Here is a 222,488-nt window from a genome sequence, read left to right on the forward strand (position 1 = left end):
CCGTTCCTGCGAGCACAAGCGGAAGCGTGTCGGTGAGAGCCGGAACAGCGTACCGTCGTCGAGGACGAAGCCTTCATCGTCGCACCATGCCGTGTAGTGGACACGCCCCGGTTTCAGCCTGGTCACATCGCGCAAGGTGACACGGTCGAGGAAGGCTTCGGCGTCCGGGCCTTCGATCCGGTATTTGGTCATCGGCGAGATGTCGAACACAGCCGCCTGGCTGCGGATGGCGAAATATTCGAGCTCTTCGTCCCAGAGCGAATGCGGTGCCCGGTAGCCTGCCCAATTGTACCAGTCCTGGGTCTTGGCCAGCGCGTCGAGGCGCGGCTGGAAGGGCGTGCCGAGACGCAGCGTGCGGAAATGGCCTTGCGCCGCGATGCGGGAGGCCGCGATAGGGTCTGGTGTCTTCGCGAGTGGCGTTTTCCTGGTTGCCTGGGCCATGGTCTACCCCTTCATCGCGATAATGCGCCGAGCCGCGTTGAGGCCGGGCGCGCCTGAGACACCACCGCCAGGATGCGAACCAGCGCCAGCGAGGAACAGGCCTTCAAGCGGCGTGCCGTAGCCGGACCAGCCCGAGACGGGGCGCGAAATCAGCATCTGGTCTGCCTGCAACTCGCCGTGATGCCAGTGGCCGCCCGGCATCCGATAGCGTTTCTCGATGTCGTCGGGTGTCAGAAGCTCGGCATGGACAACGCTCTTGCCGATGCCAGGCGCGTAGGCTTCAAGCTGCGCCATGATGGCCTCGAGGAATTTCGGCTTGCCCGCATCCCAGCCCGTCTTCAACTGATAGGGCGCGTATTGCACCACGGCCGACAGCACGCAGGCTCCATCAGGCGCCAGCGTAGGATCGGCAAGGCTGGGCAGCATGATCTCCACTACCGGTTCGGGTGAGAATTCGCCATATTTGGATGGATTGAAGGCGCGCTCGACATGGTCGGGCGAGGGCGCGATGACCAGCCGGCCCTTGTGGTCGACCGCATCGGCGCCGGTGAATTGCGGCGGCCGATCGAGCGCCAGATGAAGCTTGGCCGCATCGCCCTTCATACGGATGTTTTTCACCTTGCGCAGGAAGCCGGTATCGATCTCGCGCGGTCCGACGAGGTCGAGGAAGGTCGTCGCCGGATTGATGGCGGAGACGATCGTCCTGGCGCGCAATTCCTCGCCATTGTCGAGTGTGACACCGACGGCGCGGCTTTTCTCGACAAGGATCCTTGCCACCGGCGCCGATGGGCGAATGGTGATGCCGGCCTTGTCGGCGGCAGCGCGGATGGCGGCGACCACTGCGCCCATACCGCCTTGGGGCTGCATCTGCGCGCCCGCCGCACCGCCGATCTCTCCGGCCAAACGATAATAGAGGCCGAGCAGCGATGTCGGCGAGCGCGGGCCGAGATGACTGCCAAGCGTGGCGTCGAAGGCGAGGAGGCCCTTCAGCCTGTTATCGGCAAGCTGTTCGTCGAGCAGGTCGGCTACGTTCATCAAGAGGACGCGCAGGAAGTCGCGCATGTCTTCCTTGCCGAGTTTCTTCAGCGCCAGTGCGGTCTGGCCGAGCGAAGCGGTCTCAAGCAGCGACATGCCGCCGAGATCGGGCGGGCGTCGCGAGAGGAACGGTTTCAATATGCCGGCATAGCGCAGCAGTTGCGCGCGCAATTCCTTCCAGGCCGATTGCTCGGCGGGGCTGGCGCCGGTCAGCACCTCGCCATAGGCGCCATGCAGGACGAGTGCCGGGCCGTCCTTCGACAGCGCCACCGAGGGCAGGAAATCGGCGCGGGCAAATCGCAGCCCGTGCTTTTCCAGCTCCAGCGTCTTCACCACATCGGGGTGCAGACGGTTCAGCACATGGGCGATCGAGGAGACGCGAAAGCCGGGCGCGAATTCCTCGGTGCGCGCCGCGCCGCCGACCTCGCCGCCGGCTTCCAGCACAAGCACCTTGCGGCCGGCCTTGGCGAGCGTCGCCGCCGCGACAAGCCCGTTGTGGCCGCCGCCGATGACGATTGCATCAAATGACGTCATGGGCCGGGCTCATATGCTGATGGGATTTGGCAAGATCGCGCAGGATTTCAGCCGCGGCGTTGCGGCCGGGCGCGCCCATGACGCCGCCACCGGGATGGGTCGAGGAGCCGCACATATAGAGGCCGCCGACCGGCGAGCGGTACTGCGCGTAGCCCGGCACCGGGCGGTTAAACAGAAGCTGGTCGAAGGTGAGTTCACCCTGGAAGATATTGCCTTCGGTCAAACCGACCTCGGCCTCGATCTCGCGCGGCGTGCGTACTTCCATATGGACGATGCGATCGCGAAAGCCCGGCGAATACTCAGCGATCTGTGAGATCACGCTCTCGGCAAAACCGTCGCGATCGGCGTCGGTCCAGTCGCGGCCGTTCACCTTGGGTGGCGCGTATTGAACGAAACAACTCATGAAGTGTTTTCCCGGCGGCGCCATGGTCGGATCGAGCGTTGTCGGGATGACCATGTCGAGGAAAGGATCGGCGGACCAGCGGCCGGCCTTCCAGTCGTCATAGGCGCGTTCCATGCGCTCCATGGAATCGGTGAAATGCATGTCGCCGCGATAGACGGGCGAGTCCTTCGGCAGCGCCGGGAATTCCGGCAGCGAATCGAGCGCGATGTTGACCTTGCCGGAGGAACCGCGAATCTTGAAGTTCTTCACCCGGCGCAGGAAGATGTCGGGCAGTTCCTTCTCCTCGACCAGCTTCAGGAAGGTGCGTTTCACGTCGGCATTGGAAACGACCAGCTTGCCGTAGATCTCCTCGCCGCCGGTCAGCACCACGCCCTTGGCCTTGCCTCGGCTCACCAGAACATGGTCGACCTCCGCGCCCGTGCGGATGGTGCCGCCCGAAGCCTTGAAGGATGTGGCCAGCGCCCTGGTCACCGCCCCCATGCCGCCGCGCGCATAGCCCCAGGCGCCGACCGAGCCGTCGACCTCGCCCATATAGTGGTGCAGCAGCACATAGGCCGTGCCGGGCGACATCGGCCCGAGCGCGGTGCCTATGATGCCGGACAGCGCGAAGTTCGCCTTGATGACATCGGTCTCGAAATATTCGTCGAGGAATTCCGAGATCGACATCGTCCAGAAGCGCAATGTGAGCGCCATTTCCTCCGCCGACAGTCCGGCGAATTTCTTGCCGAGATAAAGCAACTCGCCGAGATCGCGGGGCTTGAAGCTTGTCGGGTCCGGCGCGGTGCGCATCAGCAGCGGCTGGATGAAGCGGCACTGGCGGGTCACGTCGCGGGCGTAGCGGTCATAGGCCTCGGCATCGCGCTTCGAAAAACGGGCGAACTCGCGCCGGTGTGCATCGTGGTCGCGGTAGTTGGCGAGGTAGTCGCCATCGCTGGTGAACACCGCGCCGCCTTCGTAGGAGATGACCTGCAGACCGAAGCGCGGCAGTTCGAGGTCGCGCATGATCTCGGGCCTGAACAGCGAGCAGACATAGGAGCAGTTGGAGTAGAGGAAGCCCGGCGTCAGCTCCCTAGATGTGGCAGCGCCGCCGACCCAGTCGTTCTTCTCGACCACAAGCACGTCGAGCCCGGCGCGCTGGAGGTAGCAGGCGTTGACCAATCCATTGTGGCCGCCACCGATGATGATCGCATCCCAAGCCTTCATTGTGGCCCCGTTCTCCCTCTTCTGCGCGATTCCAGGCGGAAAACCGCCCACACTTTTCCTGGAATTGCTCAGGCGATCCGCTGTTCATTTTTGCGTGATCTGTTCCCGAATGAGCGGAATTTGGCACGGGACCGGCCAATTTGTCCAGCCATTCTGAATGAATGTTCAACAAATGGTGTTGCGTTTTCCTGCATGTGCGCTACGCTTTGCCGGCGTTCGAAATGAGCATTCGTCGATTGGGGACCGAGGGCTGATGATCGAAATGGCAGATGCCGAACCGGAGTATGACGATATCGCCATCCGCTTCCTTGAGGCGTTGTGGGGCGAAGGCTATCTGTCGCCGGGCGGGCCCGATGAAGTCGACCGGGTGGTCGAGGGACTTTCGCTGAAGGGCAAGGCGATCCTCGACATCGGTTGCGGCTGCGGCGGCATCACTTTGCATCTGGTCGGGCGCCACGGCGCGGCGCATGCGACAGGCTTCGATGTCGAGCGGCCGGTGATCGCGGCGGCCAGGCAGCGCGCCTCGGCGCTCGGCCTTGGCGATCGCGCCAGCTTCGTCCAGGCCGCGCCGGGCATGCTGCCTTTCGCCGATCGCTCCTTCGATGTCGTCTTCTCCAAGGACGCGCTGCTGCATGTGCCCGACAAGGACGCCCTGTTCGCCGAGATTTTCCGTGTGCTCAAACCGGGCGGCGTTTTCGCCGCTTCCAACTGGATGATCTCTCACGATGGCGAACCGTCGCCCGAGATGAAGGCCTATGTCGCTGCCGAGGGTCTGTCTTTCGCCATGGCTTCACCGGCGCGCTATATCAAGGCGATGCAGCGTGCCGGCTTTGTCGAGGTCACGGCACGCGACCGCAATCCCTGGTATCGCGAAGTGGCGCGCGGCGAACTGCAAAGGCTGAGAGGGCCTCTCTATCCGGCGGTCGCCGCTGTCGTAGGCGCGGCCTATGTCGACAAGAACATCAAGACCTGGGAAGCCATGCAGAAGGTGCTTGACAGTGGCGAGCACCGTCCCACTCATCTTCGCGGATGGAAGCCGGATGCAGAGGGATAGCCGGCGATGCTGGAGACCGTGACACGCATGAAGACGGCGGACGCCAGGGATGCCCTGCTTGAACCGGCGCGGAAGGCCGAATCCGAGAAGCGCGGACGCAAGGCCTCGAAAGAGGTCAGGCAGCTTCAGCTCATCGAGGCGACGATCGATTCTCTGGCCAAGCGCGGTTATTCTGAGACGACGATGGCCGATGTCGCCGACGGCGCCGGCCTGTCGCGCGGCATCGTCAACTTCCACTTCGAGAGCAAGGAGAAGCTGCTCGTCGCCACCTTGCAGTTTATGTATGACGAATACTCGGCGCATTGGCGCAATGCGCTGCAGAAGGCCGGGGATGATCCCGCCCGCCAGCTGCAGGCGCTGGTCGCCGCCGATTTCGATCGCTCGATCTGCAACAAACGCAAGCTCGCCGCCTGGTGCGCCTTCTGGGGCGAGGCCAAGTCGCGGCCGACCTATCAGGCGCTGAGCAGCGCGCGCGACGTCGTCTATCAGGACATCTTCATCGATCTCTGCGCCGCGCTGAAGCAGAGCGGCTCCTATGCCTATGAGCCGCCGGTCATGGCGCTGGCTCTCAGCGCCATGCTGGAAGGCTTGTGGCTGCGATTGATGATGGGAACCGAGGATACGACGCGCGAGACCGCCTTGCAGGCGGCCAATGAATTCCTGTCGGCGGCTTTCCCCAAACACTACCCGCACAAGGCCGCCGCCAAGACAAGATCATAAAAACCAGAAGACCACAGAGGATGGAACAGCAATGAAGACATTCACACGACGCCTGACACTGACCCTGGCGCTGGCCGGGACCCTGGCGGCTTCGGCCGCCGCCCTGGCGATCGCCGCCGACAAGGACCTGATCGTATTCGACTGGTCGGGCTATGAGGATCCGAGCTTCCACCCGAAATATGTTGAGAAGAATGGCGATTCACCGACCTTCGCCTTCTTCGGCGATGAGGACGAAGCCTTCGAAAAGGTGCGTTCCGGCTTCAAGGCCGATCTTGGCCATCCCTGCTCGCAAAGCGTGGTGAAATGGCGCGAGGCGGGCCTGCTGCAGCCGCTCGACACGTCGAAGATAACAGGCTGGAAGGACCTCAATCCCGGCATCATGGCGATGAAGAATCTCGCCACCACGCCGGACGGCAAGGCGTGGTTCATGCCTTGGGACTGGGGCAACACGCAGCTCACCTACAACTCCTCCAAGATCGACGCCAAGGACGTGCAGTCGCTGAAGGCGTTCGCCGATCCGAAGTTCAAGGGCCGGGTGTCGATCGGCGACAATGTCGACGACGCCTATGCGCTGGCGGCGCTCGCCATCGGCATGAAGGACTGGACCACGATGACGGACGACCAGTTCAAGCAGGCGTCCGACTTCCTGCGCCAGGTGCACAAGAATGTGCGGTCCTACTGGACCGACACCACCGACATCGTCCAGCTGCTGTCCGGCGGCGAGGTCGACCTCGCCTGGGCCTGGAACGATGCGACGGTGCAGTCGGTCAAGGCAGGCGTGCCGATCAAGTCCGTGAAGGATACCAATGAAGGCATCTCGACCTGGGTCTGCGGCTATGTGCTGTTCAAGGACGCGCCCGGCAATGTCGACAAGGCCTACGACTATCTGAACGCCGTCAACGACCCGGAGACCGCCAAGGTGCTGGTCAAGGACTGGGGTTATGGACAGGCCAACGCCAAGGGCATGGCCGGCGTCGACCAGGCGATCCTGAAGGAGAAGGGCTATGACGACGTGCAGAAATTCGTCGATAAGACGCTGTTCCAGTCGCCGTTGCCATCCGATCTCAAGCTCAAGATGATCGCCGAGTTCGAGAAGATCAAAGCGGGCTATTGAGTCTTCGGCGCGAAGGCCCATCCGTCTGCCGGCAGCGGCGGCGGATGGGCTCGCCAAAGCGCCTGAATTTGCCTAACCTTGCTCCCGACATCTTTCGCGATGGGGGAGTTTTCGCGCCATGAATTCCATGCTTCGCCGCCTGGTTGCCGCTGCCGCCTGCGTGATCGGCGCCGGCGCGGTCTATGCCTTTGCCGAAGGCGGCGGCGAACTCGTGGTGTTCGACTGGTCCGGCTATGAGGACCCTCTGCTGCACCCCGCCTACACCGCCAAATACGGCGCCGAGCCGACCTTCGCCTTCTTCGGCGACGAGGACGAGGCGTTCGAGAAGATGCGGGCCGGCTTCAAGGCCGACATCGCGCATCCCTGTTCGCAAAGTGTTGCCAAATGGCGCGACGCGGGCATGCTGCAGCCGATCGACACCAGCCGCATCGCCGGTTGGAAGGATCTCAATCCCGGCATCATGGCGATGAAGAACCTGACCACGACCGAGGACGGCAAGGCCTGGTTCATGCCGTTCGACTGGGGCAACACCGCGTTGCTCTACCGCACCGACAATGTGACGGCCGACGAGGTGAAGTCACTCAGGATCTTGGCCGATCCGAAATTCAAGGGGCGCGTCACCATCGGCGACAATGTCGATGACGCGTATGCGCTGGCGAGCCTGGTCATCGGGCTCAAGGATTGGACCAAGATGACGGACGCGCAATTCAAGGAGGCGTCGGACTTCTTGCGCCAGGTGCACAAGAACGTCCGTCTTTACTGGACCGATTCGAGCGACATCGACCAGGCCTTTTCCGGCAATGAGGTCGACCTCGCCTGGGGATGGGGCCAGACGTTGATCGCGATGAGCGGGCAGGGCGTTCCCGTCGCCATGAACCGGGACACCAAGGAGGGGATGTCGACCTGGGTCTGCGGTTATGTGCTGATGAAGGATGCGCCCGGCAAGCTCGACCAGGCCTATGATTTCCTGAGCGCGGTCAATGCGCCCGAGATATCGAAATACATGGTCACGACCTTTGGCTACGGCCATGGCAACAGCGCCGGCATGGCCGCGATCGACCACAAGGTGCTGGCCGAGCGCGGCTTCGACGACATCGACAAGTTCCTCGACAAGACCCTGTTCCAGCAGCCGGTGGCGCCGGAACTGAAGAAGCGGATGGTTGACGAGTTCGAGAAGATCAAGGCCGGCTATTGAACGACAGGACCGAAAGAACCGACGTCGTCATCGTCGGCGCCGGCTTTACCGGCTTGTCGGCCGCGCTCGAACTGCGGCGTGCCGGCATCGATTGCGTGCTGTTGGAAGCCCGCGATCGCGTCGGCGGCCGTGTCGAGGCGATGCGCAACGGACTTGGCGAGCTGATCGACGGCGGCGGCCAATTCCTTTGCGAGGACATGCCTGAACTGATGGCGCTGGCGAAGGCACGCGGCAAGACCTTCGTCGAGACCTATGTCGACGGCGATTTCATAACCCATCCGGCAATGTCGGCCCAAAGAGCCGAGCGGACCTATCACGCGTCGATGGCGATCCGCGAGCGCATGAACGGGATAGAGCCGGACGATCCTGCCATTGCCGGACTGACCGTTGCCGACTGGCTGGAGCGGCAGGATGACGCGGGCGAGGCCAAGGCGGCCTTCCGGTCGATGATCGAGGGCCTGTGGTGCCTGGCGCTGGAGAAGGTCCCGCTGTGGTACCTGATCAGCAACGACCGGCGCATCACCAACGACGTGCCGGAGCTGCAGTATTTCCTGGCCGAGACCATGCATTCGCTGGCCGAGGATTTGGCCGCCGACCTCGGCGGCCGCGTGCGGCTTCGCACTGCGGTAACGCGCATCGCGCATGGGTCGGAGGGCGTAAGCGCCGTCACCGAAACAGCAACGATCGAAGCGCGTGCCGTTCTGGTCGCGGCTTCGCCTGCCATGACGTCGCGGGTCGCGTTCTCGCCACCTTTGCCGGATGCGCTGGTGGCGGCGCTCGGCGCCTGGCAAGGCGGCACCGTCATCAAGATCGTCGTGCGCTATTCCCGCGCCTTCTGGCGCGACAAGGGCCTGAGCGGCATGGTGATGTGGCGCGACGTGCCGGGGCTGTTCGTCTGCGATACCAGCAAGGATGACCAGCATCCGGCGCTGGTGGTTTTCATCGGTGGTCCGTCGGCGGTGGAATGGCGCGGCTACGGCCAGGAGGGCCTGCGCGGCAAGCTTGCGGCGAGACTGGTCGAAGCGCTCGGCCCGGGCGCCGCTGACTGGACCGGCTTCGCCATCCGCTACTGGTTCAACGACACGGGAAGCGTTGGCGGCTACAGCGACCTCATTGTCGACATGGGGGCGACGAGCGCCGAACGGACGATCCTGGCCGGCGCCCCGCCGGTCCATTTCGCGTCGTCGGAACTGTCGCCGTCATTCCCGGGCTATGTCGAAGGCGCGATCGTGGCCGGGCGCATCGCCGCGCGCAAGATCATCGCGGACGTTCAGTCGGCCATCGCGACCAGCGCTTCAGGATCGTAAGCGAGGCGGATAGGGGTGCCGACCGGGATATCATCGGCGCCGAAATCGTTGGTCTCGGTCACCGAGAGCGGCTTTTCCAGTCCTGGGATCTCGACGATCAGATGGGTGATCTCGCCGAAATAGTGGCGCTCGACCACCTTGCCGGCGACCTCGAATTTGGCCGTCGCATTGTCCCATAGCACACGCAGCCGCTCCGGCCTGATGCCCAGTGTCGCGCCGCCGCCATTGCGCACGAAGGCCTTGGGCTTGTCGGTCTTGACGCGGCCGAAGCCCAGCGTGTCGACGACCAGCGAAGCGCCGTTCTCCTCGACGATCTCGGCCTTGACGAAATTCATGCCGCCGAGGAAGTCGGCGACCTGGCGGTTGACCGGGCGCTGGTAGATTTCCTTTGGCGAAGCGACCTGTGCTATTTTGCCGCCGAACATCACGGCAATGCGGTCGGACATTGCGAGCGCCTCATACTGGTCATGGGTGACGAGCACGAAGGTGATGCCGACGGCCTGCTGCAGGCGACGCAACTCGACCTGCATCTGTTCGCGCAGTTTCTTGTCGAGCGCCGACAGCGGTTCGTCGAGCAAAAGCACCTTGGGCCGCATCACCAGCGCGCGTGCGAGTGCGACGCGCTGGCGCTGGCCGCCGGAGAGTTCGGTGGCCAGCCGCTTGCCGAGGCCGGTGAGCGAGACCTGCGCCAGTGCCTCCTCGACCCGGCGCTTCTCCTCGCCGCCCTGCAGCTTCAGTCGCTTCAGCCCGTAGGCGACGTTCTGCTCGACATTGAGATGCGGGAAAATGGCGTAGCTCTGGAACACCATGTTGGTCGGCCGGCGATTGGGCGGAATGCCTTCCATTGGCTGGCCGCCGACGGCGATCGAGCCGCTGGTCGGATTGTCGAAGCCGGCGATCATGCGCAAAAGCGTGGTCTTGCCGCAGCCGGACGGACCAAGCAGCGAGAAGAATTCGCCTTCCCTGATGGTCAGGGACGCATCGTCCAGCGCCTTGAAGGCGCCGTAGCTGCGGGTGACGTTCTTGATCTCGATCATGGATCGATCGGATTGAGGACGTGCGATCTGCGGCTGCTCAGGCATAGAGGCCTCCCTCATTCTGGGTGCGTCTGGCCGCGCGGCGACGCAGGATTTCGGCAATCGTCATCAGCAGGAAAGAGGCAACCAGAAGCAACGTGCCGAGCGCCAGCACGCCGGGCAGTTTCGAGGCGAAACGCAACTGGCCCCAGATGTAGATCGGCAGTGTCGCCTCGGTGCCGGTGAGGAAGAAGGCGATGATGAACTCGTCCAGCGAGATGGTGAAGCAGACCAGCAGGCTGGAAATGATCGCCGGCGCCACCATCGGCAGCGTCACGCGCCGGAACGTGCCGAACGCGCTCTCGCCGAGGTCGGCCGAGGCTTCTTCCAGGCTGCGGTCGAACCCTTCAAAGCCTGAGGTCAGCACCGTCATCGAATAAGGGATGCAGACCAGAACATGGCCGAGCACGACGGTGAACAGCGACAGACTGAGACCAAGCTGCAGCATCACCAGCAGCATGGAGATGGCGACGATCACCTCCGGCAGCACAAGCGGCGCCATGATCAGTCCGTTGATGGCGCGGCGGCCGGGATAACGATAGCGGGTGATCGAGCGGGCGGCGAGGATGCCGAGCACGGTGGCGAGTACGGAAGCCGACACGCCGACGATCAGGCTGTTCCAGGCGGCGTCGAGCAGTGCCGGCGTGTGCGGCAGGTCCTCGTACCATTGCAAGGTGTAGCCGGTGAGCGGGAATTTCGGTGTCGGCGCGGTGTTGATCGAGAAGATCGGCAGGAAGATGACAGGCAGATAGAGGAAGACGATGTAGAGGAACGCGTAGACGGACAGCCAGCCGCCAGGCAGGAAACGAGACCGCGCCGTCATCGCGCCATCCTCTGCAGCGTGCGGATGATCAGCACCGTGGCGCCAGCCATCAGCGAGACGATCAGCATGGTGGTGACGGAAAGGGCGGCGCCCAGCGGCCAATTGGCCGCCTTGCCGAACTGCGCCTGGATGGCGTTGGCGATCATGACGCCGTCCTTGCCGCCGACGAGTTTCGGCGTCACATAATCGCCGACCGTTGGGATCATGACGATCAACGCCGCGGAAATGATGCCGGGCGCCGACAACGGCAAAGTCACGCGCAGGAACGAGCGCAACGGGCCGTCGCCAAGGTCGGTGGCTGCCTCGACCAGCGTGCGGTCGACCTTCTCCAGCGAAACGAAAATCGGCAGGATGGCGAAGGCCGCCCAGGCGTGGGTGAGCGTGATGATGACGGCGCTGGAATTGTAGAGCAGGGCCGTCGACGGCTCGTCGATGATGCCGAGGCCCATCAGGCCGGAATTCAAGACGCCGTTGTAGCCCAGGATGACCTTCCACGACATCACGCGCAGGAGGTAGCTGGTCCAGAACGGGATGGTGATGAGGAACAGCCAAAGGCTTTTGTGACGGCCGCCATGGAAGGAAATGAAATAGGCGATCGGATAGGCGAGCAGGACGGTGAACAAGCTGACCGTCAGTGAGATGTAGAGCGAGCGCCATAGCAGATCGCGGTAGATCGGTTCGGTCAGCGCGATGCGGTAGTTTTCCAGCGTGAAGGTGCGATCGATGGTCAGGTAGTGCTGCGTCCAGAAAGAGTGGGCGATGACCACCAGGATCGGCAGGACCAGAAGGATGAGCGCGTAGAGGAAAGTCGGGCTGATCAGGACGAAGCCCTGCACGGGCTCGGATTGCAGAAGGGCATTTCGTCTGGCCCGAGTCATACGCAACGGGGGCGACCCTTCCGCGGCCGCCGTCATTGCTCGACTCCGGGCGGCAGCGCTCCGGGCGTGATTTCGGTTGCTGGCCTGGACTGCTCCGCCATGCGGCATCCCATTTTGCTGTCGCCGGCTGTTTGTTCCCCTTGCCGGCTTTCTTTCATCATGCACGCATCCGTGGATTGAAATCAAGCGTCATTTCTGCAATATTGATTGAACGGACATTCAAAATTAGGTGAAGAAAGCCCCTGTTTCCGGCATTTGGCGCCGAATTTGATGCCCGCGAGAAAATCGACAAGAGATGTGGAGGCGACGATGGCGGCTGTACGAGACCTGAAGGCGGCGGAAACGCTGGCGGCGGAGGGCGACGATGCGGTCGATCTGGCCAAGCGCCATCTCATCCAGCCCTGGCCCTATGCCGGTTCCGTCGGCTCCGAGGCGCGCGCGCTGATCGGCGAAGGCGACGGCATCTACATCACCGACAACACCGGCAAGCGGCTCATCGATGGCCCCGCCGGCATGTGGTGCGTCAATGTCGGCCACCGCCGCGAGGAGCTCGCCAAAGTGATGTACGACCAGGCGATGGCGCTGTCCTACAACACGCCCTGGTACACGATGAACGCACCGTCGGCGGAGCTTGCCAAGCGCATCGCCGGCCATGCGCCGGGCGACCTCAGCCATGTCTTCTACACCACGGGCGGCTCCTCGGCCGTCGAGACGGCGCTGCGCTTCATGCAGTTCTATAACAATGTGCGCGGCCGGCCGGAAAAGAAGCTGATCCTGTCGCGTGGCGGCGCCTATCACGGCTCGACCTATCTGTCGGCCTCGCTCAACGGCCGCCCGCGCGACCGCGACTGGATGGACGGCGCCGACGAACTGGTGGTCAAGCTCGCTTCGCCCGATCCGTTCCGCCGGCCAAAGGGCATGAGCCTTGCCGCATTCACCGATTTCCTCGTCGACCAGTTCCGCGACACCGTCGCGCGCGTCGGTGCCGACAAGATCGGCGCTTTCGTCGGCGAGCCCATCCAGGCATCCGGCGGCGTCGTCATCCCGCCGGACGGCTATCTCAAGCGGATCCGCGAGATCTGCCGCGACAACGACATTCTCTATGTCTCCGACGAGGTGGTGACGGGTTTCGGCCGGCTCGGCCATGTCTTCGCCTCGGGCGATGTCTTCGGCATCGATCCCGACATGATCACCTTCGCCAAGGGCGTCACCTCGGGCTACTTCCCGCTAGGCGGCGTGATCATCTCGGAGCGGTTGCTGCAAGAGCTGCGCCGTTCGAACCACCCCGACGCGATGTTCGGCCACGGGCTGACCTACACCAGCCACCCAGTCGGCTGTGCCGTGGCGCTGAAAAACCTCGACTTGCTGGAAGAAAGCGTGCTTGCCCATACGCAGGCGGTGGCGCCTTACTTCCAGGCGCAGTTGAAGACGCTTGAAGAGCTGCCGCTGGTCGGCGAGGTGCGCGGCGTCGGGCTGATGGGTTGCGTGGAATGCGTCGCCGACCGCGAAAGCAAGGACCCGCTGCAGCTCGACAAGGATGTGGGCAAGCGGATCGACGCCCACTGCCACGAGCTCGGCCTGCTGGTGCGGCCGCTGATCAACATGTGCGTGATGTCGCCGCCGCTCATCATCACGCGCGAGCAGATCGACGACATGGTCGGCATCCTGCGCGAAGGCATTTCGCGCACGATGGACGATCTGAGGAAAGAAGGCGTCTGGCGGGGATAAGTTTTTCCTTCTCCCCGTTCTACGGGGAGAAGATGCCGGCAGGCGGATGAGGGGCGGTGCCAGCGTTGGCGATTGGCCGCGTTTCGAGAACGTCATCCGTCTGAGGCGATAACCTCACTGCCTGGCGCGGCGCGGGCTTCCGGGAATTCAGTCGCACGATCATCTACCGAGGTTGCGGGCAAGCTAATCGCGAAGCGTTGGCGCCGCCCCCCATCCGCCCTTCGGGCACCTTCTCCCCGTAAACGGGGAGAAGGACGAGATCTACCCCCGCGACCTGAGCGCGTCGTTCAAATTCCACATGTCCTTCTCCTCGGGCGCGGTCTCCAGGCCGAGCACCGGGATTTGCTGGCGCAGATGGTCGTGGTGGGTGCGCACGCCATATTCGAGGTCGGACAGGTAAAAACCCTCGAAGGCCTCGGACAGCATGGATTCGTTCGACCACACCGAAAGCTGCACGTCCTCCGACATGGTGTCGCGGTCGATGCGGAAAGAGAGATAGCGGGCGGCGGCCTGTTCGCGGCTTTCGTCGCGGTAGCGGTAGATGGCGCCGCGCAGCAGGGTTTCGCCCGTCGACAGCGGGAACTCCTGATAGAACTGCACCGATTCCGGCATGACGGACAGGACCGCATTGGGGAAGATGCCGTAATAGACCCAGGCCTTTCTGAGATGATCCGGCAGATGCGTCGGCTCCGGCGCGATCTTGACGTAATTCTTGACGCTCCAGCGGCGGCCGGCATGCGGGTTGTAGGTGGCGAAGGAACGTGAGACGCCGTTGACGAAAGGCTCATCGAAATAGGTGGCGCCATAGAGATCCTGCAGCGCCGGATGCGCCATGGCAACGTGATAGCCTTCATTGTCGACGTCGCGCACCGACTTCCAGTTGACCGGTGTCTTCTGGGTCCAGATTCCCCAGGACGGCACCATGTCGGCGGCCTTGTAATGCGCGAATTCGGGCTCGATCGGCTTCAACAGTTCGGCGACGGAGGGCTGCGGCCCGCCATTGCGGAAGCGGATGAAGATGAAGCCCATCCAGACTTCGAGATCGAGCGGCATCAGGCCGAACTCGGTTTTGTCGAGATCGGGGAAGGAGCGCGGGCGGGCGGCCCCCCGCAGCGTGCCGTCGAGATTGTAGACCCAGCCATGGAACGGGCAGACCAGCGCATTCTTGCAATTGCCCTGGCTGTCGGCGACGACGCGGCTGCCGCGGTGGCGGCACATATTGTTGAAGCCGCGCACCACGCCGTCCTTGCCGCGCACGATCAGAGCGCGCTCGCCGATCACGTCCATGGTCAGGTAGTCGCCGGCATTGGGTATGTCGCAGACATGCCCGGCGATCTGCCAATGATTGCGGAAGACATGCTCCTTCTCCAGTTCGAGAAGGGCGGCCGAATGATAACTCCAGCCCGGTAGTCCCCGCCGGTCCCAATCGTTCGGGATTGCCACGTCACGGAGGTGCGGGTTCATAAAACGTCTCTTCTTTTTATTGAATACTCATTCAATATAATCATATTTTGCATTGAAATGCAATGGCTTGTGGAAATAGGCGAATTTCACCAGGAGAATCCAGGCGCTGATTTCAATGCCGTCCTGCGTCGCCGCGGGCTGTGAAAACCCCGGAAAATCCGGGCCTTAGCCGGGGTTCCGGACCCTCCGGCCGCAGCCGGGTTTCATGCCTGGGATCGGGCCTCCGAATATTCCATTTTTCGGCAAGAAAGGGCGCCTTGCCGGTGTCGGACGCCATAGAGGTGGAAAAAGACGCACCCGCAATATCGAATCGGAACAGTCGATGACCGGTTTTGCCCGATTCTGCCCGTATCGATGTTTCAATCCGGTTACATTGCCAGCCTCTCGTCACCTTTGCATTGTTACAAAGCGCGATTAAATTCGTTTTATCGCAAAAAGAAAATCAACGAAGGGGATGATGATGTATGCGAAAGTCCAGATCACCAGCGGCGACCGCTTTCAGGCTCCAGAGCGCGCTGACCGCCGCCCGAAGCTGGCCCTTCGCCAGCGTGCCAGCGACCACCCAATGGCAATGTTCATGGCGCTGGCTGCTTGCGCCTTCGCCGGCATGGCGTTCACGCCGACGGTCGGCCCGGCCTTCGCTTCGCTGAATCCGCCCGCCAACATCGTCGAAGGCGCGCCGACCACGACCACCACCGCCCGTCTGCCGATGCCGGCGATCGATTTCGCCTGCAAGGGGCAGGCCTGGGGCGCCGAGAGCGTGGATTGCCTGCGCGCCATTGCCGAGCAGTCGGGAACCCACAAGGCCCGCGCGATCCGCATGATCGCCAATGCCGCACCGCTGACCAGCACGCCGAACATTTTCTGATTTCCGGATCTGGATTTCTGCCTGGGCACGATCCCGAACCAGGTTCCCGTTTTGGGATCCTGCCCTTGACCTCCCCGAGCGCGTCCTCCAGCGCTCTCCTGGCTCCCGCCGGTCTTGCCGGCCGGGAGCCTTTTTCTATTCCTTCAGTGCCGCCTGATCGGCAACTGTCGAAAGCACGCTGCGCACGTCGAGCGTGCTGAACGGCTTTTCCAGGATCTGCGGCCGCTGTTGTGATGGAAAGGCCTCGATCTCGGCCTTGGCGCCGATCAGGTCGCCGGTGACCAGCACGAAGCGCCGTGCCAGGTCAGGGCGTTGGGCGAGCAATTCGCGGTAGATCGATATGCCCGACGTGCCGGGCATGCGCAGGTCGGAAAAGACGATGTCCGGCGGCATGTGGCCGCCTAGTATCGAGGCTGCCGAATCCCAGATGGACACCATTCGCGACTTGATGCCCATCAATTCGAGGATGTCGGAGAGCGACCCGGCCACGTCAGGCTCGTCGTCTATGATCAATGCGTGGCGCAGGCCGCTCGAGCGCGGTTGGTTCTCGCCGGCCGCCTTGATACCGGCCGAAATGGCCGGCAACTGGACGACGAAGCGGGCGCCTTTCGGCTGCACCTCCTCGAACCAGATATTGCCGTTGTGGCGCTCGATGATCGATTTCGAAATCGACAGGCCGATGCCGGTGCCGACACCGACCGGTTTGGTGGTGAAATAGGATTCGAAGATGCGCGAGCGGATCCCCTCGGGAATGCCGGGGCCGTTGTCCTCGACCGAGAAGCCCGGATTGCCCCGGTCGCTGCGGAAGGTCCGCACCTTGATCAGCCTGTCGCCGGCGACACCGGCCAGCGCATGCTGGCTGTTGATGAGGAAATTGGCCGCCACTTGCGTTACATGGTCGGCGTCCGCCATGGCCAATACCGGGCCGGGGGTGAAATCGGTGTCGATGATGATGCCGCTCGAGCGCGCGCCATAGGCGGTCACCTCGAGTGCGGCGCGGACTACCTGGTTGAGATCGGTCTCGGCCTGTTCGGTCGGATGCAGCCGGACCATCGACAGGAAGCTCTTGACGATGCGGCCACAGCGCTCAGCAGCGGCACGCACCTTCTCGGCTCGCACCTTGGTCTGCGGATCGGAAGCGAATTCGTGCAGCAGCGTCGACTGGGCGACCACCACTGCAAGCGGGTTGTTGAGCTCATGCGAGACGCCGGCCAGCAGCGAGCCCATGGCGGCCATCTTCTCGTTCTGGTGCAGCTTCTCGCGCTGCCGGTTGATCTCTTCCTCGGCGCGCAACTTGTCGCGCAGGTCGCGGATCGAGCCGAAGATGAGGCGTCGGTCGGCTACCCGCATCTCGGTCGCCGTCAACTCGATCGGGAACACCTCGCCGGCGGCATTCTGGGTGACGGTCTCCAGCCGCTGGCCGACCATCGGAGCGCCACGGCCCGACATGTAATCGGCGCCCGACGTATAGCCCTTGCGGTAGTAGATCGGCACGATGGTGTCGAGCAGGTCCTTGCCGAGGATGGCGCTGCGCGGAAAGCCGAACATCTTCTCGGCGGCCGGGTTGAATTCGATGATCGAGCCCGCCTCGTCGATGACGATGATGGCGTCGAGCGAAGCCTGCAGCATGGTGCGGCGGATGACCTCGCTGGCATGGGCATCGGAGGGCGAGTGTTCGATGGCGTCGCCTATGGCGAGCGCGATGATGTGCAGCGTTGCCTCTTCCTCGTCGGTCCATTCGCGTTCATCGACGCAGTCATTGACCGCCAGCGTGCCCCAGAGATGGCCGTGCGCGAAGACCGACACCGACAGGAAGGATTTTATGTTCTGCTTTTCGAAGTCGGTTCTGAGGAAACCATCGAGGTTGCGCGTGTGGCCGGCGAAGATCTTGCCCTGCCGCTCGTCCTCGGCCACCCGCTCCAGCAACGGGTCCGAATTGACGATCGACTGCATGATGACGGTCGGCGAAGCCAGTTCGCCGCCGAAATCGGGGTCGATCCAGTAGGCGGCGACCGACTGGGCGAAACCCTGTCCGGGCAGTTCGCGCAGACGAAACAGGATGCCGCGCTGGCACTCCATGGCCCGGCACAGCGTCTCCAGTATGCCGTCCATTTCGCGCTGCCAGTCGCCGGCCTCGCGCAGCCGGCGCACGACGCGCACGGCCGCCATCGCCGCGCCTTGCCTCAAACCCTGCATATCGGTGCTTGTCGTCTCGCCCGTCATCGTCCGCCGTCATTCCAGAGTTGCGTCAATCGGCCGGCTGGCAATGGCTGCGAGGCGCAACCCCCTTGGGTCTGCGCTCAGTTGCCTTCGCTGGTCGGCAGCGAGAAAATATAGCCTTCGCCGCGCACCGTGCGCAGGAATTTCGGGTTGGCCGGGTCGGTCTCGATCTTCTTGCGCAGGCGCATGATGCGGATGTCGACGGCGCGCGACGATTCGGGATCCTCGGTGAAGCCGATCGCCTCGGATATGGCGGCCCGGGTCAGGAGCCGGTTGGCACGGGTCAGGAAAACCTCCAGCACGTCGAACTCGCTCTTGGCCATGTCGATCACCGCGCCGTTGGCGCCGGTGACCAGCCTGCCGTCGAGATCGGCCTGGAAGGGGCCGAAAGCGACGGAGCGGCGGTCCGCCCTGGCTTTCCTCTCCTGCGGTTCCGTCGGCTGCGGGACACGGCGCAGCACGCTGCGGACCCTGGCGAGCACTTCGCGCAGCTCATAGGGCTTGACGATATAGTCGTCGGCGCCCAGTTCCAGCCCGACGATGCGGTCGAGCGCGGTGCCGGCCGCGGTCGCGTAGATGATCCCGATCGGCATTTTCGAGCGCAGCCAGCGGCCGAGCGACAGGCCGTCTTCGCCTGGCATGGCGATGTCGAGGATGGCGAGATGGAAGGGCTGGGTATCGATCAGGCCGCGCGCCGCAGCCGCGTTCTCGGCGGTCACCACATCGTAGCCGGCGGCCTCGAGATATTCGGCGACCGCGTCTCTCAGGTCGGGCTCATCCTCGACAATGACAATTCTTGCCCGCACGATGCCCTCGCTCCCACTTTCAGTGGAAAGTAGATTGGGTATAAACATGATGTCCAGCACTCATATCCAGTTGCCAGGGAACGGTTGGAAAACATGGCCGCACGAGCCGTCATCGCGCTTGTTTCCGTCGCTGAAATCGTCGCGACCGAGCTTGCCGACCATCTTGATCGACGCGGCCATGATGTTCGCCAGGCGCGGCAGCCCTGGGAGGCGGAATCGCTGCTGGCGGGCGGCGGCATAGACGTCGTCGTCGTCGGCGACAGCCTCAGCCAGGCGGAAGGGCGCGACCTGCTCAGGCGTCATGGCGGGCAGGGTGGGGGAAGCGGGACCGGACCGGATTTCATCCTGATATGCCGGCCAGCCGATCTCCTCGACAAGGTGCTGGCACTCGAACTGGGTGCGGCCGACGTCGTCGAAAGTCCGCTCAATGTCAGGGAACTCGCCGCGCGTGTCGGCGGCCTGCTGTCGCGACGCGGCAGGGGCACCCAGGAACTGATCGTGCTGGAGAATGCGACCGTCGATCTGAGGTCGGCGATCGTCATGCACCGCTCCGGCACGGAGGAACAGCTCTCGCCAGGCCAGGTGGCGCTGCTCAGGCTGTTCCTGGCAAGCCCGCGCAAAGTGCTGACACGTGACGACATCATCGCCGCCGCGCCGGCCGAGAATGCCGACGCCTTCGATCGCTCGATCGATTCGCGCATCGTTCGGCTGCGCCGCAAGCTCGACACCGAGACCATCACCACCATACGCGGCGCCGGCTACAGGTTCGATCCGCCGCAGCAGTTCGCCGACTGACGGTCGCCTGTTGCCGGTGGCTCGCAGGTGGAGCATCGGATCTTCCACTTCCGCGCCGGTGCCGACGAGTTCAGCGCACAACCAGCAATGACGCACCCGGGGCCATGTCGCCGGCGGCGACGAATTCGCTCGCGTGAGCGCGCTCCTTGAGCAGCACGGTGGCGAGGGCGGCAAAGCCGAGCAGGCCCTGTGCGTAGAGCAGTGCGGAAAGCACCGAAGCTGCGAATTTTGTTTTCATCGTCACAATCCCCAAAATGCAAAAATGGATGTCGCGGGTTGCTTCAGGAACTCCCGAAGTGCCCGCGCCGCCCACGGAGCCCCCCGTCGCGGCGCGGGCCTTCGGTCCTCTCGGCAGCAAGTTGCCGGAGGGGCCGCGCAATGCCAGCTGCCGAAGGCCAACCCGCCAGAGGGCCTTCAACCGGGCTATGCGCAGGCTGGAAACGATCCAGACCGTGGCGCAAAACAGGGCGACGTGGAGGGTCGAAATCTCACTCGAACTCATCGCCGCCAGCTTCGCCACGGGACCGCCGGCAACTGTGCCGACGCCGCCGATGGCTGCCGCCGCGATGCTGATCCTGAAGATCCAGGACCGTGTGTTCGGTTTCGTTCCCATGGCCGTTGCCGTCTGCTTTCGTTGCGTCAACTTTGCTTCCGGTCGGTATCCGGATCATGCCGCCGAAGCCGCGCTTTGTTGCAATTTGGTTTCGAAATTGAGCCTCACTCTTTCATATAAGGTCAATTCGAACTTTCGTTTCGAGGCGGATACCTATGTACCTCGTCATTGCTCCTGTTTCAGCATTGATGGTCACAAGCGGTTCAAGGCTTGCCCTCTTAACCAGGGGAAACAAATTCGAAACACAAACGAGCATTTCACGAAATCTCTCCGAAACATGCCGCGGGGATAAGCCGCTCATCGAATTCGGAGCCGGCCGGGCCGGCAGAGAGAGGGGATACATCATGCACACCACCATTTCCGCGAAGCTCATCAACCTCGCCGCCGCCGCGCTCACGGGCAGCGCGCTTCTGTTCGGCGCCAGCGTGGCTCATGCCGCCAACACCGTGGTGGCGCGGGTCTCGCTGTCGCAGCAGATCATGGAAGTCTCGGTCGACGGCCGGCCGACTTTCGCCTGGAAGGTCTCCACCGGCGACAGGGCGCATGTCACGCCGACCGGTTCGTTCAAGCCGACGCGCATGCATGAGATGTGGTATTCGAAGAAGTACGACAACGCGCCGATGCCGCATTCGGTCTTCTTCAGCGGCGGCTATGCGGTGCACGCCACCTATGCCATCAAGCGCCTGGGCCAGCCGGCCTCGCATGGCTGCGTGCGGCTGCATCCCGACAATGCCGCCGACTTCTACCAGCTTGTCGAGACCTTCGGGCCGGCCAACACCAGCATCGTCATCGTCAAGTAGCAGGCGGGTTTGCTGCCTTCGGCCGATCGCGCCGGAGCCGTGGAGCGACCGTCAAAAAAAGAGGCCGGAAAATTCCGGCCTCTTTTTTTCCAATCATGCCTTGCGCAATTCAGCTCGGCAGCGCCGGCATCAGTTTCGGATCCGGCTTTTCCGCCAGATGCGGCAGGTCCTTGCTGGCGATGAAGGTGTAGAACATGGGCACGACGAAGAGCGTGAACATGGTACCGACCAGGATGCCGGTGAAGATGACAAGGCCCATCGAATAGCGGGCCGCGGCACCGGCGCCGCTGGAGACGATCAGCGGCACCACGCCGAGCGCCATCGCCGCCGTCGTCATCAGGATCGGCCGCAGGCGCACCTTGGCCGAGGCAATGATGGCGTCTCGCCGTCGCATGCCATGGGTCTCACGCTGCTGGTTGGCGAACTCGACCAGCAGGATGCCGTGCTTGGTGATCAGGCCGATCAGCGTGATCAGGCCGACCTGGGTATAGATGTTGAGCGTGCCGAGGCCCAGATTGAGCGGCACGATCGCGCCGAAGATCGACAATGGCACGGCCATCATGATGATCAGCGGGTCGCGGAAGCTTTCAAACTGTGCCGCCAGCACCAGGTAGATGACGATGACGGCCGCGCCGAAGGCGATCAGGATGGTGTTGCCCTGTTCCTTTTCCTGTCGGGACTGGCCGGAATAGTCGATGAAGAAGGTGTCGGGCAGGCTCTCCCTGGCAATGTCCTCAAGCACTTTCAGACCGTCGCCTGTGGTGACGCCAGGCAGCGGCAGCGCCGAGATCGTCGATGAGTTCAACTGGTTGAACTGCTCGATCGCCGCCGGCGAGGCATTGTTCGAGATCTTCACCACGGCCGACAGCGGCACCATCTCGCCCGTCACGCTGCGCACGAAATATTCGCCGAGCCTTTCGGGGTTGTCACGGAATTCCTGCGGCACCTGCGGGATGATGTCATAGCTGTTGGAGTCGCGGTCGAACTGCGCCACCTCGGCACCGCCGACGAGCAGCGTCAGGGTCCGGCCGATGTCGGCGATCGGCAGGTTGAGTGCGGCGGCGCGGTCGCGATCGATGGTCACCGTCACCTGCGGCGAATCATAAGACATCGAGTTCTGGACCACGATGAAGCGGCCGGAGGCCTGCGCCTTGTTCTTGATCTTCTCGGCTTCCTCATAGACCTGGGCGGAATCGCCGGTCGAGCGCACCACCATGGCAATCGGCAGACCGCCGCCGGAGCCCGGCAGCGTCGGCGGGGCGAAGACGAAGGCCTGGACACCCGCCACCTTGGCGATGCGAGCCGTTATGTCGGCCTGCAGCTCCTTGGAATTGCGCTTCCGTTCCGCCCAGTCCTTGAAGGCGAAGCCGACGAAGGCGCTGTTTGTCGTGCCGCCGAAGGCGACCGCCGAGAACTGTGCCCGTGTCTCGGGAATATCCTTCACCAGGCCGAGGATCTGGTTCACGTAGGTCTCGGTGTAGTCCGATGTCGCGTAAGTCGGTGCGGTCACGAGAGAGAGCAGGAAGCCCTGATCCTCTTCCGGGGCCAGTTCCGTCGAGGTCTTGGTGAACATGAAGCCAGTCACGCCGACAAGCGCCAGCACGATGAGCAGCGTCAGCGGGCGGTAGTTGAGCGAACCGGTGACGGCACGCTCGTAGACATGCTCGACCCGCGCGAAAGTGCCGTCGACGATGCGCTGGAAACGGCCCGCATTGCCGGGCTTCAGGAGGCGCGCCGACATCATCGGCGTGATGGTGATGGCGATGACGCCCGACAGCACGACCGAGCCGGCCAGCGTCACCGCGAATTCGCGGAACAATGCGCCGGTCAGGCCGCCGGTGAAAGCCAAAGGCGCGAACACGGCGGCCAGCGTCATGGTCATGGCGACAATGGCCGAAGCGATTTCGCGCATGCCGCTGAAAGCCGCCTGCATCGGCGACATGTGGTCTTCTTCCATGTGTCGGTGAATGTTCTCCACCACCACGATGGCGTCGTCGACGACAAGGCCGATCGCCAGCACCATGGCCAGCAGCGACAGAAGGTTGATCGAATAGCCCACCGCAAACAGCAGGAAGCAGACGCCGATCAGCGACAGCGGGATGGTGATGATCGGCATCATCACCGAGCGGAACGAGCCGAGGAACAGCAGGATGACGACGACGACGATGGCAACCGCCTCGGCGATGGTCTTGAACACCTCGTCGATCGAGGCGCTGATCTGTCCGGTCGCATCGTAGACGACCTCGATCGTCATGCCTTTCGGCAGCGTCTCCTGGATTTGCGGGACAAGTTTGGTGAGCGCCGCCGCGGTGGTCAGCGGATTGGCGGCCGGGGTCGGGAAGATGGCGAGGAAGGTGCCGGGCTTGCCGTTGAAAGAAACCCTGGTGTCGGTGTTCTCGGCGCCGAGTTCGACACGGGCCACGTCGCGCAAGCGCACGACATTGCCATCGGTCGAGCGCAGCGGCAGTTCGGCGAAGGCTTCCGGCGTCTGCAGCGTCGAACGCACGGTGATCGACGAGACGACATATTCGTTCTGTGTGTTGCCCGGCGCCGACAGGAAGTTGGAGTTGTTGATCGCCGCCAGCACCTCGGCCGCCGTCACGCCGCGGGCAGCGAGCCGGACCGGGTCGATCCAGACGCGCATCGAATATTCCTGGGCGCCGAAGATCTGCACGTCGGCGACGCCTTCGACTGTCGACATGCGGGGGCGGATGACGCGCTCGATATATTCGGTCAACTGCTCCTTGGTCATGTTCGGGTTCTGCATCGAGATGTACATCATCGCGAATTGCTGACCCGTACCCTTGACGATGACCGGGTCCTTGGAGGCGTCCGGCAAGGTGCCGCGCACGCCCTGGACCTTCGACAGCACTTCGGTCAGCGCCACGTCGGGGTTGGAACCGAGCTTCATCTGCACCGTCACGGTGCTCGAGGACGGACGGCTGGAGGAAGTCACGTAGTCGATGTTCTCGGTCGAGGCGACGGCGCGCGCGATCGGGGCGGAAATGAAGCCCTGGATCAGGTCGGCGCTGGCGCCCGGATAGGCCGTCGTGATCGTGATGGCGGTTTCGTCGACCTTCGGATACTGCCGGATGGACAGATTGAAGATGCCCTGGAAACCGAGCAGCAGGATCATGCAGGCAAGAACCGTCGAAAGGACGGGCCGGCGGATGAAGAGATCGGAAAAGCTCATTGCTGGTCGGCCTGCTTGTTCGCCGATTTGGTCGGATCGATCGTGTTGTCGACGTTGACGGACATGCCGTTGAAGAGGCGGTTCTGACCGGCGGTGACGACCTCGTCACCGGCCTTCAGCCCTTCGACGATCTCGACCATGCCCTGATTGCGGCGGCCGGGTTTGACGAAGACCTGCGACAGGACCAGCGCGGGCTTGTCGCCTTCCGCCGCCGGCTTGGCCGGATCGGCCGCCGCCGGTTTGGCTGCATCGGCAGCGGTCTTGTCGGCTGGCTTGGCTGCGTCCGCCGGCTTGGTCGCGTCGGCAGCCGGCTTCATGGCATCGGCGGCCGGTTTCATCGCATCCGCAGGCTTGGCGTCCGCGGGCTTGTCGGTGGCGGCCGCGGCCGGCTTCTCTTCCGGCTTGGCCGGCTGAGCCGGCGCCGCCTCCGCGGGCTTGGCGTGCTGCACCACGAAAATGTAGTCGCCATAGAGGCTGGTGGTCAGAGCCGTCTGCGGCAGCACCAGAACGTTTTGTTCCTCGGGCAGTTCGACACGCACCTGCACGAACTGGCCGGGGGTCAGCTTGCCGTCGGGATTGGCGACTTCCGCCCGGATGTTCACCAGCCGGCTGGAGGGGTCGATCTTGGGATCGATGCCGCGAATGGCGCCGGCAAAAGGCTTGTCCTCGCCACCCAGGCCAAGCCGGACCGTCTGGCCGATCTTGAGCAGCGGCAGTTCCTGTTCGGGGACCGTGAAGTCCGCCCGCATCGTGTCGAGATCCTGCAGCGTCACCACCGAGGTGCCGGGTGCGATGTACTGGCCCAGGTCGATCTTCGGGATACCGACCGTGCCGGCGAAGGGCGCCGTCAGCTGCTTCTGGTCGAGCACGGCCTGGAGCCTGGTGACCTGGGACGCCGAAGCGGACGCCGCCGCGCGTGCGCTGTCCAACGTCGAGTCGGAGCCGACACCGCGCCTGGTCAGTTCGATGGCGCGGTTCAGCGACACCTGATCGAGCGCGGCCTGCGCCTTCTGGGCGTCGAGATCGGCGCGCTCGACGGCGTCGTCGAGTTGCAGCAGCACCGCATTGGCCGCCACTTTCTCATTGGCATGGAAAGGGATTTCCTTGACGATGCCGGCGGTCTCGACCGTCAGATCGACACCGCGCACGGCGCGCACCGTACCGATCGCCTCGACGCCCGGTGTCCAGTTGGACGGCTTCACAATGGTCGTCGACACGGTCGCCGCCGGGGGCTTCATCGTGGCGAAATACTGCTTGATGCCGTTGTCGCGCAGGAAGTTGAAGCCGACGATACCGCCGACCACGATGACCAGCACGGCAAGGACCACAAGGATGATAAAGATACGGAGTATGCGCTTGAACAAGGAAGTCCCCTCAGTCGAAAATCCGGCGCAAAGCGCGGACATCGGGACACATATCGACTGCGGGTCCCGATTACAAATGGTGGCGATCTTACTGTACCGTCTGGACGGTCTTGTCAATTGGGCCTAAGCTTGCGATGGGAGGCGCCATGAGAGCCCAACGACCGAACTCGCGCGAGAAGATTCTCGCCGCGGCGGCTGATGTTGCCCGGGAATCCGGGCCCGGCAGCCTGTCGCTCGACGCCGTCGCCAGCCGTGCCGGCGTGTCGAAGGGCGGGCTGCTCTACAATTTCCCAACCAAGGCCAAACTGATGCAGGGCCTGGTCGAAGGCTACCTGCGAGATTTCGAGCAAGCGCTGGAGGCGGCCGGCAGCAACGACAACGATAAAAATCCGCTTGCCGTCTACATCAGGCTGTCAGCCGAGGATTGCGAGGAAAAGCAGCCCTCGGCATCCTGGATTTTCTCGGCGATCGCCGAGGATCCCGATTTCATGACGCCGATCAAGACATTCAAGCGCCAGCTGTTCGAGCGGCTGAAGGGCGAGGCGCCGGACTTGAAGTCGCTGCTGGTCTGCTATCTCGCCATAGAGGGGCTGCGCAGCATGAACCTGTTCGATTCCGACGTGCTGTCGAAGGACGAACGGGATCTGCTGGTATCGTCGCTTCTCGAGATCGCCCGATAGGCTTGCTGCGCGATAGCGCGGTCATTCAATCGACGGCGCGTTCGATATCCCGGCGCAGGACGATCGCGGTTGTCAGGTCCTCGACCCCGCCGAGCGTGGCAACGAGGTCGCGCAGTGTGTTGAGCCGGTCGATCGACGGCACTTCGACCTCGACGATGAGATCGAGCTGACCGCTGACCGATGACACGCGACGGACCTCCGGATAGCGCGCCAGCTGGTCGAGAATGCCGATCGACGGCGTGCGGATGAGCGTGACGAGCAGAAAGGCGCGGATCAGTCCCGCGTCCAGTTGTCCGATATCGGCCCGATAACCTCTGATGACGCCGCTCTTTTCCAGCGCCGCGACACGCTCGCTGGTCGCGCTGCGCGACAGGCCGATGCGCCCGGCAAGCGTCTTCAGCGGGATGCGGGCCTCCTTCGACAGTATGCCCAGAATGTCACGGTCCTTGGCGTCCAGTTCCCTCATTGCCGACACTCCCTGCGGTTCCGTCAATGTGCCGGCCAATGCGGTCATTGTGCCGGTATAACCGACGCTTTGCCGGATGCCCGATTTTTTGGCCCGTGCCAAGCTTCGACAAAAGCAATACCGGATTTCAAATGACCGACGTTTCCCATCCAGCGCCTCGTTTCTCGCCAGGTCAGGCCATCGACCTCGCCGCCAGGCACTTCGGCGTGACCGGAACGGTGACGCCGCTCGACAGCGAGCGCGACCAGAATTTCAAACTCGCCGCCACCGACGGCTCGCTGTGGATACTGAAGATCGTCAACGCCAGCGAGCCGATCGTCGAGAGCGAATTCCAGGCAGCGCTGTTCGATCATCTCGCGCGCGGCAGTCCCGACTTGACGGTGCCGCGCCTGAAAAAGACAACCGAGGGGGCGTGGCTCGCGCGTGTCGCCGGCCCCGGTGGCGAGGCTCATGCCTTGCGGCTGGTGTCCTGGCTTCCCGGACGGCCGCTGGCCGAGAGCCAGACCACGCCGGCACTGCTGGAAAGCCTCGGCGGGGCGCTCGGCCGACTCGACCGCGCCCTTCAAGGTTTCATCCATCCCGGCGCGCTGCGCTCGTTCGACTGGGACATTCGGCAGGCCGGTGGCGCAAGGCAGAGGCTGCATCATATCGACGATGCCCAGGACCGTGCCTTGCTGGAACGGTTTCTCGATCATTTCGACGCCGAGGTTGCGCCCCGGCTGCCGGCATTGCGGGCGCAAGTCATCCACAACGACGCCAATGACTGGAACGTGCTCGTCGATCCCGACAGGCCCGAGCGCGTCGCCGGGCTGATCGATTTCGGCGATGCTCTGCACTGTGTGCTGATCGCCGAGGTCGCCGTCGCCTGCGCCTATGCCATCCTCGATGCCGAGGATCCGATCGGCGCCGCCGCCCGTCTGACCGCCGGCTTTCATGCCGAGTATCGGCTGCGCGAAGAAGAGCTCGACCTGCTCTTCGACCTGATCGCGATGCGTCTGGTCACTTCCGTGACGCTGTCGGCGGCACGCAGGGACCGCACCGCCGACAACCCCTATCTGTCGATCTCGGAAGCACCGGCCTGGCGGCTGCTCAATCGCCTGGGCAAGATGAACCGGCGCTTCGCCACGGCGATCCTGCGCCATGCCTGCGGCTTCGAAGCCGTGGCCGGAGCGCACGCCGTCACCGGCTGGATCGCGGCAAACCGGGCGCAACTGGCGCCAATCCTCGAGCGCCATCCGGCGACGCTTGCCAAGGCGCTCGTGCCCTATGGCGACCCTGGCAATCCGATGACGGTGACGTCGGCGGCACAGCAGCCCGACAAGGCGACCGCATGGTGGGATGCCTATTGCGCCGAGCATGGCGTCGCGCTCGGCATCGGTCCCTGGGGCGAGGCTCGCACCGTCTACACCAGCGACATATTCGAGTCGCGTTTCGTCGAAGGCACGCGCCGCGCCAATCATCTCGGCCTCGACCTTTTCATGCCGGCGGGGACGCGGCTCTACACGCCGCTCGCCGCCACCGTCAGGAGCGTCGAGATCGAGGAGGATCCGCTCGGCTATGGCTGCCTCGTGGCGCTGGAACATGCGCCTCAAGGCTGTCCACCTTTCGTCACGCTGTGGGGACACATGGCGCATGAGGCCGGGCGGCGGCTGAAGGCGGGCGACCGTCTGGAAGCGGGCGCGCTTGTCGGCGAGATGGGCACACCGGTCGAAAACGGCGGCTGGGCGCCGCATCTGCATTTTCAGATATCGACGGACACGAGCCTGCCGGCACGCGACATTCTCGGTGTCGGCGAGGAGCGCTATCTCGACGTGTGGAAGGACCTGTTTCCCGACGCCGCCGACCTTGCCGGCATTCCGCCCGAGGTCTTCCGCCAAAGCGGCCGGTCGCGTCGGGAGATCGTGGCGGCGCGCAAGGCGTTGCTGCTGCCCAATCTCTCCATCTCCTATGCCGAGCCGATCAAATTCGTGCGTGGCGAAGGCGCCTGGCTGATCGACGACCGCGGCCGCGCCTATCTCGATTGCTTCAACAATGTTTGCCATCTCGGCCATGCCCATCCCGACGTGGTCGAGGCGATCGCAAGACAGGCAGCGAAACTCAACACCAACACGCGCTATCTGCACGACGCGATAGTGACTTATGCGGAGCGGCTGACGGCGACGCTGCCGGCCGGCCTGTCGGTGGCGTCCTTCGCCTGTTCCGGCAGCGAGGCCAACAGCCTGATGCTGCGCATGGCACGCACCCATACCGGGCGCAGCGAGGCGATCGTGCTCGATTGGGCCTATCATGGCACCACGCAGGAACTGATCGATCTCAGCCCCTACAAGTACAAGCGCAAGGGCGGCAAGGGTCGCCCGGCGCATGTTTTCGAGGCAACCATTCCAGACAGCTATCATGCGCCGGCAGAATGGCCGGCTGAAGAACACGCGAAGCGCTTCGCCGAGAGCGTCGCCGAGCAGATAGCCGATATGGCCAGGGAAGGCAGGGCACCGGGCCTGTTCCTGGCGGAATCCATCCCCAGCGTCGCCGGCCAGGTGTTCCTGCCGGATGGCTATCTCCGGGAGGTCTATGCGATGGTGCGCGCCGCCGGCGGCATCTGCGCCGCCGACGAGGTGCAGGTCGGCTTCGGCCGCGTCGGCAGCCACTGGTGGGCGTTCGAGCCACAGGGCGTGACACCCGACATCGTCACCATGGGCAAGCCGATCGGCAACGGCCATCCGATGGCGGCCGTGGTGACGACGTCCGAGATCGCAGCCTCGTTCAACAACGGCATGGAGTACTTCAACACGTTCGGCGGCAATCCGGTGTCCTGCGCCGCCGGGCTGGCGGTGCTCGACGTCATCGAGCGCGATGGGCTGAGGCGCAACGCACTGGAGGTCGGCACCTATCTCGTGGACCGGTTCAAGGCGTTGCAGGCCCGTTTCGACATCATCGGCGACGTACGCGGCCAGGGGCTGTTCCTCGGCATCGAGCTGGTCGAGGACCGCAAGAGCAAGGCGCCGGCGACGGCTCTTGCCCGTCGCATCAATGATGGGGTCAGGGCACGCGGCGTGCTGATCGGCACCGAAGGCCCGCACGACAACGTCTTGAAGATACGCCCGCCGATGATCTTCAGCAAGGCCAATGCCGATCATCTGGTCGGCGTTCTGGATGAGACCATGGCGGCGGTTCTGGCGAACCGGGCTTAGGACGAACACCGCGCAGGGAGGCGGCGCGGACAGAAATTCAGGAGCAGGATTTTCAGCAACGTCCGGCACGTGGTGCCGGCGACAGGAGAGGCTTTGCCTCATCAAGGGAGGAAACCATGAAACATGCAATCATGACCGCGCTATTGCTGGCATCGGCCACGCTGGCCGTGCCGGCCAAGGCGGATACTTTCGACATCGTCAAGCAAAGGGGATCGATCATCTGCGGCGTCAGCCAGGGCGTGGCGGGCTTTTCGGCGCCCGACGACGAGGGCAAATGGAGCGGCTTCGATATCGATTTCTGCCGCGCCGTTTCGGCCGCCGTCTTCGGCGAGCCCGACAAGGTGAGCTATGTGCCGCTGTCGGCCAAGGAGCGCTTCACCGCATTGCAGGCCGGCACCGTCGATATCCTGTCGCGGCAGTCGACCTGGACGCTGTCGCGCGATGCCGGCATGGGCATCCATTTCGTCGGCGCCGCCTACTATGACGGCCAGGGCTTCATGGTCCGCAAGAATCTTGGCGTCGACAGCGCCCTGAAGCTCGCGGGCGCCACCGTCTGCCTGGAACAGGGCACGACCACCGAACAGAACATCGCCGACTATTTCGCCGCCAACAAGATGAAGTACGAGCCGGTCGTCATCGATTCCGCCGACAGCATCATCAAGGCGTTCGACAGTGGCCGCTGCGATGTCTACAGCACCGACAGCTCCGGTCTTTATGCGCAGCGACTGAAGCTGACCGATCCCTCGGCCTTCATCGTCCTGCCCGAAATCATCTCGAAGGAGCCGCTCGGCCCGGCCGTGCGCAAGGGCGACGACAAATGGTTCGACGTCGTGCGCTGGACGCTGTTCTCGCTTGTCGAAGCCGAGGAGGACGGCATCACCCAGGCCAATGCCGAAGCGTCGCTGAAGTCGCAGAACCCGACGATCCGGCGGTTCCTTGGCGTCGAAGGCGACAATGGGCAGCAGCTCGGGCTCGATCCCGCCTTCGCCTACAACATCGTCGCCAAGGTCGGCAATTACGGCGAGATGTTCGAACGCAATCTCGGCCAGTCCAGCCCGCTGAAAATCGCGCGCGGCATCAACGCGCTGTGGAACGCGGGCGGCCTGATGTACGCGCCGCCGGCGCGCTGACTTCGCGTGCAGGCCGCGCATGTCCGGCTGGCGCGCGGCCTGTTTTCAGATCGTCGGCAGGGCCTTGCCGGTTGAAGGGTCGAACAAGCGAAGGGCGGCCTCGTCGAAAGCGAGGCTGCGCCTGTCGCCCTTGGCGACCTGGGCCCGCGGCGGCAGGGAGGCCGTCAGCCGCTGCGTGCCGATCCGGGCCGTGGTGACCAGTTCGGGGCCGGTCAGTTCGACGACCTCGATCTCCACCGGCAATGACGGGTCCGCGGGGCCTCCGGCCGCCGCCCGCAGCGCCTCCGGCCGGATGCCGACGACCACCTCTGCGCCTTCACGCGCGGCGTTCTCATAGCGCGCCGGCAAGGCAATCCGCACGTCGGACCCGGCAATGGCCAGCTTGCCGCCGCTGATGACCGCTTTCAGCATGTTCATCGAGGGTGCGCCGACAAAGCCGGCGACATAGAGTGTCGCCGGGTCGTTGTAGATCTCCTCGGGCGTGCCGAGCTGTTCGATCCTGCCGTCGCGCATGACGGCGATGCGGCTCGCCAGCGTCATCGCCTCGATCTGGTCGTGGGTGACGTAGACGACGGTGGTCTGCAGCATCTGGTGCAGGCGCTTCAACTCGGTGCGCATCTCCAGCCGCAACTTGGCGTCGAGGTTGGACAGCGGCTCGTCGAAGAGGAAGACCTGCGGTTTGCGCACCAGCGCCCTGCCGATGGCGACGCGCTGGCGCTGGCCGCCGGAAAGCTGGCTCGGCTTGCGGTCGAGCAGGGTTTCGATCTGCAGCAGCCTCGCCGCTTCGTTCACCGCCCTGTCGCGCTCGTCGGTCGCGACGCCGCGCATCTCCAGGCCGAAACCGATGTTGCGGCGGACCGTCAGGTTCGGATAGAGCGCATAGGACTGGAAGACCATGGCGATGTCGCGGTTCTTGGGATGGACGCCGAGGATCGAACGGCCGCCGATCAGCACGTCGCCGCTGGTCGCCTCGGCAAGGCCGGCGATGATGTTGAGAAGCGTCGATTTTCCGCAACCGGACGAGCCGAGCAGCACCAGGAATTCACCGCTCTGCAGCGCGATGTCGATGCCTTTCAGCGTCTCGACGCTGCCGTAGCTCTTGCGGACGCCGCGGATTTCAAGCGCGCTCATGTGTGGATTCCCTGGATTGCATCGGCCCACCATAGTTGCGGGGCAAGGTGGAGATGGCGCGCGAGGCGATTTGCGTCGCCGCCCGCAGGCAAGCGGACAAAGGCTCTTCCCGGGCGAGAGCGGCCAGGAAGGCGGCATTGAAGACGTCGCCGGCGCCGATCGTGTCGACCACCCTGACGCCGGGCGCGGCGGCTTCGACGAGGGTTCCGTCGGGGCCGATGGCGATCGCCCCTTGCGGTCCGCGCTTGACCACGAAGGTCGCGCCCTTTCTCATGCTGGATCGGATTTCGCGCGCGGCCTCCACCGGGCTTTGCGCTCCCGCCAGGGTCACCGTCTCGACCTCGTTGAACAGCGCCAGCGCGCAGCGCGACAACCATGCCCTTGTCGCGGCGCAATTGGCCTCGGTCCAGCCATCGATCGGCCAGCCCGTGTCGAGCGCCACCGCTATGCCGTGGCCGTCGGCCCAGTCGAAAAACGCGTCATACTCGCGCGTCAGATCGTCGGTCAGGAAGGAGCCTGAGAGCAGCGCGTAGCCGCCGGAGAGCGCGCTGCCGTCGAGGACGGACAGGACATCGCCGAGACTGAAGCGGGGCAGGTGGCCGCGCGTGGTCAAGAAAGTCCGTTCGCCGTCGGGATGGGTCATGCCGACCGACAATGTCGTGCCTTCGGGACGGACCGGCCATTTTTCGGCGCGCCATCCGAAGGCTTCGCGAAGCCAGCGGCCGAACTGGTCGTCACCGACATTGGCGGCAATCGCAAAGTCGACGCCCAGCGCCTGCCAGGCAAGCCCCGTGTTGCCGGCCTGGCCGCCGACGCGCAATTCGTCATGGTCGACGACGGTCTCGGTCCCCGCCTTCGGCCATGGCGCGACGGGGCCGACAATCAGGTCGACATTGACGTTGCCGATCACCGCGAGCGGACGCATCACTCGCTCCTGGTGATCTTGGTGGTGCGCACGGGTGTGCCGGCATTGTCGACGCGGCTGTCGGCGAAGGCGATCATCAGGCGCTGCGCCACCGGCAGCATGGCGAAGATCGCGGCCATTCCCGAGGCCGGTTCGAAGGGGAGCGTGACGGCGCCGTCCACCGGCGCTTGTCCCGAGGCGTCGAAGATGACCAGCGGCGCGCCGGTCTCGACCACGGAAAGCGCCATCGCGGTCACCAGTTCGGAAGTCGGGTCGTTGCCGCGAAACAGGACGACGCCGATTTTGGGGCCGAGCATCTCCATCGGCCCATGCCGCAACTGGCCGCCCTCGAGTGAGAAGCAAGGCAGCCGCGACAGTTCAGTCAGGCCAAGCGCCAGTGCTTCGGCGACACCTTGCAGGCGACGACCGGAGGTGACGATCGTATCCACCGTGGCGAGTGCCGCGAGTGCCAAGGCGATGTCGCACTCCTGCGGCGCTTCGAGCGCGGCGAGGGCGGAGGCAGGATCCTCGCTGAGAGCCGCCAGGATAGCCAGGTGCAGGGCCAGGGTAACGGTCAGGCTGCGTGTGGCGGCGAAAGCCAGCTCGGTGCCGCCGGCGCCGACCAGGCAAGGCGCGGTGCGCGCCAGGAACGATCCGCCTTCGAGAGTCAGGCCGAAAATGTCCGGGCCGCCGCCGGTCTCGGAAAACCATCTGACGACCTCGGCGCTCTCACCCGATTGCGAGGTTACGATCACGCTGCGGCCATCGAGCGGCAGCGGCTGGCCAAGCTGTTCGGAGAGTGGCGTAGCCAGCGCCTCGATGCCAAGCGCCCGGTAAAGCGGCTCGACGGCACGGCCAACGGCATGCGAGCCGCCCATGCCGAGCAGGAGCAGGCGGCCGGTCCGCTGGATGGAGCTGGCGGCCTTCCGCGCCTCGGCGGTGTTCTGGCGGAACGAAGCGATGGCATCCGCATGCTGGCGCGCCATTTCACGGTCGATGGCGGCCAGTCCGGCCGGCCGGGATTTTACTGCAGTCATCATCATCCTTTCACGCCGCCACTGGTCAGGCCCGAGATCAGCGCCCGCTGCATGACCAGGCCGATCAGCACCGGCGGCAGAGCGGCCAGTACGCCGGCGGTGGCGATCAATCCGTAGTCGGAGACACGGCCGCCGGCCAGATCGGCAATGGCGACCGTCAGGGTCTTGGCGCGCTGGTCGGAGGTGAACAGCAGCGCGTAGAAGAATTCGTCCCAGGCCAGCAGCAAGGCAAACAGCGCCGACGTCGCCATCACCGGTGCCGCCAGCGGCAGTGTGATGATGCGCAATGTATGGAACAGGCCGGCGCCGTCGATCATCGCGGCGGCCTCGATCTCGCGCGGGATGGAATCGAAGCCGGATTTCATCAGCCAGGTGGTGAAGGGCGCCAGTATGGTCAGGTAAACCAGCGCCAGGCCGAAGACGTTGTTGAGCAGGCCAAGATGCGACAGCCCCATATAGAGCGGCACGGCGAGCGCCACCGGCGGCAGCATGTAGGTGGCGATGACCATCGACAGCGACCAGCCGATCGCGGGCGTGCGCGACACCGCCCAGCCGGCGGGAATCGCCAGGGCGAGTGCCGCCAGCGTCGCCATGCCTGCGATCTCGAGACTGTTGCGCAGCGATGCGGTGAAGGCCGCGCCGGCGCTGTTTTCGGCCGTCGACAGCAATTGCTGGTAGCGCGAGAAATCGGCGGCTTGCGGCCACCAGCGCAGCGGCTTGGCGGCGAGATCGGCGGCCGGAGAAATGCTCATGATGAACAGCCAGGCGATCGGCGCCAGGATGATCGCCGCAAGCAGCAGCGCGCAGGCATGGATGAAGATTGTGAAAGCCAGGCTCTTGCGTTCCATCAGGCGGCACTCCCGGCGGTCTTCCTCACCAGTGCCGCATAGGCGACGGCGAGCAGCGTGACGAGCAAGGTGACGATCAGCGCCAGCGACGCCCCGGAGCCGGCGCGCTGGAAGGAGAAGGCTTCCTGGTAGACGAGGATCGACAGCGTACGCGTGGTGTTGGCCGGGCCGCCACGGGTCATCACCCAGATGATGTCGAAGACCTTGAAGGCCTCGATGGTACGCAGCACCAGCGCCACCATAAGCGGGCCGGCGAGATAGGGCAGGATGACGAAGCGGAAGCGGTTGAACGGGCCGGCGCCGTCGACCAGCGAGGCGGCGGTGATGTCGCGCGGCACCGCCTGCAGGGCGGCGAGCGCGATCAGCGCCACCAGCGGAAAATTCTTCCAGCAATCGGTGACGATCAGGGCCGCCAGCGCCGTTCCCGGCTCGCCGAGCCAGGAGCGATAGGCGTCGATGAGATGCAATTGCGTCAAGGCGGCATTGAGCGCGCCATATTCGGGATTGTAGATCAGCCGCCACAGCGTGGCATTGACCACCGTCGGCAGTGCCCAAGGCAAGATCATCAAGGCGCGCAGGACGGCGCGGCCGCGAAACTCCTGATTGAGCAGCAAGGCGGCGAGAACGCCGATCACCATTTCGGCGGCGACCGAAATGACGGCGAACAATGTTGTGGTGACGAGTGTGCGCGAGAAGTTCGAACTCGACAGCATGTTGGTATAATTGTCCAAGCCGACGAAATTGCCGCCGGTGCCGACCAGCTTGGCGTCGGTGAAGGCGAGGCCGACCGTGTCGACCAGCGGCCAGCCGATGACGGCGACCATGACCACGAGCAAGGGCAGCATCAGCAGCCAGGCACGGGTTGTCATCCAGGTGCTCGACATCAGAGCAGCCTCTCCCTAACTCATCTTGGTTTCAGACATAGCACGGGCGGCACAAGGCCGCCCGTGACCGGATAGCAAAGCTTACAGGCCGCTGTTCTTGGCAGCGGTGTTCAAGGCGTCTTCCGGCGAAGACGTACCAAGTAGCGATTCCTGGATGGCTTGCTGCAGCGCCGTCGACAGTTCCTGGTACTTCGGCGTGGTCGGGCGCGGATACATGGCCGCCAGGCCGAGCTTGGCGGCGGCGATCAGCTCTTCCTGGCCCTTGGTGACGGCCGCGTCGTCATAGGACGACGCCCAGATCGGCAGCGAGAGCTTGGCGTACTGGTTCTGTGTTGCCTGCGAGGTCATGAACTCGATGTATTTCCAGGCCTCGTCCGGATGCTTGGAGACCGCGGTGACGCCGAGGCCCATCGAGCCGTTGACTGCCGACACTTCGCTGGTGCCGGCAACGCCCGGCGCCGGCACGACGCCGACCTTGCCGGCTACTTTCGAGTCCTTCGGGTCGTTTGCCATGTTGTACATGTAGGTCCAGTTCAGCGCGAAGGCGGCGTCGCCGTTCTCGAAGACCTTGCGAACGTCCTCTTCCAGGAATTCCTTGGAGTTGGGATTGGTGAGGCCCGACTTGTAGCTATCGACCATGTATTTCAGCGCCAGCAGGCCGCCGCCATTCTGGAAGTCCGGTTTGCCGTCCTTGAGGAATTCGCCGCCATAGGCGCTGACCAGCGTGGTGTAGTCGCAGATCGCGGCCTCGGCCTGCGACCAGCTCCAGGCGATCGGCGTCTTCAGCAGTCCCTTGTCCTGGATGATCTTGGCCTGGGCGCCGAGTTCTTCCCAGGTCTTGGGCGGGGTCTTGATGCCGGCCTTCTCCAGGATCTCCTTGTTGTAGAACAGGTATTTGGTGTCGAGGATCCACGGCATGCCATAATATTTGCCGTCATACTGGACGGTGGTCCAGGCGCCGGGCAGCACGCCCTTCTTCATCTCGTCGGTGATCTTCGATGAGACATCGACCAGCACCTTGTTGGTGGCGTATTCGGCCGGCCAGATGACGTCGAACAGGACGACGTCGTAGCCGCCGCCCGACCCCTGAGCGAGCACGGTCTTGTCGTGCAGGCCCTCATAGGGGACGAATTCGAGATTGACCTTGACGTCCGGATTGGCCTTGGTGAAGGCGTCCGTCATGGCACGCACGTCGGCCTCGCTGTAGGCGGCCTGGGCCATGAAAAGCGCGTTGAGCGTGGTCTCGGCGAAGGCGTGAGGAACAGCAAGTCCCCCGATGAAGACTGCGCCCAGAAGCGTCCTACCAATCGATTTCAGCATGTTCTTCTCCCATTTCCGAAGGTGACGGGCCGGCGTTCCCTGCCTTCCCGGGTTGCTGTCGCGTGACTTGTTTTCTATTAAGTCAACTCGCTTGACTTAATTAGTCGATCAATATTCTAATGGAGTCAAGAGGGGAAAAGCCCGGTGGACGACATCAGCCCGATCCGTGCCAAGAGCGGCACCAACCAGGAAGGCACGAGCGCGCACAACCGCCGCGTCATGATCGAGGCGCTGCGCCTCAACGGCGCCCTGTCGCGGGCCGACCTGGCGCGGGCGACGCAGCTCACCAAACAGGCGGTCTCCAATATCATCGAGGACCTGGAAAGCGACGGCCTGGTCGTTGCGCTCGATGCGGTGCGCAAGGGCAGGGGCCAGCCGTCCACCCCTTACAGGCTTGTGCCCGAAGGCGCCTTCGCCATCGGCCTGCACATAGACCGGCATCTGACACGGGCGGTCGCGGTAGACCTTATGGGCAGCGTGCTGGCGCGGGCCGAGGCAAACCTGCCTTTCGATGAACCATCACGGGGTGTCGAGATCATTCTCGAGCTGATCGCCGGCGTCCGCCGCGACCTGGCCGGCATTTCCTCGCAGTCGGAAAAACGCCTCGTCGGGCTCGGCGTGGCCATGCCCGGCCCGTTCGGCCTCAAGAACTCGGACGACAAATGGATGATGCCGGCCTGGCAGAAGTTTCCCCTGCTGGACACGCTGGCCAAGGGCACCGGCCTCAATGTCGGCCTGCAGAACGACGCCGCCGCCTGCGCGACGGCCGAGCGCATCGTGGGCGCCGCCCACGGGGTCGACCATGCAGTGTGCCTTTATGTCGGCTATGGTATCGGCGCCGGACTGATCCTCAACGGCGAGCTGTACAGCGGCGGCCATGGCAATGCCGGCGAAATCGGCATGGCGCTGCTGTCGCCGGCCGGCCCCGGCTCGACGCCGCTCGAACATCGCGCGTCGCTGGCCTCGCTCTACCAGCATCTCGGTCTCGATCCCGCCGACGAGGGCCTATACGAGAAGATCGGCGCGCTGGCCGCGGCGGCTGACGGGAAGATCATGCGCTGGATCGAGGGAGCGGCGCATGATCTGCGCTGGAGCGTGCATCTCATCGAAACCGTCTTCGATCCGCAAACCGTCATCCTGACCAGCGGCGCGCCGGAAGCGCTGGCGCGCCGGCTGATCGACGCGATGCATCCCCTGCTGCCGTCCATCGCCGACCGGCCCGGCGGGACCTTGCCGCGCCTGCAGCTCGGCACCACCGATCCCTGGTCGATCGCGTTGGGCGCCGCGGCGGCGCCGATCAGCCGCGCCTTCGATCCACTGTTCTCGGCCATTCTGAAGACGCGCTCGGCTCCGGTGTGAGATCCAGTGGGCCAGGCCTGCTCCGGCCAAACCCGTTCGTTGATCGTCACACAGGGTTCATCGTGCGGACATAGCGTCGCTCCCGGTTCTTTGCTGCAATGCAAAAGGAGTGGGACATGGTGGATATAGTTTCAAACGAGGCGGGGATACCGAGACCGGATCACCCGCTTGAACAATCAAGTGGCGCCAAATGGTTTCTGCCCGCGTTCGGCTTGCTGGTGCTGGTCGGCGTCGTTTATGTCGGCTATGCGCTGAGCCAGGATCTGGCGGAAGCCAAGACGGTGCCGTGGATCCTGCTCGGCATCGCCCTGCTGATCGCGCTGGGCTTCGAATTCGTCAACGGCTTCCACGATACCGCCAACGCGGTGGCGACGGTCATCTACACGCGCTCCCTGCCGGCCGAATTCGCCGTCATGTGGTCGGGCGTCTTCAATTTCCTCGGGGTTCTCACCTCCAGCGGCGCGGTTGCCTTCGGCATCCTGTCGCTGCTGCCGGTCGAACTGATCCTGCAGGTCGGCTCCTCGTCCGGTTTCGCGATGGTGTTCGCGCTGCTGGTGGCTGCGATCCTGTGGAACCTCGGCACCTGGTTCCTCGGCCTGCCGGCGTCCAGCTCGCACACGATGGTCGGTTCGATCATCGGCGTCGGCCTCGCCAACCAGTTCATGGCACCGGCCGGCAGCGCCACCAGCGGCGTCGACTGGTCGCAGGCGACCAATGTCGGCACGACCCTGCTGGTGTCGCCGATCGTCGGCTTCTTTGCCGCTGCCGCCTTGCTCTATGCGATGAAGCTGCTGGTGCGCAACAAGGCCCTCTACGAGGCGCCGAAGGGCAACACCCCACCGCCCTTGTGGATCCGGGCGCTGCTGATCTTCACCTGCACGGGCGTCAGCTTCGCGCACGGCTCCAATGACGGCCAGAAGGGCATGGGACTGATCATGCTGATCCTGATCGGCGTCGTGCCGACGGCCTTCGCGCTCAACCGCACCCCAGACATCAACTATCTCGAAGCCTATAAGTCAGCCTCGGTTGGGGTCGAGCAAGCGCTGGGCAAGTATGTCAAGCCGGGCGTCACCGTCACGGATGCCAAGGCGGCCGTTCAGGATGCCGTGCGCACCCGCACCTGGAGCGACCAGACGACGGTCGCGCTGCAGACCTACATCCACAACACCACCGCCGGGCTGCAGCCCTATGCGTCCGTCGAGAAGGTGCCGACCGACCTGGTCAGCAACGCCCGCAACGACATCTACCTGATCGGCGAGGCGCTGAAGCTGATCGACAAGAAGCAGCTGCTGCCGATGGAGGCCGCCGACCTGAAAGCGGTGACCGACTATCACAAGGCCGTCGACAATGCGACGAAGTTCATCCCGCTCTGGGTGAAGATCGCGGTTGCCCTGGCTCTCGGGCTCGGCACCATGGTCGGCTGGAAGCGCATCGTCGTCACCGTCGGCGAGAAGATCGGCAAGAGCCATCTGACCTATGGCCAGGGCGCCGCCGCCGAACTCGTCGCCATGGTGACCATCGGCATGGCCGACCGTCTCGGCCTGCCGGTGTCGACGACCCACGTGCTGTCGTCCGGTGTCGCCGGAACGATGGCGGCCAACGGCTCTGGCCTGCAATGGTCGACGGTGCGCAACCTGCTGTTGGCTTGGGTGCTGACCTTGCCCTGCTCGATCGCGCTGGCCTTCGTGCTGTTCATCGTCTTCCGCCAGGTGTTCTGAGCGGTAGAAGCCAGCCACGCATTACCGGCGGCGCCATTTTGGCGCCGCCTCGCTTTCCGGGACAGTCTTCCCAAAGAATCCGGCGGCAGTCATGAACCACGCTTCGCATCTGGCCCTGCTTGCCGTCGACGACCAGCATCCGGCACCCGGGCTGGTCTGGGCCTTTCGCGGCGCTCCGGGCGAGCAAGCCGTGGCGCTTGCCCCACGTGACATCAATGCCGCACTTGCCATGCCGAAGGGCTGGGTCTGGCTGCATGTCGATCTCGTCGATCAGCGCGCGCATTCCTGGGTCAGCCGCGCCTGCGCCTTGCCGGCCTCGGCTCATGCGATCCTCGAAGGCCATGAGGACAGTCCCGCGCTGGCGCATGAGGATGGCGTCGTGCACGGCATTTCCGCCGATCTGCACAGCGAGATCGCGCGTCAGTCCACCACCATTGGCAGATTGCGCTTCGCGGTCTCGGAGCGGCTCCTCGTGACAGGCCGCCGCCATTCGCTGGCAGCGGTAGAGGAAGTGCACGAGGCGCTCGCCGCGGAACTCCGGCCGGCCACTGCCTTCGAGCTTTTCGAAGCGATCGTGATGGCCTTCTGCAGCGGCACCAGCCTGCGGCTCGGCGCCGCCACCAAGCGGCTCGACCAGGTGGAGGATCATCTGGTGACCGAGCGGCTTGCCGACGAAAGGCAGCGGCTGAAGGACGTACGCCGCCTCACGGTCTCGCTGCACCGGCCGATCTCGGCGCTGGCGGCGCTTTTCCAGGATGAGGACCGGTCGGGTTGGAAACTGTCGGAAGGGGCGCATGAGACCTTGCGGCGGCTCACCACGCGTCTTGAGCGGCTCGACCGCGAGGTCGTCATGGTCAACGACCGGGCGCGGCTGCTGCAGGAGGAGGTCGCGGCCGAACTGGCGGACGAATCCAACCGCAGCCTGAAGGCGCTGGCGGTGATGAGCGCGCTGCTTCTGCCGGGCTCGCTGATCGTCGGTATGTTCGGCATGAACACAGCCGGCCTGCCGCTGACGCAGACGCCGGGCGGCTTCGAACTGGCGTTGTTGATCGCGGCGGCCGCGACCGGCCTGTTCTACTGGCTGTTGCTGAGGGCCGGCGCCAATCTGAGATTCTGAGCCAGGCTAAGATCCTTCGCCTGGGCCGACGCCCGAGCCAGGCGTTTTCAGACCTGAAAGCTCAGGTCGGATCCTCACGATGCAGGTCGTGAATGGTGACGCCGTCGGCATTGGTCGGCAGCATCAGCCACTTCTTGTGACGCAGCGTGCGCTCGGTGTCCTCGAGGCCCATCTCCCAATGCTCGCGCATCGACGTGCCGGAAAACTCGTAGTCCTTGGCGTGGCCTTCATAGCCTTTGTGCTGGTAGATCAGGTGGACGATGTTGACGACGCCGGCGTTGGAATAGTCGGCGATAAGCTCTCTCTCGCCTTCCTTGAGCTGCTCCGGCGGCACGCGCTTCAGCGCATCGAGCAGCTTCATCTTCAGCGCGTGGATGCGCTCGAAATTGTCTGTGTTCTGCCGCGTGCGGCTGGAATACATGATGTCCTTGTGGCGCGACAGAACGTCGGCCATGCCGCGCGGCAGCACGCCGCGGGCACTGAACAGGTCGACCTGGAAGACCAGCGAGGAACGGTCCTCTTCCTGGTCGAGCAGATATTGCAGCGGCGTGTTGGAAACGATGCCGCCATCCCAGTAATATTCGCCTTCGATGCGGATCGACGGGAAGGCCGGCGGCAGGGCGCCGCTCGCCATGATGTGCTCCGGTCCGATGCGCACCTTCTCGGTGTCGAAATAGACGAAGTTGCCGGTCCGGACATTGACCGCGCCGACGCTCAGCCGCTTTTTGCCGTCGTTCAGCACGTCGAAATCGATCAGGCTCTCCAGCGTGTCCTTCAACTCGGCGGTGTCATAGAAGCTGGTGGCGCCATCGGCGCCGGAGAGCTGGAACCAGGGGTTGGGATTGCGCGGCTTGAAGAAGCCAGGCTGGCCCATCGTCATCGTCATCAACGACGAGGTCTGGTTGCGTATATCGCGGTAGATGTCGCCCTCGGGCGTATAGGACCAGATCTTGCGCCCGGAGATCGTCTGCCAGAACTGTTCCAGCCGCTGCAGCCGTCGGCTCGGCTCGTTGCCGGCAATGATCGAGGCGTTGATGGCGCCAATCGAGACGCCGGAAAGCCAGGTCGGCTCGCAGCCGGCATCGGCCAGCGCCTGATAGACCCCTGCCTGATAGGCTCCGAGCGCGCCACCGCCCTGGAAGACTAGCGCGATACGGTCGTACTGCGCCGTGATTTCCTCGATGGTGGCGGCGGCTGCCTTGTTGCGGGTACGCTCAAGCACTGACTTTCTCCTGGTGGGAGGCGGCGAAGTGGCTGTTGTCGGCAAGGTAGTCGTGGACCACCTCGCCCATGCCCAGCGTCAGATCTGCCTTGAAGTGAACGGCCGATACGATGTCGAGCACGGGCAGCTTCGCCACGTCGGCCATGACATGGGGCCGCAGGTCGAGCGCTGCCGGCGCCGTCCAGGCTTCCTTGAGCGTGATGTCGGTGAGGTAATAGCGGACCAGTTCGCAAATGCGCGGGGTGCCGTCGACATGCGGAATGATCTTGATCAGGAAATTGGGAGCGGCGAGCGAAGCGAGCACGGAATCGTGATCGGCTTCGCGGTGCTTGTAGCCCATCGTGCCGGTTGCGCAAAGCACGCTGCCATAGTGCAGGGTGCCGACGACCACTTCGCCCTCATGGACGATCTTGGGGCTGGCGAGCTTTTTGGGAAAGCCCCACAGCTCGCGGCCGCCGGCGATCGGTGCGTCGTCGTCGAGATACATGGAATGGACATAGCCGCCGTGCTGGCCCTTGTAGCGCACGGGGATGACCTGACCGGTCTCGGTGTAGTCGCCGAAGCCGGTGGAGTCCGGCATGCGGATGAACTCGTACTTGACCAGCGGCTCATCGATCTCCAGCGGCGCCGGCACTACCGCTTCGAGCGCCTCGCGCGTCGTCCGGTAGGTGATGATGACGTATTCGCGGTCGAAGAAACGATAAGGGCCCGGCGGGAAGGAGGGATTGGTGAGCGGCATCGCATAGGCGCGCTTCACGACATCGGCGATTTCCATCCAGGTGCCCCCAACGGTTCGAAAATGACCCCGCGCGAATGCGCTGGCAAATATGTTGCATGGCAGCATGACAATGCCGTGTCACCTCGAAGACGCCTGTTCACGGACGCGGCAAAGGCCGTCGCAGGGCTGTAATCGAGCCGACATATGGCCGTGGCATTGTCTTGTTGCGCCGCACAAACTATCTGCCTCAACTGTCCCTCCCACCTCTCGCGAGATCTCCCCATGGGTTCCCTGTCTTCGAAGAATGCGCTTGTCACCGGCTCGACCAGCGGCATCGGGCTTGCAATCGCCCGCGCCTTTGCCGCTGAGGGCGCCAACGTCACCATCAACGGCCTGGGCGACGCCGCCGCCATCGAGCAGGAGCGCGCCGGCATCGAGAAGGATTTCGGCGTCAAGTGCCGCTACTCCGACGCCAATATGATGGACGGCGCGGCGGTCACCGCGATGATCCATGACGCCGAGGCCGCGTTCGGCAGCCTCGACATACTGGTCAACAATGCCGGCATCCAGCATGTCGCGCCGATCGAGGAGTTTCCCGACGACAAGTGGGAAGCCATCATCCGCATCAACCTGCTTGCCGCCTTCTACGCCATCAAGGCCGTGGTGCCCGGCATGAAGAGCCGCAAATGGGGCCGCATCATCAACACGGCCTCGGCGCATGCGCTGGTCGCCTCGCCGTTCAAGTCGGCCTATGTCTCGGCCAAGCATGGCATAGCAGGCCTGACCAAGACGGTGGCGCTGGAAGTGGCGCAGAACGGCATCACCGTGAATGCGATCGCGCCCGGCTATGTCTGGACGCCGCTGGCCGAGAAGCAGATTCCCGACACCATGAAGGCGCGCGGCATGACCGAGGAGCAGGTCAAGCACGACGTGCTGCTGGCCGCGCAACCGACCAAGGAATTCGTCACCGTCGAAGAACTCGCGGCCCTGGCATTGTTCCTGTGCTCGGACGCGGCCAAGCAGATCACCGGCACGACCTTGCCGATGGACGGCGGCTGGACCGCGCAGTAGAGCTGTCGAGCATAAAGCGTTCCGGGCCGGCGCCAGGAGCGCCGGCAGGAGGGCAACGCGCGCAATCCATGAAAATCATCCAGCTCTCCGATCCGCATCTGATGACGCCGGGCGGTCTTCTCTACGGGTCCGATCCGCGCGCCCGGCTGGAGGCCTGCCTGGCGGATATCGGCAGGAACCATGCCGATGCCGATCTGGTGGTGATCTCAGGCGACCTGACCAATGATGGCGAGCGTGCCGCCTATGCCGCGTTGCGGGAAGCGCTGGCAGGGTTCGCGCCGCCTTGCCGGCTGATGCTCGGCAACCACGACGACAGGACGCTTTTTCTGGAAATGTTCCCGCAGGCGCCGGCCGAACAAGGGTTCGTCCAGGGGGTCTTTGATGGCAGCGACGGCCGTGTGATCCTGCTCGACACGCTGGACAGCGGCCATGTCGAGGGCAGGCTGTGCGCTGACCGGCTCGCCTGGCTGGATGATAAGCTGCGGGAAGCGCGCGGCCGGCCGGTCTTCCTCTTCATGCATCATCCGCCGTTCCGCATCCACATGCCGGTACTCGACGAGGTCAGGCTCGCCGACGCCGACGCCTTCCACGACATCCTGCGGCGCCACGGCAATGTCGGCCACATCTTCGCCGGCCACGTCCACAGGCTGATCGCCGGCAGCTGGCGCGGCATACCGGTCAGCACGCTGCGCAGCACCAACCATCAGAGTGCGCTCGATTTTTCGGACAGCTGGAGACTGGGCCATGAGCCGCCCGCCTATGCCGTGATCTTCATCGATGCCGATGGCGTGGTGGTGCATTTCCACGATTTCCTCGTCGCCGGATAATGCACGGGACGCTGGCAGGATCAGGACGCCAACGCTGTTCCCGATCACGGGGCGGCTGTCGCAAGTGTGATCCGATACCCGTATCATCGCCGCGAAAAATTCTTACCGATTTGTAAGGTCATGGGTTAGAACCGCTTTGGGCTTCAGGCGGGGTTGCTATGTTGGCTATGATTTTTCGCGTATCGCGCGGTCCTTTGCTGCTGGTCGCCGGCCTTGTCCTGGCGATGTGCGCGCAGGCGCAAGCAGTCGAATTCCAGACAATCACGATCAAGGTCGGTTACGGCCCAGGCGGGGGCTATGACCAGACATCGCGGCTGATCGCCCGCCATCTCGGCCGGTTCCTACCGGGCCATCCGGATATTGTCGTCCAGAACGTGCCCGGAGGCGGCAGCCTCAAGCTCACCAAGATGGTGCTGGGCAGCGAGCCGGCGGACGGAAGCGTCATCGCCTCGGTCAGCGAAGCCATGTCCTATGCCCCGGTGCTCGATCCCCAGAACGCGAATTTCGATCCGCTTGCCCTGCAATGGATCGGTTCGCTCGTCAACGAGCCGGCCTACTGCATGACGAGCAAGGGCTCCGGCATCGACACGATGGACAAGTTCCTGCAGTCCGATTTCCTGGTCGGGGCGACCGGCAAGAGCAGCGTGACCTATATTTTCGCGGCGCTGGTCAAGAACGGGCTGAAGGCGAAGTTCAAGATCGTCACCGGCTTTGACGGCACAGCCGATATCGAACTGGCGATGCAGCGCGGCGAAATTGCCGGCATGTGCGGCGTTTCCAGCTACAACACCTCCGGAAGCCGCGACGCGCTCAATCTCATCGGAACATTCGGGTCAGGACCGGCCGTCGGCGGGGAGAAGCTTGAACGGTTCAGCGACAAGATCGAGGATATCAAGGTCCGGGAGGCGGCCACGCTCATCGAGACGACCTTGCAGTTCCATCACCCGCTGGTTGTGCCGCCGGGCACACCCAAGGAGACGGTCGAGGCGCTTCGCAAGGGATATATGGAAATGGTGAAGGATCCGGCGTTCCTCGCCGATATCGGCAAGCTCAGTGAAATGGCCGTCAACGCCACCAGTGGCGAGGATATAAGCCGGCTTGTGTCGCAGCAGTTGAAGGTTGGTCCGGATGTGTTCGAGACCGCCAGAAATCTGGTGAAGTAGATTTCCGGCGAGGCTCAAGGGTGGATCTGATCCTCACCGCCTTCGTCGAGATGGCCCAGCCGTTTCGCATGCTGATGCTGGTGACCGGTGTTTTCGTCGGCCTCGTCGTCGGCGTCGTCCCGGGCATCGGCGGGCTGTTCGCCATGGCCCTGCTGATCCCGATGACCTACAATATGGACGCCTATGCCGCCTTCGCGCTGCTGCTGGGCATGGGGTCGGTCAACACCACTTCCGACACGATCCCCGCGATCCTGTTCGGGGTTCCGGGCTCGGTCGGCGCCGCGGCAACGGTGCTGGACGGCCACGCCATGGCCAAGAAGGGCGAAGCCGCGCGCGCCTTCGGAGCGTCCTATTCCGCTTCGATGATCGGCGGCGTGTTCGGTGCGCTGGTGCTTGCGGCGGCTATTCCCGTGATGCGGCCGCTTGTCCTCTATCTGAAGACGCCGGACTTCTTCGCCATCTGCGCCTTCGGCCTCTCCATCGTGGCAATGCTGGCCGGGAGCCAGCCCTTGAAGGGGCTGGCGGCGGCCATGTTCGGCATGCTCGCCTCCTTTGTCGGCATCGACAAGATCGCCGGTATCGACCGGTGGACCTTCGGCCAGATCTATCTCTGGGACGGCCTGCCGGTCGCGTTGGTGTTTCTCGGCCTGTTCGGCTTGCCTGAACTCGCCTCGCTCCTGTTGCGCGGCTCCATCCAGGGTAATGCGGAGCGGCCGACCTATGCCGGCATGTGGCAAGGCATCAGGGACACGCTGCGGGAATGGCCTCTGGTGCTGCGATGCAGCAGCATCGGCTCGCTGCTTGGCGCGGTTCCGGGCGTCGGCATCGCGGTGCTGGACTGGATTGCCTATGGCTATGCGGCGCGCCGCCCCGGCTCCGGGCCGAAGTTCGGCGAGGGCAATGTCAGGGGCGTCATCGCACCCGAAAGCGCCAACAATGCCAAGGAAGGCGGCTCGCTCATTCCGACCATTGCCTTCGGCGTGCCGGGTTCGGCCTCGATGAGTATCCTGCTCGGCGCCTTTGTCGTTCACGGACTGGTCCCTGGCCCCGATATGCTGGGCAAGAATGCCGCGCTGACGATGTCGATGGTGTTCAGCATCGCCGTGGCGAACATAGTGGGCGCGGTAACCTGCCTTGTGCTGACCCGGCCGCTGGCGCGCGTGGCGCAGGTTTCGGCCGCCATACTGGTGCCGCTGGTGGTGACCTTCATCGTCGTTGGCGCTTACCAGACCAATATGAGTGCCTTCGACTTCGCACTGGTCATCGGCGTCGGCGCCGTCGGCATGGCGATGAAGGAACTCAACTGGCCGCGCTCGGCCTTTTCTCTGGGCTTCGTTCTCGGCCCGAGTCTGGAGAACTACTTCTTTCTTGCCTACCAGATTTCCGGCTGGTCCTGGCTTGCCCAGCCGCTGGTGCTCATCCTGCTCGGACTGGCCGTGGTCGGTGTCATCAGGCAGACGCTGTCGTGGATCAGGGCCAGAAATCCCGGCGGGCCGCTGCCGCCGGCGCTGCCCGACATCGCCGCAGGCACCGCGATGACATTGCTGGCGCTCGCGGCATTGGTGACGGCCGCGACCGGCTTTCCCTTCGAGGCAGCCATCTTCCCGATCATCACGGCGGGATTGCTGCTGGCTTTTTCGCTGGTGACGACAGTGCGGACGACGCTGCGGTGGCGAAGGCGGGGCATGCCCTCCGCATCCGCGCCCGATATGGCACCGGGCGAATGGTCGCCGGCCTCGGAACCCACCATGAGAGGCAATCTTGCGATCATCGGCCTTTGCCTCGCCTTGGCCCTTCTCATCCTGCTGGTCGGCCACCTGGCGGCGACCTTCATCTTCGTGGCCGGCAGCATCATGGTGCTCGGCGCGAAGTCGTGGCGGCCACCGCTGGTGATCGCCGCCGCCGCGACCGCCTTTGTCTATTCGGTTTTCGATATGCTGGCGTCGCAGCCCTGGCCGACACCTTGGCTCGCCGGTATCGGAAGGATTTTCTAGAGCATTTCACCGTTTCACGGAAACGGCGAACTACTCTAACTCTTTGTTTTGACGCAATTCCGGACGAAAAACCGTTTCACACTTTTCCTGGAATTGCTCTAAGGACCTGTCCGCGCCAGCGTTTCGACCAGCTGGCGGCGCAGCAGCTTGCCGTTGCTGCTGTAAGGCAGCGACGCGACGAGCCGTATCTCGCGCGGCCGCCGGTCGGGCGCGATGTTGGCGCGCATGAAGGCCTGGAATTCCTCGACCGTCCCGCGGTCGGAGACGATGAACGCGGCGATTTCCTGCCCCATGGTCTCGTCCGGAAAGCCGGCCACGGCGACGTCCTGCACCTTGGCATGGGTGCGGATCAGTTTTTCCAGTTCCTGCGGCGCAACGTTGACGCCGCCGCGAACGATCATGTCGGACTCCCGATCTACGATCGTGACAAATCCGTCGGCGTCCACAAATCCGATGTCGCCGGGAATGCCCCAGTCGGAGCCCATGATCTTGGGATCGACGAAAAGGCGATTGCCTGGAATCAGAACCGCGGATGCCATGGTCGGTGTCCGGGCCCTGATCAGTCCGCGCTCACCTTGTGGCAGCACGTCTCCGTTCGCGTCGAGGATCTCGACCTGCACGCCGGTCACCGGACGGCCGGCGCTTTCGGGCTTTGCCAGAATATCCGCGCCCGACAGTGAGGATATGATGCCGGTGAGGCTCGAGGAATAGCTTATCCGGTATCCAGGCGAGAGATAACGATAGGCGGCGATCTTGTCGTCGCCCCTGGCCGGTCCGCCCACGCTGTAAAGAACGGAAAGTTGCGGAAACAGATGGGTCGCGCGTTCGCCGACTTCCTTGACCATCCGGGCAATGACCGATGGTGCCAACGCGGTGCCGCTTGCCTGGAACGAGAGCAGCGCCTCGATGAGCTCCGAGGGGGTGAACAAGGGAGGGAAGAAGCGGACGATGCCCCCGTAAAGCAGATAGCCGAAGACCTGGTGTCGCATTGCCGAGTAAGACAGGGCCATCGGCGTCAGGAATCGCTTGGCGGTTCCCTCCACCACGCCCCGACGCGCCGCAATGCGCCTGGCGAGCGCCTCGTGCGATTGTGTATAGGCCTTGGGATCGCCGGTGGTGCCGGATGAGAAGATCAGGAAAGCTGGATTGGCATCGCTCATCGAAGCGTCCGCATCGAAACCCGGCGCCGAAGAGGCCGTTTTCCAGCCGGCGTCGAAGAGGGCGTGGGGATAGACCTCGTCGCCGGGCATGGCACGGCTTTCGAAAACCACCTTCAAGCCGAAGTCGCGGGCCTGCCTGGCACGCTGGCTTCCTGGGGTTCGAAAATCGATGACGACCGGTGTGGCGCCAATTTTCCAGCAGGCAAGGATGGACAGCACCACGTCGATGTTGTCGACCATGGCGAACCCGACGCGGTCGCCCGGCCCGACGCCCGATGCGCCGAAATTGGCGGCAAGATGCCTGCTCTGGGTCAGCGCCTGCGCATAGGTGATCTGCCACCGGTCGCCGACCATCGCGACCTTGTCGCCATGAGAGGCGAAGGCTTCCAATATCTGCCGGCCAAAACTCATTGCTTGTGCTGGATCTCGCGCGTCGCCGCGTGCCTCTCGTCGAGGAATGCAAGAATTTCCGCGTCGATCGCGTCCATGTTGGCCTTGCGGAATTTGTTGTGCGTGCCCGGCATGACGACCGTCTTCACGCTGGCCTTGTCGGATGCCCAGCCCTTGTAGTCCCTCACCGTCGTGGCCCCCCATTCCGAACTGGCGAGGATGAGGATGTCGCAGGGATAGGACGAGGGCACGAAGCCTGCAGCAGCCTTGAGCAGCGCGCTCTTATAGGCTTTCTTGCGCAGGTGCCGGCCCAGACGGGTCTGTCCGAGGCCGGCCGTCTTCAGTGTGTCCCGCAACAGGCGCCAGTAGATGACTTTTCGCGCGATGTTGCGGCGACGGCTCTCGGTCAGTCGATCGTCGGGCATCGGCTTCAGCCACGCCGAGCCCGGGGACGGCGGATCGATGAGCACGATCGCCGGCCGCTTGCCGGTCGCCTCATGGCTCAGCCGGCCGACCTCGATCGCCAGCAGGCCGCCAACGCATATGCCGCCGATGACTTCTGGATGCCTGCCCGTCACCGAGGTCAGGGCTTCAAAATAGTTGGTGCCGATTTCGGCCATGGTGGAATAAGGCGTCTCGCCGGGTTCCGTGCCCATGCCGCGCACGGCCATGACCGCGTATTTCTCCTTCAGGCGCCTGCTGAAGCGATTGGCGAACAGGGCCGAGCCGGTGATGCCGTGGATCATCGCGATCGGCTCCTGGCCGATACTGCCGGACACCGGAACGATCAGCTCACGAGCCGGATGCTCCGGCACCAGCGACGCGATCAGCCGTCCGAATTCGCGCGGTGTTTGCGCTTCGAGCAGGACGGAGGTCTGCAATTTGACGCCGAACCGCTTCTGCACCGCAAGCACCAAAGTCTCCGCCATCAGCGAATCACCGCCGAGATCGAAGAAATTATCGTCGAGGCCGACTGCCGGTACCTTCAATTCCGCGGCAAAAATGCCGGCGATCGCATGGGCCGGTCCATCGCCGGGCAGCGGCACAGGTCTGATCAGTTGCTGGACGTTCATCGGAAAGCCCCTAACCGATGTATGTTCACTGCCAACGCTTTTACGCAGGGTGAGGGCTCCTAACAAGTGTCCTGTGCGCCAGGCGAGGAGACGCTCGCGAACCGCCGTTGCGTGCCGTCTCGTCACGGCAGTCGGGAATTGCGCGGTTTGCCGGCTCTCCAACGTCCGTTTTCGTGCCGACGCACGCTCAGCGAAAGTGCTGCAAAAGCGCACAGATTTGGACATTAGTCTTGACAGAAATACAGATGTTCAATACCCGTCAAGCACTTGAACAAGCCTGCAATGTGGGAGGAATGAGCGGTATGGCTTCCAATATTTCGTTGACGGGCCTTGCCCGCGATCTCCATGAACGCGGCAAGTCGGGCAAGCCCATCCGTATCGGCCTGATCGGCTCCGGCGAAATGGGAACCGACATCGTCACCCGCGTCGCCCATATGTCCGGCATCGAGATCGGCGCCATTTCCGAGCTGAACCTGCCCGCCGCCAGCAAGGCGGTGGACATCGCCTTCCAGGAAACCGGGCACGCGCGCGAAGTGTCGAACGCCTCGGCGATGACGGCTGCCATGGAGGCCGGCAAGGTGGCGGTCACCAACGATGCCAGCCTGGTCATCAACAATGACCTCATCGACGTCGTCATCGACGCCACCGGCGTTCCGGCCGTGGGCGCCGAGATCGGCCTGCGCGCCATGGAGCATGGCAAGCACCTGGTGATGATGAATGTCGAGGCCGACGTCACCATCGGCGCCTATCTGAAGAGCGAGGCCGACCGGTTGGGCGTGACCTATTCGCTCGGCGCCGGCGACGAGCCGTCCTCCTGCATGGAACTGATCGAGTTCGTCTCGGCGATGGGCCATCCGATCGTCGCGGCGGGCAAGGGCAAGAACAATCCGCTCAACATCGACGCCACGCCGCCCGCCTATGAAGAAGAAGCCAGGCGCCGGCACATGAATGTGCGCATGCTGGTCGAGTTCGTCGACGGCTCCAAGACCATGGTCGAGATGGCCGCGATCGCCAACGCCACCGGCCTGGTGCCCGACAAGGCGGGCATGCATGGCCCGGCGGCGACGCTTGGCGAGCTGAACAAGGTGCTGGTGCCGCAGAAGGATGGCGGCGTGCTGTCGAAGGTCGGCGTCGTCGACTATTCGATCGGCAAGGGCGTCGCGCCCGGCGTCTTCGTCGTCGCCGACATGTCGCATCCGCGCGTTTCGGAGCGCATGGAAGATTTGAAGATGGGCAAGGGCCCTTACTTCACCTTCCACCGCCCCTACCACCTGACGTCGCTCGAAGTGCCGCTGACCTGCGCCCGCGTCGTGCTCTACGGCAAGGCCGACATGGTGCCGCTGGCCAAGCCCGTGGCCGAAGTCGCCGCCGTGGCCAAGAAGGACATGCAGCCCGGCGAGAAGCTCGACGCGATCGGCGAATATTGCTACCGCGCCTGGATCATGACCGCGCCGGAAGCGCATGCCGCCAGGGCCATTCCCTGCGGGCTGCTGCAGGGCGGTTCGGTGACAGCGCCGATCAAGAAGGGTGAACTTATCACCTACGCCAATGCCGCGCCGGCACCAGGCTCGAAGATCGCCGAATTGCGCGCCCGCCAGGACAAGCTCGTCTACGGCGCGGTGGAGGCTTGATCATGGCCACAGCCAGCAAAGCCGTCGCGGACAGCCGCGCCAACCTGCCTTTCGTCTATCGCCAGTACAGCGCCGAGCAGCTCAAGCAGGTGCTCTACAAGATGTACCTCATCCGCCGCTTCGAAGAGGGCGCGGAGGAAAGCTACATGCGCGGCCTCATCCACGGCACCATGCACCTGTCGATCGGTCAGGAAGCCAGCGCCATGGGCATCTGCATGCCGCTGGCCGAGGATGACCAGATCACCTCGACCCACCGCGGCCACGGCCACTGCATCGCCAAGGGCGCCGAGGTCAAGCGCATGTTCGCCGAGTTCTTCGGCAAGACCACGGGCTATTGCAAGGGCCGTGGCGGTTCGATGCACATCGCCGATGTCGCCAAGGGCAATCTCGGCGCCAACGGCATCGTCGGCGGCGGCATTCCGATCGCGGTTGGTGCGGCACTCTCCTCCAAGATGATGAAGACCGGCAAGGTCGTGGTCTCCTTCTTCGGCGATGGCGCCAACAATGAAGGCGCCTTCCACGAGGCGCTCAACATGGCGGCGGTGTGGAAGCTACCGGTCATCTTCGTGTGCGAGAACAATGGCTACGGCATGTCGACGTCGACGGCCCGGTCGACCGCGGTGAAGAACATCGCCGATCGCGCCGCCGCCTATTCGATGCCGGGCGTTATCGTCAACGGCAACATCTTCTCCGAAGTCGCCGAGGCTTCGCACAAGGCTGTCGAACGGGCGCGGGCGGGCGAGGGACCGACGCTGATCGAATCCAAGACCTACCGCCATCGCGGCCATTCCAAGAGCGACCGCAACCGCTATCGCACAAAGGAGGAGATCGAGGACTGGATGTCGAACCGCGACCCGATCACGCTCTTTGAGAGCGAGCTCAGGGAATTCGGCTTCATCGACGACAAGGGCATAGAGGCCATTCGCGAGGCGGTGGCGAAGGAAATCGCCGACGGCATCGAATTCGCCAAGGCGAGCCCGTCGCCCGATGTCAGCGAGACCGGAAATTATGTTTACACGGAGCAGGCGTGATGGACGCGATGGTGCGTGAACTGAGCTACGCCCAGGCGATCCAGGAAGCCATGGCGATCGCCATGGACATGGACGAGCGCGTCTTCCTGATGGGCGAGGACATCGGCGTTTACGGCGGCGCCTTCCAGGTGACCGGCGACCTGGTCGATCGCTATGGGGCCGACCGGGTTCTGGACACGCCGATCTCGGAGCTGGGCGGCGCCGGCGTCGCGGTGGGTGCGGCGGTCACCGGCATGCGGCCGATCTTCGAGTTCCAGTTCTCCGACTTCGCCACGCTGGCCATGGAGCAGATCGTCAACCAGGCGGCGAAGATGCGCTTCATGCTGGGTGGGGAGGTTTCCGTGCCCGTGGTGATGCGGTTTCCCGCCGGCTCCGGCACGGGTGCGGCCGCGCAGCACAGCCAGAGCCTGGAAGCCTGGCTCGGCCATGTGCCGGGCCTGAAGGTCATCCAGCCGGCGACGCCTTACGATGCCAAGGGCATGCTGCTGGCCGCCGTCGCCGATCCCGATCCGGTGATGATCTTCGAACACAAACTGCTCTACAAGGCGAAGGGCCCGGTGCCCGAGGGCTACTACACCGTGCCGATCGGAAAGGCCGACATCCGCCGCGAGGGACGGGACCTCACCATCGTCGCCACCTCGATCATGGTGCAGAAGGCGCTCGACGCCGCGGCAGCGCTGGAAGCCGAAGGCATCGACGTCGAAGTCGTCGACCTCAGGACCATCCGGCCGATGGACAAGCAGACCGTCATCGACAGCGTCAAGAAGACGTCGCGGCTGATGTGCGTCTACGAAGCGGTCAAGACGCTGGGCATCGGCGCCGAGGTCAGCGCCATGATCGCCGAAAGCGAGGCGTTCGACTATCTCGACGCGCCGATCGTGCGCCTGGGCGGTGCGGAAACGCCGATCCCCTACAATCCGGAGCTCGAAAAGGCGACCGTGCCGCAGGTTCCCGGCATCATCGTCGCCGCGCGCGACCTCGTGAAAGGGGTTCGCTGATCCATGCCGACCGAAGTCATTCTTCCCAAGGTCGACATGGACATGGCGACCGGCCAGATTTCGCGCTGGTTCGCCACGGAAGGCCAGCAGGTCAAGAAGGGCGACGTGCTGTTCGAGATCGAGACCGACAAGGCGGCTATGGAGATCGACGCTCCGGCCAGCGGCATCTTGCGCGACGTGACCGGCAAGGAAGGCGTCGACATCGCGGTCGGCGCGCCCGTCGCCTGGATTTATGCCGATGGCGAGGTCTATGGGGATAAGGCGCCGATCTCCCCCCTCGTGGGGGAGATGTCGGCGAGGCCGACAGAGGGGGACGCTGTCCCGCCGACCTCTCAGCGCGAGGCGTCCCCCTCTGCCCTGCCGGGCATCTCCCCCGCCAGGGGGGAGATCGACCCGTCGTCAGCCGGCAGACGCGCGACACCGCTGGCTCGCCGTCTGGCGCGCGAGGCGGGCCTGATCCTTTCAGCCATCTCAGGCACAGGGCCGCATGGCCGCGTGGTCAAGGCGGATATCGACGCGGCGGTTGCTGGCGGTGCCAAAGCTGAACCCGCAGCCAAGGCGCCCGCTGAGGTTCCAACGAGCACCGCATCCGCCCCTGCCGTGAAGGCAATGTCGGACGATCAGGTGCTGAAACTGTTCGAGGCAGGCTCCTACGAGCTCGTGCCGCACGACAATATGCGCAAGACCATCGCGTGCCGCCTGGTCGAAGCGAAGTCGACGATCCCGCATTTCTACCTGACGCTCGACTGCGAGCTCGACGCGCTGCTGGCGCTGCGCTCGCAGCTCAATGTGGCCGCGCCGATGAAGAAGACCGACAAGGGCGATGCACCGGTCTATAAGCTGTCGGTGAACGACATGGTGATCAAGGCCATGGCGATGGCCCTGAAGGCGGTGCCGGACGCCAATGCGTCCTGGACCGAGAGCGCCATGGTCAAGCACAGGCATGCCGATGTCGGCGTTGCCGTGTCGATCCCCGGCGGGCTGATCACGCCGATCATCCGCAAAGCCGACGAAAAGACGCTGTCCACCATTTCCAACGAGATGAAAGACCTGGCGAGCCGCGCCCGCAGCCGCAAGCTGAAGCCGGAAGAGTATCAGGGCGGCACGACGGCCGTCTCCAATCTCGGCATGTTTAGCATCAAGGACTTTGCCGCCGTCATCAACCCGCCGCATGCGACGATCCTGGCGGTCGGTGCCGGCGAGGAGCGGGCGGTGGTCAAGAACGGCGAGATCAAGATCGCCACCGTGATGTCGGTGACGCTGTCGACCGATCACCGCGCCGTCGACGGAGCGCTGGGTGCCGAACTGCTGGTCGCCTTCAAGAACCTCATTGAAAATCCGATGGGCATGCTCGTCTAGCCATCAGGCACGGGCCGGCGCCAGTGATGCGCCGGCTCATGATATAAACGACTTGTCAGGCCGCGGTCCTTGACCCATCTTCCCCAGTGGATTGCGAGCAAGGGAGGCCAGCATGCCTGCATTCGACCCGTCTGACGTGAGAACCCTGTTCGGCAAGGTCATGGGTGCGTCGCCATCCGACATCAAGCTGGTGGCGCAGCGACTACACGACCACGCCTTCGAGCCGCGCATGTCGGCCGAAGAAACAAAGCAGCTTGTCGCCGGTCTCGGCTATGACAGCCTCGATGCGTTCTGCACCGACATCGGCTTGCCCGCGCATATCGCCGAGCGCTGGAGCCGGTTCGGTGTCTCAGGCGAGATGAAGCAGGTGTTCATCCTGCTCGCGGCTCAGCGCAGGCGCGTGGCCGAGGCCATCGCCGAGTTCGAAGCCATGACCCATGTCGGCGTCGAGGACTTTTTGCGCGAACGCGGGCTCATCTAAAGCGCGCTTCCGTCTCAGCCGGCCTTGGCCAGCAGTGCCTTGGCCGTGTCGCTGTCGGTGATCAGGACATTGGTGCTGACAGCCCTGAGCGCTGCAAGGATCGCTCCAACCTTGCGCTTGCCGCCGGCGGCAAGCACGACATTCGGCACCTGGCCGACAACCTCGAGATCGATGGCCATGACGCAGCCGTTGACTTCATGATCGACCAGTCTCCCGGCGGCATCGACAAAGTAACAAAGCATGTTGGCGACCGCGCCCCTGGCCTTGAGCGGCGCGATCAGCGACGACGCCACGATGCCATGCCGGAAGATGGTGGCGTCGGGCGACATGTCGCCAACGGTGAGCAGCGCGATATCGGCCGCCGCCGCGCGGCGCCGCACATCCTGCAGCGTCGGCTGCGCCCACAACAACTCGCGCAGCGCGGGATCGTCCACCGTGACCGGCGCGGTGATCTGGTAGCTGTCGACCTCGAAGACATCGGCGACCTTGGCGGCGACGATCGACGGGTTGATCCATTGCGAATGCGGCAGGCTGCCGACGAGCGCCACAACCGAGGCGCGCTTCAATTGCCGGCGGGCGAGAAAGCCGAGGCTGGCATGCAGCGTCGCGCCACCGCCGATGGCGAGCGTCATGCCGTCCTGCATCTGCTCGCCGAGATAGGCCGCCACGGCGTGGCCAATGGCTTTTTCCAGATGGTCGTGGACGGACGGTGTCGGAATGACGACTGCGGCATTGAGGCCCCAGCGTTTTTCGAGCTCCCGCTCGAGCGCCACCTGTTCGGCTGTCGGCGCGTTGATCATGGTGACGACGATGCCTTCGGCGGTGCAGGCGGCCAGCGTGCGCATCACCTTCACCCTGGAGACATCGAGCTTTTCGGCAATCTGTTCCTGGGTGAAGCCCTCGACATAGTAGAGCCATGCCGTCTTGACGCTGAGGTCCGACGAGACCATCGGCAGGCGCGCCGGAGTGGGCTTTTCCGTGGGCATGGATTCTCGTCCCTCATGTGTCATGGCCGGCGGCTTTGCCCTCATCCTGGAAACACCGCCCTTATGTCAACCGGATGCCGTGTTCGCGGCTGACGATTATCGCACAGCTATGATCATTTGTAATTGACATTGTACATATGAACATATTTTGTGGCTTTCACGCGCTGTGTCATCCACCAGTCATATGCGCCGTGCAGGGAGGAAGAGACGGGGTGCTGGCCAGGGCCAGACCGGTCATGCACAGACAAGACAGGAGGTCTCATGAAGACGCTATTCATCAAGCTGCTGGCCAGCCAGCTGGCACTCGCGGCAACTTTGTTTGCCGGCGTGGCAAATGCCGAAACGCTTACGCTCTACACTTCCCAGCCCGAAGCCGACGCGGCCAAGACCGTCGAAGCCTTCAAGAAGGCACAGCCCGGCATCGACGTTACCATCTATCGTTCCGGAACCAGCGACATCCTGACCAAGATGGCGGCCGAGTTCGCCGCCGGCAGCCCGCAGGCCGACGTGCTTCTGATCGCCGATGCTGTCTCGATGGAGCTGCTGAAGAAAGACGACCGGCTGATGGCCTATCCAGAGGCCAAGCTCGACGGCATCGAGCCGGATGCCTATGACGCCGACAAGACCTATTTCGGCAGCAAGCTGATCACCACCGGCATCGTCTACAACACTGCCGCCGCCGAAAAGCCGGAGCATTGGGCCGACCTTGCCAAGCCGGCCTATGCCGACGGCCTGGTCATGCCGAGCCCGCTCTACTCGGGTGCCGCGGCCTATCTGCTTTCGGGCTTCGCCGGCGACACCAATTACGGCTGGGATTTCTTTCAGAAGCTGAAGGCCAACAACACCGTCAGCGTGCGCGGCAATGGCGCGGTGCTGAAGTCAGTGGCATCGGGCGAGAAGCCCTACGGCATCCTCGTCGACTTCATGGCTATGAATGCCAAGAAGAAGGGTTCGCCGGTCGAGTTCGTGTTCCCGAGCGAAGGGGTGCCCGCCGTGACCGAGCCGGTTGCCATCATGAAGACGGCCAAGAACGTCGACGGCGCCAAGAAGTTCGTCGACTTCATTCTGTCCGACGAGGGCCAGAATCTGGCGCTGTCGATGGGCTATCTGCCGGCGCGTGCCTCGGTCGGCCGCCCCGACTGGCTGCCGGAAGGCGTCAAGGTCAAGGTGATGCCGTTCGACACCAAGGCGATCGTCGCCAAGACCGACGCCGACAAGGCGAAGTTCCAGGAACTGTTCGGCGGCTGAGCCGCTGATCGCAGCAGGGTGCCGGTGAGCGGCATCCTGCTTGCTCCGGGCAAACCCGCCCGCATCGAATCCCAGGAAACGCAATCATGCCGTCACGCATCAGGGAGAGCCGGGGCCAGGAAATGGTCCTGACGGCGGCGGTTGCCGTCGTCATCGTCCTGCTTTCGCTTTTGCCCATGCTGCGCCTCGTCAAGGAGATCGTGGCACCCGGCGGCAGCTTGTCGACCGTGGCGGTAGAGGCCGGGCTGAGAAGTCCGGCGACCTGGATCGCCACCTGGCATACGCTGGTCGTCGGCATCGGCGGCACGCTGCTGGCGGTGCTGTCAGGAACGCTGGTGGCCGTGCTCGTCTCCTTGACCGACATACGTGGCCGCAGCGCCCTGGTGCTGTGCTATGTCATGCCGCTGATGATCGCGCCGCAGGTGACGGCGCTCGCCTGGCTGCAACTGTTCGGCCCGGCAAGCCCGTTCCTGAAACTCTTCGGGGCGGCGCCGCCGCTCGGCACGAAGAACCCGCTTTATTCGACCTCGGGCATCATCCTGCTGCTTGGCGTGCAATATGGTCCGCTGGTGTTCCTGCTGGTGCGCGCCGGCCTGCGCAAGCTGCCGCGCGAGCTAGTGGAAGCCGCCCGCGCGGGCGGCGCCAACTGGTTCACCGTGCTGGTCACCATCGTGCTGCCCTTGATGACGCCGTCGATCATGGCGGCGGCAGCACTTGCCTTCGTCTCCTGCGTCGGCAATTTCGGCATTCCGGCCTTTCTCGGCATTCCCGCCAACTATCTGGTGCTGCCGACGCTCATCTATCAGAAGCTGGCCGGCGGTGGCCCTTCTGTGCTCGGCGAGACCGCGTTCCTGTCGGTGCTGATCGGCATCATCGCCATGGCCGGCATTCTCGCGCAGGAGATGATGAGCCGCCGTCGCGACTACCGGATCTCCTCGACATCGCTGCCGGCACAACCTTATGAACTCGGCCGCTGGCGTCCGGTCGTCCAGGCCGGCATGTGGCTGCTCATCCTGCTGGTGCTGGTTCTGCCGCTGTTCGGGCTGGTGCTGACCTCGCTGGTGCCGGGCTACGGCATCGCACTCACCGCCAAGACGGCGACGCTCGACAATTACCGTTTCGTGCTGTTCGAGCATGACGCCGCCAACCGCGCCTTCTTCAACAGCTTCTGGCTGTCGATCGCGGCCGCCTTCTTCGCGGTCGTCGTCGCCGTGCCGGTGGGCTATCTCATCGCCTGGGGCAAGCAACGCTGGGTGCGGCTGCTCAACCTGTCTGTCGAACTGCCCTATGCCTTGCCGGGCGTGGTGCTGGCGATCGCTTCGCTGCTGCTTTTCCTGCGGCCGATCCCGCTCACCGGCATCCAACTCTACAACACCGTCTGGATCATCCTCTATGCCTATCTCGCCCGCTTCCTGGTGCTGGCGCTGCGGCCGACCATCAGCGGCTATCACCAGATCGACCGGGCGCTGGAAGAGGCCGCTCAAGTGGCTGGCGCCGGCCTGTTCACGCGCCTGCGCACCATCGTCTTTCCGCTTGTGGCGCCGGCCGCGGTCGCCGGCGGCCTGCTGATCTTCATGACGGCGCTCAGCGAACTCACCGTCTCGGCGCTGCTGTGGTCCTCGGGTTCGGAGACCATCGGCGTGGTCATGTTCTCCTTCGAGCAGGGCGGCGATTCCAACTATGCGGCGGCGATGTCGGTCATCACGGTCACGGTCACCTTCGTGCTGATGCTGGTGACCAATCTGCTTGCCCCTCATCTTCCGAGCGGAGTTCTGCCATGGCGCGATTGACCCTTGACCGTGTGACCAAGAGCTTCGCCGATTTCGACGCGGTGAAGGATGTCTCGATCGACGTTGCCGATGGCGAGTTCCTGGCGGTGCTCGGGCCTTCCGGTTGCGGCAAGACGACGCTGCTGCGTCTCGTTGCCGGTTTCGAGAAAGTAACCTCGGGCGAGATCCGCATCGGCAGCGATGTCGTTTCGAACAGCGGTGGCAGTGTCGCGCCGGAAAAGCGGCGTGTCGGCATCGTCTTCCAGAATTACGCTCTATGGCCGCACATGACGGTGGCCGAGAACATCGGCTATTCGCTGAAGGTGGCCAAGCTCGACAAGGCGGTGGTGCGCCAGAAGGTCGAAGACGCGCTGGCGCTGGTCAACCTGCAAGGCCTGGGCGAACGCAGGCCCGCCAATCTGTCCGGCGGCCAGCGCCAGCGCGTCGCCCTTGCCCGCTGCCTTGTCGCGGCGCCGTCGCTAGTGCTGTTCGACGAGCCGCTGGCCAATCTCGACGTGCATCTCAGAGCCTCGATGGAGAACGAGTTCGCCGCCTTCCACAAGCGCACAGGCACGACAATCGTCTACATCACCCATGACCAGGCCGAGGCGATGGCATTGGCCGACCGCATCGCGGTGATGGATCATGGCCGCCTGGCGCAGCTTGCCACACCGCGTGAGCTCTATCATGAGCCGGCAAATGAAATGGTCGCGTCCTTCATCTCGCAAGGCATATTGTTGCCTGCGGATGTCCTGACGGGCGAAGAAGGCGGCCATTGCAAGGTCCGGGTTCTCGGAACCGAAATCGTGGTCCGCTGCCGGCCCGGTGAACACCCGCGCGCCGGCGCCAAGATCTGCTGCCGCTCCGGCGACCTCGAAGTCTCAGCCGACGCCACGGGCTTCGATGGCCTCGTCAAGCGGGCTATCTATCAGGGCGGCGCGGCGCGCATCGAATTCGCACCCGCCGCCGGACCTGACCTCACCCTGCATTTCGAGCAATCCGATCCTGTCACGCTGGAGAGCGGAACCGAGGCGCGGCTGCGGATAAAATCCGGCTGGCTGATCCCGGCAGCGGTGGTGGCCTCGTGATGAGGCTGGACCTGCTTGGCGGCTTTGGGGAAAAGGGCCGGACGAGCCTCGCCGTCAACAGTGGCGACGACCGCATCCTGCTCGACGTTGGCATCAAAGTGGGCGCTTCCGGGGCGGAGTATTATCCGGCGCTCGACGGGCCGGTCGACGACATCGATGCCGTGTTTGTCTCGCACGCCCATGAGGATCATGTCGGCGCGCTGAGCTGGTTGTTGTCGCGCGGCTATGGCGGCCCGGTCTTCATGACTGTCGAGACCCGCGACGAGGCGCCGGCCACGCTTGCCGCCTATGCCGAGCCGGGCGACTTCAGGCGATTTCCCTTGCCTCGGGACCGTATCGAACTCTTCGAACCAGGGGACACGCTGGCGAGCGGCAATCTCACGATCAGGACGGGACGTTCAGGCCACGTCGTCGGTGGCGTGTGGTTCACCGTCGATGACGGGCAAAGCCATATCGCCTATTCGGCGGATGTGGTGCCGGACAGCAACGTCTTCGTCATGGACACGATCCCGCGCTGTGATCTCCTGGTCTTCGATGCGTCCTACGGCGCCGATCCCGTGCCGGGGGCTGCCCGGGCACGGGAAATTTCCGAATGGGTGGCGCGGCACCCGCAGGGATGTCTCCTGCCGACGCCGCTGTCTGGCCGGTCGCTGGAACTGATCGCGGCTTTGCCCGGACCCTTCGCGATCCATGCCGGCATGCGCTCATCGCTGGAGGCGCAGATGGACGCCGGAGCATCCTTGTTGCCCGGCGTTTCCGAGATTCTGCGCCGCCGCTTGCAGGGGGCAACCGACTGGACGGATACCGACCCGCTACCGTCGATGCCGTTGCTGGCCGATGACGGCATGGGCGAAGCCGGTCCGTCGTCGAGAGTGTTGCCGCTTGCCGGACGGGTCGGCCATCCCGTGCTGCTTACTGGGCATCTGCCGTCGGGCTCTCCTGGGGAGATCCTCTACAAGGCAGGCCGGGCGGACTGGATACGCATGCCTACCCATCCGACACTCTCGGGCACGGTTGGCATCTGGGAGAAGGCGGGACGCCCCGCGGCGCTTGGTCATTCCTGTGCCCCCGATCTTCTCGATGAACTGAAGAGCTATATTCCGCCGCTGCTGACGCAATGGCGTACGGGCCAGCGCGTTGCGGTGCCGCCAAGGAGCAAATCATGAGAATCCTGATCTGCAACGATGATGGCATCGAAGCGCCGGGACTGGCTCGTCTCGTCAATGCCGTCGGCGGTCTGAGCGACGATGTCTGGGTAGTCGCGCCCGACGGCAAGCGCACCGCCGCGAGCTCGTCGCTGACGATCGCGAGGCCGCTGACGATGCTGCGCGTCAAGACGAACTGGTATTCCTGCTCCGGCACGCCGGCCGACTGCGTGGTCAGTGCGATGACGTGGCTTTTCGCACAGGAGGCAAAACCGGATCTGGTGCTGGCGGGCGTCAATGACGGCCGCAACGTCGCCGAGGATCTTGCCTATTCCGGTACGCTCGGCATTGCCCGGGAAGCAAGCTTCTGGGGCACACCGGCGATCGGCTTTTCGCGGGTGAAAAATCCTGATTTCAGCGACGGCGACGACCAATGGCTCGGCGCGTTGATCGGCTCTTTGTGGCAATCGCGCGCCGACTGGGCGAGGGAGGGGCATTGGCTCAGCGTCAACCTGCCGACCGCGTTGCCGGCCAAAATCCGTCAGCCGCGCATCGGCCGTGACAAGATCGGCCGCAAGGCCGAGATCGTGGAAAGCGAGGGGGATCGCACCGTCATCACCGTGCCGCGTGGCCGGGCTCATGAGAGCGAACCGGGGGACGAAAACGACGCCATCGATGCGGGTTTCGTAAGCCTCAACCGGTTGAACTGGTTTGGCGAAACGCGGCTGGACGAGCGGCTTCTGGCCGGGATTCAGCGCAACGGCGAAGCCTGCTGATTTCAGGTCTGGATCGTCGAGCCGCCTGAACGACGCGAGCGTGGCGACGCGCGGCCCTCAGGTCACCAAGCTGTCAGCGGCCAAATTGCGTCAATCCGATGCTTATGCTTGAAGCTGCCGTTATTTCATTCCACATCGGGCGTAATGAACGGCAAGATAGGAGAGTGGTTTCGCAATTGGCGATCGGCCTTGGCCGCATCGCTGGTCCTGCATGCCTTGATCGCGGCGCTCTTGTTCTTTGGCGTGCCAAGGTCCGAGCAGCAGCCGGTTCAGCAGGAACAGCCCGTCAATGTTGCGATCGTGCCGCCGCCCGAAAAACCTAAGCCGCAACCCGCTCCAAAGCCACCGGAGCCGAAGAAGGCTGAGAAGCCACCTGAACAAAAACCGCCACCGGAGCCACCGAAACAGCCGGACGAACAGGTTCTGAAGCGGGTTTTCCAGTATGGCCAGAAAGATACGGGGCCGGAAAAGTCGCTCGATGGAAGCAGCGCCAAACCCAACACGCCGTCGCCGGCCAAGGATGAGGCGGCAAAGCCGGCTACGGCACCGACGCCCGCACCGGCCCAGCCCTCCCCGGCTGCAACGCCAAACGCAGAGCCCAGCAAGCCTGACGAGAAACCCGCCACCGCTACGCCGGACGCCAAACCCGCGCAAAACGAAGAGAAGCAGCCGACCGAGGACACTGAAAAACAACAGCCGGACAAACAGGAGCCCACGCCGCAACCCGCCGAGCAGCCAACGGTTGCGGAGCCAAAGCCATTGGCGGCTGAGACCGGCGACAAGCCGGCGCCTCCAGCCTCGACTGCAAAGGCAAAGCCCAAACCCGCCAAGACAATGGCGTTCAAACCCGCGAAAGCCTTCAGGGCGCCGGCCGGGAACGCTGGAAGGTCAAACCCGACCAACAACGACGTCGCAGGTTCGCCGGTCTATTCCGGCCTTCCGGGCGTCAGAAAGCTCTTCTCGCAAGGGGCAACCGGCGATGCGTTGGCGACAAGCTCGATGGATAATGTGCCGCGCGGTCAGCGCGTGGCTACCCTTTGCGGCAATGTCCTGAGCCAGGAACTGCAAAGTGCGGACTATTCGATCAAATGGGTGCCGACCATTACGCTGGACAAGGGCAATGTCCTCAATCCTCCGCTGGCTGCCTTCAGCACCAGAAACGCCTGGTACAATCTGAACTTCCGGTGTGAAGTCGACGCCGATGCGACGAGGGTCCTATCCTTCAACTTCCGTGTGGGGTCATTAATCCCACCTGGCGAATGGGCCAGCCGTGGTTTCACGAAGTATCGTCTAAACTGAGCCGGCACGCCGAGCCCGGACATTGCCAGCCAACATCATGCCGGTCGGCGCAGCCGAAATCGGCACCGGCCGCCGTCTGCCGTGCTCTCTGTCGGCGGCCGGACTGCGCAAATCCAATGCCTATGCTTGAAGCCGCCGCTATTTCATTCCACATCGGTCAGGATGAAGGGCGAAGCAGGAGAACGGCGTCGGAATATGTTGTGGGGCATTCCCACATCGCTGATGCTGCACGTGCTTGTCGCGGCACTCCTGGTGTTTGGCCTGCCCGTGCCTTCCCAACAGCCGCAGGATGAGCAGCCGGTCAATGTCGCGCTCGTGCCTGCGCCCGATCAGCCGAAACCGCAACCCGCTCCAGCACCGCCTCCCAAGCCACCGGAGCCGAAGGTTGAAAAACCACCTGCGCCGACGGCTGAAAAGCCACCTCCGCCGGAAAAGCAGGCTCAGAAGCCCCTGCCGATCGAGGCTCTGAAACCTGTCGTTCAGTTCGGCGACAAGGATACCGGCCCGAGGAAATCCCTGGACGGGGCAAGCGCTCAGGACAATTCGCCGGAGCCGGCCAAGGATGACGCTTCGAAGCTGCGGGTCGAGCCGAACCCGGCAGAAAACCAGCCGGCCACGCCGGCAGACTCCGGGCAGGGCGCGGCACCAGCGCCTTTAGGCCCCGACGGCGAGATCGAGCTTCCCAAGTCGGCCGAGAAACCGACGCCCAAACCTACAAATGCGCCAAAGCCCAGCCCCTCAAACGCCTCGAAGTCTGCATCTGGCAACGGTTCGGGCCTTCCGGGTGCTCGCAGGCTCTATTCGCAAGGCGCTACCGGCGATGCGCTGGCCACGACCTCGATGGGTGGCGTGCCTCGCAGTGAGCGTGCTTCACTGCTTTGCGCCAGCGAGTTGCAACGGCAACTGGTGGAAGGCTCCTATTTCCCCATTCAGTGGCCGAAAGTTCCGTTGAAGGCGGGCAATATAATCGACGCCCCGGATGTCGCCTTCAGCACGACATCCACATGGTACCATCTGAGTTTCCGGTGCGAGGTCGACACCGATGCGACGAGGGTCCTGTCGTTCGACTTCCGTGTCGGCGCCGAGCTTCCACGCAGCGAATGGCCGCGGCCTCTCTAGTTTCCGCCAGCCTAGGCCGGCACGCGGAGCCCGGACAATTGCCGGCTAACTTCTTGCCAGTCGGCGCAGACGAAATCGGCGCCGGCCGCCGTCAGCCGTGCGGCATGCTCGGCATAGGTGTGTCCGCCGCCGGTGTAGCCGATTGCCGTCATGCCGGCGGCGACAGCGCCCTGAATACCGAAGGGCGAATCCTCGATGACGACGCAGTCGGCCGGGTTGGCGTCCATATTCGCCGCCGCGAACAGGAAGATGTCGGGCGCCGGCTTGCCGTTCTTGACCATCGAGGAACTGTAGATCGCATCGCCGAAGAATCCTGCCAGCCCGGTGATGGCCAGGCTGTGGTTTATGCGCTCGACCGAGGATGACGAGGCAACGCAACGGTCGCCTTCGAGCGTTTCGAGGAATGCCGCGATTCCCGGTGTCGGCTTCAACTCCTGCGAAAACAGGATCCTGGTCTCGGCCCAGATGTCGCCGTCGGCGGCCGCGGGAAACTGATGGCCGGTCAATTCCTTGATCCTGACGATGATGTCGGCCTGTTTCATGCCGACGCACTGGGCGATGATACCGCCGTGAACGCCCGGCATGCCGTGCTTTTCATAGACGCGCTCATAGGCCCTGGCGGCCAGGGGCTCGCTGTCGACGAGAACGCCGTCGCAATCGAAAATGATAGGCCTTGCTCGCGCCACGCGCTCGTCTCCTCACGTCAAATTTCGCACATCGCTATCGGCAAAAAATCAAATGTTCAATAGTGCGGCGTTTTTTGGGAGAGATGCGAAGCCGGCGGTGCTCAAAGCTGGCGCAAGGCATCGCTGGCTCGCGAAGACCCCAGCGCCCTTTGCATGGCCTGCCGGGACTGGGCACGATCGGGGGTGATCCAGTTCGGTTCGGCGCCGAGGAAACGGTCGAGGAAAGCCACGGCATAGGCCGGCATCTCTGTGACGTTCTCGCGATAGGACCACCAGGTGCGAAGATCGTCGGCGCATTTGTCGATGCTTGGCGCCGAGCCGAACTCCTGCTCGTAAATGGCCGAAATCACCGAGACGCAGTAATTGGTGTAGAGGAAGCCTTCCGGCCAGAAGCGGATGATGTCCAGCGTGCCGGCATTCTGATCGGTCTCGATGAGTTGGGTAAGTCCGGAGATCTCCCTGGCCGGGGCCTGTTTGATCAGTTCGCGCAGCACCAGCCCGGCGGCGAAGACGATGAAGTCGGCGCGGTCGATGGCGGCAAAGCGCTTCTGCGCCTCCATGATCTCGACCCAGTCGAGAAAAGCCCGGGTCAGCCTGGCCTCGTCGATCTCGAAGCGAACGCCGAACGTGTCCGAAACGACCTTGGCGCTGCCGCGGAAAGTCGCGCGGAACCAGCGCAGTTGCCGCAACCGGTGGCGCAGATCGGGCATGAGCGCCAGTTCATCCCTGAAGGGCAGTTCCATTTCATGCATCCCGTTTCACGGCAGGCTAGCACAGCCGTGCCGCCGCCGAAATCGTGCAGCGGCCCTGTGGATGACCGTGGTTGAGGCCAATATCATACATATTGACATTCGCGGAAACAAATGTTCTCACTTTGCTGTTGTCGTGTGCCGGTCCAAAGTGCGCCTCAACCTAGGCTCGGGAGGAGAAACCGAATGGCGATCTGGCAGTGGGGACTGCTTCTGCTGGTTATTGTGTGGGCGCTGCAATCGCTCGGCGTCTGGCTGCAGATGCGGCACTATTCGGATGTCTTCCGGGGCGTCACCGACCAATACAAGGATGGCTTTGTCGGCGCCGGCAATTTTCGCGGCCGATTCGCCAAGGGAACCATCGCGCTGGTCGTGGTGACGCCTGACCTGATCGTGCGCCGCATGATGGTGATGACCGGCCGTTCGGTCTTCACCAAATTCAAACGACATGAAGAATTCGAGGGTGTTCCCCTCGATCGACTCCGGTCCAACCCTGCGATCATGGGGGAGGGGGAACCCGGTGTGGCCGAGGCCGTGAAACGGGCGATCGAACAAATCGACAAAGCACGGTCGGAGCCGGGGAAGAAACCGGGCCTGTCCGGTTTGAACGTAGCAAGGGCCTAGAGCCGGACGATTTGAGATCGAAATCGAATCCGTTTCTAGATCAAAGGGATAGAGGACGCCGCGCACCGACTGGGATCAACCGGCGGGTGGCATAAGGAGGAGAAATGTCTGTATTTTCATTGTTGGCGCAGCATGCCGACATGGCCGTGCACAATTTGCATGTCGCGGGTGCCATGGTTTCGGACGCTGCATTGCATGGCAAGCTCGCCGTCGAGCATGCTTCCGACCATCTCGTTGTCCTGGCGCAGGCCGACAGCGGGCCGATTACCGTCGATCAGTTCAAGGAAAAACTGAAGGACGTCCAGCAGGAAGAGCAACTCGGCTGGCTGACCGCCATCGGTAAATATTTCATTGGCATCTTCCAGAAGGGCGGCGAAGTGTTCGCCGGTTTCGTCACCGGCATCATCCCGACGCTGGTCGTGCTGATGACCGCCTTCTACGCCGTCACCGAACTGGTCGGCGAGGAGCGCGTCCACGGTCTGGCGCGAGGCGCCGGCCGGATCGCGCTGACGCGCTACACGCTGCTGCCGCTGCTGGCGGTGTTCTTCCTCACCAACCCGATGGCCTATACGTTCGGATCGTTCCTGGAAGAAAAGCACAAGCCTGCCTTCTACGACGCGGCCGTGTCCTACGTGCATCCGCCGCTCGGCCTGTTCCCGCATATCAACCCCGGCGAATATTTCGTCTGGGGCGGCATTCTCGTGGCTCTGCTCGAGCTTGAGAAAAAGGGCGCCGTCGTTGCCGGTTACCACGTCAAGGTGGCGATCTGGTACGCCATCGTCGGCCTCGTCGTCATCCTGCTCAAGGGCATGCTGACTGAGCGCATCACCGCCATCATGGCGCGCCGCCAGGGCGTCGAGCTGTAAGGCGGGGAGGACATCATGGCCAAGACATTCAAAGCCGTAAAAATCTCCCGGGGCAACACAGGCTGGGGCGGCCCGCTCGTCATCGAGCCGACCGCGCAGCGCGACAAGATCGTCTCCGTCACCGGCGGCGGCATCCATCCCGTGGCCCAGCTCATCGCCGACATGACCGGCGCCACGGCAGTCGACGGCTTCAAGGCGCCGCCGATCGAAAGCGAGATGGCGGTCGTCGTCGTCGATTGCGGCGGCACCGCACGCTGCGGCGTCTATCCGCGCAAGCGCATCCCGACCGTCAATTTGACGCCGGTCGGACAGGCTGGGCCGCTCGCCCAGTTCATCACCGAGGACATCTACGTTTCGGGCGTGAAGCCGGCCAACGTCACAATGGCGGACGGATCCGAAGCGGTCACCACTGCGGGGGGAGCAGCATCGATGAGTTCCAACAACAACACCGCGGCCGCCGCGCCGCAGCCGCTGCCGAGCGAAGGCGGGCTTATCGGCCTGATCAGTTCGATCGGCCGCGTCATGGGCCGCGTGGTCGGTATCTTCTTCAATGCCGGCCGCCGCACCATCGATCAGGTGGTACGCAACGTGCTGCCGTTCATGGCCTTCGTGACCATGCTCATCGGCCTGATCCTCTACACCGGTATCGGCGACGTGCTGGCACAGCCTATGGGACCGCTGGCCAACAACATCGTCGGCCTGCTGATCATCTCGGCGATCTGCGGCCTGCCGTTCCTGTCGCCGATCCTGGGACCGGGCGCCGTCATCGCGCAGGTCATCGGCGTGGCCATCATCGGCCCGCAGATCGCCAACGGCACGATTTCGCCGGCGATGGCCCTGCCGGCGCTGTTTGCCTACAATACCCAGGTCGGCTGCGACTTCGTCCCCGTCGGCCTGGCGCTTGGTGAGGCCAAGCCGAAGACGATCGAAATCGGCGTTCCGGCGGTGCTCATCAGCCGCCAGATCATGGGTCCGGTCTCGGTGCTGTTCGCCTGGGTCGTCTCCCTGATCGTGTTTTAAAAAAACACCAACAACAACGAGGTTCGCCATATGTCGGTTCTTCTCAAGACACGGGTCACTGCAATCGGACCCGAAGTGGCGGACCTTGCCGAAGGGGGCGTGGTCATCCTGTTCGCGGATGGCTCGCCGCCCGAGCTTGCCGAAGTCTCCGTGCTCCACAAGACGGAGCAGGGACCAAGTGACGGAGCGCCCGCCAGGGGCGCTTCGATCACCATTGGACCGGTTTCGGCTGTCATAACGGCTGTGGGGTCCAGCGCCTGGAGCAAGGTGCTCGAAATGGGGCACGTCGTCATCTCGTTCAACGGCGCCGCCGAGGCCGAAAGGCCAGGTGAGATATGCGCGTCGCAAGTCGACGGCGAAGCGCTCGTGGCAGCCTTGAAAACCGACGCGATCATCACAATCGCCGCCTGACAGCATCCGCGCCGCCGCCTATGCTGGGCGAGGCGCCCATAACAAGAGTAAATTGCCATGGAACGCTCGACCATCGTCAGAGTGCATGAAGGTCTGCACGCCCGTCCCGCAACGCGTTTCGTCAAGCTCGCCAAGGGTTTCGAATCCGACGTCGAGCTGGTCAAGGACGGCAAGGCGGTCAGCGCCAAGAGCTCGGTCAAGCTGATGCTGCTTGCGGTCAAGGAAAACCAGGAAGTCACGGTGCGGGCCAATGGCGCCGACGCCATCGAGGCGATCGAGGCGCTGATCGGCTATCTCGAGAACCCCAAGGCGGGTCTCGAAGACGAAGAGATCCACGCTCCGGCGAACGACGCAGGCAAGGATACCGCACCCGCGCCGGCGATCGAAACCGCGCCGGCGGCATCAGGCGACGCAAGCGGTCTGCGCGGTGTCGCCGCAAGCGAGGGCGTCGCCATCGGGCCGGCCTTCGCGCATTTCCCGCCGGAAATATCGGGACAGGGCCGGATGCTGCAGGCGGGAGAAATCGCCGGCGAGATCGACAGGTTCCGCGCCGCCGTCGCCAGCGTGCAGGCGCGCATGGACCGGGCGCTGGCGCAGGACAATCTGTCGGCCGGAGACCGCGGTATTGTCGCGGCACTGAGGGATATCGCCGCCGACGACAGTCTGACCGGCGAGGCCGAGAAGGCCATCAAGGGCGGTAGTGACGCGGTCTCGGCCACCATCACCGCCGCCTCCATCATCGCCGCCGATTTCAGCGCCGTCGACGATCATTATCTCAATGCGCGGGCGGACGATGTCCATGCGGTTGGGCGGCAGATCTGCCTGGTGCTGCTCGGACAGGACGACGTCAGCCTCGAAAACATTCCGCAAGGGGCGGTTCTCATCGCCGACGATATCGGTGCCTGGGATCTGGCGCGCGCGCCGCTGAAACGCATCGGCGGCGTGGTGTGCGGCCATGGCGGCGCCACCTCGCATATCGCCATCATCGCCCGCTCGCACGGCATTCCGGCGGTGCTGGGCCTCGGCGACCGGATCAATGCCTTGCGCACCGCGCAGGAAGTGGCACTCGACGGCAACAGTGGACAGGTGATCATCGACCCAGATTCGACCACGCGTGCCGATTTCGCCGGCCGTGTCGAAGCGGCGGCGAAGGAGCGTGCCGGCCTGACAGCCTTCAAGACGGTGACGCCGAAGCTGGCGGACGGCAGGATCATCGAGGTCGCGGCCAATATCGGCTCGCTGGAGGAGATCGAAGCGGCGCAGGAAGCGGGCGCCATGGGCGTCGGCCTGTTCCGGACCGAGCTTCTGTTCATGCGCCACATGCACCTGCCGTCGGAAGACATGCAGGCCGAGACCTATGCGGCGCTGGCCAAGGCCTTCGCACCCTATCCAGTCATCGTGCGCACGCTCGACATTGGCGGCGACAAGCCGATCGCCGGCATCGAATTCCCCGACGAGGAGAACCCCTTCCTCGGCTGGCGCGGCATCCGTATGTGCCTCGACCGGCCCGATATCTTCAAGCGCCAGATCAGGGCGCTGCTGAGGGCCGCCGTGCACGGCAATATCAAGGTCATGCTGCCGATGGTCTCCGACCTTGGCGAGGTGCGGCAGACGCGCGTGCTGGTCGACGAATGCGCCGCCGAACTCAGGGCGGAAGGCGTGCCGCATGCGTCGTTCGATCTCGGCGTGATGATCGAGACGCCGGCTGCCGTGCTGATCGCGCCGGCACTGGCCAAAGAGGTTGCCTTCTTCTCTATCGGCACCAACGACCTGACCCAGTACATCATGGCCGCCGACAGGCTCAACCCGACCGTAGCGAAGCTCAACGACGTCACCAACCCGGCCGTCATGTCGGCGATCGAGCTGACCGCAAGGGCCGGCGTCGCGGCCGGCATCATGGTGGGCATGTGCGGCGAGGCGGCGGGACGGCCGGATCTGATCCCGATCTTCGTGAAAATGGGCCTGACCGAGCTGTCGATGAGCCCGGCCTCGATCCAGCGCGCCAAGAAGACGATCACGGCAATGGCGGCCGGGGAATAGGTCCGCAGCCCGTTCTGTTCCTGGAACTGCGCTGGGAGGCCTTACGGCAAATGCGCAAGCAAGGTGGCGAAGACAGGTGTCAATTCACCGACCGGGGTTGCCTTGGCGCAGGCCTGGACGATGCGGTCGCGACGTATTTCGGCGGCCAGGATCGCGATCTCCAGCATATCGGGTTCCGGCGCGCCATCGCGGCCGGTCGTCGCCAGGCCGCAGGCAAGGACGATCGGCGCCAGACAGCTTATGTCGAGCGCCTTGTCTCCGATTGCGGTTGCGTCCGGGGCGGCATCGCCAAAACGGATCGGGCGCTGGCCGAGGCACTCCACCAGCAGCGCCGAACACGTCGCCGCGATCGCCTGCAGTCCGGCATCCGGCGCGGCAAGCGCGGCCAACAGATCGCCATGGCGCTTGCGCATGGCCGCATGGACGGCGGCGAAGCCGGCTTCATGAATACGGGCATTGTCGATTTTCAGCCCGGCAAGCACCGCCTTGCCCAGATAATACATGTCGCGCCGGAACAGGCGCTCCGCGCCCAGTTGCCGTTCTTCGTCCCCAGCCGGAAAATAGGTGCCGAGACCTTTGACGGTCGTTCCGTCCACCCTTATCGGGCGCTCATGCGGAACGAAGGATTCAGCGATCGACAACGCTTCGTCGACGGCACTGGCGGCATGGCTGAGCAGGCCTTCGATGCCTTTGCCCGGGAAAGGCGGCAGATGGCTGGTGGCTTCTCGCAGCAAGCTGGCCTCGCTGGCACCGTCATGGCGGCTCTGGCGGATGATGTCGCGGACTTCCCGCAGCCGGTCCTTGAGATTGACGCGGACATCTTCGGAGATTTGTCGCAGCATCGCGGATCGCCTCGAAATCTTCTACTGATCGCGGCCGGCAGGGGCCGGACGTCAACCCTACATTGTTCCTCTCGATTGGTAGATCAATAGGCGATATTAAACCAGCATGGAGAATCGGCGATGGCTCGTCCATCGGCGCGGGGGAGACAGACAATTGGGCAGGCGACGGCAAGGCGATAGCGAGAACGATCGGGCCGAAATATCCGAGCAGGTCGTCAGCGAGAGCCGGACGGATCGCCTCAGGATCCGCGCTGCCTGGATGTATTTCGTCGAGCAGATGACGCAGAACGAGATCGCCGACGTACTTGGCGTCGGCCGCGTCACCATCGTGCGCATGCTGGCGGAGGCCCGCTCGCGCAACGAAGTCAAGATCACCATCGAGAGCGAGCTTCTGGAGATCGTGCGGCTGGAGCGCGCACTCGAAAGGACCTTCGGCCTGCAGCAGGCGCTGGTGGCGCCGCTGACCGCGGCCAATGCCGATCCGATCCCGGCAATCGCCGCCAAAACCGGCATGTTCCTGTCGGACGCGATGAAATCCGGCATGCAGGTCGGCGTCGGCTGGGGCAACACGCTGTTCCACACCTTGCCGTTCATCAGCGCAAAATCGCTGACCGATTTCAAGGTGATTTCGCTGCTTGGCGGCGTCGGCGTCGCGCGCCGGGTCAACCCGGCCGAGTTCGCCTGGCGCTTTGCCCAGATATTCCAGGGCGACGGCTACCTGATGCCGACGCCGGCCGTCGTCGACAGTGTCGAGACCAAGATCGCGCTGATTGAGCGCTGCGGCCTGCAGGAGGTTTTTGAAATGGCTGACGCGCTCGATGCCGTTCTGCTGAGCGTCGGCGGCATCGCTTCGGCCACCACTTTCTCGCGCGGCGGCTTCCTCAAGGAATCGGATCGCGAGGCGCTGCTCGCGCGCGGCGCCGTCGGCGATCTCCTGTTCCATTTCTACGACCGCAATGGCGATCTGGTCGACCATCCCGTCAACAACCATGTGATGTCGGTGGATGTCGACCGGCTGCGCAAGGCGCCGATCCGCATCCTCACCTCCGGCGGCGCGGAGAAGACTGAGGCGCTGCTCGGTGCCATGAACTTGATTGCGCCGACCATACTGATCACCGATGAGGAAAGCGCCAGGCGGATGCTGACGGCGGTCAGCGAAAGCTGAAGGACGCGGTGATGTAGTCCGGCCAGGCGTCGTGCTCGTCGAAAACGGCGGCGAGGTCAGGCGTGTCGGCCAGTATCCCGCTCAACACCAGGGCGGTTGCGATGCCGGCACCGTTGCCGCCTGCGATGTCGTGCTCGACGCTGTCGCCGACGCAGACAACGCCTTGGCGCTCCGGTTCGCTGGTGAGCGCAAGCGCCGCCTCGAAAATCGCCGGATAGGGCTTGCCGATGCGGGTGACGCTGCCGCCGAGGCTCTCGTAGAGATCCGCGATCTCGCCGGCACCGAAGCGAGGTCCGACCGCCGTCAGCATGATCCTGTCGGGATTGGTGCAGAAGCACGGCACCTGCCGCGCTGCCGCCGGGGCGAGCAGTTCACGATAATGGTCGAGGTCGTGAAGGTCGCCCTCGCTGGCCGAGATCAGCACCAGTTCGGCGTCCTCGCCGGTTGCGGTCAGCGCGAAGGGCAGGCCGTCAATCGCGCTACGATCGCCGTCGCGGCTGATCAGCAGGCATTTCGTGCCGGGCCGCAAAGCTCCTGTCGCCGTCATCTCGTGAAAAAGCAGCCACGCCACCTCGCCTGAAGACACGAAATGATCCCAGCTGCCGGCCTCGAAGCCGAGCTTCAGCAGACGATCCTCGTTGGGTCTGGCGCGCTTGCCGGAATTGGATATCAGCGCCACCGTCTTGCCGGCCCGCTTCAGCGCCGAGAGCGCCGCGACCGCGCCGGGATAAGGGGCCTGGCCGTCATGCAAAACGCCGAACTGGTCGAGCAGGAAGACCTCGTATCGTTGCGCCAGCGATGCGATGCCGTCTAGATGTTCGACCTTTTTCGTGTTCATGGAAGCCCAGCCTTACTTGCGCCCTTCAGCGCCAGCCGCGCCGTGCCGGCGGCCGCCTCGTCCGACAGGGCCGGCGCCAAAGCGACGCCCAGCTTGCGCTGCCGGATCGCACTCCATACCGGATTGGCGGCGCCACCACCGACGCTGCGGACGCAGGTGAGGACCGGTGCGCCGAGTTCGGCCAGCCTGCCGTAGCCAAGCGCTTCAATGGCCGCCATGCCCTCGAACATCGCCTTGAGGAAGTCGGCGTCGTCGGCCGGCCGAGGGGTAAGGCGTGGCGGCAGCGCGGGATCGGCGATCGGGAACCGTTCTCCCGGTGCGGCGAGCGGGTAGTAGTCGAGACCGGTTTCGGTCGTGGGATCGATCGCCGCACTGAGTTCGACGATGCGGGGCAACGCAAAATGCCGGGCCAGCACCTTGCCACCGGAATTCGAGGCGCCGCCCGCCAGCCATACGTCGCCCAGCCGATGACTGTAGATGCCGAAGCGCGGCGCCGAGATCGGCCGGTCGGACAGGATCTTGATGGTCAGCGAGGAACCGAGCGCGGTGACACCGTCGCCGGCTGCCGCCGCACCTGTGGCCAGGAACGAGGCGCAGCCGTCCGTCGTGCCGGCCACCACGACCACATCGCGCGGCAGGCCGAAAAGTGCCGCGGCGGTCGCGGTAAGCGTGCCGGTGACATCGCCCGGCTCGACGACGCGCGGCAGCAAGTCCGTGCGCATGCCGGTGGCCGCGATCCAGTCCGGCCAGCGGCGGGCCTCGACATCGTAGCCGGTCTTTAGCGCATTGTTCTCGTCGCTGACGTCGAAATGGCCGGACAGGTGGCCGGCGATCCAGTCGGCCTGATGCAACACGCCGGCGATGCCCGGCAGATGCTGGAACCGGAGCGCTTTGGCGAGGCCGGAAGTAGCGCCATGGGCGGCGCTCGCTTCCGGCGCCTCGCGGGCGACGGCGGCCAGGATGTCGGCGTCGTCGACCTTGTCGTTGTACATCAGCGGTTCGATCAGCGGCCGCCCGTCAATGTCGACCGGAAGCAGCGTGCCCGACGTACCGTCGACGGCGATGGCGCGGATCGCGGCACGGTCGATGTCTGAAAGCAATTGCACCAGTGCCGCCTGGACCGCTTGCCACCATGTCGAGGGGTCGCGGGGATTCTGGCCAAACCTGTCGAGTGGCACGGCGGACCGGCCGGCGATGGAAAAATCCCGGCGCATGGCGACGGCGCGGGCGCCTGATGTGCCGATGTCGATGCCGACGACAAGTGGCGTCATGCCGTCCGTCCCTCGCTAGGCCGTGCCGGCGGCGTTGAGCTTCTGGCGATATTGCTCGGCGTCCCAGTTGACCAGTTCGTCATTCTCGGCGGCGGTGAGATAGTTCAGCCGCGCGCCACTATCGACGCGTGCCGCCACGTCGGCAAGGCAGCGCTGCATGGCGTCGGCGCCGGCACCGGCATCGCCACGCATGAGCACACCCGTGCCGGGGAATAGGATGGCCATCGGTTTCGAGCCGAGCCGGGCGATAACCGCGGCCGCGTTCTCGCCCGGCCGGGCCACGACCGAACCCTGGCCGAGGAAGATGACATGGTCCGGATAGAGGCTGCCGGCCTCGGCCATATCAAGGCTTTCCGCATCGAGCGCGACGGCATGCGCTTCGATATCCGCCGGCAATCGGTATGGGCTATCGCCAGCCAACGCCGCAAGGGCCGAGAGATCGGGTAGTGCGGCCGGGCGCGGCGGCCGCGCCAGCAACGAGCGGACACGGTACAGCAAGACCTCCGCCTCGGCGACGGTTTCGGCGGCGACCACCAGCCCGTGATTGCCGAGGATCAGCACGTCGACCCCAGGTCGCATCTTCTCGGCAATGCCGCGCGCAAGCGGCAGGCCAGGCCGGAAATAAGGCACCCAGGCCCATTCGATGCCGCCAAGCCGCCTGGCGACCTCGGCCTCACCATCGGCTTGCACGGCAAGCGAAATCGTGTCGACGCAATGGACGTGCAGGACCACGCGCTGCGGCATCAGGGCATGCACTGTTGTCTCTATCGACGGGCGCAGGCCGCGCGGATTGAGGTCCTTGATGGCGAAGGCCTGCGGTTTGTCGGCGGCCGGATCGCGCTGTTCGACTGCCTCGAGCAGCGGTGCCATTGCCACCGGCACCATGATGTCATGGCTGAGCGCATCCTTCAGCCAGGTACCCGAAGCCTTGATCCACAGTGTGTCGCCGGCCTTGAGCGAGGTGTTGCCGCCGGCCGCCTGCGTCATATGCGGGTTCACCCCGATGCTGGCCGAAAGCGCCCGTAAGGCAGCCAGTTCCTGTGCATCAGCTTGGGTTGCCATGGCACCTTTCTCCAACGCCCACACGAAAATCCCATTGTCAGGACCGGCGTTCGGCGTGATATCGCAGATATGAGTGATCTACGTCAATGATGATCTACTATCGTCAAATCTGGCTTGCAATCCAGCTAATGTTGATTAAGTTGCACCAGTTGCCATGGGAAAATGGCATCAGGGAGGAAAGATTTGAGCGACTTCGGCCGCCAGCGCCAGATTGTCGAACTGCTGCGGGACCGTCCGTTCGCCTCGGTGCGCGAGCTGCAGGAGCGCCTCGGCGTTTCGGCGGCCACGGTCAGGCGCGATATCGACCGGATCGACGAAGCCGGTGATGCCCGCAAGGTCTATGGCGGTATTTCGGCGCTGGACGGCGCCTCGCAGGCGGGCGTCGCTTTTGCCCGGCCCTATGACGAGAACCGCGACCTTGCCGTCGAGGCCAAACGGCAGATCGCGGCCGTCGCCGCGACGATGGTGCGCGATGGCGACGCGGTCATCGTCCACGGCGGCTCGACCTGCTTCCATCTCGGCGTCAAGCTCGCCGACCGCAACATCCGGCTCTATACCAATTCGATGCCGCTGGCGGCCTATCTCAGCGACCATGGCCATTGCAGCCTGACGGTTGCCGGGGGCGACCTGCATCGCGAGCCTGGCATCATTCATTCGCCAACCCAGGCCACGCCCTTCTATGCCTCGAAATTCTTTTTGGGTGCGCAGGGCCTCAACCATGAAGGGGTGCTGGAATCGCACCCGCTGCTGGTGCGTTCCATCGTCGACCTCAGCCTCTGCGCCGACCAGATCGTGGTGCTGGCCGACAGCCGCAAATTGTCCATCCATGCGCGCAACGTGGCGCTGCCCTGGTCGCGCGTCGGCACGCTGGTGACCGATGACGGGCTCTCCGAAGCCGATGCCCGCATGCTGGAAGATGCCGGCGTCATGGTACTGATCGCCTCCACCTCGGGAGCGGCCCCGTGAAAGTGGCGGTGCTCGATTTCGGCAAAACCAATTCGAAGCTGTTCGTCTTCGGCCAGGACGGACGCATCGTCGACGAGCGCCGGACGCAGCCGAACTGGGCGCGCCAAGGCGGCTTCAGCGTACTCGATGAGGCCGCCCTTCATGGCTGGGCGCTCGGTGCCGTCACCGACGCGGTCGACGACCATGGCGTGGAAGGCGTGATGGTGTCGGGCCATGGCTGCACCTTCGCCCTTGTCGACGACAAGGCGCTGACGCACCCGATTCTCGACTACGAACAGGAGCCGCCGGCCGAAATCGCGGCGCGGATCGACCGGCGCATTCCCGACTTCGCCGAAACTTTCTCGCCGCGCCTGCCGCTCGGCTTCAATTATGGCCGCCACATGCTGTGGCTGCAGGCGGTCGATCCCGATGCGTTCGCGGCCGCAACGTCGATCCTCGGCTACCCGCAATATTGGAGCTGGCGCCTTGGCGGCAGACCGGTCAGCGAAGTGTCTTACCTTGGCTGTCATTCGCATTTGTGGGCGCCGCGCCGACGCGATTTTTCCTCGCTGGTCGACGCAGAGGGATGGCGTGGGCGCATGCCGGCCTTCGCACGCGCCGGCGAAGCCATCGGCGAGCGGCTTTTGGGCGAGAACAAGCGGGCGGTCACGATCCACAATGGTGTCCACGACTCCAACGCGGCCCTGCATGCCTATCGCAGGCAAGGGCTTGGGCCACTGACGGTCGTGTCGACCGGCACCTGGGTCGTCGTGCTCAATCCCGACTGCCCGCTCGACGCGCTCGACCGCGAGCGCGACATGCTGGTCAATGTCGATGTCGACGGCGGCCCCGTGCCGACCATCCGCTTCATGGGCGGGCGCGAATTCGCCGTCATCAGCGGCGGCTGGCAAGGCGCGATCCCGCACGGCTCGATACAGCAGGCGATCGATGCCGGCCTCATGGCCGTGCCGAGCTTCGCGCCGGGCGGCCCGATGCCCGGCCATCGCGGCGAAGTCGTTGGCGGCACGCCTGTTGCCGGGCAAAGCGCGGCGGTGGCCCTGCTTTATGTGGGGTTGATGATCGATCTCAGTCTCGATCTCATCCATTCCGGCAATACTGTGATCGTCGATGGCGGACTGAACACCGGCGGCCTGCTCGCCGGACTGCTGGCGCAATTGCGTCCCGGCCAGGCGTTCCTGCAAGGCGCGTCGCTGGAAGGCAGCGCCACGGGTGCGGCGGCGCTCGCCTTCGAAAGCGTGGGCCGCGACTTCGCCGCCGAGCCGCCGGAGCCGGTGCATGCGACGCGCTTCAGCGGCGTTGCCGCCTATCGAGACGCATGGCGCGATCGCTTTGGCGGGCACGATGCCGCCGCCAGGGCGGCAGGTGGTGCACGATGAGCGCGGCAGTCCAGGCGCAAACGGACCGCCGGCCGGTGCTGGAGATGCGCCACATCTCCAAGACTTTCGGCGCCATCCGCGCCCTGCAGGACGTCTCGCTCACTGTCCATGCCGGCGAATTGCATGCGCTGATGGGCGAGAACGGCGCCGGCAAGTCGACGCTGATGAAGGTGCTGTCGGGCGCCTATCGGCCGGATCCGGGCGGCGAAATCCTGATCGACGGCGCGCCTGCCGCGACCGGTGACCCAATCAAGGCGCGCGCCGCCGGCATCGCGGTGATCTACCAGGAACTGTCGCTGGCGCCCAACCTGACGGTGGCGCAGAACATCTTCCTCGGCAACGAGCCGCGGCGCTTCGGCATCGTCGACCGCGACCAGTGTAACCGGCGGGCGGCCGAGATCGTCGGCCGGCTCGGTGTCTCCTTCTCGGCGCGGGCCCTGGTTTCCAGCCTGTCGCTTGGCGAGCGCCAACTGGTCGAGATCGCACGGGCGCTGTCGACCAATGCGCGCATCATCGTCATGGACGAGCCGACGACGTCGCTGACGTCGCGCGAGACCGATCGCCTGTTCGAGGTGATCGCGACACTGAAGGCGCAAGGCATCGCCATCATCTACATCAGCCACCGCATGGAAGAGGTGTACCAGCTTGCCGACCGCGTCAGCGTGCTGCGCGACAGCGGCTATGTCGGCACGCTGGAGCGCGCCGACCTCAACGCCTCCCGCCTGGTGTCCATGATGGTCGGCCGCGATCTCTCCGCCTTCTACAAGAAGGATCATCGCCCGCCCGGCGAGAAACGCGCTGTCGCGCTCTCGGTGCGCGGCATGTCCGATGGGCGCCTGTTGAAGAACTGTTCGTTCGATCTCCATCACGGCGAGGTCCTGGCACTGGCTGGCCTGGTCGGCTCGGGCCGCACCGAGCTTGCCAGATTGATCTTCGGCGCCGACAAGCGCAGCGCCGGTGCGATGGAACTCGACGGCAAGCCCGTAACCATCGGCTCGCCGCGCGAGGCGCTCGATGCCGGCATCGCCTATCTGACCGAGGACCGCAAGGAACTCGGCCTGTTCCTCGACATGTCGATCTCGGACAATATCAGCATGGGCGTGCTGGCCAGGGATGCGCGGACCGGCGGCTTCCGCGACTTCACGGCCGCCGACAGGCGCGCGGCGAAAGCCATTTCCGACCTGTCCATCCGTACCGGCTCGGCACAGGCCAATGCCGGCTCCCTGTCGGGCGGCAACCAGCAGAAGGTGCTGCTCGCGCGGCTGCTGGAAACCGAGCCGAAGGTCGTCATCCTCGACGAGCCGACCCGCGGCGTCGATGTCGGCGCCAAGTCGGAAATCTACCGGCTGATCGACAATCTCGCCAACAAGGGCATCGCCATCCTGATGATATCGAGCGAATTGCCCGAGGTGATCGGCGTCGCCGACCGCGTGCTGGTGATGCGCGACGGCGCGATCGCCGGCGAGGTGACGGCATCCGAAGGCGAGCCGCTTCGCCAGGAAGCGATAATGGAACTTGCGACGGGAGCGGCCCAGAAATGACCGACAAGACGACAGGGACGACAGCCGTGGACCAGGCGGCGGCCAGGAGCCGGCGGCTGCGTACCGCGATTGCGGCGCTTGGCATGCTGCCGGTGCTGGTGCTGCTGGCGGCGGGCTTCCAGTTCATCAACCCGCGCTTTCTGACCGGCACCAATCTGCTGATCGTGACGCAGCAATCGTCGATCAACATCGTGCTGGCCGCCGGCATGACCTTTGTCATCCTGACCGGCGGCATCGACCTGTCGGTCGGCTCCATCCTCGCCGCTTCGGCGATGGTGGCGGTGCTGGTGTCGCTGGTGCCCGACTGGGGCCTGCTCGGCGTACCGGCGGCGATCCTGGTCGGTCTGGGCTTTGGACTGATCAACGGGCTGCTCGTCGCCTATATCAGGCTGCCGCCCTTCATCGTCACACTGGGTTCGCTGACAGCGGTGCGCGGCGTTGCCCGCCTGCTCGGGCAGGACACCACGGTGTTCAACTCCGACCTGCCGTTCGACTTCATCGGCAACGGCTCGGTGCTAGGCATTCCCTGGCTCGTCATCATCGCGCTCACCGTGGTGGTTTTGTCCTGGCTGGTACTCAAGCGCAGCGTGCTCGGGACCTGGATCTACGCCGTCGGCGGCAATGCTGAGGCAGCACGACTGACCGGCATCAAGGTGCCGCTTGTGCTGCTCTTCGTCTATGGCGTTTCCGGCCTGCTTGCCGGCCTTGGCGGCGCCATGTCGGCGGCCCGGCTTTATGCCGCCAACGGTCTGCAACTCGGGCAAAGCTACGAGCTCGACGCCATCGCCGCCGTCATCCTGGGCGGCACCAGTTTCGTCGGCGGCGTCGGTTCGATCTGGGGCACGCTGATCGGCGGACTGATCATCGCGGTGCTCTCCAACGGCCTCATCTTGGCCGGCGTTTCGGACATCTGGCAGTACATCATCAAAGGATTGGTCATCATCGTGGCGGTCGCCCTCGACCGCTACCGCCTCCAGGCAGGGGCGAGAACGTAAGTGACCTGGTCGCCGGCATGAAAGACCGGCTTGTGTAACGCAACGCGAGAGGCGCGGGGCATCAGGAGGAAGTAAGCGTAATGAAGACCATCGCCAAACTGCTCTGCGGCGCCGCCCTCGCGGCCGTCGCCATCGCACCGGCATCGGCCAAGGACCTCAACAAGGTCGGCATTTCCGTCGGCCTGCTCGGCAACCCGTTCTTCGTCGCCACCATCAAGGGCATCGAGGACGCGGCCAAGAAGATCAATCCGAATGTCGAGGTGACGTCGGTGTCGGCCGACTATGACCTCAACAAGCAGGTCTCGCAGGTCGATTCCTTCATCGCCGCCGGCGTCGACGTGATCATGCTCAACGCAGTCGACGCCAAGGCGATCGCGCCGGCGGTGAAGAAGGCGCAGGCCGCCGGCATCATCGTCGCGGCCTTCGACGTTTCGGCGCCGGGCGCTGACGTCACGGTGATGACCAACAACGTCAAGGCCGGCGAGGAAGCCTGCCAGTACCTGGTCGACCACACCGGCGGCAAGGGTGACTACGTCATCCTCAACGGCCCAGCGTCCTCGTCGATCCTGGAACGGGTGAAGGGCTGCAAGAACGTGCTTGCCCAGCATCCCGACATCAAGATCCTCTCCGACGACCAGAACGCCGAGGGTTCGCGCGATGGCGGCCTGAAAGTGTTCCAGTCGCTGCTGACCCGTTTCGACAAGATCGACGCGGTGTTCGCTATCAACGACCCGACGGCGATCGGCGCCGAGCTCGCCGCCAAGCAGCTCAACCGCTCCGAGTTCATCTTCACCGCAGTGGATGGCGCGCCCGACATCGAGAAGGAACTTGCCTCCGGCAAGTCGATGATCAAGGCCTCGGCCTCGCAGGATCCCTATGTGATGGCCGGCCAGTCGCTGACCATGGCGGCCGAGCTGCTCGCGGGCAAGAAGCCGGCGGAGGCCACCGTGCTGCTCGACCCGAAGCTGATCACGGCCGACAACCTCAAGGACTACAAGGGCTGGACCGCGGCCCGCTGATCCATCCACCGAGGGGGCGGCCGGTTCGATCCGGCCGCGCCTTTCTTTCCTGCTTCAACCGGAGACGATCATGTCGCGCATCGGAATCCATTCCTTCGTCTGGTCGGCAAGCTCGGCGCAGAGCGAGCTGGAACGCACGCTGGCCAACACCAGGGAGGCCGGTTTCGACCTGATCGAATTCTCCTATCTCGACCCCGCCAATGTCGACATTGGCGGGCTTGCCAAGCGTATCGCCGACCTTGGCCTCGGCGTGGCGATCAGCATCGGATTGCCTGCTGACGGCGACATTTCGAGTGCCGACAAGGCGGTCGCCGCGCGCGGCGTCGAGATCCTCAACGAGACCATCGCGCTGACGCGCGACCTTGGCGGCAGCAAGGTTGCCGGCATTCTGTCGACCAGCCATGGCCTGCAAGTCGAAGCGCCGACGCGCGATCAGTGGAACCGCAGCGCCGGGACATTGGCTAAGGTCGCCGAGACGGCGAAGGCGGCCGGCGTCACGCTCAATCTGGAAATCGTCAACCGCTTCGAAAGTAACCTGCTCAACACCGCCGCACAGGGATTGGCCTTCATCGCGGACACCGGTTCGGACAACATCTTCCTGCACCTCGACACGTTCCACATGAACATCGAGGAAGCAGATGTCGGGCTCGCCATCCGCCACGCCGCGGCCAAGATCGGTTATGTCCATATCGGCGAGAGCCATCGCGGCTTCCTCGGCACGGGCAATATCGACTTCGCCGCCATCTTCGACGCGCTGACCGCGATAGGCTATGCCGATGACCTCAGCTTCGAATCCTTTTCCTCGGAGATCGTGGACGAGAACCTGTCGAAGAAGACCGCGATCTGGCGCAATCTGTGGACCGACAACAAAGAACTGGCGCGCCATGCGCGCGGCTTCATCGCCATCGGGCTGGAGACGGCGCGGCGCAAGGCGGAACTCGTCTCGGCACAGCACAAGCCGTAGCGGGCCAATTTGGTGCAAACGGACATCCCGATGCGCGACCGCGCCTGTTTCGCATGGCCCGGCATTGCTCCCGTCATGTGCATCGGCTATCCGACCTCTGCACAGATGAAGCAACGGAGCCCGGCATGACGAACAAGACCATCCTCAAATTCGGCGCGGTCGAGCACGCGGAAGCCGGCGATCTGCCTGGCTGGATCGTGGTCGAAGGCCATCCGACCATGCAGACCGCCGTCCAGCACACGACCGAGGACGGCAAGGTGATGTCGGGCACATGGCGGGCGTCGCCCGGCACCTATCACGCGACCTATACCGACTACGAGTTCGTGCACATGATCGCCGGCCGCATCATCATCACGCCCGACGGCGGCACCCCGGTCGAAGTGGGTCCCGGCGACGCCTTCGTGGTCGAAGCCGACTTCAAGGGCACCTGGAAGATCATCGAACCGGTGACCAAGCATTTCGTCGTCCGGGTCGGCTGAGCCGGCCTGACTGCCGCCTAAGCATGAAAAGCCCGCCATGGTCCGCCATGGCGGGCTTTTGTTCGCGGCATTGGTTTCGACGCGGTTGCCCGCCGTTCGATGATCAGCATGCATCGTATTGGGTCAGCACGTCTGGCACGGCATTTGCTGCTGTGGCGAGGCGGCCACAAGGCCGTTCCGATCCAATGGTTGGCAACGATGCATTTTCGCCAGTTTCTCGTCGGGATGATCGCAATTTCGGCGTCCGTCGCAATCGTGGCCTATTTCAGGACGGGTTCGCCATGGGCCGCCCTTGCATCGGCCGCCGCCAGCGCGGTCTTGCTGCAGGCCGGTTACTTCTTGCTGATTGTCAGGGAGGTCTATCGGCCCGCAATCCCTGAAAGGACAGAGGCGGACCACGATACACGCCAATCCGGGGCTCGGCTGCCGGCACGTCTGCTCACCCTCGCTGCCGTCGCCATACTTGCCACCGCGGCGCTGACGCGGACGACCCTTGCGGATGACGATGACGCTTATTTCGACTGCGTTATCGGCAAGGCCGAGGCGATCATGAAAAGCCAAACGCACAGAGATGCCGAAGCGGCCTTGGACAAGGCCTATGCGCTATGCCAGCCGATGGAGTCGACGCAGGAGGCGGACATGGGCAACAGCCTGCCGTTGCCGGAATTTGACCGGCACCTATATCCCCTAGCGCATTCGTGATCGGCACGACCCCGGAATTGTCCGCCACGCCAGCTCTCTTCCGATACGGTCGCGCCTCCCGCCGCCAGAGGACGCCGATATGACAAGCTCCCATTCCACGACAAGGCTGTTGGCCATGACGGCCCTGATGCTGTTCCATCAAGGCCTGGCCATGGCGCAGATGCCGGCGCAGCAGCCGGACGCCAAATCATTCACGCTCGGCAAGCTCGACATCGTCGCCCTGCACGACGCCCAGTTCGTCAAACCCAACGATGGCAAGACATTCGGCCTCGATCATAGCCCCGCCGAAGTCAGCGAATTGCTCAAGGCAGCGGGGGCACCGACCGACACGATCACGCTGAGCGTCGATGCCTTGTTGGTGAAATCGAAGGACGGTGTCGTGCTGATCGACACCGGGGTCGGCGGCGCGTTGCAGGACAGCCTGGCCAAGGCCGGCATCAAACCCGGTGACGTCAATGAAGTCTTGATCACCCATTCTCACCCCGATCATATCGGCGGGCTGGTCAAGGACGGCAAACTGGCATTCCCCAATGCCACGATCCGCATGTCGGATGTTGAATGGGACTTCGCCAAATCCAACAAGGGCGTAGCCGAGATCGTCAAGATCATCGCCGACCATGTGAAACCGTTCAAGGCCGGCGCCCAGGTCGCGCCCGGGATCACCTCGGTGGCGCTGAAGGGGCACACGCCCGGCCATGTCGGCTACCAGATCAAATCCGGAAAGGAACGGCTGTTCGATGTTGGCGACACTGTGCACAGCTCGATCATCTCGCTCGCCAAGCCGGACTGGGCCGTGGCCTTCGACGGCGACAAGCCGGAAGGCGAGCAGAACAGGGCCAGGACCCTGGCCGCGCTGGCCAAGGACCATGAGATGATCTTTGCGCCGCATTTTCCGTTCCCGGGCATCGGCTACATCGAGAAGGACGGCGACCACTTCAAATGGGCGCCGAGCGACAAGCCTCGGTAGGCGCTCTCAAGTATCGCGGGATTGCGGGCTTTTCAGGGATAGACAGCCCGTCCCTCACAGCGTTTTCAAATACTCGATCAGCGCGGAGCGTTCCCGGTTCAGCAGTTGGCGGCCAAGGACACCAGCTGGCGGTGACTTCTCCGGCAGACCTTCGAAGGAATGACCGAGATTGGAGTTGCCGCGTTGCGACGCGTCGAACCGGGTCAATCCAGCCTCGCATGTGACGTCCGCCAATCTGGTGGCGGCAGGAACAGGCAGGCCGACCCGTTCCGGGTCGAATTCGAGCGGGCCCACACAGAAGGCCTGTGGCCGGTCGGCCTGTGGCCTGAGCAGGTCATCCAGGGTTGGAACCGAGCCATTGTGCAGATAGGGCGCCGTCGCCCAGACGCCGTCGAGCGGCCGGGCGCGGTAGCGGGGCGTGGCAAGATAGGTGATGCTTGCGGTATCCTTCTCGCCAACCGGCTGCACGGGGTTGAAGACCTTCGGATTGGGACAGTTCGGCCTGCTGCTGCTGATAGTCTCGACTTCCTGTGCCGACATCGCGCTTCCGTCGGCGCGCCTGGGGTCTTTGGCCCACTGTGCCTCGGTCCTGCCAACCGCGGCCATCAGATTGACGGCATAGGATTTTTTCAAAGCCGCGGTGGGCTTCAAGCCGCAGCGCTGGAGAATGTCGGCTGCCGGATCCAGGCCAAGATAGTCCGGCACGCTCACCTGTCGCTCGGTGAGCACGCGGGCCTGTTCGGGATCGGTGCCCATATGAGCGACCGGCTTCTGCACCACATTGAACAGCCACTCCTTGGTATCCTTGCCAATACGAACCCAGTTGTTGTCGTTGGACTGGCTGTCGGCCTGGTCGCTGTTTTTCTCCCGCCAGAACGAGTCCGGGTCGTCGGCCGAAATCCCGGGATCGCGCAGCGGCGCGCGATGGCATTCGAAGCAGAATTGGCGATATAGTTTACGGCCCTCGGCCACCTTGCCGGCGTCGATAGTCCAAGCTTTGTCGTCCTGATCGTCCCAACCCTTCATTCCCTTCAGCTTTTTCGCCGCATCTTCCCATCGTGGTGCCGCCAGGGGCTCGGGGGGGCCGTCGAAACCGGTTGGCATGCCATCCAGATGCCTGCGGCCCTGCAGCATGCTCTCGATCCTCGCGATCTCGGCGACGTGGACCGTCGATGCGAACAGCGGACGCTGTGGATTGGTCATATTGATCTTGGCGGTGACCCCCATGGCCTCGCCGATGTTGCGGATGTCGGGATTGAGGATCGAAGCATCGTATTGCGCCCAGGAGAAGTTGGGGACGTCCCAGATCGGCGGGAAGCTGACCGGTGCGGTATGGGCGGCAAAATTGGCGTCCATGGCGGCTTGTGAGAGGCCGCCCTCTCTTTCCTTTACGGCAGGCTCCTCCGGCTTCAACGGGTCGGCAAGGTTGTCGTGGAAGACCTGGTTGCCGATGCGGTTGAGCGCGTCGAGGCGGCCGAAACCTTCCTCGGTATGGACCATGTGCTGGCGGGCAAGGATGTTCCTTTCGGCGGTCACCTTGCCGAAGACCTCGTTGTCGCAAATGTCCTTTATCCCGGTCGCGATTGCTTCCCTTGCCGGATAGGACGGCCGGCCTTTCGCCGGGTCGGTATCGAGGACGGCATCGGCAAAGCGCGCTTTGCGCCAGGGCGCCTTGGCCGTGTAGCATACCGACAGGCCGATGATCCGCTCGAGGTTCTGCAGGTCGATCATCGCCTGCGCGCCATCGATGCGCAGTTCGAATCCCTTGTAGAAGATATGGCCGGTGTGACATGCCGCGCAGGTCAGCCCCAGCCCGTCCTCGAATTTCACGCCTGTTGTCGGATCGATGCGGCCCTTGAGCACCGCGAAGCCGACCGGCAGCACGCCATAACCCTCCGGCTTGTCGCTGCCTGCTTTTGGGTCGCAATCGCGCGGCGCCATGAAGCCGAGCCGGCCCAGATAGTCGGGGTCGCTGATCAGGCCGCGGCGCACGAACAAGTCGAACGGACTGATTTCCGGGCGTTCGAGCTTCTGAAACCAGCCGTAGGACACCGGGAACGTCGCGGTGCCCTGTGACGCGTTGTGGAACCAGGCCCGGTCCGCCGCCGACCAGTTCTGGTCGAGCCAGGCGCAGCCCTTTTGCGGTCGCTCGGCCACAAGCGGCGGCGCGAGCAGCGCGGACGCGAATTCCACGATCTTGCCCCTGAAGGCAAGGAATGATCGGGCGCGGTTCGGCGCATAGCTCAGTATGAGAATCGCCACCGCGACGGCCACGATGGCGATCAGCCCCAGCTTGAGGGCGCCTCGCCCGAATTTTCGCAATACCGGCCGGAATTCCATCGTCGTCTCCCGAGCGCCTGGCTTGCCGATTACTGTGCTTGCAGCAACTCGTTCGCGGCCTTCACCACCTCGTCGGTTTCGGTCGCCGTGCGCCGGGTGATCGTCGGTCTCGGGCCGCCGGGCTCAAGCCCCCAACCGAAGTTGCGCACGTTCCACTGGTCGTTGGGCAGCACCGCTTCGGCCACGCCTTCGATCCTGGTGGCCGGAGACTTGCTCCTCAGCAACCGGGTCTCGGTGTGGCAACTGACACAATCGGTGTTGAAGAAATGGCTTTTCGTCGGGTCGGCGATGATACCGGTCAGGTCTATAGTGTCCTGCTCGGTCGCCGGCGCTTTGAGCAGCTTCGCCGTGGAAACGCCCTTGCGATCGTTTGGCAGCCGAAAGCAGGTTGTCATGGTGTCGTTCAAATTGTCGGAGACGGGGGCGGGGACCACCTTGTCTCCGAAGAAACGAACCAATTCGGCTGTTGCTTTGCCATCAAGAGCCGGACTCGGAACCGCGATCAGATGCCCGAAATTGGCTATCTTTGGGTTGGACTGGATTTGCATGGCGACGAAAATCCACGGCTCGGGGGCGGATTTCGGCAATCCCATGGCTGCCATCGAGCCGAGTTGTCTTGCCGAAAGGTTCTTCCCCAGGATTGCCACGAGACGATCGCGGAACGGCTTTCTCGCCTTGGCGTCGGCTAGCGCGGGATGCACATCAAGGGGCCCCTGCGTGGAGATCGGCGTGGTGCCAAAGCTGCCTTTGGCCAGATCGTCGCGCATGGACACGAAGTCGGCCAGTGCCGATCGAAAATGCGGCAGGTCCGGATCGACCTTGGGCAGCATCTGAACTGCGCAGGTTTCCTGTGTTTTCGCTAATCCTCCGATAAAACTGAAGATCATATGAGCGGCGCGGTCGTGGATCTTGATCTTGCCGCCCTGTACTGTCACCGGCTGCAGGATCAGGCGGATCTGCGGGATCTGACCGAACGCCGCCATGACGTTTTTCGACAGGCCCGGCGCGCCGACATCGACACGGATGCCGGCGACGAACCAGTTCTTGATGTCGGCGACGCCATCCGGGAGGCCGATCTGTGCCGATGCTCCGCCCGGGACGTCGACCTTGCTGGCATCGCTGGCCGCGATGCCAAGAAACTGCTGGAAGAGCGGGTCGGGTACCAATGGGGCGCCGGTGGCATCGGTCAGATCCGCGACGGAAATGAAATTCGCCAGATCAGCCGCGTCTTTCGGTGCCGGGAACAGGATCGACACGTCGAGGGGATGGAGCGCCCCCGGCGCGTCGGCGACCTCTGCCGGCGAGGTGAAGCTCAGTATCGCAGTAAATGCCATCGCACCGGCCGACAGGACTGTTCTTCGACAGGCTGTTAAATACCCCCACATATTCCCCCCCTTGTTATGACGAAGCTATGATGAAAGCGTTTGCTGCTCCGTTGCCCAAAGCGTTGTCTGGATTGAATTTTCGAGCGTCGATCAACCCTCCGTGACGCTCCCTTTCAACAGAGGGCCGTCAAGAATCGACGTGTCGTCTGGCAATTAACGATTAAAGCTATTGAATTATATTCATAGCTGCGATGCGTGACTGATGTCAATTACCGCGCACTTTGTTTGACAAAACAGTAGAGTTTTCTTTTTTGGCAATCGCGACCCTTGCTTCACTTCGAATGATGACAGGAAGTGTGGGTTTCGCCGCCACTTCGGCCTCCGGCCAAGTTTCGTCGCTCGGACGCGATGCTGGATGGGGGCGGCTGCAAGCCTGGCGCAGCCGAGCGCACCGGCGCGACAAGGCGTTCCGCCATTGATACCGGGCGGCAACGTCATTCTCGAATAGACGTCCGTGCCGGGGCGAGGCCGAGGGCGCCGGCAGGGGACGCTTGCAGCCTTATGCCTTCGCGGCCACCGGGCTGGTCATCCAGTCCGAGAAGACCTTTGCTCTCGAACCGCCCTGGCTCGTCGGCAGCGCTCGCCAGAGCTCGACGCCGGCTCAAGATATTGAAAAAGCATGGTGATCCCGACAGGAATCGAACCTGTGACCTACAGATTAGGAATCTGCCGCTCTATCCTACTGAGCTACGGGACCACGCGGCCCGACACATAGCCGCTTCGGACCGTTTCGCCAAGAGGCCGGCCGAACGCAATTCGGCCGGCTGTGCCGGTTGGAGATGTCAGGCGGCGAGCGCCGTCTCGGCCAGCTTCACCCAATAGCTCATGCCGTGCGGGATGGCTTCGTCGTTGAAGTCATAGGCAGGGTTGTGGAGGCCGGCGGTCTCGCCATTGCCGATGAAGATGAACGCGCCGGGGCGGGCTTCCAGCATGTAGGAGAAGTCCTCGCCGCCCATCACCGGCTGGATGGCGCGATGCACCTGGGCATCGCCGGCCACGTCGGCGGCGACATCGCTGGCGAACACCGTCTCGTCCGCATGGTTGAACGTCACCGGATAGTTTGCGTCATAGTCGACTTCGATCGTCGCGCCATAGGCGGTGGCCAGTCCCGCGCAGATGGCGCGGATGCGCTCTTCCGACTTCTTGGCCACGTCCTTCTTCAGCGTGCGCACGGTGCCGGCGATCTCGGCCGATTCGGGAATGATGTTGTAGGCGTCACCGGCGTGGAACTTGGTCACCGATACGACCACGGCCTCGACCGGATCGGTGCTGCGCGAGGCGATCGTCTGTAGCGCGCCGACCAGCTGGCTGGTGATGACGATCGGGTCGATCGTGCCATGCGGCATGGCCGCATGGCCGCCCCGGCCTTTCACGGTGATGGTGAACTCGGCCGTCGCGGCCATGATCGGGCCCGGGCGGATGGCGAACTGGCCGACCGGCAGGCCCGGCATGTTGTGCATGCCGAACACTTTCGAAATGTCGAAGCGCTCCATCATGCCGTCCTTGACCATCTCGTTGCCGCCGCCGCCGCCTTCTTCCGCCGGCTGGAAGATCACCGCCACGGAGCCGGCGAAATTACGTGTCTCGGCGAGATATTTCGCAGCACCCAGCAGCATCGCCGTGTGGCCGTCATGGCCGCAGGCATGCATTTTGCCCGGTACGGTCGACGCGTAGGGCTTGCCGGTGATCTCCTTGAGGGGCAGCGCATCCATGTCGGCGCGCAGACCGATCGTGGGACCTTCGCCCTGACGGCCGCGGATGATGCCGACGACGCCCGTCTTGCCGAGGCCGGTCACCACATCGTCGCAGCCGAACTCCTTCAGTTTCTCGGTGACGAAGGCCGCCGTCTTGAAGACGTCGAAGTTCAGCTCTGGCGTCTGGTGCAGATGCCGTCGCCAGCCGGCGACTTCGTCCTGCATTTCGGCGGCGCGGTTCAGGATTGGCATGATGGGTCCATTTCGTTGTTGGTGCAGCCGGCTTCAGCCCGATGTTTTGGAATTGTGATTGTCGGGCGCTTTGCCATGTTGGCGTCACATAGGGTAAATAGCACCGCAATAATGCGGTCCGGTTTTTGAGGGTCGGATCCTTATGCTGGCGGTCACGTAACGAAATCTTACGGAGCCAGGGGCAATCACGGCAAGAGGCGATTTCGGATTCGATCATGCGGCACAGGCATTTCCTCAAATTATTCTCGGCTGGCGCAATCATGCTGTCGGTCCTGGCCGGGTCGGCGCTGGCCAATCCGGTGGTGGTCTTCGACCTGAAGAGCGGCCAGATCCTGCAGCATCAGGATGCGTTCAAGCGCTGGTATCCGGCTTCTCTGAGCAAGCTGATGACCGCCTATGTGACCTTCCGGGCGATCGCGGCCGGGGAAGTCCAGCTCGATTCGCCGATCAAGGTGACCAAGCACTCCGCCGGCGAACCGCCAAGCAAGATGGGCTTCAAGCCAGGCTCGGTGATGCGGCTCGACAATGCGCTGAAGATGATGCTGGTCAAGTCGGCCAACGACATCGCCATGGCGGTCGGCGAGAATGTCGGCGGCTCGCAGGCCGCCTTCGCCGAAAGGATGAACGCCGAAGCGGCCCGACTCGGCATGAACGGTACCCATTTCGTCAATCCGAACGGGCTTTTCTCGCCCGACCAGTACACGACGGCGCGCGACCTTTCGATCCTGGTGATGGCGATCCGCCGCGAGTTTCCGCAATATGCGCCGTGGTTCTCGATCGAAGGGCTTGCTGTCGGCAAGAAAGCCATCCCGAACTACAACCTCCTGATCGGCCGCTATCCCGGCGCCGACGGCATGAAGACCGGTTTTGTCTGCCCCTCCGGCTTCAATATGATCGGTTCGGCAACACGCAACGGGCGTACGCTGGTGGCGGTCGTGCTTGGCGAGAAGTCGGCGGTCAGCCGTGCCGAGGCTGCGGCGAAACTGCTCGATGAGGGCTTTGACGCGCCCGCGGCCGCCAGCCCGGCGACCATCACCACGCTGGCGCCCTATGGCGATCTGGTCTCGCCCAACGACATGCATGACGAGGTCTGCAAGAAGAAGACGCCGGAGGAGCAGTCGGAGGCACCGCCCGCGGCCGCCGCCAAGGACGCGCCGAAATCGCCCTACCAGGAGAAGCTCGACCATGTGCCGACGCTGGTTGCCGTCGGCCTGGGCGGCGCCACCGGCCCAGCGCCAAAGGCGATCCTCGACCAGGGCGGGCAGGAATATGCCGATGTGCCGATCCCGAGCTGGCGGCCCGACAAGCCGGTGCCGGCCGGCACCGGCCCGAAAGCCGTTGGCAACGCCGCGCAGGGCGACCAGCCGGCCAAGGCCGTGAACTGAGCCAATGGCGGACTTTCCGATCCCCGTATCGGTGCTGACCGGCTTCCTCGGGGCCGGCAAGACGACATTGCTCAACCGGCTGCTCAAGGATCCGGCGCTGGCCGATACGGCGGTCATCATCAACGAGTATGGCGAGGTGGCGATCGACCACCTGCTGGTCGAGCAGGCCTCGGACGGTATCATCCAGCTTTCCGATGGCTGTCTCTGCTGCACGGTGCGCGGCGAACTGGTCGATACGCTGGCAGACCTGGTCGACCGGCTGCAGACGGGCCGTATCGCCCGGCTCGCCCGCGTGATCGTCGAGACCACGGGGCTGGCCGACCCGGCGCCGGTGCTGCAGTCCGTCATGGCGCATCCGGCGCTGGTCCAGGCTTTTCGGCTCGACGGCGTCATCACCCTGGTCGATGCGGTCAACGGCAATGCCACGCTCGACGCCCATGTCGAGGCCGTCAAGCAGGTGGCGGTGGCCGATCGCATCGTTCTTTCGAAAGCCGATCTGGTCGAGCATCCCGGCGACCTCGAGACGCTGCGGGCGCGGCTGCGGCAGATCAATCCCGGGGCTCAGCTGCTCGATGTCGGGGAGACGAAAGCAGGGGTGGCGGCGCTGTTCGACTGCGGTCTCTACAATCCGGCGACCAAATCCGCCGACGTGCGGCGTTGGCTCGGCGAGGAAGCGGCGCACGATCACGACCATCACCATGGCGATCATGACCATACAGACCATGATCATGGCCACAGGCACGACCGGCGCGTACGCTCCTATTCGCTGGTCCATGAAGGACCGGTGCCGTTTTCGGCCATAGAGATGTTCCTTGATTTGCTGCGCTCGACACATGGCGAGCAACTGCTGCGCATGAAAGGCGTCATCGAACTCAGGGAAGACCCGTCGCGGCCGCTGGTGATCCATGGCGTGCAGAAGATCCTGCATCCGCCGGCGCGCCTGCCGGCGTGGCCGGATAGCCAGCGCGGCACGCGGCTGGTGCTGATCACGCTCGACATGCCGGAAGACTATGTGCGCCGGCTGTTCGCCGCCTTCACCAACCGGCCATCGATCGACACGCCCGACCGCGCGGCGCTGGAAAACAATCCGCTGGCGATCGCCGGGCTGTAGGCTTAGTCGATTATTGGCCGCCGCGCTCGACCAGAAAGCGATGGCCACCTGAAACCGATGCTGTTTCAATCAGCTGGTGGCCGGCATCCGAGCAGAAGGCGGGAATGTCGATGACGGCCAGAGGGTCGGTGGTTTCCAGCCAGAGCCGGCTGCCGGGCGCCATCCCGGCCAGCCGCTTCTTCGCCTTCAGAACCGGCAAGGGGCAGTTCAGCCCCTTCAGATCGTAGACGGTGTCGCTGGCCACGGCGATCAGCCGCCGAACATGCCGAGCAGCTTGTTCTTCAGCTTCGTCACCCGGCTCTCGTCGGCGTTCGCGGCCTGCGTTTCGGCGGGCTGGGCTTCCGCGGGAACGGCAATGGTCGCGGTGGCAACTGGAGCTTCCTTGGCGGCCTTGGCCGCTATCTTGGCCTGCTTGGCCGCTTCCTTTTCAGCAAGGGCCTGCGCCTTGGCGGCTTCCTTGGCTTGCTTGGCCGCCTCAATGGCAGCCAGCCTCTGTTCCTCGGCCTTCTTCTTGGCCGCGTTTTCGGCGTCGAGTGCCGCCATCTTGCGGCCCGCGGGCGAATCGATGCGGCCCATGCGCGCCGTTTCGGTCACCGAGCCATCGGAATTGAGCGAAGGGGGGTCGATCGGCACGCGCTCGCCACGCGCCCGGCGCTTGGACCAGTCGGAGACGATGCTGGCTTCCTTGATGCCGGCAATCGTCGGCTTGGGCGGCGGTACGCTGGCCTTCAGCGCGCTGGTGAAGGCCGCGTCATAGGTGCTCTGATAGGCGTTGTAGGCGCTTTTCAGCGAATCCGGCTGCGTCGTCGCCGGGCAGGGGCCGGTCGGATCGAATGTCTGGCCGTCGGCGGCGACCTGGTTGAAGACGTAGCGCTTTTCGCAGACATCGACCTTCGGCGGCACCTTGGTGACCTCGAAATTGTCGTAGCCGACCTTCAGCATCTTCCAGAACTCATAGTTCGGGTCGTTGCGGTAGCGCGCCATGTTGGCGGCGGTCATGCGGAAGGGGAAGGCCTGGATCTGGAATTCGGTCTGGCCGCCCTGGAAGGCGTCGCGGCCGAACGCATAGATCTGCTCGATCTGCGCATCGGTCATCGAATAGCAGCCCGACGACGAGCAGGCGCCATGCACCATCAGGTTCTGGCCGGTACGGCCATTGGCGCGGTCATAGGCGTTGGGGAAGCCGATGTTGAAGGACAGATGATAGTTCGAGCGCGGGTTCATCTGCGATGGCCGCACCGTATAGAAGCCTTCCGGCGCCTGGCGGTCGCCTTCGGTGTATTTCGGTCCGAGCTTGCCCGACCATTTGCAGATGTCGTAGCTCGCCACCATGTCGTAGCGGCCGTTGGTCTTGGCCTTCCAGATTTCGAGCTTGCCTTCTTCCTTGAAGATGCGCGCCATCACCGAGGAGGTGCGGATCATGCCCTTGGCCTTCATGTCGGCCAGAATCTTGTCGGGCAGCGGCTTGTTGGCTTCCGGCGCGAAATCCTTCATGGACGAATCATTGCAGCCGGCGATGGCTATCGAGGCGGCGATGACTCCTGTGCGGGCGAGCTTGGCGAACATGAATACGGCTATGTCTTTCCTTCGAGCCCATGGCTTGAAAACAGCCGGACCCGCATGCTGAACACCCACGGACCGTAAGCCCGTTAACCTTGAAAATTCCTTACCGCAAGCCCTGGCCAGCCCGTCGCGGCCATTTCATTGACCCGAATGGGGCGGCATTTTTGTGGCGAAATTGCTCATTGCCGCCACATTGGCGCGAACAGGCGGCTCGGGAAGGTGCCGCCGCACCGCCATGGGCTCAGAGGCTGCGGCCCATCGCCAGGTATTTCTCGCGGCGCTGTTCGCGGAAATCGGTGTTGGCGCCGGCGAATTCCTTCATCGTCTTGGCGATGAGGTCGCCGGTCGCGGCAATCACCGTTTCGGGCGCGCGCTGGGCGCCGCCCATCGGCTCGGGGATGATGGCGTCGATGATCTTCAGTTCCAGCAAATCCTGAGCGGTGATCTTCATGTTGGTCGCCGCGTCCTTGGAGCGCGTCGTGTCGCGCCACAGGATGGAGGCGGCGCCCTCGGGCGAAATCACCGAATAGATGGCGTGCTCGAGCATGTAGACGCGATTGGCGGTGGCGATGGCGATGGCGCCACCCGAACCGCCTTCACCAATGACCACCGAGATCGATGGCACCTTGAGCGCCAGGCAGGCCGACGTCGAACGGGCGATGGCTTCGGCCTGGCCGCGCTCCTCGGCGCCGACGCCGGGATAGGCGCCCGCCGTGTCGACCAGGGTCAGAAGCGGGATCTTGAAACGGTCGGCAAGCTCCATCAGCCGCACCGCCTTTCGGTAGCCTTCGGGGCGCACCGAACCGAAATTGTGTTTCAGCCGGCTTGCCGTGTCGGAACCTTTTTCCTGGCCCAGGATCGCCACCGGCTCACCGCGGAAACGGGCAAAGCCGCCGACGATCGCCTGGTCCTCGCCGAAATTGCGGTCGCCGGCGAGCGGCGTGAAATCGCTGAACAGGCCCTTGATGTAGTCGACGCAATGCGGCCGGTCGGAATGGCGCGCCACCTGCACCTTCTGCCACGGCGTCAGCGCCTTGTAGAGCTCGCGCAGCGCATCGCGCGAACGCTTCTCCAGCCTGGTGATCTCGTCGGCGACATCGACCGCCTCGCCGTTCTCGGCAAGCTTCTTGAGCTCGAGGATCTTGAGCTCAAGATCCTGCACCGGCTTTTCGAAATCGAGGTAATTGTACATGCTTGAGCGGACCGATGCGTCGGAAGGCAAGGACTGCGGAACCCTTGAAACCAAGGCTCCGGGCGGTGAAATGTCGTCCTCACATAGCGATATGAGGCCTAGTCGGCAAGCGGATGATGATCGTTGACCAGCCGCACCAGCCGCTCTTCCAGCACATGCGTGTAAATCTGTGTCGTCGATATGTCGGCATGGCCGAGCAGTTGCTGCACGGCCCTGAGATCGGCTCCGTTCTGCAGGAGATGGCTGGCAAAAGCGTGGCGCAGCACGTGCGGCGAGATCTTGGCCGAGGCGATGCCGGCGCGCGCAGCCAATCCCTTCAGGTCGCGGGCAAAGACCTGGCGCGAGAGGTAGCCGCTGTCGGATGCCGCAGGAAACAGGAACGGGCTGTCGGCCAAGGCCGGAGCCGCGGCGCGGGCGGCCAGCCAGGCGCGCATGGCCGTGCGCGCCTTGGCCGAAAGCGGCACCATGCGCTCCTTGTCGCCCTTGCCGCGCACCATGAAGAAACGGTCGTCGCGCTGGGCCACCGTCACAGGCAGCCCAACCAGTTCTGAAACGCGCAGTCCCGTGGCATAGAGCACCTCGACCAGCGCGTGCAGGCGCAAGGCCGCCAGCCCGTCGGCGTGGCCGAGGCCGGCATCGCCGGCTTCCCGCGCCGCGCGGTCGATCAGCCGGCCGGTGTCGGCCTCGCTCATCGTCTTGGGCAGCGGACGTCCCTTTTTCGGACTGTCCAGCGTGCCGGTCGGATCGTCGCCGCGCAGGCCCTCGGCATAGAGGAACTTGAAGAACTGACGAATCGCCGACAGTTTGCGCGCCTGCGAGGTCGGCGCGAAGCCGCGAGCGGCGATGTCGTCGAGATAGGCCCTGATATCGGCGGCGGTCGCACCGGCGAGCCCGCCATCGATCCCGCTCGAAGCGTCTTCGAGGTCGCGGCGATAGGAGGACAGCGTGTTGTCGGCCGCGCCCCGCTCGGCGCTCATCATTTCCAGGAAGGCCTCGATGCGGGCGGCGCTGTTCATCAAAGCTTCGCTTCCGGGGTCAGTTCTTTTTGGGGTTCAGCTTTTCCTGGGGGATGCGCACGCTCATCTCGGCTTTCTTCGGCTCGACGAACATCACCAGCGCGAACATCGTACCATAGGCAATGCCGGCCAGAATCGCTGCTATCACGACAAAGCGAAACAGTGTCGGCATCAATTCTCGCTCGTCTTCTTGTTCTGCGTTTCCAAACCCTGTGCCCTTATGGGACGCCAATCCGGCCAATTCAAGGAAGAAGCAGGCCCCTGTTAGCAACTTCTGATGCAAGCGCCCTTCCGCTCATATCGGACCCAGCGCGCTCGCCACGCTTGACGCAAACCAGCTTTTCATGTCGATACGCCGGCAAAGAGGGCCCAATAACAGCTGATGAACGCGCTACAGGCAAATCCTCCAGGCGAGACCCATGCCGCGCTGCTTGGCCAGCTGGGCGGCAGGTCCATCGTCTTTGTCGGCCTGATGGGCGCCGGCAAGACCGCGATCGGCCGCAAGGTGTCGGCGATGCTTTCGCTGCCCTTCGTGGACAGCGACCAGGAGATCGAAAGCGTTTCGCGCATGACGGTCCCGGAACTGTTCGAGCGCTATGGCGAAAGCGAGTTCAGGGCTCTCGAGCAGCGCGTCATCCTGCGCGTTCTGGAAAACGGCCCGCAGGTGCTGTCGACAGGTGGCGGCGCCTTCATGAACGCGCAGACGCGCGAGGCCGTCGCCGCCCATGGCATCTCGGTCTGGCTGAAGGCGGAACTCGACCTTCTGATGGACCGCGTTTCGAAAAAGCAGAACCGGCCACTGCTCAAAAGCGCCGATCCCCGCGCCGTTCTGGAACGGCTGATGGGCGAGCGCTATCCGGTCTATGCAACGGCTGACGTCACCGTGCCGACCCGCGACGAGCGCAAGGAAGTCATTGCGGCCGAAGTGCTGTCAGCGCTCTGCCGGCATTTCGGCATTGACGAGATCGCGGCGGCCGGCGAGGTCGAATCGTGAGCGCGGATCAGCCTGTCACCGTCGAAGTCGGCCTCGGCGACCGGGCCTACGACATATTGATCGGCCCGGGCCTGCTGGCGCGCGCCGGCGCGGATATTTCACGCCGGCTGCCCGGCACGCGGGCCGCCGTCGTCACCGACGAGAATGTCGCCGCAGCGCATCTCGATACGCTGCGGGCCGGGCTTGAGAGGGGCAGCATCCAGCCTGCGATCATCACCATGCCGCCGGGCGAGAAGACCAAGAGCTTTGCCCATCTCGAAGAGGTGGTCGACGGCGTGCTGGCGGCGAAGCTGGAGCGCGGCGATGTCGTCATCGCCTTCGGCGGCGGCGTCATCGGCGACCTGACCGGCTTTGCCGCAGGCATCGTGCGGCGCGGCATGAACTTCGTGCAGATCCCGACCTCGCTTCTGGCGCAGGTCGATTCTTCGGTCGGCGGCAAGACCGGCATCAACAGCCCGCGCGGCAAGAATCTCGTCGGCGTCTTTCATCAACCCAAATTGGTCCTGGCCGACACCGGGGTACTCGACACGCTGCCTATCCGCGAGTTCCGCGCCGGCTATGCCGAGCTTGCCAAATACGGGCTGATTGACCGGCCCGATTTCTTTGCCTGGCTCGAAGCGAACTGGGAAAAGGTGTTCTCCGGCGGCGAGGAGCGGGCTGAGGCGATTGCCGAGGCCTGCCGGGCCAAGGCCGATGTCGTCGCCCGCGACGAGTTCGAGACCGGCGACCGAGCGCTGCTCAACCTTGGCCATACGTTCGGCCATGCGCTGGAGGCCGCCACGCAGTATGACGGCGCCCGGCTCGTCCATGGCGAAGGGGTGGCGATCGGCATGGCGCTGGCGCACCGGTTCTCGTCACGGCTCAACCTCGCCAGTCCCGACGACGCTGCGCGGGTCGAGGCGCATCTGCGCGACGTCGGCCTGCCGTGGCGAATGGCCGACATTCCGGGCGACCTTCCCGACGCCGATGCGCTGCTTGGCTTCATCACGCAGGACAAGAAAGTGTCGCGCGGCGCGCTGACCTTCATCCTGACACGCGGCATCGGCCAGTCCTTCATCGCCAAGGACGTGCCGGCGTCGGAAGTGCTGTCGTTCCTCAAGGATAATCATCCAGCCAGCCGGAAAGCCGGCTGACATGACCAACGAACTGGGCTGGATCGTCGTCGCTGTCCTCGCCGCGCTGATCCTGCTGGCCATCGTGTTGCGCACACGATTGCTCGGCCTATTCGGCTATGAGCTGTCGCGCATCGAGCCGCAGCGCTCCAGCCAGGACGAGCTGCGCGGCGCGGTCGACGATTTCCGCCGCGACGGTCAGGTGGTGCGCGAGGACCGCGACCGCATCGGCGGCCTGTTCGACCTCGAGGAGCTCGAAGTCTCCGACGTGATGGTCCACCGCACCAATATGCGCTCGGTCAACGCCGACAACGCGCCCGAAGCAGTGGTGCGCGAGATCCTGCAGAGCCCGCACACCCGCATGCCGCTCTGGAAAGGCTCGCTCGACAACATCGTCGGGGTGCTGCATGCCAAGGATCTGCTGCGCGCGCTGAACGAGGTCGGCAACGATTTCTCGCAAATCGACGTGATGAAGGTCGCCTCGAAACCCTGGTTCGTGCCCGACACCACCACCTTGCAGGAACAGCTCAACGCCTTCCTGCGCCGCAAGGCGCATTTCGCCATCGTCGTCGACGAATATGGCGAGGTCGAAGGGCTGGTGACGCTGGAGGACATTATCGAGGAGATCGTCGGCGAGATTGCCGACGAGCACGATGTCGACATCCAGGGCGTCAAGCAGGAGGCCGATGGCTCCGTCGTCGTCGACGGCACGGTGCCGATCCGCGACCTCAACCGGGCGCTCGACTGGAACCTGCCCGACGAGGAGGCGACCACGATCGCCGGCCTCGTCATCCATGAAGCCCAATCGATTCCCGAGGAAAAGCAGGCCTTTACGTTCCACGGCAAGCGCTTCGTCGTCATGAAACGCGACAAGAACCGGATTGCCAGGGTCAGGATCAGGCCGGCCGGCGGCAGTTAGAGCCGGCGCCTTACCAATCCTTCACTGGAACTGTCGCTGGCCCGGATGCATTCTTGGCCAATGACGATCGATCGGCGAACTTTGCTCCTGGCTTCGATGGCCGCCCTGTTGCCCGCTGGCACGCTGGCGGCGCGCGACAAGCCGTCGCCCGCCACCTTCGACTATGGACCGGCCAAGCTCGACATCTACGCGCCCGATGGCGCAAGAGACCTGCCTGTCGTCTTCTTCGTCCATGGCGGCGCCTGGCGGCTCGGCAAACGCAGCCAGGTGGGGGCCAAGCCAACCTTCCTGCTTGCCAACGGCTTCTGCTTCGTCTCCATCGACTACCGTATGCTGCCGCAGGCGGATGTCGCCACCCAGGCGGACGACGTCGAAAAGGCCTATGCCTATGTCAGGGCCAACATCGTCCAACATGGCGGCGACCCCAACCGCATCGTCGGCATGGGCCATTCGGCCGGCTGCCACCTGATTGCCCTGACCGGCATGCGTGGCGGGTTGCCTGGCGTTGCCGGACTGCTGCTCGACGACACCAGGGCCTATGACCTCGCGGCGCTCGCCAGGAATGGCGGCATGGTGCGGGCCTATGCGCGGGTTTTTTCGGATCCTTCGCAATGGGCGGCGCTTTCGCCAGCCAGTTATGTGGACGGCGGCAAGCATCCGCCAACCTTCATCGCCTATTCCCGCGCCGACGGTCGCGGGGAGCAGTCGACGGCCTTTGCCCAGCGCCTGCGCGCCACAGGCACCGAAGTGACGTTGTTCGACGGCAGCGCCTATACGCATATGTCCATCAACCGCAATTTCGGCGAGGACGGCGATGCGCTGACCGCCGCGGCGCTGACGTTTCTGAAGTCGACCATGGGTTGACCCCGCCGACCTCCGTCCATCCACGGCTGGATCATGCCAAAAGCGGCGGCGGGATATTGCCGTGAGGACATCGGCAGGTGCAATTGCTCTTCATCAACGGAGAAAATTTGCATGAATGGCGCCGATGTCCTGTGTGACGTGCTGCTGGCCAATGACGTCAAGGTCTGCTTCGCCAATCCCGGCACTTCGGAGATGCATTTCGTTGCAGCGCTCGACCGCAAACCGGAGATGCGTTGCGTGCTCGGCCTGTTCGAGGGCGTGGTGACGGGGGCGGCCGACGGTTATGCGCGCATGACCGACCATCCCGCTGCGACATTGCTGCATACCGGGCCGGGTCTCGCCAATGGTCTCGCCAACATGCACAACGCCCGGCGGGCCAGAAGCCCGATGATCAACATCGTCGGCGATCACGCGTCTTATCACCTGCCGCTCGACGCGCCGCTGACCAGCGACATCGAGGGCCTGGCTGCGCCGATGTCTAGCTTCGTGCGCCGGATCGAAGGAGCGGCCGACGTGCAGCCGGCGACGGAGGCGGCGTTTCGCGCCTCGCTGACGCCGCCCGGCGTCACCACGCTGATCCTGCCGGCAGACGCGGCCTGGGGCGACGCCACGCCGGTCTCGCCCGGCAAGGTCGTGCTTTCGCCTCTCTCTATCGACAGGGATGCCGTGCGCGCGGTGGCCGCCGCGATCCGTGCCGCGCCCGGCCGTGTCGGCATGATCGTTCGCGAGAAGGCCGCGCGCGCCGACGCGCTGGAGATTGCCGGCCAGATTTCGACGGCCTGCGATGTCAGGCTGTTCAGCGAGGTGCTGATCGCACGCATGCAGCGAGGGCGCGGGCGGGTCGCGCCGACGCGCATCCCCTATCCGGTCGACGCGGCGACGGCGATGCTCAGGGATATCGATGTGCTGGTGCTGGTTGGCGGAAAGGAGCCGGTCGCCTTCTTTGCCTATCCGGGAAAGCCGGGACGGCTTGTGCGTGACGACTGCCAGGTGCTGACGCTCGCCGCCCATGGGCAGGATCTGTATGCGGCGCTGGACGCGCTTCGCGATGAGCTTGGCATCATGCCGTCGCAACGGACGGTGTTTGCGAGCGCTTTTCCCGACGAACCAACGCCGAGCGGCCGGCTGACGGAAGAAGCAATTGCCTTGTCCGTCGCGAGAAAACTGCCGGCCGACGCGATCGTCTGCGACGAGGCCGTCACTTCGGCGCGGCGATTCTTCGCGCTGTCGGCCTTTGCCGCGCCACACGACTACATGATGGGTACCGGCGGATCGATCGGCGGCGGCATCCCGCTGGCGACGGGTGCTGCGATCGCCTGTCCCGGCCGCAAGGTGATCAATCTGGAGGCCGACGGCAGCGGCATGTACACGGTACAGGGCCTGTGGACGCAGGCGCGGGAAAATCTCGACGTGGTGACGATCGTCTTTTCCAACCGCACCTACGCGATCCTGCATGGCGAAATGCGCAATGTCGGGGTCAACGCGATCGGCGAGAACGCCAGGCGCATGCTCGATCTCGACAATCCGGCGCTGGACTGGGTGGCGCTGGCCAAGGGAATGGGCGTGGAAGCGGCCCGCGCCGACACATGCGAGCGGTTCGATGCCTTGCTCGATGCTGCCTTGTCTCGCCCGGGCCCGTTCCTGATCGAGGCGGTGATCTGAGCGCTGGCTTTTACCAGCGCGTCTGTTCGCCCGGTGCCGCCGGTTCGATCGCGAGAGCATGCACGCCGGCCTTCAATTCGTCGGCCAGCAATTCGTTGACGGCGCGATGGCGCTCGATGCGGCTCATGCCGGCAAAATTCGGCGAGACGATGCGGACGCGGAAATGCGTCTCCCCGGTGCCGTCGAATTCGGCGTGATGGTCTGACTCCACGTGATGATGGCCGGCGTGGAGGTGGCTTTCGTTGATGATGACCAGCCGGTCCGGCGAGAATGCCCTGTTGAGCTTGTCTTCCATGGTCGTCTGTATGGACATCGCCATCTCCCTTCACCACATATGCCAGACGCGTGAGCTGTGAAAGCCGGAAATCGGTTTCACAAGGGGCTCTCACCGCGCAACAAAATCCACCAGTCGCCCGCTTTATGCCGCGATTCAGCGGTTAGGGCGATGATCGTGAAAATGTCAATTCTTGTTTCGCATCTGCGAACGCCCCATAAATGGGTGAGATGAAGCCGTATCCCAAATATTTCGAGAAGATTCGCATCCGCCCGAAGAAGGATGTGGAGGTGGAGGCGCACGCGCCGATCTGCCAGTGGGATGGCTGCAAGGAGGCGGGCACCCATCGCGCGCCGGTCGGGCGCATGAAGGAGGGCGAGTATTTCCGCTTCTGCTTCGACCATGTGCGCGAGTACAACAAGGGCTTCAACTACTTCTCCGGCGTGCCGGACACCGAGGTCGCGCGCTTCCAGAAGGAAGCGATGACCGGCCACCGGCCGACCTGGAAGATGGGCGTCAATGGCGCCTCGACGCGTTCCTCGCCCGATATGGCGCAGATGCGCTCCGGCCGTGCCGGCTACTACAACCGCATGCGCGACCCGTTTGACCTGTTCAAGGGACCGAAGGACCCGCGCGAGACGCGCGAGCGCAAGGCCAAGCCGCTTGAGGCCAAGGCGCTGGAAACGCTTGGCCTTGATACAAAGGCGACTGGCAAGGATATCAAGGCGCGCTATAAGGAACTGGTGAAGCGTCACCATCCGGATGCGAATGGCGGCGACAGAGGTTCGGAAGACCGGTTCCGCGATGTGCTTCAGGCCTATCGCGTGCTCAAACAGGCGGGCCTGTGCTGAGCGACCCTACGGTTTGTGTCGTTTTCCAACTTTCATAAGGTTGGAAAAGGCTTTAAGACCGCCCCCGAACAAAATCGATTGCCGGCGAAACGCGACGTTTCGCTTGTGGAGACGTTGAGAGATATGAACAAGGTCGATCGCGACATCGCCAACCTGCCCGACACGACGGTGTCGGTGAAGGAGAAATTCGGTTTCGAGTCCAAGATGGTGGTGCCGGCCTATTCGGTGACATCGGAGCATGTGCCGGATGTCGATCCCGACTATCTGTTCGACAAGGCGACGACCTTGGCGATCCTCGCGGGCTTTGCCTACAACCGCCGCGTCATGGTGTCAGGCTATCACGGCACGGGCAAGTCGACCCATATCGAACAGGTCGCCGCCCGCCTCAACTGGCCCTGCGTGCGCGTCAATCTCGACAGCCATGTCAGCCGTATCGACCTCGTCGGCAAGGACGCCATCGTGGTCAAGGATGGAATGCAGGTCACCGAATTCCGCGACGGCATCCTGCCCTGGGCCTACCAGCACAATGTCGCGCTGTGCTTCGACGAGTATGACGCCGGCCGTCCGGACGTGATGTTCGTCATCCAGCGCGTGCTGGAATCGTCCGGCCGGCTGACGCTGCTCGACCAGAGCCGGGTCATCCGCCCGCATCCGGCATTCCGGCTGTTCTCGACCGCCAACACGGTTGGCCTCGGCGACACCACCGGCCTCTATCACGGCACCCAGCAGATCAACCAGGCGCAGATGGACCGCTGGTCGATCGTCACCACGCTGAACTATCTGCCGCACGACAATGAAGTGAATATCGTGCTGGCCAAGGCCAAGCATTATCGCGACGCCAAGGGCAAGGATATCGTCAACAAGATGGTGCGCGTCGCCGACATGACGCGTTCGGCCTTCATCAATGGCGATTTGTCGACGGTGATGAGCCCGCGTACCGTCATCACCTGGGCCGAAAACGCCGAGATCTTCGGCGATGTCGGCATGGCGTTCCGGCTGACCTTCCTCAACAAGTGCGACGAGCTGGAGCGTTCGGTGGTTGCCGAATTCTACCAGCGCGCCTTCGGCCAGGATCTGCCGGAAAGTGCCGCCAACGTGGTGCTGGGCTAAGCAGAGCCTCGATGGCGGGTCCGGGCGACAACACGCGCAACAAGTCGAAGACGGGGTCTGAAGCCGACAGCTTCAAGCGCGCCGTCACCGTCTGCATGCGCGCCATTGCCGGCGACAAGGACATGGAAGTCGGCTTCGCCAAGGACAGGCCGGCGCTGGCGGGAAGCCGCGCGCGGCTGCCTGAGCTGCCCAAGAAGGCTTCCAAGACCGACATCGCGATCACCCGCGGGCTCGGCGATTCCATGGCGCTGAAGCGCGCCTGCCATGACGTGCGCATCCACAGCAAGCTGGCGCCGGAAGGCAAGGCCGCCCGTGCCATCTACGACGCGGTCGAACAGGCCCGCGTCGAGGCGATCGGCAGCCGCGCCATGCAGGGCGTCGCCGACAATATCGGCTCGATGCTTGAGGACAAATACGCCAAGGCCAACCTCGTCGACGTCAAGGACAAGGCCGATGCGCCCATCGAAGAGGCGCTGGCGCTCATGGTGCGCGAAAAGCTGACCGGCCGGCCGGTGCCGAAGAGCGGCGAGCGGCTGGTCGAGCTCTGGCGGCCGTGGGTCGAGGAGAAGGCCAAGGCCGATCTCGACGGCCTGTCGGAGAAGCTCGAGGACCAGCAGGCCTTCGCCCGTGTCGTGCGCGAGATGCTCGCCTCCATGGAAATGGCCGAGGAACTCGGCGACGACCAGGAGACCGAGGACTCCGAGGACAATGACGACAACCAGCCGCAGGGCGAGGAACAGAGCGAGGAAGGCGGCGAAGACGATTCCGGCTCCGAGCAGTCGCAGTCCGAAGATGCCGAGGCCTCCGCCGACGACGAGCAGTCGGCCGAGACGGAAGCCTCCGACGCCACCGCCGACGATCTGTCCGATGACGACGACGCCGATGCCGAGACGCCCGGCGAGGCACGCCGCAACGACAACCCCTTCACCAATCTGCCGAAGGAAATCGACTACAAGGTCTACACCACGGCGTTCGACGAGACGGTTGGCGCCGAGGAGCTTTGCGAAGAGGAAGAGCTCGACCGGCTGCGTGCTTTCCTCGACAAGCAGCTCGCCAACCTCTCCGGCGTCGTCGGCCGCCTGGCCAACCGCTTGCAGCGCCGGCTGATGGCGCAGCAGAACCGGTCCTGGGATTTCGACCTCGAAGAGGGCTATCTCGATCCGGCGCGGCTGGTGCGCGTGGTCATCGATCCGATGCAGCCGCTCTCGTTCAAGCAGGAGCGCGACACCAAGTTCCGCGATACGGTGGTGACGCTGGTGCTCGACAATTCCGGCTCGATGCGCGGCCGGCCGATCACGGTCGCCGCCACCTGCGCCGACATATTGGCGCGCACGCTGGAGCGTTGCGGCGTCTCGGTCGAGATTCTCGGCTTCACCACACGGGCCTGGAAGGGCGGGCAGGCGCGCGAGAAGTGGCTGAAGGACGGCAAGCCGCCGAACCCCGGCCGCCTCAACGATCTGCGCCATATCATCTACAAGTCCGCCGACCATCCGTGGCGCCGCGCCCGGCGCAATCTCGGCCTGATGATGCGCGAAGGCCTGCTCAAGGAAAACATCGACGGCGAGGCGCTGCTTTGGGCGCACAACCGGCTGATCGCCCGCCCCGAACAGCGCAAGATCCTGATGATGATCTCGGACGGTGCGCCGGTCGACGATTCGACGCTGTCGGTGAATCCGGGCAACTATCTCGAGCGCCACCTGCGCGCCGTCATCGAGCTGATCGAGACGCGCTCGCCGGTCGAGCTTCTCGCCATCGGCATCGGCCACGACGTCACCCGCTATTATCGGCGTGCCGTCACCATCGTCGATGCGGAGGAACTGGCCGGTGCCATGACCGAGCAACTGGCATCGCTGTTTGCCGAGGAAAGCGCCAGGGATACGCGGCGCGGCGGCATGCGGCGCGCCGGATGATCTTTTCGGGCGGCGCGTTTCGGCAGGTACTTCGCGCCGCCATCGTCCTGCTCGCCGGCATGACCCCGGCATTGGCCGGCTCGGCTGCAGTCGAACCTGTCGCCGTCTCCGCCCGTCCGATCACAGACTTCCATATTGGCCATGCCGACAAGCAGTTCGGCTCGCTGGAATTTGTCGGCGGGCTGGAGATGACCTCGCCATCGCGTGATTTCGGGGCGCTGTCGGCCTTCCGATTTCTGAAAGCCGGCAGCGATTTCATCGGCGTGGCCGACACCGGCTACTGGTTCTTCGGTACGGTGGACCGCGATGCGGAGAGGAGGCCTGTCGGCATCCGGAATTTCCGCATGCAGCAGATGGTCGACCGGAACGGCCAGCCGATCGACGAAAAATGGGAAGTCGATGCCGAGGGCCTGGCGGTCAAGGACGGCATCGCCACGGTGGGTTTCGAGCGCAATCACCGCGTCGCCCAGTTCAGGATCGATCCCCAGGACATGAAAGGGCCGCTGCGGCAGCTGGATTTCCTGGTGCCGGCGCGCGAGCTGCGGCAGAATCGCGGCTTCGAGACAGTCACCCATGCCAATGCCAACGGCCAGCATCAAGGCGGCCTTGTGGTGGTCTCGGAGAAGAGCCTCGACAGATCAGGCAATATCTACGCCGCCATCATCGAAGGGCCGCACAAGGGCGTCTTCACGGTGAAGCGCAACGACGATTTCGACATCACCGATGGCGCTTTCCTGCCGAATGGCGACCTTCTTCTTTTGGAACGCAGTTTCACCATGGCGGGCGGCCTCAAGATGCGGCTGCGGCGCATCTATGGAGAGAGCGTCGAGAAAGGCGCCGTCGCCGATGGGCCGGTGTTGCTGCAAGCCGATATGGGCTACCAGATCGACAATATGGAAGGCCTCGACGTCTGGACCAGGGATGACGGCGCGCTGATGGTGTCGTTGATCTCCGACGACAACCACTCGATCCTGCAGCGCAATCTCTACCTCGAATTCATCCTGCACCAGGATTGAGCGGTGCTCCGACCGCGAAGCTTAAGTTGAGGTCTTCAACGACGGGGTCGACTGTTCGTCGATAGAGTTACGTCGTCTTCGGTCGGGAGCCGTTGGTAGCGAGCCAGATGACATGGCGCGCGCCACGCTTGCCGTTGGCGCGGGTGTGGACTTCATCGACGGCGAAGCCGGCCTGTTTCAGCCGCCTGACAAATCCGGCATCCGGCCCCTGCGACCATACGGCCAGGACACCGCCCGGCTTCAGGGCGGCGCGTGCGGCGGAGAGGCCGGCCAGGCTGTAGAGCGCGTCATTGCCCTTGTGCACGATGCCTTCGGGGCCGTTGTCGACATCGAGCAGGATCGCGTCCCAGGCCGAGGGCTCGGACCGTATCATTTGCCCGACATCGGTCTCCCGGATTGTGAGGCGGGGATCATCGAGGCAGCCGCCAAACGCCTCGGCCATCGGGCCGCGCGCCCAGGCGACCACGGCCGGCACCAGTTCGGCGACAGTGATCTCGGCATTGCCGCCCAATTCGGCCAAGGCGGCACGCAGCGTAAAGCCCATCCCAAGCCCGCCGATCAGGATCCTTGGCTGCAGATGGCCGGCAACCCTCTGGCAGGAGAGCTTCGCCAGCGCCTCCTCGGAGCCGCTGAGGCGGCTGTTCATCAGTTCGTTGGTGCCGAGCATGATCGAGAATTCGGAACCGCGCCGTTTGAGCCGTAGTTCCTGCCCGCCATCAGGCGTTTTCGCGGAATCCAGCTGGATCCAGGGAATCACGGTTCAGGCCGCGGCAACCGCCGGCTGGCTCCAGCGGGCGGCGAGCAGCCGGTAGGGAATGAGTGCGACCACGGCGATGATCAGCTTCACGGAGAGATCGCCGAGCGCCCAGGAGATCCAACGCATGGCGTCGATATGGAAGACACCCATCAGCGGCGCCGTCTCCAGGGCGAAACCGTCACTGGGACCGACGAAGGCAAAGGCGGCGGAAAAGGCGACGCCGAAGAACACAAGCGTATCGAACACCGAGCCGACCAGCGTGCCGATGATCGGTGCGCGCCACCAGCTCTGCCGGCGCAGCCGGTTGAACACGGTGACGTCGAGGAGCTGCGCGGTCAGAAAAGCGGCGCCGGAAGCGGCCGCGATGCGCACCAGGCGGTCGGCCGACGTCTCGAATTCGATGAAGCCATGGCGGAACAGGAAGGGCGGAATGAGGATGGAGCAGACCACCGCCGTCATGAAGCCGACAAAGACGATCCGGCGCGCCACGGCGGGCCCGTAGCGGCGGTTGGCAAGGTCGGTGACCAGGAAAGAGAACGGATAGGTGAACGCGCCCCAGGTGAGCAGGTCGGCCAGCGACAGGCCGCCGATCTGGCCCTGCATGGGAAACTGCACGAGGATGTTGGATGCCACGACGACAAGCGCCATGGCGGCCACAAAGGGCATGTATCGCGAAAAGGCAGTCATTTTTTTATCCTGGGTAATGGAACCAGCGGAGCATCATGCCGAGGCAGCGCTCGCTTGATACAAGGGCATCGGATCAGTGAACCTTGCGGGTCCTATCCGATGCCCCAGACCAACAAGAGGTTGGTCTGGGCGGTCGTCCCCCGCCTGAAAGACAAATTAGGCAGCAGCCTGCTCGGCGAGCTTCTTGGCGATCTGCTTCTTCAAGAGACGCGCGCGCTGCGACAGTTCCTTGACGTCGGCCTTGGCCAGGAAAGCATCGAGGCCGCCGCGATGTTCGACCGAACGCAGCGCGTTGGCCGAGATGCGCAGGCGCACATTCTGGTTCAGCGCTTCCGAAATCAGTGTCACATTGACGAGGTTCGGCAGGAAACGACGCTTGGTCTTGTTGTTGGCGTGGCTCACATTGTTGCCGGTCATGACTGCCTTGGCAGTGAGTTCGCAGGTGCGGGACATGGTTCTAACCTTCAGTTCTCTCGGGACCTGCCAAACATTCAAGCCCACGCCGGGTGGCGCGCGGTTCTGGTCAGGCGGCCTTATGGAAAAAGTTGGCGTTCCATAGTTGCATTTCACCGGGGCGTCAAGCTCCGGCTTCGCCACGGAAGCGCCCGGCATTTCATATTAAGGCCGGATTTCATCCTATAAGCAGTCCCATAGGGACACGCCAGACCGGAGCCGCCCGCCTCCGGCCGACAATCAAGGATACGATCCCGCCATGCCTCGTTTGCCTTTCGCGCTTTTTGCCGCGCTTGCCATCGCCTTGCCGTCCGCCGCCTCGGCGGCCTCGCCGCAGTCCTTCAAGGGCGAATACACAGTGTCGTTCCTCGGCCTCTCGATCGCCAGGTCGACTTTCTCCAGCAGCTATCAAAATGGCGTTTACGCGATCAACGGCACCGTCTCCGCGGCGGGTCTGGCCAAGCTGTTCGACGACACGCGTGGCACGATCTCGTCCAAGGGTACGATCTCCGGGCAGAAGATGGTGCCGCAGGCGTTCCGCGCCGATTACACGTCCGGCAAGAAAGTGTCCGCGATCGACATCCGCTTTGCCAATGGCAATGTGACGTCGACGCAGGTCATCCCCGCACCCGGCAAGCGCGATCCCAAGGCCTGGGTGCCGCTCGGCGCCGGCGATCTGGCATCGGTGCTCGATCCGATGGCCGCCACCGTCATCCATGCCGACAGCCTCGACAAGGTCTGCGGCCGCAAGGTCAAGTTCTATGATGGCGAGATGCGCGCCGACCTGACGCTGACCTACGCCTCGAAGGGAACGATCTCGGTGCCGGGCTATAAGGGCGACACCGTCACCTGCCAGATGGGTTTCGAACCGGTCGCGGGCTATCGCAAGGGTCGCAAGGCGCTCAATTACCTCAAGAACAAAAGCCGCATGATGGTGACGTTTGCACCGCTCGGCCAAACCGGCGTATATGCGCCGATCCACGCCACGGTCGGAACGCAGATCGGCACCTTGACCATCAGCGCCGGACGTTTCGAAGCGGTACAATAAGGCACGCCCGGCAGCAGAAGAGGGCGCGCCACGGGAGAAAAAATGGGGCGCGCAACACTGATCGGCTTTTCGGCGGTCGCCATGTGGGCGTTGCTGGCTTTGTTGACGGATGCGTCCGGCAAGGTGCCGCCTTTCCTGCTGTCGGCGATCACCTTCTCGATCGGCACCGGTGTCGGGCTCGTCGCCCGACTGTTCATGCCGGCTGCCGGCAAAAGCCAAAACATCCCCCCTCAGGTCTGGGTGATCGGTATTGCCGGCCTGTTCGGCTACCACTTCTTCTACTTCACCGCGCTGCGCAACGCGCCGGCGGTGGAGGCAAGCCTGATCGCCTATCTCTGGCCGCTGCTGATCGTGCTCGGCTCGGCACTGATGCCGGGCGAGAAACTGGCCTGGAACCACGTCGTCGGCGCGCTGCTCGGCCTTGCCGGCACCGTGCTGATCGTCACCAAGGGCGGTGCTCTCGCCTTCGATGCCCGCTATGCCTTCGGCTATGCCATGGCCGTGGTCTGCGCGGTGCTGTGGTCGTCCTATTCGCTGTTGTCGCGGCGCTTTCCTTCGGTGCCGACCAGCATCGTCACCTGGTTCTGCGCGGCCACTGCCGTGCTGTCGCTCGCCTGCCACCTGGCGCTCGAGGAAACGGTTCTGCCTGAAGGCGCCGGCCAGTGGCTGGCCGTGCTCGGGCTCGGCCTGATGCCGGTGGGTGCCGCCTTCTATGCCTGGGACATCGGCGTCAAGCGCGGCAACATCCAGGTGCTGGGCGCGGCGAGCTACGCGGCGCCGCTTCTGTCGACGCTCGTGCTGATCGCGGCCGGCGTCGCCGAGCCGTCGCTGCGCATCCTCGCCGCTTGCCTGCTCATCACCGGCGGGGCGGCATTGGCGGCAAAGTCGCTGTTCCTGCGCAAACCGGCCGCAGCCGAGAGTGGAGCCAAGGCATGATGCCGTTTCCAGGTGGTATCGATGCCAACGCCAATGCGACGCTCATCTTTTCGCTGGTTGCGGCGGTCATCTACGCCTTCACCTCGGGGATGCCGCCGACGCTGGCCCGCTCGGCGGCAAAGACGATCGCCGTGGCAATGCTCGCCGTGCTGGCCGGCATGCAGGGCGGCCCGACGCTCCTGATCGCGGCCCTTGCGCTGAGCGCCGTCGGCGATGCCTTCCTGTCGCGCGACGGCGAAAAGGCGTTTCTGGGCGGGCTGGGCAGCTTTCTCCTCGCCCATATCGTCTACGTCGTCCTTTTCCTGCGCAGCGGCGAGGGCATGGGCGTGCTCGGCGCCGAGCCCTGGCGCGGAGCAATCGCGGTTGCGATGGCTGTGTTCGCGGTCGTCATGCTGGCGGCGCTCTGGCGCCGCGTTGGCCCTGGCCTGCGCATTCCGATCGCCTGTTATGTCGTGGCGATCCTGGCGATGGGCATGGCGGCGCTGACGACAGGCAGCGCCTGGCTGATTGGCGGCGCCCTTCTGTTCATGGCCTCGGACGGTTTGCTGGCGGTGGAAAAATTCCTGGTGGCCGCGATCTCGCCGCATCGCACCTGGATGCGCCTTGGCATCTGGGCGCTCTACTACGCGGCTCAGCTCACCATCACGCTGGGTTTTCTTTTGCGCTAGGATTGCGCCGGCCGCCAGCCCGGCTCGGCCAGTTCGAAAGCGGCGAAATCAAAACCCGGCGCCACCGTGCAGCCGACCAGCGTCCAGTCGCCGAGGCTGTGCGCCGATTGCCACCAGCCGGTCGGGACGACGATCTGCGGCCGCTCGCCGCCGGCGAGTTCATTGCCCAAAACCTGCTCGATCACCTGAGCGGAGCCGCCGTCCTCCCACATGGACAGCGCCAGTGGAGCGCCGGCATGGAAATGCCAGACCTCGGCGGCGTCCTTGACCCTGTGCCAGGCCGAGACCTGATGCTTCTCCAGGAGGAAATAGATCGCGGTCGAGTGGCCGCGCTGGCCGCCGGCCGCGTCGCGAAAGGTTTCCGCGTACCAGCCGCCCTCGGGATGCGGCTTCAACCCGAGTGTCGCGATGATTTCGGCGGCGGTGGTCAATGGCATTCCTACTGTATGGGCGCGTGGTCAGAAATTGTCCTTGCGCTTGCGAATCTCGGCGAACACCTCGGCATCCCCGGCTTTTTCCATGCCGAGATGCTTGCGGATCGCCGGATCGTGCCAGCGCAGGAAGGGGTTGGTCGACAGTTCCTCGCCGATCGTCGTCGGCAGTGTCGGCTTGTTGTCGAGCCGCAGCGCCTCGATCCGGGCGGCGCGCTCCTTCAAGGCCGAATTGGTGGGGTCGACGGTCAGCGCGAAACGGGCATTGGCGAGCGTGTATTCGTGGCCGCAATAGATGATCGTCTCGGCGGGAAGGGCCGCGAGCTTTTTGAGAGATTCGTACATTACCGGCGGTTTGCATTCGAACAGCCGGCCGCAACCCAGCGCAAACAGCGTGTCGGCGGTGAACGCCACTTTCGATGTCGGCATATGGTAGGAGACATGGCCGGCCGTATGCCCGGGCGTGGCGATCACCTCGATGCGTTCATCGCCGAGATGCAGGACGGAGCCTTCCTCGACGGTTTCGTCGATGCCGGGGATCTTGGCCTTTTCCGCTTCCGGGCCGACGATGCGCAGCTTGAACCGCTCCTTGAGCGCCAGATTGGCCTCGACATGATCGGCATGGTGATGCGTGGTCAGGATAACAGTCGGCGTCCAGCCCGTGCGCTTGATCGCGGCCAGGATCGGCGCTTCCTCGGGGGCGTCGATGATCGCGGTCTGCCCGCTTTTGCGATCATGCACCAGCACGCCGAAATTGTCGGTGCGGCACATGAACTGTTCGATTTCGACCGGCATCGCGTCTCTCCATCCTGTCGCCGAGACATAGGACGCCCGGGCGCGGATGTCATCCACGGGATGAAGAATGTCATTGGCGATGACGGCCGCGCGGGTGCCTTTGTTGAATCCGGCCGACATCGCGGCTACATCCCTCCCATGCATTCCGACATCGTCGACCTTCGCTCCTTCTATTCGACAACGCTCGGGCGGTTCGCCGAGCGCTCGATCACCATGGCGCTGTCGTCGATATGGGCCACCGTCCCCAACGAACGGCTGGTCGGCCTGGGATACACCTTGCCCTGGCTGGAGCGCTTCGGCACCGATGCCGAACGGGTCTTCGCCTTCATGCCGGCAACGCAAGGCGCCGTGGTCTGGCCGGCGACCGGGCCGGCCGCGACCGCCCTGGTCTTCGACGAGGAACTGCCGCTGGTCGATTCCTGCATCGACCGCATGCTGCTCGTCCATTCGCTCGAACATGTCGAGAACCCGCGCGAGACGCTGAACGAGATCTGGCGGGTGCTGTCGCCGGCGGGGCGCGTCGTCATCGTGGTGCCCAACCGGCGCGGTGTCTGGGCGCGTTTCGAACACACGCCGTTCGGAAACGGACGGCCCTTCTCGCGCGGGCAGCTCACCGAATTGCTGCGCGAGGCGAATTTCACGCCGGCCGCCTGGTCGGATGCCCTGTTCTTCCCGCCATCGCGGCGGCGCTTCATGATGCGTTTCCACAATGTGCTGGAGCGTGCCGGCCGGCGGCTGTGGCCGATCTTCTCCGGCGTCATCGTCGTGGAGGCGCAGAAGCGGCTCTATCAGGGCGTGCCGGTGGTCCAGCGCGCTTCCCGCCGCGTCTTCGTGCCTGTGTTGTCGCCGCATGGCGCGACGCGTCTCGGCCGCCGGGCTGAAACCGGGGGCGGCGCGTCTTCGGCTCGCCAGGTGAAACCTTCGTGATCTCGGATGGAAACTTGCCCCGCGCGGCTTTTGCCGGCCTATCTGTCGTGGTGAACGCGCGTCCTGGTTGATATGCGGATGCCTTCAGTCTTCTCCATCCGGTTTCAGCATCGCTTCTGAACGCAAGGACTTTGGCTATGGCCGATCAACCAGACAACGCCACCCGGCCGGTCGCGGCTGTCGAAGCCAGCAGCCTGCGTGACCAGGTGGCGACGCTCAGGCAGGCGCTGGCCGGATCGCCGGTCCGCAAATGGTTGCTGTGGACTTCGCTCGGCATCATGGCCGTCATCATCGCGACGTCGATCGGCCAGGTGCTGCTCAACCGCTGGAACCAGCCTTTCTATGATGCGCTCTCGCGCCGCGACATGGCCGCCTTCCTGCACCAGCTCATGATCTTTGCCATGATCGCCGGCGGACTGCTCGTGCTCAATATCTGCCAGACATGGCTCAACCAGATGATCCGGCTGAAGCTGCGCGAGGCACTGACACTGGATTTGATCGATCAGTGGATGCGGCCGGCGCGCGCGTTCCGGTTGGCCAATGCCGGCGCCATCGGCGTCAATCCAGACCAGCGCATGCAGCAGGACGCCGCGCATCTGTCCGACCTGTCGACTGATCTTGGCGTCGGCCTGCTGCAATCCTTCATCCTGCTCGCCTCTTTCGTCGGCGTGCTGTGGCAGCTGTCTTCGGGCTTCGTGTTCCATGTCGGCGGCTGGTCGCTGGCGATACCGGGCTACATGGTCTGGGCCGCATTCCTCTATGCCGGCATCGCCTCCTGGCTGAGCTGGCTGGTCGGCCGGCCGCTGATCCGCCTCAACAGCGACCGCTACACGCGCGAAGCGGAGCTGCGCTCCTCCATGGTGCGGGTCAACGAGAATGTCGACGCCATCGCGCTCTACCACGGCGAGGCCGACGCCAGGCGGCGGCTCGAGCTCGATCTCGGCACGGTGCTGGGTTCCATGCGGCGCATCTTTACCGCCCAGATCAATCTGTCCTGGGTGACCGACACCTATGGCTGGATCACCGTGGTGGCGCCGATCCTGGTTGCCTCGCCAGTCTATTTCTCGGGCGATATCAGCTTTGGCGGGCTGATGATGGCGGTCGGCGCCTTCAACCAGGTGCATTCGTCGTTGCGCTGGTTCATCAACAATATCGGCAGCATAGCCGATTGGCGCGCCACGCTGATGCGCGTCGCGGACTTCCGCATCGCGCTCGACGAAACCGACGTGCTGCACGACAAGGAGAAGCGGATCTCCTTCGATGAGAACGCCGATGGCAGCCTGACCTTCGAGAAACTCCAGGTGGCCTCTCCGGAGGGCTGCACCAAGCTCTCCGACCTGCATGTCGAAATCCATGCCGGCGAGCGTGTGATGATCACCGGCGAGCCCGGCGCCGGCAAGACGCTGTTCTTCCGGGCCATTGCCGGCCTGTGGCCATGGGGAAGCGGGAAGATCGGCATGCCGGCGGGCGAAACGCCCGTCTTCGTGCCTCGTGTTCCGTATTTCCCCGCCGGCACACTACGTGAGGTTCTCGACCATCCCTATGGTGCCGATCCGGCAAGCGATGCCGATATTTCGGCGGTGCTTGCCGAAGTCGGCCTTGAGCGTCTGTCATCCTCGCTCGACCGCTCGGCCCGCTGGGAGCGCGAGTTGGGCGACGACGAACAGCGATCGCTCGCCTTCGCCAGACTGGCCTTGCGCAAGCCGAAATGGGTGATCATCGATGAAGCGATGGATGCCTTCGACGGCCCCTCGCTGAGGCGGGTGCTGTCGCTCATGGACAAGCATCTGAAAGGCGCCGCAATCATCAATATAGGACGCGGCCTGCACAACAATCAGTTCTTTCCGCGTTCCCTGACCATCGTGAAGGATACCGGCGCACCGGCGCTCAAACCCGCCCGCGTCAGGGCAGGCGCCATCGAACCGCCGCCGGTCGCGGCTCGTCGCAAGAAATAGAAGGGAACGGCCCAGGCGCCGGCCACAAGCTTTATTTCGCCGCGATCGCAGGCGACTGTTGTGGTCGAAACATCGCTTGGGCTGGCCATGCTTGATATTATGAGCCTGCTTGCCTGTCTGGCTTGCGCCGAGGCCGCTCCGGTTCCTTCCGTGCCGGGCAGGCTGGCCGTCGACGTCGAACTGGTGCTGGCGGTCGATATCTCGCTGTCGATGGACGAGACGGAGTTCGCCCTGCAACGCGCCGGCTATGTCGAGGCGCTGCGGCATGCCGATTTCATCCAGGCGGTCCGTTCCGGCCATACGGGCCGCATTGCGCTCGCCTATTTCGAGTGGGCCGGCACGGTGCGCGACGACGCGGTCATCGGCTGGCAGGTCATCGATAGCGCCGAGAGTGCCAACAACTTTGCCGACAAGCTCGCGGCCCGCGCTTTCCGGAGTTTCCGCGGCACTTCGATTTCAGGCGCGCTTGCCTTCGGCGCCGGGCTTTTCGACAGGACCAACTTCCAGGGCGAACGCAGCGTCATCGACATATCGGGCGACGGCCCCAACAATATCGGGCCGCCGGTCACCGCCACGCGCGATGCGGCCATTGCCAAGGGCATCGTCATCAACGGCTTGCCGATCCTGATCAAGCCATCGCCGACGTTCAGCCATCTCGACAGCTATTATGCGCAATGCGTGACCGGCGGACCCGGTTCCTTCGTGCTGCCGATCCATGCCGCCGCCGAATTCTCGACGGCGATCCGTCGCAAGCTGATCCTCGAGGTCAGCGGCGTTCAGGACAAGCCGGTGATTACGCCCATCGGCATGGAAACGCCGGTCGATTGCCTTCTGGGGGAACGCGACCGGCGGTTTCTGTCTGATCCCTATTTCCCGGAACTGGACCGATAGGCTGGCCTGCTTCAGGCGGGCCGGGTGCCGAACTCGGTGCGGAATTTGTTGGAGAGGTCGCGGCGCCAGCGCCGGCCCTGGACATAGCCTCTGGCCAGTTCCGGCAAGGAGTAGCCGAGCGCCTTCGACGAGCGATTGGCCATGTAGCCTTCGAACGCCTCCGGTATCCGGCCCCTGAGAATATCGGCGATGATCTGCCGCGCGATCATGTAGGGCGGGATCTGCGGATAGGAGCGGGCGATATGCGGGTGCTTGCCCATCAGGTTCGCATAGGCTTCGACGTAGCCCGCCCGGCGGCCAGAGATCGAATTCTGCGAATTGTACTTCGTCCAGTCGATATCTCCCGACAGTTGCGCGCCGAACCGTAGCGCCAGGCGCAACAGCAATTCTCGGTCCTGCATGCGGGTTATATCGCTGTCGTAGCCGCCAATCTCCAGCAGGGCTTCTCGGCGGGCCGATATTGCGGAGCCGGCGATGAAGATCGTCTGCGCCACAAGCGTCCGCTCCAACAGCATCGGGCTGACGAAGGTCTCTGGATTGACGCAATTGGTGGTGCGGCCGCTCTTCAAAGAGACAAATGAGCTGAGAAGCACCTGAAGGGCGGGATTGTCGTCAAACCAGGCCAAGGTGCGCTCAAGCCGATGCGGCAGGTAGACGTCGTCGGAATCGAGAAACGTCACCACCGGCGCGCGCGCCCGCTCGATGCCGGCGTTCCTGGCGGCGTTGGCGCCACGCCATTTCGCGCCGACATAGACCAGCCGCGGATCGCTGATGCGCGCCAGCGCCGCCTCGGTTCCGTCGGTCGAGCCATCGTCGACGACGATATGCTCGAAGCGCGACATGCTCTGGGCAAGCACGCTGTCGATCGCGCGCAGCACTGTTTCGCGCCGGTTATGGGTCGGCGTGATGACCGTGATGAGAGGCGCCATGTCAGCGGTCCTGGCCATGTCAGCTATGACCGACATGGACAGGCACGAGTTCCGGTTCGTCCCGGACCAGGCCGAACGCCATGGCCGCCTGGCCGAAAAAAACCAGCGTGCAAAAGGACAATCCGACGAGAAGGGCGAACGGAATTTGCCAGACCGGCATTCCGAGTTGCGACGCATGCGCAAGGATGCGTCCGCTTACACGGCGGGACATCGAAAACCAGCGCCTCAGCGCTTTCAGCACGCGTCGGGGCCGTGAGGCCGATTCCAGCGCCACATATTTCCGGTCCGCATCGCGGCCGGTGACCAGAGCGCGCCAGAAGAAAAACCGCCAGCCGCGCGGGGGATAGTGGCTCGCCCGTGCATTGACCCTGACGAAATCATGTCCGCTTTCCCGCAACTGGCTGGTCAGCAGCGTGCAGGAAACCTTGAACCCGTTGCTGGCCGGATAGGGGTGGCTGGCCAGCCAGCTTCTGCGAAACGCGCAATTGTTGGCGTTCATCGCCCGCCTTGAAGCGAAACGCTGATCACCGTCGCGCAGCGGGAAGAACCATAGGAGAGCAAAGGTCCGCGAGGCGAAATCGTCATGGCCGAGATAGGTGTAGCCACTTACGGCAATCGTCTTGGGGTCTTCCATCGGCTTGAGAAGCGCGGACAGCCAGCCATCTTCGGTCACCGTGTCGGAATCGCAGTAGATGACGACATCGCCATCTGCCAACGCGGCACCGGCATTCTTCAACTGATAGTACCGGCCGCCGGGACAGGCGTTGAAAAGCATAGTCGCGGTCGTTGCAAGCAGCGGGACGAGTTCAAGGATGCGTTGCTGGAGAAGCCGTGTGTCGGTGTCCTGTCCGCTGTGAACCACGACAACCTGCGGTCTGGGATAATGGCCGACCGTCGTCGTGCGCTCTATTTCCCGCGCCAAGGCAGTCAGCGAAATGCCAATTTCATCCTCGTCGATGGAACTGGCATTCTCCATTTCAACAACGATCGAATATGTCTGCTTCTTCGGTTCCATGCTCCGCCCGCATCTATCCGGCGCGACGCTACAAAGAACATGCCGCTGTGTCACCACATCCTGCACAGTTCAACCTGTTCGAAACGACGAATTTCTGACCTGGCGCCCCAATAGCAACACCGCTGCGGGACCAGAAAGCCTGCAAACCCAGCACGATCGAAGCTGATTCGCTCTGTCGCACCGGTACCGTTCTTATTATCCGGGAGGTAATCGAATTGCGTGTGCTGTCTTGGCAATGTGCGGTCGTGAAGCCGGCAACCGGCTTCGAACACAGGAGTTCCGCTATGACCGCTTATGCCGTTGCCCATATGCATCAGGCCACGATGGGCCCGCAGATCATCGAGTATCTGCACCGAATCGATGCCACGCTGGAACCTTTTGGCGGCCGGTTCCTGATCCACGGCGGCAATCTGGAGGTGGTCGAGAACGACTGGCCGGGCCATCTGATCGTCATCGAATTCCCTGACCGCAAGCATGTGCGCAACTGGTACGATTCGCCCGCCTACCAGGCGATCCTGGCGCTGCGGACCAACAATTCGCAATCGGATGTGGTGTTCGCGGACGGCGTCGACCACCCGCACAAGGCTACCGATGTCCTGGAATAGCGGTGTGTCGGAGCCGAAGCCTTAGAGCGGTTCAGCGCTTGGTGGAATCGCTGACCCGCTCTAACTCTTTGTTTTTGCGCAACTCCCAAGGGCAAGCGTTACGCGCTTGTCCCGGGAAAACCGTTACACACCTGTCCTGGAGTTGCTCTAGCGCCTCAGCAAAAACACCGCCTGCTGGCCGAAGAAATTCCAGAACCACCACGGCATCGACAAGCCGATCTTCTGGCCGCTGGCGTCGAGCGCGGTCGCCTTTTCCACCGTCGCGCCAAGCTCCTCGCACAGATTGACGAAGTCGCGGATGGTGCAGAAGTGGATATTGGGCGTGTCGTACCAGGAATAGGGCAGATCCTTGGTCACCGGCATGCGGCCCTTGACGAACAGCGACAGGCGCACCCGCCAATGGCCGAAATTGGGGAAGGACACGATGGCGTGGTTGCCGATCCTGAGCAGTTCGTCGAGCACCAGCTTCGGATTGCGGGTGGCCTGCAGCGTCTGAGACAGGACGACGAAGTCAAAACCCTTGTCGGGATAGAATTCGAGATCCTTGTCGGCATCGCCCTGGATGACGCTGAGGCCGCGCGCGACGCATTCGTTGACGCCGCGCTGCGACAGTTCCAGGCCGCGGCCGTCGATCTGCTTGGTTTCCTGCAGCAATTCGAGCAACGAGCCGTCGCCTGAACCCACGTCGAGCACGCGTGACTGCGGCGGGATGAGGTTGGCGACGACCTCGAGGTCGACGCGCTGGCTGCCGTTGACGCTCATGGCTTCGCCTCCTGAGTGGCGCATGGCCCCGATCGGAAAAATCCGCAACTTTTCGGGGTCATGCTTCGCCTTTCTGTTTGGCGCATGACCCTGGTCCGAAAAGTCCGCAACTTTTCGGGGGTCATGCGTTGAGCCCCCTGGCGCGCGCGGCCGAGCCGATGAAGCCTTTGATGGCGGCAAACAGTTCGGGCTCGTCGAGCAGGAAGGCGTCGTGGCCGCGGTCGGTCTCGATCTCGACGAAGGACACCGATGCGCCGGCGGCGTTGAGCGCGTGTACGATCGAGCGGCTCTCCTCGGTCGGGAACAGCCAGTCCGACGTGAACGACACCAGGCAAAAGCGGGTTTTCGTGCCGGCGAAGGCGTCGGCCAGGCGACCGCCATGATCGGCGGCAAGGTCGAAATAATCCATCGACCGCGTCATGTAGAGATAGGAATTGGCGTCGAAACGGTCGACGAAAGTCATGCCCTGGTGGCGAAGATAGCTCTCGATCTGGAAGTCGGCGTCGAAGCCGAAGGTCAGCGCTTCGCGGTCCTGCAGATTGCGGCCGAATTTGCGGTGCAGGGCCGCCTCCGACAGATAGGTGATATGGGCGGCCATGCGCGCCACCGCCAGCCCTTTTTCCGGGCGCTTGCCGTGCTCGAAATATTTGCCGCCATGCCAGTCCGGATCGGCCATCACAGCCTGCCGCCCGACCTCATGGAAGGCGATGTTCTGCGACGAATGGCGCGCGCCGGTGGCGATCGGCAGTGCCGAAAAGACCCGTTCGGGATAGCTCGACGCCCATTGCAGCACCTGCATGCCGCCCATCGAACCGCCCAGCACGCAGAACAGTTTCTCGATGCCGAAATGGTCGACCAGCATCTGCTGCGCTCGCACCATATCGCGAATGGTGATGACCGGAAGGTCGAGCCCATAGGGCTTGCCCGTGGCGGGATTGGTCGAGGCCGGTCCGGTGGAGCCCAGGCAGCCGCCGATGACGTTGGAGCAGATGACGAAGAAACGGTCGGTGTCGATGATCTTGCCGGGGCCGATCAGCACTTCCCACCAGCCCGGCTTGCCGGTCACCGGATTGGTGTTGGCGACATGCTGGTCGCCAGTCAGCGCATGGCAGACGAGGATGGCGTTGGAGCGCGCATCGTTCAGAACGCCATAGGTCTGGTAGGCGATCTGGAACGGTGACAGCAGCGTGCCGGCATCGAGCCGGAGCGGCTTGTCGGGCCCGAAACGCAACACCAGGCTCGACGGATTGTCGACCTCGTTGTTGGACCTTGCTGCGCGCGGAGCGGCCATTCTCAATCTCTCTTGATGCATCGATTGTTGCGAAAATCCAGTTTCGCGGCGCCGATGCCGTCGTCCGGCCGGCAGCGGACAATAAAAAACCGGCATTGCCTTCGCAAAGCCGGTTACGTCGCGCAAACGGCCCTTTAGCGAATTGTTTAACGTGGCTGCAAGCCGACCGGCCAAATCACCACGGAACTGTCCACGTCCTTCTAGAACCCGCCCGCCTCGGCGTCAATGGCGGCTATCGGCACCACTGCCACCTCTCGACATTGTGTGCCATGGCTTGTATTTCCGCTGCGGCTTCCGGATGGAGGCGCCTTTCGACGGATTTTGCGAGACATGAACCAGACACCGGATCAGGCACGTCCGACCCCGCGCGCGGGCATCATGGACATAGACGCCTACGTGCCGGGAAAGAGCACGGCGCCCGCCGGCGTCGCCAAGGTCCACAAGCTGTCGTCGAACGAGAATCCGCTTGGGCCTTCGCCGAAGGCGATCGAGGCGGCGCGTGAGGTCGCGGCAAAGCTCGACATCTATCCAGACGGCACCGCCCGGCGGCTGCGCGAGGCGATCGCCGAGGTCCATGGTCTCAATCCGCAGAACATCATCTGCTCCAACGGATCCGATGAGATACTGGGCCTCCTGGCGCAGACCTATCTGGCGCCCGGCGACGAGGCCATGTTCACCGAACACGCCTTCATGGTCTACAAGATCTATATCCAGTCGGCAGGCGCCACGCCGGTCGTCATCAGGGAGACCGACGAGCGCGCCGACATCGATGCGATGCTGGCGGCCGTAACGCCACGCACGAAAATCGTTTTCCTGGCCAATCCCAACAACCCGACCGGGACTTATGTGCCGTTCCAGGAGGTGCGCCGCCTGCACGCCGGACTGCCGAAAAACGTGCTTCTGGTGCTAGACGCGGCCTATGCCGAATATGTCCGCCGCAACGATTACGAAGCAGGCATCGAACTGGCCGGCAGTGCCGACAACGTGGTGATGACCCGCACCTTCTCCAAGATAGGCCTCGGCGGGGCGCGCATCGGCTGGATGTATGGGCCGATGCATATTGTCGATGCGATCAACCGCGTGCGTGGCCCCTTCAACGTCAACGCGACGGCCATCGAAGCAGGCATCGCCGCGATCCGCGACCGCGCCCATGTCGAGCGCAGCGTGGCGCACAACGAGACCTGGCTCAACTGGCTGAGCGCAGAGATGACCGGGCTTGGGTTGCGGGTGACGCCTAGCGTCGGCAATTTCCTGCTCATCCATTTTCCCGACGACAACAAGCATTCGGCAGCCGCGGCGGATGATTATCTGAGCGCGCGCGGCTATATCTTGCGGCGCGTTTCCGGCTACGGCTTTCCCAACGCGCTGCGCATGACCGTCGGCACCGAAGAGGCCAATCGCGGCGTCGTCGCCGCGCTCACCACATTCCTGAAAAGCTAGAACGCCCAAGAAGCTGGAACGCCATGACATCTCCGATGTTCGAAAAGATCGCGCTGGTCGGCATCGGCCTGATCGGCTCGTCGCTGGCCCGTGTCATCCGGCGTGAAGGCCTGGCTCGCCATGTCGCGGTCTCGACCCGCAGTGCGGCGACGCTCAAACGAGCCGAGGAACTGGGTCTCGGCGATTCCTACACCACCGATGCCAGGGAAGCGGTGCGCGATGCCGATCTGATCATCGTCTCGGTGCCGGTGGGCTCGTCCGGCACGGTGGCGCAGGAGATCGCGCCGGCGCTGAAGAAGGGGGCGATCCTCACCGATGTCGGTTCGACCAAGGCTTCGGTCATCGCGCAGATGCAGCCGCATGTGCCCGACGGTGTGCATTTCATTCCCGGCCATCCCCTGGCGGGCACGGAAAAATCCGGCCCGGATGCCGGGTTTGCCGATCTGTTCGACAATCGCTGGTGCATCTTCACGCCGGTGCCGGGCACCGATCCCGAGGCGCTCGAAAAGCTGTCGGAATTCTGGCGCCGCTGCGGCGCCAACATCGACACGATGGACCCGCAGCATCACGACATGACGCTGGCCATCGTCTCGCATCTGCCGCACATCATCGCCTACAACATCGTCGGCACCGCCGACGATCTGGAATCGGTGACCAAGACGGAAGTGATCAAATATTCGGCTTCCGGTTTTCGCGATTTCACGCGTCTGGCCGCCTCGGACCCGACCATGTGGCGCGACGTCTGCCTGCACAACAAGGACGCCATCCTGGAAATGCTGGCGCGGTTCTCGGAAGACCTCGCCTTCCTGCAACGGGCGATCCGCTGGGGCGACGGCGACAAGCTGTTCGACCTGTTCACCCGCACCCGTGCGGTGCGTCGCTCGATCATCGAGGCCGGGCAGGACATCGACGTACCGGATTTCGGCCGGCAGGCCGTCGAACACCCGGCGAAGGGTTAAGTTGTTTCAGGCCAGGTCGCGGCAACCATCGCCAGTGTTTCGGCCCTGTCGGGGGCTCCGAGCCTGCCGCCGAAGCGCAGGCATTTGAGCGCGGCGGCGGCACTGGCGAAGCGCAGCGCATGCTCGACCGGCATGCTTTCCGCGAGCCCGACGGCAAAAGCGCCGTGAAAGACGTCACCGGCTGCCAGCGTGTCGACCGCCTTGACCCTCGGTGCCTCGACATGGCGGGCCGATCCGGCATTTCGATCGAACCACCAGGTGCCCGCCGCACCGCCGGTCACCGCGACAAAGGCGTCGGTGCGCGAAGCGAGATCGGCGCAAGCGGTCTCCAGATCCAGAGCCTGGCCGCAGATGATGCGGACCGCCGGCTCCGAGGCGACGATATGCGAAGCCAGCGGCAATAATTGCTCGAGTATTGGCAAAGGAGCCGTATCGGCGTCGAGGATCGCCGGGCGCCCCGCTTCCCGTGCCGCCGTCAGCGCCAGGGCCGAGGCGCCTGGCCAGCGCACATCGGCGAGCACGGCATCGAATGCCGTGACGTCCGTGAACGGCAAAGCGTCGGGATCAGCCTGCGCAAGCGGGTCATAGAACGGCACGATGATACGCTCGCCATGCAGGTCGACCAGGATCGAGGCCAATGCCGAGCGCGCGCCGGCGACGCGGCGCACATGGCTGCAGTCGACGCCTTCGGCCTCAATGCCTGAAATCAGCTGATCGCCGACCGCGTCGTCGCCGGCGCTCGCCCAGAGCGACACCTGGGCCCCCAGCCGCCGCGCGGCGCAGGCTGCGCTGGTGGCCATGCCCGAAGCGATCTGGACGCCGTCACTGGCGATGAATTTTCCCTGATGGTGGGGCAAAGTATCGACACGCAGGATCGTATCCAGCGTCAGGGCTCCGACACTCAGGAGCTTCACGGGGTTTGCCATGGCGGCGCTACTGCACCGGCTTGATCTTGCCCAGCGGGATGAAACCCAGCGAGGCCTTGCCCTTGACCACTTTCAAGGGCATCGACGGTTCGCTGCCGAGCAGCGCCAGGGCGGCAAAACCCTGCTCGATCGCATTCTTCTGCTCGGGTATGGCGCCGGCCAGGATAGACGCCACGGCTTTCGGATCCTTGATGCGGATCATCAGATCGGCGTCGACCAGGCCCTCGGTGTCGACCGACAGCGGCCCGGAAACGGTGACGCGCGCCGTCCCCGACGACAGATCGAGGTTGCGGATCTCGATCTTCTGGCCGCGCAGGCTTTTCACCTGCGTGCCGATCAGCGCGACGCCGTTCTTGAGGGATACGTCGCCGCTGGCATCGAGCGCCGGCAGCACCCGCCCGCCGATCGCGTCCGGATCGATCTCGAGGTCGCCAAAGCTGCCGACATAGTCGAGATCACCGTTGTTGGGCTGCAATTGGCCGGATGCCTTGCCGGCGCTGAACAGTTCCACCGGATCGGTGTCGTCAGCCGGGTCGGTCTGGCCCGACAGGCCGTCGGCCTGCAGCGATACACGCTGCGGCAGCGGGTACCACAGTTTGACGTTGGCCTGCAGATTGTCCCAATCGATCCACAGCGGCATCATGCCCGGGACAGAAGTCCTGAGCGGACCGCGCAGATTGGCAACCGGGGACAGGGGTTGGATAAGCTGGGCGACGGCGTTGAAGGAGCCGGCGGAGGCGGCGATGTTCCTGGCGTCGTCCTCATAGGCGAGATTGTCGCAGGAAACGGTGAAGCTCAAGGGATAACCGCTGACCTGGAGATTGGCGCAGCCAGCCTCGACGCCGCTCTTGTTGAGCGTGGCGACCGCCTTGTCGGCTTCGCTCCTGACCTTGTCCGCCATATAGAACCAGCCGCCGCTGTAGAGCGCGAACAGCACAAGGACGAACGCAGCCAGCCAGAACAGGGGGCGGCGGCGCTTCGGCTGGCGTTCGTCTGATGACGTCATGCTGTGATTCTCGTTCAGCTATCGGTGTTGCGGCGGGCTGTCGATTCCGACAGCGACAATAGGTAGACAGAGCCGGACGGAAAAAACACCGATTCCGGTGTGGTGCTGCAATCTTTTGCGATCAGGCGCGGCGATATGGGCGATTTTTGGGTGTTTGGCTACGGTTCGCTGCTATGGCGGCCGGGTTTCGCGCATGTCGAGACGAAACGCGCCCGTCTGCATGGCTATCGCCGTGCGCTGTGCGTCTATTCCTTCGTGCATCGCGGCACGCGCGAGCGGCCGGGCCTCGTGCTTGGCCTCGACCGTGGCGGCTCCTGCGTCGGCCTGGCTTTCCGCGTGCCGGGTGAACTGCGCGACGAGGTCATCGCCTATCTGCGCGAGCGCGAACTGGTCACATCAGTCTATCTGGAGCGCACGCTCAAGGTTCGGCTCGACGGCGGCGGCACGGTCGATGCCGTCGCCTATATCGTCGACCGCGACCATGAGCAGTATGCCGGGGCGATCGATGCCGCGCATGCGGCAGCGGTGGTGCGCGGCGCGGTCGGGCGATCCGGAAACAACGAGGATTATGTGTTCAGCACGCTGGAACACCTCGAGGCGCTGGGAATACGCGATCACTGGCTGGAAGAGGTGGCGCGGGGGATAGCGCCTTTGTGAAGCCCTGGCTCTGCGGAAAAAGGCGGCGAGGCCTTTGACCTCGATATGACAAGACCTAGGTTAGGCTCCGAACCTCAGGTGGGCGGCATCGCCCGGCCCCAATCATCACGGAGATCCGTCTTGCACAAACGCCGTCTCGGTCGCACCGACCTTTCCATCGCGCCGCTGGTTCTGGGCGGCAACGTCTTCGGCTGGACCGCTGACGAGAAAACCTCTTTCGACCTGCTCGACCGCTTCGTTGGCGCCGGCCTCAACGCCATCGACACGGCGGACGCCTATTCGCGCTGGGTGCAGGGCAACAAGGGTGGCGAGTCGGAAACCATCATCGGCAAGTGGATGAAGGATCGCGGCAATCGCGACAAGGTCGTGGTGGTCACCAAGGTCGGCTCGGATATGGGGCAGGGCCACAAGGATCTGTCCGCCGCCTATATCGAGAAGGCCGTCGACGCCTCGCTGAAGCGGCTGCAAACCGACGCCATCGATCTTTACCTGTCGCATTGGCCGGACCCGACCACACCTTACGAGGAGACCCTCGGCGCCTATGAGAAGCTGCTCGCCAAGGGCAAGATTCGCTATGCCGGCTGTTCGAACCTCGATGCTGGCCAGTTGCGCGCCGCCCTTGACGTGGCAAGCCTGCGCGGGCTGCCGCGCTACGAGGTGCTGCAGCCCGAATACAATCTCTATGACCGTTCATCCTTCGATGGCCCGCTGCGCGACCTCTGCGTGGCGCAGGATATCGGCGTCATCACCTATTTCAGCCTGGCCAAGGGGTTCCTCAGCGGCAAATACCGCAGCGAGGCCGATCTCGGCCAAAGCGAGCGCGGGGAGGATGTTGGCAGCTATCTCAACCCGCGCGGCATGCGCATCCTGGCGGCGCTCGACGCTGTATCGGCAAGGCATCACGCCAAGCAGGCGGAAGTGGCGCTTGCCTGGGCCATCGCGCGGCCGGGCGTCACCGCGCCGATCGCCAGCGCCACCAAGCCCGGCCAGATGGACAGCCTGATCAAGGCGGTGTCGTTGACGTTGAGCGCCGACGACATGGCCGAGCTCGACAAAGCCAGCGACTGAGCTCCCGACAACGCGGCACGCACGAACGTCCAAGACCGTTCGCTCTTCCGGCCATAGCGTCCTTCGCATCCTGATATCGCGGAGGATCGGATGGCCGGATTACCTGGCTCGGAGCCAGAACTTTGGCGCCAGTTGCTGGCGCTGCTCCTGACCGCTACCGTCGTCATGGGCAGCCCGGGACCGGCGACGATAAGCGTCACCGCCGTTGGCGCCGCCTTCGGCCTGCGCGATTCGTTGCGCTATGCCGGCGGGATCGTGCTCGGCACGATCGCCGTGCTGCTGGTCGTGGCGACCGGGGTCATGGCGGCGCTTGCCTCCATGCCGAAGCTGGCACCGTTGCTGGCTGTCGCGTCCGGAGCCTACATTCTTTATCTCGCCTTCAAGATCGCCACGGCGCCGCCGCTGGCGGCGCGTTCGCCCGAGGCTTCGCGCCCGACCTGGCTGGCCGGGTTTCTCCTGGCGGTCGCCAACCCGAAAGCCTATGTGGCGATCGCCGCCGTGTTCGCGGGTGCTTCGTCGAGAGAGGGTGGCGCCGAGCTCGGCCTTTGGGCGAAACTGACTGTCCTGGCGGTGATGATCGTCATCACCCACGCCGTCTGGCTTCTTGCCGGTGCGGCGTTCGCGCGCTTCCTGCGCCGGCCCTTCGCTTCGCGGATCATCAATCTGGTCTTTGCCGCGACGCTGGTGCTGACCACGGCACTGGCGGTGTATGGCTGACTGCCTGAAACGGAAAGCCTTCGCCTTAAGCCTTCGCCCCAAGCTCCTGCAGCCGCTTCACCGCCGTCGGCGGCAAGGCCGGCGGGTTGGGTGCGCGCGATGCCTCGACGAGAAGCTGGTCGCAGGCCGCTTCCGTGTCGCCGATCAGCCGCGCCATGAACTCTTCCTTGCCGAGACCGGGCGGGATCGGCGGCAGGAAACGCGCCTTGATGGTGCCGGGATAGCGCAGGAATTTACGGCGCGGCCAGTAGAGGCCGGCGACATGGGCGACCGGCACCACGGGAACGCCGAGCTGCGAATAGATTTCGACGATGCCGTATTTGTAGGCCGGCTCGTCTCCCGGCGCCCGGCGCGTGCCTTCGGGATAGATGATCAGCTGGCGCGGGTTGCGCGCCATCTCCGCCTTGGTTGCCGCGACCACCGCCTTCAGCGCCTTGGAGCGGCTGCCGCGATGGACCGGGATCATGCGCATCTTCAGTATGTACCAGCCGAAGAACGGGATCCAGGTCAGCTCGCGCTTCAGGATATAGAGCGGGTCCTGGAGAAAGGGAAAGAAGGCGATCGCGTCCCAGAACGACTGGTGCTTTGGCGCCAGGATGAAGGAGCCCTCGGGCAGGTTTTCCTGCCCGGTGATGTCGTTCTTCGTACCGGCGATCTTGTCATAGAGCCACATCGAGGTGCGCGACCAGAATTTCGGCACGAACCAGGCGCGATGACGCGGCGACAGGAAATAGTACGGCGTCCAGAGGATCATCTGGATGATCAGATTGACGTAGAAGGCGAAATTGAACGCCAGCGATCTGACATAGAGCATGGGGGAGGTCCGGTGAGGAGATGTGCGTTGGTTACACCAAGCGCGGGGAAAAGGAAAATGGCCTCGTCCTAAGCCAGCCGTGTCAGCCGGTCTCTCAGCCGCGGCGCGGCGAAATCGAGAAACGCACGCAGCTTGACCGGCAGCAGACCCTGGCCCGCATGAACCAGGTGTACTGGCCAGGGCTTCGGCTCGAACTCCGGCAGGATGATGCGAAGCGCGCCGGATCGTACAGCCGCCTCGACCTGGTAGGACAGCACCCTTGTCGGCCCGACGCCTGATATCGCGGCGTCAATCGCCGCCTCGGCGGTGTTGACCTGAAGCCGCGAGCGGACCTGAACCAGTGTCTCGGTCTTGCCTGATGCAAAGCTCCATGCCGAAAGCGCGCTCGGCCCCTCGAATGTGATGCAACTGTGCGCCGCGAGATCTTCGGGAACCCGCGGTGTGCCGTGTTCGGCGAGATAGGCCGGGCTGGCGCAGACGACCCGCCGGATCGCGCCGACACGCAGCGCGACCAGGCTCGAATCGGCCAGCGCGCCGATCCGCACGGCAAGGTCGATATGGTCCTCTGCGAGCAGGGTTATGCGGTCCGCCAGCGTCAAGCGGATATCGACGTCGGGATAGGCGGCGAGAAAGGCGGTGACGATTGGGAGCACATGCAGGCGGCCGAAGACGACGGGTGCCGTGATCGCCAGTTCGCCGGTCGGAACGCTGTATTCGCCGGCGGCGGCGCGCTCGGCCTCGTCGACATCGTCGAGAATGCGGCGGCAGGCGGCAAGATAGGCATGTCCGGCGTCGGTCAAGGTCAGCCGCCTTGTCGAACGGTTGAGAAGGCGTGTGTTGAGATGCCGCTCCAGGTCGGAGATTTTGCGGCTGACCGTCGCCAGCGGAATGCCTAGATTGCGCGCGGCGGCGGAAAGGCTGCCGGCTTGCGCCGCGCCGATGAACAGAGACATGGACTCCAGACGATCCATTACTTCTTCCGGGAAATGGAAGGGTGGATCGCAGATATGACATCTACATTGAAATTATGGAAGACTCCATATTCACGCTGCCCGACCGGGCGGCCTCAACCAAGGAAGAGAACTGCCATGCCTGAAAGCCGCCCGCCGTTGCCACCCTTCACTGCCGAGACGTCAGCCCAGAAGGCGCGCATGGCCGAGGATGCGTGGAACTCACGCGATCCAGCCCGCGTCGCGCTTGCCTATACGGTGGACAGCCGCTGGCGCAACCGGGCCGAGTTCCTGCGAGGCCGTGACGCGATCCAGGCTTTCCTGGCCCGCAAATGGAGCCGTGAGCTCGACTACCGGCTGATCAAGGAGGTCTGGGCCTTCCAAGGCAACCGCATCGCGGTGCGCTTCGCCTATGAGTGGCACGACGACAGCGGCTCGTGGTTCCGCAGCTACGGCAACGAAAACTGGGAGTTCGACGAGCACGGATTGATGCGCCTGCGCATCGCCAGCATCAACGACCTGCCGATCGCCGAGGCAGAACGCAAATATCACTGGCCGCTCGGGCGCCGGCCGGACGATCATCCGACGCTGTCGGAGCTCGGGCTTTAGCAACGTCGCACGCAAGGAGGTTTCGATGAACGCGCACGCCTTTACCAGCGATGTCGCCTTCACGCCGACGGTCAAGGCGATCCAGGCGCGCAAGGGCTCGCGCCAGTCCTATGCCCGCGTCGAGGAGCGCGGCGGCTGGCAAGCCGTCATCACGCCCGACCTCGCGGCTTTCATCGCGGCGCAGACCAGCGTTTTCCTGTCGACGGCCAATGGCGATGGCCAGCCCTATATCCAGCATCGCGGCGGCCCGGCCGGCTTTCTCAAGGTACTCGACGAAAAGACGATCGGCTTCGCGGATTTTGCCGGCAACAGACAGTTCATCACACAGGGCAATCTGGCCGACAATCCGCGGGCCTTCCTGTTCCTGATCGATTACATGATGCGCCAGCGCATCAAGATCTGGGGCACGGCGCGCACTATCGAAAACGATGCCGAGTTGATGACGCGGCTGATGCCGCCGGACTACAGGGCGCGGCCTGAACAGGTCATCTTGTTCACGGTCTCGGCGTGGGATGCCAATTGTCCACAACATATACCGCAGCGCTTCGAGGCGGCTGACGTGGCGGCCGCACTTGGCGAGCGCGACAGGCGTATTCAGCATCTCGAACAGGAGATCGCTCGTCTCAAGGGCGGTTCAGGGGCTGCCGCCAAGGAATGACGCAGGATCAGCCGCCGGCGGCGGTCTCGGCCAATGCAATGCCTTCGGGCGTCGGCTTCACCGGGATGATGCCGCGAGCCAGTGCCAGCAGGTATTTGGTGTACTCGGTGAACAGCACGCGCAATGCCTGCGGCTTGACCAGCCAATTGCCGTTGTCGAGATTGGAATTGACCACCGGGTAGGGTTCAAGCTTGGCGCCATGCAGCAGGCGGCTCATTTCCAGCAGGCTGCGCGGCATGTGGTAATTGTTGGTGACCAGGATCACCGTGCCATAGGCATGGCTCTCGACCCATTTGGCGCTCTCCTCGGCATTGCCGATCGTATCGAGCGCGGCCCGGTCGATGTCGACGCAGCAGGAAAACAGCTTCTTGTCGCCGCCGGTCGCGGCCTGAAGCTGCCGGCGGCTGGCCGAGGGGTGCACGCCGCTGATCAAAAGCCGTTCGCCCTTGCCGGACGCCAGCAGATCCATAGCGGCATCGAGGCGCGACTGGCCGCCGGTCAGCACGATGATGGCATCGGCCTTGGCCGGGTTGGTGGGGGTGGTCAGGTGACTGACCTTGCTGGCAAACCAGCCGAAGCCGCCAGCGAACAAAGTCGCGAGCACGAGCAGGCAGAGAGCGGAGAGACGAAGGGCGGTCCTTAAACGGCTAACCTTACCGCGGCCGCGCGAACGGGTGACCACCACTGGCAGCTGTCCAGCCGTCCCGGTCGAATCCCGTACGCTCATAGCCATATGGTTAACCCTGAAATACGGCCTTTGATAGGTAAAAGACGCACTTTGCGTTACGCCAATTGTCCATCCGTGATCATTCCCTTTTCATCCACACCATCCAACCAGGAACGAACCTGTTTTCATGCGTCGGGCTGGCGAACGTCGATGTCGCTGAGATAGGCGACCACGGTGACGTGTGAGGTCGCCGCCGTCAGCGCGCCGATCACCAGCACCATCAGAACGACGCCCAGGTAGCCCGCCGAGCCGATGGCGAAGTTGCCGAACAAAGCGGTTGCCTGATCGGCCTGCGGCGTTGCCATGTTGCGCGACGACCACCAGGAAAACACGATGAAGACGAGCACAGCCGCCGCGCCGCCGGCGGCCGCGCCCTTCATGCCGGTAACCAGGAAATGCCGGCGGAATTCGCGCGCGATGAAGGCCGCCTCGGCGCCGACGAAATGCAGCACTTCGATGATATGACCGTTGCCGGCCATGGCGCCACGGGTCGCGAAGACCACTGTCAGCACGGTCGCCGACAGCATCAGCCCCAGAACGGCGATGCCGATGGTCACCGTGGTGCGGGCCATGGCCACCAGCCGGTCGACCCAGGTGCGGTGATCGTCGAGCGATGCGCTCGGCAGTTTGGGCGTGATCGCGGTGCGCATGGCGGCGAAGTCCGGCGGACTGTTCTCGTCGATGGTGACGATGATCAGGCGCGGTACCGGCAGGTCGTCGATGTTGAGACCCGAACCCAGCCACGGCTCCAGGAGCCTGGCGGTTGCTTCGCGGTCGATGATGCGGGTCGACTTGACGCCGGGGAATTCACCGGCGATCTGCGAGGCCTGGGTGAGCGCCGCCTCCATGTCGAGGCCGTCGGCCGGCTTGATCTGGATCGTCGCCTCGCGCGAGATCTGGTTCTCCCACACCGAGGCGGTGTCGCGCACCAGCGTCACCGCGCCGAAGGTCAGGCAGGACAGGAAGGTCATGATGGCGATGACCAGCACCAAAGCGCGGCCGGCGATGTTCTGCGCCGGCACGATCGGCGCCATGCGGCGCTGGGCGCGCGGTCTCGCGGCGGCTTCCTCGGCGTCGTGTTCTTCGTAATGGTCGGCGGACAGGTCAGTCATAGATGTCCAGCCTTCCGCCGGCCAGGATCATGCGGCGTGCGTCGACCTGCTCCATCAGGCCAAGATCGTGGGTCGCGATCACCACGGCGGTGCCGAGCCGATTGAGCTCGATGAACAGCCTGAGCAGGCGCCGCGCCAGCGGCGGGTCGACATTGCCGGTCGGCTCGTCGGCGAGCAGGATCTCTGGCTGCTCGATGAGCGCGCGCGCGATCGCGGCGCGTTGCTTCTCCCCGCCCGACAGGACCGGCGGCAGCACATGCATGCGCTCGCCCAGCCCCACCCATTTCAGGAGCTCGGTAACGTCGGTGCGGTAGCTCGCCTCGTCGCGCCCGCGCACGCGCAACGGCAGTGCGACGTTTTCGTAGGTGGTCATGTGGTCGAGCAGGCGAAAGTCCTGGAACACCACGCCGATACGGCGTCTGAGATGCGGCAGTTCGGTGCGCGAGATGCGCGAGCGGTCCTTGCCGAAAATGGTGATCAGCCCGCGCGTCGGCTTCAGCGACATGAACAAAAGGCGCAGCAACGTCGTCTTGCCGGCGCCCGAAGGTCCGCTCAGGAACTGGAAGGAGCGCTCCGGGATGTGCAGGGAGATGTCGCGGAGGATTTCCGGACCCATGCCATAGCGGAGGCCGACATTTTCGAAGCGAATCAATTTCGACGACCTGAAATTCCGGGTGGCGGCGAGCCACCCTGTTCTGGAAAAAGACCATCGGCCGGCATGGTTAACCGGCGGTTAATTCCTGGGTTGTTTCGGCTCTTCAAAAGGGCTCCGGTGGGGAAGCGTTAACCATTTGTGTTTACGCAAAAGAAACGAAAAGCGAACACGTGCTGCAATGTTGGGGCCATGATGGCTGAGGAACGAACCGCGCGCCCGGTTTCCGGCGAAATCATGACCGACCCGGCGGCAACTGCCGTGGCGGACCGGATCGTCCGTGGTCCGGCCGCCGATATCATCGACGCCGACTACGTCGTGATGTCGCGGCCCGTGCCACCGGTGGAAAACCCTTCGCCGCCGCCGCGCCCGATCGTCACGCCGCCCATCGAGGGCATGGATATGCTGCGCAAGCCCGAGGCGCCGGCCGAGCGGCCGCCGGCCTCGCGCGGCGGGCCGATCTTCTGGATCGCCGGCATCAGTGCCGCCCTTGCCGCCTTCTGGGTATCGGGTGGCCATGCGCTGGTGCGCCAGACGCCGTTCCTGGCCAGCGCGCAAGCGTCGGCGCTGACCATTTCGGGCGTCACCTCGCGCGTCGATGCCTCCGGGCCGAAGCCGGTGCTGTTCGTCGACGGCGAGGCCGCCAATGACGGAACGGATCCTGCGACGCTGCCGCTGCTTGAAATCCGGGTGACGGGAAATGACGGGCACACAATCCGCTATACGTTGGGGACATCCGGCCGTTCGCTGGCGTCGGGCGAAAGATTCGGCTTTGCCAGCCGGCTCGACGTGCCTAAGAACGGCGTAAGAACCGTTTTGGTTACTTTCGCCGACTAGGCGACACCGGGGAAGGCCATCAATGCCCATCGTACGCGACAAGGACATCGAAGTCCTGTTTTCGGCATCGGCGATCGCGCGGCGCAATCTCGAACTCGCCAAGGAGATCGCCGGGCACGACTATCACGATCTGCTGGTGATTTCGGTGCTGAAGGGCTCGTTCATCTTCGCCGCCGATCTGATCCGCGCCATGCACGATGTCGGCCTGTCGCCGGAAGTCGAGTTCATCTTCATCTCCAGCTACGGCGCCGGAACCACCAGCGGCGAGGTGAGGGTGCTGCGCGACATCGACAATGAGGTTGCCGGCCGCGACGTGCTGTTGATCGACGACATCCTCGAATCGGGCAAGACCTTGACCTTCACGCGCGACCTGATGCTGTCGCGCGGCGCCAGAAGCTGCTCCATCGCCGTGCTGCTCGACAAGCGCATGCGCCGCCAGACCGCGCTCACCGCCGATTATGTCGGCTTCGACTGTCCGGATTATTTCGTCGTCGGCTACGGCATGGATGTCGCGCATGCCTTCCGCGAACTGCCCTTCGTCGGCGTCGTCAAGGGCGATGCGTGAGGCTTGTGCGTCGCACCGGCGAATACTGAAAAAGGCCTTAACGGCGCCAGGAAAATTAGCTTGGCCGGGGGCTCCTGTTTTCAGGAAAAGTCAACGTTTCGCCGCCAAACATGCCGGCCATGGCAAAGCTTCTGATCGTCGAGGACGATGAGTCCGTCCGCACCCTCGCAGCCCGCGCGCTCGAGCGCGCCGGCCATGCAATCGACGTCGCCGCCGATGGCGCCCAAGGGCTTTCGCTGATCCGGGCTGCCAATGGCGGCTACGATCTCGTGGTCTCCGATATTCGCATGCCGGAGATGGACGGCATCGAGATGGCGGTCGCAGCGGCCGCACTTTTCCCGGCGATGAAGATCATGCTGATGACCGGCTATGCCGACCAGCGCGAGCGTGCCGAGGAACTGGACGGCATCATCCTCGATGTCGTGCAGAAGCCGTTCACGCTGGCCGAAATCCGCTCGCGCGTCGAAAAAGCGATCGCTTGCTTCGCTTAGAGCCGCCGCCGCCGCGTGACAATCTATCTTTGCATCCTCTAATATGCCTCGGGGCAAGTTGGGGTTGGCAAAATGGCGCGTCAGCGTCGCAAGATCGAATCGGCAACCGAAGAAAAGATCGCGGCGGCCGAAGCTCCGACGTCACAGGAGCAACCAAGGCGCCTGCGTGACAGGTTTTCGCTTGCCGGCTTCGATACCTGGTCGACCACGGTTCGCAGCATCTTCCTCAATGCGCTGTTCCTGGTCGCGGTGATCATCGTTTTTCCGGTTCTGGTCAGCCAGTTCCGCCGCGACGAAGTGGTTATCGAGCCGATCGCCGTACCGGAGGTCCTGAGCAAGGAAGGACTGACCGCCGATGTCGCGGCAAGCCGCGTCTGGGACGGGCTCCAGGATGTCACGGTCAAGGCCAAGACCAGCAAGGCGAGCATCTCCGCCATTCCGCAATCGCGCCGGGTGGAGTTTTCCTTCCCTGATTCCGGCTTCTCGATCGAATCGCTGATCTTCCATGTGCGCCGTCTGTTCAACGCCTACGAGACACGGATCTCCGGAGAATTCGTCTGTTCCGACGAAGCCTGCGCGCGATCGGGCCGGCGGCTGCGGTTGCGGGTCGTGCGCGATACAGTCGAGATTATCGATCTGCCGGCGATCGGCGACGAACCCGAGCGGGAGTATTTCGCCGACGCAGCCTCAAGTATCATGGCGAGCCTCGACCCGTTCATCGCCATCGCGGCCGATGCCGAGAAGGAGCCTCTGCGAGCAACCACGCTGGCGCGGCGGCTGATCCGCTCGCACCACAAGGATGCCAAATGGGCCTATAACCTCGTTGGCCTCATTCGCTACAATGCCAACGACCTGCCTGCGGCGATCGAGGATTTTCGGGCCGCGATCGCGCTCGATGCCGGCTTTTTGCCGGCACGGCTCAATCTGGGAAATGCGCTGCGTGTTTCCGGTGATCTTGACGGCGGGCAGGCGGAGTTCGACGCGGTTCACAGCCGGGACGCGGGCAGTGCACTTGCCGTCGAAGGCTTCTCCGATATAGCAATGGCGCGCAAACAGCCGGACGAGGCAATAAAGTTCCTGATCCAGGCGGCGGATCTCGATCCGGAGAATCCGCGCTACTATGCCAAGGCGGGCAAGATCGAACTCGATCGCGGGCGTAAGGAGCAAGGCGTCAGCCTGTTGCGACGCTCGCTGGAACTCGACCCCGGCTATCTCGTGGCGTTCGCCTATCTGGCGTCGATGTATCTCGGCGACAGCAATTACGAAGAAGCGGAGAAGGTGTTCCGCGACGCCGCCGATTATTCGCCGCAGAATGCCCAGGCACAGGCCGAGGACGCAAATCTGCTCGCTTTGCTGCATAAATGGGACCTGGCCGCCGAACGCTACAACCGCGCCAAGACGCTCGAGCCCGGCAATGCCGGCTACTGGCTGGAATACGGGCGCTGCCTGCAGGCGCTGGAAAAGCAGAAAGAAGCACTCGACGCGCTGGAAACGGCAGTGAAACTCGCGCCGGAAAAGGCCGAAATCTACAGCGCTCTCGGGGACAGCTACCGTGACACCGATCGCAAGCCCGAAGCGATTGCCGCCTACAAGAAGTTTCTTGAGCTGGACAAATCGAACTCGCCAACGCGGCCGGTCATCCAGCGCTTCATCGAAATACTGTCCGGCTGACCTTGTCTCAGGCCGTGTCGCCTGTCGTGGCGAGCACGGGCGCTACGGCTTTTCTGCGCCCCACATTGAGCGCCAGCAGGCCAGCGCCGATGATCAGGGCCGCACCGATCACGGTCGTCGGGCGCGGCACTTCGGCGAAGAAGAGGAACCCCCACAGCGGCGACCAGAGTATGCCAGTGTATTCGAAAGTGGCGACGCGGTTGGCGGGCGCCAACCGGTAGCCTTGCGACAAAAGGATCATGCCGGCTGAGGCCACGAAACCGCAGGCCGCCATTTTCAGGAAATCCGGCAGCGTCGGCCATATCCACGGCCGGACGAGAAATTCCAGGCTCGGATGGACGGCGTGGGTTATGCCGGCCAGATGGAAGATGCCGGCAACCACGAGCGCGCCGACGAGATAGGCGCCGTTCTGGTAGAAAGCCATCACGGTGGAGGATTCGGTGTCGCCGATCTTGCGCGCCATCAGTTGCGAGAAGCCGTAGAGCACGGCCGAGCCCAGCGACAAAAGGGCCGCCCATTCGAACAGGCCGGCGCCGGGGCGCACCATCACCAGCACGCCAAGCAGGCCGATCAGCACCGTTGCCAGTGTCTGCCAGGAGACGCGTTCGCCCAGATACGGGCCGGCCAGCGCCATGATGCAGAGCGGCGCCATGAAGTAGAGCGCCACCGCGTCTGCCAGCGGCAGGGCGGCAATGGCCAGGTAGTAGACGGTGTAGGAGGTAAACTGGATGAAAGCGCGCGTCGTCAGCATGCCGAAGCGCTTCGACAGGATCGCCCGCAGCCCGACATCGGCATGGACGAGAACAATCAGGATCGGCAGAGCGACGATCGCGCGGATGGCCATGACCTCGGTCACGGGATAGCCGCCGGACACTGCCTTGACGAGCGGATCCTGAAGCGAAAACACCAGCACGCCGAGGCACAGGCTCAATATGCCGCGCACGATCTGGTTCTGCATCTGCGTCAGGGCTCCTGCACGAATCGGAAGCGTTCACAGGGTAAAAAGAACCCGCCACCGTTTCGGGCAGCGGGCACGAGTGAGGACTCTTTGATTGGTCCGCGGCCGATTCGAAAGCCGCATATCCAATGGGTGAGGCGACTATCCTCCGGCGTTTGACATGTTGCAAACGAATTGGAATGATATCAGCAATCAAAATTCCTTATGGCGGATTTCATGCGCCCGACCCTCGACAGCGATCTTTTGCGCACCTTTGTCGCCATTGCCGAAGCCGGTAATTTCACTCGGGCGGCGGAACTGGCCGGCCGCACCCAGTCGGCCGTATCGATGCAGATGAAGAAGCTCGAAAGCCTGGTGGGAGACAGCCTGTTCGAACGCGGCTCGCGCGGTGTCGCGTTGACGCGGCGGGGCGGCGAACTGATCGTCAACGCCCGCCGCATCGTTTCTCTGCTCGACGAAACGGCGGCCTCGATGGTGGCGGCGCCGCTCGGCGGACCCGTGCGCATCGGCATTCCCGAGGAATATGGCCACGCCATCCTGTCGCGCGCGCTCGGCGCGTTCTCCAAGCGTCACACCAAGGTCGAGGTCACTGTCCGCTACGCGCATTCCGACGCGCAGATCGCCGCGCTCGCCGCCGGCGAACTCGATCTCTGTGTCGTGTTCGAATGGCAGGATCCGTCCGGCGGCGAAGTGCTGATGCACGACCCGACCGTCTGGGTGACATCGGCCCTGCACCATACGCATGAGGAGCGTCCGGTGCCGATCGCGCTCTACAACCGGGTCAGCTGGTGCAAGGACTTCGCCATCAAGTCGCTGGAGCAACGCGGGCTTGCCTATCGTGTCGCCTATTCCAGCGACACCACCGGCGGCCTGAAACTCGCGGTGACCTCGGGCCTGGCGATCGCGCCGATCTCACGCAGCAACATTCCGGCGAACTGCCGCGAACTGACCGTGGCCGATGGCTTCGGCGACATCGATGCCTCGAATGTGGTGATGCACCGCAACCCGAATGCGTCAGGCGAGGCGATCGACGGCATGCAGGAGGCGATCCGCGAGGCGTTCATCGACCGGCAGGGGCAGTCTCCAACATCGTCATAAAAGGTCAGGGAGATCGTTCTATTTCAGCTCCAGCAGCCGTTCGAGGTAGCTGCGCTCGATGTCGGGGCTGAGCGCGTTGCCAAGGCGCTTGCGGATCGCTTCCAGGATCTGGCGCGCACGCTGCACGTCGATTTCGTCGGGCACTTTCACCGAATCGCCGAAGTCGGGACCCTGGCTGGCGCGGGGCCGGCCCAGCGGGTCGCGGTCGGCGTCCTGCTGGCGGCCGCCTTCCTGACTGCCGCCCTGGTCGCCCTGCATGGCCTGCATCTGCTTCATCATGTCCTTGGCGCCCTTGCGCAGCGCCTCCAGAGCCCGGCCCTGATGACCGACGGCCTCGTCGCCCTGGCCTTCGCCAAGCGCCTGCTCGGCGCTGCCCATGGATTTGCCGGCCTCGCCAAATCCTTCATTGGGCTCCATGCCCATGCCTTCGAGGCCCTTTTTCAGCTGTTCGAGATCGCTTTTCAGCTGGCCCTGGCCCTCCTGCAACTGCTTCAGCGCATCGGCGAATTCCTGCGGGGTCATCGGCTTTGGCTCGCCATTCTCGCCGGGCTTGCCGTTTTCGCCCGACTGACCTTGCTCACCGTTCTGACCAAGCTGTTCGTCGCGGTTCTGTCCGCGCTGGCGCTCGCCGCGCTGCATCTGGTCCATGCGGAACGTGTCGTTCATCATCTCCTGCTGGCGCCGCAGGATCTCGCCGAGCTTGTCCATCTGCTGGCGCATCTGGCTGTCCTGCTCGCCGCCCTGCTGCTGGCGGCCGGCCTGGAGGTTGTTCATCATGTCCTGCAACTGCGACAGCAATTGCTGTGCCTTGTCGCGATCGCCCGACTTCGCCAGATTCTCGATCTGGTCCATCATGCGGTCGATGTCGCTCTGGCGCAGCTCCTGGCCGTTCTGCTGCATCTGCGGCGCGTTCGGGTTCTGCTTGGCGCGTTCGGCGAATTCCTGCAGGAACTGGTTCATCGCTTCGCGCAGTTCCTTCATCGCCTTCTCGATCTCGGCGTCGCTTGCGCCGTTCTTGATGGCGTCCTGCAGTGCCTGCTGGGCCTGACGAAGTCGCTTCTCGGCGGCGGAGAGGTTGCCTTCCTCGATGCCGAGTGCGATTTCCCAGAGATAGGCAACTTCGTTGCGCAACTGGTCGTCGTTCTCAGCGAGCTTCAGCCGGCTCATCGCGCTCATGATGGCGAGGTAGTGGGACATGTTGTCGAACGTGTCTTCCGGCCTCAGCGTGATGGCATCCATCAGATCGAGAACGCGCGGCTTGGCATTGGTGTCGAGCGCCAGCAGGCGGCGCTGTTCGATCACCGCGCGGGCGAGCGGGTTGGCGAAAGGGCGCTCCGGCATCACAAGCGTTTTGGTTTCGCTGGAGGCGGTGTGGCCGGCATCGTCGGTGGCGACCAGCGTCAACTTGATGCTGCTGCCAGCCCAGACATGCTCGGTCAAATCCTTGGTGGTCTTGGCGGCATTCGCCTTGCCGCCGCGGCGCGGCAGCGTCAGCGGCATTTCGGGCGGGCCATAGAGCGCATGCGCCCCCGGCGCCTGCGGATCGGCCAGCGCGAAAACCGCCTTGGCGGTGGCGGCGCCGTAGTCGTCGTCGATCTCGTAGTTGAGCTCGAAGGCGCCGTTGGCGGCGCGCTTGGGCTCGCCGACGAAGCGGATCTGTGGCGGCTTGTCCGGCAGCACGGCGAAGGCCCAGCGGCCAAGCTCGTCGTCGCCCGACTTCAGCGTCAGTATGCCGTCACCCGTCAGTTTGCCGGTAAACTGGCGGATCCTGACCGGTGCCGTCGGGGCTGTTCCCGGTTTGGCCGTGGCGGCCTGCGGAGGAGCAGGGTCGATGGCGCGCGCATTGCCATCCTTGTCGGCATAGGCAAGCGTTTCTTCCCCCGACCCACCTGTCACGCGCAGCGAGACATCGCTGCCTTCCGGAATGGTGAAAGTCGGCGTTGCCTGGTTGGCACCCGCGGTCAGGAAGACCGGCGGCTTGCCAGTATAGGCCGGCGGCGTCACCCAGGCGTCGATGCGCGGCGGCAGAGCGTCGATCGTGCCATGCGCGCTGAACCCGTCGCCCAGCCGGCCGCCGGTCGGCCCGAAGGAAAAAGCAAAGGCGGTGACGAGCAGAAGTGGCGCCACGGCGCGCAGCCCCAAGGGGTCGCGCTCCGGCACGCGTGTGCGCGGCAGATCGGCGCCGAGACTGCCGAGCTTGCCGGCCATGCGCTTCTGGTGCTCGCGCCAGAGCGCCTGCGAGAAGCTGCTTTCCTGGCCGCTGGGCCGGTCGCTTTGCACCTGCACGGGGCTGTGCAGCAGTTGGTTGGCGGCCTCGATGCGGCGATCGACCTCGGCGGCGACAGGCATGCGGAAGAAGCGCAGCGGATAGAGCGCGGCCAGCGCCGCCAAACCGAATGCGGCGACAAGGCCGATGCGCACGGCATCCGGCAGCCGGGAGAAGATGCCGAACCAGGAGGCGCTCAAAAAAAGGCAGGCCACAACGACGAGCGGCAGCAGCAGCGGCCAGCCGCGCTCGGCGATCATCGACACCCGTGTCGCCAGGCGGCTCAAAGCCAGGCGTCCGGCCAGACCGCGATCGTTGCTGAAGTTGGGTCGTTGCGTCATCGGCCCTTCCTGGGAACGGGCTGAAACGGCCCGATCCTCACGACTCGAAGTTTACCAGCAAACACGGCAAAGGCGAGGCAGTTGGTAAAAACGTGAAGGCGGCCGAAATGGTTGCGCTCAGAAAGTGGCGGGGTTCGCATTGGCGCCACAGACCAGCACCGCGACCCGTTCGTCCGCTGCCGGCGTGTAGCGTCCTGACAGGATAGCGGCGAAGGCGGCGGCGCCGCCTGGTTCCGAGATGATGCGCACGCGGTTCCACAGGGCTTTCTGCGCGGCGATGATGTCGTCGTCGCTGACCAGGATGGAGCGTTCGACAAAAGCTTCGGCGATCGGGAACATCATTTCGCCGACGCGCTTGGGCGCCAGCGAATCGGCGGCGATGCCTTCCGCCGGCGCGTCGACCGGATGGCCGGCCTCGAAGGCCCGGTGAAGCGTCGGGGCGCCTTCGGGTTCGACGGCGACGATACGGATGCGGCCGGCATACCAGGCGGCGATGCCGCCGATCAGTCCGCCGCCGCCGACGGCGACCAGCAGCGTGTCGATGTCGGGCAAGTCCGCTTCGATCTCCAGCCCGACCGTGCCCTGGCCGATCAGCGTTTCCTCCTGGTTGAAGGCATGGATCCGCAGGGCGCCGGTTTCTTCGGCGAAACGTTCGCTGGCGGCCAGCGCCTCGGCATAGCGGGCGCCGCCGACCACCAGGTCGGCGCCATAGCCGCGGATGCGGTCCAGCTTGGCCTGCGGACTCACTTCGGGAACGAAGATGGTCGCCTTGTGGCCAAGCCGCATGGCGGCGTAGGCAACCGCCGCACCATGATTGCCGCCCGACGCGGCGACGACTCCGGCCGCGGGGACCTGCCGTTCGAGGAGGTTGGTGAAGGCGCCGCGCGCCTTGAACGAGCCGGAATGCTGCAGGCATTCGAGCTTGAGGTCGACCGCCAGCGGCGGGCGATCGAAATCGGCCATGTCGACGCGCAGCACCGGTGTGTGGCGCACATAGGGGCGGATGCGCGGTTCCATCGCCGCTATGCGTTCGCGTGTGATCTTCGCCTGCGACATGACGTTTCTCTCCTTGGGATTGACAGTAATTAGTAACTTGGCAAAATGACTAAATGCAAGATGTCGATGTCTTCAAGGCAATTGCCAACGAACGCAGGCTGCAGATCCTCGACTGGCTGAAGGATCCGCGGGAGCATTTCCCGCGTCAGGCGGATGGCGATCTGGTCGAGGACGGTGTCTGCGCGCTGCTGATTGCCGAAAAGCTTGGCATCACACAGGCGACGCTCTCCGAGCATATGCGCGTGCTGGCGCAGGTCGGCCTGCTCAAGACCAAGCGCATCAAGCAATGGACCTTCTACCGCCGCGACGAAACCAGAATCGCCGACACCAGGGCACTCATCCAGAAAAGGCTCTAGATCCGGTATCCGGTCGTGACCGCTATGCAAGCCAGTCCGGCACCGAATCCAGCCCGATCAGTTCGTCATAGGTCAGGCGCGGACGCACAATGTGGAAACGGTCGCCGTCGACCAGCACTTCCGGCACCAGCAGGCGGGTGTTGTACGTGCCGGCCTGGACCGCGCCATAGGCGCCGGCCGTCGAAACGGCGACCAGGTCGCCGGCTTTCAGCCTCGGCAGGTCTCGGTCGAGGCCGAGATAGTCACCGGTCTCGCAGACCTGGCCGACCACGTCGACCATCATGCGCGGCGTATCGGCCGGCGGTTGCACCACCGGCCTGATCTCGTGAAAGGCGTCGTAGAGTGTCGGCCGGATCAAATCGTTCATGGCGGCATCGACGACGAGGAAGTTCTTGGCGTCGCCTTCCTTCACGAAAATCACTTCAGAAACCAGGATGCCGGCATTGCCGACGATCAGCCGGCCCGGCTCGAACATCACCTTCAGCCCAAGCTTGGTGACATGCTTGCGCACGATCTGCGCATAGGCGTCAGGCAGGGGCGGCGGGTTGTTGTCGACGCGATAGGGAATGCCGAGGCCGCCGCCGAGATCGACATGCTCGATGGCATGGCCGTCTGCGCGCAGCACGCCGATCAGTTCGACGAGCAGCGCGAAAGCGTCGTCGAAGGGCTGCAGTTCCGTGATCTGGCTGCCGATATGGGTGTCGATACCGGCGATCCTGATGCCGGGAAGTTGTGCCGCGCGCGCATAGACCTGGCGCGCGCGTTGCCACGGAATGCCGAACTTGTTCTCGGCCTTGCCGGTGGAGATTTTCTTGTGCGTCCTGGCGTCGACATCGGGATTGATGCGCAGCGACACCGGCGCCACCTTGCCGAGAGCCGTGGCGCGGGCCGACAAGAGTTCGAGTTCCGGCTCGGATTCGACGTTGAAGCACAGGATGCCGGCCGCAAGCGCGAAATCCATCTCACGTGCGGTCTTGCCGACACCTGAAAACAGGATCTTGCCCGCCGGGATGCCGGCGGCGAGCGCACGCCGCAATTCGCCTTCCGAGACAACGTCGGCGCCGGCGCCGAGTCTGGCCAGGGTCCGCAGCACCGCCTGGTTGGAATTGGCCTTCATGGCATAGCAGACCAATGCGTCGAGCCCGGCGAATGCCTGGGCGAAGACCCGGTAGTGCCTGGTCAAGGTGGCGGTCGAATAGCAGTAGAACGGCGTGCCGACCTGGGCGGCTATGTCAGGGATCGCGACGTCCTCGGCATGCAGCACGCCGTCGCGGTAGTCGAAATGGTTCACGGGAGCGGTTCCGGACGTTGGGGCACGATGCGATCGGGTTTGGCAACGATCAAACCCACCTTGATCGGCGCTAGATCAGCGGGTCGAGGATGAATTTCTTGCCCACGACCGGTTTTTCCGGTTCCGGCGGTACGGGCTGGTGAGCCTTCTCGGCGTCCTTGCGCGCCTGGACCGCAGCCTCGTAGGGCGTGTCGAGACCGGCCTTGCGGCCGCAGGCGGTCACGGCGGCCATCGCCGCCAGAAGCGTCAGCGTCACCAAAATCCTGCTTCCGGTCATCGATCCATCCGTCCGAAACATTTGCCAGCCGCCGCTTTTAGCCGAGTTCTCGGCGCATTGCACCCCGGGATGTTGCCGATCGCAATATCCGCCGTCACGCCTTTGCGATGCGCTTTTTCCAGGCGCGGATCTGCTTCCTCACTTCCGACGGCGCGGTGCCGCCGAAGCTGACGCGGCTCTTGACCGAATTCTGCACCGCCAGCACCGAGAAAATGTCCGAGGTGATGCCGGGGTTGATCGATTGCAGGTCATCCAGCGAAAGCTTCTCCAGGCCCACCTTCTTCTCTTCGGCCAGCGCCACGGCGCGGCCGGTGACATGATGCGCCTCGCGGAACGGCAGACCCAGCGTGCGCACCAGCCAGTCGGCGAGGTCGGTCGCGGTGGCGTGGCCGGAACCGGCGGCCTTCTTCATTGCCGCGGCATTGACCGTCATGTCCGAGACCATGCCGGTCATGGCGGCCAGCATCAGGTCGAGCGTCTCGGCGGCATCGAAGACCGATTCCTTGTCTTCCTGCATGTCCTTGCCGTAGGTCAGAGGCATGCCTTTCATCACCGTCAGCAGACCGACCAGATGGCCGTTGACGCGGCCGGTCTTGCCGCGCACCAGTTCGGCGGCGTCGGGGTTCTTCTTCTGCGGCATGATCGAGGAGCCGGTGGAAAAGGAGTCCGACAGCCTGATGAAGCCGAATTGCGGCGTCGACCAGATGATGATTTCTTCCGCCAGCCGCGACAGATGGGTGGCGCAGATCGCCGCCATGGCGAGGAACTCCAGCGCGAAGTCACGGTCCGAGACGCCATCCAGCGAGTTGCGCATCGGCTCGCGAAAGCCGAGCGCCTTCGCCGTCTGGTGACGGTCGATGGGGAAGCTGGTGCCGGCAAGAGCGGCCGCACCCAGCGGGCTCTCATCCATGCGTTCGATGGCGTCGCGCACGCGCGACAGGTCGCGCGAAAACATTTCGACATAGGCCATGCAGTGATGGCCGAAAGTGACCGGCTGCGCCGCCTGCATATGGGTGAAACCCGGCATAACGGTCGCCGCGTGTTCCTCGGCCCGCGCCAGCAGCGCCATGATCAAGCCCTTCAGCGCCTCGGCGACGCGGAAACACTCGTCCTTGACCCAGAGCCTCAGGTCGACCGCCACCTGGTCGTTGCGCGAGCGGGCGGTGTGAAGCCGGCCGGCCGTCGGACCGATCAGGTCGGCAAGGCGGGCCTCGACGTTCATGTGGATGTCTTCCAGCTTCGTCGAAAACTCGAAGCTGCCAGCTTCGATCTCTTTCAGGATCGTGTTGAGGCCGTGAGCGATTTTTTCTTGATCGGCCGCCGAAATAATGCCCGTTTGCGCCAGCATCTGGCTATGGGCGATCGAGCCTCTTATGTCCTGCGCATAGAGTTTGCGGTCGAACGAGATCGATGCGTTGATCGCTTCCATGATCGCGGCCGGACCCGAGGCAAATCGTCCGCCCCACATCTGGTTGCTGGTCTTCTTGTCGCTCATGGCTATAACCCGTGCTTCGGAGCAGTTTTGAGAAAATGGCAGACGGAAACAGATTCTTCCCGGCCCCGCGCCTGATCCTCGCCGCCCTGGTGGCGGGAGCGCTGGCCGGCGCGGTCGCGGTATATGTCAGCGAGAGCCGCTCTGGCAACAACAACGCAGCGTCCCAGGTGGCAGCCGGCGAGAGCAAGGACGACGTCGCCTGCGCCGCCAAGAGCGAGCGCGCCAAGAAGGTCGCGGCCGCGGCGACCGGCGAGGTGGCGGCACTTCTGCCGGCCGACCCGCCGCAGTCGATGCGGAGCCTCGCCTTCAACGGTCCGGACGGCAAGCCGATGACGATCGCCGATCATGCCGGCAAGACGGTGCTGCTCAATCTGTGGGCGACATGGTGCGCGCCATGCCGCGCCGAAATGCCGGCTCTCGATGCGCTGCAGAAGGAGAAAGGCAGCGATGCCTTTCAGGTCGTCGCCGTCAATGTCGATGCCGGCGACGACGTGAAGCCGAAGAAGTTCCTTGCCGATACCGGTGTGAACACGCTCGGCTACTACCGGGATTCGACGATGACGCTGTTCAACGATCTCAAGACGCGCGGGCTGGCGCTCGGCCTGCCCGTGACGATGCTGATCGACGGCGAAGGCTGCCTGATCGCCCATATGAACGGTCCGGCCGAATGGTCGGGGCCGGACGCCAAGCGGCTGGTCGAGACGGCGCTCGGATCATAAACCCAAGCAAATGCAGGAAAAGCGCCTGGCGCTCTGCCCAGGCTAGGCCGAGCGCACCTTTGGTTTGAGCAGCACGAGGGCGCCATCCTGGCGGCCGGCACGCACCGGAGTGGGCTTGCCGTGGCCGGTCAGGTCGTCGAACGCCTCGATCGGCGCCGGCTTGCCGAGATAGTAGCCCTGGCCGATCTCACAGGCCTCCGCATCCAGGAACTTCAACTCGCCAAGCGTTTCGACGCCTTCGGCCAGAACCGGCAGGCCAAGGCCGCGGCCCAGGCCGAGCACCGCGCGCACGATCGCCGCGACCTGGCCATTGGTGTCGACCGCCTTGATGAAGGAGGCGTCGATCTTGATCTTGTCGAAGGGAAAGGCACGCAGGTTGGAAAGCGAGGAATAGCCGGTCCCGAAATCGTCCATGGCCACCCGCACACCCAGCGACTTGACCTGGCGCAGGGTCGCCAGCGCACGCGGCATGTCTTTCACCAGCGCGGTTTCGGTGATCTCGAGTTCGAGTCTGGTCGGGGCAAGGCCTGTCTTCATCAAGGTTTCGTGGACCTTGCGGCTGAAATTGGGATTGTGAAGCTGGACAGCTGAGACATTGACCGCAACCGTCAGGGGATTTTCCCAACGCGCGGCTTCCTCGCAGGCGGCTTCGAGCACCCAATCGCCGATCTGGCCGATCGCGCCGCTGTCCTCGGCCACCGGAATGAAAATGGCGGGAGAAACCTCGCCCCGCTCGGGATGACGCCACCGGATCAAGGCTTCGAAGCCAACCATCCTGCCGCTGTTGATCTCTTTCTGCGGCTGGTAGACGAGATAGAATTCACCGCGCACGACGGCCTGGCGCAATTCGTGCTCCATCACGCGCTTGTCGCGAGCCTCCGCGCCCATCGAGACTTCGAAATAGCGATAGGTGTCCCTGCCTTCCGTCTTGGCACGGTAGAGCGCCGTATCGGCATGGCTGATCAGGCTGGTCTGGTCCTCGGCATCCAGGGGATAGAGCGCGATGCCGACGCTGGCCGATACCAGCCCGCCGCCGGTCGCTGCCCGGTTTTCCTCGCGCATTGCTGCAAGCACCGCGTTGGCGATACGACCGGCCGCCTGCGGGTCCGGGAGGTTGGGGGCAATGATGGCGAATTCGTCGCCGCCCAGGCGGGCAAGCATCTGGCCGTGGCGCAGAACGCCGGACGCGCAGCTTGCCACTTTCTGCAACATGGCATCGCCCGCGCCATGTCCGTAGAGGTCGTTGACCTCCTTGAAGCGGTCGAGATCGAACAGCAGGAGCGCAAGATGCCGGCCCTTGGCGCCTGCGTCGGCTTTGGCGATCCGGTTCATGGATGCGATTTCCGCGTCGAGACGGCTGGAGAAGCTGCGGCGATTGGCAAGCCCCGTCAGGGGATCGAAATGGGCAAGGCGAAGGATTTCCTCCTCCGCCTTCCTGCGTTCGCGTATGTCGCGCACGGCGATGACGTTGTGCGGCTTGCCGCAATAATCGATGCTCCTGGCGATCAGTTCGACGGGAATTCTCGTCCCATCGCGATTGCCCAGTTCCGCTTCCCGCGGCTGGCCCTCCAGGCTGGTTGCATCGAAAGCGGCGCGTTCGTCGAAGAGTTCGCCCAGTTGCATACCGTTCAGCGACATCGCCGGCATGCCCGTCAGCTTGCCCATGCTGTCGTTGGCGCTGACGATGCGGTTTCCGTCGCAGACGATCAGGCCCTCCACGGCGGCATTGGCCAGGCCGTGCATGCGGTCGACCTCCAGCTTCTGGCGGCGGAAGCGCAGGTCGATCCACAGCGCCGACGCCGACACCACCAGGATCACCAGCGTGGCGGCCGCGGCCGCGAAAGCCTGGGAGGTCGGCTCGATCGTGTATTGCGATATGACGATCGAGGAATCGGGAAAGATCGAGACCGCGCCCATGCCGATGAAATGCAAGCTGCAGATCGCCAGCGTCAGCAGCACGGCGCCGGCCGCCGTGGCCGACAGGGAGGGACGGCGCAGAACGACGCGCAGCGCCATTGCCGCGAGCGTCGTGCCGGCCAGCAAGGAAACGGCAACGAGCAACAGGTTCCATTCGATCCGGCCCTGGACCTCGAACGCCGCCATGCCGACATAGTGCATGGTTGCGATGCCGCCACCCAGGATGGCGCCGCCAACGAGATGGTAATCGATCTCGTCGCGCAAGGTGGCGATCCACATGCCGGCCGCCGTCAATGCGACCGAAGCGGCGAGCGAGATCACGGAGAGGCCCGGATCGTAGGCGCTGGGGATTCCCGGGGTGAAGGCAAGCATGGCAATGAAATGCGTCGCCCAGATGCCGAACCCGGTCGACGTCGCCGATATCATCAGCCAGACCAGCCGGTTGCGGTCCGTCGAGCGGCTGATGTGGTGAAGCAGGTTTACAGCGGAAAAACAGGAAATCCCGCAGATCAGCGCAGCCAGTACAACCAGTCTCAGATCGTGCTGGTTCACGATGCAATTATAGACCGTCAGCATCTTATTTCCCCCTAGCCCACAGGAAATAAAAAAGGAAATACGACTGATTAAGGCTTGGCCGTTGAAGGATCGATAAGTCGGCTGCAACCAGGGCGTGCCGTCCCGGTGCAGAGCGACCCCGGGCCCGAAGCCCCGAAGGCGAGCTTCGATTTCGATCTGGCCAGCGCTGGGATGACGGCGGCAGGCCATGGACAGGCGGCGCTGTCGAAAGGGCCTCGCGCATCCCTGGCCGATCGACAACGGGCGCGTGCGCCGGCCGCGGCGCCGGCATTTCGGCATCCCTTTAGCCGGGTAATCATGCGGGGCTTTACGTCATCGACAGCCGCCCTAGCTACCTAACGCGCGGGTGTCACCTTTTGATGCCGGCGCAACCGCCGAGGGGGAGGAAAGACGGCTGTTCACAGGCCCCGGGAAGCCACAACAGAACTGTCACATACCTTCTCTAAGAGAGCGGGCAAGGACTTGCGCAAGACCCTTGTCACCAGCCATTCAAGAGGGAAGAAATCATGACCATCATCAAGCGGGGCTTGACTGCCCTTGCCGCAGGGGCGCTCAGCACGGCGCTCGCGGTACCTGCCTTCGCAGAGCCGGTAAAATTCGATTTCTGGTTCGGCCTTTCGGGCGACCTCGCCCGTGTCGTCGACACGATGTGCAAGAACTTCAACGAATCGCAGAAGGACTATGAAGTCGTCTGCACCAGCCAGGGTAATTACGACGCCACGCTGCAGAACACGATTGCCGCCTTCCGTGCCGGCAAGCAGCCCACCGTCGTCCAGGTCTATGACGTCGGTACCGCCACCATGATGCTGTCGGGCGCCTACAAGCCCGCCGACAAGCTGATGGAAGAGAACGGCTACAAGATCGACTACGCCGACTATTTCCCCGGTATCGCCCGCTACTATGCGACCTCGAAGGGCGAGATGCTGTCCTTCCCGTTCAATTCGTCCACCCCACTGATGTACTGGAACAAGGACGCCTTTGCCAAGATCGGCAAGACCGAAGCGCCGAAGACTTGGGAAGACGTCGGCGCCGACCTCAAGGCGTTGAAGGACGCCGGCTATGAATGCCCGATGGCGATCAACATCTCGGCCAATGAAAGCTGGCAGCTGATGGAGCAGTTCTCGGCGCTGCACAACCAGCCGATCGCCACCAAGAACAATGGCTATGACGGTCTCGACGCTCGCCTGGAGGTCAACAAGACCAAGTTCGTCCAGTACGTCACCGACCTGAAGAAGTGGTATGATGACGGTCTGGTCAAGATCAAGTCGAAGGATCTCGGCCAGGATATGGTGCAGGCCTTCGCCACCGGTACCTGCCAGGTGATCCTGACCTCGGTGGGCGACCATGGCACGGTTGGCCGCACGCAGAAGGAAGGCATGAACTGGGACGTCGCCGAACTGCCGGTCTACGCCGGCACCACGCGCATGAACTCGCTGGTCGGCGGCGCATCGCTCTGGGTGCTCTCCGGCAAGTCGGACGCCGAGTACAAGGGCGCGGCCGCGTTCCTGAACTTTATCCACGATCCCAAGACGGCTTTGTTCTGGTCGACCAACACCGGCTACATTCCGGTGACCAAGTCGGGTTTCGACTACATGAAGTCCCAGGGCTTCTATGACAAGGCGCCCTACAAGGGGCGCGAGGTCGCCATCGCCAGCCTGACGGCTTCCGAGCCGAACGAGATCACCCGCGGCGTGCGCCTGGGCAATTTCACCCAGATCCGCGCCGAGTTCGGCACCCAGATGCAGGCGATCTTCGCCAACAAGGTGAGCGTCCAGGAAGGCCTCGATACGCTGGTCAAGAACGGCGACGCCATCCTCGACCGCTTCCAGCAGACCTATCCGGGTAAGACCCTGCCCTGATCCTGGATACTGGAAGGGCCGTCCGCCGAGCTTCGACGGGCGGCCATTTCATATCGGGTTTAATTTGCGCATGCCGCGAAACCGGTGCCACTTTCGGCAGACATGCCCTAATGTTGCTCCAAGAAAGCGGGCTGACGGTTCAACGACATCGGCGGATCGATGGAAAAACGCGTCACTTTCAGCAGATGGACGATCGGTATCCTGTTCGCGGTGCCGCAACTGCTGCTGATCTTCACTTTCTTCTACTGGCCGGCGGGGCAGGCCGTCTATTGGTCGCTGACGCTGCAGCAGCCCTGGGGCGGCGGCAACATCTGGGTTGGACTGGACAATTTCCGTTCGATCCTGTCCAACGCCGATTACTGGCACTCGATCACCGCAAGCCTGGTCTTCGCCGGCATCAGCACGGGCCTGGCGATGTTCATCGCGCTTGTGCTCGCCGCCTTGACCGACCGGCAGCTTGCCGGCTCGTGGCTGTACCGGGTGGTGCTGATCTGGCCCTATGGCATCGCGGCGCCCGCGCTGGCGCTGGCATTCCGCTTTATCCTGGCGCCGGAAGCCGGCTTCATGGCCGTCGTCAACCAGGTCTGGCCCGGCTTCTGGGATCCCGGCCTCGATGGCACCGACGCCATGACCTCGATCATCATCGCCTTTTCCTGGAAATATGTCGGCTACAACTTCATCTTCTTCCTCGCCGCGTTCCAGGCAATTCCGCGCTCACTGATCGAGGCGGCGGCGATGGATGGTTCCGGCGTCATCAGGCGTTTCTGGGACATACAGTTTCCATTGATCACGCCGACGATCTTCTTCCTGCTGGTCATCAACATCACCGAAAGTTTTCAGGACTCCTTCGGCATCGTCGACATCATGACGGCGGGCGGCCCGGCCAATGCGACCAATCTGATGGTCTACAAGATTTATTCGGACGGCTTTAAAGGCCTCGATTACTCCGGCGCCGCCGCGCAGAGCATCATCCTGATGATACTCATCGTCGCCCTCACCGTCGTCCAATTCCGCTTCATCGAGCGGCGCGTGCATTACAGGTGAGATTGGTATGGTCGAGCGCACCCCGTTCCTCAATTTCTTCACGCATCTGATCCTGTTCGCCGGCTTCATTTTCTGCGTCGCGCCGTTCGCCATCGTGGCGATCGCCGCCTCGCATAATCTCAGGGATGTCAACGACGTGCCGATGTCGCTGCTGCCGGGCAGCGATTTCTGGGTCAACATCAAGACCGCCTGGGTGACGGCCGATCTAGGCCCGAAGCTGCTCAACAGTTTCATCATGGCGTTCGGCGTCGCCGCCGGCAAAGTGATCGTCTCGGCGCTTACGGCTTTCTCGATCGTCTATTTCCGTTATCCCGGCCGCATGCTGATCTTCTGGCTGATCTTCATCACGCTGATGCTGCCGCTCGAAGTGCGCATCGTGCCGACCTATGCCGTGGTCGCTAATGTGCTCGAGCCGTATCAGACGATCCTGGACCTGACCGGGATTTCCTGGCTGATCGAAAAGGTCTCGGGCGTACAGGTCTCGCTCAGTCTGGGACTGCTCAATTCCTATAGCGGCCTGATCCTGCCGCTGGTCGCCACCGCCACCGGAACGTTCCTCTACCGCCAGTTCTTCCTGACCGTGCCGGATGAACTGACCGAGGCCGCGCGCATGGACGGCGCCGGCCCGCTGCGGTTCTTCATCGACGTGCTTTTGCCCTTGTCGCGCAACAACATGGCCGCACTTGGAACCATCATGTTCCTGTGGGCCTGGAACCAATATCTGTGGCCGCTGCTCATCACCACCGACCAGTCGCATGCAATGGCGGTGACGGAACTCAAGCAACTGATCCCAAATGTCGGCGGCGCCCCGGAATGGCACATTGCCATGGCAGGAACGCTCATCATCATGCTGCCGCCCCTGTTCGTCGTCGTGCTGATGCAGCGCTGGTTCGTGCGCGGGCTGATCGCTACCGAGAAATAAAAATAGGGAGACAAAAATGGCCTCCATCGCAATACGCGGCGTCAAGAAGAACTACGCCAAGACAGCTGTCGTGCACGGTGTCGACCTCGACTTCGCCTCGGGCGAATTCGTCGTCATCCTGGGACCATCCGGCTGTGGCAAGTCCACGTTGCTGCGCATGATCGCCGGGCTGGAGGAGATTTCCGAAGGCACGATCGCCATCGACGGGACTGTGGTCAACAAGCTCGAGCCACGCGAGCGCGGCTGCGCCATGGTGTTCCAGAATTACGCTCTCTATCCGCATATGAGCGTGGCACAGAACATCGGCTATTCGCTCAAGGTCGCCGGTGTCCCCGCGGCCGAGCGCAACCAGCGCATCCAGGCGGTGGCCCGCACGCTGGAACTCGAGCATCTGCTCGACCGCAAACCGATGGCGCTTTCCGGCGGCCAGCGGCAGCGCGTCGCCATGGGTCGCGCCATGATCCGCGAGCCGAAAGTCTTCCTGTTCGACGAGCCGCTTTCCAATCTCGACGCCAAGCTGCGCGTGCAGATGCGCTCGGAAATCCGCAAGCTGCATCGCCGGCTGGATGCGACCTCGGTTTTCGTCACCCACGACCAGGTCGAGGCGATGACGCTGGCCGACCGGCTGGTGGTGATGAATGGCGGCCGCGTCGAGCAGGTCGGCACACCGGCCGAGGTCTATAGCCGCCCGGCCAGCCGGTTCGTCGCCACCTTCGTCGGCGCACCGGCGATGAACATTCTGGAAGGCACGGTGGAACTCGACGGGCTGTCGCTGCCCGGCGGCAGCCGACGCCTGGCCATGCCTCGCGCCGGCCTGCCGGTCGGTACCAAGGTGGCGATGGGCATCCGGCCGGAAGCCGTCCGGCTGGTGGCGCCGGGCACATCGGGCGCGCTCAGCGCCACGGTCGACCTGGTCGAGGAACTGGGCGCGGGGCGGGTTATCTATGTCGATCTCGACGGCGCGCCGTTCTCGGTGATGACGTCGGAGGCCGTGCACGCCGAGCCCGGCAGCACCGTCGGCTTGAAGATTTCGCCCGAGGACATGCATTTCTTCTCATCGGAGACGGGAAGCCGCCTCGATGTCTTCAAGGCTTCCGTCCCCGAACCGGCCCTTTGACGCGCGGACGCAGATGAAGATCATCCAGGTCACCGATGTGCATCTCGGCCGCCGGGGCGAACTGCGGTTCGGCGCCGACCTGCACCAGCGGTTCGCCTCCTGCATCGCTCACATCAATGCCCATCACGCCGACGCTGCACTTTGCGTCGTCACCGGCGACCTGACCGAGACCGGCGCAGCGCAAAGCTATGCCGACCTGCGCGCCACGCTGGGGACGCTGTCGACGCCCTACAGGCTGCTGCCGGGCAACCACGACCGGCGGGCCTATCTCGCCGCCGCCTTTCCCGAACTTCCGGTCGACGAAAACGGCTTCGTGCAGTCGGTCCACGATACCGGCAACGAGGTGCTGCTGTTCCTCGATGGCCTTGCGGAAGGGCGCATCGAGGGTGAACTCTGCGCAATGCGTCTTGCCTGGCTGCGGGCCCGGCTCGATGAAGCGGCGGGCCGGCCGGTCTATGTCTTCCTGCATCACCCGCCGGTCGCGCTCGGCCTGCCGCAACTCGATCCCCTGGCGCTGCAACAGCCGGAGCGGCTTCTGGACCTGCTCGAACGCCATGGCAATGTCCGCCACATCTTCTTCGGCCACGTCCACCGCGACATCGCCGGCACCGTGGCCGGCATTCCGTTTTCGGCGCAGCGCGGCCTGCACGCCCGGTTCGAACTGGCGCTCGACCGATCGAGCGAGATCGTCGAACAGGCGCCGCCATCCTATGCGGTCATCCTCCTCGACAGCGCCGCCAGGCGCGTCGTCATCCACGGCTGCGATTTTCTCGAGCAATGGCCGGCCTATTCAGCCGAAACCGGTCAGCCCATCACGGTGTGAGCGGCCATTTCGCATGGCGATCGGCGCCCTGAGCCCTCGGCCTCATGCGAACACATGCGCCTTGCCCGACACGGTCAGCCGCACGATCTCGCCGACAGACGGCGCGTCCATGCCGGATTTGCGCAGGATCAGCGGCGTGCCGCCGATGGCGGCGGCGTCCGGCGGATCGGCATTGTTCAGGAGCCGCACCGCGATGGTGCATGTCGAGCCGGCGAATTCCGATTCTGTCACCTCGCCGAACAGCATGTCCGGCGTGCCGGACATGCCCTCGCGCGAAGTGCGTTTCAGCCCGATCTGCTCCGGCCGCAGCATGATGCGGGCGACATCGCGGCTGTCGGACGTGTCGACGGCGATGCGGCCGAGCGGCGAACTGGCGAAGCCGCCCGAAATACTCGCCGGCAGGATGATGGCATCGCCGAGGAATTCGGCGATCATCCTGTCCTTCGGCTTGAGATAGAGCTCGCGCGGGGTGCCGACCTGGGAGAATTTTCCGTCACGCATCACCGCCACCTGGCTGGCGAAGGACAGCGCCTCGGCCTGGTCGTGCGTCACCAGGATTGTGGTGATGCCGGCCGCCTCCAGAAGTTCTGCCACCGCCTTGCGCATCGAAGCGCGCAGGCCGGTGTCGAGGGCCGAGAACGGCTCGTCGAGCAGCATCAGGCGCGGCTTCATCGCCATGGCGCGGGCAAGCGCCACGCGCTGCTGCTGGCCGCCGGAGAGCTCGTGCGGGCGGCGTTTGAGGATCGCCTTGTCCAGTCCCACGATATAGGCAAGTTCGACGATGCGCTCGGCGCGCTTGTCGTCGTCACGCCTCACACCGAAACCGATATTGTCCGATATGGTCAGGTGCGGGAACAGGGCGCCGTCCTGCGCCACCACGCCAATGCCGCGGCGATGCGCCGGAACGGCCGCGCCGCCATTGGCCAGCACCTGCCCGTCGAGTACGATGCGGCCCTGGTCGGGCGCCTCGAAGCCGGCGATCAGCCGCAGCAAGGTCGTCTTGCCGCAGCCGGAGGGTCCCACGATCGCCGTGCGGCTGCCGCTGGCGACGTTCAGGTCGACGCCGGCAAGGGCTGCAACCGGGCCGTAATGCTTGTGCAGATTGCCGAGTTCAAGAAAGCTCATCGTCCAGCCATCCGCTTCGACTGGACATAGAGCAGCCATGTCAGGGGCAGCGACATCGCCACCATGATGAAGGCGTAAGGGGCCGCCGAGGCATAGTCGATCTCGCCACTGTAGGACCAGAACGCCATGGCCAGCGTGCGGGTGCCGTTCGGCGCCAGCATCTGGGTCGCGGTCAGTTCGTTCATGATGCCCAGCGCCACCAGCGCCATGCCGGCCGCGGCACCCGGCGCCGACAGGCGGATCGTCGTCGACCACAACGCATTGAGCGGTCGCCGGCCGAGGCTGGACGCGGCGCGTTCGAGCTCGACCGGCGCCTGGGCGATCGAGGCGCGCAGGCTGACCAGGGCGCGCGGCAGGAACATCAGCGCATAGGCGACCAGGATGGTGAACAGGGTCTGGTAGAGCGGCAGCGCGATGCGCACCGTAATGGTGACCAATGCCAGCGCGATGACGACGCCCGGCAGCGAGCCGACAATGTAATTGCATCCCTCCAGCAGGCGCTGCAGCGGCCCGGGCGCGCGGATCGAGATCCAGGCCATCGGCATCGCCGCGACGGTGGCAAGCAGCGCCCCGGCGAGCGACAGGAACAGCGTCTGGCCAAGGGCCAGGCCGATCTCGTCGACGCGCCAGACGTCGGCACCGCCGGCGGCAAGCCAGCGCCCGATGGTCACGAATGGAACACCAAGCGCCAGCAATGTGGTGAGGACGAACAACAGCAAGCTGGGCAGGGTGGCGCGGCCGAGGCTCACCCGTTGCTGATGCCGCGCGGCACCGGAACCGACGCGGGCATAACGCTCCTCGCCGCGCACCAGCACCTCCAGCCCGAGCAGCACGAAGCAGCAGGTCACCAGCACGCCGGCCAGCATGTTGGCGGCCGGTCCGTTGAAGGTCGACTGGAATTGGTCGACGATCGCGGTGGTGAACGTGTCGAAGCGGATGAAGACATAGAGGCCGTATTCGGCCAGCAGATGCAGCCCGACCAGAAGCGAGCCGCCGCATATTGCGAGCCTGAGCTGCGGCAGCACGACACGCCAGAACACGCGCCAGGGGCCGAGACCAAGTGCCGCCGCCGCATCTTCCAGGGCAGGGTCGAGGCGACGAAGCGCCGCGGACACCGGCAGATAGAGGAAGGGGAAATAGGCAATGACGGACACCAGCACACCGGCCCACAGGCCGTGCAGCCCGGGGACGATGGTGATCCAGGCATAAGAATGCACGAAAGCAGGGATGGCGAGCGGCGCCACGCAGAGCCAGGCCCAGAGCCGCGCGCCTGGCAGGTCGCTGCGCTCGGTCAGCCAGGCCAGCGTCACCGACAAGGCGATGGCGATCGGTACGGCCAGCAGCACAAGCAGGCCGGTGTTGACCAACAGCTCGCCGACACGCGGCCGGAAGACCAGTGCCGAGACGGTCTCCCAGCCGGTCTGCACCGCGATCCAGATGATGAAGGCGAGCGGCACAAGGGCCAGCAGCGAGGCCGACACGGCGGCGGCGACGATCCACGGAGCGACCCGCCGTTGCGCCCGCCGGCGTATTTTCGGCGACATATCCGAGCGTGCGAAGTCGACCGCGGACTGCATCAGGCGAGACGCCAGGCCGTTGCCGCCGCGACGGCGGCGATCGGGCGGCCGTGATCGCGGCCGGACAGGGAGCATGTCGTCATCGACAGGTCTCAAAAAACAAAACGCTCCCGCGGGGTTACCGCGGGAGCACGGTCTGACGTCCTTATTAGGACGAACGGCAACTAAAGCAAGCCGGCTGCCGTCATCAGGTCGGTGACCTTCTTGGAGTTCAGTGTCGCGGCGTCAACCTTCGGCGCCTGCAGGTCGGGCAGCGGCACCAGCTTCGAATTGGATTGCGCGTCCTTGCCGACCGCATATTCGAAGGAGGTTCCGTTCTTCAGCACGTCCTGCCCGCCCTTGGCGGTCACCCATTTCAAGAATGCCTGGGCTTCCTTCTGATGCTTGCTCGAGGCCAGCACGCCGCCACCGGAGACCGATACGAAAGCGCCCGGATCCTGGTTCTTGAAATAGTACAGCGCGACGTTCTTGGAGTTCTCGCCGGTCTTGGCCTGATCGCCGAAATAGTAATAGTGGTAGATCACGCCGCCTTCGATCTCGCCGGCATTGACCGCCTTCATCACGGTGCTATTGCCCTTGTAGGCGGTAAAATTCTCCTTCATCGCCTTCAGCCAGTCGGCCGTGGCGGCCTCGCCCTTGAGCTGCAGCAACGCGCTGACGATGGCCTGGAAGTCGGCGCCCGATGGCGAGGCTGCCCAGCGGCCTTTCCAGCTAGGATCGGCGAGATCGAGCAGTGACTTCGGAAGCTGGTCTTCCTTGAGCTTGTCCTTGTTGTAGGCAAAGACGGTGCTGCGGGCGGCGACGCCGACCCACTTGCCGCTCGACGGCTGGTATTCCTGCGGAACCTGGGCCAGCGTCTCGGCATCGACCGGTGCGAACAGGCCCGCCGCCTCGACCAGCGCCATGGCCGGCGAATTCTCGGTCAGAAACACGTCGGCCGGCGAGGAAGCGCCTTCGGCGACGATCTGGTTGGAGAAGTCGCTGTCGCCGCCATTGCGCAAGGTGACCTTGACGCCGGTCTCCTTGGTGAACCCTTCGGCCCATTCCTTGGCCAGGCTTTCATGCTGGGCGTTGTAGACGATGATGCCGGCATCCTCGGCCGAAGCAGGGCCGGCGGCCAGGCCGATTGCAAGCGCCGCAGCACCAGCCAGGGCAAGAAGGGGGGATTTCATAAGATACTCCTCGGTTGCCCGCATCGCGGGTGCGTTCGAGTATCAATTCATGAATAGGTTAGTCAAGATTGAAAGGCGTGGAGCCCATCACGGTTTCGGGTGTCGAACGCCGCCATGGCATCATCCGATATGCGGTCCCGGCGAGGGCTCCTGCGGGGTGCAGCCGTCAACCAGGGGATGAATGGTCCAACGCTGATCCAGCCCCTGCTGTGTCCGTTTGGTTTCCGGGTCGAAGGCGTCGTTCAGCATGGCGCACCAGGTTCTGCGCAGGTTTTCGCAGCGTGTCCGGAACGCCGCGCTGCCAAGCCCGTCACGCATATCCTGCGCGGCGAGGTCGGTGGCCTCGCCCGGCGGCTTGGGAGGGATGGCGCCTGTGTCGGGAAAATCCGGAGTCCATTGAAGATAATGCTTTGCGTCGACACCGGCCGCCGCATCGAATTTGACCACAGCCATCAGCGGATGGAACTCGTGCCAGCCCTTGTGATAGCCGTCATAGACATGTTCGCCCAGCACAGCGACATGATCGCCCATCCTGATCGGGCCGAGCACCTTGTCGCCGACATTGGCGTCCTCGACATTGCCCGGGTTCCAGTTGAACAACCCCTCGAGGACCGGCTTGACCCCGCCGAAGTAGGACGCGGCCGCGCCGATGGCGCCGCCAATGGCCCCACCGAGCAATCCGCCGAGGAACGAGCCGATGGCGCAGCCCAGCGCCCCCAGGAAGAACGATCCGATGGCGCAGCCGACAGCCGCACCGACGCTGGCGCCAGCGGCCGCCGCCGCGGCTGTGACGACCAAGGCCGCCGTCAGCAGGATGACGATGGCCGGCGCCCATTGCCGCATCTTGATCCAGAAGTCGCCCTCGGCCTCGCAATGCAGACCCCAGCGCGCATGATCGTCGGCGGGTGCGTAGCCGAGATCCGTCTTCAGGTCATCGCGCGGAAACAGCAATTCGTGGCCCTGGAAGCCGTCATTAAGAATGTCGTTCGCCGGATGGGCCGCGATGCTGGCGGCGAATTCCGTGACGACGGTGCCGTCGGCATTGTAACGATTGGCGGCAGCCAAAGCCGCCTGATTGGTTTCGGCGTTGAGGATTTCGGTCGTCGGGTGCGGCATCAATATGACGTCGAAATACTGATCGTTGTCGAAGGCGCCGAGATCACTGCGGAACGGATTGTAGGAGACGATGCCGACGGCGCATTTCGGGTTATCCTTGTCGAGGCAGACCAGGCGATGGTTGAGCCATTCCCCGGCCGCCTTGTCGATGGTCGCGGTGGCGGACGCCAGAAATGCGATTGCGGCCGCAAGCGCCGCGCCGATCGGTCCCAGTAGCAGGCCGAAAGCCGCCGACAGCCCGGTAATGACAAGAATCTGCAGTGCCTGGCCGGCGAGAAAGGCCAGCCGGTCGTCCTCATTGTAGGGCTTGCCGCCGGCCGGATAGAGAAAGCAGCTCGTATAATGCTTGTAAGCCATCGGCGCGCCTCAGCCTTTCGTGGCGGTGAGCGTCACGCCGCCGGTCATGGTGCGCGATCCACTGTCGCCGATCGCGAAGACATGGACGTTGAAGGTCTTGGAGCCGCGGAAGGCCGCGTCCTTCGGCTCGATCTCGACTGCAATCTCCGTCACCTGGCGCGGCTGCAGTGAAAGCGTTCTCGGAACGATCCTGACCGCCCAGTCGTCCGGAACGGCAAACCGGCCATAGGCCTGCTCCTCGAGAGCAGTGGCCCAGCGCGCCTTGCTTTCGGCAAGGCGCGACCGCGGGGTGCCGGCGCGCCCGTCCCTATCTTCGCCGCGCGGCGGGACGCATGGCCGCAGCTTCGGCAGGCCATAGCAGTCCGCCTCGATCTGGAACCGCCGGACCACCGAGGCCTCGTTGCGGAGGCTGAAGACGAATTTGGCCGGTGACTGCATCTCGGCAATGTTGACGTTCTTCTGGCCAAGGTTGTTGCCGGGATTGGCGTCATCGCCCCAGGAAAGCTGCGCCTGCAGGCAGTAGTGGCCGCCGGCGGCGGGCGTGGTCCAACTGAACTCGGCATAGGCAGGACAATCGATCGTGCCCTTGGCTCCGAGATTGACGGCGGTGCTGGCGATCGGGCGGGAAACGGTCTGCGCGCCGAACGACAGGTAGGACAGCGCAACGCCGACGCCGACGGCGGGAGCATCATAGGATCCGTTCCAGACGCGTACGCGAACGCGGTAGGTGTGAGCAGGCTGGAGCGCACCGCCGACTGGCGCCGCACCGTCGAAAATGTCGATGTCGGGATTGTCCCAGGTGACCGCTAGTCCCTGCGCCATCAGATAGTACTGGGCATAGAGAAGCGGGTCGGCGCGCTTGTAGATGTCGGGCGGCAACTGGATGCAGCAATCGTTCTGTGTCGGGGTCGGCAGGGGCCGGCCCTTGGCCAGCCGGCATTGCAGCCTGCATATCGTGGCAAAGAGCGCCTTCAGCCCAGCGGCCAGACGCTTCCAGAATTCGGCGTCGAACAACAGCAGGGCCGCGGTTCTGACGTGATCGACCAGAGATCCTGCCATGTCGTGTTTCCCACGCTGAGAGGACGCAACGGTAATGTTTTGGCTGGCGGACATGTGCCCGCCAATTGCCCAGCAGGCTATTTCCTCAATGATTTCTGTCGTCTGTAGAAGTAGATGGCGGCGACGAGGACTATGGCCGCAATGACAATGCTGCCCTCGAAAGTTCCCGAGCCATTGTCGGGAGAAAATCCAAAAATACGTTCGATGAAATCCATTTCGGCCTCCCTCCGATGCTTTGACGCTACAGCGAGGTTTACCTTACGTCAATCAAGGCTCGATCCGCGCTCTTCCTCAGGTCTGGCTGGTAACCGGAGCATCCGTCAGCGAATTTTCGCTGGCCATTCCGCAAACTTTCGTGATTTGCCCGTAGTTTGGCTTGGACATTATTTGGCCGGCCACGTAACAAATCAGTGCCGAGGCGCGAAGATCGGGGGAGTGAACTCTTGTGAGCGGCAAGGACGAGGCCGAGCTTTCCCGGCTGTTGCGGGCCGCGATCGCGGGAGATGAAAAGGCCTATGCCGACTTTCTCCACCGGATTGCCGCGCTGATCCGCGGCTTTGTCAGGCGCAAGATCGTGCAGGGCGGGGTCGATCCCGAGGATGTCGTGCAGGAAACCTTGCTGGCCATTCATTTGAAGCGACACAGCTGGCGCCAGGAAGCGCCCGTACTGCCCTGGGTCTATGCGATTGCCCGTTTCAAGCTGATCGACGCGTTCCGGCGGCGCGGGCGGCGCATCGAGATCGATGTCGACGACATCGCCGAGACTTTCGCCGAGCCGGAGACCGAGACAGTCAGCGAGCGCGACGTCAACAGGGCGCTCGACGGGCTGCCGCCGGCCCAGCGTTCCGTGGTCTCGTCGGTATCGGTGGAAGGTCGTTCGATCGGCGAGACGGCAGCCAAGTTCGGCATCACCGAAACAGCGGTGCGTGTTTCGCTGCATCGAGGGCTTGCCGCCATAGCCAAGCGATTCGGACGGCAGTGACATGAGAACCGAAGATCTCATCAAGGCACTCGACGCCGATATCAGCAGCAAGGCAATGCCGCTGCGCTCCGCATGGTGGATGGCTGCTGGCGCTGCGGTGGTCATTGCGGCCCTGGTCTTCTGGATGACGATAGGTCCGCGCCCCGACATCATGATCGCCATGCATACGATGCGCTTCATGTCGAAATTCGTCTTCACCATCGTGCTTGCCGTCACCGCCTTCGCCCTGATCAGGGCGCTGTCGACACCAGGCGCCTCGACGGCCAGGGCGATGGCCTGGATGGCCGCGGCACCCTTGCTGGTGGCCGTGGCGGTGGCTCTGGAGTTGTTCATGGTGCCGGAGGCGCTGTGGGGCACCCGGATGATCGGCTCCAACATGATGATCTGCATGAGCTTCATCCCGCTGATCGGCCTCGGCCCGCTGGCCATCTTCCTGTGGATGCTGCGCTATGGCGCGCCGACGCGGCCAGTGCTTGCCGGCGCGGTCGCGGGGCTGCTCGCCGGCGGGCTGGCGGCGACTTTCTACGCCGCCCACTGCTTCGACGATTCGCCGCTTTTCGTTGCCACCTGGTACACGATCGCCATCGCGGCTCTCGCTCTGCTCGGCGCGCTTGGCGGGCGGCTTTTCGTACGCTGGTAGGACCACGCGTCCGGAGCCGCGACCGTGCACCGATCCTTAATCATGCCGGCAATTGTTTGCCGGTTTCTCTTATCGCCGGTACCTCGGGCGCAACCTTTCCTTAAAATCGATCCTTCAGGGTTTTGACGGGAAAAAGCGATTGCCCACGGGGGTGGCATAAATCGTGAGATTACCGGGATTAAACAGGCCTCGCGGGCATTCGGCACTGGCCTTGGCCTTGGCCGGTCTTGCCGTTGCGGCGGCTTCGGTCTTGCTGCCGAGGCTGAGCCTTGGCGCCCAGGCGCTCGAACTCTGCCTCCAGGTATCGTTCGCAGTGGTGGCCGGCGCGCTGGTGCTCACCGGCCTGTTCATGACGCGTATCTCGAACGACCGGCGGCAAATCGCGGAGAGCGAGCAGCGGTTCCGTCGAGCCATGGAAGACTCGGCCATCGGCATCGCCATCGTCAGCCTCGACGGGCGTATTCTCGAGACCAATCCCGCCTTTGCCGCCATGCTTGGCTACAACAGAGAGGAAATCGAGGCGCTGACCTTCTTCCAGATCACGCATCCTGACGATCTGCAGATCGGACGCGACACGATGGCCGGCCTGAGGGCGGGTACCGTCGATGCTTTCCACTTCGAGAAGCGTTATCTCAAGAAGGACGGTACACCCGTCTGGGCCCATCTTGCCGGTTCCGTCATTCGCGATGAGAGCAGCGGGCGCCCGCTCTATATCGTCTCGCAGATCGAGGATATCGACGCGCGCAAGCAGGCCGAGGCACGTATCGCGGAAGCGGAAACGCGCTGGAACTTCGCGCTTGCCGGCGCCGGTCAAGGCGTCTGGGACCTCGATATGCGCAAGGGAGGCACCACCTATTCCTCCACCTGGGTCAAGATGCTCGGTTTTGAGGACGGCGAACTCGATGGCGACCCCGATCACTGGCTGACAATGATCCATCCGGACGACCGGGCGGGGGTCGCGGAAGCCGATCGCGCCCATCTCGACGGCAAGACGGAATTTTTCGAGGCCGAGTTCAGGATGCGCCACAAGGATGGGCGCTGGATCTGGATACTCGATCGCGGCAAAGCCATCGAACGCGATGCCGACGGACAACTGATCAGAGCGATCGGCAGCCTGACCGACATCACCCGACGCAAGCAGGCCGAAGAACGGCTCACCGTGTCGGCGGCGATGCTGGCCGACGAGAAAGAGCGCCTGAAGGTGACGCTGCAGTCGATCGGCGACGCCGTCATCTGCACCGATGCAGCCAACCGCGTCACCTTCATGAACCCGGTGGCCGAGAAGCTCACCGGCGTCGCCGCCGACGAAGCCCTCGGCAAGACGCTCGGCCACGTCTATTGGGCGGTCGACGAGGAGACCGGTCAGCGCATCGGTGTGGCGCGGACGTCGATCGGCGCGGGAATGCCGTCCGAGCAGAACAGCCGCGCGGTACTGATCAGACGCGACGATACACGCTGCAGCATCCGCCAGGTCGTGTCGCCGATCATGAACGAGCGGGGCGAGTTCTGCGGCCTGGTCATCGTTTTCCAGGACTTCACCGATGCGCGCGCCTTGCAGCGCCAGCTCGCCCACGCCGCCGCGCATGACGCGCTGACGGGGCTGGCTAACCGCTCGAGCTTTATCCGCACCATGGAGGAGCTTGTCGGCCAGGCGCGCAAGGACGGCACGACGGCAGGGGGCGGCCATCAGTTCATGTTCATCGACCTCGACCATTTCAAGCTGGTCAACGACACCGGCGGCCACGCCGCTGGGGACGCCTTGCTGAAGCAGGTGGCGGAGGCGGTGCGCGGTGTGCTCGGTCCTGGAGACATCGTCGCGCGTCTGGGCGGCGACGAATTCGCCGTCATCCTGAAATCGGGTTCGACAGCCGGCGCCCGGATCGCCGCGCGCTCCATCATCGATGCGATAGCCGGCTTGAATTTCAGCTGGGACGGCCGTCCGCACGTCATCGGCGCCAGTATCGGGCTCGCGGCCATCAATGCCGATTGCGGCGAAGCCGACGAGATCATCGCAAGCGCCGACGCCGCCTGCTATGCGGCCAAGGCAGCCGGCCGCGGATGCGTTTCCGTGGCACCCGACAGCCGGATCGCCGATGACAGGTCGGAACCGCCCAAGCCGCTTGCCGCGGCATCTTGAGGGGTGAGGATAAAGGCCCGGTTCAGCGCGTCGGGACTGGGTGCTCGCCGCGATAGTCGTAGAAGCCGCGTCCGGTCTTGCGGCCGAGCCAGCCGGCCTCGACATATTTCACCAGCAGCGGGCAGGGGCGGTATTTCGAATCCGACAGGCCGTCATGCAGCACCTGCATGATCGACAGGCAGGTGTCGAGGCCGATGAAATCGGCAAGCTGCAGCGGCCCCATCGGATGGTTGGCGCCGAGGCGCATGGCGGTGTCGATGGCATCGACCGTGCCGACGCCCTCATAGAGCGTGTAGATCGCTTCGTTGATCATCGGCAGCAGGATGCGGTTGACGATGAAGGCCGGGAAATCCTCCGAGACCGTGATCGTCTTGTCGAGCTGCTTCACATAGGTCTTGGCGGCTTCGAAGGTCTGATCCTCGGTGGCGATGCCGCGCACCAGTTCGACCAGCTTCATCACCGGCACCGGGTTCATGAAATGTATGCCGATGAAGCGCTCCGGCCGGTCGGTCTGCGCGGCGAGACGCGTGATCGAGATGGACGAGGTGTTGGTCGCCAGGATGGCCTCAGGATTGAGCTGCGGACAGAGCTGGGCGTAGATCTTGCGCTTGACCGTCTCGTCCTCGGTAGCCGCCTCGATCACCAGATCGGCGCCAGCCAGGTCGGCCATCGCCGGGGCCGAGCCGATGCGTGCCATCGCCTGGTTGCGCAGCTTCTCGTCGAGCTTGCCGGAGCCCACCTGGCGGGCCATGTTGCCGCTGATGGTGGCGATGCCCTTTTCGATGCGGTCGGGTGAGATATCGTAGATCAGGACCTTGTAGCCCGAAAGCGCGGAGACATGGGCAATGCCGCCGCCCATCTGGCCCGCACCAATGATGCCGATCGTCTCGATCTTGCTCATTACCCGATCCCGTCCGGAGCGTTTTTCGCTGGAAAAGCGAACCGCCCCATCTCTTTGTTATCCCGCAATTCCCGGCGCAAAAACCCCTGCGCACTGCTGCTGGAACTGCATTAAGCCTTTGTGGCCTGCTTATTGTGCAGTGCAAACTAAAAGGGCGGGGCGACTTCGTCTACCCCACCCCTCGCAATTTAATACGGTTTGCGCGGAAGCGTCAAAGCGCCTTCTGCAACTCCGGCAGGACGACGAAGAGATCGCCGACGAGGCCATAGTCGGCGACCTGGAAGATCGGTGCTTCCTCGTCCTTGTTGATGGCGACGATGACTTTCGAATCCTTCATGCCGGCGAGGTGCTGGATGGCGCCTGAAATGCCGACCGCGATGTAGAGATCGGGTGCGACCACCTTGCCGGTCTGGCCGACCTGCCAGTCGTTCGGCGCATAGCCGGCATCGACGGCGGCGCGGGATGCGCCAACCGCCGCACCGAGCTTGTCGGCGACCGGCAGGATGACTTCCTGGAACTTCTCCGAGGAGCCGAGCGCACGGCCGCCAGAGATGATGATCTTGGCCGAGGTCAGCTCCGGACGGTCGTTTTCCGACAGCTTGTTCTCGACGAAGGAGGAGAGGCCGGGATTGGCCGCCGCCTGCACGGTCTCGACAGAAGCCGAGCCGCCCTCGGGCGCTGCCTGGAACGAGGCGGTGCGCACGGTGATGACCTTCTTGGCGTCCGTCGACTGCACGGTCTGGATGGCGTTGCCGGCATAGATCGGGCGCTTGAAGGTGTCGGGCGACACCACTTCGATGATCTCCGACACCTGCGCGACGTCGAGCAGGGCCGCAACGCGCGGGGCGATGTTCTTGCCGGCGGAGGTCGCCGGCGCGATGATGGTGTCGTAGGCGCCGGCCAGAGAGACGACGAGCGCGGCCGTCGGTTCAGCGAGACGTTCGGCGAGTTCGTCAGCTTCGGCGAGCAGCACCTTGCCGACACCCTTCAGCTTGGCGGCGGCGTCGGCCGCGGCCTTTGCGCCCTTGCCGGCGACCAGCACATGCACGTCCGAACCGATCTGCAGCGCCGCCGACAGGGCCTTGGCGGTCTGGTCGGAAAGGGTTGCGTTGTCGTGTTCGGCGATGAGGAGAATTGCCATTTGTCTGTTCCTTTCCCGATCGCTTACAACACGCCGGCTTCGTTCTTGAGCTTCTCGACCAGCTCGGCGACGCTCTTGACCTTGACGCCAGCCTTGCGGCCCGAGGGCTCCTCGGTCTTGATGACCTTGAGGCGCGGCTTGACGTCGGCGCCGTAGTCGGCCGGGCTCTTTTCGTCGAGCGGCTTCTTCTTGGCCTTCATGATGTTGGGCAAGGAGGCATAGCGTGGCTGATTGAGGCGAAGGTCGGCGGTGACGATCACCGGCATCTTCAATTCGACGGTCTGCAGGCCGCCGTCGACTTCGCGCGTCACCTTGGCCTTATCGCCGGCGAGCTCGATCTTGGAGGCGAAGGTGCCCTGGGCCCAGCCCAGAAGTGCGGCCAGCATCTGGCCGGTCTGGTTGGAATCGTCGTCAATCGCCTGCTTGCCGAGGATGACGAGGCCGGGGGCCTCGGCCTCGACCACGCCCTTCAGCACCTTGGCGACGCCGAGCGGCTCGGTCTGCTCGTCGGTCTTGACCAGGATGGCGCGGTCGGCGCCCATGGCGAGCGCGGTGCGCAAGGTTTCCTGCGCCTGCTGCGGGCCAACGGACACGACGATGATCTCTTCGGCCTTGCCGGCTTCCTTGATCCGGATTGCTTCCTCGACCGCGATCTCGTCGAACGGGTTCATCGCCATCTTGACGTTGGCGAGCTCCACCGCGGAACCATCGGCCTTCACGCGCACTTTGACGTTCGCGTCCACAACCCGCTTCACGGGCACAAGGATCTTCATTTGCCTGTCACCTCTTCACGCTAATCGGGCGCGCTATAGCAGCCTGCGCCCTTTCTGAGTTGTCGAAAGCCGACATTCCTGACTGAATTCCGGCCAGACGGAATTCTGGCCGGATGGAAATTCTGGTCTTTGCCCGCCTTGGGCTGCTCCTTAACCGCCCTGGGCCCGGACGGAAACGCTTCCGTAGTTGTGGCAACCCCTGACGTCAATACGCTGAAAGCTGCTCAAATCGGTTCAGTTTGGGCCAGATGGGCTTCCCCGACCCCAACGCGTCGTGGAGGCCGACGTTTCGGGGGGCGCCGGTTCGCCGACAGCCGGCGGCTGTTCGGGGGTCGGAACGATGGCATCCTCTTCGGCGGGGGCAAACAGCGGCACGCCGCGGCTGCGCAGGACGAGCACAAGAACCGCGCCGGCGATGATGCCGCCGATATGGCAGGCCCAGGAGATCTGGTCCTCGCCGCCGGCCGCGAACATGACGATCTGGAACAACACCCACAGGATCAGCGGGATGAAAGCCGGAATGCGCAGCGGAATGCGGGCGAAGGCCAGCACCCATACCTTCACCCTGGGATAGAGGATCAGATAGGCGACGACCACGCCGGCGATGGCGCCCGAGGCGCCGATCAGTGGCACCTGGGAGTTCCAGGCGACGAGCCCCTGGAAGGCGGCTCCGGCGATGGCGCACAGGAGATAGAAGATCAGGTATCTGATATGGCCGAGCGCGTCCTCGACATTGTCGCCGAAGACCCAGAGGAACAGCATGTTGCCGCCGAGATGGAAAATGTCGGCATGCAGGAAGGAATAGGTAAGGTAGCTCAGGCTCTCGGGGATGATGACGAAGCGGGGATCGAGCTCGGCCGTGTCATGGACGACGGAGGGGATGAAGCCGAGGCCGAGCACGGCCGCGTTGGTGAAGTTCTCGCCGCCGAGCGCCGTCGCGCAATAGACCACCGCGTTGGCGACGATCAGCCCGATCGTCACATATTGCAGCCTGATGTGGCGCAGCCTGTTGGTGTCGTAAAGCGGGATGAACATCCGTCGTCGGCCCCCTCCCGCGTTGCGATCCGTTCAGCGGTTCTTGCCGGGAACCCATAGCACGTCGGCATTTCCGTTGTCATTGACCGCCCGGGCGGCGACAAACAGGAAATCCGAGACACGGTTGATGTATTTCAGCCCCTCGCGATTGACGTGTTCGGCCGGGTCCTGAGCAAGCGCCACCATCAGCCGCTCGGCCCGCCGTGCCATCGTCCGGGCGAGATGAAGCGCCGCCGCGGCCGGGCTGCCGCCGTTGAGGACAAAGGATTTCAGCGGCTGCAAGTCCTTGTTGAGGAGGTCGATGTCCTTCTCGACGCGATCGGTCTGCGCGGCAACGATGCGCAGCGGCTCGTAACCGAGCGGCTTGCCGTCATCGGGCACCGCAAGGTCGGCGCCGAGGTCGAAGAGGTCGTTCTGGATGCGCGAAAGCATGGCGTCGATTGCCGGATGGCTGGCGGCTGTGTGGATGCGGGCCATGCCGATACAGGCATTGGCTTCGTCGACCGTGCCATAGGCATCCACCCTGATATCGGATTTCAGCCGCCGCTCGCCGGTGCCCAGACCCGTGGTGCCATCGTCGCCGGTGCGGGTGTAGATCTTGTTGAGCTTGACCATTTCGTCTCCCGAAAGGCCCTCACTTGCGGGTGAAATACACGGCCAGCAGGATCAGCGCCAGCGCCACCGCCTGCAGCATGACGCGGGCCTGCATCAGCTTGTTGGAGGTGACGCCGGAACCGCCGCGCATCATGTTGATGAGGCCGCGGACCAGAACGATCACCACGGCGGCCATGACCAGAATGGCGAGGATGTTGAAGACGGTGGCCATTTTGCGTTTCCCAGTTCTTTTCTTGTTCAGGCGCGCATTCTTGCTCAGGCGCGCTTGGCGAGCAGGCGATGGAGCATCGATGCCGGCAGGATGCGTTTGAGCATGGCGCCGATCCTGGCCGACACTGTTACCACATAGTGCGGGTGGGGGCGCCGCGACAGAAGTGCATGGCGAAGCACCTTGTGGACCACTTCCGGTCCGGGCTTCAGTGCCGATTGGCTGCCGCCGGCGCGCATGCGCTGCAGCTGCGCGGCGTAGTCGACGCGATGCACGGAATTCTCGTGGTCGATATTGCTGAGGAACCAGGGCAGGCCATTGCTGGCGATCCTGGATTTCACCGGTCCCGGCTCGATCAGCGAGACGTGGACCCCGCTGCCGGCCAGTTCCTGGCGTTGGCAAAGCATCAGCGCCTCCAAGGCATGCTTGGATGCCGAATAGGCGCCGCGGAAGCGCACGGGCACCAGGCCGAGGATCGACGAGCAATGGACGAGACGGCCATGGCCCTGCCGGCGCATCACCGGAACCAGACGGCGGGTCAGGTCGTGCCAGCCGAAGAAATTGGCCTCGAACTGTTCCCTGAGCGCCGCAACGGGCAGATCCTCGACGGCGCCGGCCTGGGCGTAAGCGCCGTTGTTGAACAGCGCGTCGAGCCTGCCGCCGGTGCGGTCAAGCACCGCCGCCACCAGGGCGGCGATGGAATCCGGTTCGCGGTAATCGAGATAGAAGGCCTCGATGCCGTCCGCTTCGAGCGCGGCAATGTCCTGTGGCTTGCGCGCCGTCGCGAACACCCGCCAGCCCTCGGCCTTCAATGCACGGGCGCAATAGGCGCCGATGCCGGAAGAGGCACCGGTGACGATGATGGTGCGCAACTCTGCCGCTGGAGAATTCGTGGTTTGACGAAGGGTTGCCATTTGCCGCATTCACTTCCCATATTCGCGGCGTCGAGACAATCGAAGGGAGCGCGGGTTCTTGCTGCGGAATATTGTCGCCCTGCGCCGCGTGCTCTACGACGCGCTCGGACACTTCAACACCGATGACGGCTGGGCGATGGCCAGCCATCTGGCGATCACCTCGCTGATGGCGCTGTTTCCATTCCTGATCTTCGCCACGACGCTGGGCAGCTTCCTCGGCGCCCAGGCCTTCGCCGACACGGCCGTGCATCTGGTCTTCGACACCTGGCCGGACCAGATCGCCAAGCCGATCGCGCATGAGGTGCTGAACGTGCTGACGGTACGGCGCACCGATCTGTTGACTTACGGCGTGCTGCTTGCCGCCTATTTCGCCTCGAACGGCATCGAGGCGCTGCGGACATCGCTCAACCGGGCCTATCGGGTCACGGAAACGCGCGGCATCATCTACCGCCGGGTGCAGAGCATCTTCTTCGTGCTGATCGCGACGGCCGGCTTTCTTGCGATCAGCGTGCTCTTGGTATTCGCGCCCTTGCTGGCGCGGCTGGCGGAGAGCCATTTCGAGTGGATCAAACCCTATACCGGCACCATCACGCTGTGGCGCTACGTCATTGCCTCGACCGTCATCGTCGGCGGGCTGTTTGCCGTCCATTACTGGCTGCCGGCCGGCAAGCGCCGTTTCGTATCGCTGGTGCCGGGCATCATCTTCACGCTCGCCGCATGGCTTATCGGCTCGACGATGTTTGCCACCTATCTCGATCATTTCTCGTCCTATGTGACGACCTATGCCGGTCTCGCCTCGATCATGATCGCGGTGGTGTTCCTCTACATCGTCTCGGCGATCTTCATTCTCGGCGGCGAACTCAATGCCGCCATCAGCCGGTATCTGGAGGCGCGGGCGCGGGTGGGGTGAGGTGGAGAATTGGGGAGTTGAGAAATTGAAGAACTGAAGAACTGAAGAACTGAAGAAAAATTGGACATATCCGGCGCTGTGCGCTTCTTCCTCAATTCCTCAATTCCTCAATTCCTCAATTCCTCAATTCCTCAATTCCTCAATTCCTCAATTCCTCAATTCCTCTGCCTCGCCGTAGCCAGGCCAACACCAAATGTCGTGATCGCCATGCCGACGATCTGCAAGGCGTTGAGCTGCTCGTCGAACAAAGCCCATGCGATGAGGGCGGTGACCGCGGGCACCAGATAGAACAAAGAAGCCACTTTCGACATCTCGCCGTCGCGGATCATCACCATCAGCAGGAAGATGGCACCGAGCGACAGGACCAACACCAGCCAGGCCATGGCAAAGATCAGCTCGCCGTTGATGACCACGGTGTGCGTTTCGAACGCCAGCGCCGCCAGCATCATCAGCGACGCGCCGCCGACATACTGCCACATGGTGGCGGCGACGAGGTCGCCGCCGGAGGCGAAACGCTTCTGCCAGATGGTGCCGGCGCTCATGCCGAGCACGGAGACCAGCGAGGCGGTCAGGCTTGCCGCCGTCACGCCGCCGCCGATCGCGCCGAGTTTCGGCCAGAGCACGATGACAATGCCGATCAGGCCGATGGCGAGGCCGAGCCAGTGGCGGGGCAATATGGCTTCGCCCAGGAACCTGCCCGCCAGCACTGCCGTGATCAGCGGCTGCAGGCCGACGATCAGGGCTGAAAAACCGGCCGGCATGCCGCGGTGGATGGCCCAGAAAACGGCGCCCAGATAGACGCCGTGCATGAGCACGCCGGCGCCGGTGGCGTGCAACGCCTGCGCACGGGTGGCTTTCTTCGAGCCAAGCAGAAGCGTCAGGACGGCCAGAAGGGCGGCGGCGATGACGAAACGCGCGGCCAGGAAGGTGAACGGCTCCGCCCACGGCATGGCATAGCGCGCGCCGATGAAGCCGGTGGCCCACAGGACGACGAAGGTGGCGGGGATGAACCGCTTGAGGCTGTGCATGTCGCGGAGACCGTGCCTGGTGAGAACTGACGTGGCGCTGCTCTAATCCTGTTCCGCACGCCGTGCAAAACCAAACGATTGATCCATCCGTCCCTGGGATTCAACGGACGGCATGCCCGGCGCGCGTTTCTCCTGACATAGCGCCGATCGAAGACAGGGGCGCCGATCGAAGACAGGGCGCCGTTCAAAGCCCAACCATGTGTCTGATATCGTCCGGCGATGCGCCGGCGTCGCGCAGCGTGGCAAGACCGGTATCCCTGAGGCTCTTCGACAGTTTGCGCCCATCCGGGCCGAGGATCAGCCGGTGGTGGAAATAGGCGGGTTGCGGCAACCCCAGCAGGTCCTGGAGCAGGCGTTGTACGCCGGTCGCGGAAAACAGATCCCGGCCGCGCACGACATGGCTGACGCATTGCAGCGCATCGTCCATGACGACGGCGAGGTGATAGCTGGTCGGGATGTCGCGGCGTGCCACGATCACGTCGCCCCAATCCTGCGGACTGGCCACCACGGAGTGCGTCGCCGACAGCGTCTCATCGTTGAACTCGGCCCATACCAGATCCCCGCCGAGGCGCTTCATGGCGGCGCCGACGTCCAGCCGCCAGGCGAATGGCGCGTTCTCGGCGATACGCCGGTTCCTTTCCTTCATCGGCAGCGCCTTATCGGCCGGAGGATAGAGCGGCACGCCGTCGGGGTCGCGCGGCCAGTCGCGCCCGCGCGTTTGGGTGTCGGCGATGAAAGCCCTGATCTCGCCACGGCTCATGAAGGCGGGATAGACCAGCTCCTCGCGGATCAGGCGCTCGAGCACCACCCGGTATTCGGCAAAGTGCTCGGATTGCCGGCGCACCGGCTCTTGCCAGGCCAGGCCCAGCCATTTCAGGTCGGCAAGCATGCCGGCCTCGAACGCCGGGGTGCAGCGCGTGGTGTCGATATCTTCGACACGCAGCAGCAGACGGCCGCCGGCGTGCATCGCCAGCCCCTGGTTGAGCAGCGCTGAATAGGCGTGACCCAGATGCAGTTCGCCATTGGGGCTGGGCGCGAAGCGGAATGTCAGGAGCGTCATGTCTCAGGCGGCAATCGGGTTGTGCTGTGGTTTTGGCCATTGCTACTTTGCGGCACATTCGCGGACAAGGATACCATGCAGCGCATCGCGACACTGGACGACGTTGAGCGCGGGCTCGATGCGCTTTGCGCGATCGATCCGCGCCTGGAGAAAGTGCGCGGCATGGCCGGCGAGGTGCCGCTCAGGCTCTCGGAGCCCGGGTTTCGAAGTCTCGCCTCCATCATCGTCTCGCAGCAGGTGTCCCGCGCGAGCGCCGATGCGATCTTCGGCAGGCTGACGAGACTGGTCGATCCATTGACGCCGCAGGCGATCCTCGCCGCCGGCGAGGACATGTTTCGCGAGGCCGGCCTGTCGCGGCCCAAGCAGCGCGGCCTGATAGCGGTCGCGCAGGCGGTGGCCGACGGGCTCGACCTGCATCACCTCTGCTCGCTCGACGCCGGCGAGGCGATCGCGGCGATGACGGCGGTGCCCGGCATCGGTCCCTGGACGGCTGAAGTGTATCTTCTGTTCGCCGCCGGGCATCCCGACATCTTCCCGGCGCGCGACGTCGCGCTGCAGAGCGCGGTCGGCCATGCGCTTGGCATCGACCCGCGTCCGCCGGAGAAAACCCTGATCGCGCTGGCCGAATCATGGAGCCCGTGGCGAGGTGTCGCGTCGCGGCTTTTTTGGTCCTACTATCGCGAAACCAGGGGGCGAGACGCCGCGCCGCCCAGCGGAACTGCGCAAAATGCGTGAAAATCGCGCATTTTTGGCGGTTTGTGTCAGCGACAATCCGCTTCACATCCCTGTCATGTCGGGCTTACAGTATCCGCGCCGAACGGCTACGGCGCAGCGCATCCGATCGGATGTAAAATGACGCTGTAGGGCTTTTGAAGTGGCGCGTGATCCCGTCTGAAAATCATCCGATTTTCGGGGACAGGCGCTGGACGAAGGAGGTCAACAGGTGACGGTTGCCGTATCTCCGGATGGGCTTCCAGCGCTGGTGCTGAATGCGGATTACCGTCCGCTCAGCTATTACCCCTTGTCGCTCTGGTCCTGGCAGGATGCCATCAAGGCGGTGTTCCTCGACCGGGTGAACATCGTCGCCGAGTACGAGCACGCCGTCTCCTCGCCGACCTTCTCGATGAAGCTGCCCAGCGTGGTCAGTCTGAAGGCCTATGTGAAGCCTTCCAGGCATCCCGCCTTCACCCGCTTCAACGTCTTCCTGCGTGACCGTTTCCAGTGCCAGTATTGCAGCACGCCCGACGATCTGACCTTCGACCATGTCATCCCCCGCCATCGCGGCGGCGCCACGACATGGGAGAATGTCGTGGCCGCCTGTTCGCCCTGCAATCTGAGGAAAGGCGGCATGATGCCGTCGCAGGCCAAGATGTGGCCCCTGCAGAAGCCGTACCAGCCGACCGTGCATGACCTGCACAACAATGGCAGGCTGTTCCCGCCGAACCATCTGCATGAAAGCTGGATGGACTATCTCTACTGGGATGTCGAACTGGAACCCTGAGATCGTTCGAGACTCAACAGTAAGTGACACCAGTCCGGTCGTGCTTACTTATAGGTGGCTTCGCGCTTAACGACCGGCTTCCCCCACTCCGTCGCTGCTTCGCAGCACCACCTCTCCCCCCTCCGGAGGGAGAGGAAAGGCGCCTCTGTGAGGAGCGCTGGCGACCAAAAGTTCGCGCCCTTCCTCTACCCCGTCGATCGGGGGAGAGGTGTCGAGCGAAGCTCGACGGAGTGGGGGTCGACCTGGCTGGACGTAAGAGGCTAACTCAATCGCGCGATAGCGCGCCGCGGAAAGCGACGGCGGCGAGGATCAGGCTGGCGATGGCGTTCCAGCCGGCCAGGGACAGGCCCAGAATGCGCAGTGCCGCCTTGTCGCAGGAGGGCGGCACGAATTTGTCGAGCGCGTCGAGCACGCCCTTGCCGCCGGTGTCGACCGGCCCGGCGCCAGCCGTGCAGTCGGCCGGACCTTGCCACCAGGCCCATTCGACGCCGGAGTGATAGACGCCGAGATAGAGGCCGTAGAGCATCAGCAGGCCGCCAATGGCCAGCAGGCCGCGCGTCAGCCAGGCCGGCGCGCGCAGCATGGATGCAATCACCGCAAGCAGCATCAAGGGCGCGCCGATGTAATAGGGCGTGCGCTGCTCGAGGCAGAGGTGGCAGGGGATATAGCCGCCAATGTACTGGAAGGCGAGCGCGGAGCCGACGGTCGCGGCCATGGCGACGGCGAGGAAGAGCGCTGCGCGCGTCCGCGGATTTCCGGTGCCGGCGGTCATGGTCGATGTCATCTGAGGGGTCCGTTTGGTTACGCTGCTATCCGTGGGCGTATCTGACGAGGATATAGAGCAAAATAAGGGCAACGGCGCCGGCGCCGACGATCAATCCCAAGCGCTTTTCGATGAATTCCTTGATCGATTCGCCGTAGCGGCGCAGCAACCAGGCCAGCAGCAGGAAACGGGCGCCGCGCGCGACGATCGCCAGCCCGATGAACAGCAGCAGATTGACGCCGATGACGCCCGACAGGATGGTCACCACCTTGATCGGCGGCAAATGGGCGGCGCCGGATGTGATCAGCATCAGGATGATGAAGCCGATGCCGGACGAGGTGCGCAACTGTTCGAACTCGTCATACTTGCCGTAGAATTCGAGGATCGGCCGTGCCACGGCCTCATAGGCGTAATGGCCGATGAACCAGCCGGCGACGCCGCCCAGCACCGAAGCGACGGTGGCGATCAGCGCGTAGCGGTAGGCGCGATCCGGCCGCGACAGCGCCATCGGCAGATAGAGCACGTCGGCCGGCACCAGGAATACCGAGCTTTCGACGAAGGCGATCAAAGCCAGCCACCATTCGGCCGACTTCCGCGCCGCCAGCGACAAGGTCCAGTCGTACAATCCGCGAAGCATCGGCTCTCCTAATGCAAATCGCCCAGAATGCGGCCGTGCGGGGCAAAGAAGGCGCCGCACGTCGACACGCCGCCTGTCTAGAAAGATTTTCCGCGCCGCACAATGGCAGGGCGCGCAGGAAACCGAAAGGCGCGGTTTGGTCGCGGCTTCGGTGCGCTATCGGCAACAGGCCAGTTGACGAACAGGCCCCCAACCGTATAGTCCGCGCCATCCAGGCCACCCGGCCTGAGCCCCTATGGCGGAATTGGTAGACGCGCTCGACTCAAAATCGAGTTCCGCAAGGAGTGCTGGTTCGATCCCGGCTAGGGGCACCATCCTTCGCTCTTCGAGCTTCGGTTGGCAGGTCATCCTTCGCGCATTGGACGAAGGATGTGTTGCCGGTATTCCACTGGCTGTGTGCCCGGTCGCAGGCCATCCGGCACGGTGGATTGCACCATGCCGGATGAACCGCAAGACGGGATGTGAAGGCTTGATCGGCCGCGGCCGCCAGCCCTCACCCAAAAATGTCAAAGCGAATGCTTATAGCCGATGGCGATGTTCCATTTGTCGCCGGCGAGGTCGTTGTAGGGGGCCGACGTCGTGTCGGTCTTCTTCCAGGAATAGCCGACGCTGGCATAGACGGCATTGGTGGAGTCGATGTTGTAGGTCACGCCGGTTGCGAGCTTCGGTGTTTCCCAGGTGGTGTTGAAGGCATTGCGGTAGCGGAAGTTGAAGACGTTCCACGTCCACTGCTTCGACATTTTCCAATCACCGGCGATGTACAGGGCGTAGTAGGGAACGTTCGCGTTGGCATCGTCATCCTTGATGATGCCCGTATCGTGCCAGGTGTAGCCGAGGCCCAGGCTGGGGGTCAGGGTGAAGGCATCGGTGATCTTGATTTTGTAACCAAGGCTCGCCTCGGCGTAATACTGCGATTTTCCCCCGGTCTTCAAGGTCGGCTGGATGAAGATCCCGCCGACGAAATTGTTGTCGAAATTGTGCGAGACACTGAGCTTGAAGTAGGTGTCGGCAAGCGAGCGGGCGGTGTTGCTGCCATTGTCGATGGCGTAGAATTCAGGACTTCCCTCGATCCCGATCGTCCAGGTGGGCGCGGCTGGCGGCGGCGCTTCGACAAGGTCGGCGGCAAAGCTTGATGTGGACATGGCAAAGCAGACGCCCAATGGGGCGACGATGGTACGCAAAAGCATGATATTCCCTCGATGTGAGATGTGGCGGCGCCCCTAGCTAGGCGCGGCGTATTGCAGTTATGTGACGATGTGCCGTTGGTGCCGGCCCGGCTTGCCCGGATGCATGTCGGCAAGCTGTCGGCGATGCAGTTCGGCCACACTGGGCGTTTCGGCGAACGGGATCGCCTCCAGTGCTCTGTCGCTTGTTTTATACAATCGCGGACGCAAGACCGCTTCACACGTTTTCGGGAATTTCTTCAAGCCTGTGCCCGAAGCCAATTCCAGGTGTCGCGTATGTCCGTGTCCGCAAGCCGTTCGGCCGTCGATATGGCATACCATGCGCGGCCTGTTTCCAGGACATGATCAAAAAGTTGTTTCAGTGCGCCGTCGGCAAGGGCCTTCGCCGCCAGAGTCATGCTGCCAAGCGCCACTCCCTGGCCAAGCTCGGCGGCGGCAAGGGCGAAATCGCTGTCGCTGAAGTTGGTGCCGGTCCAGGTTCCGTTCGCGCCAATGCCGGCGCGCCTGAACCAGTCCGCCCAGCCGAGAGGGTGCTCATCGTGAACAAGCGTCGCATGGAGCAGGTCGGAAGGCAGTCGCAAGCGCGCTGACCGTTCCGCTGTCGCGACCGGGGACAGGACGTCCCTGGCGATGAGCAGGCTCTCGCGGCCCTCCGGCGGCGTATCGGCGTAGACGATCGCCATGTCGACTTCCAGGGTCTCGAAATCGACCGGTGTCCCGCTGGTGTCCAGCCAGGGTTCGCAATTGGGCGCCGCGGCCCGCAAGGAAGGCAGGCGGTGCAGCAGCCAGCGCCGGGCGAAATCGCGCGGGGCGTAGATGACGACGCTGCCGGGCTTTCGATAGGGTTCGAGACGCCGGTAGCCTTCTTCCATGAGTTCGAGGCAGCGGCGCACCGTGCGCTGGTAGTCGCGTCCGGCATCTGTCAGCCGCACTTCGCGGCCGCTGCGCAGAAACAGCTTCTGGCCGATATGGCCCTCCAGCAGGCGCATCTGGTGGCTGATGGCGGACTGGGTGAGACCGAGTTCCTCGGCTGCCCGACTGAAGTTTTCAAGACGGGAGGCGGCTTCGAACCCTTTCAGGAACTGGGTCGGAGGAATGTGCCGGTACTTCACCATTCATAAATTCCATTCATGATGAACAGGAATGCTTCTCAGTTGTATGGCGCGGAAGCCTGCATAACAATGAGCTCCACAAATGAATGGAGCTTTTCATGAACGCCGTTGATTGGCCGGCACAGCAGTTGCGGTTCCGCCGGCCCGCCGAATTCGAGCCGCATGCAAGGACATGGATGGCCTGGCCGCATCGGCGCGACATGTACGCCGCCGCCCTGCCTGCCATGCAGCAGGCCTATGCCGATGTCGCACACGCCATCGCCGCGTTCGAGCCCGTCAGCATGGTCGCCCATCCGGATCATGCCGACGGTGCTAGGGCGATGCTCGGCAATGGGGTCGACGTCGTTGAAATTCCGATCGACGATTGCTGGATCCGCGATTCGGGCCCGACGTTCCTGAAGCTGGCCGATGGCGGCCTCGCAGGTGTCTCCTGGCGCTTCAACGCCTGGGGGCGCAAGCACGAGCCCTATGATCAGGACAATGCCCTGGCCGAGCGCGTGCTGGCGCATGAGGGCGCTCTCGCCCTTCGCTCCTTCCTGCATTGCGAGGGCGGTTCGCTGACGACCGACGGCGAGGGCACGCTGATCGTCACCGAAACCAGCCTGCTTCATTCCAACCGCAACCCGGGCCTGTCCAAGGGCTGGGTAGAGAAGGAACTGATGCGCATGCTCGGCATGGAGAAGGTTGTCTGGCTGCCGGGCGATCCGCTGGATCTGGAGACGGACGGCCATGTCGACGGGATGTGCTGCTTCGTGCGTCCGGGCGTGGTGATGTTCGAATACAACCCCGACCCATCCGATCTGCACGGGCGCATCCTTGCCGACAACCTTGCCGCCCTGCGCGGTCAGACCGATGCGCGCGGGCGCCGTTTCGAGACCATCATGATTCCCGAAGCCTACGACGTCGAGGCGACCAGCGCCGTCTTTGCGCGCTCCTACATCAACTTCGCCCTCGTCAATGGCGGGATCGTGATGCCGACTTTCGGCCGGCCGTCCGGCGAAGAGGCAAGGGCGGCCGTCGCGCGCGCCTTTCCCGAGCGGCGCATCGTCACCGTCGACGTCGGCGCCGTGGTGCCGGCCGGCGGCGCCATCCACTGCATCACCCAGGAACAGCCGCTGTAGCGGGGCGATGGAATGAGGACATCATGGACGCGACGTCACATCATCATGGCAGCAGGGGCGGCGCTCATGCCTGAGATCGCGGTCAAGGCGGCCAGCGCCGATGGAGGGGCCGGGAGAGCGCCGTCGGAGGCGCAGCCGCATGCCCGGACCTGGATGGCCTGGCCGAGCACGCCGTCGGTCTATGGCGGGCCGGGCGTCTATTATGAAAGCGTGCAGGAAACGCTGGGCAGGCTCGCGGCGGCGATCGCCGACAACGAGCCGGTGGCGATGGCTGCTCCGGCGGATCAGCATGCGCTCGCGGCGGAGCTCTGTGGTCCGAAAGTCGAGCTCGTCGACATCGCGACCGACGATATGTGGATGCGCGATTCCGGGCCGGTTTTCGTACGCGATGCGAATGGATCGGTCGCCGCCATCGACTTCCGCTTCAATGGCTGGGGTGACAAACAGGCTCATGCCACGGATGCCGGGGTTGCCGCCGGGGTCACCAGGCATCTCGGGGTCAAGCGCCATCTCGCCGCGATCCGCGGTGAAGGCGGCGGTATCGAATATGACGGCGACGGCACCTTGCTGCTGGCCGAGAGCTGCTGGGTCAACGAGAACCGCAACCCGGGCATGAGCCGTGCCGAGATCGAAGGGCATCTGAAGTCGATCCTTGGCGTGGAAACCGTGATCTGGGTCCCGGGCGTTCGGGCAAAGGACATTACCGACGGTCACATCGACGGTTCGCTCCGCTTCGTGAAGCCGGGGCTGCTGATCGCCAGCAGCGTGCCGGGCGATACGTCCGAATGGGGCGAGGCGCAGGCTCAGGCACTCGCCATCCTGGCCAAGGCCCGGGACGCGCGGGGCCGCGGCTTGGAGGTGGTCTCCATCCCCGCCGCCACCGAGGTGCGCTCGACGAGCGACGACTTCCTCACCAGCTATGCGAACTACTATGTCGGCAACGGCGCGCTCTACACGCCGCAGTTCGGCGACAGCAAGGCGGACGCTCTGGCCAGGGAGACGCTCGGCCGGCTGCATCCGGAGCGGCGGATCGTCCAGCTCGATATGGACCGCATCTACGAAAACGGCGGTGGCATCCACTGCGTTACCCAGCAACAGCCCTTGTGAGGCCGATATGCGCCAGTTGATTGCCGCCGCGGTGCAGATTTCCTGCACCGACGATGTCGAGGCCAATATCGAGAAGCTCGAGCTCCATGTTCGCGAGGCCGCACGGCGCGGCGCGCAGCTCGTCGTCCTGCAGGAGCTGTTCGAGGGCCTCTATTTCTGCGTCGATGAGGACAGGCGCCATGACGCTCGCGCCCGTCCGCTCGCCGGCCATCCGACCGTCTCCCGCATGAGCGCGCTGGCGCGCGAGACCGGCACTGTCTTGCCGGTTTCGTTGTTCGAGCGCGACGGGGCGCGCCTGTTCAACACGCTGGTCATGATCGACGCCGACGGCAAGGTGCTCGGCCACTACCGCAAGAGCCATATCCCCGACAGTCCGGGCTATTCGGAGAAGTTCTACTTCGCCGACGGCGATACGGGCTTTCGCGTCTTTGAAACCGCTGCCGGCAAGGTCGGCACCGGTGTCTGCTGGGATCAATGGTTTCCCGAGGCAGCGCGCGCCATGGTGCTGATGGGCGCGGAGGTCTTGATCTATCCCACCGCTATCGGCTCCGAGCCGTCTTATCCGGGTTGGGATTCGAGGGACCATTGGCAACGGGTCATGCAGGGCCATGCCGGCGCCAATCTGACGCCTGTCATCGCCGCCAACAGGACTGGCGCGGAGAAGGGGCGGACCGGCGACATGATCTTCTATGGCTCGTCCTTCATCGCGGACCATACGGGGGCCAAGCTGGCGGAGGCCGACCGGGTTTGCGACTGTGTGATCACGGCTGCCCTCGATCTTGACGAGATTGCGAGCGCAAGGCGCGGCTGGGGCGTATTCCGCGACCGGCGCTTCGACCTCTACGGGGCGCTGATGCAACCGACGCCGGAGCGTCTGCTCGCCATGGCTTGAAGCGCATCGCATGAGAGCATGACCCCGTAAGCGGGGTTTCACCAAGGGAGGAAATGATGAAGATCTGGCTCGCGCTTGTCGCGGCAGGCCTTTTTGCGTCCCCGGCGCTGGCCGAGGAGAAGGTTCTGCACCTCTATTCCTGGGAATCCTATTTCGGCCCCGACTCGGTCGCACAGTTCGAGAAGGAGACCGGCATCAAGGTCACTTACGACCTGTTCGATTCCAACGACATCGTCGAAACCAAGCTTTTGACCGGCGGATCGGGCTATGACGTGGTCACCATCAACCTGTCGCCGCATATGCAGCGCGAGCTTCCGACCGGTGTCTGGGGCGCGCTGGACAAGAGCCGGCTTTCCAACCTCGGCAATCTCGATCCGGCCGTGGTCGCCCGCGTCGACGAGGTCGACAAGGATGGCGCGCATGGCGTGCCCTGGATGTGGGGCACGACCGGTGTCGGCTACAATGTCGACAAGGTCCAGGCGATCATGCCCGACGCCCCGGTCGATTCGCTGCGCATGCTTTTCGATCCCGCGATCGTCGCCAAATTCGCCCCGTGCGGCGTCGTCATGCTCGACGACGCGGAACAGGTTCTTGGCCTGGCGCTGATCTATCTGGGCCTCGATCCCGACACGACCGATCCCGACGTGCTGCAGAAGGCGGTCGACGTGGTCGCAAGGATTCGCCCCTATGTGCGCAAGTTTCACAGTTCGAGCTACATCAACGATCTCGCCGAAGGCGACGCCTGCCTGGCGCTCGGCTTCTCCGGCGACATGCATATCGCCGACATCAGGGCGAAGGAGGCGAAACGGCCTTTCTCCATCACCTATCGCCTGTCGAAGGAAGGCAATCTGGTCTGGGCCGACGTGCTGGCGATACCGGCCGACGCCCCGCATCCGGAAGCCTCGCACGCGTTCATCGATTTCGTGATGCGCCCGCAGATCGCCGCAGCCGCGGCCAACGACACCGGCTTCTCGACCGCCAACAAGGCGGCGCTCGCCATGATGGACGAGAAGATGCGCGCGGACCCCAATCTCTACCCTTCGGCCGAAGCCCAGAAGCGCTTCCACTTGCCGAAGGCGCTCGACCAGAAGGCGCTGAAAATGTGGTCGAAGGCGTGGAACCGCGCCAAGGGCCTGGAATAGGTGGCAGGGATGAGCGGACCGAGCGCGGTAAACCATCGCCCGGCTCGTTCAATCCCGGCACGGCCGAGTAGGCCGGCCTAGAGCTTTTTCCTGAAAGAGCTCTAGCGCCGCCGCAGCAGGCTCTTCATCCGGTTTCGCAGCAGGCGCGCCATGTTGCGGGTCTCGCGGTAGAGATGCAACTGCGAGGCGGCCTGCCGGGCGAGGCGGTCCGCATCGCGGGCCAGTCCGATCACCAGCGTGCCGACCGGCTTGCGCTCGCTCCACAGCCGGCTCATCACCGGGTGGTCGGGTACGGCGCAGGAATCGGTCATCACGATGTTGGGGTCGTCGAGATGCTGTCTGGTGACCTCGATCATCAACAGCGTGCCGGGCGAATAGGCCGACAGCGTCTCGTCATAGGCCGTCTTCCAAGTATAGGCGACACCGGCTTCGACGAAAACGATCAGGCAAGCGATGGTGCGTCCATCGAGTGTCAGCGAATGGATGCGGCACATGTCCTGTTCGGCGAGCCGGTGCACGGCTTCGCGGGCGAAGGCGGCCCGGAAGCGGTCGATCGCCATGGCGGTGCGCTCGCGGCCCTTCCAGCCGGACGCTTCCAGCGTCAGGAAGCTCTCTATGGCGTGGCGGATCTCCTCGGGACCGCGCGCCACCGCATGCTCCAGCCTGCCGAGGTCGGCAAGGCGCCGCTTCAGGCGGCGGAACTCGCGATAATGGTGCGAGCGCAGCGATGCCTTCAGATACTCGTCCCCGTCGAGTTCGCTCTCCAGCACCGGGCGCAGGGTCTGGCCGGTGGTGACCAGCGTCAGGCCGCGCGCTTCGGCCACCGTGCCGAGCAGGCTCGCCACCGGACCGTCGAGCCTGATGTCGGGCAGGACCAGGACTTTCGGCATCTTCAGATGCGGGCGCGACAGCATCGAAAAGAAATCCTCGACCACGCCGACCGGATCGTCACGGTCGATCAGCGGCGTGCCGAGCGGGCCGAACGGGCTCGCCCATGTGCGCATGACCGGCACGCCGAGGGGCACTACCGGCCGTTCCACCGAGATCGGCACGAGGAGACGCAAGCGATTGCGATATTCGTCGCCGTCGCGGATTACGGCGAGCCGCACTTCGCGGTCTTCAAGGCGGGGCATGGCCGGCGCCAGGAAGCGCGGATTGAAGAAGACGTTGGGTTCGATCGTGCGGGCGCAGAGGTAGTCCAGTTCCTCGACCAGGTCGAAGCCGGCCGAAGCCGGATATATGGCGAGCTTGCGTTCTGGCCGGTTGTTGGCGAGGATCTCGATATGGGCGGGATCGGCGTCGCGCGCCAGTCCGGCAAGGCCGGAGACCATCGCGCCGGCGGGACCGCCGCTGGTTTCCTCGAGCAACGGGATGGCGGCCATCATGCGGCTCCTTTGACAGGCACGAAGATCGCCATGACGATGCCGAGCTTGCGCCAGACCGTGAAGGACAGGGCGCTTGCCTCGAAGATCATGGCGAAGGCGGTGGCCATGGCAGCGCCCCATAGGCCGAAAAGCGGGATCAGCACCACGTTGAGCCCGATGTTGAAGGCCAATGTCATGGCATAGACGGCGGCGCAGACATTCTGGTTGCCGCTCATGGTGAGCAGGCTTTCGCAGGGCCCAACCGCGGCGCGCGCCACGACGCCGAAGACGAGCAGGAAGAGAAGCGGATAGCCTGAGGTGAATTCTGGGCCGAACAGCACCAGCATCGGCCTGCCGAGCGCCAGCACCAGCAGCGCCATCAGCAGCGAGGGCCAGAAGGTCCATGACACCGTTTCGCGGGCGAAGGCGGCAAGTTTTTCCGGCTCGCCATGGGTGAACTGCGCGTAGCGCTGGGCGACCCCGGCCTTGACCGCGAAATAGACGAAATGCACCAGCGCCAGCGTCTTGACCGTAGCGAAATAGACCGCGACGTCGTTGGGATCCATATAGGCGCCGACCATCAGCACGTCGGCATTGGTGAGCAGGAAGAAGAAACTCTCGACCAGGAAGATCGGCAGCGAGACGATGAACCATTGCGCGAAATGCACCTTCATCGGCCCGGCCGGAAGCTGCCTTTCCATGCGCTGGGTTACGCCGATCAACTGCGACAGCGTGGTGACGTAGGTGGCGGCGATCGAGGCGAAGATCGCGGTCCGCGCATCGGGAGCGTAACCCGCCCAAAGCATCAGCGCCATGAACAGCAGGATCAGCACCGGGCGGATCAGGTAGGTCGGCGACAGCGCGAACAATGCCCATGAATTGGCGCGTGCCAGCCCTTGCAGCAAATCCGACAGCGCGATCATCGGCAGGCAGATGACGCCGAGGATGAACGGTATCACGTAGTAATTCTCGATCCAGGGCGCCGCCAGCCAGACGCCGAGCGCGCCGAGCCCGGCGATGACCGTGGAAGCGATCAGAACGAACAGCCGGCTGGCCACGACGATGCCGCGCAATTCGTCCAGCAGGCCGCGTTCGCGGTATTCGGGAATGAAGCGGATGACCGAGGTGTGGAAGCCGAGGCAGGCGAGGTTGCCGACGATGACCATCGCCACCCAGACCAGCACGAAGATGCCGTATTCGAAGGAGCCCATCCAGCGGGCCATCAGCACCTGGCTGATGAAGGCGATGACGGCGCTGACGATGCGGATGGAGAAGGCGATGACCGACATGCGGCCGGCCTCGCCGCGCTCGTCGGCGGTGAACAGCACGGCGTCGATGCGGTCAAGCAGCGGCCCCACGCGCAGCGCCAAACGCTGCGGCAAGAACCGCCCGGCAGTCGTGGCCGCGGAAAAGCGCACCCCGATTTGTCTCCGTTTTCCGCCTCTTTTCAGGCTTTGGTGTAGCGGAGACACCTTAAGAAACGGTTGGGTGAGCTTCCTTCTCCCCGTTCACGGGGGTGAGGCGTGGTCCGCGCAGCGGACGAAAAGCCAATTGCTTGGCTTTTCGAACAACGAACGCCCGGAGCGATAGCGAAGGGCCGGGTGCCCGAAGGGCGGATAAGGGGCGGCGCCGGCTTGCGGGGATTTGTGTTGATGCGAGGCGGATGAGTAGGAATTCGCCTTCGGCTTTGCCGAGGGCGGGCCTATCATCGCTTTGATACGGGACATGCTGCAATCGCAGATGTCAGCGCTGCCCCTCATCCGGCCCTGCGGGCCACCTTCTCCCCGTGGAACGGGGAGAAGGAAGAGGCGCCCTTACGCGAACGCCCCGTGGCAGTGCTTGTACTTCTTCCCCGAACCGCAGGGGCAGGCTTCGTTGCGGCCGACCTTGCCCCAGGTCGCCTGGTTGTTCGGATCGCGATCCTCGGGGGCGACGATGGCGTTGTTCTCCTGGCGCACCAGAAGGGCGGTTTCGCCGCCTTCGAAATCATTCTCGCCGGTGGTGCCGTCAATATGCGTGCCGAACATGTCCGGCGCTTCCGGAGGCGGGGCCTCGGCGGCCTGGCGGACCAGTTCGACGCGCATCAGCTGCGCGGTGACGGCTTGGCGCAGATTGCCCAGCATCGCCTGGAACAGCTCGAACGCCTCGCCCTTGTATTCCTGCAACGGATCGCGCTGGGCGTAGCCGCGGAAGCCGACGACCGAACGCAGATGGTCGAGGTTGACGATGTGCTCGCGCCACAGGTGGTCGAGCGTCTGCAACACCACGGAGCGCTCGACATAGGTCATCACCTCGGGGCCGAAACGATCGGCACGCTCCTTGGCGGCGGCCTCGGCGGCGGTGCTGATGCGCTCGCGGATGTCGTCCTCGGCAATGCCTTCTTCCTTCACCCAGTCCTCTACCGGCAGGTCGAGATTGAGGAATTCGGCAACCTCGGCCTTCAGGCCGGCGACATCCCACTGCTCGGCATAGGCGTTTTCGGGAATGGCCTTGGCGACGACGTCCTCGATGACGCCTTCGCGCATCTCGGCAATGGTTTCCGACAGGCCTTCGCCGTCCATCAGTTCGATGCGCTGCTCGAAAACCACCTTGCGCTGGTCGTTGGAGACGTCGTCATATTTCAAAAGGTTCTTGCGGATGTCGAAGTTGCGCGCCTCGACCTTCTTCTGCGCCTTTTCCAGCGCCTTGTTGATCCAAGGATGGATGATGGCCTCGTCTTCCTTGAGGCCGAGCTTCTGCAGCATGCCGTCCATGCGCTCGGAGCCGAAGATGCGCATCAGGTCGTCCTGCAGCGACAGGAAGAATTTCGAGCGGCCGGGGTCGCCCTGGCGGCCGGAACGGCCGCGAAGCTGGTTGTCGATGCGGCGCGATTCATGGCGCTCGGTGGCGAGCACGTAGAGGCCGCCGGCGGCGAGCGCCTTTTCCTTCAGGCGCTCGATGTCGGCGTTGATTTCCTTCTCGCGCGCCTCGCGCTCGGGGCCGTCGGGCATGTCGCCCAGTTCCTCGGCAATGCGCATCTCGGCGTTGCCGCCGAGCTTGATGTCGGTGCCGCGGCCGGCCATGTTGGTGGCGATGGTGATAGCGCCGGGCTTGCCGGCCTGGGCGACGATGGCCGCTTCGCGCTCGTGATGGCGGGCGTTCAGTACTTCGAAATCCTTGAAGCCTTCCTTGCGCAGGCGTTCGGCCAACTGCTCGGACTTCTCGATCGAGGTGGTGCCGACCAGCGTCGGCTGGCCCTTGGCGCTGGCTTCGCGGATCTCCTTGACGATCGCCTTGTATTTCTCCTCGACCGTCCGGTAGACCTCGTCGTCCTCGTCCTTGCGGATGACGGGCAGGTTGGTCGGGATCTCGGTGACCTCGAGACCGTAGATGTTGCCGAATTCCTCGGCCTCGGTCAGCGCCGTGCCGGTCATGCCGGACAGCTTCTTGTAGAGCCGGAAGTAGTTCTGGAAGGTGACGGAAGCCAGCGTCTGGTTCTCCGGCTGGATCGCCACATGCTCCTTGGCCTCGAGCGCCTGGTGCAGGCCTTCCGAATAGCGGCGGCCGGGCATCATGCGGCCGGTGAACTCGTCGATGATGACGATCTCGCCGTTGCGCACGATGTAGTCCTTGTCGCGCTGGAACAGCCGGTGCGCCTTCAGCGCGTTGTTGACGTGGTGGACGATGGCGACGTTCTCGACGTCATAGAGCGACTCGCCCTTGAGCAGGCCGGCAGCGCGCAGCATGTTCTCGAGCTTCTCGGTGCCTTCCTCGGTGAAGATCGAGGTCTTCTGCTTCTCGTCGATCTCATAATCCTGCGGTTGCAGCTGGATGATGAAGGTGTCGATGGTGTTGTACATTTCCGAACGGTCCTCGAGCGGACCGGAAATGATCAGTGGCGTGCGCGCCTCGTCGACCAGGATGGAATCGACTTCGTCGACGATCGCGTAGTTGTGGCCGCGCTGCACCATCTGGGCGCGCTCGTACTTCATGTTGTCGCGCAGATAGTCGAAGCCGAGTTCGTTGTTGGTGGCATAGGTGACGTCGGCGGCATAGGCGACGCGGCGCTCCTCGTCCGACAGGCCGTGGACGATGACGCCGACCGAAAGGCCGAGGAACTTGTAGACACGGCCCATCCATTCTGAGTCGCGGGTGGCGAGGTAGTCATTGACGGTGACGACATGGACGCCGTTGCCGGCGAGCGCGTTGAGATAGACCGGCAAGGTGGCGACCAGGGTCTTGCCCTCGCCGGTGCGCATCTCGGCGATGCCGCCATTGTGCAGCACCATGCCGCCGATCAGCTGAACGTCGAAGGGGCGCATGCCGAGCACGCGGCGTGCCGCCTCACGCGCGGTGGCGAAGGCCGGCACCAGGAGGTCGTCAAGGCTGGCGCCGTTGGCGATGTCCTGGCGGAATTTCTGCGTGCGCCCGGCGAGATCGGCGTCCGAGAGCGCCCGCATCTCGTTTTCCATGGCATTGATCGCCTCGACGCGCGGGCGGGTCGATTTGACCCGACGGTCGTTGGAGGAACCGAAAACCTTACGGGCGAGACCGCCGAGACTGACCATCCAATGGTCCTTTCGATAGAATTCTCATCTTGAGACAGTGCCGGCCGGCCCCATCACATCCACGTGAACGCACCGCCTGAATACGGGCAAACACAAAAAGCGCCCGGAAAACGGTTCTGGACGCCAAGTCGATGGACAGATAAGAGGGGGCTCAACTGATGTCAACGCCGCGCTGGCCCTGCCGGTCGCGCCAAATTCCGCCACAATCTGGCTGATCTGGAAGCCACCCTCCTTACAATCCCTCACCGGAGTCAATCCTTATGTCCTTGTTGTTCAGCCGCGCGTCGCTTGCCAGCCTTGGCCTGGCCCTCGGCCTGTCGGCGTTTTGCCTGTCGCCATCGATGGCGCAGGAGACCGCTCCCGCACCGGCCGCACCGGCCGATGCGGCAGCACCCGCCGCGGCGCCGGTCGACCCGAATGCCGTGGTCGCCACCGTTAACGGCCAGTCGCTGACCGAAGCCGACCTGGTGCTTGCCGAGGGCGAGCTTTCGCAGCAGTTCGCGCAGTTGCCGCCCGAACAGCGCCGCGCCGCCGCGCTCTCGGCGGCGATCGAGATCCGCGTCATGGCCGCCAAGGCCGTGACCGACGGCCTCGACAAGGATCCCGACTTCCAGCGCCGCATGGCCTTCCTGCAGCAGCGCGCGCTGCATGGCGAGATGGTCGAGAAGGGTGTCGTCGACAAGGTCACCGATGCCGAGGTGCGCGCCCGCTACGACCAGGAAATCGCCAACACGCCGCCGGTCAACGAAGTGCATGCCCGTCACATCCTCGTGAAGACGAAGGAAGAGGCCGAGGCGATCATCAAGCAGCTCGATGGCGGTGCGGATTTCCAGAAACTCGCCAACGAGCACACCAGCGATCCATCGGGCAAATCCAACGGCGGCGACCTCGGCTGGTTCGGGCCTGGCCAGATGGTGCCGGAGTTCGACAAGGCGGCTTTCGCGCTTGAGGTCGGCAAGTACACCGAGCAACCGGTGCAGTCGCAGTTCGGCTGGCACGTCATCAAGCTCGAGGACAAGCGCGCCAAGCAGCCGCCGGCTTTCGACGACGTCAAGGACCAGGCCAAGCAGGCGGTCATCCGCGACAAGTATTTCGCACTGGTCAAGTCGCTGCGCGCCGATGCCAAGGTGGAGATTCCGGACGCCAAGCTGAAGCAGGCCGTGGACACGCTGGAAAGCGCCAAGTAAGCCACCAACTTCGAAAGGGGGCGCGGCGGCCGAAGGGCGCCGCGCCCCCTTTTTTGTTGATCAGCCGACTCTAGCTGGCGGGCGCCGCTATGCCTCGCAGGAGGTAGCGGACCATCTCGCGGATCGTCGCCTCGGGTTCGTCCAGCCGGCTGGTCAGGAGATGCCGCCAGGCATAAGAGGCCAGGAGGTCGGCGACGATGGCCGGATCGATATTGCCGGCGATCTCGCCCCTTGCCTTGGCGCGCTCGATGATCTGGCCGGTGTGGGCGCGGCGTCCGCCGGCGTAGCCGGCAAGGGCGGCGGCCGCGGTTTCATCCGATTGCGCCTCGGCGATCAGCGACCTGAACACGCTGCCCGACGATGTCTCGCGCCAGTGCGAGAACAGGTTGACCAGAAAACCGACGAGATCCTCTTCCAATCGTCCCGTGTCGGGGACCTCGACGCGCTTCTGGCGCTGGTAGACCTCGAGCAGCAGGGCCGCCTTGCTCGGCCACCAGCGATAGATGGTCGGCTTGCCGGCGCGGGCGCGCCGCGCCACGGCCTCGATCGAAAAGCCGGCATAACCGGCCTCGACCAGCACGGCTTCGGCGGCCTCCAGAATGGCCTCGGCGCTGTCGGGGTTGCGCCGCGCGCCGATCGATTTGCGCGCGGTATCCGCCTCCTCGGCCATTCCCACCGTCCTCGTTTCAGTTCGCCGGCAATGATAAGTGATCCGGCGATGAAACGAAACGACCCGTTTTCCGACGTTGGCGCCGTCACCGGGCAAGGGCCGTCACATCGCCTGCGATGTTTCCGATACGATGCGCCATCCCTTGTCGGTCTTGATCAGTTCCAGCGTCACACGCGCCTTGCCGGCCACACGCGCCGCCGACTTGTCCTTCGGTGTGTAGTCGTAGTTTATGGCGAAGACGGCTTGCGCGCTGCCCTCGCCATGCGGTGTCACCTCCAGGCTGCCGGGCTCGAGGCCAAGCGACCAGGAGGCCCATTGCGCGAACCAGTCGCTCTTCACCTTCACCAATGTCTCGATGTCATAGGGCGTGCCGAAGATGGTTGCGGATGGGCCGTAAAGCCGTCTGACGGCGGCGCGCATGTCCTTGGCGTCGGGCTCCAGATAGTCGTCGCGCAGGAATTTCTCGATCGAGGTCTTGTCATCGCCGACCGAACGCTCGAGCGCCGCCACCTGCGTGGAGGGCGCCGGTGCTGCCGCCGGCTCGGGCGCCTTCACCATCCCTTCGCCGGGGACGAATTCGAAGCGCTCGAGCAGCGATCCCTGCTCCCAGGGGCGCTGGGCCTCGCGCGTCTGCGAAACCACGTCGCGGCGCACGGCGATCATCATGTCGTTGATGCTCTGGCCGGGTTCGGCGATGTGGCGCAGCAACGCCTGGGCGAAGGGCGAGTTGCGGCCGCTGCCGTCCATGGCGACCGCGCCCGGCGCGGTCGAGAAGGCGATGAAGGAGCCACGCGTCGAGTCGAACTGTGCCAGCCCTGCCAGCGCCGTCGCCGAGCGTGTGGTGGCGGTGCGGCTCAAGCTGCGGGCAAACGGGTTGTTGCGGCAGGCGTCGAGGAACACCAGGCTGACCTTGGTCTGCTGTTCCATGATGTCGAGGACTTCGTCGATCGGCACCGCCTCGAGTTGCAGCTTGACCGGCATGTCCAACCGCGCGTCGACCGGTACGATGTAGTTGCGCCCATCGACCTGCAGGCCGTGGCCGGCATAATAGAAGAGCCCGACGCCGGCGCCTTCGAGCGCATCGGAGAACTCGCCGATGCTGCGCTCGAGTTCGCGCTTGCCGAGATCGTTGCCTTCGATGACCTCGAAGCCGATCGAACGCAGCTTGTCGGCGATATCGAGCGCGTCGTTGACCGGATTGGCCAGCGTACCGGCTTCGGCATAGGTGCCGTTGCCGATGACGAGCGCCACGCGCCGGCCCGGCTCCGCGTCGGCGCGCAGCAGCAAAAGTCCCAGAAATGCCCAAGCGAGGATCACAAGCCTGCCCATGGGGCAGGATCATAGCGCCACAGGCCCCGGCGACGCCAACAGATTTGATTTGCAAGCTTAATCCGCAACGGCTCGCGGTCCGGCAAGCGCGACGAAAACGCCCTTGCGCCGGCGCGTCGTATCGGGCAAACCGGCCTCTCCCCTTGCGATTTTCCCGCCCGAGGTCCCCATGTCCACGACGATTTCGCCGCTCGCGCCGAAGAAATACCCCAAGATGCCTGTCATCGAAGGGGTGCGCATCGCCACCGCCGAAGCGGGGATCAAGTACAAAAACCGTACCGACCTGCTGGCCATGGTGTTCGACGAGGGAACGGCGGTCGCCGGCGTCTTCACCAAGTCGAAATGCCCCTCGGCACCGGTCGATTTCTGTCGCCAGAACCTCGGCGCCGGCAAGGCGCGGGTGCTGGTCGTCAATTCCGGCAACGCCAACGCCTTTACCGGCAAGAAGGGCCGTCAATCCACCGCGCTGACGGGCGAAGCGGCGGCGAAGGCCGCGGGCTGCACGGCAGGCGAGGTGTTCCTGGCCTCGACCGGCGTCATCGGCGAGCCGCTCGACACGACCAAGTTCAGCCATCTGCTTACGGGCCTGGTCAGCGACGGCAAGCCGGATTTGTGGACCGAAGCGGCCAAGGCGATCATGACCACCGATACCTATCCGAAGGTGGCGACGCAGACGGTGAAGCTCGGCGACGCCGATGTCACCATCAACGGCATCTCCAAAGGCGCCGGCATGATCGCGCCCGACATGGCGACGATGCTGTCCTTCATCGCCACGGACGCGCCGATCGCGGCGCCGGTGCTGCAGGACCTGCTCTCGCGCGGCACCGCCAAGACCTTCAACGCGGTCACCGTCGACAGCGACACCTCGACCAGCGACACGCTGCTTTTGTTCGCCACCGGCAAGGCGGCCAAGCGTGGCGCGCCCGCAATCAGCGATCCGAAAGACCCTCGGCTCGGCGCGTTCCGCCGGGCGCTGGGCAAGGTGCTGAAATCGCTGGCGCTGCAAGTGGTGCGCGACGGCGAGGGCGCCCGCAAGCAGGTCGAGGTCACGGTCACCGGCGCAAAGTCGGCCCGCTCGGCCAAGCGCATCGCGCTGTCGATCGCCAATTCGCCGCTGGTCAAGACGGCGGTGGCCGGTGAGGATGCCAATTGGGGTCGTGTCGTCATGGCCGTCGGCAAGGCCGGCGAGCCGGCCGACCGCGACCTCCTGTCGATCTGGTTCGGCGACAACCGGCTGGCGCATGAGGGCGAGCGCGACCCGGCCTATTCGGAAGAAAAGACCTCGGCCTACATGAAGCGCGACGACATCCGCATCCGCGCCGATATCGGTATCGGCCGCGGCAAGGCGACGGTGTGGACCTGCGACCTCACCAAGGAATATGTCGCCATCAATGGCGACTACCGGAGCTGATTGGCTTGGTTTCGCGTCATCCGGCAAGCATGCTCGCGACCGTGCGCCGCTACGAGGCGGCCGGCTTTCGCGCCTGGCCGGCGGCCGCTGTCCATTATGACGGCACCTGGGTGGTGCGGCTGACCGCCGGCCATCCGGCCAAGCGGCTGAATTCGGTCAATCCGCTCGATCCTGGCGACATCCAGCACATTGCCGACCGCATCGGCCGCGCCAGCCGCCGTTTCGATGCCTATGGCCGGCCGCTGACGTTTCGCATGTCGCCACTCTCCGGCCCCGATCTTGCCAGCCATCTCGACAGTGAGGGCTGGAGCCGGTTCGACGAATCCCTGGTCATGCGGCTTCCGCTCGCCGGCGCACAGCTTGATACGGCCATGGACCAGATCCCGCTCAAGGACATCAGCCGCTTCATCGGTGCATCGCTCAAGGTCAGCGGCTCGGACGTGTCGCTGCGGCCGGGCCTGTCTGAGATCATCGGCGCCATCCAGCCCGAGGCCGGGCTGTTCGCGCTCGAGGATGGGGCGGAGCCGCTGGCGACGCTGATCTGCGTGCACGATGGCGATCTTGCCGGCCTGTTCGAGGTTGCCACCGACAAGGCGGCGCGCAACAAGGGCCACGGACGCAATCTGATCCTGTCGGCGCTGAAATGGGCGCGGTTGCGGGGTGCGCGCGAAGCCTGGCTGCAGGTCGAGGCCGGCAACGTTCCGGCACTGGCGCTCTACCGCTCGCTCGGCTTCGAAGAGGTCTATCGCTACCACTACCGCCGGCCGCCTGGTCATGAGTGAAGTTAGGCATGAATGACGCGGCATCCAACGGCAAGCGCCTGCTGCTGGTCGCCGCTTGCGCGCTGGTCGATACTGACGGCCGCGTGCTCCTGGCACAGCGGCCCGAGGGCAAGCAGCTTGCGGGCCTGTGGGAATTTCCAGGCGGCAAGGTCGAGCCGGGCGAGACGCCGGAGCAATGCCTCATCCGTGAACTGCATGAGGAGATTGGCATCGAGACCGAGACTCCGTGCCTGGCGCCGCTGACCTTCGCCAGCCATTCCTACGACGACTTCCATCTCCTGATGCCGCTGTTCGTCTGCCGCCGCTTCCGCGGCATCGCCCAGCCGAGGGAAGGACAAGCCCTGAAATGGGTGCGGCCGAAACAGATGCGCGACTATCCGATGCCGCCGGCCGACGCACCGCTGATACCGTTCCTGATCGATCTCCTCTAGGGACCTAGTGGACTGGCCGGACCATGGTCCATATCAGTCAGCGTTAATGGAAGATTTATCTGATCATGAAAAATTGATGCATGGCCGCTTGGTGCGGCCGCCGCCATACGCTTGGGAGCGATAGGATGAGCCTGGACAGGGATTGGGATTCGATCCGGCCCGACCGCGGTTTTCGCGCCGCCGATGCAGGCATGGGCGTTCTGCGCGTCGCGCTGCTGTTCGGATCGGCCGCCGTGGCGCTGGCGCTGATCGCGACGCCTTTTCTCGACAGCCAGACGCGTTCGCAAACGGCGCGCGACGATTTCCCGGGCCTCGACATGACGGCCACGGGTTCGATCACCCATCGCAGCACCTATACGGTGCGCCGCAGCGTGCTGCAGGACCCCGGCGGCGTTTGCATCATCCGCTCCGACGGCCAAAGCAGCGGCGACTGCTGACAAGGTTAAGACATTTCCAAACGGCGGCGATTTCACCGCCTGTTAAGCCTTTGCCGTTAACCTTTCTTAACAGATCAGCGCTAAGGTGTGGGCAAGGGGGAAATGAGGTGATGAAAACAGTGCTGCTGCGCTTCCTCAAGGACGAAAACGGCGCCACCGCGGTCGAATACGCCCTGATTATCTGCGTACTGTCGCTGACGATCATCGGTGGTATCGGCCAAGTCTTCAATTCACTGACCTGGTTGTTCAGCGACAATTCCAGCCGGCTGGCCAACGCCTTCGCGCAATAAATCCGGCGTGTGCGCGCCTGCGGGCGCGTCAATGTCCCTCAGGCCCTTCCAAAACCGCCTTCAATGAGACCTTGGCCGAACCGGGCTTCAGCGGCTTCTGCTGCGAGGCATCGGGTGCCCAGCCGGACATCCACACCATCGAAAAGCTTGCCCTGATGCGGCCGTCGGGGTCGGAAAAGCGCTCGGCGTAGATTTCGGCGGCGCGCGCAAACAGCCGGCGTGAGCCCGGCCGCCGGCTGCGGTCGGCAAGCGCTGAGGTTTCGCCCATGGCACGCAGATCGGCCATCAGGGCGAACAGGTTGGCATAACGTACCGTCACCGTCTCGACATCGGCGACAGGCAGCGCGAAACCAGCGCGCTGCAGCAGCGCGCCGGCATCGCGCACGTCGGTGAAAGGGATGACGCGGGGGCTGGCGCCGCCGTAGAGCTCGGTCTCGGCGGCAAGCAGGCTTTCGCGCAATTCCGCCAGCGTGCCGGCGCCCGCGAAGGCGCCAAGGAACAGTCCGTCCGGTCGCAGCGCGCGGCGGATCTGGATCAACATGCCCGGGATGTCGTTCATCGCCTGCAGCGACAGAAGCGATACAGCAAGATCGAGACCCTGCGGCTCGAACGGCACGGTCTCCGGTGGAGCGATCAGGCCGGGGGCACCATTCAGGAAAGCTGCGTCCATCTCGACACGGGCGATATCCGCTACCTTGCCGCTCTGCGCAATGACTTCGGCCGCGGCCGCAGTCTGGCAAAACAGGGCCGCCGCCTTGCCGAACCGGCGCTCGACGGCACCCAGCCGGTCGGCAAGATCCTCGGCGGCGCGATGCATGAGGAAGTCGGCGCCGTCTGCCGCATGGATGAGCGCGCGCCGCTTGTGCGCCAGCCACAGAGAGGTATCCATTATAGGCTGCAAGGGATGGTCCTTGTTTGTCCGCGCCCTGATGTGGTTCATATGGTGGCGTCGAAGACCAATCACGTGGCCGATCCGATGCGCAAGATCAAGTCCGTCGAGATCGGCAAGCTCGCCCGGTCGGCAACCCGATCGGTTCTGGGCTGGCCGGCGCGCATCCTGTTTCCCCCGGTCTGCGCCGGTTGCCGCCGGCAGGTCTCGCAGCCGGGTGTGCTGTGCGGCGCCTGCTGGCCGAAGCTGCGATTGCTGGAGCGGCCGTGGTGCCCGGTGATGGGCACGCCGTTCACCCATCACATGGGCGAGGGCTTTCTATCGGCGGAAGCGATCGCCGATCCGCCGCCCTTTGAGCGGGCGCGGGCGGCGGTTGCCTATTCCGGCGTCGCCCGCCAGATGGTGCAGGGGCTGAAATACCAGGATCGCACGGATCTCGCGCCCTGGATGGCGCGGTGGATGGTGCGCGTGGGCGCCGATCTCATCGCCGACGCGGATGTGGTTGTGCCCGTGCCGCTGCATTGGCGCCGCTTTTTCAGGCGCCGGTTCAATCAGTCGGCGGAGCTGGCGCGCGCGGTCTGCGATCTCAGCGGGCTGACTTTCGCGCCTTCCGCCATGCGGCGCGTGAAACTCACCCGCCAGCAGGTCGGGCTGGAGCGGCAGGAGCGTGAGGAAAATGTGCGTGCGGCCTTTCGCGTGCCGGATGAGGCCGAGATCGAGATTGCCGGCCGCAGGGTGCTTCTGATCGACGATGTCTACACCACCGGCGCCACCGTGCGTGCCGCCACCAAGGCGCTGAAAAAAGGGGGTGCGGCGGCAGTCGACGTGCTGACCTTTGCCCGCGTGTTGCCGGGGGACTTCCGGGCGGACGAGTCCGCGACTATATAAGTCGGCAAGGAAAGCGGAATTCGTCATGGTCGATGTCACGATCTATACACGCATGATGTGCAGTTACTGCACGGCGGCCAAGCGGCTGCTGGAGCGCAAGGGCGTCGCCTATACCGAGCACGACGCGTCGTTTTCGCCCGAACTGCGCCAGGAGATGATCTCGCGGGCGCATGGCCGCACGACTTTCCCGCAGATTTTCATCGGCGAGACACATGTCGGCGGCTGCGACGACCTGCATGAACTGGACGCCGAAGGCCGGCTCGACAAGCTGCTGGCCAACGCTTCGACGATTTGAGGATGTGACAATGGGTGTTTTCACGGCGGCTGCGGTGCAGATGCGCTCGGGCGAAAGCCCGGAGCGCAATGCGGTCGATATGGAGCGGCTGGTGCGTGAGGCGGCGGGCCGGGGCGCGACCTATGTCCAGACGCCGGAGATGACCGGGGCGCTGATCCGCGACAGGGAAGCGCGCGCCGCCTCGTTCACGTCGGAAGACAAGGACGTTATCGTTGCGACCGCGCGCAAACTCGCCAGGGATCTCGGCATTTTCCTGCATATGGGCTCGACCGCAATCCTGCGCGCCGACGGCAAGCTCGCAAACCGGGCGCTGCTGTTCGGTCCGGACGGGGCCGTGCTTGCCGCCTACGATAAGATCCACATGTTCGATGTCGACCTCGACAATGGCGAAAGCTGGCGCGAATCCGCCGCCTATGAGCCCGGCACCGAAGCTGTCGTGGCGGAAGTCGCGGGCGCGAAGCTGGGCTTTGCGGTGTGCTATGATTTGCGCTTCCCGCAGCTGTTCCGCACCGAAGCCCTGGCGGGCGCCAGCCTGTTGACCGTACCAGCCGCCTTCACCCGCCAGACCGGCGAGGCGCACTGGCATGTGCTTTTGAGGGCCCGCGCCATCGAGAACGGCGCTTATGTCGTGGCCGCCGCGCAAGGCGGCCTGCACGAGGATGGCCGCGAAACCTATGGGCATTCGCTGATCGTCGATCCCTGGGGCCGCATCCTGGCGGAAGCCGCGCATGACGAACCGGGTGTGATCGTCGCCGAGATCGATCCGGCGCAGTCGCTCGCGGCGCGCAAGAAGATCCCCAATTTGAAGAACGCTCGGGATTTCACCATCAATGCCGGCGAGGCGCCGCGTCTCAGGGGTGCCGCCTCTTGATCCGCTTTTCCCTGATTTGCGACAACGAGCACGAGTTCGAGGGCTGGTTTCGCAGCAATGATGATTTCGACACCCAGAAGAAGCGCGGCTTCGTCGATTGCCCGAGCTGCGGTTCGCACAAGGTCGGGAAGGCGCTGATGGCGCCGGCCGTGTCCACGGCCCGCAAGCAGGAAACCATAGCGCTTGCCATGGGCGAGGCGCAGAAGCAGGCGATGGCGCAACTGAAGGCAATGGCCGAGAAGGTGCGCGAGAATGCCGATTATGTCGGCGACAAGTTCGCCGAGGAAGCGCGCAAAATCCATTTCGGCGAAACCGATGCGCGCGGCATCTATGGCGAGGCGACACTCGACGAAGCCAAGAGCCTGGCCGAGGACGGCGTCGAATTCATGCCGATCCCGGTATTCCCAGACGATCGCAACTGAGCGATCAGCTCACGCTGCCGATCAGCTTTTCCAGCAGACGCGACAGCATCTCCCGTTCCGTGCGGGTCAGGCCGGCGAGAATCCCGTGTTCGTTGGCGACATGCGCGGTCACGGCCTCGTCGATCAGGGCAATGCCTGTCGTGGTCAGCCGCACGACGATGCCGCGCCGGTCGCTGGGGTGCGGCGCGCGCTCGATCCATCCGGCTTTCTCGAGGCGGTCGAGCCTGGCGGTCATGGCACCTGATGTGACCATCGTCGCTTCATAGAGCGCGGTCGGCGTCAGCGCGAATGGCGCCCCGGAACGGCGCAGCGTCGCCAGCACGTCGAATTCCCCCGATTGCAGTCCAAAGCGGGCGAACAACGGCGCGAGCCGGTCGCGGGCGATGAGCGAGGAGGCTTCATTCAGCCGCCCGATCACCCCCATCGGGGAGACGTCCAGATCCGGCCGCTCCCTGTTCCATTGCTCGATCGCTTTCGCCGCGCGGTCCATCGGTTACCTCGATGTATCTCGACATCAAATATCTTGACGTTAAGAATCTTTGCATTATCTTAGCTCAGGAAACAGCGATGGCCAAGCGCCGCCGACAAAGGACGGGATGTTCCGATGAAGTTTCTCTGGGATTCGGCGCTCGGCCTGCTGGTCGTTACCGGTGGCCTGCTTGGCCTGACGCTGCCTTTCGGCAAGCTGGCGACCGCGGCCGGGGTGCCGGCCATGGTGTGGGCCTTCGTCATCTCGCTGGGCGCCGGCGGCGTGCTGCTCGCCGTATCGCTGCTGCGCGGCCAGCGTATCCAGCTCACCGCGCACAAACTGCGCTATTTCTTCGTCACCGCCACGGTGTCCTACGCCGTCCCCAATCTGCTGATGTTTTCGGCCATACCGCATCTGGGCGCCGGCTATACCGGCATCATGTTCACGCTGTCGCCCGTCATCACGCTGGTGTTTTCGATCCTGCTCGGTGTCCGGCGTCCCAACATGCTGGGCGTCATCGGCATCGTCGTCGGCTTCGTCGGCGCGGTCATGGTGGCGGTGACGCGCGGCGAGGCCGGCCAGCCGGCCGATGTCTTCTGGGTCATCATGGGGCTGCTCATCCCGGTCAGCCTCGCCGCCGGCAACATTTACCGCACCATCGACTGGCCGGAGGGGACCGGCCCAATCGAACTCGCCGTCGGCAGCCATCTGGCGTCCGCGGCGATGCTGCTCGTCGGCATACTGAGCTTGCTCGGCGGCGGGGCCTTCACCCAGCTCGGCGCCGTGCCGCTCGTCGTGGTGGCGCAGATGGCTTCGGCGTCGGCGATGTTCGCGTTCTTCTTCCGGCTGCAAGCGGTCGGCGGCCCGGTCTATCTCAGCCAGATCGGCTATGTCGCGGCGGCCGTCGGGCTGTTTGCCGGTACGATCTTCCTTGGCGAGCACTATCAGTTGCTGACCTGGGTCGGCGCCGTCATCATCACGGCCGGCGTCTTCATCACAACCAAGGCGCAAAGCCGGAAAACCTGACGGCTTGCGGCAAGCCCGACCGGATCACACCGATCCCTTTTCCGCCAGCACCATATAGTTGACATCCATGTCCTTCGACCGCGCCCAGCGGTCGGCAAGCGGATTGTAGGTGACGCCGGTGCGGTCGATGATCGCCAGGCCGGCGGCGCCCAGCGCCTTTTCCAGCTCTTCGGGGCGCACCAGCTTGCCGAACTGATGGGTGCCGCGCGGCAGCCAGCGCAACACATATTCGGCGCCGATGATGGCGAGGCCAAGCGCCTTCAGCGTGCGGTTGATGGTGGCCACGAACATGATGCCGCCGGGCTTGACCATCTCGCCGCATTTGGCGACGAACAGGTCGATGTCGGCGACATGTTCGACCACTTCCATATTGAGGACGACGTCGAATTTCTCGCCGGCCTCGGCGAGGGCTTCCGCCGTCGTGGCGCGATAGTCCACGCTCACATTGCCTTCGGCGGCATGCAGTTTCGCCACTTCGATGTTTGTTTCGGACGCGTCCGCTCCAACCACCTCGGCGCCGAGCCGCGCCATCGGCTCGCACAAAAGGCCGCCGCCGCAGCCTATGTCGAGGATACGCAGGCCCTCGAACGGCCGCGCGGCACGCGGGTCGCGGCCGAAGCGCGCCGCGATCTGGTCGCGGATATAGGAAAGCCGGACCGGATTGAATTTGTGCAGCGGACGAAACTTGCCGTTCGGGTTCCACCATTCGGCGGCAAGGGCGGAAAAGCGTTCCACTTCTCCGGCATCGATCGTCGATCGTCGGGGCTCAGGCATCGGTTGGTCTCCTCGGACGCTAGGAAGTCGGGCGTGAGGCATCGAATGTCAAGGCAACATTTTCCTCTGCTGACATCGCGGCGCTCGGTGTCAGCCTATGCCGGTTGCCGGGCATTGCCCTTGAAACAGGATGGGGCCTGGCGGCGAATGAAAGGTATCCGCGTCGAACCAGAAGCGCGAACGATGACAGCGAGGCCGTTTTCAATCCTGGCGGAGGCTGGGTCTGGAGGGCCGGCCGCCGTTTATTTCGCGTCCAGCACGCCGCGCAGCTTTGCCGCCAGTTGCTCTATCGTGAACGGCTTGGCGAGGAAGTGCACGTCATGGTCGAGCACGCCGTTGTGGACCACCGCGTTCCTGGTGAAGCCGGTGGTGAAGACGACTTTAAGCCCCGGCCGGCGGGCGACCGCCTCCTCGGCGAGCTTGCGGCCGTTCATCACCGGCATGACAATATCGGTGAAAAGCAGTGCAATGCCTGGCGTCTCGGCGAGCTTCTGAAGCGCTTCCTGGCCGCTCGAGGCCTGGACGACGGTGTAGCCGAGTTCTTGCATGAGGTCCGTCGTCGAGGCCAGCACGCGGGCATCGTCCTCGACGACGAGGATCGTCTCGGTAACCTTGGCGGCGCCCTTGCCGCGCCCGCTTGGTGCTGCCGGCTCCTCCGGTCCGAAAAACCGGGGCAGGTAGATCTTGATCGTCGTGCCTTCGCCGGGCTCGGAGTAGATCTTGACGTGGCCGCCCGACTGTTTGACGAAGCCGAACACCTGGCTCAGCCCAAGTCCCGTGCCCTTGTTGACCGGCTTGGTGGTGAAGAAGGGCTCGAAGGCCCTGGTGATGATTTCGGGCGACATGCCCGTACCGGTGTCGGTCACCGCGATCATCACATATTGGCCGGGCGCGACCTCGGCGTGCGTCGATGCGTAGGTGTCGTCGAGATGGCTGTTGGCGGTTTCGATGGTCAGCTTGCCGTCATTGTCCATGGCGTCGCGGGCGTTGACGGCCAGATTGAGGATCGCGTTCTCGATCTGGCTGGGATCGGCATGGGTTTTCCACAGGCCGCCAGCCAGCACCGTTTCGATGCGGATGCCCTCGCCGAGCGCCCGGCGCAGAAGGTCGGACATGCCGGTCAGCAGCCGGTTGGTGTCGACGACCTGCGGCGCCAGCGGCTGCAGCCGGGAGAAGGCAAGCAAGCGGGAGGTGAGACTGGCGGCGCGGCTTGCCGCGTCCGTCGCGGCCTCGACGAATTGCTCGATGTCGTGCTCGCCGCGCTTCAGCTTGCGCTGGGCAAGGTTCATGGCGCTCAGGATCACCGCCAGCATGTTGTTGAAGTCGTGGGCGATGCCGCCGGTCAACTGGCCGACGGCTTCCATCTTCTGCATCTGGCGTATCTGGGATTCGGCCTTTTCACGCGTCTGGATCTCGTTGCCGAGCTCGATGTTCTTGCGCATCAGCTCTTCCTGGGCCGTGGCGACCTCACGGAAACGACGGCGGGATTCGCGGATCGTGTAGACGCCAAGCAGGAAGATCGCCATGAGGGCCGCAAGCGAGCCGACGCGCAGCCAGTCCTCGATCTGGTCCGTGCGCTCGTCGCGCGCGGCGACGGCGGCGGCGCCGATCCGCCGGATCGTATCCATGCTGGCGCGAATCTCGTCCATGGCGGCCTTGCCCTGGCCACTGCGGACCAGTTGCAGGGCCTTTGCCGCATCGCCCTGGTCGTAGAGAGCGATTGTCTGGGACAGCTCCGCCTGCTTCTGCGAAAGCGCGTCCTTGATGTGGCTGACCTGCTGGGCGATCTGGTCGTCCGAAGCCGTCATGGCGTCGATACGGGCGAGCTGCCCGGGAATTGCATCGACGGCTTTCCGGTAGGGATCGAGATAAGATGTCTCGCCGGTCAGGAGATAGCCGCGCTGGCCGCCCTCGGCGTCCTGCGCCAGCGAGAGCAGTCCGGAAAGCAATTGCTGATATTCAAGTGTCTCGCGCGCGGCGGCGCGATTGGCCCTCTGGCCCTCGACGAGCACGGCCCGGGCGCCGACGATCAGCGTCAGCACCGCAAAACCGGCGATAAGCGGGAACGTCTGCCATCGCATGGCGCGTCGTAGACGAGCAATCATCTGTCATGCCGGATCAAAAGGAATTCCCCGCGGGCAGCAAGTCGTAAGCGGACGCGGCCTCGAAGGCAATACACCGTATTGCCGTGCATTCCGCTGTCAGCCTTGCGAAACCTTCCTCATTTGGCTAAGGAGGCCGCGCATTCCGCGACCGGCGCCCGCCGGCCGCTTTCTCCCGTTTTCGGCTCCCCGTTTTTGGCAGGGGGCCGGTTCCAGTCAAAGGCATTTCGCTTCCATGGCGCGTATCGTGATGAAATTCGGCGGAACCTCCGTCGCCGACATCGCCCGCATCCGCAATGTGGCGCGTCACGTCAAACGCGAGGTCGACGCCGGCCACGAGGTGGCCGTGGTGGTTTCGGCGATGGCCGGCAAGACCAACGAGCTGGTCGGCTGGACGCGCGAAGCCTCGCCGATGCACGATGCCCGCGAATATGACGCCGTCGTCGCTTCCGGCGAACAGGTCACCGCCGGGCTGCTGGCAATCACCTTGCAGAACATGGGTGTGCACGCCCGGTCCTGGCAGGGCTGGCAGATCCCGATCAAGACCGACAATGCCCATGGCGCGGCGCGCATCCTCGACATCGATGGAGGATTCCTGATCAAGCGCTTCGGCGAGGGCCAGGTGGCGGTCATTGCCGGTTTCCAGGGTATCGGCCCGGACAACCGCATCGCAACGCTCGGCCGCGGCGGCTCCGACACCAGCGCCGTAGCGATCGCCGCCGCGGTCAAGGCCGACCGCTGCGACATCTACACCGACGTCGACGGGGTCTACACCACCGATCCGCGCATCGAGCCGAAAGCGCGGCGGCTCAACAAGATTTCGTTCGAGGAAATGCTCGAAATGGCCTCGCTCGGCGCCAAAGTGCTGCAGGTGCGTTCGGTCGAGCTTGCCATGGTGCACAGGGTGCGTACCTTCGTGCGGTCGTCCTTCGACGATCCCGATGCGCCCGGAATGGGGGATTTGCTCAATCCTCCGGGAACGCTCATTTGCGACGAGGAAGAGATCGTGGAACAGCAGGTCGTCACCGGAATTGCCTACGCCAAGGACGAGGCCCAGATTTCGCTGCGCCGCGTCGGCGACCGCCCTGGCGTTGCCGCAGGCATCTTCGGGCCGCTGGCCGAGGCCAATATCAATGTCGACATGATCGTCCAGAACATCTCCGAGGACGGCAAATTCACCGACATGACCTTTACGGTGCCTTCCGGGGACGTCGACAAGGCGCTTGCCGTGCTTGACCGGCTGAAGGCCGATGTCGGCTACGACGTCGTGCAGTCGGAGGCCGGCATGTCGAAGGTCTCGGTCATCGGCATCGGCATGAGGAGCCATGCGGGTGTCGCCGCCACCGCCTTCAAGGCGCTGGCCGAGAAACAGATCAATATCCGCGCCATCACCACTTCCGAGATCAAGATTTCGATACTGATCGACGGTCCGTACACCGAACTGGCGGTTCGCACTTTGCATTCCGTCTACGGTCTGGATAAGCAGTAGCAAGACTGAATCAGTTGTTGCGCACTTGCCGGGCGCGGCGGAAACTGCGCCGGCAAGACGTCTATTGGAGAAGAAGCCGCGATGCGTGACACGGCCGTTGGCCCGCGCGTTCTGCTGAAACGGCTCCGCGAGCTCATGCAGGAGCCGCTGGAGCCGCAGGAGCGGCTTGACCGGATCGTGCGCGACATCGCCTCCAACATGGTCGCCGAAGTCTGCTCGCTCTATGTGCTGCGCGCCGATTCGGTGCTCGAACTCTACGCCACCGAAGGTCTGAACCCGACTGCCGTCCACCTGGCGCAGCTGCGGCTGGGGCAAGGCCTGGTCGGCACCATCGCCGCCAGCGCACGGCCGCTCAATCTTTCCAACGCCCAGGAACACCCGGCCTTCGCCTATTTGCCGGAGACTGGGGAAGAGATCTACAATTCCTTCCTCGGCGTGCCGGTGCTGAGAGCAGGGCGCACGCTTGGCGTGCTGGTCGTGCAGAACAAGACCATGCGCCACTATCGCGACGACGAGGTCGAGGCGCTGGAAACCACCGCCATGGTCATCGCCGAGATGATCGCGACAGGCGATCTGGCGCGGCTGACCCGTCCCGGCCTCGAACTCGATCTGCGCCGCCCCGTCAGCTTCACCGGCCTGTCCTTCAACGACGGCGTCGGGCTTGGCCATGTCGTGCTGCACGAGCCGCGCATCGTCGTCACCAATCTGTTCAACGAGGACAGCGAGGAGGAAGTGCGGCGGCTCGAAGCCTCGCTCGGTTCGCTCAGGCTCTCGATCGACGACATGCTGGAGCGCCGCGACGTCGCCTTCGAGGGCGAACATCGCCAGGTGCTGGAAGCCTACCGCATGTTCGCCAACGACCGCGGCTGGGTGCGGCGCCTGGAAGAGGCGATCCGCAACGGCCTGACGGCGGAAGCGGCGGTGGAAAAGGTCCAGAGCGACATGCGCGCCCGCATGCTGCACATGACCGACCCCTATCTGCGCGAGCGGATGAGCGATTTCGACGACCTCGCCAACCGGCTGCTGCGCCAGCTGATGGGGCGCGGACCGGAGGATGTCGCGGCCTCGCTGCCGAAGGATGCCATCATCGTCGCCCGCTCGATGGGCGCGGCCGAACTGCTCGATTATCCCCGCGACAAGCTGCGCGGCCTGGTGCTCGAGGATGGAGCGGCCACCAGCCATGTCGTCATCGTCGCCCGCGCCATGGGCATTCCGGTGGCCGGCCAGATGAAGGGCGCCGTTTCCATGGCGGAAAACGGCGACGCCATCATCGTCGACGGCGAGGAAGGCTTCATCCACCTTCGCCCGCAGTCCGACCTCGAAGCCGCCTATGCCGAAAAGGTGCGCTTCCGCGCCCGCCGGCAGGAGGTTTACCGGGAACTGCGCAAGAAGCCGTCGACGACCAGGGATGGTGTCGCGGTCGACCTTTTGATGAATGCCGGGCTTGCCGTCGACCTGCCGCAACTGGCCGAGTCGGGCGCGGCCGGCATCGGCCTGTTCCGTACCGAATTGCAGTTCATGGTCGCTTCGACCTTTCCGCGCGCCGAGGCGCAGGAAAAACTCTACCGCGACGTGCTGGAAGCGGCGCGCGGTAAGCCGGTCACCTTCCGCACCATCGATATCGGCGGCGACAAGGTGCTGCCCTATTTCAAGGGCGCGATCCAGGAAGAGAACCCGGCGCTTGGCTGGCGCGCGATCCGCCTGACGCTCGACCGGCCAGGCCTGTTGCGCACCCAGATTCGCGCCCTGCTCAAGGCCTGCGGCGGGCGTGAGCTCAAGCTGATGCTGCCGATGGTGACCGAGCTTGGCGAAATCGCCCAGGCGCGCGAAATCATCGACCGCGAGGTGCGGCACCTCTCGCGCTTCGCCCACCATCTGCCGACCAGCCTGAAGGTCGGCGCCATGCTGGAAGTGCCATCTCTGATGTTCCAGCTCGACGAATTGATGAAAGCGGTCGACTTCGTTTCGGTCGGCTCGAACGACCTGTTTCAGTTCGTCATGGCCGTCGACCGCGGCAACACGCAACTGGCCAACCGCTTCGACACGCTGTCAGCGCCATTCCTGCGCGTGCTCAAGCAGATCGCCGACGCCGGGGCCCGCAACCACACGCCCGTCACCCTGTGCGGCGAACTTGCCGGAAAACCGATATCCGCCATGGCATTGATCGGTCTCGGCTTCCGCTCCATCTCGATGTCGCCCGCCTCGATCGGCCCGGTCAAGGCGATGCTGACGGAGCTGCCGCTGGAGGAGTTGAAGGCTTTCTTCGACGACAATCTGATGGCGTCGGCCCAGGGGCTGCCGATGCGGGCGCTGCTGCAGGCCTTCGCCGACGACCGCTCCATTCCTCTGTAGCATTGCCATGATCAACCTGCCTCGCGATCGCATGGATCAAGTCGTGAAGCGTTTCGAGATGCTCGAAGCGCAGATGTCGGCCGGCCCGGCGCCGGATGCCTATGTGAAGATGGCATCGGAATATGCCGAGCTGCAGGACATGGTGGCCAAGGTCAGGGAACTGCGCTCGGCCGAACACGAACGGGCCGACCTCGAGGCGATGCTCGCCGACAAGGGTACCGACGCCGAGATGCGGGATCTTGCCGAAGCCGATCTGCCTGGCGTCGAGGAGCGCATCGAGGCGCTGCAGAAGGACATCCAGATCCTGCTTCTGCCCAGGGATGCCGCCGACGACAAGAACGCAATTCTTGAAATCCGCGCCGGTACCGGCGGCGACGAGGCGGCATTGTTCGCCGGCGACCTGTTTCGCATGTATGAGCGCTATGCCGCCGAGCGCGGCTGGCGGTTCGAAACGGTGTCGGCCAGCGACGGCGATGCCGGCGGCTTCAAGGAAATCATCGCCACCGTATCCGGCAAGGGCGTCTTTGCCCATCTGAAGTTCGAATCCGGCGTGCATCGCGTGCAGCGCGTGCCGGCGACCGAGGCCAGCGGGCGCATCCATACGTCCGCCGCGACGGTGGCGGTGCTGCCGGAGGCCGAAGAAGTCGATATCGACATCCGCGCAGAAGACATCCGCATCGACACGATGCGGGCCTCGGGCTCCGGCGGCCAACACGTCAACACCACCGATTCGGCGGTCCGCATCACCCATCTGCCGACCGGCATCATGGTGGTGCAGGCGGAGAAGTCGCAGCACCAGAACCGGGCGAAGGCCATGCAGATCCTGCGCGCCCGGCTCTATGACATGGAACGCAGCAAGGCGGACGAGGAGCGTTCCGAATCGCGCAAGTCGCAGGTCGGTTCCGGCGACCGCTCCGAGCGCATCCGCACCTACAATTTTCCGCAAGGGCGCGTCACCGACCATCGCATCAACCTGACGCTCTACAAGCTCGACCGGGTGATGATGGGCGAACTCGACGAAGTCGTCGACGCACTGATTGCCGATCACCAGTCCAAGCTGTTGGCCGATATCGGCCTCGATGGCTGACCATCCGCCAGAGGCGCTGGGGCCGCTGCTGCGGGAGGCGCGGGCCAGGCTCATGGCAGCCGCCGTCGATGATCCCGCGTTGGATGCACGGCTGATCGTCGAACATTATTCCCGAACGACGCGCACTCAGGCCATTGCCAGCCCCGACCTCAAGATCGACGAAAGCGCAATCGCCGCCATCGATGACGCCCTGAGACGGCGGGCCGGCGGCGAGCCGGTGCATCGCATCCTCGGTTATCGCGAATTCTATGGTTTGCGCCTGTCGCTGTCGCCGGAAACGCTGGAGCCGCGGCCGGACACCGAAACGCTGGTCGAGGCGATATTGCCCTTCGTCAAGGCGACGGTGGCGCGGGAAGGCGCGTGCCGCATCCTCGATCTCGGCACCGGCACAGGCGCCATCGCCCTGGCGCTGCTGAGCGTCGTGCCCGGCGCCACCGCCACCGGCGTCGACATCTCCGCCGGCGCGCTGGCGACGGCGGCCCGAAATGCCGGGCAATTGGGGCTTGGCGGCCGATTCACCACGGTTCAATCGGACTGGTTCGAAAAAGTTTCCGGCCGATACCATGTAATTGCCGCAAACCCCCCCTATATACCGTCACGAGACATTGGAAATCTGCAGGACGAAGTCCGCGATTTCGACCCGCGACTTGCCCTCGATGGCGGTGCGGATGGGCTTGCCCCCTACAGGGTCATCGCCGCCGAGGCGGCAAGGTTTCTGGAAGCCGAAGGCAGGATTGCGGTCGAGATCGGCCACACGCAACATGACGAGGTCGATGATATATTTCGCGCAGCCGGTTATGCGGCCGGCGAGATGTTCGGCGATCTTGGTGGAAACGACAGGGTTCTTGTTTTTCAACGGTCAACGCCTTGACGCAGTGCGAAAAAACCGCTTGGCAATACCGGGGAATGCGGCTAGGGTCGCCTAACCGGATGAGACGAAGCAGGCAGTGCTCTTAGCGATTCGGTTTCCTTGGAAATAGCTGCCTTCTTGCGCAAACGACGCCCATGCTTCGTGCGGGAATCGTCCGGCAAGTGATGTAACCGGAACAGGATGGCACGTGGCGCCAACGCAATCGATGCGGGCGAACGCCGGTGAAGAAACGAAACGGCTGGCTGCATGAGCGCCTCCGTTCGTGAAGAGTTTTTCGAAAATTTCACTATGAAGAGAGTCTAATGAGGCCACAACAGCAGAACAGGCGCATGCGCGGTCGCAACAACAATGGCGGCGGCGGTGGCAATAACAATAACAACAACAACCGCAAGGGGCCAAATCCCCTGACGCGCAACTACGAGAGCAACGGCCCGGATGTTAAAATCCGCGGATCGGCTCAGCAGATTGCCGAGAAATACGCGACCTTGGCCCGCGATGCGCAAAGCTCCGGCGACCGGGTCATGGCGGAAAACTATCTCCAGCACGCCGAACATTATAATCGCATCATTGCCGCCGCGCAGGCGCAGATGCCGATCCAGAACGTCCAGCAGAACCGCGACGAGTTCGACGAGGACGGCGATGAGGATCGCGACGAGTTCGACAATGCCGGCAACACCGGCAATGGCGGTTCCGATTCGCAGGTTCCCGTGGTCAACCATGGTGCGGGTCCGCAGCCGGTGATCGAGGGCATGCCGGCCGAGGTTGCGCTGAACCGGGAAAACGGCCGCGACAATGGCGGGCGCAACAATGGTGGCCGCGACAACAATGGCGGGCGCCATCGCGACCGCCGTCCCAATGGCGGTTATGGCCAGAACGGCCAGCGCGACTATGCCGCGCCGGCCGAGCAGGGCGGTCAGCAGCAGCGCAACGAAGCCCAGGGACTGACGGAAGTCCAGGCCGAGACCGGTTCACCGGCCGAGACCGTTGCGGCAGCCGAGCCGGCGCCGCGCTTCGAGAATTTCTCGCCGGCAGGCCTGGCCGCGCAGGCCGAACTCAATGAGGCGGCTGCTGAAAACGGCGCCGCCCGCCGGCCCCGGCGCCCGCGCCGGCCACGCAACAATGCTGATCAGGTCGAGGGCGGCAGCGACAATGGGGATGCCGCCGAGACGAACGCGGCTCCGGTCGAGAGCGGCAGCGCCGAACCCGTGATCGCCGACATCGACAACTGATCGAACGGCACGGCAAGACATTGAACGGCGGGGAGAAATCTCCGCCGTTTTCGTTTGGGCAGCGGTGGAATATTATGCATTCGCCGAGAGCGAGACGTCTTGAGGGGCCGGGGTCCATGCACCATATCTGCGTTGAACAGGATCCGGCTCGAACGGGCGGATCCGTCACCGCAATCTGATCCGGTGCCGCAAAGCGGGCCGGTGACGGAAGGAGACAGATATGAACCTCGAGAAATACTCCGAGCGCGTGCGCGGCTTTATCCAGTCGGCGCAGACCATGGCGCTCTCCCGCAACCATCAGCAATTCACCCCTGAACACATTCTGAAAGTGCTCGTCGACGATGACGAAGGCCTGGCCGCGTCGTTGATCGAGCGCGCCGGCGGCAATGCCCGGGACGTCAAGCTCGGCGTCGAGACGGCGCTCGAAGCAATGCCCAAGGTGGAAGGTGGCAACGGCCAGCTCTATCTGGCGCAGCCGCTGGCCAAGGTGTTCTCGACTGCCGAGGACCTGGCCAAGAAGGCCGGTGACAGCTTCGTCACCGTGGAGCGGCTCTTGCAGGCGCTGGCCATGGAGAAATCGGCAAAGACGGCCGAGATCCTGGCCAAGGCCGGCATTACCGCGCAGGCGCTGAATCAGGTCATCAATGATGTCCGCAAGGGGCGCACCGCCGATTCGGCGAGTGCCGAGCAGGGCTATGACGCGCTGAAGAAATACGCGCGCGACCTGACCGCGGATGCCCGCGCCGGCAAACTGGACCCAGTGATCGGACGCGACGACGAGATCCGCCGCACCATCCAGGTGCTGTCGCGCCGGACCAAGAACAACCCGGTGCTGATCGGCGAGCCAGGCGTCGGCAAGACGGCAATCGCCGAAGGCCTGGCGCTGCGCATCGTCAATGGCGACGTCCCGGAATCGCTCAAGGACAAGCAGTTGATGGCGCTCGACATGGGCGCGCTGATTGCCGGCGCCAAATATCGCGGCGAGTTCGAGGAGCGGCTGAAGGCGGTTTTGTCGGAAGTCACCTCGGCCAATGGCGACATCATCCTGTTCATCGACGAGATGCACACGCTGGTCGGCGCCGGAAAGGCCGATGGCGCCATGGATGCCTCGAACCTGCTGAAGCCGGCGCTCGCGCGCGGCGAACTGCACTGCGTCGGCGCGACCACGCTCGATGAATACCGCAAGCATGTCGAGAAGGACCCGGCTCTTGCCCGGCGCTTCCAACCTGTCTTCGTCGACGAACCGACGGTGGAGGACACGGTCTCGATCCTGCGCGGCCTGAAGGAGAAGTACGAGCAGCACCACAAGGTGCGTATTTCCGATTCGGCGCTGGTGGCGGCAGCGACGCTGTCCAATCGCTACATTGCCGACCGTTTCCTGCCCGACAAGGCGATCGACCTCGTCGACGAAGCCGCGTCGCGGCTCAGGATGCAGGTCGATTCCAAGCCGGAGGCGCTGGACGAGATCGACCGCCGCATCATGCAGCTCAAGATCGAGCGCGAGGCGCTGAAGGTCGAGACGGACGAAGCCTCGAAGGACCGGCTCGCCCGCCTGGAAAAAGAACTTGTCGGCCTCGAGGAGGAATCGACCGAGATCACTTCGAAGTGGCAGGCCGAGAAGCAGAAGCTCGGGCTTGCGGCCGATCTGAAGAAGCAGCTCGACGAGGCGCGCAACGAACTGGCCATTGCCCAGCGCAAGGGGGAGTTTCAGCGTGCCGGCGAGCTTGCCTATGGCAAGATCCCGGAACTGGAAAAGAAACTGAAGGACGCCGAAGCCCAGGACGGCAAGGCCGGCATGGTCGAGGAGGTGGTCACCCCCGACCATGTTGCCCATATCGTGTCGCGTTGGACCGGCATTCCGGTCGACAAGATGCTGCAAGGCGAGCGCGACAAGCTGCTGCGCATGGAAGACGAGATCGGCAAGCGTGTCGTCGGCCAGGGCGAGGCGGTGCAAGCCGTTTCCAAGGCGGTACGGCGCGCCCGCGCCGGCCTGCAGGATCCGAACCGTCCGATCGGCTCGTTCATGTTCCTTGGCCCGACCGGTGTCGGCAAGACGGAGCTCACCAAGGCTCTGGCCAACTTCCTGTTCGACGATGAAACGGCGCTGGTGCGCATCGATATGTCCGAGTTCATGGAGAAGCACTCCGTCGCCCGGCTGATCGGCGCGCCTCCCGGCTATGTCGGCTATGAGGAAGGCGGCGCGCTGACCGAAGCGGTGCGGCGCAGGCCCTATCAGGTCGTGCTGTTCGACGAGATCGAGAAGGCGCATCCGGATGTCTTCAACGTGCTGTTGCAGGTGCTCGACGACGGCCGGTTGACCGATGGCCAGGGCCGCACGGTCGACTTCCGCAACACGCTGATCATCATGACGTCGAACCTCGGCGCCGAATATCTGGTCAATCTGGGCGAGGACCAGGATGTCGACGCCGTGCGCGACGAGGTGATGGGCGTGGTCAGGGCATCGTTCCGCCCCGAGTTCCTCAACCGTGTCGACGAGGTCATCCTGTTCCACCGGCTGCGCCGCAAGGACATGGATCGCATCGTCGAGATCCAGCTCCAGCGGCTGGAAAGCCTGCTTGTCGATCGCAAGATCGGGCTGTCGCTGGATCCCGAGGCGATCGAGTGGCTGGCCGCCAAGGGTTACGACCCCGCTTACGGCGCCCGGCCGCTGAAGCGGGTAATGCAGAAGGAACTGCAGGATCCGCTGGCGGAAAAGATACTGCTCGGCGAAATTCTCGACGGTTCGACTGTCAAGGTCACGGCCGGATCCGACCGGCTGAATTTCCGCTCCAAGCCGACGATCGTCGCGGCCGAAGCCGCCGCCTGATTCCAAACGCCGCGCGTCCACTCGACGTGCGGCGTTTTCATGTGATGGGAGGGCGTTGGTGACGCTGGACGACTACAACGGCTTCTGCGCTTCGTTGCCCTCGACCACGCATGTCGTCCAGTGGGGCGGAGCCCATGTCTGGAAAGTCGGGGGCAAGGTGTTCGCGATCGGCGGCTGGGACAAGGGGCGGCAGCTCTTCGTCACCTTCAAATGTTCCGATATCGCCTATGACGTGCTCGAGGAGCAGCCGGGGTTGCGCCCCGCGCCCTATCTTGCCTCGCGCGGCATGAAGTGGATCCAGCGTCAGACAAGCCAGAGCATGGATGATGGCGCCTTGAAGGACTATTTGCGCGAGAGCCACCGCCTTGTCGCCCTGAAGCTGACCAAGCAGGTGCTGAGGGAATTGGGGTTTGGCGCAAGATAGCTAATATTCGTCAAGGCGCCGGAAAACCGCCATCTTCATGCCCGGTTCATGTTGGAACCATATGGTGGGTAACTGGTTTGCTGGCGAAGGGGTTCGCCGAACCGCACAACGCCGGGCGGCGGCACATACGGACCGGAGAGTTTCGCCACCATGCTGCGCATTATCTTCACCCTTTCAGCGCTGGTCGCGGGACTGGTGTGTTCCAACGCGTTGGCCGCGCCGACGCATGACGGTGCCGTCCAGACCGCCCGCGCGGCCGAGAAGGGTGACATTCTGCTCGCCCAGGACGGCAATCTCGATATCTACTACGATGCCAGGGGCAACCGCGTCATCGTTGATGCCGATACCGGCAAGGTGATCGCCATCCAGCCGCCACAGACGAGACTCGACCGGCGTGCGCTGCGTCGTGAAACGCGCATGCGCGAGCTTGGCCGCGCACCCGCCGATGACGATCGGTACTATCTAGACGACCCGGAAGACATGGCGCGGTTCCGCCGCAGGCAGATGCAGGACGAAGGCCGCACGATCGCGCCGCCACCGGCCGAGGAATATGATCCCTATGGCGACAATTCGGTCGAAGCCTATCCGCCGGCGCCACAGGACGACGGCACCTACGACGACAATTACCCCGATGCGCCGCGGCCGACAAAGCCGGGCACCATCAAGCGCCAGCCGCTGAACGAAGCTTCGATAGACCCGGCCCAGCCTGCTACCCCGACCATCCAGACGGCACCTGACGATCAGGCGGCGCTGCCGCCGAAGGCCGGCGGCAAGACGTCGGTCGATCCGTCGCTCTCGCTCGGCGCACGCCAGGATGTGGCGGCGCTGCAGGTGCTGCTCGACCGGGGCGGCGCTTCGCCCGGCGTCATCGACGGGCGCTTCGGCTCCAATGTCGACAAGGCGATCGCCGCCTATAATGAGATCACCGGCAGCAATCTGAAGTCGACCGACGCGGTCGGCATCCAGGCGGCCCTTGCGCAATCCGGTGGCGATGCCTTCGCCAATTACACCATCACGGCGGAGGATGCGGCCGGCCCCTATGTTGCCTCGGTTCCGGAAGACTACAGCCAGAAGGCGCAGCTCAACTGCATGTGCTACACCTCCGTCACCGAGGCGCTGGCGGAGCGCTTCCACATGGACGAGAACTATCTGAAGTCGATCAACAAGGATCTCGACTTCAACCGCCCCGGCACGATCATCAAGGTCGCCAATTTCGGCAAGCTGGTGTCAACGCCCGTCGCGCGCATCGTTGCCGACAAGACCAAGAAAGAAGTGTACGCCTACGATGCGGGTGGCAAACTGGTCGCGGCCTATCCCGCCACCATCGGCTCGGCCGATACGCCGTCGCCCACCGGCATCCACGCAGTGTCGCGCATCGCGCTCGATCCAAACTACACCTACAACCCGAACATCAATTTCAAGCAGGGCCAGAACGACAAGATCCTGACCATTCCGCCAGGCCCCAACGGACCTGTCGGGTCGGTCTGGATTGCCCTGGACAAGCCGACCTATGGCATCCACGGAACGCCCGAACCATCGAAGATCGGCAAGACCGAAAGCCATGGCTGTGTGCGCCTGACCAACTGGGACGCGCGCGAACTCGCCAAGCTCGTATCGCCGGGGGTTACCGTGGAGTTTGTCGGCGGACCGTCAGCCGATGACGTTGCGCAGCAATGAGCCGCGCAGCGCAGCGGCATAGATCAGCTGCACGACCAGAATGAAGCCAACGCCGAGCAACGGATTGACCAGGCAGAGCGCGGCGCCGATCGCCCACAGAATCTGCGCCTTGACGATGCGCAGATAGACGGTGCGTTTCGTTTGAGCGTCGACATCCTCCGCGACAAACCCGCTTTTGTCCGCATAACGCCAGCTGGCGAACAGGGTGATGCCGAGCATCAAGAGGTTGAGCCAGTAAGCCAGCACCGCGGTCCTGAACTCGAGGAAGTCGGCCAGAAGGTCGGTTGAGAACGGCAGGAGCGCGATGAAGGCGAGGAAGCACAGGTTCAGCGTGGCCAGCCGTCTGTCGGATCTGGCAATCAGACCATGCTGCGCCTGCTGGCCGAACCAGAAGATTGTCAGGGTCAGGAAGCTCAAGGCATAGGTGAGGAAGCGCGGCGCCAGCGCCGCGATGGCGGCAAGCAGATCGTGTTCGGAATGGATCGCCTCATGCGCCGGTACCCTGATCTCGAGGACGATCAGCGTGAGTGCTATGGCGAACACGCCATCGGTGATGCCAACAATTCGTCCACGCCCTTCGACCGATGCCTCGAGCGGACGTTTCATCGTTTCTCCCTCCCCTTGGGTTTGTGGGGAAAACCTATCATGAACACCGCGGTTTGCATCCGGCCGATGCGATTCCTGGCCATGTGGCTGGTTTCAAGGACAGTGAGCCTCTGGCCGGTTGTTGCCGCCGCGCCGGCGGTCTAATCAAGGTGGCATGCATTCATCCAATGAAGCCGCCGCCGTTCCGCTGACCGCTTCGGTCGCGAACGGCACGTTCTGTCCGCAATCGCAGCGGCGCTATGTGTTGATCGCGGCGATCCTGGCCTCCGCGCTTGGCTTCATCGACGGGTCGATCCTGGCCATCGCCATGCCGGCGATCCGCGTCGATCTCGGCGCCAGCCTCGCCGAGGCGCAATGGATATCCAATGCCTATGCGCTGACGCTGTCGGCGCTCATCCTCGCCGGGGGCGCGGCCGGCGATCGGTTCGGGCTGCGCCGCGCCTTCGTGGCCGGTATCGCGCTGTTCGTCGTGACCTCGCTTGCCTGTGCTCTGGCGCCGAACGCTGTCGTGCTGATCGCGTTTCGCGCCCTTCAGGGAATCGGTGCGGCGATCATGGTGCCGGGCAGTCTTGCCATCATCGCCAAGGCCTATCCAAAGAAAGAGCGCGGCAAGGCGATCGGCATCTGGGCGGCGGCCTCGGCACTGACCACGGCGCTCGGCCCCGTGCTCGGCGGCCTGGTGCTGTCGGCGTTCGGCGATGGTATCTGGCGGGCGATCTTTGCCGTCAACCTGCCGCTCGGCCTGATCTCGATCTACCTGCTGCTCGCCAAGATCCCTGCCGATGCGCCGACGGAAAAACGCAGCCTCGACCTTGGCGGTGGAGCGCTTGCGACACTGGCCTTCGGCGCGCTTGCCTATGGACTGACTTCAATGAGCGCCAGTGGCGGAGGCCGTATGGCCGGTCCAAGCATCGCCGCCGGCGCGGTGCTGCTTGTCGTCTTCATTCTTTTCGAGCGGCGGCATCGCGAGCCGATGATCGACCTCAGCCTGTTTCGCATCGGTGCCTTCGCCGGCGCCAATGCCGCGACTTTCTTCCTTTATTTCGCGCTCTCGGCCAATCTCTTCTATCTGCCGATGCTGCTGATCGCCGGCTGGGGTCTGAGCACGGCCGAAGTCGGCTTCATCTTCCTGCCGCTGTCGGCATCGATCGCGCTTCTGTCGGGACCCGTGGGCAAGCTGTCGGACCGGATCGGGCCGCGTTTTCCCATTGCCTGCGGCAGCCTGATCGTGGCGGTTGCCTTCGCCGGGCTTGCCTTGCTCGCCCATGCCGGCTTTCACCATTTCTGGACCGGCACCTTTCCCTTGATGGCAGTGATGGGGCTCGGCATGGCGCTGGTCGTGTCGCCATTGTCGACCGCGATCATGACGGCGGTGGACGACAAGGATACCGGGGCTGCTTCCGGCATCAACAACGCCATCTCACGCATCGGCGGCCTGATCGCGGTGGCGGCGATGGGATCGCTCGCTGCCTGGATCTATGCCAATGCACTGGACGGGACTGCGAGTTCAGGCGTTCCCGGCTTCGGCGAACCGCCGCCAACCGGACTTTCGCAGGCTCTCGATGCGGCAAGGATCGCCGCCAGCGACGCCGCTTTTGCCGCCGTTTCCTCGGTGACGGCGCTGCTCTGCCTGCTTTCGGCGGTCATTGCCTGGATGACGATTTCGGGCGAGGCGCTGCCGTGGTCGCGAAATGCCGGACCTCGGCAAGACTGAGACCCGGCAAGACTGGGGACCTGGCAAGACTGGGAATCGGCAAGGCTGGCACGAAGACTCAACCTTCGATCTTGGCGCTGGCGACCTTCAGTGAATTTCCGTCTTCCTGCTTCAACAGATCGTCGATGCGTTCGCGCTCGCGCTTGAAGGCGACGAGATCGTCGCCCTTCAGCACCTTGCCGACCGGCAGGCGCACGCGCATCGGATCCACCTTGGTGCCGTTGACGATCAGCTCGTAGTGCAAATGCGGGCCGGTGGCGAGGCCGGTCTGGCCGAGATAGCCGATCGTCTGGCCTTGGCGCACGCGCATGCCAGGCTCGATGCCTTTGGCAAAGGCGCTCTGGTGATTGTACGAGGTCTCGTAGCCATTGGCATGTCGGATGATGATCTGCTTGCCATAGCCGCCGGCCCAGCCGACTTTCTCGATGACGCCGTTGCCGGCGGCAATGATCGGCGTGCCGATCGGGGCCGCCCAGTCGACGCCGGTGTGCATGCGGACATAGCCGAGGATCGGGTGCTTGCGGGCGCCGAAACCGGAGCGGAATTTTCCGGCCGGCAGCGGATTGCGCAGCAGGAATTGTTCGGCGCTCGAGCCGTCCTCGTCGAAATAGTCGGTGCTGCCGTCCTGCATCTGGAAGCGATAGAAATTGCGCGTCGTGCCGCCGAAGGTCGCCGAGACATAGAGAAGTTCGGAACTGTCCGAGGTCTGGTCGTCGCCGTCGGGCTGCGAGAACAGCACTTCGAGACGGTCGGAAGGATTTAGACGGGACTGGAAATCGACATCGGATGCCAGGAGCTTGATCAGCCGCTGGGTCATCGCCTTGGACATGCCGTAGGAATAGGCGGCACGATAGATGCCGTCATAGACGTTGGGCAGGTTGCCGCGCACCACCACCGGCGCCGACGAATCGTCGAAGGCTGTCAGAAGTTCGGGATTGGGCTCCGGCTCCTGCGCCGGCACATACTGGCCGCGATCGTCGAGCGCGATGGTGACGATGTGCGTGGTCTTGTCGTAGACGCTGGTGCGCACGACCTTGGCGGCGTCGCCATGAACCTCGAGACCGACACGCAGCACGGTTCCGGCCTTGAGCGCCGGGGCATTCAGCAGCTTGGCGATCGCTTCGGCCATGCCCGTGGCGTCGTCGCCCGTATAGCCCGAATCGGCAAAGGCCTCCGATATGTCGAGATCCTTGGTGAAGGGGATGATTTCCTCGGCGAAAGCCGGTGCCTGGTCGTCCGCGTTGGCACGCGCCGACACGGAGACGTTTTCCGGCACGATCTTCACATCGTAGGAGCCGGCCATGCTCTCGGCAAAGGCTTCACCGAATCGCTGCGGGTCGACATAGTGAAGCGACGCTACCTGGACGGCACCGTCGCTGAGGTCGGTGCCGGCTTCGCGCACCACCTTTTCCACCTCGTCGGCGGAGAGGTCGCTCTTCTCGTCGAACGAAGCCGTCTCGATCGGGAAATCGACGGTCTTCAAGCTCATTTCGCTCTCGACCTTGGCGCCGTAGATCTGGCCGGAAGCGGCAGAGGCGGCTGCCGGCTGTGCGGAAGCGTCGTCGCTGTCGTCGCCGAACACCTGCATCGGGTCGAAGGGCGGATAGGCGCGGTTGGTGGTATGGCCGGCGGCGAGCGCCATCTTGATCTGCACGAAAGGCATGGTGTGGATGACGTCGCGGTCACCGACCTTGGTGACCATCGACACTTCCATGCGGCGCCGGTCCTTGGCCTTGGCGATCTGGCGCGGAGCCACCAGCCTGGTGGTCTTGGCGACTTCGCCGGAATCACCATTGCTGGCAAGGCCGATCAGCTCGGCGATTTCGGGTGGTGTCGCCAGTTGCTGGCGTCCGTCAAGCGCGGCAAACAGCGCGACGCCCATCAGAACGCTCGAGGTCACGCCTGTCAGAAAGGTTCCCGACAACCAACGTGCAGAGACCTCGCGCCTATCGGGGGGGCCGCTGCGGCCGTCCGCGATAAGCGGCGGCTCGTTGCCGAGTTCGGCTATGACATCTTCCGTGTCTGGCATCCAGAAAGGCTGCTTCTTCCCCGGGCGGAACGGCTTGTCGCTTTTGTTGTGGCCATGACATTTGCCTGTCACGGCAGGTTAAGTCAACGAAGCCTCTGGCCCCGGTCGAATTCCCCACATGCACTTCTCTTATAGAGCGCCGCGAAAAGCAGGTTGCGAGCCTTCGTCTAAAAGGCCTGTGACGCGTTCCGTCACGAGGCTCTTAAAGAGGCTGGTGCGTGGCAGTGCCTGGCGCCTCTGTTGTTGGCCTTGGTGTCGTCCGGCAATGCGGCGGCAATAGGGCTCCTTCATGGCCTGCCTCTCGCATATCCCCTGTTCCCCTGGGGCAGCCGGCTATCGACGGAGCGCGCCCGAAATTTCTGTCGCAAAAAGTTCAAAAACTTTGCGATGGTGTGTTGACAGTTTGCGGAGGCGGCGACTATATACGCCTCACGAACGAGGGCGGTGCGCCGCTGGCGACGAAGAAGTT

General features: G+C 64.1%; 206 protein-coding genes, 2 tRNA genes and 1 riboswitch (1 of these 209 running past the window's edge). Of the genes, 115 read left to right on the plus strand and 93 right to left on the minus strand.

Features of this window, described 5'->3' with window-relative positions; genetic code table 11:
• The 3 genes in view from FJ967_RS14110 to FJ967_RS14120 are tightly spaced (at most 3 nt apart) and all read right to left on the minus strand, a layout consistent with a single transcriptional unit that may run on beyond the window.
• A protein-coding gene (locus FJ967_RS14110) for an aminomethyltransferase family protein (protein WP_140732435.1) crosses the window boundary here: on the minus strand, nucleotides 1-441 show its 5' portion. Its footprint begins 819 nt before the window's first position; 441 of the gene's 1,260 nt are visible here — the first part of the coding sequence; the start codon lies at nucleotides 439-441; its stop codon lies beyond the left edge, outside the window.
• Nucleotides 442-444: 3 nt separating this feature from the next.
• On the minus strand, nucleotides 445-2,010 hold the full coding sequence (locus FJ967_RS14115; RefSeq protein WP_140732436.1) for an NAD(P)/FAD-dependent oxidoreductase: 1,566 nt from the start codon (nucleotides 2,008-2,010) through the stop codon (nucleotides 445-447).
• On the minus strand, nucleotides 1,997-3,616 hold the full coding sequence (locus tag FJ967_RS14120) for an NAD(P)/FAD-dependent oxidoreductase (RefSeq protein WP_140732437.1): 1,620 nt from the start codon (nucleotides 3,614-3,616) through the stop codon (nucleotides 1,997-1,999). Before FJ967_RS14120 ends, FJ967_RS14115 begins: the two co-directional genes overlap by 14 nt.
• A 253-nt stretch (nucleotides 3,617-3,869) precedes the next feature.
• Between FJ967_RS14120 and FJ967_RS14125 the strand changes: the two genes are divergently transcribed.
• From FJ967_RS14125 to FJ967_RS14145, 5 genes are all read left to right on the plus strand, one after another.
• On the plus strand, nucleotides 3,870-4,670 hold the full coding sequence (locus tag FJ967_RS14125; RefSeq protein WP_140732438.1) for a methyltransferase domain-containing protein: 801 nt from the start codon (nucleotides 3,870-3,872) through the stop codon (nucleotides 4,668-4,670).
• Nucleotides 4,671-4,676: 6 nt separating this feature from the next.
• The gene (gene betI, locus FJ967_RS14130) at nucleotides 4,677-5,390 is read left to right on the plus strand and encodes a transcriptional regulator BetI (RefSeq protein ID WP_140732439.1); all 714 of its coding nucleotides are present in this window, start codon (nucleotides 4,677-4,679) and stop codon (nucleotides 5,388-5,390) included.
• 31 nt (nucleotides 5,391-5,421) lie between these two features.
• Nucleotides 5,422-6,504 (plus strand): ABC transporter substrate-binding protein, encoded by a 1,083-nt coding sequence (locus FJ967_RS14135; protein WP_140732440.1) that lies wholly within the window; start codon nucleotides 5,422-5,424, stop codon nucleotides 6,502-6,504.
• Between the two features lie 118 nt (nucleotides 6,505-6,622).
• Nucleotides 6,623-7,699, plus strand: a complete 1,077-nt coding sequence (locus FJ967_RS14140) for an extracellular solute-binding protein (protein WP_140732441.1) — start codon at nucleotides 6,623-6,625, stop codon at nucleotides 7,697-7,699.
• A complete protein-coding gene (locus FJ967_RS14145; RefSeq protein WP_140732442.1) occupies nucleotides 7,696-9,006 on the plus strand; it encodes a flavin monoamine oxidase family protein in 1,311 nt (436 codons plus the stop codon). The genes FJ967_RS14140 and FJ967_RS14145 overlap by 4 nt, the downstream gene beginning before the upstream one ends.
• On the opposite strand, the gene FJ967_RS14150 is transcribed toward FJ967_RS14145, so the two are convergent.
• Genes FJ967_RS14150 through FJ967_RS14160 form a run of 3 tightly spaced genes read right to left on the minus strand, consistent with a single transcriptional unit; the run spans nucleotide 8,970 to nucleotide 11,819 of the window.
• Nucleotides 8,970-10,043, minus strand: coding sequence for an ABC transporter ATP-binding protein (locus FJ967_RS14150; RefSeq protein WP_140732443.1), 1,074 nt, complete (start codon nucleotides 10,041-10,043; stop codon nucleotides 8,970-8,972). The two genes, FJ967_RS14145 and FJ967_RS14150, sit on opposite strands and share 37 nt — an antisense overlap.
• A gap of 37 nt (nucleotides 10,044-10,080) precedes the next feature.
• A complete protein-coding gene (locus tag FJ967_RS14155; protein WP_140732444.1) occupies nucleotides 10,081-10,905 on the minus strand; it encodes an ABC transporter permease in 825 nt (274 codons plus the stop codon).
• Nucleotides 10,902-11,819, minus strand: a complete 918-nt coding sequence (locus FJ967_RS14160; RefSeq protein ID WP_140732445.1) for an ABC transporter permease — start codon at nucleotides 11,817-11,819, stop codon at nucleotides 10,902-10,904. Before FJ967_RS14160 ends, FJ967_RS14155 begins: the two co-directional genes overlap by 4 nt.
• Before the next feature lie 273 nt (nucleotides 11,820-12,092).
• Between FJ967_RS14160 and FJ967_RS14165 the strand changes: the two genes are divergently transcribed.
• Nucleotides 12,093-13,511 carry an aminotransferase gene (locus tag FJ967_RS14165; protein ID WP_140732446.1) on the plus strand — a complete coding sequence of 473 codons (1,419 nt, stop codon included), beginning with the start codon at nucleotides 12,093-12,095 and terminating at the stop codon, nucleotides 13,509-13,511.
• A gap of 261 nt (nucleotides 13,512-13,772) precedes the next feature.
• On the opposite strand, the gene FJ967_RS14170 is transcribed toward FJ967_RS14165, so the two are convergent.
• Entirely contained in the window at nucleotides 13,773-14,975 is a 1,203-nt protein-coding gene (locus FJ967_RS14170) for an aromatic ring-hydroxylating dioxygenase subunit alpha (protein ID WP_140732447.1), read from the minus strand.
• A 460-nt stretch (nucleotides 14,976-15,435) separates the two neighbouring features.
• Between FJ967_RS14170 and FJ967_RS14175 the strand changes: the two genes are divergently transcribed.
• Nucleotides 15,436-15,843: a hypothetical protein gene (locus FJ967_RS14175; RefSeq protein ID WP_140732448.1), complete on the plus strand. Its 408-nt coding sequence runs from the start codon at nucleotides 15,436-15,438 to the stop codon at nucleotides 15,841-15,843.
• 135 nt (nucleotides 15,844-15,978) lie between these two features.
• Here the strand turns inward: FJ967_RS14175 and FJ967_RS14180 are convergent, their stop codons facing one another.
• Both FJ967_RS14180 and FJ967_RS14185 read right to left on the minus strand, forming a co-directional pair.
• Nucleotides 15,979-18,066, minus strand: coding sequence for an ATP-binding protein (locus FJ967_RS14180; protein WP_181175855.1), 2,088 nt, complete (start codon nucleotides 18,064-18,066; stop codon nucleotides 15,979-15,981).
• Nucleotides 18,067-18,143: 77 nt separating this feature from the next.
• A complete protein-coding gene (locus tag FJ967_RS14185) occupies nucleotides 18,144-18,917 on the minus strand; it encodes a response regulator transcription factor (protein ID WP_181175856.1) in 774 nt (257 codons plus the stop codon).
• A gap of 45 nt (nucleotides 18,918-18,962) precedes the next feature.
• Between FJ967_RS14185 and FJ967_RS14190 the strand changes: the two genes are divergently transcribed.
• On the plus strand, nucleotides 18,963-19,664 hold the full coding sequence (locus FJ967_RS14190; protein WP_140732449.1) for a response regulator transcription factor: 702 nt from the start codon (nucleotides 18,963-18,965) through the stop codon (nucleotides 19,662-19,664).
• Nucleotides 19,665-19,734: 70 nt separating this feature from the next.
• Here the strand turns inward: FJ967_RS14190 and FJ967_RS33730 are convergent, their stop codons facing one another.
• Nucleotides 19,735-20,307 carry a hypothetical protein gene (locus FJ967_RS33730; RefSeq protein WP_246675276.1) on the minus strand — a complete coding sequence of 191 codons (573 nt, stop codon included), beginning with the start codon at nucleotides 20,305-20,307 and terminating at the stop codon, nucleotides 19,735-19,737.
• Between the two features lie 314 nt (nucleotides 20,308-20,621).
• Here FJ967_RS33730 and FJ967_RS14205 point away from each other — a divergent pair, with 314 nt between their 5' ends.
• Nucleotides 20,622-21,077, plus strand: a complete 456-nt coding sequence (locus FJ967_RS14205) for a L,D-transpeptidase (protein WP_140732450.1) — start codon at nucleotides 20,622-20,624, stop codon at nucleotides 21,075-21,077.
• Nucleotides 21,078-21,186: 109 nt separating this feature from the next.
• Here FJ967_RS14205 and FJ967_RS14210 read toward each other — a convergent pair whose 3' ends face one another.
• Both FJ967_RS14210 and FJ967_RS14215 read right to left on the minus strand, forming a co-directional pair.
• Nucleotides 21,187-24,270, minus strand: a complete 3,084-nt coding sequence (locus tag FJ967_RS14210; protein WP_140732451.1) for an efflux RND transporter permease subunit — start codon at nucleotides 24,268-24,270, stop codon at nucleotides 21,187-21,189.
• Nucleotides 24,267-25,634, minus strand: coding sequence for an efflux RND transporter periplasmic adaptor subunit (locus FJ967_RS14215; RefSeq protein WP_140732452.1), 1,368 nt, complete (start codon nucleotides 25,632-25,634; stop codon nucleotides 24,267-24,269). The genes FJ967_RS14210 and FJ967_RS14215 overlap by 4 nt, the downstream gene beginning before the upstream one ends.
• A 146-nt stretch (nucleotides 25,635-25,780) precedes the next feature.
• On the opposite strand from FJ967_RS14215, the gene FJ967_RS14220 reads away from it, so the two are divergent.
• A complete protein-coding gene (locus FJ967_RS14220) occupies nucleotides 25,781-26,314 on the plus strand; it encodes a TetR/AcrR family transcriptional regulator (RefSeq protein ID WP_140732453.1) in 534 nt (177 codons plus the stop codon).
• Nucleotides 26,315-26,339: 25 nt separating this feature from the next.
• Here FJ967_RS14220 and FJ967_RS14225 read toward each other — a convergent pair whose 3' ends face one another.
• Nucleotides 26,340-26,780 (minus strand): Lrp/AsnC family transcriptional regulator, encoded by a 441-nt coding sequence (locus FJ967_RS14225; RefSeq protein ID WP_140732454.1) that lies wholly within the window; start codon nucleotides 26,778-26,780, stop codon nucleotides 26,340-26,342.
• 131 nt (nucleotides 26,781-26,911) lie between these two features.
• On the opposite strand from FJ967_RS14225, the gene FJ967_RS14230 reads away from it, so the two are divergent.
• On the plus strand, nucleotides 26,912-29,968 hold the full coding sequence (locus FJ967_RS14230) for an aminotransferase class III-fold pyridoxal phosphate-dependent enzyme (protein WP_140732455.1): 3,057 nt from the start codon (nucleotides 26,912-26,914) through the stop codon (nucleotides 29,966-29,968).
• Nucleotides 29,969-30,084: 116 nt separating this feature from the next.
• The gene (locus FJ967_RS14235) at nucleotides 30,085-31,098 is read left to right on the plus strand and encodes an amino acid ABC transporter substrate-binding protein (RefSeq protein ID WP_140732456.1); all 1,014 of its coding nucleotides are present in this window, start codon (nucleotides 30,085-30,087) and stop codon (nucleotides 31,096-31,098) included.
• Nucleotides 31,099-31,143: 45 nt separating this feature from the next.
• Here FJ967_RS14235 and ugpC read toward each other — a convergent pair whose 3' ends face one another.
• The 6 genes from ugpC to FJ967_RS14265 all read right to left on the minus strand — a co-directional run bounded on the left by ugpC (nucleotide 31,144) and on the right by FJ967_RS14265 (nucleotide 37,222).
• A complete protein-coding gene (gene ugpC / locus FJ967_RS14240) occupies nucleotides 31,144-32,229 on the minus strand; it encodes a sn-glycerol-3-phosphate ABC transporter ATP-binding protein UgpC (RefSeq protein ID WP_140732457.1) in 1,086 nt (361 codons plus the stop codon).
• Complete coding sequence (locus tag FJ967_RS14245; protein ID WP_140732458.1) at nucleotides 32,216-33,154, minus strand: PfkB family carbohydrate kinase; 939 nt, start codon at nucleotides 33,152-33,154, stop codon at nucleotides 32,216-32,218. Before FJ967_RS14245 ends, ugpC begins: the two co-directional genes overlap by 14 nt.
• Nucleotides 33,154-34,170 carry an SIS domain-containing protein gene (locus FJ967_RS14250; RefSeq protein WP_140732459.1) on the minus strand — a complete coding sequence of 339 codons (1,017 nt, stop codon included), beginning with the start codon at nucleotides 34,168-34,170 and terminating at the stop codon, nucleotides 33,154-33,156. The genes FJ967_RS14245 and FJ967_RS14250 overlap by 1 nt, the downstream gene beginning before the upstream one ends.
• 2 nt (nucleotides 34,171-34,172) lie before the next feature.
• Nucleotides 34,173-35,018, minus strand: a complete 846-nt coding sequence (locus tag FJ967_RS14255) for a carbohydrate ABC transporter permease (protein ID WP_140732460.1) — start codon at nucleotides 35,016-35,018, stop codon at nucleotides 34,173-34,175.
• A complete protein-coding gene (locus FJ967_RS14260) occupies nucleotides 35,018-35,902 on the minus strand; it encodes a sugar ABC transporter permease (protein WP_140732461.1) in 885 nt (294 codons plus the stop codon). Before FJ967_RS14260 ends, FJ967_RS14255 begins: the two co-directional genes overlap by 1 nt.
• A gap of 81 nt (nucleotides 35,903-35,983) precedes the next feature.
• Nucleotides 35,984-37,222, minus strand: coding sequence for an extracellular solute-binding protein (locus FJ967_RS14265; RefSeq protein WP_140732462.1), 1,239 nt, complete (start codon nucleotides 37,220-37,222; stop codon nucleotides 35,984-35,986).
• 144 nt (nucleotides 37,223-37,366) lie between these two features.
• On the opposite strand from FJ967_RS14265, the gene FJ967_RS14270 reads away from it, so the two are divergent.
• The 3 genes from FJ967_RS14270 to FJ967_RS14280 all read left to right on the plus strand — a co-directional run bounded on the left by FJ967_RS14270 (nucleotide 37,367) and on the right by FJ967_RS14280 (nucleotide 41,416).
• Nucleotides 37,367-38,581 carry an ROK family transcriptional regulator gene (locus FJ967_RS14270; protein ID WP_140732463.1) on the plus strand — a complete coding sequence of 405 codons (1,215 nt, stop codon included), beginning with the start codon at nucleotides 37,367-37,369 and terminating at the stop codon, nucleotides 38,579-38,581.
• 116 nt (nucleotides 38,582-38,697) lie between these two features.
• The gene (locus FJ967_RS14275) at nucleotides 38,698-40,299 is read left to right on the plus strand and encodes an inorganic phosphate transporter (RefSeq protein WP_140732464.1); all 1,602 of its coding nucleotides are present in this window, start codon (nucleotides 38,698-38,700) and stop codon (nucleotides 40,297-40,299) included.
• A 91-nt stretch (nucleotides 40,300-40,390) separates the two neighbouring features.
• Nucleotides 40,391-41,416, plus strand: coding sequence for a transporter (locus FJ967_RS14280; protein WP_140732465.1), 1,026 nt, complete (start codon nucleotides 40,391-40,393; stop codon nucleotides 41,414-41,416).
• Between the two features lie 61 nt (nucleotides 41,417-41,477).
• Here FJ967_RS14280 and FJ967_RS14285 read toward each other — a convergent pair whose 3' ends face one another.
• Together FJ967_RS14285 and FJ967_RS14290 are read right to left on the minus strand one after the other, a co-directional pair.
• Entirely contained in the window at nucleotides 41,478-42,638 is a 1,161-nt protein-coding gene (locus tag FJ967_RS14285) for a patatin-like phospholipase family protein (protein WP_140732466.1), read from the minus strand.
• Entirely contained in the window at nucleotides 42,631-43,413 is a 783-nt protein-coding gene (locus FJ967_RS14290; RefSeq protein ID WP_140732467.1) for an acetoacetate decarboxylase, read from the minus strand. Before FJ967_RS14290 ends, FJ967_RS14285 begins: the two co-directional genes overlap by 8 nt.
• A gap of 225 nt (nucleotides 43,414-43,638) precedes the next feature.
• On the opposite strand from FJ967_RS14290, the gene FJ967_RS14295 reads away from it, so the two are divergent.
• The 4 genes from FJ967_RS14295 (at nucleotide 43,639) to FJ967_RS14310 (ending at nucleotide 48,411) form a co-directional block, all read left to right on the plus strand.
• The gene (locus FJ967_RS14295; protein WP_140732468.1) at nucleotides 43,639-44,427 is read left to right on the plus strand and encodes a 3-hydroxybutyrate dehydrogenase; all 789 of its coding nucleotides are present in this window, start codon (nucleotides 43,639-43,641) and stop codon (nucleotides 44,425-44,427) included.
• A 68-nt stretch (nucleotides 44,428-44,495) separates the two neighbouring features.
• Nucleotides 44,496-45,254: a phosphodiesterase gene (locus FJ967_RS14300; RefSeq protein ID WP_140732469.1), complete on the plus strand. Its 759-nt coding sequence runs from the start codon at nucleotides 44,496-44,498 to the stop codon at nucleotides 45,252-45,254.
• A gap of 158 nt (nucleotides 45,255-45,412) precedes the next feature.
• Nucleotides 45,413-46,417: a hypothetical protein gene (locus FJ967_RS14305; protein ID WP_246675274.1), complete on the plus strand. Its 1,005-nt coding sequence runs from the start codon at nucleotides 45,413-45,415 to the stop codon at nucleotides 46,415-46,417.
• A gap of 20 nt (nucleotides 46,418-46,437) precedes the next feature.
• Nucleotides 46,438-48,411 (plus strand): tripartite tricarboxylate transporter permease, encoded by a 1,974-nt coding sequence (locus tag FJ967_RS14310; protein ID WP_140732470.1) that lies wholly within the window; start codon nucleotides 46,438-46,440, stop codon nucleotides 48,409-48,411.
• Nucleotides 48,412-48,509: 98 nt separating this feature from the next.
• On the opposite strand, the gene FJ967_RS14315 is transcribed toward FJ967_RS14310, so the two are convergent.
• Both FJ967_RS14315 and FJ967_RS14320 read right to left on the minus strand, forming a co-directional pair.
• Nucleotides 48,510-49,982: a class I adenylate-forming enzyme family protein gene (locus tag FJ967_RS14315; RefSeq protein ID WP_140732471.1), complete on the minus strand. Its 1,473-nt coding sequence runs from the start codon at nucleotides 49,980-49,982 to the stop codon at nucleotides 48,510-48,512.
• On the minus strand, nucleotides 49,979-51,034 hold the full coding sequence (locus FJ967_RS14320) for an acyl carrier protein (protein ID WP_140732472.1): 1,056 nt from the start codon (nucleotides 51,032-51,034) through the stop codon (nucleotides 49,979-49,981). Before FJ967_RS14320 ends, FJ967_RS14315 begins: the two co-directional genes overlap by 4 nt.
• Before the next feature lie 302 nt (nucleotides 51,035-51,336).
• Between FJ967_RS14320 and FJ967_RS14325 the strand changes: the two genes are divergently transcribed.
• The 5 genes from FJ967_RS14325 (at nucleotide 51,337) to FJ967_RS14345 (ending at nucleotide 56,534) form a co-directional block, all read left to right on the plus strand.
• Complete coding sequence (locus tag FJ967_RS14325; protein ID WP_140732473.1) at nucleotides 51,337-52,665, plus strand: NAD(P)H-dependent oxidoreductase; 1,329 nt, start codon at nucleotides 51,337-51,339, stop codon at nucleotides 52,663-52,665.
• A gap of 2 nt (nucleotides 52,666-52,667) precedes the next feature.
• Nucleotides 52,668-53,696, plus strand: a complete 1,029-nt coding sequence (locus FJ967_RS14330) for a thiamine pyrophosphate-dependent dehydrogenase E1 component subunit alpha (RefSeq protein WP_140732474.1) — start codon at nucleotides 52,668-52,670, stop codon at nucleotides 53,694-53,696.
• Nucleotides 53,696-54,694, plus strand: a complete 999-nt coding sequence (locus tag FJ967_RS14335; RefSeq protein WP_140732624.1) for an alpha-ketoacid dehydrogenase subunit beta — start codon at nucleotides 53,696-53,698, stop codon at nucleotides 54,692-54,694. Before FJ967_RS14330 ends, FJ967_RS14335 begins: the two co-directional genes overlap by 1 nt.
• Before the next feature lie 3 nt (nucleotides 54,695-54,697).
• A complete protein-coding gene (locus tag FJ967_RS14340) occupies nucleotides 54,698-56,053 on the plus strand; it encodes a pyruvate dehydrogenase complex dihydrolipoamide acetyltransferase (RefSeq protein ID WP_140732475.1) in 1,356 nt (451 codons plus the stop codon).
• A gap of 112 nt (nucleotides 56,054-56,165) precedes the next feature.
• On the plus strand, nucleotides 56,166-56,534 hold the full coding sequence (locus FJ967_RS14345) for a hypothetical protein (RefSeq protein WP_140732476.1): 369 nt from the start codon (nucleotides 56,166-56,168) through the stop codon (nucleotides 56,532-56,534).
• Nucleotides 56,535-56,548: 14 nt separating this feature from the next.
• On the opposite strand, the gene FJ967_RS14350 is transcribed toward FJ967_RS14345, so the two are convergent.
• Nucleotides 56,549-57,520 (minus strand): sugar-binding domain-containing protein, encoded by a 972-nt coding sequence (locus FJ967_RS14350; RefSeq protein ID WP_140732477.1) that lies wholly within the window; start codon nucleotides 57,518-57,520, stop codon nucleotides 56,549-56,551.
• A gap of 261 nt (nucleotides 57,521-57,781) precedes the next feature.
• Between FJ967_RS14350 and FJ967_RS14355 the strand changes: the two genes are divergently transcribed.
• From FJ967_RS14355 to FJ967_RS14385, 7 genes are all read left to right on the plus strand, one after another.
• Nucleotides 57,782-58,768, plus strand: coding sequence for an ABC transporter substrate-binding protein (locus FJ967_RS14355; RefSeq protein ID WP_140732478.1), 987 nt, complete (start codon nucleotides 57,782-57,784; stop codon nucleotides 58,766-58,768).
• Nucleotides 58,769-58,854: 86 nt separating this feature from the next.
• Nucleotides 58,855-60,558: an iron ABC transporter permease gene (locus FJ967_RS14360; RefSeq protein WP_140732479.1), complete on the plus strand. Its 1,704-nt coding sequence runs from the start codon at nucleotides 58,855-58,857 to the stop codon at nucleotides 60,556-60,558.
• On the plus strand, nucleotides 60,546-61,625 hold the full coding sequence (locus FJ967_RS14365; protein ID WP_140732480.1) for an ABC transporter ATP-binding protein: 1,080 nt from the start codon (nucleotides 60,546-60,548) through the stop codon (nucleotides 61,623-61,625). The genes FJ967_RS14360 and FJ967_RS14365 overlap by 13 nt, the downstream gene beginning before the upstream one ends.
• On the plus strand, nucleotides 61,625-62,791 hold the full coding sequence (locus FJ967_RS14370) for an MBL fold metallo-hydrolase (RefSeq protein WP_140732481.1): 1,167 nt from the start codon (nucleotides 61,625-61,627) through the stop codon (nucleotides 62,789-62,791). Before FJ967_RS14365 ends, FJ967_RS14370 begins: the two co-directional genes overlap by 1 nt.
• A complete protein-coding gene (locus tag FJ967_RS14375; RefSeq protein WP_140732482.1) occupies nucleotides 62,788-63,546 on the plus strand; it encodes a 5'/3'-nucleotidase SurE in 759 nt (252 codons plus the stop codon). The genes FJ967_RS14370 and FJ967_RS14375 overlap by 4 nt, the downstream gene beginning before the upstream one ends.
• Before the next feature lie 144 nt (nucleotides 63,547-63,690).
• A complete protein-coding gene (locus FJ967_RS14380; RefSeq protein ID WP_140732625.1) occupies nucleotides 63,691-64,845 on the plus strand; it encodes a DUF930 domain-containing protein in 1,155 nt (384 codons plus the stop codon).
• A gap of 162 nt (nucleotides 64,846-65,007) precedes the next feature.
• Nucleotides 65,008-65,964 (plus strand): DUF930 domain-containing protein, encoded by a 957-nt coding sequence (locus FJ967_RS14385; RefSeq protein WP_140732626.1) that lies wholly within the window; start codon nucleotides 65,008-65,010, stop codon nucleotides 65,962-65,964.
• Between the two features lie 11 nt (nucleotides 65,965-65,975).
• On the opposite strand, the gene FJ967_RS14390 is transcribed toward FJ967_RS14385, so the two are convergent.
• Together FJ967_RS14390 and FJ967_RS14395 are read right to left on the minus strand one after the other, a co-directional pair.
• Nucleotides 65,976-66,650: an HAD family phosphatase gene (locus FJ967_RS14390; RefSeq protein WP_140732483.1), complete on the minus strand. Its 675-nt coding sequence runs from the start codon at nucleotides 66,648-66,650 to the stop codon at nucleotides 65,976-65,978.
• A 101-nt stretch (nucleotides 66,651-66,751) separates the two neighbouring features.
• Nucleotides 66,752-67,393: a hypothetical protein gene (locus tag FJ967_RS14395; protein ID WP_140732484.1), complete on the minus strand. Its 642-nt coding sequence runs from the start codon at nucleotides 67,391-67,393 to the stop codon at nucleotides 66,752-66,754.
• A gap of 192 nt (nucleotides 67,394-67,585) precedes the next feature.
• Here FJ967_RS14395 and FJ967_RS14400 point away from each other — a divergent pair, with 192 nt between their 5' ends.
• From FJ967_RS14400 to ptsP (FJ967_RS14420), 5 genes are all read left to right on the plus strand, one after another.
• Complete coding sequence (locus FJ967_RS14400; protein ID WP_140732485.1) at nucleotides 67,586-68,023, plus strand: transcriptional regulator GutM; 438 nt, start codon at nucleotides 67,586-67,588, stop codon at nucleotides 68,021-68,023.
• Nucleotides 68,024-68,127: 104 nt separating this feature from the next.
• Nucleotides 68,128-68,889, plus strand: a complete 762-nt coding sequence (locus tag FJ967_RS14405; RefSeq protein WP_127279228.1) for a PTS glucitol/sorbitol transporter subunit IIC — start codon at nucleotides 68,128-68,130, stop codon at nucleotides 68,887-68,889.
• 15 nt (nucleotides 68,890-68,904) lie between these two features.
• Nucleotides 68,905-69,909, plus strand: a complete 1,005-nt coding sequence (locus tag FJ967_RS14410; protein ID WP_140732486.1) for a PTS glucitol/sorbitol transporter subunit IIB — start codon at nucleotides 68,905-68,907, stop codon at nucleotides 69,907-69,909.
• Between the two features lie 30 nt (nucleotides 69,910-69,939).
• A complete protein-coding gene (locus tag FJ967_RS14415) occupies nucleotides 69,940-70,320 on the plus strand; it encodes a PTS glucitol/sorbitol transporter subunit IIA (protein WP_140732487.1) in 381 nt (126 codons plus the stop codon).
• A 57-nt stretch (nucleotides 70,321-70,377) separates the two neighbouring features.
• Nucleotides 70,378-72,360, plus strand: a complete 1,983-nt coding sequence (gene ptsP / locus FJ967_RS14420) for a phosphoenolpyruvate--protein phosphotransferase (protein WP_140732488.1) — start codon at nucleotides 70,378-70,380, stop codon at nucleotides 72,358-72,360.
• A 41-nt stretch (nucleotides 72,361-72,401) separates the two neighbouring features.
• Here the strand turns inward: ptsP (FJ967_RS14420) and FJ967_RS14425 are convergent, their stop codons facing one another.
• A complete protein-coding gene (locus FJ967_RS14425) occupies nucleotides 72,402-73,202 on the minus strand; it encodes a hypothetical protein (RefSeq protein WP_140732489.1) in 801 nt (266 codons plus the stop codon).
• A gap of 154 nt (nucleotides 73,203-73,356) precedes the next feature.
• Between FJ967_RS14425 and FJ967_RS14430 the strand changes: the two genes are divergently transcribed.
• On the plus strand, nucleotides 73,357-74,367 hold the full coding sequence (locus FJ967_RS14430) for a sugar-binding transcriptional regulator (protein WP_140732490.1): 1,011 nt from the start codon (nucleotides 73,357-73,359) through the stop codon (nucleotides 74,365-74,367).
• Here FJ967_RS14430 and FJ967_RS14435 read toward each other — a convergent pair.
• From FJ967_RS14435 to FJ967_RS14445, 3 genes are read right to left on the minus strand one after another with little or no spacing between them, the layout of a single operon-like run.
• Entirely contained in the window at nucleotides 74,354-75,205 is an 852-nt protein-coding gene (locus FJ967_RS14435; RefSeq protein WP_140732491.1) for a TIGR01459 family HAD-type hydrolase, read from the minus strand. The two genes, FJ967_RS14430 and FJ967_RS14435, sit on opposite strands and share 14 nt — an antisense overlap.
• Entirely contained in the window at nucleotides 75,202-76,476 is a 1,275-nt protein-coding gene (locus FJ967_RS14440; protein WP_140732492.1) for an FGGY-family carbohydrate kinase, read from the minus strand. The genes FJ967_RS14435 and FJ967_RS14440 overlap by 4 nt, the downstream gene beginning before the upstream one ends.
• A gap of 15 nt (nucleotides 76,477-76,491) precedes the next feature.
• Nucleotides 76,492-77,538 (minus strand): class II aldolase/adducin family protein, encoded by a 1,047-nt coding sequence (locus FJ967_RS14445; protein ID WP_140732493.1) that lies wholly within the window; start codon nucleotides 77,536-77,538, stop codon nucleotides 76,492-76,494.
• Nucleotides 77,539-77,721: 183 nt separating this feature from the next.
• Between FJ967_RS14445 and FJ967_RS14450 the strand changes: the two genes are divergently transcribed.
• The 9 genes from FJ967_RS14450 (at nucleotide 77,722) to FJ967_RS14490 (ending at nucleotide 86,547) form a co-directional block, all read left to right on the plus strand.
• Entirely contained in the window at nucleotides 77,722-78,504 is a 783-nt protein-coding gene (locus FJ967_RS14450) for a DeoR/GlpR family DNA-binding transcription regulator (RefSeq protein WP_140732494.1), read from the plus strand.
• Nucleotides 78,501-79,880 carry a carbohydrate kinase gene (locus FJ967_RS14455; protein ID WP_140732495.1) on the plus strand — a complete coding sequence of 460 codons (1,380 nt, stop codon included), beginning with the start codon at nucleotides 78,501-78,503 and terminating at the stop codon, nucleotides 79,878-79,880. Before FJ967_RS14450 ends, FJ967_RS14455 begins: the two co-directional genes overlap by 4 nt.
• Nucleotides 79,877-81,421 carry a sugar ABC transporter ATP-binding protein gene (locus tag FJ967_RS14460; protein WP_140732496.1) on the plus strand — a complete coding sequence of 515 codons (1,545 nt, stop codon included), beginning with the start codon at nucleotides 79,877-79,879 and terminating at the stop codon, nucleotides 81,419-81,421. Before FJ967_RS14455 ends, FJ967_RS14460 begins: the two co-directional genes overlap by 4 nt.
• Nucleotides 81,418-82,416, plus strand: a complete 999-nt coding sequence (locus tag FJ967_RS14465) for a ribose ABC transporter permease (protein WP_140732497.1) — start codon at nucleotides 81,418-81,420, stop codon at nucleotides 82,414-82,416. Before FJ967_RS14460 ends, FJ967_RS14465 begins: the two co-directional genes overlap by 4 nt.
• A gap of 80 nt (nucleotides 82,417-82,496) precedes the next feature.
• Nucleotides 82,497-83,435 (plus strand): ABC transporter substrate-binding protein, encoded by a 939-nt coding sequence (locus FJ967_RS14470; RefSeq protein ID WP_140732498.1) that lies wholly within the window; start codon nucleotides 82,497-82,499, stop codon nucleotides 83,433-83,435.
• Nucleotides 83,436-83,505: 70 nt separating this feature from the next.
• A complete protein-coding gene (locus FJ967_RS14475; RefSeq protein ID WP_140732499.1) occupies nucleotides 83,506-84,399 on the plus strand; it encodes a sugar phosphate isomerase/epimerase in 894 nt (297 codons plus the stop codon).
• A 125-nt stretch (nucleotides 84,400-84,524) separates the two neighbouring features.
• Entirely contained in the window at nucleotides 84,525-84,878 is a 354-nt protein-coding gene (locus FJ967_RS14480) for a cupin domain-containing protein (protein WP_140732500.1), read from the plus strand.
• 99 nt (nucleotides 84,879-84,977) lie between these two features.
• On the plus strand, nucleotides 84,978-85,580 hold the full coding sequence (locus FJ967_RS14485) for a DUF3387 domain-containing protein (RefSeq protein ID WP_140732501.1): 603 nt from the start codon (nucleotides 84,978-84,980) through the stop codon (nucleotides 85,578-85,580).
• A gap of 79 nt (nucleotides 85,581-85,659) precedes the next feature.
• Nucleotides 85,660-86,547 (plus strand): MBL fold metallo-hydrolase, encoded by an 888-nt coding sequence (locus FJ967_RS14490; RefSeq protein ID WP_140732502.1) that lies wholly within the window; start codon nucleotides 85,660-85,662, stop codon nucleotides 86,545-86,547.
• A 54-nt stretch (nucleotides 86,548-86,601) separates the two neighbouring features.
• On the opposite strand, the gene FJ967_RS14495 is transcribed toward FJ967_RS14490, so the two are convergent.
• Nucleotides 86,602-88,887, minus strand: coding sequence for a di-heme-cytochrome C peroxidase (locus FJ967_RS14495; RefSeq protein WP_140732503.1), 2,286 nt, complete (start codon nucleotides 88,885-88,887; stop codon nucleotides 86,602-86,604).
• Nucleotides 88,888-88,916: 29 nt separating this feature from the next.
• Nucleotides 88,917-90,221 (minus strand): hypothetical protein, encoded by a 1,305-nt coding sequence (locus FJ967_RS14500; RefSeq protein ID WP_210243577.1) that lies wholly within the window; start codon nucleotides 90,219-90,221, stop codon nucleotides 88,917-88,919.
• 542 nt (nucleotides 90,222-90,763) lie between these two features.
• Between FJ967_RS14500 and FJ967_RS33970 the strand changes: the two genes are divergently transcribed.
• Nucleotides 90,764-90,898, plus strand: coding sequence for a hypothetical protein (locus tag FJ967_RS33970; protein WP_281405680.1), 135 nt, complete (start codon nucleotides 90,764-90,766; stop codon nucleotides 90,896-90,898).
• Here FJ967_RS33970 and FJ967_RS14505 read toward each other — a convergent pair.
• Together FJ967_RS14505 and FJ967_RS14510 are read right to left on the minus strand one after the other, a co-directional pair.
• Nucleotides 90,893-90,969, minus strand: a tRNA-Arg gene (locus FJ967_RS14505). The genes FJ967_RS33970 and FJ967_RS14505 overlap by 6 nt on opposite strands.
• 85 nt (nucleotides 90,970-91,054) lie before the next feature.
• Nucleotides 91,055-92,218 (minus strand): M20 aminoacylase family protein, encoded by a 1,164-nt coding sequence (locus FJ967_RS14510; RefSeq protein ID WP_140732505.1) that lies wholly within the window; start codon nucleotides 92,216-92,218, stop codon nucleotides 91,055-91,057.
• A gap of 215 nt (nucleotides 92,219-92,433) precedes the next feature.
• Between FJ967_RS14510 and FJ967_RS14515 the strand changes: the two genes are divergently transcribed.
• Together FJ967_RS14515 and FJ967_RS14520 are read left to right on the plus strand one after the other, a co-directional pair.
• On the plus strand, nucleotides 92,434-93,603 hold the full coding sequence (locus tag FJ967_RS14515; RefSeq protein ID WP_140732506.1) for a D-alanyl-D-alanine carboxypeptidase family protein: 1,170 nt from the start codon (nucleotides 92,434-92,436) through the stop codon (nucleotides 93,601-93,603).
• A 4-nt stretch (nucleotides 93,604-93,607) separates the two neighbouring features.
• Nucleotides 93,608-94,714, plus strand: a complete 1,107-nt coding sequence (locus FJ967_RS14520) for a GTP-binding protein (RefSeq protein WP_140732507.1) — start codon at nucleotides 93,608-93,610, stop codon at nucleotides 94,712-94,714.
• Between the two features lie 10 nt (nucleotides 94,715-94,724).
• On the opposite strand, the gene FJ967_RS14525 is transcribed toward FJ967_RS14520, so the two are convergent.
• The 5 genes from FJ967_RS14525 to FJ967_RS14545 form a co-directional block, all read right to left on the minus strand.
• Complete coding sequence (locus FJ967_RS14525) at nucleotides 94,725-94,958, minus strand: sulfurtransferase TusA family protein (RefSeq protein ID WP_181175859.1); 234 nt, start codon at nucleotides 94,956-94,958, stop codon at nucleotides 94,725-94,727.
• 5 nt (nucleotides 94,959-94,963) lie between these two features.
• Nucleotides 94,964-96,280 (minus strand): murein L,D-transpeptidase family protein, encoded by a 1,317-nt coding sequence (locus tag FJ967_RS14530; protein ID WP_140732509.1) that lies wholly within the window; start codon nucleotides 96,278-96,280, stop codon nucleotides 94,964-94,966.
• A 238-nt stretch (nucleotides 96,281-96,518) separates the two neighbouring features.
• Entirely contained in the window at nucleotides 96,519-97,469 is a 951-nt protein-coding gene (locus FJ967_RS14535) for an acetyl-CoA carboxylase carboxyltransferase subunit alpha (RefSeq protein WP_127280199.1), read from the minus strand.
• Between the two features lie 98 nt (nucleotides 97,470-97,567).
• Complete coding sequence (locus FJ967_RS14540) at nucleotides 97,568-98,485, minus strand: site-specific tyrosine recombinase XerD (RefSeq protein WP_140732510.1); 918 nt, start codon at nucleotides 98,483-98,485, stop codon at nucleotides 97,568-97,570.
• Between the two features lie 19 nt (nucleotides 98,486-98,504).
• Nucleotides 98,505-98,657: a histidine kinase gene (locus FJ967_RS14545; RefSeq protein ID WP_140708362.1), complete on the minus strand. Its 153-nt coding sequence runs from the start codon at nucleotides 98,655-98,657 to the stop codon at nucleotides 98,505-98,507.
• Between the two features lie 210 nt (nucleotides 98,658-98,867).
• Here FJ967_RS14545 and FJ967_RS14550 point away from each other — a divergent pair, with 210 nt between their 5' ends.
• From FJ967_RS14550 to FJ967_RS14570, 5 genes are all read left to right on the plus strand, one after another.
• On the plus strand, nucleotides 98,868-99,479 hold the full coding sequence (locus FJ967_RS14550; RefSeq protein ID WP_140732511.1) for a shikimate kinase: 612 nt from the start codon (nucleotides 98,868-98,870) through the stop codon (nucleotides 99,477-99,479).
• Nucleotides 99,476-100,612: a 3-dehydroquinate synthase gene (gene aroB / locus FJ967_RS14555; RefSeq protein ID WP_140732512.1), complete on the plus strand. Its 1,137-nt coding sequence runs from the start codon at nucleotides 99,476-99,478 to the stop codon at nucleotides 100,610-100,612. The genes FJ967_RS14550 and aroB overlap by 4 nt, the downstream gene beginning before the upstream one ends.
• A 1-nt stretch (nucleotide 100,613) precedes the next feature.
• Complete coding sequence (locus FJ967_RS14560) at nucleotides 100,614-101,510, plus strand: HlyC/CorC family transporter (RefSeq protein WP_140732513.1); 897 nt, start codon at nucleotides 100,614-100,616, stop codon at nucleotides 101,508-101,510.
• A gap of 60 nt (nucleotides 101,511-101,570) precedes the next feature.
• Nucleotides 101,571-102,374 (plus strand): alpha/beta hydrolase, encoded by an 804-nt coding sequence (locus tag FJ967_RS14565; protein ID WP_140732514.1) that lies wholly within the window; start codon nucleotides 101,571-101,573, stop codon nucleotides 102,372-102,374.
• 111 nt (nucleotides 102,375-102,485) lie between these two features.
• The gene (locus tag FJ967_RS14570; protein WP_140732515.1) at nucleotides 102,486-104,036 is read left to right on the plus strand and encodes an acetolactate synthase large subunit; all 1,551 of its coding nucleotides are present in this window, start codon (nucleotides 102,486-102,488) and stop codon (nucleotides 104,034-104,036) included.
• 10 nt (nucleotides 104,037-104,046) lie between these two features.
• Here FJ967_RS14570 and FJ967_RS14575 read toward each other — a convergent pair whose 3' ends face one another.
• Nucleotides 104,047-104,349, minus strand: coding sequence for a BolA family protein (locus tag FJ967_RS14575; RefSeq protein WP_140732516.1), 303 nt, complete (start codon nucleotides 104,347-104,349; stop codon nucleotides 104,047-104,049).
• Nucleotides 104,350-104,531: 182 nt separating this feature from the next.
• Here FJ967_RS14575 and FJ967_RS14580 point away from each other — a divergent pair, with 182 nt between their 5' ends.
• From FJ967_RS14580 to FJ967_RS14595, 4 genes are all read left to right on the plus strand, one after another.
• Nucleotides 104,532-105,161: a J domain-containing protein gene (locus tag FJ967_RS14580; RefSeq protein ID WP_140732517.1), complete on the plus strand. Its 630-nt coding sequence runs from the start codon at nucleotides 104,532-104,534 to the stop codon at nucleotides 105,159-105,161.
• 123 nt (nucleotides 105,162-105,284) lie between these two features.
• The gene (gene cobS, locus FJ967_RS14585) at nucleotides 105,285-106,271 is read left to right on the plus strand and encodes a cobaltochelatase subunit CobS (RefSeq protein ID WP_140732518.1); all 987 of its coding nucleotides are present in this window, start codon (nucleotides 105,285-105,287) and stop codon (nucleotides 106,269-106,271) included.
• 11 nt (nucleotides 106,272-106,282) lie between these two features.
• Nucleotides 106,283-108,181, plus strand: coding sequence for a cobaltochelatase subunit CobT (cobT, locus tag FJ967_RS14590; RefSeq protein ID WP_140732519.1), 1,899 nt, complete (start codon nucleotides 106,283-106,285; stop codon nucleotides 108,179-108,181).
• Nucleotides 108,178-109,197 carry an esterase-like activity of phytase family protein gene (locus FJ967_RS14595; protein ID WP_140732520.1) on the plus strand — a complete coding sequence of 340 codons (1,020 nt, stop codon included), beginning with the start codon at nucleotides 108,178-108,180 and terminating at the stop codon, nucleotides 109,195-109,197. Before cobT ends, FJ967_RS14595 begins: the two co-directional genes overlap by 4 nt.
• A 67-nt stretch (nucleotides 109,198-109,264) precedes the next feature.
• Here the strand turns inward: FJ967_RS14595 and FJ967_RS14600 are convergent, their stop codons facing one another.
• The 3 genes from FJ967_RS14600 to rpmB all read right to left on the minus strand — a co-directional run bounded on the left by FJ967_RS14600 (nucleotide 109,265) and on the right by rpmB (nucleotide 111,094).
• Nucleotides 109,265-109,954, minus strand: coding sequence for a hypothetical protein (locus tag FJ967_RS14600; RefSeq protein WP_140732521.1), 690 nt, complete (start codon nucleotides 109,952-109,954; stop codon nucleotides 109,265-109,267).
• A gap of 3 nt (nucleotides 109,955-109,957) precedes the next feature.
• Nucleotides 109,958-110,641: a queuosine precursor transporter gene (locus FJ967_RS14605; protein WP_140732522.1), complete on the minus strand. Its 684-nt coding sequence runs from the start codon at nucleotides 110,639-110,641 to the stop codon at nucleotides 109,958-109,960.
• Nucleotides 110,642-110,797: 156 nt separating this feature from the next.
• Complete coding sequence (rpmB, locus tag FJ967_RS14610) at nucleotides 110,798-111,094, minus strand: 50S ribosomal protein L28 (RefSeq protein WP_140732523.1); 297 nt, start codon at nucleotides 111,092-111,094, stop codon at nucleotides 110,798-110,800.
• A gap of 259 nt (nucleotides 111,095-111,353) precedes the next feature.
• On the opposite strand from rpmB, the gene FJ967_RS14615 reads away from it, so the two are divergent.
• From FJ967_RS14615 to FJ967_RS14625, 3 genes are read left to right on the plus strand one after another with little or no spacing between them, the layout of a single operon-like run.
• Nucleotides 111,354-112,142 carry a DUF3108 domain-containing protein gene (locus FJ967_RS14615; protein WP_140732524.1) on the plus strand — a complete coding sequence of 263 codons (789 nt, stop codon included), beginning with the start codon at nucleotides 111,354-111,356 and terminating at the stop codon, nucleotides 112,140-112,142.
• A gap of 42 nt (nucleotides 112,143-112,184) precedes the next feature.
• On the plus strand, nucleotides 112,185-113,078 hold the full coding sequence (locus tag FJ967_RS14620) for an EamA family transporter (RefSeq protein ID WP_140732525.1): 894 nt from the start codon (nucleotides 112,185-112,187) through the stop codon (nucleotides 113,076-113,078).
• A complete protein-coding gene (locus tag FJ967_RS14625) occupies nucleotides 113,075-113,746 on the plus strand; it encodes a lysoplasmalogenase (RefSeq protein ID WP_140732526.1) in 672 nt (223 codons plus the stop codon). Before FJ967_RS14620 ends, FJ967_RS14625 begins: the two co-directional genes overlap by 4 nt.
• On the opposite strand, the gene FJ967_RS14630 is transcribed toward FJ967_RS14625, so the two are convergent.
• Both FJ967_RS14630 and gloB read right to left on the minus strand, forming a co-directional pair.
• Complete coding sequence (locus tag FJ967_RS14630) at nucleotides 113,743-114,177, minus strand: cupin domain-containing protein (RefSeq protein WP_140732527.1); 435 nt, start codon at nucleotides 114,175-114,177, stop codon at nucleotides 113,743-113,745. The genes FJ967_RS14625 and FJ967_RS14630 overlap by 4 nt on opposite strands.
• A gap of 27 nt (nucleotides 114,178-114,204) precedes the next feature.
• Nucleotides 114,205-114,972 carry a hydroxyacylglutathione hydrolase gene (gloB, locus tag FJ967_RS14635; RefSeq protein WP_140732627.1) on the minus strand — a complete coding sequence of 256 codons (768 nt, stop codon included), beginning with the start codon at nucleotides 114,970-114,972 and terminating at the stop codon, nucleotides 114,205-114,207.
• A 138-nt stretch (nucleotides 114,973-115,110) separates the two neighbouring features.
• On the opposite strand from gloB, the gene FJ967_RS14640 reads away from it, so the two are divergent.
• From FJ967_RS14640 to FJ967_RS14650, 3 genes are all read left to right on the plus strand, one after another.
• Nucleotides 115,111-115,899, plus strand: coding sequence for a methyltransferase domain-containing protein (locus FJ967_RS14640; protein WP_140732528.1), 789 nt, complete (start codon nucleotides 115,111-115,113; stop codon nucleotides 115,897-115,899).
• Nucleotides 115,900-116,036: 137 nt separating this feature from the next.
• On the plus strand, nucleotides 116,037-117,854 hold the full coding sequence (locus FJ967_RS14645) for an ABC transporter ATP-binding protein/permease (RefSeq protein ID WP_140732529.1): 1,818 nt from the start codon (nucleotides 116,037-116,039) through the stop codon (nucleotides 117,852-117,854).
• A gap of 87 nt (nucleotides 117,855-117,941) precedes the next feature.
• Nucleotides 117,942-118,745, plus strand: coding sequence for a DUF1194 domain-containing protein (locus FJ967_RS14650; protein WP_140732530.1), 804 nt, complete (start codon nucleotides 117,942-117,944; stop codon nucleotides 118,743-118,745).
• 11 nt (nucleotides 118,746-118,756) lie between these two features.
• On the opposite strand, the gene FJ967_RS14655 is transcribed toward FJ967_RS14650, so the two are convergent.
• Both FJ967_RS14655 and FJ967_RS14660 read right to left on the minus strand, forming a co-directional pair.
• Nucleotides 118,757-119,674, minus strand: coding sequence for a glycosyltransferase family 2 protein (locus FJ967_RS14655; RefSeq protein ID WP_140732531.1), 918 nt, complete (start codon nucleotides 119,672-119,674; stop codon nucleotides 118,757-118,759).
• Nucleotides 119,675-119,693: 19 nt separating this feature from the next.
• Nucleotides 119,694-120,689, minus strand: a complete 996-nt coding sequence (locus FJ967_RS14660) for a glycosyltransferase (protein WP_140732532.1) — start codon at nucleotides 120,687-120,689, stop codon at nucleotides 119,694-119,696.
• A gap of 284 nt (nucleotides 120,690-120,973) precedes the next feature.
• On the opposite strand from FJ967_RS14660, the gene FJ967_RS14665 reads away from it, so the two are divergent.
• On the plus strand, nucleotides 120,974-121,294 hold the full coding sequence (locus tag FJ967_RS14665; protein ID WP_140732533.1) for a DUF1330 domain-containing protein: 321 nt from the start codon (nucleotides 120,974-120,976) through the stop codon (nucleotides 121,292-121,294).
• Between the two features lie 147 nt (nucleotides 121,295-121,441).
• Here the strand turns inward: FJ967_RS14665 and metW are convergent, their stop codons facing one another.
• Together metW and FJ967_RS14675 are read right to left on the minus strand one after the other, a co-directional pair.
• Nucleotides 121,442-122,056 carry a methionine biosynthesis protein MetW gene (gene metW, locus FJ967_RS14670; RefSeq protein WP_140732534.1) on the minus strand — a complete coding sequence of 205 codons (615 nt, stop codon included), beginning with the start codon at nucleotides 122,054-122,056 and terminating at the stop codon, nucleotides 121,442-121,444.
• 121 nt (nucleotides 122,057-122,177) lie between these two features.
• Nucleotides 122,178-123,347, minus strand: a complete 1,170-nt coding sequence (locus FJ967_RS14675) for a homoserine O-acetyltransferase (RefSeq protein WP_140732535.1) — start codon at nucleotides 123,345-123,347, stop codon at nucleotides 122,178-122,180.
• A 114-nt stretch (nucleotides 123,348-123,461) separates the two neighbouring features.
• A riboswitch (SAM riboswitch) is annotated at nucleotides 123,462-123,539 on the minus strand.
• 138 nt (nucleotides 123,540-123,677) lie between these two features.
• On the opposite strand from FJ967_RS14675, the gene hisC reads away from it, so the two are divergent.
• Together hisC and FJ967_RS14685 are read left to right on the plus strand one after the other, a co-directional pair.
• On the plus strand, nucleotides 123,678-124,787 hold the full coding sequence (gene hisC, locus FJ967_RS14680; RefSeq protein WP_140732536.1) for a histidinol-phosphate transaminase: 1,110 nt from the start codon (nucleotides 123,678-123,680) through the stop codon (nucleotides 124,785-124,787).
• 23 nt (nucleotides 124,788-124,810) lie between these two features.
• The gene (locus FJ967_RS14685; RefSeq protein ID WP_181175865.1) at nucleotides 124,811-125,746 is read left to right on the plus strand and encodes a prephenate/arogenate dehydrogenase family protein; all 936 of its coding nucleotides are present in this window, start codon (nucleotides 124,811-124,813) and stop codon (nucleotides 125,744-125,746) included.
• Here FJ967_RS14685 and FJ967_RS14690 read toward each other — a convergent pair.
• Nucleotides 125,743-126,672, minus strand: a complete 930-nt coding sequence (locus tag FJ967_RS14690) for a sugar kinase (protein WP_140732538.1) — start codon at nucleotides 126,670-126,672, stop codon at nucleotides 125,743-125,745. The two genes, FJ967_RS14685 and FJ967_RS14690, sit on opposite strands and share 4 nt — an antisense overlap.
• A gap of 7 nt (nucleotides 126,673-126,679) precedes the next feature.
• Nucleotides 126,680-127,678, minus strand: a complete 999-nt coding sequence (locus FJ967_RS14695) for a DUF2125 domain-containing protein (RefSeq protein ID WP_140732539.1) — start codon at nucleotides 127,676-127,678, stop codon at nucleotides 126,680-126,682.
• Between the two features lie 135 nt (nucleotides 127,679-127,813).
• Here FJ967_RS14695 and FJ967_RS14700 point away from each other — a divergent pair, with 135 nt between their 5' ends.
• From FJ967_RS14700 to FJ967_RS14710, 3 genes are all read left to right on the plus strand, one after another.
• Nucleotides 127,814-128,335, plus strand: a complete 522-nt coding sequence (locus tag FJ967_RS14700; RefSeq protein WP_140732540.1) for a gamma-glutamylcyclotransferase — start codon at nucleotides 127,814-127,816, stop codon at nucleotides 128,333-128,335.
• 120 nt (nucleotides 128,336-128,455) lie between these two features.
• The gene (locus tag FJ967_RS14705; protein ID WP_140732541.1) at nucleotides 128,456-129,403 is read left to right on the plus strand and encodes an aldo/keto reductase; all 948 of its coding nucleotides are present in this window, start codon (nucleotides 128,456-128,458) and stop codon (nucleotides 129,401-129,403) included.
• A 90-nt stretch (nucleotides 129,404-129,493) separates the two neighbouring features.
• Nucleotides 129,494-130,120: a LysE family translocator gene (locus FJ967_RS14710; protein ID WP_140732542.1), complete on the plus strand. Its 627-nt coding sequence runs from the start codon at nucleotides 129,494-129,496 to the stop codon at nucleotides 130,118-130,120.
• Between the two features lie 25 nt (nucleotides 130,121-130,145).
• Here FJ967_RS14710 and FJ967_RS14715 read toward each other — a convergent pair whose 3' ends face one another.
• Both FJ967_RS14715 and FJ967_RS14720 read right to left on the minus strand, forming a co-directional pair.
• Nucleotides 130,146-130,934, minus strand: coding sequence for a 1-acyl-sn-glycerol-3-phosphate acyltransferase (locus FJ967_RS14715; protein ID WP_140732543.1), 789 nt, complete (start codon nucleotides 130,932-130,934; stop codon nucleotides 130,146-130,148).
• 68 nt (nucleotides 130,935-131,002) lie between these two features.
• On the minus strand, nucleotides 131,003-131,905 hold the full coding sequence (locus tag FJ967_RS14720) for a LysR family transcriptional regulator (protein WP_140732544.1): 903 nt from the start codon (nucleotides 131,903-131,905) through the stop codon (nucleotides 131,003-131,005).
• Between the two features lie 117 nt (nucleotides 131,906-132,022).
• Here FJ967_RS14720 and FJ967_RS14725 point away from each other — a divergent pair, with 117 nt between their 5' ends.
• Nucleotides 132,023-132,493 (plus strand): DUF1348 family protein, encoded by a 471-nt coding sequence (locus FJ967_RS14725; protein WP_140732545.1) that lies wholly within the window; start codon nucleotides 132,023-132,025, stop codon nucleotides 132,491-132,493.
• Nucleotides 132,494-132,518: 25 nt separating this feature from the next.
• Nucleotides 132,519-133,151 carry a pyridoxamine 5'-phosphate oxidase family protein gene (locus FJ967_RS14730; protein ID WP_140732546.1) on the plus strand — a complete coding sequence of 211 codons (633 nt, stop codon included), beginning with the start codon at nucleotides 132,519-132,521 and terminating at the stop codon, nucleotides 133,149-133,151.
• A gap of 7 nt (nucleotides 133,152-133,158) precedes the next feature.
• Here FJ967_RS14730 and FJ967_RS14735 read toward each other — a convergent pair whose 3' ends face one another.
• The 3 genes from FJ967_RS14735 to ftsE all read right to left on the minus strand — a co-directional run bounded on the left by FJ967_RS14735 (nucleotide 133,159) and on the right by ftsE (nucleotide 135,642).
• The gene (locus tag FJ967_RS14735; protein ID WP_140732547.1) at nucleotides 133,159-133,884 is read right to left on the minus strand and encodes a YdcF family protein; all 726 of its coding nucleotides are present in this window, start codon (nucleotides 133,882-133,884) and stop codon (nucleotides 133,159-133,161) included.
• A gap of 119 nt (nucleotides 133,885-134,003) precedes the next feature.
• Nucleotides 134,004-134,990 (minus strand): ABC transporter permease, encoded by a 987-nt coding sequence (locus tag FJ967_RS14740; RefSeq protein WP_140732548.1) that lies wholly within the window; start codon nucleotides 134,988-134,990, stop codon nucleotides 134,004-134,006.
• Entirely contained in the window at nucleotides 134,983-135,642 is a 660-nt protein-coding gene (ftsE, locus tag FJ967_RS14745; RefSeq protein WP_127295987.1) for a cell division ATP-binding protein FtsE, read from the minus strand. Before ftsE ends, FJ967_RS14740 begins: the two co-directional genes overlap by 8 nt.
• 192 nt (nucleotides 135,643-135,834) lie before the next feature.
• On the opposite strand from ftsE, the gene FJ967_RS14750 reads away from it, so the two are divergent.
• The 4 genes from FJ967_RS14750 to FJ967_RS14765 all read left to right on the plus strand — a co-directional run bounded on the left by FJ967_RS14750 (nucleotide 135,835) and on the right by FJ967_RS14765 (nucleotide 139,206).
• Nucleotides 135,835-136,479, plus strand: a complete 645-nt coding sequence (locus tag FJ967_RS14750) for a cadherin-like beta sandwich domain-containing protein (protein WP_140732549.1) — start codon at nucleotides 135,835-135,837, stop codon at nucleotides 136,477-136,479.
• A 22-nt stretch (nucleotides 136,480-136,501) separates the two neighbouring features.
• Nucleotides 136,502-137,044, plus strand: a complete 543-nt coding sequence (hpt, locus tag FJ967_RS14755; RefSeq protein WP_027054076.1) for a hypoxanthine phosphoribosyltransferase — start codon at nucleotides 136,502-136,504, stop codon at nucleotides 137,042-137,044.
• A gap of 119 nt (nucleotides 137,045-137,163) precedes the next feature.
• Nucleotides 137,164-137,535 (plus strand): response regulator, encoded by a 372-nt coding sequence (locus FJ967_RS14760; RefSeq protein ID WP_181175867.1) that lies wholly within the window; start codon nucleotides 137,164-137,166, stop codon nucleotides 137,533-137,535.
• Between the two features lie 72 nt (nucleotides 137,536-137,607).
• Nucleotides 137,608-139,206 carry a tetratricopeptide repeat protein gene (locus FJ967_RS14765; protein WP_140732551.1) on the plus strand — a complete coding sequence of 533 codons (1,599 nt, stop codon included), beginning with the start codon at nucleotides 137,608-137,610 and terminating at the stop codon, nucleotides 139,204-139,206.
• A 7-nt stretch (nucleotides 139,207-139,213) separates the two neighbouring features.
• On the opposite strand, the gene FJ967_RS14770 is transcribed toward FJ967_RS14765, so the two are convergent.
• The gene (locus tag FJ967_RS14770; protein ID WP_140732552.1) at nucleotides 139,214-140,164 is read right to left on the minus strand and encodes a DMT family transporter; all 951 of its coding nucleotides are present in this window, start codon (nucleotides 140,162-140,164) and stop codon (nucleotides 139,214-139,216) included.
• A 216-nt stretch (nucleotides 140,165-140,380) separates the two neighbouring features.
• Here FJ967_RS14770 and FJ967_RS14775 point away from each other — a divergent pair, with 216 nt between their 5' ends.
• The gene (locus FJ967_RS14775) at nucleotides 140,381-141,262 is read left to right on the plus strand and encodes a LysR substrate-binding domain-containing protein (protein ID WP_140732553.1); all 882 of its coding nucleotides are present in this window, start codon (nucleotides 140,381-140,383) and stop codon (nucleotides 141,260-141,262) included.
• Between the two features lie 18 nt (nucleotides 141,263-141,280).
• Here FJ967_RS14775 and FJ967_RS14780 read toward each other — a convergent pair whose 3' ends face one another.
• Together FJ967_RS14780 and FJ967_RS14785 are read right to left on the minus strand one after the other, a co-directional pair.
• Nucleotides 141,281-143,869, minus strand: a complete 2,589-nt coding sequence (locus FJ967_RS14780; protein WP_140732554.1) for a TIGR02302 family protein — start codon at nucleotides 143,867-143,869, stop codon at nucleotides 141,281-141,283.
• A 117-nt stretch (nucleotides 143,870-143,986) separates the two neighbouring features.
• Entirely contained in the window at nucleotides 143,987-144,925 is a 939-nt protein-coding gene (locus tag FJ967_RS14785; RefSeq protein WP_140732555.1) for a threonine/serine dehydratase, read from the minus strand.
• 53 nt (nucleotides 144,926-144,978) lie between these two features.
• Between FJ967_RS14785 and FJ967_RS14790 the strand changes: the two genes are divergently transcribed.
• Nucleotides 144,979-145,281, plus strand: coding sequence for a metalloregulator ArsR/SmtB family transcription factor (locus tag FJ967_RS14790; RefSeq protein ID WP_140732556.1), 303 nt, complete (start codon nucleotides 144,979-144,981; stop codon nucleotides 145,279-145,281).
• A gap of 22 nt (nucleotides 145,282-145,303) precedes the next feature.
• Here the strand turns inward: FJ967_RS14790 and lysA are convergent, their stop codons facing one another.
• The 3 genes from lysA to argH all read right to left on the minus strand — a co-directional run bounded on the left by lysA (nucleotide 145,304) and on the right by argH (nucleotide 148,344).
• Nucleotides 145,304-146,572: a diaminopimelate decarboxylase gene (lysA, locus tag FJ967_RS14795; RefSeq protein ID WP_140732557.1), complete on the minus strand. Its 1,269-nt coding sequence runs from the start codon at nucleotides 146,570-146,572 to the stop codon at nucleotides 145,304-145,306.
• A 70-nt stretch (nucleotides 146,573-146,642) separates the two neighbouring features.
• Nucleotides 146,643-146,849 (minus strand): hypothetical protein, encoded by a 207-nt coding sequence (locus FJ967_RS14800; RefSeq protein WP_140732558.1) that lies wholly within the window; start codon nucleotides 146,847-146,849, stop codon nucleotides 146,643-146,645.
• A 94-nt stretch (nucleotides 146,850-146,943) separates the two neighbouring features.
• Complete coding sequence (gene argH / locus FJ967_RS14805; RefSeq protein WP_140732559.1) at nucleotides 146,944-148,344, minus strand: argininosuccinate lyase; 1,401 nt, start codon at nucleotides 148,342-148,344, stop codon at nucleotides 146,944-146,946.
• A gap of 35 nt (nucleotides 148,345-148,379) precedes the next feature.
• Here argH and FJ967_RS14810 point away from each other — a divergent pair, with 35 nt between their 5' ends.
• On the plus strand, nucleotides 148,380-149,063 hold the full coding sequence (locus tag FJ967_RS14810) for a TlpA disulfide reductase family protein (RefSeq protein ID WP_140732560.1): 684 nt from the start codon (nucleotides 148,380-148,382) through the stop codon (nucleotides 149,061-149,063).
• 42 nt (nucleotides 149,064-149,105) lie between these two features.
• Here the strand turns inward: FJ967_RS14810 and FJ967_RS14815 are convergent, their stop codons facing one another.
• Complete coding sequence (locus FJ967_RS14815; RefSeq protein WP_140732561.1) at nucleotides 149,106-151,556, minus strand: EAL domain-containing protein; 2,451 nt, start codon at nucleotides 151,554-151,556, stop codon at nucleotides 149,106-149,108.
• A 506-nt stretch (nucleotides 151,557-152,062) separates the two neighbouring features.
• On the opposite strand from FJ967_RS14815, the gene FJ967_RS14820 reads away from it, so the two are divergent.
• The 5 genes from FJ967_RS14820 to FJ967_RS14840 all read left to right on the plus strand — a co-directional run bounded on the left by FJ967_RS14820 (nucleotide 152,063) and on the right by FJ967_RS14840 (nucleotide 157,321).
• Entirely contained in the window at nucleotides 152,063-153,415 is a 1,353-nt protein-coding gene (locus FJ967_RS14820; protein ID WP_140732562.1) for an extracellular solute-binding protein, read from the plus strand.
• A gap of 159 nt (nucleotides 153,416-153,574) precedes the next feature.
• On the plus strand, nucleotides 153,575-154,459 hold the full coding sequence (locus FJ967_RS14825; protein ID WP_140732563.1) for a sugar ABC transporter permease: 885 nt from the start codon (nucleotides 153,575-153,577) through the stop codon (nucleotides 154,457-154,459).
• 7 nt (nucleotides 154,460-154,466) lie between these two features.
• Nucleotides 154,467-155,381 (plus strand): ABC transporter permease subunit, encoded by a 915-nt coding sequence (locus FJ967_RS14830; protein WP_140732564.1) that lies wholly within the window; start codon nucleotides 154,467-154,469, stop codon nucleotides 155,379-155,381.
• A 16-nt stretch (nucleotides 155,382-155,397) separates the two neighbouring features.
• On the plus strand, nucleotides 155,398-156,498 hold the full coding sequence (locus FJ967_RS14835; protein ID WP_140732565.1) for a sn-glycerol-3-phosphate import ATP-binding protein UgpC: 1,101 nt from the start codon (nucleotides 155,398-155,400) through the stop codon (nucleotides 156,496-156,498).
• A gap of 13 nt (nucleotides 156,499-156,511) precedes the next feature.
• Nucleotides 156,512-157,321: a phosphodiesterase gene (locus FJ967_RS14840; RefSeq protein WP_140732566.1), complete on the plus strand. Its 810-nt coding sequence runs from the start codon at nucleotides 156,512-156,514 to the stop codon at nucleotides 157,319-157,321.
• Between the two features lie 42 nt (nucleotides 157,322-157,363).
• Here the strand turns inward: FJ967_RS14840 and FJ967_RS14845 are convergent, their stop codons facing one another.
• The 6 genes from FJ967_RS14845 to FJ967_RS33400 form a co-directional block, all read right to left on the minus strand.
• Nucleotides 157,364-158,446, minus strand: coding sequence for an ABC transporter ATP-binding protein (locus FJ967_RS14845; protein WP_140732567.1), 1,083 nt, complete (start codon nucleotides 158,444-158,446; stop codon nucleotides 157,364-157,366).
• Entirely contained in the window at nucleotides 158,443-160,023 is a 1,581-nt protein-coding gene (locus FJ967_RS14850; RefSeq protein WP_181175869.1) for an iron ABC transporter permease, read from the minus strand. The genes FJ967_RS14845 and FJ967_RS14850 overlap by 4 nt, the downstream gene beginning before the upstream one ends.
• Before the next feature lie 164 nt (nucleotides 160,024-160,187).
• Nucleotides 160,188-161,195 carry an iron ABC transporter substrate-binding protein gene (locus tag FJ967_RS14855; protein ID WP_140732568.1) on the minus strand — a complete coding sequence of 336 codons (1,008 nt, stop codon included), beginning with the start codon at nucleotides 161,193-161,195 and terminating at the stop codon, nucleotides 160,188-160,190.
• Between the two features lie 120 nt (nucleotides 161,196-161,315).
• Nucleotides 161,316-162,668, minus strand: a complete 1,353-nt coding sequence (locus tag FJ967_RS14860; RefSeq protein ID WP_140732569.1) for a hypothetical protein — start codon at nucleotides 162,666-162,668, stop codon at nucleotides 161,316-161,318.
• Between the two features lie 9 nt (nucleotides 162,669-162,677).
• A complete protein-coding gene (locus FJ967_RS14865) occupies nucleotides 162,678-163,727 on the minus strand; it encodes a hypothetical protein (RefSeq protein ID WP_140732570.1) in 1,050 nt (349 codons plus the stop codon).
• 77 nt (nucleotides 163,728-163,804) lie between these two features.
• Complete coding sequence (locus FJ967_RS33400; protein WP_181175871.1) at nucleotides 163,805-163,942, minus strand: hypothetical protein; 138 nt, start codon at nucleotides 163,940-163,942, stop codon at nucleotides 163,805-163,807.
• Nucleotides 163,943-164,172: 230 nt separating this feature from the next.
• On the opposite strand from FJ967_RS33400, the gene FJ967_RS14870 reads away from it, so the two are divergent.
• The 3 genes from FJ967_RS14870 (at nucleotide 164,173) to FJ967_RS14880 (ending at nucleotide 167,486) form a co-directional block, all read left to right on the plus strand.
• Complete coding sequence (locus tag FJ967_RS14870) at nucleotides 164,173-164,709, plus strand: sigma-70 family RNA polymerase sigma factor (RefSeq protein WP_140732571.1); 537 nt, start codon at nucleotides 164,173-164,175, stop codon at nucleotides 164,707-164,709.
• A gap of 1 nt (nucleotide 164,710) precedes the next feature.
• Nucleotides 164,711-165,349 (plus strand): NrsF family protein, encoded by a 639-nt coding sequence (locus FJ967_RS14875; protein WP_140732572.1) that lies wholly within the window; start codon nucleotides 164,711-164,713, stop codon nucleotides 165,347-165,349.
• Between the two features lie 211 nt (nucleotides 165,350-165,560).
• Nucleotides 165,561-167,486 carry a PAS domain S-box protein gene (locus FJ967_RS14880; protein ID WP_246675275.1) on the plus strand — a complete coding sequence of 642 codons (1,926 nt, stop codon included), beginning with the start codon at nucleotides 165,561-165,563 and terminating at the stop codon, nucleotides 167,484-167,486.
• A 22-nt stretch (nucleotides 167,487-167,508) separates the two neighbouring features.
• Here the strand turns inward: FJ967_RS14880 and FJ967_RS14885 are convergent, their stop codons facing one another.
• The 7 genes from FJ967_RS14885 to FJ967_RS14915 form a co-directional block, all read right to left on the minus strand.
• On the minus strand, nucleotides 167,509-168,387 hold the full coding sequence (locus FJ967_RS14885; RefSeq protein ID WP_137930603.1) for a 3-hydroxybutyryl-CoA dehydrogenase: 879 nt from the start codon (nucleotides 168,385-168,387) through the stop codon (nucleotides 167,509-167,511).
• A gap of 211 nt (nucleotides 168,388-168,598) precedes the next feature.
• Complete coding sequence (locus FJ967_RS14890; RefSeq protein WP_140732574.1) at nucleotides 168,599-169,528, minus strand: electron transfer flavoprotein subunit alpha/FixB family protein; 930 nt, start codon at nucleotides 169,526-169,528, stop codon at nucleotides 168,599-168,601.
• Between the two features lie 23 nt (nucleotides 169,529-169,551).
• Nucleotides 169,552-170,301, minus strand: a complete 750-nt coding sequence (locus FJ967_RS14895) for an electron transfer flavoprotein subunit beta/FixA family protein (RefSeq protein WP_140732575.1) — start codon at nucleotides 170,299-170,301, stop codon at nucleotides 169,552-169,554.
• Between the two features lie 234 nt (nucleotides 170,302-170,535).
• A complete protein-coding gene (locus FJ967_RS14900; protein WP_140732576.1) occupies nucleotides 170,536-171,336 on the minus strand; it encodes a rhomboid family intramembrane serine protease in 801 nt (266 codons plus the stop codon).
• A 33-nt stretch (nucleotides 171,337-171,369) separates the two neighbouring features.
• The gene (locus FJ967_RS14905) at nucleotides 171,370-171,951 is read right to left on the minus strand and encodes a cob(I)yrinic acid a,c-diamide adenosyltransferase (RefSeq protein WP_140732577.1); all 582 of its coding nucleotides are present in this window, start codon (nucleotides 171,949-171,951) and stop codon (nucleotides 171,370-171,372) included.
• A 19-nt stretch (nucleotides 171,952-171,970) separates the two neighbouring features.
• Entirely contained in the window at nucleotides 171,971-172,162 is a 192-nt protein-coding gene (locus FJ967_RS14910) for a twin transmembrane helix small protein (RefSeq protein WP_140732578.1), read from the minus strand.
• Nucleotides 172,163-172,206: 44 nt separating this feature from the next.
• On the minus strand, nucleotides 172,207-173,073 hold the full coding sequence (locus FJ967_RS14915; protein ID WP_140732579.1) for an SDR family oxidoreductase: 867 nt from the start codon (nucleotides 173,071-173,073) through the stop codon (nucleotides 172,207-172,209).
• A 58-nt stretch (nucleotides 173,074-173,131) separates the two neighbouring features.
• On the opposite strand from FJ967_RS14915, the gene FJ967_RS14920 reads away from it, so the two are divergent.
• On the plus strand, nucleotides 173,132-173,983 hold the full coding sequence (locus FJ967_RS14920) for a YihY/virulence factor BrkB family protein (RefSeq protein ID WP_140732580.1): 852 nt from the start codon (nucleotides 173,132-173,134) through the stop codon (nucleotides 173,981-173,983).
• Nucleotides 173,984-174,138: 155 nt separating this feature from the next.
• Here FJ967_RS14920 and FJ967_RS14925 read toward each other — a convergent pair whose 3' ends face one another.
• Together FJ967_RS14925 and gluQRS are read right to left on the minus strand one after the other, a co-directional pair.
• Nucleotides 174,139-175,011 carry an EamA family transporter gene (locus tag FJ967_RS14925; RefSeq protein ID WP_140732581.1) on the minus strand — a complete coding sequence of 291 codons (873 nt, stop codon included), beginning with the start codon at nucleotides 175,009-175,011 and terminating at the stop codon, nucleotides 174,139-174,141.
• A gap of 184 nt (nucleotides 175,012-175,195) precedes the next feature.
• A complete protein-coding gene (gene gluQRS / locus FJ967_RS14930) occupies nucleotides 175,196-176,071 on the minus strand; it encodes a tRNA glutamyl-Q(34) synthetase GluQRS (RefSeq protein ID WP_140732582.1) in 876 nt (291 codons plus the stop codon).
• Between the two features lie 75 nt (nucleotides 176,072-176,146).
• Here gluQRS and FJ967_RS14935 point away from each other — a divergent pair, with 75 nt between their 5' ends.
• Nucleotides 176,147-176,806: a DNA-3-methyladenine glycosylase gene (locus tag FJ967_RS14935; protein WP_140732583.1), complete on the plus strand. Its 660-nt coding sequence runs from the start codon at nucleotides 176,147-176,149 to the stop codon at nucleotides 176,804-176,806.
• Nucleotides 176,807-177,014: 208 nt separating this feature from the next.
• Nucleotides 177,015-177,572, plus strand: a complete 558-nt coding sequence (locus FJ967_RS14940) for an HNH endonuclease (RefSeq protein ID WP_027143453.1) — start codon at nucleotides 177,015-177,017, stop codon at nucleotides 177,570-177,572.
• Between the two features lie 265 nt (nucleotides 177,573-177,837).
• Here the strand turns inward: FJ967_RS14940 and FJ967_RS14945 are convergent, their stop codons facing one another.
• Nucleotides 177,838-178,356, minus strand: coding sequence for a disulfide bond formation protein B (locus tag FJ967_RS14945; protein ID WP_140732584.1), 519 nt, complete (start codon nucleotides 178,354-178,356; stop codon nucleotides 177,838-177,840).
• A 25-nt stretch (nucleotides 178,357-178,381) separates the two neighbouring features.
• Nucleotides 178,382-178,972 carry a YqaA family protein gene (locus FJ967_RS14950; RefSeq protein WP_140710065.1) on the minus strand — a complete coding sequence of 197 codons (591 nt, stop codon included), beginning with the start codon at nucleotides 178,970-178,972 and terminating at the stop codon, nucleotides 178,382-178,384.
• 229 nt (nucleotides 178,973-179,201) lie between these two features.
• On the opposite strand from FJ967_RS14950, the gene FJ967_RS14955 reads away from it, so the two are divergent.
• A tRNA-Leu gene (locus FJ967_RS14955) sits at nucleotides 179,202-179,286 on the plus strand.
• Nucleotides 179,287-179,478: 192 nt separating this feature from the next.
• Here FJ967_RS14955 and FJ967_RS14960 read toward each other — a convergent pair.
• Entirely contained in the window at nucleotides 179,479-180,159 is a 681-nt protein-coding gene (locus FJ967_RS14960) for a hypothetical protein (RefSeq protein WP_140732585.1), read from the minus strand.
• Between the two features lie 236 nt (nucleotides 180,160-180,395).
• Entirely contained in the window at nucleotides 180,396-181,271 is an 876-nt protein-coding gene (locus FJ967_RS14965) for a LysR substrate-binding domain-containing protein (RefSeq protein WP_140732586.1), read from the minus strand.
• Nucleotides 181,272-181,366: 95 nt separating this feature from the next.
• On the opposite strand from FJ967_RS14965, the gene FJ967_RS14970 reads away from it, so the two are divergent.
• The 4 genes from FJ967_RS14970 to FJ967_RS14985 all read left to right on the plus strand — a co-directional run bounded on the left by FJ967_RS14970 (nucleotide 181,367) and on the right by FJ967_RS14985 (nucleotide 185,530).
• Nucleotides 181,367-182,389: an agmatine deiminase family protein gene (locus tag FJ967_RS14970; RefSeq protein ID WP_181175873.1), complete on the plus strand. Its 1,023-nt coding sequence runs from the start codon at nucleotides 181,367-181,369 to the stop codon at nucleotides 182,387-182,389.
• Nucleotides 182,390-182,455: 66 nt separating this feature from the next.
• Nucleotides 182,456-183,496, plus strand: a complete 1,041-nt coding sequence (locus FJ967_RS14975; RefSeq protein WP_140732588.1) for an agmatine deiminase family protein — start codon at nucleotides 182,456-182,458, stop codon at nucleotides 183,494-183,496.
• Nucleotides 183,497-183,503: 7 nt separating this feature from the next.
• Nucleotides 183,504-184,388 carry an N-carbamoylputrescine amidase gene (aguB, locus tag FJ967_RS14980; RefSeq protein ID WP_140732589.1) on the plus strand — a complete coding sequence of 295 codons (885 nt, stop codon included), beginning with the start codon at nucleotides 183,504-183,506 and terminating at the stop codon, nucleotides 184,386-184,388.
• 56 nt (nucleotides 184,389-184,444) lie between these two features.
• A complete protein-coding gene (locus FJ967_RS14985; RefSeq protein ID WP_181175875.1) occupies nucleotides 184,445-185,530 on the plus strand; it encodes an extracellular solute-binding protein in 1,086 nt (361 codons plus the stop codon).
• A 101-nt stretch (nucleotides 185,531-185,631) separates the two neighbouring features.
• On the opposite strand, the gene FJ967_RS14990 is transcribed toward FJ967_RS14985, so the two are convergent.
• The 3 genes from FJ967_RS14990 to secA form a co-directional block, all read right to left on the minus strand.
• The gene (locus FJ967_RS14990) at nucleotides 185,632-186,912 is read right to left on the minus strand and encodes a GNAT family N-acetyltransferase (protein WP_140732591.1); all 1,281 of its coding nucleotides are present in this window, start codon (nucleotides 186,910-186,912) and stop codon (nucleotides 185,632-185,634) included.
• Nucleotides 186,912-188,312: a lipopolysaccharide biosynthesis protein gene (locus tag FJ967_RS14995; RefSeq protein ID WP_140732592.1), complete on the minus strand. Its 1,401-nt coding sequence runs from the start codon at nucleotides 188,310-188,312 to the stop codon at nucleotides 186,912-186,914. Before FJ967_RS14995 ends, FJ967_RS14990 begins: the two co-directional genes overlap by 1 nt.
• A gap of 396 nt (nucleotides 188,313-188,708) precedes the next feature.
• Complete coding sequence (gene secA, locus FJ967_RS15000; protein ID WP_140732593.1) at nucleotides 188,709-191,441, minus strand: preprotein translocase subunit SecA; 2,733 nt, start codon at nucleotides 191,439-191,441, stop codon at nucleotides 188,709-188,711.
• Nucleotides 191,442-191,701: 260 nt separating this feature from the next.
• On the opposite strand from secA, the gene FJ967_RS15005 reads away from it, so the two are divergent.
• Nucleotides 191,702-192,628, plus strand: a complete 927-nt coding sequence (locus FJ967_RS15005; protein ID WP_140732594.1) for a peptidylprolyl isomerase — start codon at nucleotides 191,702-191,704, stop codon at nucleotides 192,626-192,628.
• A 70-nt stretch (nucleotides 192,629-192,698) separates the two neighbouring features.
• On the opposite strand, the gene FJ967_RS15010 is transcribed toward FJ967_RS15005, so the two are convergent.
• Both FJ967_RS15010 and FJ967_RS15015 read right to left on the minus strand, forming a co-directional pair.
• Nucleotides 192,699-193,298 (minus strand): TetR/AcrR family transcriptional regulator, encoded by a 600-nt coding sequence (locus FJ967_RS15010; RefSeq protein ID WP_140732595.1) that lies wholly within the window; start codon nucleotides 193,296-193,298, stop codon nucleotides 192,699-192,701.
• A gap of 102 nt (nucleotides 193,299-193,400) precedes the next feature.
• Complete coding sequence (locus FJ967_RS15015; RefSeq protein ID WP_140732596.1) at nucleotides 193,401-194,627, minus strand: caspase domain-containing protein; 1,227 nt, start codon at nucleotides 194,625-194,627, stop codon at nucleotides 193,401-193,403.
• A gap of 169 nt (nucleotides 194,628-194,796) precedes the next feature.
• Here FJ967_RS15015 and argJ point away from each other — a divergent pair, with 169 nt between their 5' ends.
• The 5 genes from argJ to FJ967_RS15040 all read left to right on the plus strand — a co-directional run bounded on the left by argJ (nucleotide 194,797) and on the right by FJ967_RS15040 (nucleotide 197,978).
• A complete protein-coding gene (gene argJ / locus FJ967_RS15020; RefSeq protein ID WP_140732597.1) occupies nucleotides 194,797-196,038 on the plus strand; it encodes a bifunctional glutamate N-acetyltransferase/amino-acid acetyltransferase ArgJ in 1,242 nt (413 codons plus the stop codon).
• A 29-nt stretch (nucleotides 196,039-196,067) separates the two neighbouring features.
• Nucleotides 196,068-196,820 carry a GNAT family N-acetyltransferase gene (locus FJ967_RS15025; RefSeq protein ID WP_140732629.1) on the plus strand — a complete coding sequence of 251 codons (753 nt, stop codon included), beginning with the start codon at nucleotides 196,068-196,070 and terminating at the stop codon, nucleotides 196,818-196,820.
• An 8-nt stretch (nucleotides 196,821-196,828) separates the two neighbouring features.
• The gene (locus FJ967_RS15030; RefSeq protein ID WP_140732598.1) at nucleotides 196,829-197,251 is read left to right on the plus strand and encodes a (deoxy)nucleoside triphosphate pyrophosphohydrolase; all 423 of its coding nucleotides are present in this window, start codon (nucleotides 196,829-196,831) and stop codon (nucleotides 197,249-197,251) included.
• Between the two features lie 125 nt (nucleotides 197,252-197,376).
• Nucleotides 197,377-197,688: a hypothetical protein gene (locus tag FJ967_RS15035; RefSeq protein WP_140732599.1), complete on the plus strand. Its 312-nt coding sequence runs from the start codon at nucleotides 197,377-197,379 to the stop codon at nucleotides 197,686-197,688.
• Between the two features lie 110 nt (nucleotides 197,689-197,798).
• Nucleotides 197,799-197,978 (plus strand): Flp family type IVb pilin, encoded by a 180-nt coding sequence (locus FJ967_RS15040; protein WP_140732600.1) that lies wholly within the window; start codon nucleotides 197,799-197,801, stop codon nucleotides 197,976-197,978.
• 28 nt (nucleotides 197,979-198,006) lie between these two features.
• On the opposite strand, the gene FJ967_RS15045 is transcribed toward FJ967_RS15040, so the two are convergent.
• Nucleotides 198,007-198,879: a methyltransferase domain-containing protein gene (locus FJ967_RS15045; protein ID WP_140732631.1), complete on the minus strand. Its 873-nt coding sequence runs from the start codon at nucleotides 198,877-198,879 to the stop codon at nucleotides 198,007-198,009.
• A gap of 63 nt (nucleotides 198,880-198,942) precedes the next feature.
• On the opposite strand from FJ967_RS15045, the gene FJ967_RS15050 reads away from it, so the two are divergent.
• The 4 genes from FJ967_RS15050 to FJ967_RS15065 are packed head-to-tail and all read left to right on the plus strand — an operon-like array spanning nucleotide 198,943 to nucleotide 201,343.
• Complete coding sequence (locus tag FJ967_RS15050) at nucleotides 198,943-199,755, plus strand: ComF family protein (protein WP_140732630.1); 813 nt, start codon at nucleotides 198,943-198,945, stop codon at nucleotides 199,753-199,755.
• A gap of 25 nt (nucleotides 199,756-199,780) precedes the next feature.
• On the plus strand, nucleotides 199,781-200,050 hold the full coding sequence (grxC, locus tag FJ967_RS15055) for a glutaredoxin 3 (protein WP_140732601.1): 270 nt from the start codon (nucleotides 199,781-199,783) through the stop codon (nucleotides 200,048-200,050).
• Nucleotides 200,051-200,060: 10 nt separating this feature from the next.
• Nucleotides 200,061-200,921: a carbon-nitrogen hydrolase family protein gene (locus FJ967_RS15060; protein WP_140732602.1), complete on the plus strand. Its 861-nt coding sequence runs from the start codon at nucleotides 200,061-200,063 to the stop codon at nucleotides 200,919-200,921.
• A complete protein-coding gene (locus FJ967_RS15065) occupies nucleotides 200,918-201,343 on the plus strand; it encodes a DUF1178 family protein (RefSeq protein WP_140732603.1) in 426 nt (141 codons plus the stop codon). The genes FJ967_RS15060 and FJ967_RS15065 overlap by 4 nt, the downstream gene beginning before the upstream one ends.
• A gap of 4 nt (nucleotides 201,344-201,347) precedes the next feature.
• Here the strand turns inward: FJ967_RS15065 and FJ967_RS15070 are convergent, their stop codons facing one another.
• Nucleotides 201,348-201,833, minus strand: coding sequence for a MarR family transcriptional regulator (locus FJ967_RS15070; protein ID WP_140732604.1), 486 nt, complete (start codon nucleotides 201,831-201,833; stop codon nucleotides 201,348-201,350).
• Between the two features lie 114 nt (nucleotides 201,834-201,947).
• On the opposite strand from FJ967_RS15070, the gene FJ967_RS15075 reads away from it, so the two are divergent.
• Complete coding sequence (locus FJ967_RS15075; protein WP_140732605.1) at nucleotides 201,948-202,838, plus strand: DMT family transporter; 891 nt, start codon at nucleotides 201,948-201,950, stop codon at nucleotides 202,836-202,838.
• 24 nt (nucleotides 202,839-202,862) lie between these two features.
• Here FJ967_RS15075 and ubiG read toward each other — a convergent pair whose 3' ends face one another.
• Nucleotides 202,863-203,612 (minus strand): bifunctional 2-polyprenyl-6-hydroxyphenol methylase/3-demethylubiquinol 3-O-methyltransferase UbiG, encoded by a 750-nt coding sequence (ubiG, locus tag FJ967_RS15080; protein WP_140732606.1) that lies wholly within the window; start codon nucleotides 203,610-203,612, stop codon nucleotides 202,863-202,865.
• 242 nt (nucleotides 203,613-203,854) lie between these two features.
• Nucleotides 203,855-205,693 (minus strand): CHASE3 domain-containing protein, encoded by a 1,839-nt coding sequence (locus FJ967_RS15085; RefSeq protein WP_140732607.1) that lies wholly within the window; start codon nucleotides 205,691-205,693, stop codon nucleotides 203,855-203,857.
• A 256-nt stretch (nucleotides 205,694-205,949) separates the two neighbouring features.
• Here FJ967_RS15085 and FJ967_RS15090 point away from each other — a divergent pair, with 256 nt between their 5' ends.
• From FJ967_RS15090 to FJ967_RS15125, 8 genes are all read left to right on the plus strand, one after another.
• The gene (locus tag FJ967_RS15090; protein ID WP_140732608.1) at nucleotides 205,950-207,203 is read left to right on the plus strand and encodes an aspartate kinase; all 1,254 of its coding nucleotides are present in this window, start codon (nucleotides 205,950-205,952) and stop codon (nucleotides 207,201-207,203) included.
• An 81-nt stretch (nucleotides 207,204-207,284) separates the two neighbouring features.
• Complete coding sequence (ptsP, locus tag FJ967_RS15095) at nucleotides 207,285-209,555, plus strand: phosphoenolpyruvate--protein phosphotransferase (RefSeq protein WP_140732609.1); 2,271 nt, start codon at nucleotides 207,285-207,287, stop codon at nucleotides 209,553-209,555.
• A gap of 7 nt (nucleotides 209,556-209,562) precedes the next feature.
• On the plus strand, nucleotides 209,563-210,642 hold the full coding sequence (gene prfA / locus FJ967_RS15100) for a peptide chain release factor 1 (protein ID WP_140732610.1): 1,080 nt from the start codon (nucleotides 209,563-209,565) through the stop codon (nucleotides 210,640-210,642).
• The gene (gene prmC / locus FJ967_RS15105) at nucleotides 210,635-211,513 is read left to right on the plus strand and encodes a peptide chain release factor N(5)-glutamine methyltransferase (RefSeq protein WP_140732611.1); all 879 of its coding nucleotides are present in this window, start codon (nucleotides 210,635-210,637) and stop codon (nucleotides 211,511-211,513) included. The genes prfA and prmC overlap by 8 nt, the downstream gene beginning before the upstream one ends.
• Before the next feature lie 302 nt (nucleotides 211,514-211,815).
• Nucleotides 211,816-212,742 carry a DUF4167 domain-containing protein gene (locus tag FJ967_RS15110; RefSeq protein ID WP_140732612.1) on the plus strand — a complete coding sequence of 309 codons (927 nt, stop codon included), beginning with the start codon at nucleotides 211,816-211,818 and terminating at the stop codon, nucleotides 212,740-212,742.
• A 220-nt stretch (nucleotides 212,743-212,962) separates the two neighbouring features.
• Nucleotides 212,963-215,569, plus strand: a complete 2,607-nt coding sequence (gene clpB / locus FJ967_RS15115; RefSeq protein ID WP_140732613.1) for an ATP-dependent chaperone ClpB — start codon at nucleotides 212,963-212,965, stop codon at nucleotides 215,567-215,569.
• Between the two features lie 58 nt (nucleotides 215,570-215,627).
• Nucleotides 215,628-215,993, plus strand: a complete 366-nt coding sequence (locus FJ967_RS15120) for an MmcQ/YjbR family DNA-binding protein (RefSeq protein ID WP_140732614.1) — start codon at nucleotides 215,628-215,630, stop codon at nucleotides 215,991-215,993.
• Between the two features lie 150 nt (nucleotides 215,994-216,143).
• Nucleotides 216,144-217,670 (plus strand): L,D-transpeptidase family protein, encoded by a 1,527-nt coding sequence (locus FJ967_RS15125; RefSeq protein ID WP_140732615.1) that lies wholly within the window; start codon nucleotides 216,144-216,146, stop codon nucleotides 217,668-217,670.
• Here FJ967_RS15125 and FJ967_RS15130 read toward each other — a convergent pair.
• The gene (locus tag FJ967_RS15130) at nucleotides 217,644-218,276 is read right to left on the minus strand and encodes a TMEM175 family protein (RefSeq protein ID WP_140732616.1); all 633 of its coding nucleotides are present in this window, start codon (nucleotides 218,274-218,276) and stop codon (nucleotides 217,644-217,646) included. The two genes, FJ967_RS15125 and FJ967_RS15130, sit on opposite strands and share 27 nt — an antisense overlap.
• 154 nt (nucleotides 218,277-218,430) lie before the next feature.
• Between FJ967_RS15130 and FJ967_RS15135 the strand changes: the two genes are divergently transcribed.
• Nucleotides 218,431-219,990 carry an MFS transporter gene (locus tag FJ967_RS15135; protein WP_140732617.1) on the plus strand — a complete coding sequence of 520 codons (1,560 nt, stop codon included), beginning with the start codon at nucleotides 218,431-218,433 and terminating at the stop codon, nucleotides 219,988-219,990.
• 58 nt (nucleotides 219,991-220,048) lie between these two features.
• Here the strand turns inward: FJ967_RS15135 and FJ967_RS15140 are convergent, their stop codons facing one another.
• Nucleotides 220,049-222,019, minus strand: coding sequence for a M23 family metallopeptidase (locus FJ967_RS15140; protein ID WP_181175878.1), 1,971 nt, complete (start codon nucleotides 222,017-222,019; stop codon nucleotides 220,049-220,051).
• Nucleotides 222,020-222,488 lie beyond the last annotated feature (469 nt).

Origin of the sequence: Mesorhizobium sp. B2-3-4 (assembly GCF_006442315.1) — a bacterium.
Classification (GTDB): Bacteria; Pseudomonadota; Alphaproteobacteria; order Rhizobiales; family Rhizobiaceae; genus Mesorhizobium.

What these genes read in the sequence shown, in the direction of transcription:
- FJ967_RS14800 (WP_140732558.1), bottom strand. Translation starts at nt 146,849, where the DNA reads ATGACCGGAAGCAGGATTTTGGTGACGCTGACGCTTCTGGCGGCGATG.
- FJ967_RS14580 (WP_140732517.1), top strand. Translation starts at nt 104,532, where the DNA reads ATGGGTGAGATGAAGCCGTATCCCAAATATTTCGAGAAGATTCGCATC.
- FJ967_RS14710 (WP_140732542.1), top strand. Translation starts at nt 129,494, where the DNA reads ATGGCCGGATTACCTGGCTCGGAGCCAGAACTTTGGCGCCAGTTGCTG.
- FJ967_RS14475 (WP_140732499.1), top strand. Translation starts at nt 83,506, where the DNA reads ATGTCGCGCATCGGAATCCATTCCTTCGTCTGGTCGGCAAGCTCGGCG.
- prfA (WP_140732610.1), top strand. Translation starts at nt 209,563, where the DNA reads ATGATCAACCTGCCTCGCGATCGCATGGATCAAGTCGTGAAGCGTTTC.
- FJ967_RS14835 (WP_140732565.1), top strand. Translation starts at nt 155,398, where the DNA reads ATGGCCTCCATCGCAATACGCGGCGTCAAGAAGAACTACGCCAAGACA.
- FJ967_RS14765 (WP_140732551.1), top strand. Translation starts at nt 137,608, where the DNA reads ATGGCGCGTCAGCGTCGCAAGATCGAATCGGCAACCGAAGAAAAGATC.
- FJ967_RS14210 (WP_140732451.1), bottom strand. Translation starts at nt 24,270, where the DNA reads ATGAGCTTTTCCGATCTCTTCATCCGCCGGCCCGTCCTTTCGACGGTT.
- ptsP (WP_140732609.1), top strand. Translation starts at nt 207,285, where the DNA reads ATGCGTGACACGGCCGTTGGCCCGCGCGTTCTGCTGAAACGGCTCCGC.
- FJ967_RS14985 (WP_181175875.1), top strand. Translation starts at nt 184,445, where the DNA reads ATGAAGATCTGGCTCGCGCTTGTCGCGGCAGGCCTTTTTGCGTCCCCG.
- FJ967_RS14675 (WP_140732535.1), bottom strand. Translation starts at nt 123,347, where the DNA reads ATGGCCGCTCCGCGCGCAGCAAGGTCCAACAACGAGGTCGACAATCCG.
- FJ967_RS14445 (WP_140732493.1), bottom strand. Translation starts at nt 77,538, where the DNA reads ATGGCAACCCAAGCTGATGCACAGGAACTGGCTGCCTTACGGGCGCTT.
- FJ967_RS14830 (WP_140732564.1), top strand. Translation starts at nt 154,467, where the DNA reads ATGGTCGAGCGCACCCCGTTCCTCAATTTCTTCACGCATCTGATCCTG.
- grxC (WP_140732601.1), top strand. Translation starts at nt 199,781, where the DNA reads ATGGTCGATGTCACGATCTATACACGCATGATGTGCAGTTACTGCACG.
- FJ967_RS14165 (WP_140732446.1), top strand. Translation starts at nt 12,093, where the DNA reads ATGGCGGCTGTACGAGACCTGAAGGCGGCGGAAACGCTGGCGGCGGAG.
- FJ967_RS15005 (WP_140732594.1), top strand. Translation starts at nt 191,702, where the DNA reads ATGTCCTTGTTGTTCAGCCGCGCGTCGCTTGCCAGCCTTGGCCTGGCC.
- FJ967_RS14515 (WP_140732506.1), top strand. Translation starts at nt 92,434, where the DNA reads ATGCGGCACAGGCATTTCCTCAAATTATTCTCGGCTGGCGCAATCATG.
- FJ967_RS14595 (WP_140732520.1), top strand. Translation starts at nt 108,178, where the DNA reads ATGATCTTTTCGGGCGGCGCGTTTCGGCAGGTACTTCGCGCCGCCATC.
- FJ967_RS14355 (WP_140732478.1), top strand. Translation starts at nt 57,782, where the DNA reads ATGAAGACGCTATTCATCAAGCTGCTGGCCAGCCAGCTGGCACTCGCG.
- FJ967_RS14570 (WP_140732515.1), top strand. Translation starts at nt 102,486, where the DNA reads ATGAATGGCGCCGATGTCCTGTGTGACGTGCTGCTGGCCAATGACGTC.
- FJ967_RS14235 (WP_140732456.1), top strand. Translation starts at nt 30,085, where the DNA reads ATGAAACATGCAATCATGACCGCGCTATTGCTGGCATCGGCCACGCTG.
- FJ967_RS14320 (WP_140732472.1), bottom strand. Translation starts at nt 51,034, where the DNA reads ATGAACGTCCAGCAACTGATCAGACCTGTGCCGCTGCCCGGCGATGGA.
- argH (WP_140732559.1), bottom strand. Translation starts at nt 148,344, where the DNA reads ATGAGCGACAAGAAGACCAGCAACCAGATGTGGGGCGGACGATTTGCC.
- FJ967_RS14975 (WP_140732588.1), top strand. Translation starts at nt 182,456, where the DNA reads ATGCCTGAGATCGCGGTCAAGGCGGCCAGCGCCGATGGAGGGGCCGGG.
- FJ967_RS14750 (WP_140732549.1), top strand. Translation starts at nt 135,835, where the DNA reads ATGATGGCTGAGGAACGAACCGCGCGCCCGGTTTCCGGCGAAATCATG.
- FJ967_RS14850 (WP_181175869.1), bottom strand. Translation starts at nt 160,023, where the DNA reads ATGCAGTCCGCGGTCGACTTCGCACGCTCGGATATGTCGCCGAAAATA.
- FJ967_RS14620 (WP_140732525.1), top strand. Translation starts at nt 112,185, where the DNA reads ATGGGGCGCGCAACACTGATCGGCTTTTCGGCGGTCGCCATGTGGGCG.
- FJ967_RS14625 (WP_140732526.1), top strand. Translation starts at nt 113,075, where the DNA reads ATGATGCCGTTTCCAGGTGGTATCGATGCCAACGCCAATGCGACGCTC.
- FJ967_RS14860 (WP_140732569.1), bottom strand. Translation starts at nt 162,668, where the DNA reads ATGGCTTACAAGCATTATACGAGCTGCTTTCTCTATCCGGCCGGCGGC.
- FJ967_RS14480 (WP_140732500.1), top strand. Translation starts at nt 84,525, where the DNA reads ATGACGAACAAGACCATCCTCAAATTCGGCGCGGTCGAGCACGCGGAA.
- FJ967_RS14225 (WP_140732454.1), bottom strand. Translation starts at nt 26,780, where the DNA reads ATGAGGGAACTGGACGCCAAGGACCGTGACATTCTGGGCATACTGTCG.
- FJ967_RS14135 (WP_140732440.1), top strand. Translation starts at nt 5,422, where the DNA reads ATGAAGACATTCACACGACGCCTGACACTGACCCTGGCGCTGGCCGGG.
- FJ967_RS14695 (WP_140732539.1), bottom strand. Translation starts at nt 127,678, where the DNA reads ATGACGTCATCAGACGAACGCCAGCCGAAGCGCCGCCGCCCCCTGTTC.
- FJ967_RS14190 (WP_140732449.1), top strand. Translation starts at nt 18,963, where the DNA reads ATGGCCGCACGAGCCGTCATCGCGCTTGTTTCCGTCGCTGAAATCGTC.
- FJ967_RS14790 (WP_140732556.1), top strand. Translation starts at nt 144,979, where the DNA reads ATGCAAGATGTCGATGTCTTCAAGGCAATTGCCAACGAACGCAGGCTG.
- FJ967_RS14890 (WP_140732574.1), bottom strand. Translation starts at nt 169,528, where the DNA reads ATGGCAATTCTCCTCATCGCCGAACACGACAACGCAACCCTTTCCGAC.
- FJ967_RS15035 (WP_140732599.1), top strand. Translation starts at nt 197,377, where the DNA reads ATGAGCCTGGACAGGGATTGGGATTCGATCCGGCCCGACCGCGGTTTT.
- FJ967_RS15085 (WP_140732607.1), bottom strand. Translation starts at nt 205,693, where the DNA reads ATGCGATGGCAGACGTTCCCGCTTATCGCCGGTTTTGCGGTGCTGACG.
- FJ967_RS14990 (WP_140732591.1), bottom strand. Translation starts at nt 186,912, where the DNA reads ATGGCCGCCATCCCGTTGCTCGAGGAAACCAGCGGCGGTCCCGCCGGC.
- FJ967_RS14175 (WP_140732448.1), top strand. Translation starts at nt 15,436, where the DNA reads ATGTATGCGAAAGTCCAGATCACCAGCGGCGACCGCTTTCAGGCTCCA.
- FJ967_RS14970 (WP_181175873.1), top strand. Translation starts at nt 181,367, where the DNA reads ATGAACGCCGTTGATTGGCCGGCACAGCAGTTGCGGTTCCGCCGGCCC.
- FJ967_RS14780 (WP_140732554.1), bottom strand. Translation starts at nt 143,869, where the DNA reads ATGACGCAACGACCCAACTTCAGCAACGATCGCGGTCTGGCCGGACGC.
- FJ967_RS14250 (WP_140732459.1), bottom strand. Translation starts at nt 34,170, where the DNA reads ATGACTGCAGTAAAATCCCGGCCGGCCGGACTGGCCGCCATCGACCGT.
- FJ967_RS14230 (WP_140732455.1), top strand. Translation starts at nt 26,912, where the DNA reads ATGACCGACGTTTCCCATCCAGCGCCTCGTTTCTCGCCAGGTCAGGCC.
- hisC (WP_140732536.1), top strand. Translation starts at nt 123,678, where the DNA reads ATGAACCAGACACCGGATCAGGCACGTCCGACCCCGCGCGCGGGCATC.
- FJ967_RS14290 (WP_140732467.1), bottom strand. Translation starts at nt 43,413, where the DNA reads ATGGAAATCGCCGATGTCGTGAAGCGCGCCTATGCGATGCCGCTCACC.
- FJ967_RS14655 (WP_140732531.1), bottom strand. Translation starts at nt 119,674, where the DNA reads ATGGCGCCTCTCATCACGGTCATCACGCCGACCCATAACCGGCGCGAA.
- FJ967_RS14855 (WP_140732568.1), bottom strand. Translation starts at nt 161,195, where the DNA reads ATGAAATCCCCCCTTCTTGCCCTGGCTGGTGCTGCGGCGCTTGCAATC.
- FJ967_RS14205 (WP_140732450.1), top strand. Translation starts at nt 20,622, where the DNA reads ATGCACACCACCATTTCCGCGAAGCTCATCAACCTCGCCGCCGCCGCG.
- FJ967_RS15060 (WP_140732602.1), top strand. Translation starts at nt 200,061, where the DNA reads ATGGGTGTTTTCACGGCGGCTGCGGTGCAGATGCGCTCGGGCGAAAGC.
- rpmB (WP_140732523.1), bottom strand. Translation starts at nt 111,094, where the DNA reads ATGTCCCGCACCTGCGAACTCACTGCCAAGGCAGTCATGACCGGCAAC.
- FJ967_RS14385 (WP_140732626.1), top strand. Translation starts at nt 65,008, where the DNA reads ATGAAGGGCGAAGCAGGAGAACGGCGTCGGAATATGTTGTGGGGCATT.
- FJ967_RS14730 (WP_140732546.1), top strand. Translation starts at nt 132,519, where the DNA reads ATGAACGCGCACGCCTTTACCAGCGATGTCGCCTTCACGCCGACGGTC.
- ubiG (WP_140732606.1), bottom strand. Translation starts at nt 203,612, where the DNA reads ATGCCTGAGCCCCGACGATCGACGATCGATGCCGGAGAAGTGGAACGC.
- FJ967_RS15130 (WP_140732616.1), bottom strand. Translation starts at nt 218,276, where the DNA reads ATGAAACGTCCGCTCGAGGCATCGGTCGAAGGGCGTGGACGAATTGTT.
- FJ967_RS14330 (WP_140732474.1), top strand. Translation starts at nt 52,668, where the DNA reads ATGGCCACAGCCAGCAAAGCCGTCGCGGACAGCCGCGCCAACCTGCCT.
- FJ967_RS14715 (WP_140732543.1), bottom strand. Translation starts at nt 130,934, where the DNA reads ATGCTCTATGTCAGATCGCTGGCGTTCAATTTCGCCTTCTACGTCAAT.
- FJ967_RS15040 (WP_140732600.1), top strand. Translation starts at nt 197,799, where the DNA reads ATGAAAACAGTGCTGCTGCGCTTCCTCAAGGACGAAAACGGCGCCACC.
- FJ967_RS14915 (WP_140732579.1), bottom strand. Translation starts at nt 173,073, where the DNA reads ATGGCAACCCTTCGTCAAACCACGAATTCTCCAGCGGCAGAGTTGCGC.
- FJ967_RS14140 (WP_140732441.1), top strand. Translation starts at nt 6,623, where the DNA reads ATGAATTCCATGCTTCGCCGCCTGGTTGCCGCTGCCGCCTGCGTGATC.
- FJ967_RS14645 (WP_140732529.1), top strand. Translation starts at nt 116,037, where the DNA reads ATGGCCGATCAACCAGACAACGCCACCCGGCCGGTCGCGGCTGTCGAA.
- aguB (WP_140732589.1), top strand. Translation starts at nt 183,504, where the DNA reads ATGCGCCAGTTGATTGCCGCCGCGGTGCAGATTTCCTGCACCGACGAT.
- FJ967_RS14560 (WP_140732513.1), top strand. Translation starts at nt 100,614, where the DNA reads ATGACCAACGAACTGGGCTGGATCGTCGTCGCTGTCCTCGCCGCGCTG.
- FJ967_RS14260 (WP_140732461.1), bottom strand. Translation starts at nt 35,902, where the DNA reads ATGTCGAGCACCTGGATGACAACCCGTGCCTGGCTGCTGATGCTGCCC.
- FJ967_RS14690 (WP_140732538.1), bottom strand. Translation starts at nt 126,672, where the DNA reads ATGGCAAACCCCGTGAAGCTCCTGAGTGTCGGAGCCCTGACGCTGGAT.
- FJ967_RS14665 (WP_140732533.1), top strand. Translation starts at nt 120,974, where the DNA reads ATGACCGCTTATGCCGTTGCCCATATGCATCAGGCCACGATGGGCCCG.
- prmC (WP_140732611.1), top strand. Translation starts at nt 210,635, where the DNA reads ATGGCTGACCATCCGCCAGAGGCGCTGGGGCCGCTGCTGCGGGAGGCG.
- FJ967_RS14510 (WP_140732505.1), bottom strand. Translation starts at nt 92,218, where the DNA reads ATGCCAATCCTGAACCGCGCCGCCGAAATGCAGGACGAAGTCGCCGGC.
- FJ967_RS14900 (WP_140732576.1), bottom strand. Translation starts at nt 171,336, where the DNA reads ATGTTCATCCCGCTTTACGACACCAACAGGCTGCGCCACATCAGGCTG.
- FJ967_RS14265 (WP_140732462.1), bottom strand. Translation starts at nt 37,222, where the DNA reads ATGCTGAAATCGATTGGTAGGACGCTTCTGGGCGCAGTCTTCATCGGG.
- FJ967_RS14245 (WP_140732458.1), bottom strand. Translation starts at nt 33,154, where the DNA reads ATGCGTCCGCTCGCGGTGATCGGCAACGTCAATGTCGACCTGATTGTC.
- hpt (WP_027054076.1), top strand. Translation starts at nt 136,502, where the DNA reads ATGCCCATCGTACGCGACAAGGACATCGAAGTCCTGTTTTCGGCATCG.
- FJ967_RS14895 (WP_140732575.1), bottom strand. Translation starts at nt 170,301, where the DNA reads ATGAAGATCCTTGTGCCCGTGAAGCGGGTTGTGGACGCGAACGTCAAA.
- FJ967_RS14415 (WP_140732487.1), top strand. Translation starts at nt 69,940, where the DNA reads ATGTCGGTTCTTCTCAAGACACGGGTCACTGCAATCGGACCCGAAGTG.
- FJ967_RS14565 (WP_140732514.1), top strand. Translation starts at nt 101,571, where the DNA reads ATGACGATCGATCGGCGAACTTTGCTCCTGGCTTCGATGGCCGCCCTG.
- FJ967_RS14425 (WP_140732489.1), bottom strand. Translation starts at nt 73,202, where the DNA reads ATGCTGCGACAAATCTCCGAAGATGTCCGCGTCAATCTCAAGGACCGG.
- FJ967_RS14405 (WP_127279228.1), top strand. Translation starts at nt 68,128, where the DNA reads ATGTCTGTATTTTCATTGTTGGCGCAGCATGCCGACATGGCCGTGCAC.
- FJ967_RS15075 (WP_140732605.1), top strand. Translation starts at nt 201,948, where the DNA reads ATGAAGTTTCTCTGGGATTCGGCGCTCGGCCTGCTGGTCGTTACCGGT.
- FJ967_RS14965 (WP_140732586.1), bottom strand. Translation starts at nt 181,271, where the DNA reads ATGGTGAAGTACCGGCACATTCCTCCGACCCAGTTCCTGAAAGGGTTC.
- FJ967_RS14905 (WP_140732577.1), bottom strand. Translation starts at nt 171,951, where the DNA reads ATGGTCAAGCTCAACAAGATCTACACCCGCACCGGCGACGATGGCACC.
- FJ967_RS14465 (WP_140732497.1), top strand. Translation starts at nt 81,418, where the DNA reads ATGACCGACAAGACGACAGGGACGACAGCCGTGGACCAGGCGGCGGCC.
- FJ967_RS14375 (WP_140732482.1), top strand. Translation starts at nt 62,788, where the DNA reads ATGAGAATCCTGATCTGCAACGATGATGGCATCGAAGCGCCGGGACTG.
- FJ967_RS14490 (WP_140732502.1), top strand. Translation starts at nt 85,660, where the DNA reads ATGACAAGCTCCCATTCCACGACAAGGCTGTTGGCCATGACGGCCCTG.
- FJ967_RS15015 (WP_140732596.1), bottom strand. Translation starts at nt 194,627, where the DNA reads ATGGGCAGGCTTGTGATCCTCGCTTGGGCATTTCTGGGACTTTTGCTG.
- FJ967_RS14485 (WP_140732501.1), top strand. Translation starts at nt 84,978, where the DNA reads ATGATCAGCATGCATCGTATTGGGTCAGCACGTCTGGCACGGCATTTG.
- FJ967_RS33400 (WP_181175871.1), bottom strand. Translation starts at nt 163,942, where the DNA reads ATGGATTTCATCGAACGTATTTTTGGATTTTCTCCCGACAATGGCTCG.
- FJ967_RS14470 (WP_140732498.1), top strand. Translation starts at nt 82,497, where the DNA reads ATGAAGACCATCGCCAAACTGCTCTGCGGCGCCGCCCTCGCGGCCGTC.
- FJ967_RS14545 (WP_140708362.1), bottom strand. Translation starts at nt 98,657, where the DNA reads ATGCCGACACTGTTTCGCTTTGTCGTGATAGCAGCGATTCTGGCCGGC.
- FJ967_RS14910 (WP_140732578.1), bottom strand. Translation starts at nt 172,162, where the DNA reads ATGGCCACCGTCTTCAACATCCTCGCCATTCTGGTCATGGCCGCCGTG.
- ptsP (WP_140732488.1), top strand. Translation starts at nt 70,378, where the DNA reads ATGGAACGCTCGACCATCGTCAGAGTGCATGAAGGTCTGCACGCCCGT.
- FJ967_RS14395 (WP_140732484.1), bottom strand. Translation starts at nt 67,393, where the DNA reads ATGGAACTGCCCTTCAGGGATGAACTGGCGCTCATGCCCGATCTGCGC.
- gluQRS (WP_140732582.1), bottom strand. Translation starts at nt 176,071, where the DNA reads ATGACGCTCCTGACATTCCGCTTCGCGCCCAGCCCCAATGGCGAACTG.
- FJ967_RS14605 (WP_140732522.1), bottom strand. Translation starts at nt 110,641, where the DNA reads ATGACTGCCTTTTCGCGATACATGCCCTTTGTGGCCGCCATGGCGCTT.
- FJ967_RS14865 (WP_140732570.1), bottom strand. Translation starts at nt 163,727, where the DNA reads ATGGCAGGATCTCTGGTCGATCACGTCAGAACCGCGGCCCTGCTGTTG.
- FJ967_RS14295 (WP_140732468.1), top strand. Translation starts at nt 43,639, where the DNA reads ATGGGTTCCCTGTCTTCGAAGAATGCGCTTGTCACCGGCTCGACCAGC.
- FJ967_RS14875 (WP_140732572.1), top strand. Translation starts at nt 164,711, where the DNA reads ATGAGAACCGAAGATCTCATCAAGGCACTCGACGCCGATATCAGCAGC.
- FJ967_RS14820 (WP_140732562.1), top strand. Translation starts at nt 152,063, where the DNA reads ATGACCATCATCAAGCGGGGCTTGACTGCCCTTGCCGCAGGGGCGCTC.
- FJ967_RS14540 (WP_140732510.1), bottom strand. Translation starts at nt 98,485, where the DNA reads ATGAACAGCGCCGCCCGCATCGAGGCCTTCCTGGAAATGATGAGCGCC.
- FJ967_RS14275 (WP_140732464.1), top strand. Translation starts at nt 38,698, where the DNA reads ATGGTGGATATAGTTTCAAACGAGGCGGGGATACCGAGACCGGATCAC.
- FJ967_RS14550 (WP_140732511.1), top strand. Translation starts at nt 98,868, where the DNA reads ATGAACGCGCTACAGGCAAATCCTCCAGGCGAGACCCATGCCGCGCTG.
- FJ967_RS14160 (WP_140732445.1), bottom strand. Translation starts at nt 11,819, where the DNA reads ATGACGGCGGCCGCGGAAGGGTCGCCCCCGTTGCGTATGACTCGGGCC.
- FJ967_RS14220 (WP_140732453.1), top strand. Translation starts at nt 25,781, where the DNA reads ATGAGAGCCCAACGACCGAACTCGCGCGAGAAGATTCTCGCCGCGGCG.
- FJ967_RS14370 (WP_140732481.1), top strand. Translation starts at nt 61,625, where the DNA reads ATGAGGCTGGACCTGCTTGGCGGCTTTGGGGAAAAGGGCCGGACGAGC.
- FJ967_RS14770 (WP_140732552.1), bottom strand. Translation starts at nt 140,164, where the DNA reads ATGCAGAACCAGATCGTGCGCGGCATATTGAGCCTGTGCCTCGGCGTG.
- FJ967_RS14845 (WP_140732567.1), bottom strand. Translation starts at nt 158,446, where the DNA reads ATGAGCTTTCTTGAACTCGGCAATCTGCACAAGCATTACGGCCCGGTT.
- FJ967_RS14760 (WP_181175867.1), top strand. Translation starts at nt 137,164, where the DNA reads ATGGCAAAGCTTCTGATCGTCGAGGACGATGAGTCCGTCCGCACCCTC.
- FJ967_RS14725 (WP_140732545.1), top strand. Translation starts at nt 132,023, where the DNA reads ATGCCTGAAAGCCGCCCGCCGTTGCCACCCTTCACTGCCGAGACGTCA.
- FJ967_RS14785 (WP_140732555.1), bottom strand. Translation starts at nt 144,925, where the DNA reads ATGTCGCAGGCGAAGATCACACGCGAACGCATAGCGGCGATGGAACCG.
- FJ967_RS14720 (WP_140732544.1), bottom strand. Translation starts at nt 131,905, where the DNA reads ATGGATCGTCTGGAGTCCATGTCTCTGTTCATCGGCGCGGCGCAAGCC.
- FJ967_RS14825 (WP_140732563.1), top strand. Translation starts at nt 153,575, where the DNA reads ATGGAAAAACGCGTCACTTTCAGCAGATGGACGATCGGTATCCTGTTC.
- FJ967_RS14340 (WP_140732475.1), top strand. Translation starts at nt 54,698, where the DNA reads ATGCCGACCGAAGTCATTCTTCCCAAGGTCGACATGGACATGGCGACC.
- ugpC (WP_140732457.1), bottom strand. Translation starts at nt 32,229, where the DNA reads ATGAGCGCGCTTGAAATCCGCGGCGTCCGCAAGAGCTACGGCAGCGTC.
- FJ967_RS14120 (WP_140732437.1), bottom strand. Translation starts at nt 3,616, where the DNA reads ATGAAGGCTTGGGATGCGATCATCATCGGTGGCGGCCACAATGGATTG.
- FJ967_RS14335 (WP_140732624.1), top strand. Translation starts at nt 53,696, where the DNA reads ATGGACGCGATGGTGCGTGAACTGAGCTACGCCCAGGCGATCCAGGAA.
- FJ967_RS14740 (WP_140732548.1), bottom strand. Translation starts at nt 134,990, where the DNA reads ATGACTGACCTGTCCGCCGACCATTACGAAGAACACGACGCCGAGGAA.
- clpB (WP_140732613.1), top strand. Translation starts at nt 212,963, where the DNA reads ATGAACCTCGAGAAATACTCCGAGCGCGTGCGCGGCTTTATCCAGTCG.
- secA (WP_140732593.1), bottom strand. Translation starts at nt 191,441, where the DNA reads ATGGTCAGTCTCGGCGGTCTCGCCCGTAAGGTTTTCGGTTCCTCCAAC.
- FJ967_RS15025 (WP_140732629.1), top strand. Translation starts at nt 196,068, where the DNA reads ATGCTCGCGACCGTGCGCCGCTACGAGGCGGCCGGCTTTCGCGCCTGG.
- FJ967_RS14345 (WP_140732476.1), top strand. Translation starts at nt 56,166, where the DNA reads ATGCCTGCATTCGACCCGTCTGACGTGAGAACCCTGTTCGGCAAGGTC.
- argJ (WP_140732597.1), top strand. Translation starts at nt 194,797, where the DNA reads ATGTCCACGACGATTTCGCCGCTCGCGCCGAAGAAATACCCCAAGATG.
- FJ967_RS14155 (WP_140732444.1), bottom strand. Translation starts at nt 10,905, where the DNA reads ATGACGGCGCGGTCTCGTTTCCTGCCTGGCGGCTGGCTGTCCGTCTAC.
- FJ967_RS14365 (WP_140732480.1), top strand. Translation starts at nt 60,546, where the DNA reads ATGGCGCGATTGACCCTTGACCGTGTGACCAAGAGCTTCGCCGATTTC.
- FJ967_RS14380 (WP_140732625.1), top strand. Translation starts at nt 63,691, where the DNA reads ATGAACGGCAAGATAGGAGAGTGGTTTCGCAATTGGCGATCGGCCTTG.
- FJ967_RS14315 (WP_140732471.1), bottom strand. Translation starts at nt 49,982, where the DNA reads ATGAGTTTTGGCCGGCAGATATTGGAAGCCTTCGCCTCTCATGGCGAC.
- FJ967_RS14440 (WP_140732492.1), bottom strand. Translation starts at nt 76,476, where the DNA reads ATGACGCCACTTGTCGTCGGCATCGACATCGGCACATCAGGCGCCCGC.
- FJ967_RS14400 (WP_140732485.1), top strand. Translation starts at nt 67,586, where the DNA reads ATGGCGATCTGGCAGTGGGGACTGCTTCTGCTGGTTATTGTGTGGGCG.
- FJ967_RS15135 (WP_140732617.1), top strand. Translation starts at nt 218,431, where the DNA reads ATGCATTCATCCAATGAAGCCGCCGCCGTTCCGCTGACCGCTTCGGTC.
- FJ967_RS14325 (WP_140732473.1), top strand. Translation starts at nt 51,337, where the DNA reads ATGGCTTCCAATATTTCGTTGACGGGCCTTGCCCGCGATCTCCATGAA.
- gloB (WP_140732627.1), bottom strand. Translation starts at nt 114,972, where the DNA reads ATGCCGGTCGAAATCGAACAGTTCATGTGCCGCACCGACAATTTCGGC.
- FJ967_RS14170 (WP_140732447.1), bottom strand. Translation starts at nt 14,975, where the DNA reads ATGAACCCGCACCTCCGTGACGTGGCAATCCCGAACGATTGGGACCGG.
- FJ967_RS14810 (WP_140732560.1), top strand. Translation starts at nt 148,380, where the DNA reads ATGGCAGACGGAAACAGATTCTTCCCGGCCCCGCGCCTGATCCTCGCC.
- FJ967_RS15010 (WP_140732595.1), bottom strand. Translation starts at nt 193,298, where the DNA reads ATGGCCGAGGAGGCGGATACCGCGCGCAAATCGATCGGCGCGCGGCGC.
- FJ967_RS15140 (WP_181175878.1), bottom strand. Translation starts at nt 222,019, where the DNA reads ATGCCAGACACGGAAGATGTCATAGCCGAACTCGGCAACGAGCCGCCG.
- FJ967_RS14575 (WP_140732516.1), bottom strand. Translation starts at nt 104,349, where the DNA reads ATGTCCATACAGACGACCATGGAAGACAAGCTCAACAGGGCATTCTCG.
- FJ967_RS14500 (WP_210243577.1), bottom strand. Translation starts at nt 90,221, where the DNA reads ATGGCATTTACTGCGATACTGAGCTTCACCTCGCCGGCAGAGGTCGCC.
- FJ967_RS14300 (WP_140732469.1), top strand. Translation starts at nt 44,496, where the DNA reads ATGAAAATCATCCAGCTCTCCGATCCGCATCTGATGACGCCGGGCGGT.
- FJ967_RS14255 (WP_140732460.1), bottom strand. Translation starts at nt 35,018, where the DNA reads ATGGAACGCAAGAGCCTGGCTTTCACAATCTTCATCCATGCCTGCGCG.
- FJ967_RS14280 (WP_140732465.1), top strand. Translation starts at nt 40,391, where the DNA reads ATGAACCACGCTTCGCATCTGGCCCTGCTTGCCGTCGACGACCAGCAT.
- FJ967_RS15070 (WP_140732604.1), bottom strand. Translation starts at nt 201,833, where the DNA reads ATGGACCGCGCGGCGAAAGCGATCGAGCAATGGAACAGGGAGCGGCCG.
- FJ967_RS14460 (WP_140732496.1), top strand. Translation starts at nt 79,877, where the DNA reads ATGAGCGCGGCAGTCCAGGCGCAAACGGACCGCCGGCCGGTGCTGGAG.
- FJ967_RS14305 (WP_246675274.1), top strand. Translation starts at nt 45,413, where the DNA reads ATGTTGGCTATGATTTTTCGCGTATCGCGCGGTCCTTTGCTGCTGGTC.
- FJ967_RS14840 (WP_140732566.1), top strand. Translation starts at nt 156,512, where the DNA reads ATGAAGATCATCCAGGTCACCGATGTGCATCTCGGCCGCCGGGGCGAA.
- FJ967_RS14410 (WP_140732486.1), top strand. Translation starts at nt 68,905, where the DNA reads ATGGCCAAGACATTCAAAGCCGTAAAAATCTCCCGGGGCAACACAGGC.
- metW (WP_140732534.1), bottom strand. Translation starts at nt 122,056, where the DNA reads ATGAGCGTCAACGGCAGCCAGCGCGTCGACCTCGAGGTCGTCGCCAAC.
- FJ967_RS15125 (WP_140732615.1), top strand. Translation starts at nt 216,144, where the DNA reads ATGCTGCGCATTATCTTCACCCTTTCAGCGCTGGTCGCGGGACTGGTG.
- FJ967_RS14650 (WP_140732530.1), top strand. Translation starts at nt 117,942, where the DNA reads ATGCTTGATATTATGAGCCTGCTTGCCTGTCTGGCTTGCGCCGAGGCC.
- cobT (WP_140732519.1), top strand. Translation starts at nt 106,283, where the DNA reads ATGGCGGGTCCGGGCGACAACACGCGCAACAAGTCGAAGACGGGGTCT.
- FJ967_RS14950 (WP_140710065.1), bottom strand. Translation starts at nt 178,972, where the DNA reads ATGCTTCGCGGATTGTACGACTGGACCTTGTCGCTGGCGGCGCGGAAG.
- FJ967_RS14735 (WP_140732547.1), bottom strand. Translation starts at nt 133,884, where the DNA reads ATGGCTATGAGCGTACGGGATTCGACCGGGACGGCTGGACAGCTGCCA.
- FJ967_RS14435 (WP_140732491.1), bottom strand. Translation starts at nt 75,205, where the DNA reads ATGAACACGAAAAAGGTCGAACATCTAGACGGCATCGCATCGCTGGCG.
- FJ967_RS14960 (WP_140732585.1), bottom strand. Translation starts at nt 180,159, where the DNA reads ATGCTTTTGCGTACCATCGTCGCCCCATTGGGCGTCTGCTTTGCCATG.
- FJ967_RS15110 (WP_140732612.1), top strand. Translation starts at nt 211,816, where the DNA reads ATGAGGCCACAACAGCAGAACAGGCGCATGCGCGGTCGCAACAACAAT.
- FJ967_RS14660 (WP_140732532.1), bottom strand. Translation starts at nt 120,689, where the DNA reads ATGGAACCGAAGAAGCAGACATATTCGATCGTTGTTGAAATGGAGAAT.
- FJ967_RS14150 (WP_140732443.1), bottom strand. Translation starts at nt 10,043, where the DNA reads ATGATCGAGATCAAGAACGTCACCCGCAGCTACGGCGCCTTCAAGGCG.
- FJ967_RS14935 (WP_140732583.1), top strand. Translation starts at nt 176,147, where the DNA reads ATGCAGCGCATCGCGACACTGGACGACGTTGAGCGCGGGCTCGATGCG.
- FJ967_RS14115 (WP_140732436.1), bottom strand. Translation starts at nt 2,010, where the DNA reads ATGACGTCATTTGATGCAATCGTCATCGGCGGCGGCCACAACGGGCTT.
- FJ967_RS14885 (WP_137930603.1), bottom strand. Translation starts at nt 168,387, where the DNA reads ATGAGCAAGATCGAGACGATCGGCATCATTGGTGCGGGCCAGATGGGC.
- FJ967_RS15090 (WP_140732608.1), top strand. Translation starts at nt 205,950, where the DNA reads ATGGCGCGTATCGTGATGAAATTCGGCGGAACCTCCGTCGCCGACATC.
- FJ967_RS14535 (WP_127280199.1), bottom strand. Translation starts at nt 97,469, where the DNA reads ATGTACAATTACCTCGATTTCGAAAAGCCGGTGCAGGATCTTGAGCTC.
- betI (WP_140732439.1), top strand. Translation starts at nt 4,677, where the DNA reads ATGCTGGAGACCGTGACACGCATGAAGACGGCGGACGCCAGGGATGCC.
- cobS (WP_140732518.1), top strand. Translation starts at nt 105,285, where the DNA reads ATGAACAAGGTCGATCGCGACATCGCCAACCTGCCCGACACGACGGTG.
- FJ967_RS14925 (WP_140732581.1), bottom strand. Translation starts at nt 175,011, where the DNA reads ATGCACAGCCTCAAGCGGTTCATCCCCGCCACCTTCGTCGTCCTGTGG.
- FJ967_RS14815 (WP_140732561.1), bottom strand. Translation starts at nt 151,556, where the DNA reads ATGCTGACGGTCTATAATTGCATCGTGAACCAGCACGATCTGAGACTG.
- FJ967_RS14685 (WP_181175865.1), top strand. Translation starts at nt 124,811, where the DNA reads ATGACATCTCCGATGTTCGAAAAGATCGCGCTGGTCGGCATCGGCCTG.
- FJ967_RS14775 (WP_140732553.1), top strand. Translation starts at nt 140,381, where the DNA reads ATGCGCCCGACCCTCGACAGCGATCTTTTGCGCACCTTTGTCGCCATT.
- FJ967_RS14185 (WP_181175856.1), bottom strand. Translation starts at nt 18,917, where the DNA reads ATGTTTATACCCAATCTACTTTCCACTGAAAGTGGGAGCGAGGGCATC.
- FJ967_RS14495 (WP_140732503.1), bottom strand. Translation starts at nt 88,887, where the DNA reads ATGGAATTCCGGCCGGTATTGCGAAAATTCGGGCGAGGCGCCCTCAAG.
- FJ967_RS14530 (WP_140732509.1), bottom strand. Translation starts at nt 96,280, where the DNA reads ATGTTCGCCAAGCTCGCCCGCACAGGAGTCATCGCCGCCTCGATAGCC.
- FJ967_RS15030 (WP_140732598.1), top strand. Translation starts at nt 196,829, where the DNA reads ATGAATGACGCGGCATCCAACGGCAAGCGCCTGCTGCTGGTCGCCGCT.
- FJ967_RS14615 (WP_140732524.1), top strand. Translation starts at nt 111,354, where the DNA reads ATGCCTCGTTTGCCTTTCGCGCTTTTTGCCGCGCTTGCCATCGCCTTG.
- FJ967_RS14360 (WP_140732479.1), top strand. Translation starts at nt 58,855, where the DNA reads ATGCCGTCACGCATCAGGGAGAGCCGGGGCCAGGAAATGGTCCTGACG.
- FJ967_RS14520 (WP_140732507.1), top strand. Translation starts at nt 93,608, where the DNA reads ATGGCGGACTTTCCGATCCCCGTATCGGTGCTGACCGGCTTCCTCGGG.
- FJ967_RS14700 (WP_140732540.1), top strand. Translation starts at nt 127,814, where the DNA reads ATGGGCGATTTTTGGGTGTTTGGCTACGGTTCGCTGCTATGGCGGCCG.
- FJ967_RS14180 (WP_181175855.1), bottom strand. Translation starts at nt 18,066, where the DNA reads ATGACGGGCGAGACGACAAGCACCGATATGCAGGGTTTGAGGCAAGGC.
- FJ967_RS14125 (WP_140732438.1), top strand. Translation starts at nt 3,870, where the DNA reads ATGATCGAAATGGCAGATGCCGAACCGGAGTATGACGATATCGCCATC.
- FJ967_RS14640 (WP_140732528.1), top strand. Translation starts at nt 115,111, where the DNA reads ATGCATTCCGACATCGTCGACCTTCGCTCCTTCTATTCGACAACGCTC.
- FJ967_RS14945 (WP_140732584.1), bottom strand. Translation starts at nt 178,356, where the DNA reads ATGACATCGACCATGACCGCCGGCACCGGAAATCCGCGGACGCGCGCA.
- FJ967_RS14350 (WP_140732477.1), bottom strand. Translation starts at nt 57,520, where the DNA reads ATGCCCACGGAAAAGCCCACTCCGGCGCGCCTGCCGATGGTCTCGTCG.